Source organism: Saccharopolyspora hirsuta (assembly GCF_008630535.1).
Lineage (GTDB): Bacteria > Actinomycetota > Actinomycetes > Mycobacteriales > Pseudonocardiaceae > Saccharopolyspora > Saccharopolyspora hirsuta.
The window spans coordinates 1-180,403 of the sequence record NZ_VWPH01000017.1 but is presented as its reverse complement, the minus strand read 5'-3'; the positions used below and the strand labels follow the sequence as shown (position 1 = coordinate 180,403).

Annotated in this window: 172 protein-coding genes and 1 riboswitch; of the genes, 76 read left to right on the top strand and 96 right to left on the bottom strand. The window is 71.4% G+C overall.

Annotated elements, in window-relative coordinates; translation table 11 throughout:
• Positions 1–129: 129 nt before the first annotated feature.
• Both F1721_RS30700 and F1721_RS30695 read right to left on the bottom strand, forming a co-directional pair.
• Entirely contained in the window at positions 130–378 is a 249-nt protein-coding gene (locus F1721_RS30700) for a DUF3039 domain-containing protein (protein ID WP_150070320.1), read from the bottom strand.
• Positions 379–416: 38 nt separating this feature from the next.
• Positions 417–761, bottom strand: a complete 345-nt coding sequence (locus F1721_RS30695; RefSeq protein ID WP_150070319.1) for a DUF3099 domain-containing protein — start codon at positions 759–761, stop codon at positions 417–419.
• Positions 762–897: 136 nt separating this feature from the next.
• On the opposite strand from F1721_RS30695, the gene F1721_RS30690 reads away from it, so the two are divergent.
• Positions 898–1,569: a lysophospholipid acyltransferase family protein gene (locus tag F1721_RS30690; RefSeq protein ID WP_150070318.1), complete on the top strand. Its 672-nt coding sequence runs from the start codon at positions 898–900 to the stop codon at positions 1,567–1,569.
• 123 nt (positions 1,570–1,692) lie between these two features.
• Here the strand turns inward: F1721_RS30690 and F1721_RS30685 are convergent, their stop codons facing one another.
• On the bottom strand, positions 1,693–2,274 hold the full coding sequence (locus F1721_RS30685) for an HhH-GPD-type base excision DNA repair protein (protein WP_150070317.1): 582 nt from the start codon (positions 2,272–2,274) through the stop codon (positions 1,693–1,695).
• Between the two features lie 216 nt (positions 2,275–2,490).
• Here F1721_RS30685 and F1721_RS30680 point away from each other — a divergent pair, with 216 nt between their 5' ends.
• The 3 genes from F1721_RS30680 to F1721_RS30670 are packed head-to-tail and all read left to right on the top strand — an operon-like array spanning position 2,491 to position 4,420.
• A complete protein-coding gene (locus tag F1721_RS30680; protein WP_150070316.1) occupies positions 2,491–2,862 on the top strand; it encodes an ArsR/SmtB family transcription factor in 372 nt (123 codons plus the stop codon).
• The gene (locus F1721_RS30675) at positions 2,859–3,479 is read left to right on the top strand and encodes an SRPBCC family protein (RefSeq protein ID WP_150070315.1); all 621 of its coding nucleotides are present in this window, start codon (positions 2,859–2,861) and stop codon (positions 3,477–3,479) included. The genes F1721_RS30680 and F1721_RS30675 overlap by 4 nt, the downstream gene beginning before the upstream one ends.
• A gap of 50 nt (positions 3,480–3,529) precedes the next feature.
• Entirely contained in the window at positions 3,530–4,420 is an 891-nt protein-coding gene (locus F1721_RS30670) for an aminoglycoside phosphotransferase family protein (protein ID WP_150070335.1), read from the top strand.
• A 6-nt stretch (positions 4,421–4,426) separates the two neighbouring features.
• Here the strand turns inward: F1721_RS30670 and F1721_RS30665 are convergent, their stop codons facing one another.
• On the bottom strand, positions 4,427–4,987 hold the full coding sequence (locus F1721_RS30665; RefSeq protein WP_150070314.1) for a GNAT family N-acetyltransferase: 561 nt from the start codon (positions 4,985–4,987) through the stop codon (positions 4,427–4,429).
• A gap of 89 nt (positions 4,988–5,076) precedes the next feature.
• Entirely contained in the window at positions 5,077–5,328 is a 252-nt protein-coding gene (locus F1721_RS30660; protein ID WP_211840698.1) for a hypothetical protein, read from the bottom strand.
• 104 nt (positions 5,329–5,432) lie between these two features.
• On the opposite strand from F1721_RS30660, the gene F1721_RS30655 reads away from it, so the two are divergent.
• The 4 genes from F1721_RS30655 (at position 5,433) to F1721_RS30640 (ending at position 9,252) form a co-directional block, all read left to right on the top strand.
• A complete protein-coding gene (locus F1721_RS30655; protein WP_150070313.1) occupies positions 5,433–5,972 on the top strand; it encodes a GNAT family N-acetyltransferase in 540 nt (179 codons plus the stop codon).
• Between the two features lie 79 nt (positions 5,973–6,051).
• Positions 6,052–7,569: a DUF7782 domain-containing protein gene (locus F1721_RS30650; protein ID WP_150070312.1), complete on the top strand. Its 1,518-nt coding sequence runs from the start codon at positions 6,052–6,054 to the stop codon at positions 7,567–7,569.
• Entirely contained in the window at positions 7,566–7,991 is a 426-nt protein-coding gene (gene dtd, locus F1721_RS30645; RefSeq protein ID WP_150070311.1) for a D-aminoacyl-tRNA deacylase, read from the top strand. The genes F1721_RS30650 and dtd overlap by 4 nt, the downstream gene beginning before the upstream one ends.
• A 289-nt stretch (positions 7,992–8,280) precedes the next feature.
• Positions 8,281–9,252, top strand: coding sequence for a sigma-70 family RNA polymerase sigma factor (locus F1721_RS30640; RefSeq protein WP_150070310.1), 972 nt, complete (start codon positions 8,281–8,283; stop codon positions 9,250–9,252).
• 777 nt (positions 9,253–10,029) lie between these two features.
• On the opposite strand, the gene F1721_RS30635 is transcribed toward F1721_RS30640, so the two are convergent.
• From F1721_RS30635 to F1721_RS30625, 3 genes are all read right to left on the bottom strand, one after another.
• The gene (locus F1721_RS30635; RefSeq protein ID WP_150070309.1) at positions 10,030–10,215 is read right to left on the bottom strand and encodes a hypothetical protein; all 186 of its coding nucleotides are present in this window, start codon (positions 10,213–10,215) and stop codon (positions 10,030–10,032) included.
• 284 nt (positions 10,216–10,499) lie between these two features.
• A complete protein-coding gene (locus tag F1721_RS30630; RefSeq protein WP_246155402.1) occupies positions 10,500–10,610 on the bottom strand; it encodes a carboxylesterase family protein in 111 nt (36 codons plus the stop codon).
• 192 nt (positions 10,611–10,802) lie between these two features.
• Complete coding sequence (locus F1721_RS30625) at positions 10,803–11,531, bottom strand: tyrosine-protein phosphatase (protein ID WP_150070307.1); 729 nt, start codon at positions 11,529–11,531, stop codon at positions 10,803–10,805.
• Between the two features lie 199 nt (positions 11,532–11,730).
• Between F1721_RS30625 and F1721_RS30620 the strand changes: the two genes are divergently transcribed.
• A complete protein-coding gene (locus F1721_RS30620; protein WP_150070306.1) occupies positions 11,731–13,386 on the top strand; it encodes a fumarate hydratase in 1,656 nt (551 codons plus the stop codon).
• A gap of 456 nt (positions 13,387–13,842) precedes the next feature.
• On the opposite strand, the gene F1721_RS30615 is transcribed toward F1721_RS30620, so the two are convergent.
• Positions 13,843–14,277 (bottom strand): hypothetical protein, encoded by a 435-nt coding sequence (locus tag F1721_RS30615; RefSeq protein ID WP_150070305.1) that lies wholly within the window; start codon positions 14,275–14,277, stop codon positions 13,843–13,845.
• Between the two features lie 171 nt (positions 14,278–14,448).
• Between F1721_RS30615 and F1721_RS30610 the strand changes: the two genes are divergently transcribed.
• Positions 14,449–15,696 (top strand): YeeE/YedE family protein, encoded by a 1,248-nt coding sequence (locus tag F1721_RS30610; RefSeq protein WP_150070304.1) that lies wholly within the window; start codon positions 14,449–14,451, stop codon positions 15,694–15,696.
• A gap of 54 nt (positions 15,697–15,750) precedes the next feature.
• Here F1721_RS30610 and F1721_RS30605 read toward each other — a convergent pair whose 3' ends face one another.
• The 4 genes from F1721_RS30605 to F1721_RS30590 all read right to left on the bottom strand — a co-directional run bounded on the left by F1721_RS30605 (position 15,751) and on the right by F1721_RS30590 (position 21,486).
• Positions 15,751–16,662 (bottom strand): alpha/beta hydrolase family protein, encoded by a 912-nt coding sequence (locus tag F1721_RS30605; protein WP_211840697.1) that lies wholly within the window; start codon positions 16,660–16,662, stop codon positions 15,751–15,753.
• Positions 16,663–16,703: 41 nt separating this feature from the next.
• Positions 16,704–19,418: a bifunctional acetate--CoA ligase family protein/GNAT family N-acetyltransferase gene (locus F1721_RS30600; protein WP_150070303.1), complete on the bottom strand. Its 2,715-nt coding sequence runs from the start codon at positions 19,416–19,418 to the stop codon at positions 16,704–16,706.
• Entirely contained in the window at positions 19,387–20,562 is a 1,176-nt protein-coding gene (locus tag F1721_RS30595; RefSeq protein ID WP_150070302.1) for an acetoin utilization protein AcuC, read from the bottom strand. Before F1721_RS30595 ends, F1721_RS30600 begins: the two co-directional genes overlap by 32 nt.
• A gap of 72 nt (positions 20,563–20,634) precedes the next feature.
• A complete protein-coding gene (locus tag F1721_RS30590) occupies positions 20,635–21,486 on the bottom strand; it encodes a sulfurtransferase (RefSeq protein ID WP_150070301.1) in 852 nt (283 codons plus the stop codon).
• Between the two features lie 124 nt (positions 21,487–21,610).
• Here F1721_RS30590 and F1721_RS30585 point away from each other — a divergent pair, with 124 nt between their 5' ends.
• The 3 genes from F1721_RS30585 (at position 21,611) to galE (ending at position 24,516) form a co-directional block, all read left to right on the top strand.
• Entirely contained in the window at positions 21,611–22,306 is a 696-nt protein-coding gene (locus F1721_RS30585; RefSeq protein WP_150070300.1) for an iron-dependent transcriptional repressor DtxR, read from the top strand.
• The gene (gene galK, locus F1721_RS30580; RefSeq protein ID WP_150070299.1) at positions 22,303–23,481 is read left to right on the top strand and encodes a galactokinase; all 1,179 of its coding nucleotides are present in this window, start codon (positions 22,303–22,305) and stop codon (positions 23,479–23,481) included. Before F1721_RS30585 ends, galK begins: the two co-directional genes overlap by 4 nt.
• Positions 23,482–23,553: 72 nt before the next feature.
• Positions 23,554–24,516, top strand: a complete 963-nt coding sequence (gene galE / locus F1721_RS30575; protein WP_150070298.1) for a UDP-glucose 4-epimerase GalE — start codon at positions 23,554–23,556, stop codon at positions 24,514–24,516.
• Between the two features lie 41 nt (positions 24,517–24,557).
• On the opposite strand, the gene F1721_RS30570 is transcribed toward galE, so the two are convergent.
• Both F1721_RS30570 and F1721_RS30565 read right to left on the bottom strand, forming a co-directional pair.
• Complete coding sequence (locus F1721_RS30570; RefSeq protein ID WP_150070297.1) at positions 24,558–25,673, bottom strand: DUF4192 domain-containing protein; 1,116 nt, start codon at positions 25,671–25,673, stop codon at positions 24,558–24,560.
• Positions 25,674–25,919: 246 nt separating this feature from the next.
• A complete protein-coding gene (locus F1721_RS30565; protein WP_150070296.1) occupies positions 25,920–27,695 on the bottom strand; it encodes a Xaa-Pro dipeptidyl-peptidase in 1,776 nt (591 codons plus the stop codon).
• A 159-nt stretch (positions 27,696–27,854) separates the two neighbouring features.
• Here F1721_RS30565 and F1721_RS30560 point away from each other — a divergent pair, with 159 nt between their 5' ends.
• Positions 27,855–28,154: a hypothetical protein gene (locus F1721_RS30560; protein ID WP_150070295.1), complete on the top strand. Its 300-nt coding sequence runs from the start codon at positions 27,855–27,857 to the stop codon at positions 28,152–28,154.
• On the opposite strand, the gene F1721_RS30555 is transcribed toward F1721_RS30560, so the two are convergent.
• The 5 genes from F1721_RS30555 to F1721_RS30535 form a co-directional block, all read right to left on the bottom strand.
• Positions 28,102–28,506 carry a hypothetical protein gene (locus F1721_RS30555; protein WP_150070294.1) on the bottom strand — a complete coding sequence of 135 codons (405 nt, stop codon included), beginning with the start codon at positions 28,504–28,506 and terminating at the stop codon, positions 28,102–28,104. The two genes, F1721_RS30560 and F1721_RS30555, sit on opposite strands and share 53 nt — an antisense overlap.
• A 2-nt stretch (positions 28,507–28,508) precedes the next feature.
• The gene (locus F1721_RS30550; RefSeq protein WP_150070293.1) at positions 28,509–29,270 is read right to left on the bottom strand and encodes an SDR family oxidoreductase; all 762 of its coding nucleotides are present in this window, start codon (positions 29,268–29,270) and stop codon (positions 28,509–28,511) included.
• Positions 29,249–30,433, bottom strand: a complete 1,185-nt coding sequence (locus F1721_RS30545; RefSeq protein ID WP_387512072.1) for a methyltransferase — start codon at positions 30,431–30,433, stop codon at positions 29,249–29,251. Before F1721_RS30545 ends, F1721_RS30550 begins: the two co-directional genes overlap by 22 nt.
• Positions 30,434–30,679: 246 nt before the next feature.
• Entirely contained in the window at positions 30,680–31,852 is a 1,173-nt protein-coding gene (locus tag F1721_RS30540) for an MFS transporter (protein ID WP_150070291.1), read from the bottom strand.
• 72 nt (positions 31,853–31,924) lie between these two features.
• Positions 31,925–32,521 (bottom strand): TetR/AcrR family transcriptional regulator, encoded by a 597-nt coding sequence (locus tag F1721_RS30535; RefSeq protein ID WP_150070290.1) that lies wholly within the window; start codon positions 32,519–32,521, stop codon positions 31,925–31,927.
• Between the two features lie 108 nt (positions 32,522–32,629).
• On the opposite strand from F1721_RS30535, the gene F1721_RS30530 reads away from it, so the two are divergent.
• The 3 genes from F1721_RS30530 to F1721_RS30520 all read left to right on the top strand — a co-directional run bounded on the left by F1721_RS30530 (position 32,630) and on the right by F1721_RS30520 (position 34,519).
• Entirely contained in the window at positions 32,630–33,040 is a 411-nt protein-coding gene (locus F1721_RS30530; RefSeq protein WP_150070289.1) for a hypothetical protein, read from the top strand.
• On the top strand, positions 33,037–33,960 hold the full coding sequence (locus F1721_RS30525; protein ID WP_150070288.1) for an NAD-dependent epimerase/dehydratase family protein: 924 nt from the start codon (positions 33,037–33,039) through the stop codon (positions 33,958–33,960). The genes F1721_RS30530 and F1721_RS30525 overlap by 4 nt, the downstream gene beginning before the upstream one ends.
• A 130-nt stretch (positions 33,961–34,090) precedes the next feature.
• A complete protein-coding gene (locus F1721_RS30520) occupies positions 34,091–34,519 on the top strand; it encodes a hypothetical protein (protein ID WP_150070287.1) in 429 nt (142 codons plus the stop codon).
• A gap of 8 nt (positions 34,520–34,527) precedes the next feature.
• Here F1721_RS30520 and F1721_RS30515 read toward each other — a convergent pair whose 3' ends face one another.
• Positions 34,528–35,022: a hypothetical protein gene (locus F1721_RS30515; RefSeq protein ID WP_150070286.1), complete on the bottom strand. Its 495-nt coding sequence runs from the start codon at positions 35,020–35,022 to the stop codon at positions 34,528–34,530.
• A gap of 88 nt (positions 35,023–35,110) precedes the next feature.
• Between F1721_RS30515 and F1721_RS30510 the strand changes: the two genes are divergently transcribed.
• Together F1721_RS30510 and F1721_RS30505 are read left to right on the top strand one after the other, a co-directional pair.
• A complete protein-coding gene (locus F1721_RS30510; protein WP_150070285.1) occupies positions 35,111–35,701 on the top strand; it encodes a TetR/AcrR family transcriptional regulator in 591 nt (196 codons plus the stop codon).
• A gap of 176 nt (positions 35,702–35,877) precedes the next feature.
• Positions 35,878–37,158, top strand: a complete 1,281-nt coding sequence (locus F1721_RS30505; RefSeq protein WP_150070284.1) for an aspartate aminotransferase type Ic — start codon at positions 35,878–35,880, stop codon at positions 37,156–37,158.
• A gap of 46 nt (positions 37,159–37,204) precedes the next feature.
• Here F1721_RS30505 and F1721_RS30500 read toward each other — a convergent pair whose 3' ends face one another.
• The 6 genes from F1721_RS30500 to F1721_RS30475 all read right to left on the bottom strand — a co-directional run bounded on the left by F1721_RS30500 (position 37,205) and on the right by F1721_RS30475 (position 44,468).
• The gene (locus F1721_RS30500) at positions 37,205–37,933 is read right to left on the bottom strand and encodes a hypothetical protein (RefSeq protein ID WP_150070283.1); all 729 of its coding nucleotides are present in this window, start codon (positions 37,931–37,933) and stop codon (positions 37,205–37,207) included.
• Positions 37,934–38,154: 221 nt separating this feature from the next.
• Positions 38,155–39,009 carry a bifunctional 5,10-methylenetetrahydrofolate dehydrogenase/5,10-methenyltetrahydrofolate cyclohydrolase gene (locus F1721_RS30495; RefSeq protein WP_150070282.1) on the bottom strand — a complete coding sequence of 285 codons (855 nt, stop codon included), beginning with the start codon at positions 39,007–39,009 and terminating at the stop codon, positions 38,155–38,157.
• 25 nt (positions 39,010–39,034) lie between these two features.
• Positions 39,035–39,126: riboswitch (ZMP/ZTP riboswitch) on the bottom strand.
• Between the two features lie 235 nt (positions 39,127–39,361).
• The gene (locus F1721_RS30490) at positions 39,362–40,087 is read right to left on the bottom strand and encodes a hypothetical protein (RefSeq protein WP_150070281.1); all 726 of its coding nucleotides are present in this window, start codon (positions 40,085–40,087) and stop codon (positions 39,362–39,364) included.
• A gap of 187 nt (positions 40,088–40,274) precedes the next feature.
• Positions 40,275–43,097: a vitamin B12-dependent ribonucleotide reductase gene (locus F1721_RS30485; RefSeq protein WP_150070280.1), complete on the bottom strand. Its 2,823-nt coding sequence runs from the start codon at positions 43,095–43,097 to the stop codon at positions 40,275–40,277.
• A gap of 163 nt (positions 43,098–43,260) precedes the next feature.
• Positions 43,261–43,743 (bottom strand): transcriptional regulator NrdR, encoded by a 483-nt coding sequence (gene nrdR / locus F1721_RS30480; RefSeq protein WP_150070279.1) that lies wholly within the window; start codon positions 43,741–43,743, stop codon positions 43,261–43,263.
• Positions 43,744–44,018: 275 nt separating this feature from the next.
• Positions 44,019–44,468 (bottom strand): LysM peptidoglycan-binding domain-containing protein, encoded by a 450-nt coding sequence (locus tag F1721_RS30475; RefSeq protein ID WP_246155401.1) that lies wholly within the window; start codon positions 44,466–44,468, stop codon positions 44,019–44,021.
• 213 nt (positions 44,469–44,681) lie between these two features.
• Between F1721_RS30475 and lexA the strand changes: the two genes are divergently transcribed.
• The gene (gene lexA / locus F1721_RS30470; RefSeq protein ID WP_150070278.1) at positions 44,682–45,398 is read left to right on the top strand and encodes a transcriptional repressor LexA; all 717 of its coding nucleotides are present in this window, start codon (positions 44,682–44,684) and stop codon (positions 45,396–45,398) included.
• Positions 45,399–45,458: 60 nt separating this feature from the next.
• Here the strand turns inward: lexA and F1721_RS30465 are convergent, their stop codons facing one another.
• The 5 genes from F1721_RS30465 to F1721_RS30445 all read right to left on the bottom strand — a co-directional run bounded on the left by F1721_RS30465 (position 45,459) and on the right by F1721_RS30445 (position 50,626).
• On the bottom strand, positions 45,459–46,466 hold the full coding sequence (locus F1721_RS30465) for an NHL repeat-containing protein (protein ID WP_246155400.1): 1,008 nt from the start codon (positions 46,464–46,466) through the stop codon (positions 45,459–45,461).
• A gap of 157 nt (positions 46,467–46,623) precedes the next feature.
• Positions 46,624–48,090, bottom strand: coding sequence for a GTPase HflX (hflX, locus tag F1721_RS30460; protein WP_150070277.1), 1,467 nt, complete (start codon positions 48,088–48,090; stop codon positions 46,624–46,626).
• Positions 48,091–48,264: 174 nt separating this feature from the next.
• Positions 48,265–49,107 (bottom strand): diaminopimelate epimerase, encoded by an 843-nt coding sequence (gene dapF, locus F1721_RS30455; protein WP_150070276.1) that lies wholly within the window; start codon positions 49,105–49,107, stop codon positions 48,265–48,267.
• A 9-nt stretch (positions 49,108–49,116) separates the two neighbouring features.
• Positions 49,117–50,028: a tRNA (adenosine(37)-N6)-dimethylallyltransferase MiaA gene (gene miaA, locus F1721_RS30450; RefSeq protein ID WP_150070275.1), complete on the bottom strand. Its 912-nt coding sequence runs from the start codon at positions 50,026–50,028 to the stop codon at positions 49,117–49,119.
• Between the two features lie 34 nt (positions 50,029–50,062).
• Positions 50,063–50,626 (bottom strand): class III extradiol ring-cleavage dioxygenase family protein, encoded by a 564-nt coding sequence (locus F1721_RS30445; protein ID WP_246155399.1) that lies wholly within the window; start codon positions 50,624–50,626, stop codon positions 50,063–50,065.
• Between the two features lie 485 nt (positions 50,627–51,111).
• On the opposite strand from F1721_RS30445, the gene F1721_RS30440 reads away from it, so the two are divergent.
• A complete protein-coding gene (locus tag F1721_RS30440) occupies positions 51,112–52,437 on the top strand; it encodes a DUF349 domain-containing protein (RefSeq protein WP_150070273.1) in 1,326 nt (441 codons plus the stop codon).
• A 91-nt stretch (positions 52,438–52,528) separates the two neighbouring features.
• On the opposite strand, the gene F1721_RS30435 is transcribed toward F1721_RS30440, so the two are convergent.
• On the bottom strand, positions 52,529–52,987 hold the full coding sequence (locus F1721_RS30435; protein WP_246155406.1) for an Rv2732c family membrane protein: 459 nt from the start codon (positions 52,985–52,987) through the stop codon (positions 52,529–52,531).
• 5 nt (positions 52,988–52,992) lie between these two features.
• Positions 52,993–54,468 (bottom strand): tRNA (N6-isopentenyl adenosine(37)-C2)-methylthiotransferase MiaB, encoded by a 1,476-nt coding sequence (miaB, locus tag F1721_RS30430; protein WP_150070272.1) that lies wholly within the window; start codon positions 54,466–54,468, stop codon positions 52,993–52,995.
• Positions 54,469–54,710: 242 nt separating this feature from the next.
• Between miaB and F1721_RS30425 the strand changes: the two genes are divergently transcribed.
• From F1721_RS30425 to F1721_RS30410, 4 genes are all read left to right on the top strand, one after another.
• The gene (locus F1721_RS30425) at positions 54,711–55,439 is read left to right on the top strand and encodes an amino acid ABC transporter ATP-binding protein (protein ID WP_195141660.1); all 729 of its coding nucleotides are present in this window, start codon (positions 54,711–54,713) and stop codon (positions 55,437–55,439) included.
• Positions 55,440–55,467: 28 nt separating this feature from the next.
• On the top strand, positions 55,468–56,367 hold the full coding sequence (locus tag F1721_RS30420) for a glutamate ABC transporter substrate-binding protein (RefSeq protein ID WP_150070270.1): 900 nt from the start codon (positions 55,468–55,470) through the stop codon (positions 56,365–56,367).
• A gap of 63 nt (positions 56,368–56,430) precedes the next feature.
• Positions 56,431–57,081 (top strand): amino acid ABC transporter permease, encoded by a 651-nt coding sequence (locus tag F1721_RS30415; RefSeq protein ID WP_150070269.1) that lies wholly within the window; start codon positions 56,431–56,433, stop codon positions 57,079–57,081.
• A complete protein-coding gene (locus tag F1721_RS30410) occupies positions 57,078–57,941 on the top strand; it encodes an amino acid ABC transporter permease (protein ID WP_150070268.1) in 864 nt (287 codons plus the stop codon). The genes F1721_RS30415 and F1721_RS30410 overlap by 4 nt, the downstream gene beginning before the upstream one ends.
• Before the next feature lie 55 nt (positions 57,942–57,996).
• On the opposite strand, the gene F1721_RS30405 is transcribed toward F1721_RS30410, so the two are convergent.
• Positions 57,997–59,499 carry an FAD-dependent oxidoreductase gene (locus F1721_RS30405; RefSeq protein ID WP_150070267.1) on the bottom strand — a complete coding sequence of 501 codons (1,503 nt, stop codon included), beginning with the start codon at positions 59,497–59,499 and terminating at the stop codon, positions 57,997–57,999.
• Positions 59,500–59,508: 9 nt separating this feature from the next.
• Between F1721_RS30405 and F1721_RS30400 the strand changes: the two genes are divergently transcribed.
• Positions 59,509–60,228 (top strand): TetR/AcrR family transcriptional regulator C-terminal domain-containing protein, encoded by a 720-nt coding sequence (locus F1721_RS30400; RefSeq protein WP_150070266.1) that lies wholly within the window; start codon positions 59,509–59,511, stop codon positions 60,226–60,228.
• A 58-nt stretch (positions 60,229–60,286) separates the two neighbouring features.
• Here the strand turns inward: F1721_RS30400 and F1721_RS30395 are convergent, their stop codons facing one another.
• Together F1721_RS30395 and F1721_RS30390 are read right to left on the bottom strand one after the other, a co-directional pair.
• Positions 60,287–61,756, bottom strand: coding sequence for an MDR family MFS transporter (locus F1721_RS30395; RefSeq protein ID WP_150070265.1), 1,470 nt, complete (start codon positions 61,754–61,756; stop codon positions 60,287–60,289).
• 163 nt (positions 61,757–61,919) lie between these two features.
• The gene (locus F1721_RS30390) at positions 61,920–62,531 is read right to left on the bottom strand and encodes a substrate-binding periplasmic protein (protein ID WP_150070264.1); all 612 of its coding nucleotides are present in this window, start codon (positions 62,529–62,531) and stop codon (positions 61,920–61,922) included.
• A gap of 178 nt (positions 62,532–62,709) precedes the next feature.
• On the opposite strand from F1721_RS30390, the gene edd reads away from it, so the two are divergent.
• From edd to F1721_RS30375, 3 genes are all read left to right on the top strand, one after another.
• Entirely contained in the window at positions 62,710–64,542 is a 1,833-nt protein-coding gene (gene edd / locus F1721_RS30385; RefSeq protein WP_150070263.1) for a phosphogluconate dehydratase, read from the top strand.
• Between the two features lie 158 nt (positions 64,543–64,700).
• Positions 64,701–65,324: a bifunctional 4-hydroxy-2-oxoglutarate aldolase/2-dehydro-3-deoxy-phosphogluconate aldolase gene (eda, locus tag F1721_RS30380; RefSeq protein WP_150070262.1), complete on the top strand. Its 624-nt coding sequence runs from the start codon at positions 64,701–64,703 to the stop codon at positions 65,322–65,324.
• Positions 65,325–65,461: 137 nt separating this feature from the next.
• Positions 65,462–66,808 carry a polysaccharide deacetylase family protein gene (locus tag F1721_RS30375; RefSeq protein ID WP_150070261.1) on the top strand — a complete coding sequence of 449 codons (1,347 nt, stop codon included), beginning with the start codon at positions 65,462–65,464 and terminating at the stop codon, positions 66,806–66,808.
• Positions 66,809–67,192: 384 nt separating this feature from the next.
• Here the strand turns inward: F1721_RS30375 and F1721_RS30370 are convergent, their stop codons facing one another.
• Positions 67,193–67,900 carry a TetR/AcrR family transcriptional regulator gene (locus F1721_RS30370; RefSeq protein WP_211840696.1) on the bottom strand — a complete coding sequence of 236 codons (708 nt, stop codon included), beginning with the start codon at positions 67,898–67,900 and terminating at the stop codon, positions 67,193–67,195.
• Between the two features lie 72 nt (positions 67,901–67,972).
• Here F1721_RS30370 and F1721_RS30365 point away from each other — a divergent pair, with 72 nt between their 5' ends.
• Positions 67,973–69,496, top strand: coding sequence for an FAD-dependent monooxygenase (locus F1721_RS30365; protein WP_150070260.1), 1,524 nt, complete (start codon positions 67,973–67,975; stop codon positions 69,494–69,496).
• Between the two features lie 80 nt (positions 69,497–69,576).
• Here F1721_RS30365 and F1721_RS30360 read toward each other — a convergent pair whose 3' ends face one another.
• The 4 genes from F1721_RS30360 to recA form a co-directional block, all read right to left on the bottom strand.
• Positions 69,577–70,239 carry an HAD family hydrolase gene (locus F1721_RS30360; RefSeq protein WP_150070259.1) on the bottom strand — a complete coding sequence of 221 codons (663 nt, stop codon included), beginning with the start codon at positions 70,237–70,239 and terminating at the stop codon, positions 69,577–69,579.
• An 88-nt stretch (positions 70,240–70,327) separates the two neighbouring features.
• Positions 70,328–70,990, bottom strand: a complete 663-nt coding sequence (locus F1721_RS30355) for a cysteine hydrolase family protein (protein WP_150070258.1) — start codon at positions 70,988–70,990, stop codon at positions 70,328–70,330.
• A gap of 95 nt (positions 70,991–71,085) precedes the next feature.
• Positions 71,086–71,715, bottom strand: a complete 630-nt coding sequence (locus F1721_RS30350) for a regulatory protein RecX (protein ID WP_150070329.1) — start codon at positions 71,713–71,715, stop codon at positions 71,086–71,088.
• A 19-nt stretch (positions 71,716–71,734) separates the two neighbouring features.
• Positions 71,735–72,778 (bottom strand): recombinase RecA, encoded by a 1,044-nt coding sequence (gene recA / locus F1721_RS30345; RefSeq protein WP_150070257.1) that lies wholly within the window; start codon positions 72,776–72,778, stop codon positions 71,735–71,737.
• Between the two features lie 267 nt (positions 72,779–73,045).
• Between recA and F1721_RS30340 the strand changes: the two genes are divergently transcribed.
• Complete coding sequence (locus F1721_RS30340) at positions 73,046–73,792, top strand: DUF4383 domain-containing protein (protein ID WP_150070256.1); 747 nt, start codon at positions 73,046–73,048, stop codon at positions 73,790–73,792.
• Here F1721_RS30340 and F1721_RS30335 read toward each other — a convergent pair.
• The gene (locus tag F1721_RS30335; RefSeq protein ID WP_150070255.1) at positions 73,789–73,983 is read right to left on the bottom strand and encodes a DUF3046 domain-containing protein; all 195 of its coding nucleotides are present in this window, start codon (positions 73,981–73,983) and stop codon (positions 73,789–73,791) included. The genes F1721_RS30340 and F1721_RS30335 overlap by 4 nt on opposite strands.
• 37 nt (positions 73,984–74,020) lie before the next feature.
• On the opposite strand from F1721_RS30335, the gene F1721_RS35450 reads away from it, so the two are divergent.
• Positions 74,021–74,155, top strand: coding sequence for a hypothetical protein (locus tag F1721_RS35450; RefSeq protein WP_281288829.1), 135 nt, complete (start codon positions 74,021–74,023; stop codon positions 74,153–74,155).
• Positions 74,156–74,161: 6 nt separating this feature from the next.
• Here the strand turns inward: F1721_RS35450 and F1721_RS30330 are convergent, their stop codons facing one another.
• Positions 74,162–75,940 (bottom strand): Hsp70 family protein, encoded by a 1,779-nt coding sequence (locus F1721_RS30330; protein ID WP_150070254.1) that lies wholly within the window; start codon positions 75,938–75,940, stop codon positions 74,162–74,164.
• A 152-nt stretch (positions 75,941–76,092) separates the two neighbouring features.
• On the opposite strand from F1721_RS30330, the gene F1721_RS30325 reads away from it, so the two are divergent.
• Positions 76,093–80,664 carry an ATP-dependent helicase gene (locus F1721_RS30325; protein ID WP_150070253.1) on the top strand — a complete coding sequence of 1,524 codons (4,572 nt, stop codon included), beginning with the start codon at positions 76,093–76,095 and terminating at the stop codon, positions 80,662–80,664.
• Between the two features lie 732 nt (positions 80,665–81,396).
• Positions 81,397–81,603, top strand: a complete 207-nt coding sequence (locus F1721_RS30320; RefSeq protein WP_150070252.1) for a hypothetical protein — start codon at positions 81,397–81,399, stop codon at positions 81,601–81,603.
• Positions 81,604–81,619: 16 nt separating this feature from the next.
• Here the strand turns inward: F1721_RS30320 and F1721_RS30315 are convergent, their stop codons facing one another.
• From F1721_RS30315 to F1721_RS30305, 3 genes are read right to left on the bottom strand one after another with little or no spacing between them, the layout of a single operon-like run.
• Positions 81,620–82,138 (bottom strand): GNAT family N-acetyltransferase, encoded by a 519-nt coding sequence (locus F1721_RS30315; protein WP_150070251.1) that lies wholly within the window; start codon positions 82,136–82,138, stop codon positions 81,620–81,622.
• Between the two features lie 54 nt (positions 82,139–82,192).
• Positions 82,193–82,963, bottom strand: a complete 771-nt coding sequence (locus F1721_RS30310; protein WP_246155398.1) for a maleylpyruvate isomerase N-terminal domain-containing protein — start codon at positions 82,961–82,963, stop codon at positions 82,193–82,195.
• Positions 82,960–83,406, bottom strand: a complete 447-nt coding sequence (locus F1721_RS30305; RefSeq protein ID WP_150070250.1) for an SAV_6107 family HEPN domain-containing protein — start codon at positions 83,404–83,406, stop codon at positions 82,960–82,962. Before F1721_RS30305 ends, F1721_RS30310 begins: the two co-directional genes overlap by 4 nt.
• A gap of 357 nt (positions 83,407–83,763) precedes the next feature.
• On the opposite strand from F1721_RS30305, the gene F1721_RS30300 reads away from it, so the two are divergent.
• Together F1721_RS30300 and F1721_RS35445 are read left to right on the top strand one after the other, a co-directional pair.
• Positions 83,764–84,333 carry a GNAT family N-acetyltransferase gene (locus tag F1721_RS30300; RefSeq protein ID WP_150070249.1) on the top strand — a complete coding sequence of 190 codons (570 nt, stop codon included), beginning with the start codon at positions 83,764–83,766 and terminating at the stop codon, positions 84,331–84,333.
• Between the two features lie 104 nt (positions 84,334–84,437).
• Positions 84,438–85,442 (top strand): SGNH/GDSL hydrolase family protein, encoded by a 1,005-nt coding sequence (locus tag F1721_RS35445; protein WP_150070248.1) that lies wholly within the window; start codon positions 84,438–84,440, stop codon positions 85,440–85,442.
• A 41-nt stretch (positions 85,443–85,483) separates the two neighbouring features.
• Here the strand turns inward: F1721_RS35445 and F1721_RS30290 are convergent, their stop codons facing one another.
• Positions 85,484–87,163, bottom strand: a complete 1,680-nt coding sequence (locus tag F1721_RS30290) for a DUF885 domain-containing protein (RefSeq protein WP_150070247.1) — start codon at positions 87,161–87,163, stop codon at positions 85,484–85,486.
• Between the two features lie 97 nt (positions 87,164–87,260).
• On the opposite strand from F1721_RS30290, the gene F1721_RS30285 reads away from it, so the two are divergent.
• On the top strand, positions 87,261–87,929 hold the full coding sequence (locus tag F1721_RS30285) for a DUF3153 domain-containing protein (protein ID WP_150070246.1): 669 nt from the start codon (positions 87,261–87,263) through the stop codon (positions 87,927–87,929).
• Between the two features lie 8 nt (positions 87,930–87,937).
• Here F1721_RS30285 and metF read toward each other — a convergent pair whose 3' ends face one another.
• Entirely contained in the window at positions 87,938–88,804 is an 867-nt protein-coding gene (gene metF / locus F1721_RS30280) for a methylenetetrahydrofolate reductase [NAD(P)H] (protein WP_150070245.1), read from the bottom strand.
• Positions 88,805–89,173: 369 nt separating this feature from the next.
• Here metF and F1721_RS30275 point away from each other — a divergent pair, with 369 nt between their 5' ends.
• Positions 89,174–90,250 carry a polyprenyl synthetase family protein gene (locus F1721_RS30275; protein ID WP_150070244.1) on the top strand — a complete coding sequence of 359 codons (1,077 nt, stop codon included), beginning with the start codon at positions 89,174–89,176 and terminating at the stop codon, positions 90,248–90,250.
• Entirely contained in the window at positions 90,250–91,716 is a 1,467-nt protein-coding gene (gene crtI, locus F1721_RS30270) for a phytoene desaturase family protein (RefSeq protein ID WP_150070243.1), read from the top strand. Before F1721_RS30275 ends, crtI begins: the two co-directional genes overlap by 1 nt.
• A gap of 222 nt (positions 91,717–91,938) precedes the next feature.
• On the opposite strand, the gene F1721_RS30265 is transcribed toward crtI, so the two are convergent.
• Complete coding sequence (locus tag F1721_RS30265; RefSeq protein WP_211840694.1) at positions 91,939–92,304, bottom strand: Rv2175c family DNA-binding protein; 366 nt, start codon at positions 92,302–92,304, stop codon at positions 91,939–91,941.
• A 217-nt stretch (positions 92,305–92,521) separates the two neighbouring features.
• Here F1721_RS30265 and pknB point away from each other — a divergent pair, with 217 nt between their 5' ends.
• Both pknB and mptB read left to right on the top strand, forming a co-directional pair.
• Complete coding sequence (pknB, locus tag F1721_RS30260; protein WP_246155397.1) at positions 92,522–94,459, top strand: Stk1 family PASTA domain-containing Ser/Thr kinase; 1,938 nt, start codon at positions 92,522–92,524, stop codon at positions 94,457–94,459.
• A gap of 158 nt (positions 94,460–94,617) precedes the next feature.
• The gene (gene mptB / locus F1721_RS30255) at positions 94,618–96,177 is read left to right on the top strand and encodes a polyprenol phosphomannose-dependent alpha 1,6 mannosyltransferase MptB (protein WP_150070241.1); all 1,560 of its coding nucleotides are present in this window, start codon (positions 94,618–94,620) and stop codon (positions 96,175–96,177) included.
• Here the strand turns inward: mptB and F1721_RS30250 are convergent.
• A complete protein-coding gene (locus F1721_RS30250; protein WP_211840693.1) occupies positions 96,125–97,024 on the bottom strand; it encodes a LysR family transcriptional regulator in 900 nt (299 codons plus the stop codon). The genes mptB and F1721_RS30250 overlap by 53 nt on opposite strands.
• A gap of 109 nt (positions 97,025–97,133) precedes the next feature.
• Here F1721_RS30250 and F1721_RS30245 point away from each other — a divergent pair, with 109 nt between their 5' ends.
• A complete protein-coding gene (locus tag F1721_RS30245; protein WP_150070240.1) occupies positions 97,134–97,826 on the top strand; it encodes an aspartate/glutamate racemase family protein in 693 nt (230 codons plus the stop codon).
• Positions 97,827–97,896: 70 nt separating this feature from the next.
• On the opposite strand, the gene F1721_RS30240 is transcribed toward F1721_RS30245, so the two are convergent.
• From F1721_RS30240 to F1721_RS30215, 6 genes are all read right to left on the bottom strand, one after another.
• Positions 97,897–99,285 carry a class II 3-deoxy-7-phosphoheptulonate synthase gene (locus F1721_RS30240; protein WP_150070239.1) on the bottom strand — a complete coding sequence of 463 codons (1,389 nt, stop codon included), beginning with the start codon at positions 99,283–99,285 and terminating at the stop codon, positions 97,897–97,899.
• 81 nt (positions 99,286–99,366) lie between these two features.
• Positions 99,367–99,840, bottom strand: a complete 474-nt coding sequence (locus F1721_RS30235; protein WP_150070238.1) for a pyridoxamine 5'-phosphate oxidase family protein — start codon at positions 99,838–99,840, stop codon at positions 99,367–99,369.
• A 110-nt stretch (positions 99,841–99,950) separates the two neighbouring features.
• Positions 99,951–101,411 carry an MFS transporter gene (locus F1721_RS30230; protein ID WP_150070237.1) on the bottom strand — a complete coding sequence of 487 codons (1,461 nt, stop codon included), beginning with the start codon at positions 101,409–101,411 and terminating at the stop codon, positions 99,951–99,953.
• 256 nt (positions 101,412–101,667) lie between these two features.
• A complete protein-coding gene (locus F1721_RS30225) occupies positions 101,668–102,693 on the bottom strand; it encodes a 6-phosphofructokinase (protein WP_150070325.1) in 1,026 nt (341 codons plus the stop codon).
• Between the two features lie 304 nt (positions 102,694–102,997).
• Positions 102,998–103,498, bottom strand: coding sequence for a polyadenylate-specific 3'-exoribonuclease AS (locus F1721_RS30220; protein ID WP_150070236.1), 501 nt, complete (start codon positions 103,496–103,498; stop codon positions 102,998–103,000).
• A 46-nt stretch (positions 103,499–103,544) separates the two neighbouring features.
• A complete protein-coding gene (locus tag F1721_RS30215) occupies positions 103,545–104,294 on the bottom strand; it encodes a lysophospholipid acyltransferase family protein (RefSeq protein ID WP_150070235.1) in 750 nt (249 codons plus the stop codon).
• Positions 104,295–104,539: 245 nt separating this feature from the next.
• On the opposite strand from F1721_RS30215, the gene F1721_RS30210 reads away from it, so the two are divergent.
• Positions 104,540–105,307: an alpha/beta hydrolase gene (locus F1721_RS30210; RefSeq protein WP_150070234.1), complete on the top strand. Its 768-nt coding sequence runs from the start codon at positions 104,540–104,542 to the stop codon at positions 105,305–105,307.
• Positions 105,304–105,768 (top strand): DUF308 domain-containing protein, encoded by a 465-nt coding sequence (locus tag F1721_RS30205; protein WP_150070233.1) that lies wholly within the window; start codon positions 105,304–105,306, stop codon positions 105,766–105,768. The genes F1721_RS30210 and F1721_RS30205 overlap by 4 nt, the downstream gene beginning before the upstream one ends.
• A gap of 93 nt (positions 105,769–105,861) precedes the next feature.
• On the opposite strand, the gene F1721_RS30200 is transcribed toward F1721_RS30205, so the two are convergent.
• The 5 genes from F1721_RS30200 to F1721_RS30180 all read right to left on the bottom strand — a co-directional run bounded on the left by F1721_RS30200 (position 105,862) and on the right by F1721_RS30180 (position 109,683).
• Positions 105,862–106,815, bottom strand: coding sequence for an ROK family protein (locus tag F1721_RS30200; protein WP_150070232.1), 954 nt, complete (start codon positions 106,813–106,815; stop codon positions 105,862–105,864).
• On the bottom strand, positions 106,809–107,159 hold the full coding sequence (locus tag F1721_RS30195) for a hypothetical protein (RefSeq protein ID WP_150070231.1): 351 nt from the start codon (positions 107,157–107,159) through the stop codon (positions 106,809–106,811). The genes F1721_RS30200 and F1721_RS30195 overlap by 7 nt, the downstream gene beginning before the upstream one ends.
• Positions 107,160–107,164: 5 nt before the next feature.
• Positions 107,165–108,382 (bottom strand): ArsA family ATPase, encoded by a 1,218-nt coding sequence (locus tag F1721_RS30190; RefSeq protein WP_150070230.1) that lies wholly within the window; start codon positions 108,380–108,382, stop codon positions 107,165–107,167.
• Positions 108,383–108,386: 4 nt separating this feature from the next.
• Positions 108,387–108,830 (bottom strand): SRPBCC family protein, encoded by a 444-nt coding sequence (locus tag F1721_RS30185; RefSeq protein ID WP_150070229.1) that lies wholly within the window; start codon positions 108,828–108,830, stop codon positions 108,387–108,389.
• A gap of 64 nt (positions 108,831–108,894) precedes the next feature.
• Positions 108,895–109,683 (bottom strand): metallophosphoesterase family protein, encoded by a 789-nt coding sequence (locus F1721_RS30180; RefSeq protein WP_150070228.1) that lies wholly within the window; start codon positions 109,681–109,683, stop codon positions 108,895–108,897.
• 230 nt (positions 109,684–109,913) lie between these two features.
• On the opposite strand from F1721_RS30180, the gene F1721_RS30175 reads away from it, so the two are divergent.
• The gene (locus F1721_RS30175) at positions 109,914–111,722 is read left to right on the top strand and encodes an AMP-dependent synthetase/ligase (protein WP_150070227.1); all 1,809 of its coding nucleotides are present in this window, start codon (positions 109,914–109,916) and stop codon (positions 111,720–111,722) included.
• Between the two features lie 444 nt (positions 111,723–112,166).
• Here the strand turns inward: F1721_RS30175 and F1721_RS30170 are convergent, their stop codons facing one another.
• From F1721_RS30170 to F1721_RS30160, 3 genes are all read right to left on the bottom strand, one after another.
• On the bottom strand, positions 112,167–113,426 hold the full coding sequence (locus F1721_RS30170) for a M48 family metalloprotease (RefSeq protein WP_246155396.1): 1,260 nt from the start codon (positions 113,424–113,426) through the stop codon (positions 112,167–112,169).
• Between the two features lie 105 nt (positions 113,427–113,531).
• Positions 113,532–114,503: a C40 family peptidase gene (locus F1721_RS30165; protein ID WP_150070226.1), complete on the bottom strand. Its 972-nt coding sequence runs from the start codon at positions 114,501–114,503 to the stop codon at positions 113,532–113,534.
• A gap of 454 nt (positions 114,504–114,957) precedes the next feature.
• Entirely contained in the window at positions 114,958–116,316 is a 1,359-nt protein-coding gene (locus tag F1721_RS30160; RefSeq protein ID WP_150070225.1) for an NYN domain-containing protein, read from the bottom strand.
• A gap of 89 nt (positions 116,317–116,405) precedes the next feature.
• On the opposite strand from F1721_RS30160, the gene F1721_RS30155 reads away from it, so the two are divergent.
• Positions 116,406–118,124 carry a DEDD exonuclease domain-containing protein gene (locus F1721_RS30155; protein WP_150070224.1) on the top strand — a complete coding sequence of 573 codons (1,719 nt, stop codon included), beginning with the start codon at positions 116,406–116,408 and terminating at the stop codon, positions 118,122–118,124.
• Positions 118,125–118,139: 15 nt separating this feature from the next.
• On the opposite strand, the gene F1721_RS30150 is transcribed toward F1721_RS30155, so the two are convergent.
• The 5 genes from F1721_RS30150 to ctaE all read right to left on the bottom strand — a co-directional run bounded on the left by F1721_RS30150 (position 118,140) and on the right by ctaE (position 122,955).
• Complete coding sequence (locus F1721_RS30150) at positions 118,140–118,565, bottom strand: PPOX class F420-dependent oxidoreductase (protein WP_150070223.1); 426 nt, start codon at positions 118,563–118,565, stop codon at positions 118,140–118,142.
• Between the two features lie 98 nt (positions 118,566–118,663).
• A complete protein-coding gene (gene qcrB / locus F1721_RS30145; RefSeq protein WP_150070222.1) occupies positions 118,664–120,334 on the bottom strand; it encodes a cytochrome bc1 complex cytochrome b subunit in 1,671 nt (556 codons plus the stop codon).
• Positions 120,331–121,452: a cytochrome bc1 complex Rieske iron-sulfur subunit gene (gene qcrA / locus F1721_RS30140; RefSeq protein WP_150070221.1), complete on the bottom strand. Its 1,122-nt coding sequence runs from the start codon at positions 121,450–121,452 to the stop codon at positions 120,331–120,333. Before qcrA ends, qcrB begins: the two co-directional genes overlap by 4 nt.
• Positions 121,449–122,255 (bottom strand): cytochrome bc1 complex diheme cytochrome c subunit, encoded by an 807-nt coding sequence (gene qcrC, locus F1721_RS30135; RefSeq protein ID WP_150070220.1) that lies wholly within the window; start codon positions 122,253–122,255, stop codon positions 121,449–121,451. The genes qcrA and qcrC overlap by 4 nt, the downstream gene beginning before the upstream one ends.
• Before the next feature lie 88 nt (positions 122,256–122,343).
• A complete protein-coding gene (ctaE, locus tag F1721_RS30130) occupies positions 122,344–122,955 on the bottom strand; it encodes an aa3-type cytochrome oxidase subunit III (protein WP_150070219.1) in 612 nt (203 codons plus the stop codon).
• A gap of 95 nt (positions 122,956–123,050) precedes the next feature.
• On the opposite strand from ctaE, the gene F1721_RS30125 reads away from it, so the two are divergent.
• The 3 genes from F1721_RS30125 (at position 123,051) to trpD (ending at position 125,120) form a co-directional block, all read left to right on the top strand.
• Positions 123,051–123,488, top strand: coding sequence for a hypothetical protein (locus F1721_RS30125; protein ID WP_246155403.1), 438 nt, complete (start codon positions 123,051–123,053; stop codon positions 123,486–123,488).
• A 114-nt stretch (positions 123,489–123,602) separates the two neighbouring features.
• Positions 123,603–124,010: a hypothetical protein gene (locus F1721_RS30120; protein ID WP_150070218.1), complete on the top strand. Its 408-nt coding sequence runs from the start codon at positions 123,603–123,605 to the stop codon at positions 124,008–124,010.
• Positions 124,011–124,073: 63 nt separating this feature from the next.
• Positions 124,074–125,120: an anthranilate phosphoribosyltransferase gene (trpD, locus tag F1721_RS30115; RefSeq protein WP_195141629.1), complete on the top strand. Its 1,047-nt coding sequence runs from the start codon at positions 124,074–124,076 to the stop codon at positions 125,118–125,120.
• Positions 125,121–125,162: 42 nt separating this feature from the next.
• On the opposite strand, the gene F1721_RS30110 is transcribed toward trpD, so the two are convergent.
• The 3 genes from F1721_RS30110 to ctaC all read right to left on the bottom strand — a co-directional run bounded on the left by F1721_RS30110 (position 125,163) and on the right by ctaC (position 126,944).
• Positions 125,163–125,447 (bottom strand): Lrp/AsnC family transcriptional regulator, encoded by a 285-nt coding sequence (locus F1721_RS30110; protein WP_150070216.1) that lies wholly within the window; start codon positions 125,445–125,447, stop codon positions 125,163–125,165.
• Positions 125,448–125,546: 99 nt separating this feature from the next.
• On the bottom strand, positions 125,547–125,945 hold the full coding sequence (locus F1721_RS30105; RefSeq protein WP_150070215.1) for a cytochrome c oxidase subunit 4: 399 nt from the start codon (positions 125,943–125,945) through the stop codon (positions 125,547–125,549).
• Positions 125,946–125,987: 42 nt separating this feature from the next.
• The gene (gene ctaC, locus F1721_RS30100) at positions 125,988–126,944 is read right to left on the bottom strand and encodes an aa3-type cytochrome oxidase subunit II (protein ID WP_150070214.1); all 957 of its coding nucleotides are present in this window, start codon (positions 126,942–126,944) and stop codon (positions 125,988–125,990) included.
• Between the two features lie 350 nt (positions 126,945–127,294).
• Between ctaC and asnB the strand changes: the two genes are divergently transcribed.
• Positions 127,295–129,223: an asparagine synthase (glutamine-hydrolyzing) gene (gene asnB, locus F1721_RS30095; RefSeq protein ID WP_150070213.1), complete on the top strand. Its 1,929-nt coding sequence runs from the start codon at positions 127,295–127,297 to the stop codon at positions 129,221–129,223.
• A gap of 74 nt (positions 129,224–129,297) precedes the next feature.
• Here asnB and F1721_RS30090 read toward each other — a convergent pair whose 3' ends face one another.
• The 3 genes from F1721_RS30090 to F1721_RS30080 all read right to left on the bottom strand — a co-directional run bounded on the left by F1721_RS30090 (position 129,298) and on the right by F1721_RS30080 (position 132,891).
• Complete coding sequence (locus F1721_RS30090; RefSeq protein WP_150070212.1) at positions 129,298–130,143, bottom strand: M23 family metallopeptidase; 846 nt, start codon at positions 130,141–130,143, stop codon at positions 129,298–129,300.
• A gap of 61 nt (positions 130,144–130,204) precedes the next feature.
• Positions 130,205–131,782 (bottom strand): glycoside hydrolase family 13 protein, encoded by a 1,578-nt coding sequence (locus tag F1721_RS30085; RefSeq protein ID WP_150070211.1) that lies wholly within the window; start codon positions 131,780–131,782, stop codon positions 130,205–130,207.
• An 86-nt stretch (positions 131,783–131,868) separates the two neighbouring features.
• On the bottom strand, positions 131,869–132,891 hold the full coding sequence (locus F1721_RS30080; RefSeq protein WP_150070210.1) for a LacI family DNA-binding transcriptional regulator: 1,023 nt from the start codon (positions 132,889–132,891) through the stop codon (positions 131,869–131,871).
• A 195-nt stretch (positions 132,892–133,086) separates the two neighbouring features.
• Here F1721_RS30080 and F1721_RS30075 point away from each other — a divergent pair, with 195 nt between their 5' ends.
• The 5 genes from F1721_RS30075 (at position 133,087) to F1721_RS30055 (ending at position 138,850) form a co-directional block, all read left to right on the top strand.
• On the top strand, positions 133,087–134,316 hold the full coding sequence (locus F1721_RS30075; RefSeq protein WP_150070209.1) for an extracellular solute-binding protein: 1,230 nt from the start codon (positions 133,087–133,089) through the stop codon (positions 134,314–134,316).
• Positions 134,317–134,323: 7 nt separating this feature from the next.
• A complete protein-coding gene (locus tag F1721_RS30070) occupies positions 134,324–135,247 on the top strand; it encodes a carbohydrate ABC transporter permease (RefSeq protein WP_150070208.1) in 924 nt (307 codons plus the stop codon).
• Between the two features lies 1 nt (position 135,248).
• On the top strand, positions 135,249–136,145 hold the full coding sequence (locus tag F1721_RS30065) for a sugar ABC transporter permease (RefSeq protein ID WP_150070207.1): 897 nt from the start codon (positions 135,249–135,251) through the stop codon (positions 136,143–136,145).
• 493 nt (positions 136,146–136,638) lie between these two features.
• Positions 136,639–137,535: a homocysteine S-methyltransferase gene (gene mmuM / locus F1721_RS30060; protein WP_150070206.1), complete on the top strand. Its 897-nt coding sequence runs from the start codon at positions 136,639–136,641 to the stop codon at positions 137,533–137,535.
• 118 nt (positions 137,536–137,653) lie between these two features.
• Positions 137,654–138,850 carry a sialidase family protein gene (locus tag F1721_RS30055; protein WP_150070205.1) on the top strand — a complete coding sequence of 399 codons (1,197 nt, stop codon included), beginning with the start codon at positions 137,654–137,656 and terminating at the stop codon, positions 138,848–138,850.
• 160 nt (positions 138,851–139,010) lie between these two features.
• On the opposite strand, the gene F1721_RS30050 is transcribed toward F1721_RS30055, so the two are convergent.
• Together F1721_RS30050 and F1721_RS30045 are read right to left on the bottom strand one after the other, a co-directional pair.
• On the bottom strand, positions 139,011–140,450 hold the full coding sequence (locus tag F1721_RS30050) for an alpha-amylase (protein WP_150070204.1): 1,440 nt from the start codon (positions 140,448–140,450) through the stop codon (positions 139,011–139,013).
• Positions 140,451–140,566: 116 nt separating this feature from the next.
• Complete coding sequence (locus F1721_RS30045) at positions 140,567–141,496, bottom strand: carbohydrate kinase family protein (protein ID WP_150070322.1); 930 nt, start codon at positions 141,494–141,496, stop codon at positions 140,567–140,569.
• A 141-nt stretch (positions 141,497–141,637) separates the two neighbouring features.
• Between F1721_RS30045 and F1721_RS30040 the strand changes: the two genes are divergently transcribed.
• A complete protein-coding gene (locus F1721_RS30040) occupies positions 141,638–141,850 on the top strand; it encodes an RNA-binding S4 domain-containing protein (RefSeq protein WP_150070203.1) in 213 nt (70 codons plus the stop codon).
• Positions 141,851–141,904: 54 nt separating this feature from the next.
• Here F1721_RS30040 and F1721_RS30035 read toward each other — a convergent pair whose 3' ends face one another.
• Together F1721_RS30035 and F1721_RS30030 are read right to left on the bottom strand one after the other, a co-directional pair.
• Positions 141,905–143,506, bottom strand: coding sequence for an amidohydrolase (locus tag F1721_RS30035; protein ID WP_150070202.1), 1,602 nt, complete (start codon positions 143,504–143,506; stop codon positions 141,905–141,907).
• Positions 143,503–145,005, bottom strand: a complete 1,503-nt coding sequence (locus tag F1721_RS30030) for an APC family permease (RefSeq protein WP_150070201.1) — start codon at positions 145,003–145,005, stop codon at positions 143,503–143,505. The genes F1721_RS30035 and F1721_RS30030 overlap by 4 nt, the downstream gene beginning before the upstream one ends.
• Positions 145,006–145,162: 157 nt before the next feature.
• On the opposite strand from F1721_RS30030, the gene F1721_RS30025 reads away from it, so the two are divergent.
• Positions 145,163–145,765 (top strand): TetR/AcrR family transcriptional regulator, encoded by a 603-nt coding sequence (locus F1721_RS30025; RefSeq protein ID WP_170301657.1) that lies wholly within the window; start codon positions 145,163–145,165, stop codon positions 145,763–145,765.
• Positions 145,766–145,856: 91 nt separating this feature from the next.
• On the opposite strand, the gene F1721_RS30020 is transcribed toward F1721_RS30025, so the two are convergent.
• Positions 145,857–146,222: a HesB/IscA family protein gene (locus F1721_RS30020; protein WP_150070199.1), complete on the bottom strand. Its 366-nt coding sequence runs from the start codon at positions 146,220–146,222 to the stop codon at positions 145,857–145,859.
• A gap of 439 nt (positions 146,223–146,661) precedes the next feature.
• Here F1721_RS30020 and F1721_RS30015 point away from each other — a divergent pair, with 439 nt between their 5' ends.
• The 4 genes from F1721_RS30015 to cobS are packed head-to-tail and all read left to right on the top strand — an operon-like array spanning position 146,662 to position 149,688.
• Positions 146,662–147,300 (top strand): DUF3043 domain-containing protein, encoded by a 639-nt coding sequence (locus F1721_RS30015; protein ID WP_150070198.1) that lies wholly within the window; start codon positions 146,662–146,664, stop codon positions 147,298–147,300.
• A gap of 12 nt (positions 147,301–147,312) precedes the next feature.
• Positions 147,313–147,852: a bifunctional adenosylcobinamide kinase/adenosylcobinamide-phosphate guanylyltransferase gene (gene cobU, locus F1721_RS30010; RefSeq protein ID WP_150070197.1), complete on the top strand. Its 540-nt coding sequence runs from the start codon at positions 147,313–147,315 to the stop codon at positions 147,850–147,852.
• A gap of 19 nt (positions 147,853–147,871) precedes the next feature.
• On the top strand, positions 147,872–148,957 hold the full coding sequence (gene cobT / locus F1721_RS30005) for a nicotinate-nucleotide--dimethylbenzimidazole phosphoribosyltransferase (RefSeq protein ID WP_211840692.1): 1,086 nt from the start codon (positions 147,872–147,874) through the stop codon (positions 148,955–148,957).
• On the top strand, positions 148,954–149,688 hold the full coding sequence (cobS, locus tag F1721_RS30000) for an adenosylcobinamide-GDP ribazoletransferase (protein ID WP_150070195.1): 735 nt from the start codon (positions 148,954–148,956) through the stop codon (positions 149,686–149,688). The genes cobT and cobS overlap by 4 nt, the downstream gene beginning before the upstream one ends.
• 233 nt (positions 149,689–149,921) lie before the next feature.
• On the opposite strand, the gene F1721_RS29995 is transcribed toward cobS, so the two are convergent.
• A complete protein-coding gene (locus F1721_RS29995) occupies positions 149,922–151,025 on the bottom strand; it encodes a branched-chain amino acid aminotransferase (RefSeq protein ID WP_150070194.1) in 1,104 nt (367 codons plus the stop codon).
• Positions 151,026–151,183: 158 nt separating this feature from the next.
• On the opposite strand from F1721_RS29995, the gene F1721_RS29990 reads away from it, so the two are divergent.
• Positions 151,184–151,474, top strand: coding sequence for a hypothetical protein (locus F1721_RS29990; RefSeq protein WP_150070193.1), 291 nt, complete (start codon positions 151,184–151,186; stop codon positions 151,472–151,474).
• A gap of 15 nt (positions 151,475–151,489) precedes the next feature.
• On the opposite strand, the gene F1721_RS29985 is transcribed toward F1721_RS29990, so the two are convergent.
• Both F1721_RS29985 and F1721_RS35440 read right to left on the bottom strand, forming a co-directional pair.
• The gene (locus F1721_RS29985) at positions 151,490–152,161 is read right to left on the bottom strand and encodes a ribonuclease FAU-1 family protein (RefSeq protein WP_150070192.1); all 672 of its coding nucleotides are present in this window, start codon (positions 152,159–152,161) and stop codon (positions 151,490–151,492) included.
• Positions 152,162–152,169: 8 nt separating this feature from the next.
• Complete coding sequence (locus F1721_RS35440) at positions 152,170–153,411, bottom strand: APC family permease (protein WP_150070191.1); 1,242 nt, start codon at positions 153,409–153,411, stop codon at positions 152,170–152,172.
• A 186-nt stretch (positions 153,412–153,597) separates the two neighbouring features.
• Between F1721_RS35440 and F1721_RS29975 the strand changes: the two genes are divergently transcribed.
• Together F1721_RS29975 and F1721_RS29970 are read left to right on the top strand one after the other, a co-directional pair.
• Complete coding sequence (locus F1721_RS29975) at positions 153,598–155,088, top strand: leucyl aminopeptidase (RefSeq protein WP_150070190.1); 1,491 nt, start codon at positions 153,598–153,600, stop codon at positions 155,086–155,088.
• Positions 155,089–155,218: 130 nt separating this feature from the next.
• The gene (locus F1721_RS29970) at positions 155,219–155,719 is read left to right on the top strand and encodes an OsmC family protein (RefSeq protein ID WP_150070189.1); all 501 of its coding nucleotides are present in this window, start codon (positions 155,219–155,221) and stop codon (positions 155,717–155,719) included.
• 12 nt (positions 155,720–155,731) lie between these two features.
• Here the strand turns inward: F1721_RS29970 and F1721_RS29965 are convergent, their stop codons facing one another.
• Entirely contained in the window at positions 155,732–156,073 is a 342-nt protein-coding gene (locus F1721_RS29965; protein WP_150070188.1) for an oxidoreductase, read from the bottom strand.
• A 242-nt stretch (positions 156,074–156,315) separates the two neighbouring features.
• Here F1721_RS29965 and lpdA point away from each other — a divergent pair, with 242 nt between their 5' ends.
• The 6 genes from lpdA (at position 156,316) to F1721_RS29935 (ending at position 162,924) form a co-directional block, all read left to right on the top strand.
• Positions 156,316–157,686, top strand: a complete 1,371-nt coding sequence (gene lpdA / locus F1721_RS29960) for a dihydrolipoyl dehydrogenase (protein WP_150070187.1) — start codon at positions 156,316–156,318, stop codon at positions 157,684–157,686.
• Between the two features lie 56 nt (positions 157,687–157,742).
• The gene (gene sucB / locus F1721_RS29955) at positions 157,743–159,455 is read left to right on the top strand and encodes a 2-oxoglutarate dehydrogenase, E2 component, dihydrolipoamide succinyltransferase (RefSeq protein WP_150070186.1); all 1,713 of its coding nucleotides are present in this window, start codon (positions 157,743–157,745) and stop codon (positions 159,453–159,455) included.
• A gap of 103 nt (positions 159,456–159,558) precedes the next feature.
• On the top strand, positions 159,559–160,443 hold the full coding sequence (locus F1721_RS29950) for a TIGR01777 family oxidoreductase (protein WP_150070185.1): 885 nt from the start codon (positions 159,559–159,561) through the stop codon (positions 160,441–160,443).
• Between the two features lie 77 nt (positions 160,444–160,520).
• Complete coding sequence (gene lipB / locus F1721_RS29945) at positions 160,521–161,267, top strand: lipoyl(octanoyl) transferase LipB (protein ID WP_150070184.1); 747 nt, start codon at positions 160,521–160,523, stop codon at positions 161,265–161,267.
• A 65-nt stretch (positions 161,268–161,332) separates the two neighbouring features.
• Positions 161,333–162,439 carry a serine hydrolase gene (locus tag F1721_RS29940; protein ID WP_150070183.1) on the top strand — a complete coding sequence of 369 codons (1,107 nt, stop codon included), beginning with the start codon at positions 161,333–161,335 and terminating at the stop codon, positions 162,437–162,439.
• Between the two features lie 14 nt (positions 162,440–162,453).
• Positions 162,454–162,924 carry an ArsR/SmtB family transcription factor gene (locus F1721_RS29935; protein ID WP_150070182.1) on the top strand — a complete coding sequence of 157 codons (471 nt, stop codon included), beginning with the start codon at positions 162,454–162,456 and terminating at the stop codon, positions 162,922–162,924.
• A 156-nt stretch (positions 162,925–163,080) separates the two neighbouring features.
• Here F1721_RS29935 and F1721_RS29930 read toward each other — a convergent pair whose 3' ends face one another.
• The gene (locus tag F1721_RS29930) at positions 163,081–164,025 is read right to left on the bottom strand and encodes an LLM class F420-dependent oxidoreductase (protein ID WP_150070181.1); all 945 of its coding nucleotides are present in this window, start codon (positions 164,023–164,025) and stop codon (positions 163,081–163,083) included.
• A 47-nt stretch (positions 164,026–164,072) separates the two neighbouring features.
• On the bottom strand, positions 164,073–164,672 hold the full coding sequence (locus tag F1721_RS29925; protein WP_150070180.1) for a TetR/AcrR family transcriptional regulator: 600 nt from the start codon (positions 164,670–164,672) through the stop codon (positions 164,073–164,075).
• Positions 164,673–164,788: 116 nt separating this feature from the next.
• On the opposite strand from F1721_RS29925, the gene F1721_RS29920 reads away from it, so the two are divergent.
• A complete protein-coding gene (locus F1721_RS29920; protein WP_150070179.1) occupies positions 164,789–165,262 on the top strand; it encodes a hypothetical protein in 474 nt (157 codons plus the stop codon).
• 4 nt (positions 165,263–165,266) lie between these two features.
• Here F1721_RS29920 and F1721_RS29915 read toward each other — a convergent pair whose 3' ends face one another.
• On the bottom strand, positions 165,267–166,016 hold the full coding sequence (locus F1721_RS29915; protein ID WP_150070178.1) for a helix-turn-helix domain-containing protein: 750 nt from the start codon (positions 166,014–166,016) through the stop codon (positions 165,267–165,269).
• A gap of 106 nt (positions 166,017–166,122) precedes the next feature.
• Here F1721_RS29915 and F1721_RS29910 point away from each other — a divergent pair, with 106 nt between their 5' ends.
• Positions 166,123–166,536, top strand: coding sequence for a VOC family protein (locus F1721_RS29910; protein ID WP_150070177.1), 414 nt, complete (start codon positions 166,123–166,125; stop codon positions 166,534–166,536).
• A gap of 14 nt (positions 166,537–166,550) precedes the next feature.
• Here F1721_RS29910 and F1721_RS29905 read toward each other — a convergent pair whose 3' ends face one another.
• The gene (locus tag F1721_RS29905) at positions 166,551–167,465 is read right to left on the bottom strand and encodes an LLM class flavin-dependent oxidoreductase (RefSeq protein WP_150070176.1); all 915 of its coding nucleotides are present in this window, start codon (positions 167,463–167,465) and stop codon (positions 166,551–166,553) included.
• 80 nt (positions 167,466–167,545) lie between these two features.
• The gene (locus tag F1721_RS29900) at positions 167,546–168,385 is read right to left on the bottom strand and encodes a hypothetical protein (RefSeq protein WP_170301656.1); all 840 of its coding nucleotides are present in this window, start codon (positions 168,383–168,385) and stop codon (positions 167,546–167,548) included.
• Positions 168,386–168,458: 73 nt separating this feature from the next.
• On the opposite strand from F1721_RS29900, the gene F1721_RS29895 reads away from it, so the two are divergent.
• The 3 genes from F1721_RS29895 to F1721_RS29885 all read left to right on the top strand — a co-directional run bounded on the left by F1721_RS29895 (position 168,459) and on the right by F1721_RS29885 (position 171,380).
• Positions 168,459–169,385, top strand: coding sequence for an oxidoreductase (locus tag F1721_RS29895; RefSeq protein WP_150070174.1), 927 nt, complete (start codon positions 168,459–168,461; stop codon positions 169,383–169,385).
• An 84-nt stretch (positions 169,386–169,469) separates the two neighbouring features.
• Complete coding sequence (lipA, locus tag F1721_RS29890; RefSeq protein WP_150070173.1) at positions 169,470–170,471, top strand: lipoyl synthase; 1,002 nt, start codon at positions 169,470–169,472, stop codon at positions 170,469–170,471.
• 180 nt (positions 170,472–170,651) lie between these two features.
• The gene (locus F1721_RS29885) at positions 170,652–171,380 is read left to right on the top strand and encodes a DUF4191 domain-containing protein (protein WP_150070172.1); all 729 of its coding nucleotides are present in this window, start codon (positions 170,652–170,654) and stop codon (positions 171,378–171,380) included.
• A 77-nt stretch (positions 171,381–171,457) separates the two neighbouring features.
• On the opposite strand, the gene F1721_RS29880 is transcribed toward F1721_RS29885, so the two are convergent.
• Positions 171,458–171,925, bottom strand: a complete 468-nt coding sequence (locus F1721_RS29880) for an RDD family protein (RefSeq protein WP_150070171.1) — start codon at positions 171,923–171,925, stop codon at positions 171,458–171,460.
• Positions 171,926–172,133: 208 nt separating this feature from the next.
• On the opposite strand from F1721_RS29880, the gene glnA reads away from it, so the two are divergent.
• The gene (gene glnA, locus F1721_RS29875) at positions 172,134–173,558 is read left to right on the top strand and encodes a type I glutamate--ammonia ligase (protein WP_150070170.1); all 1,425 of its coding nucleotides are present in this window, start codon (positions 172,134–172,136) and stop codon (positions 173,556–173,558) included.
• A 354-nt stretch (positions 173,559–173,912) separates the two neighbouring features.
• On the opposite strand, the gene F1721_RS29870 is transcribed toward glnA, so the two are convergent.
• From F1721_RS29870 to F1721_RS29850, 5 genes are all read right to left on the bottom strand, one after another.
• On the bottom strand, positions 173,913–174,773 hold the full coding sequence (locus F1721_RS29870) for an SMP-30/gluconolactonase/LRE family protein (protein WP_150070169.1): 861 nt from the start codon (positions 174,771–174,773) through the stop codon (positions 173,913–173,915).
• Positions 174,774–175,001: 228 nt separating this feature from the next.
• A complete protein-coding gene (locus F1721_RS29865; RefSeq protein ID WP_150070321.1) occupies positions 175,002–175,514 on the bottom strand; it encodes a GNAT family N-acetyltransferase in 513 nt (170 codons plus the stop codon).
• 202 nt (positions 175,515–175,716) lie between these two features.
• On the bottom strand, positions 175,717–176,181 hold the full coding sequence (locus F1721_RS29860; protein ID WP_211840691.1) for a class I SAM-dependent methyltransferase: 465 nt from the start codon (positions 176,179–176,181) through the stop codon (positions 175,717–175,719).
• Between the two features lie 157 nt (positions 176,182–176,338).
• Positions 176,339–179,377 carry a bifunctional [glutamine synthetase] adenylyltransferase/[glutamine synthetase]-adenylyl-L-tyrosine phosphorylase gene (locus F1721_RS29855; RefSeq protein ID WP_150070168.1) on the bottom strand — a complete coding sequence of 1,013 codons (3,039 nt, stop codon included), beginning with the start codon at positions 179,375–179,377 and terminating at the stop codon, positions 176,339–176,341.
• A 52-nt stretch (positions 179,378–179,429) separates the two neighbouring features.
• Positions 179,430–180,182 (bottom strand): type 1 glutamine amidotransferase, encoded by a 753-nt coding sequence (locus F1721_RS29850; protein WP_150070167.1) that lies wholly within the window; start codon positions 180,180–180,182, stop codon positions 179,430–179,432.
• Between the last annotated feature and the right edge of the window lie 221 nt (positions 180,183–180,403).

Below are 180,403 nucleotides of genomic sequence, written 5' to 3'. Positions count from 1 at the left end.
CGGAACCGGTCGAGGACACCGGGACACCGGCTGAGCACGAGGTGCCGGAGGAGCGGGGCGGCGCGGAGGAGCTACCGCGCAACGGCGTGCCGCTGCCGGAACCGCCGCGCAAGCAGACCGAACCGCGAGTCAGTCCTTGCCGCCGGGCGGCAGCGACTCGAAGATCTCCTTGCACTCCGGGCAGACCGGCGAGCCCGGCTTCGGCGACTTGGTGACGGGGAACACCTCACCGCACAGCGCCACCACGTGCGTGCCCATGACCGCGCTCTCGGCGATCTTGTCCTTCTGCACGTAGTGGAACATCTCCGGCCGGTCGTCACTGGTCTGATCAGTGGTCTCGGTCCGGGTATCGGTCTCCGGCAGCGTCATCGTGCTCATGTCCCAATGATGCCGCACGCCGGGCGCGGGTGGTTCCGTCAGCCCTCGATGACCTGGTGCTGGCGGGATTCCAGGGCGTGGTGCGAGCGGCGGAACCGGTTCACCTTCTCGCTCTTCCTCGCCGGGCGGTCGTTGGCGATGAGCACCGCCATCCACGGCAGCGGGATCGAGATCGCCAGGATGATCAGCGACAACCACCACAGCTGCCACAGCTGGAACACCACGGCCGCCAGCACGAGGCACGGAACCCGGCTGGCCATCATGATCGCGTACCTGCGGCGACGCATCGCCTGCTGATCGTCTAAGGACGGCTGGGCCTCGGTGATCAGCACCGGGGAGTCGTCACGATGCGAGTTGTTCACGACGCTACCTCCACGTTTCATGCTCCCACCCGAGCGCCGCCGCCAACACCCCGGGGGACGCGCGGAGTTCGGTGTCCGACCCCAGGGTTGACCGGCGGGACGCACGCGCGAAACCTCGACCGGTTAGATTCGGACGGGATCAATTCGTGGAGGTCGAATGCTGTACGCGGTGAGCAAGCGGGTCGTCGGTGCGGTGGCGCGGACGATCTACCGGCCGACGGTGATCGACGCGGACAAGGTGCCGACCACCGGTCCGGTGATCCTGGCGCCGAACCACCTCGCCGTGCTCGACAGCTTCATCGTCCCGCTGGTGCTGCCCCGCCCGGTCTCGTTCCTGGCCAAGGCCGAGTACTTCAACGGCACCGGCGCCAAGGGCGCGCTGCTGAAGTGGCTGTTCAGCACGTGGGGTGCGATCCCGGTGGACCGGGGCAAGGGCCGCGCCGCGAAGGAGTCGCTGGAAGCCGCCGAGAAGGTGCTGCGCGCCGGTGGCGCGTTCGGCATCCACCCGGAGGGCACCCGCTCCCCCGACGGCCGCCTGTACCGGGGCCGCACCGGCGTCGCGCGGCTCGCGCTGAGCACCGGGGCACCGGTCGTGCCGGTGGCGCTGACCGGCACCGACAAGCTCCAGCCGCGCGGCAAGAAGATCCCGCGGCTGCACCCGGTCTCGGTGCGCTTCGGCGACCCGCTGGACTTCAGCCGCTACGCGGGTCTGGACAGCTCGCTGCCGGTGCTGCGGTCGATCACCGACGAGATCATGTACGCCATCGCCGAGCTCTCCGACCAGGAGTACGTCGACCGCTACCAGCGCCCCGGCGCGGCCGCGGCCTGAGACACGCCCGTGAGCACTTGATGGTGCTAGAGCGCCACAAAGTGCTCACGAGCCTCACCCAGCAGCAGTTCAGCGGAAGTCGATCGACGGGCGGGCCGCCAGGACCACCGGACGTCCGCTCGCTCAGCCCTTGGCAGCCTTGGCGGCGGCCTTCTGCTCCTTCTTCCAGGAGCGGACTTCCTGCAGGGTCTGCTCGTCGACGACGTCGGCGATCGAACGGCGCGAGCCCTCCTCGCCGTAGGCCCCGGCCGCTTCGCGCCACCCGGCGGGCTCGACGCCCCGCTGCTTGCCCAGCAGCGCGAGGAAGATCCGCGCCTTCTGGTCGCCGTAACCGGGCAGCGCCTTGAGCCGCTTCAGCACTTCCTTGCCGTCCGGGTCGCCCTCGGTCCAGATCGCCTCGGTCCGGCCGTCGTAGTGCTCGACGACGTACTGGGCCAGCGCGTGCACCCGCCGCCCCATCGACCCGCCGTACCGGTGGATGGCCGGTTTCCGCACGCACAGCTCGACGAACTCGTCCAGATCGGACTCGGCGATCTTGGAGACGCTGAACCCGCCCATCCGCTCGGCGATCTTCTTCGGCCCGGCGAACGCGACCTCCATGGCCACCTGCTGATCGAGCAGCATCCCCGTGAGCAGCGCGAACGGGTCCTCGCTGAGCAGCTCGTCAGCGTCGGCGTCCCCGGTGAGGTTGAGCTTCTTCGGCATGCCCCCATCCTGGCACGCGCGGCCGCCCACATCGCCCTGAAGGGCGTTGCCCGCCGACACTCCGCCGACACTTCCGATGCAGACCGCACTGGTAGACGACATGATCAGCCTTGAGGTCGACGAGTCTGTCCTCGGCGAACCAGTCGCCACCCGGGGCGCCTGAACGGCCGTAATACTAAGTTGCGACTTATATAAGCCGTATCTTAGTATTACGGCGTGCACGCATTCGACGTACTCGGCGATCCGGTCCGACGCCGGATCTTGGAGCTCCTCGCGAGCGGCGAGCAGACCTCCGGCGCGGTCACCTCCGCGATCCAGCAGGAGTTCGGCCTCTCCCAGCCCGCGGTGTCGCAACACCTGCGGGTGCTGCGCGAGAACGGCTTCGCATCGGTCCGCGCCGAGGGCACCCGGCGCTTCTACGCCGTGGACACCGGTCCGCTGCGCGACGTCGACCAGTGGCTGGAGCAGTTCCGGCACTTCTGGACCCAGCGCTTGGACGCCCTGGCCACCGAGCTGGCCCGGGGGAAGCGAATGCGCCGCACCGCCGACACCCGGCAGAACACCGGTACCGAGGAGGAGAGCGCATGAACGAGCCCACCGACCAGATCGACGCCGCACACCGCCAGCTCGGCACGCGCGATCTCGACTCCGGCGCGGCGAAGGTGCTCACGATCAGCCGGACCTACGCCGCCGAGATCGACGACGTGTGGGACGCGTGCACCGATCCGGAGCGCATCCGACGGTGGCTGCTGCCGATCTCCGGCGAGCTGCGCCTCGGCGGTCGCTACCAGCTCGAGGGCAACGCGGGCGGGGTGATCGAGCGGTGCGATCCGCCGAAGAGCTTCGCCGCCACCTGGGAGTACGGCGGGAACGTCAGCTGGATCGAGGTCCGGCTGGCGGCGGATCCCGCCGGGGGCACGCGGTTCGAGCTGCAGCACACGGCCCACGTCGACGACCACTGGGACCGCTACGGCCCGGGCGCGGTCGGCATCGGCTGGGACCTCAGCCTCCTGGGCCTGGCGATCCACCTCGCCGGGCAGGCGGTGCCGGAGGAGGCGGAGTGGGCCGCGACGGAGCCGGGCGTCGAGTTCATGAAGCTCAGCGGTCAGCGGTGGTGCGAGGCCGACATCGCCGGTGGGGCCGATCCGGACGCCGCCCGGGCCGCCGCGGACCGCACGATCGCCGCCTACACCGGGGACAGCTGAAAACCCTTTGCGGGCCGTGATCGGGTCGTGTGAGGGTGCCCGGCGTGGACATGCACGTCGGGCAGTTGGCCGTGTCGGCGGAGATGGTGCGCGCGCTGGTGGACGAGCAGTTCCCCGAGTGGCGGGGGTTGCCCGTCCGGCGGGTGGATTCGCGGGGCACGGTCAACGCCATCTTCCGGATCGGTGAGCAGCTCGCGGCTCGGTTCCCGCTGGAGCCGGGTGATGCTGAAGCGGTGCGACGGCGGCTCGAGGCCGAGGTGGGAACGGCCCGCGAGCTGCTGGGGCGGACGCGCTTCCGGACTCCTGAGCCGGTCGCGCTGGGTGCGCCCGGGGCGGGCTATCCGATGCCGTGGTCGGTTCAGACCTGGGTGCCCGGGACCGTGGCCACCGACGCGGACCTGGGCGGATCCGTCGCGTTCGCGCGCGATCTGGCCGAGTTCATCCGCGGTGTCCGCGCCATCGACACGCGCGGGCGGACGTTCTCCGGGTCGGGTCGCGGGGGTGACCTGCGGTCGCACGACGACTGGATGGAGACCTGCTTCGACAACAGCGAGCAGCTCCTGGACGTCCCGCGGCTCCGGCGGGTGTGGCAGGACATGCGGGATCTCCCCCGCGGCTCGACCGGTGACGTGATGACGCACGGCGACCTCATCCCGGACAACCTGCTCGTCTCCGGCGGGCGGCTGGCCGGGGTCATCGACGTCGGCGGTCTCGGCCCGGCCGACCCCGCGCTGGACCTGATCGTGGCCTGGCCCCTGCTCGACGCCGAACCGCGGCAGGTGCTCCGCGATGCCCTCGGGTGCGACTCCCTGGAGTGGGAGCGCGGCAAGGCGTGGGCTTTCGAGCAGGCCATGGGGCTCGTCTGGTACTACGTCGAGAGCAACCCGGGCATGAGCCGACTGGGGCGGCGGACGCTGGAGCGCATCCTCGCCGAAGCGTGAGCCCCGTCAGCTCGCCCGCCCGGCCGCCCGCCACTCCGGCGCGAGCACGGACCAGATCTCCACGTCCTGCCGCTGGCCCCGGTGCGGGTTGCTCTCCCGCAGCACGCCGTCCTTGACCATCCCCAGCCGCTTGGCCACCGCGATGCTGGGCTGGTTCGCCGCCGAGACGCGCCACTCCACCCGGTGGATGCCGCGCTCCTCGACGGCCCAGTCGATGATCACCCGCGCGGCCCTGGTGACCAGGCCCTTGCCCACCGCCGACGGCTCCAGCCAGCAGCCCACCTCGGCGTTGCCGCTCGGGACGTCCATGGTCCGGAAGAGGACGCCGCCGACCAGCTGGTCGTCCACCCAGATCCCGAAGATCCGCCCGGTGTCGGAGGCTGCCTTCTCCGCGTACTGGCGGAGGAACGAGCGGCTCGAGTCCAGGTCGGTGACCGCGTCGGCCAGCCCGATGTGCTGCCCGACGAACTCCCGCCCGCGATCCATGTGCGCCAGGAACTCCTCCGCCCGCCACGGTTCGAGCGGGCGCAGCTCCGCGTTGTCGTCCCCCAGGGAAACCGAGAACATCGCAACCTTCCACGATCGAATCCGGCACGGCCGAAGCGCAGACTCCCACACCGGAACCGCGGAGGCGAACTTGTTTTCGACGCACCCGCTCAGGTCCGCGCCGACGGCTCCAGCCAGCAGCCCGCCTCGGCGTTGCCGCGCGCGACGTCCACGCCGCCGACCAGCTCGTCGTCCCCAGATCCCGCAGAGCCGCCCGGTGTCGGCTGCGGCCCGGTCGGGACCGCGTCGGCCAGCCCGATAAACTCCCTCCCCCGATCCACGTGGGCCAGGAACTCCGCTGCGCGCCATGGCTCCAACGGGCGGAGCACCGCTCCGTCGTCCCCCGGCGAAATCGAGAACATCCGAGCCTTCCGCGACCCGATCCAGCAGACCGCGCGAAGGAACCCGCACCCGAGCGGCGGCGAGCGCTTTTCGGGCGAACGACACCGAGCGAGAGGGAACCCCGATGGACCGGGCCGAACCCGCGAGCACGCCGGACGTGCGCATCGTGCACCTGACCGGCCCCGTCTTCCGGGCACTCGCCGACGGTGACCTGGACGCGGCGAACGCCGCCAGCCCGGTCCCCCTCCCGCACTACTTCGCGGCCCCGGACTGGCGCGGGGTGTGGGTCATGCGCAAGTGGCAGGTCGAGAAGGACCCCGCCTGTGCCGAGTGGGTCACCGGCGTCATCTGGGACGAGCGGCTGGGGCTGGCCGTCGGCCGCGCCGGGTACCACGGACCACCGGACGAGTCCGGGACGGTGGAGATCGGATACGCCGTCAGCGCTGCGCACCGCCGTCGCGGCTACGCGCGCGCTGCGCTGGAAGCCCTGCTCCAGCGCGCTGCCCGGGAACCGGAGGTGCGCACGGTGCGGGTCGCCATCAGCCCGGACAACACCGCGTCCTACGGGCTGGCGTCCAAGTACGGCTTCACCGAGGTGGGACGCCGGTGGGACGGCGGCGAGGGCGTGGAGATCGTCTACGAGATGCCCGCGGGCCAGCACTAGCCCGCAGCCGCGCTCGGCGGGACCGGTCCACCACCTGCGGGCGGATGCCGGTTCCGGCGGGCGTGTGAGGATCGGGGGCGTGATTCCAGATCTGTCCCATGACCGCATCGACCGACTTCGCGACGCGTTCCGCGCCGCCGGGTACGACGCCGACGGCGTCGTGGAGCTGCTCGGCCCGGAGGCGCACGTCGCGCTCGGGCGCGGCGAGCCGGTGCCCGCGCTGCGCGCCACCACCGACGCCGGGCCGCTCGGCACGCTCGTCCGCCTGTTCCTGCTCGGGCAGGCCGAGCCGCAGGCCGCCGTCGAGGCCGCGCTCGCGCCGCTGCCGCTGACCGACGCGCAGGCCGCCGGGATCGTCGTCGCCGACGGCGACCGGCTGCGCGCCGGGCTGGACGTCCGCCCGCACGGCGTCGGCGACGACTCGTGGTGGGTCGTGTCGGACCTCGACTCCGACCTGCGCGGCGGCCGCCCGGTCGAGCCCGACCACGTGCTCGGCGTCGGGCACGCCTCGCTGAGCCTGGTGCGGGCCACCTCGCGGCGGCCGGTCGGCTCGGTGCTGGACCTGGGCACCGGCTGCGGCGTGCAGGCGCTGCACGCGAGCACGCACGCGCAGCGCATCACCGCGACCGACGTCTCCAAGCGGGCGCTGGCGCTGGCCGAGGCGACGTTCCGGCTCAACGAGATCGACGTGGAGCTAACGGAGGGCGAGTGGTTCGACCCGGTGCGCGGCCGCCGCTTCGACATGGTGGTGTGCAACCCGCCGTTCGTGGTGGGGCCGCCGCGCACCGACTTCACCTACCGCGACTCGGGCCTGGCCGGGGACGACGCGAGCGCGCTGGTGGTGCGCCAGCTGCCCGCGTTCCTCAACGAGGGCGGCACCGGGCAGCTGCTGGCCTCCTGGGTGCACCGCGAGGGCGAGGACTGGGAGGACCGGGTGTCCCGGTGGCTGCCCCCGGGCGCTGGGGTCGACGCCTGGTTCGTCCAGCGCGACGTCGCCGACCCGGCGCTGTACGTCGGGACCTGGCTGCGCGACGCGGGCTACGACCTGCGCTCCCCGCAGGGCGTGCAGAAGGCCGGTGAGTGGCTGGACTGGTTCGAGGACAACGGCGTGGTCGGCATCGGCTTCGGGTTCGTCACCCTGCGCCGCACCGACGCCGCGCGCGGCGAGGTCGTGTGCGAGGACCTGCGGCACGCCTTCGACGACCCGCTGGGCCCGGAGTCCGACCAGTGGTTGCGGCGCGTCGACTGGCTGCGCGCGAACGCCTCGGCCGAGGGCCTGCTGGCGGCCCGCCTGGTCACCGCGGACAGCACGGTGCTCGAGCAGGTGTCCGAGCCCGGTGACGAGGGCTGGAGCCCGCTGGTGCACCGCCTGCACCGCACGGACGGCCCGGGCTGGCAGCACGAGGTCGACGAGCTCGGCGTGCGGCTGCTGGCCGGGTGCCGCGGCGCGCTGCCGCTCGGCGAGCTCCTCGAGCTGCTCGCGATGGGGTTCGGCGAGGACGCCGAGGAGCTGACCCGCGCCGCCGTCCCCGTGGTCCGCGAGCTCGTCCGGCACGGAATGCTCGTGCCGGCGGAATGGGCGGGAGGGGCGCAATGAGAGCAATCGCCACTCGGGTCACTCGCGCCTCGGTAACGGTCGACGGCGTCGTCGTCGGCAAGATCGAAGAGCCCGGGCTGTTAGTGCTATTGGGTGTGACGCATTCCGACGGGCGTGAAGAAGCCGTCAAAATGGCTCGCAAACTCCACGAGATTCGCGCGCTGCGCGACGAGGAGTCCTGCGCCACGTCCGGGGCACCGCTGCTCGTCGTCAGCCAGTTCACGCTCTACGGGTCGACCCGCAAGGGACGGCGCCCGTCCTGGACCGAGGCGGCCCGCCCGGAGCACGCCGAACCGCTGGTCGAGGCGGTCGTGGCGGAGCTGCGCGAGCGGGGCGCGCGGGTGTCCACCGGGGTGTTCGGGGCGATGATGTCGGTGGAGAGCGTCAACGACGGGCCATTCACCCTTTTGGTTGAGGTGTAAATGTAACGAGGGTTCTCAGGAAATCCTCAGCCTTGGTGGCGCAACGGATGTGACCGCCATGACGTCTCCCAATCGAGAACTTCGGGAACGAATTCGGCACGCCGGTCGTTTTCCAGGTAACGAAGCTTCGACGGCCATGCCGAGAGGTGCCGGGGGCACCGATCGACAACGCCCGGAGGAGACGTCGACGCGCAAGCCCGTACCAACGAGCGTACGCGTCCAACGCACCGCGCAACGGCGCGCAGGTGTGAATTGCGCCCGCCAAGCCAGCCCGTCAGGGAGGGAGCTCATGACCGTCCCGCAGACCACCAAGCCAGACGTCGCAGTCACCGAGGACCTGGACACCCAGGGCCCATCGGCAGACCTGGTGCGCGTCTACCTCAACGGCATCGGGCGCACCGCGCTGCTCACCGCACAGGAAGAGGTCGACCTCGCCAAGCGCATCGAGGCCGGGGTGTTCGCCAAGCACCTGCTGGAGACCAGCAACAACCTCTCCCCCGAGCGGCGCTCCGACCTGAACGCCGTGGTCCGGGACGGTCGCCGAGCCAAGAACCACCTGATGGAGGCCAACCTCCGCCTGGTGGTCAGCCTGGCCAAGCGCTACACCGGCCGCGGCATGCCGCTGCTGGACCTGATCCAGGAGGGCAACCTGGGCCTGATCCGCGCGGTGGAGAAGTTCGACTACACCAAGGGCTTCAAGTTCTCCACGTACGCCACCTGGTGGATCCGGCAGGCCATCACCCGCGGCATGGCCGACCAGAGCCGCACCATCCGGCTGCCCGTCCACCTGGTCGAGCAGGTGAACAAGCTGGCCCGCATCAAGCGCGACCTGCACCAGAAGCTCGGCCGGGAGGCCACCGACGAGGAGCTGTCCGAGGAGGCCGGCATCCCGGTGGAGAAGATCCTCGACCTGATGGACCACTCCCGCGACCCGGTGAGCCTGGACATGCCGGTCGGCGCCGAGGAGGACGCACCGCTCGGCGACTTCATCGAGGACGCCGAATCCGCCGACGCGGAGAACGCGGTGATCTCCGGCTTCCTGCAGGACGACCTGCGCCGGGTGCTGGCCACCCTGGAGGAGCGGGAGCAGGCGGTCATCCGGATGCGCTACGGCCTCGACGACGGCCAGCCGCGCACCCTGGACCAGATCGGCAAGGCGTTCGGCCTGTCCCGCGAGCGGGTCCGGCAGATCGAGCGCGAGGTCATGTCCAAGCTCCGGCAGGGCGACCGCGCCGACCGCCTGCGCGCCTACGCGAGTTGAGGGGGCGGAGCGGGTAGGCGACGTGTGCCTGCGGAAAGCGCAGGCCATTCCCGCTCCTCGATGATTTTGCGGGGGCCGAGCCCCCGCAGACCCCCACGGTGCGGTGGTGACGTTCAGGACGGCTCCTCGCCCTCCCAGCGTTCCCGGCCTGCTCGCGGACCAGCCTCCGATGTTTTGGTCGGTGGTTTGGTTCGTGGGGTAGGTCGGGGACCTTGGAGCCTTGGGGATCGTTGGGGCCATTGGGCTCCTTGGGGTTTTTGGGTCGTTGGGGTTCGTCTGGGTTGTGCGTTCTGGGGCTTTGGGGTTTTTGGGTTTTACCCGGTTGGCTCGTTGATTTTTTGGGGTGGTGGGGTCAGCCTTCTTGTTCTCGGGGGTTTGGCTTTGCGGTGGTTTCACCGCTTTCTCCGGGAGGCCGGGGTCGTCGTTCGGACGGGTCCGACCTCCCGACCCTTACCTGGTGGGTGGCCCGTCCATCTCGCTCTGCGGGGTGGACGGGCCGTTCGCTTCGCTCTGCCCGCTGGGCCGTCGGGTGGGTGGCCGGGAGCAAGTCGCACTTTGTTGATCTTGCTGGGGACTGCGCGGTTGGCGAGTCAGAAGATTCCTCGCCAGATCTTTTCTTCTGGGTCCGTTTGTGGGCCAGGCGGGGATGTTCTTCGGAGCGTTGGACTGGCCTGGTCGTCAGGTCGTACGTGGGCCAACCCGGGTTTCCGGTTGTTGTGAAGGACGTCCAGGCGTCGTGCATCGCTTTGGCCAGCGGCTGGGGTGGGGTTGGGCCTGTCAGCTGGTGGAACCTCGGGAGTCGAGGAGGTCGAAGACGAACGGGACCTCGACGTAGTGGCAGGCGCCTAGGAGGCCGTTGTACTGCGGGGAGCGCCAGGTGAACCGTAGACGCAGGTGGGCGAGTTCGTCCTTGCTCGGGATTCGGCCAGGCGGTACGCGGGTGCTCGGTACCACCAGTCTCATTGCAGGAGGGCCAGGATGTCGCCTGCGCTCGCGGTCGGGTTGGAGACGCGGTAGACGGCGAGGGCCTTCTCCGCTGGTAGTTCGCACAGCCCGGCGGCTTCGGTCAGCATCACTTCGGCGATCCAGGTCGAACGGGCCGAAGAGCCCTGGGGATCAGGACGGCCGCGATCGCTTCGCGGGTCGGCGGGATGTCCGCCAGGAGGCGCCCCACGTGGTGCGCCGTGTCCGGGTCGACCACGGCGTTCCCGGCACCGCTCTGCATGATCCGCGCGGCAAACGGGTCCTCAGGCGCTAGGGGCGGTGAGCAGCATGCCGACGTGTATCGCGCCGGAGGACTGCCCGGAGATCGTGATGTCGTGCGGGTCTCCGCCGAAGGCCGCGATGTTCTCGCGCACTGCAGGGATCCACTGGCTTCGGCGGGCGGAAGCGGTTGTCGCGGAACGGGGGCTTCGCGTACGGGATGACCTTGAACGCGTGGATGCCCGCCGAGGTGCGGCTGGGCCTTACGCCGCGAGAAAAACAACTGAGCCACGAACGAGCGGCCTGCTCACCTCGTCCACCGGGGTGAGCAGGCCGCTGTGCTCCGATCAGGCCTTCGCGGTGAACTTCTGGCGCCAGCGGGTCAGCTCGTCCTCCGTCACGCCGTGGCTCCGGAGCCAGCCCGCCGCCCGGTCCTCGAACCGCCGGAAGGTATCGAGGACGCTCTCGATCGCCTCCGTCGGCGTCGACATCAGCTCGCGGACCATCTCCTCGTCCACCCCCGGCGGCAGGACCGGGGCGGCGTCGAGCCGCTGGAGCACCCGGAACATGTTCTGGTCCGTGCGCGCGTAGTCGGCCACGATCGCGTCGTCGCGCACCCCCACCGCGCTCAGCAGCAGCGCCGCCGAAACCCCCGTGCGGTCCTTGCCCGCCGCGCAGTGGATCAGCACCGGGCCATCCGCCTCCAGCACGATGCGGAACACCTCGACCAGCTTCTTCGGGGCTCCCTGCAGGATCGTCTGGTAGAGCTTGGTCAGGTCGTGCGCCGCATCGTCGATCTCGACCTCGACGTCCTGCAGGTCCTCCAGCAGCGGGACGTTGCGCACCTCGGCGACCTCCGCCAGCGGGTGCTCCTCGCGCTCCGTCTCCCACGAATCGCGCAGGTCCACCACCACCTCCGGCGGCCAGCTCGGCACGTCCTCCGGCGCGCGGTCCCCGGCGTGCGGAGCGTCACTGCGCAGCACCACGCCCGCCCGGGTCAGCACGCCGTCGCTGACGGGCTGGCCGCCCAGGTCCCGAAGGTTGACCAGCCGGTCGAGTGGATCTGTCGTCGACAAGATGACCTCCGTAGCTACAGGCACCGCTCCCGAAGTGCGGCGACGAGTCCGGTTGCCAGCGTCGCAGGTCGGGTGCCGCCCGCCCGCACCGGCCGGATTGGCGATCCGTCACACCTGGGCCACCCCCGTGGACGCGCTGATCCACCACGCGGTTACATGGGGCATCGCGTAACCCGAACGCGCGCAAAGGAGCCGCGACGTGACCACCACGAAGTTCGATTTCACCGAAGTACTGCCGCTCGGCCCCGACGACACCGAATACCGCCTGGTCACCACCGAGGGCGTTCGCGTGGTCGAGGCGGCGGGGCGGCGCTTCCTCGAAGTCGAGCCGAGCACGCTCACCGCCCTGGCCACCGAGGCGATCAAGGACATCCAGCACCTGCTCCGCCCGTCGCACCTGGCCCAGCTGCGTGCGATCATCGACGACCCGGAGGCCAGCCCGAACGACCGGTTCGTGGCCACCGACCTGCTGCGCAACGCGTGCGTCTCGGCGGGCGGCGTGCTGCCGATGTGCCAGGACACCGGCACCGCGATCGTGATCGGCAAGCGCACCGAGTCGGTGCTGACCGGCGGTCAGGACGAGGAAGCGCTGGCCCGCGGCATCTTCGACGCCTACCAGGACCTGAACCTGCGCTACTCCCAGATGGCGCCGCTGAACTTCTGGGACGAGCGCAACACCGGCAGCAACCTGCCCGCGCAGATCGAGCTCTACGCCAAGGGCGGCACCGACCCGCAGTACGACTTCCTGTTCATGGCCAAGGGCGGCGGCAGCGCGAACAAGACCTTCCTGTACCAGGAGACCAAGGCGCTGCTGAACCCGACGCGGCTCGGCCGGTTCCTGGAGGAGAAGCTGCGCTCGCTGGGCACCGCGGCCTGCCCGCCCTACCACCTGGCGATCGTGGTCGGCGGCATGTCGGCCGAGTTCAACCTCAAGGTCGCCAAGCTGGCCTCCGCCCGCTACCTCGACGAACTGCCGCGCGAGGGCTCCCCGTCCGGGCACGCGCTGCGCGACGTCGAGATGGAGCAGCAGGTGCTGGAGATGACCCGGCAGTTCGGCATCGGCGCGCAGTTCGGCGGCAAGTACTTCTGCCACGACGTGCGCGTGATCCGACTGCCGCGGCACGGCGCGTCGCTGCCGGTCGGCGTGGCGGTGTCCTGCTCCGCGGACCGCCAGGCCAAGGCCAAGATCACCCCGGAGGGCGTGTTCCTGGAGCAGCTGGAGCGCGACCCGGCCCGCTACCTGCCGGACGTGGTCGACGAGCAGCTGTCCGACGACGTCGTCAAGATCGACCTGAACCGGCCGATGGACGAGATCCGCGCCGAGCTGTCCAAGCTGCCGGTCAAGACCCGGGTGTCGCTGACCGGTCCGCTGGTGGTGGCGCGCGACATCGCGCACGCCAAGATCGCCGAACGGCTCGACGCCGGTGAACCGATGCCCCAGTACCTGCGCGACCACCCGGTGTACTACGCGGGCCCGGCCAAGACGCCGGACGGATACGCCTCCGGCTCCTTCGGCCCCACCACCGCCGGGCGCATGGACGCCTACGTGGAGCAGTTCCAGGCCGCGGGCGGCTCGCTGGTCATGCTGGCCAAGGGCAACCGGTCGGCGAAGGTGACCGAGTCCTGCCGCACCCACGGCGGCTTCTACCTCGGCTCCATCGGCGGGCCCGCGGCCCGGCTGGCGCAGGACTGCATCCGCAAGGTCGAGGTGCTGGAGTACCCCGAGCTCGGCATGGAAGCGGTCTGGCGCATCGAGGTCGAGGACTTCCCGGCGTTCATCGTGGTCGACGACAAGGGCGAGGACTTCTTCGCCGAAGCCACCAAGCCCACCCTGCAGATCTCCTTCGGCCGGTAGTCCTTCTCAGGCTGACGAGCTCGGCTTGCGCGGCGGCGCCCCGGTAGCGGGAAGGCCCGAGGATCGGGGCGCACAACGTGCGGGCCGAGTTCGCGTCAGGCAAGCGGCGCCAGCCGCTTCCGGCGATAAACGGATACTGCGAAGAGCGACCGGCACTGATCCGAGGGGGTCGCATGCGCCGCCAGGCGCACAACCCACCCTCGCAACTCGAACCGCCGCGGGTTCACGGGTGCCCACCCCTTCGGGGTTCTTTCCGGCGAGGACGGTCCGACTGCCGTATTGGCAGTTGGGCACCCGGAGTCCAGGCGGGCGCTGAGGTTCCGCCACGCAAAACGAGTGGTGGACATTCCAGAACCAGAACGCCACGTTTCCCGCAGGAGCCCCACCTCCTGCGGGAAACGCGGTGTTCTGGTTATCTGCTCAACTCGTTCTCACGGGCAGGATTTCTCTTCGTGCTCAGCGCGGCACCTTCACGTCGCGCTGTTCCAGGACGACCTTGCGGGCGTCGAGCGGCGCGTCCAGGCGGACCGCCACCGGCGGGTAGCGCAGGTCCATCGTGCAGATCCCCGGCGGTTCCGGGGTCTCCTCGACGAGGACGAGCTTGACCTGCTCAGCGGTCTGCTCGGCCACCTCGGCGTGCACCTTGCTGCAGCCGCCTTCCTGGCCGGTGGCCACGAGGGCGGTCCCGCCGTCCTGGGTCCAGACCTTCGCCGGGTATCCCTTCGGCAGCTTCGTGGCGTCGAGCGAGCTCTCGGCGACGGGGGTCCGTTCGTTCTCCGGCTTCGGCTGCACCGGGCCGGGCGGTGCCGGCGGCTGGCCGCCGAAACCCACTTCGTTGGTCGGCTGTTGGGCGCAGGCGGCCAGCGCAAGGAGCAGAGCCCCCGCACCCATTGCGGTGTGTAGGCGTCTCATGCCCTACAGACGGAGGGGGTGGCGCGTCGGGTTGCGTGGAAATCACGTTGGTTCGATCCACACCTTTCCCACAATTCGGAACTGCTGGTGATCGGTCCCCGAAACGTGGTTTCGTCGGTGCGATCCACTTCCAGCCTTGGAGTGCCGAGAATGTCGACCACAGCCACATCCGCCCCGCAGAGAACTGCGCCCCCGCAAGAGCCGCAGGGCAAACCGCAGTGGGTTCCGCTGACCGTCGGTGCGCTCGCCGCCGTGGCGCTGGTGGTCGCCGCGGCCGTCGTGGTCGGCGTGAAGTCCGCCGTGCTGGCCGCGCTCGGCCTCTCGCTCGGGCTGACCCTGTTCCACTCCCGCTTCGGGTTCACCTCCGCCTGGCGGCAGCTCGTCTCCGTCGGGCAGACCGAGGGGATCCGCGCGCACCTGCTCATGCTCGGCGCGGCGTCGATCCTCTTCGCCCCGATCCTGGCCGGTGGAGTGACCTTCTTCGGCGGGGAGGCGGAGGGCAACGTCTCGCCGGTCGGCCTCGGGCTGGTCGTCGGCGCGGTGCTGTTCGGCATCGGCATGCAGCTGGGCGGCGCGTGCGCTTCGGGCACCCTGTTCGCCGTCGGCGGCGGCAACACCCTGATGGTTATCACGCTGTTCTTCTTCATCTGCGGTTCCGTGCTGGGCGCCCTGCACTTTCCGCTGTGGACGTCCGACGCGATCACCCTGGGCTCGTTCTCGCTGGCCGAGGACACCGGGCTGGGCTACTTCGGCGCGCTGGTCGTTCAGCTGGCCGTGCTCGGTGCGATCGGCTTCGTCGCGATCCGGTGGGCTCGTCGGCACGACGCTCCCCCGGCCGGTCGGCCGCCGACGTCGCGCGGGCTGTGGCGGGTGCTGCGCGGCGCGTGGCCGCTGTGGGTCGGGGCGATCCTGCTGGCCGTGCTCAACGCGGTCGTGCTGCTGACCCGCGGCTCGCCGTGGGGCATCACCTCGGCGTTCGTCCTGTGGGGCTCGAAGGCGCTGCAGGCGGTCGGCGTCGACGTGGCGAGCTGGCCCTACTGGCAGGGCGAGCGGGCCGCATCGCTGGCCGGTCCGGTGCTGGCCGACTCGACCTCGGTGCTGGACTTCGGGATCATCGTCGGCGCCCTGGTCGCCTCCGCCGCATCGGGCGCGTTCGTGCTGGCCAAGCGCATGCCGGTGAAGGTGGTGCTGGCGGCGGTGATCGGCGGCCTGCTGATGGGGTACGGCGCTCGCCTCGCCTACGGCTGCAACATCGGCGCCTACTTCTCCGGGATCGCCTCGTTCTCGCTGCACGGCTGGGTCTGGGGACTGCTGGCACTGGTCGGCACCTGGATCGGGCTGAAGTTGCGCCCGTTGTTCGGGCTCGGCGTCCCCAAGCCCGGCGACTCGGTCTGCTGACGCGTCGGCGGGTGGGCGCCGAAACCCACCCGCCGCCCGGGGCGGGCTACTCGCTCAGGAGTGGACGGACGGTTCGTGCGCGGCTGCGATCCAGTCCTTGACCCACCGCGACAGCGCGCCGCCGTTGCGCACCCAGCTGAAGTGGCCGAGGTTCTCCGCCCCGGACGCCGACCTCGTGTAGTGCTTGGACGTGCGCATCGCCTGCCGCGCCTTCGCCGCCAGGTGGTCCACTGAGGACTTCGGCGCCAACCGGTCCCCGGCGACGCTGACGGTCAGCAGCGGCACGCGCACCTCGCGCAGCGCCGCTTCGTAATCGGTGGCCGAGCCGTTGAGCCGGTACTTGCTGGTGCGGGCTTGGCGCGCCCAGTCCTGCATCAGACCAGCCGCCTGCCGACCGCCGAAGCCGAACCGGTGACCGGGCCAGTAACCGAGCAGCGTCGATGCGCCCGCCACTACCTGCGTGCCGACCAGCGTGCGCAGCTTGTACACGCCGGGGAAGCTCCGGAACCACACCGAGCCCGAGGCCACCAGCGCCACGCCTTGCACCCGGCCCTGGTGGCGGGCGGTGTGCAGGAGGGCGATCTGGCCGCCGAGGCTGTGCCCGAGCAGGAAGCGCGGCGCCTGCGGCAGCACCGATTCGACCAGGTCGAGGACACCGTTGAGGTCATCGATCAGGCTCTGGTAGCCGAAGCGCACGCCGCGAGCGGCGATCGGCTTGCTCTCGCCCTGGCCACGCAGGTCGAAGGTCACCACGCTCAGGCCCTGGCGGTGCAGGTCGGCCACGAACGGCCGGTAGTACCGCGCGGGCACCCCCATCGCGGGGACCAGCACGACGACCGGGCTGGTCGGGTCGTCCTGCTGCGCTGCGCGGACCTTGATCCGGTGCTGCCCGGCCGAGACCAGTCCGAGCACGACCGAGGCGGGCGCGTCGGGTTCGGGGCTGTGGGCGGCGGTGTCGGTGTCCACGAGGCACAGATTAACGGAACGGCTCCGTCTCGGGCAGGGGCTCAGCGCAGCCGCCGCGGCCCGGTGTCCAACGCCACCGGGGACTCGCCGATGGCCACCTTGGCGCCGGTGACCACGGCCCCCACCGGCGAGGCGAGCACCGGTCGCAGCGCCAGGTCGCGCACCTCCGGCAGGTCCTCGGCCAGCGTCGCCACCCGCAGCACCAGGTCCTCCAGCGCCGCCAGGTCGGCCGGTTCGCTGCCCCGATAGCCCGCCAGCAGCGGTGCCGCTCGCGGCGCCCGGACCAGCGCGGACACATCCTCATCGGACAGCGGGAGCGCTCGGTAGGCCTTGTCGCCGAGCAGTTCGCTGGCCACCCCGGAGAGCCCGAAGGACACCAGCGTGCCGAACGACGGGTCGTCCATCAGGTCGATCACGCACGAGGTCCCGCGCACCGCCATCCGCTGCACGTAGACCTCGTCGAGCCCGGACACCCGGCGGATGTCGGCGTAGGCCGCCCGCACCGCTTCGGCGCTGCCCAGGTCGAGCCGGACGCCGACCAGGTCGTTGCGGTGCCGGAGCTGGTCGCTGACCGACTTCAGCGCGACCGGGAAGCCCAACGCCTCGGCGGCGGCCACCGCCTCCTCCACCCCGCCCACCCGGCGGAACGGCACCACGTCGATGCCGTAGCAGGCGAGGAGCCGCAACGCGCGCTCGTCGTCGAGCTTGCCGATACCGGCCGCCAGCCAGTCCTCGACCAGCGACCGCGCCTGCTCGGCGTCGACGTCCGAAGGCCGCACGAAGTGCCCCTGCGGAGCGGCCCGCCACTGCGCGTAGCGGGTCACCCGGGCCAGCGCCAACACCGAGCGCTCCGGGCTCGGGTACGACGGCACGGAGCCCTTGCCCGCGATGCCGTCCGGGCCCGGAACCGCCAGCTCGTCCGGCACGCCCTCGGCGGCCAGGAAGGTGGTCACCACCGGTTTCGAGCGCGCGACGTCGGCGTCCTGCAGGGCCTCCCGCATGGCGCGCGCGTACGCGGTCCCCGGAACGGCCACCGGGGGCGCGAACACCGTCACCAGGGCATCGACGTCCGGGCGCAGCGCGGCGTCGCGGACTGCGGCGGCGAACACCTCCGGGCCCGCCGACGCGCCCACGTCGACCGGCTCCCCGGCCAGCTCCAAGCCCTGGGCCTGGGCGACGTCCGCCGCGAGCATCCCCAGCGCCGAGGAGTTGCCCACGATCGCAACGCGATCGCCCTGCGGCAGCGGCTGGTGCGCCAGCAGCAGCGCGGTGTCGAACATCTGCGCCACCGACTCCACCCGGATGACGCCGGACTGCTCGAACAGCGCCTGCACGCTGGTCTCGTCGATCTGCACCGAGGTCGCCGCCAGCCCCGGGCGCACCGCGTTGCGCCCCGACTTGACCACCACGACCGGCTTGCTGCGGGCCAACCGGCGCGCCAGCCGACCGAACTTGCGCGGGTTGCCGAACGACTCCAGGTACAGCAGCACGACGTCGGTGGCCGGGTCGGTCTGCCAGTACTGCAGCAGGTCGTTTCCGGACACGTCGGCCCGGTTGCCCGCCGAGACGAACGTCGACAGCCCCAGCCCGCGCTCGGTGGCGGTGGCCAGGATCGCCACCCCGAGCGCGCCGGACTGGCAGAAGAACCCGGTGCGCCCGCGGCCCGGCAGCTGCGGGGCCAGGCTGGCGTTCAACCGGAAGTCCGGGTCGGTGTTGACCACGCCCAGCGCGTTCGGGCCGACCACCCGCATGCCGTGCACGCGGGCCTCGCGGACCATCTCGCGCTCGACCTCCCGTCCCGCAGGACCGCTCTCGCTGAACCCGGAGCTGACGATGACCAGCGTCTTGACGCCCTTGGCCAGGCAGTCGTCGAGCACCTCGGTCACCCCGGCCGCCGGGATCGCCACCACGGCGAGATCCACCTCGTCCGGGATGTCGAGCACCGAGGGGTAGGCGCGCACACCCCGCACCGAGCGGTGCTCCGGGTTGACCGGGTACACCGGCCCGGTGAAGTCCGCGGTGAGCAGGTTCGCCAGCACCGCGTGGCCGATCTTGCGGTGGTCGGTGGAGGCCCCGATCACCGCCACCGATCGCGGTCGCAGCAGGTTGTGCACGCTGCGCGCCTCGGCGGCCTGCTCCCGGGCGCGGGCCACCGCGACCGACTCCTCGGTGAGGTCGATGTCGAACTCCAGGTGCACCACGCCTTCCTCCATCGCGCGGCTCACCTGGTACCCGGCGTCGCGGAACACCCGCACCATCGTCGAGTTCTCCGCCAGCACCTCCGCCACGAAGCGCTGCAGCCCGCGCTCCCGCGCCGCGGCCGCGAGGTGCTCCAGCAGGATCGACCCCAGACCGCGCCCCTGGTGCGAGTCCTCCACCACGAACGCGACTTCAGCCGACTTCTGCTCGCCCAGCCGGTCGTAGCGGCCCACCGCCACGATGTCGTCGCCGAGCAGCGCGACCAGCGCGACCCGGTTGACGTAGTCGACGTGCGTGAACCGCTCCACGTCGCGCTGGGGCATGCGCGGGTACGGGCCGAAGTAGCGGTAGTAGCGGGTCCGGTCGCTGAGCCGCCCGTGGAAGGCGATCAGCTTGTCGGCGTCCGCCGCCGCGATCGGCCGGATGTGCACCGTGCCGCCGTCGGAGAGCACCACGTCGGCCTCCCACTGCCGCGGGTACTCCGCCTGCTCCTGCCCCTGAACCGTCACGTCCACTTCGGACTCCTCAGTCGCGGCTGTCGACCGGGTCGAGACCATGCAACGGAAACACCGCGTGCCGGGTATCGCGAATCGAGGTGTCCACCGAGGACGCCGTCACCCCGGTCCACCGCTCGTAGGACGGATCGGCCCCGTCGGTCATCGACGTCGGCAGCGGCACGTTCTGCGCGGCCCGCACCGCGTGCGCCATCCAGTCCTCCGGCACGGTCGTTTCCGGGTCGAGGTCCCGGTCCAGCAGCGTCGCCAGCAGGTGGGTCCAGGCGCGCGGCACCACGCGGAACAGCGAGTAGCCACCGCCGCCCAGGGCCAGCCACTTGCCACCCGCGCAGCTGTCGGCCAGCTCCCGCAGGTCCTGGTAGGTCGCGCGCTGCCCGTCCACGGTCTTCGACAGGTCCGCCAGCGGGTCCTCGCGGTGCGCGTCGGCCCCGCACTGGGTCACCAGCACCTGCGGCCGGAACGCCGCCAGCACCGAGGGCACCACCGCGTGGAAGGCGCGACGCCAGTCGGCGTCCCCGGTCCCCGGCGGCAGCGGGATGTTCACCGCGGTGCCGTCCGCCGCGCCGCTGCCGATCTCGGTGCTGAACCCGGTGCCGGGCCACAGCGTGAGCGGGTGCTGGTGCAGGGAGATGGTCATCACCCGCGGGTCGTCGTAGAACGCCGCCTGCACCCCGTCACCGTGGTGCACGTCGATGTCGAGGTAGGCGATGCGCTCCACCCCCTGCTCGAGCATCCACGCGATGGCCACCGAGCAATCGTTGTAGATGCAGAACCCCGCCGCGCGGTCGGCCATCGCGTGGTGCAGCCCGCCCGCGAGGTTGACCGCCCGGTCCGCCCTGCCGGACACGATCTGCTCCGCGGCCCGGATCGACGCACCCGAGATCAACGCCGCTGCCTCGTGCATCCGGTCGAAGATCGGGTTGTCCTCGGTGCCGAGGCCGTGGCCCACCTCCCACCCGGCCAGCGGTGCGGCGCGGACCGCTTCGAGGAACTCCGGGGTGTGCACCCGCAGCAGGTCCTCCTCCGTCGCCGGGCCCGGCTCGAGCACCTCGACGCCGTCGAGGACGCCGAGCGAGCGGGCCAACCGCATGGTCAGGTCCAACCGGATCGGATGCAGCGGGTGATGCCCGCCGAGGTCGTAGTCCAGCACCGACTCGTCCCACACCACCGCGCACTGAGAGCCCATGACGCGGACGCTACCCGCCATGTGTCGGCCAACACAGTGTTCCAGGACACTGCGCCGCACCTGATCGGCAGCTCAGCCCACCTCCTCCCCGGTCGCGGCCGGGCGGTCCGGGTCAGCCGACCAGTTCGACCACGAGCCCGCGTACAGCGCGGCCGGGTGCTCCGGGTCGGTCACCCCGGCGTGCTCCAGGGCGAGCAGCACCGAGCACGCCGTCACCCCCGAGCCGCAGTAGGCCCCGATCGGCCCGCCCGCGTCGACGCCGAGCGCGGCGAAGTGCTCCGCCAGCTCTTGCGCGGACCGCCACCGCCCGGAGTCGGTCACGTGCGCGGCGAACGGCGCGTTCAGCGCCCCCGGGATGTGCCCGGCCCGCGGGTCCATCGGCTCGACGTCCCCGCGGTAACGCTCCGGCGCGCGGGCGTCCAGCAGGGTCCCCTCGCGCGCCAGCCGCGCCGCGCCGTCGGCGTCGAGCACCGGCATCGAGCCAGCTCGGACCCGGAAGTCGCCTTCGACCGGCTGCGGCTGCTCGGTCGTGGTCGGCCGCTCCTCCGCCACCCACGCCGCGTAGCCGCCGTCGAGCACCGCCACCTCCTGGTGTCCGGCCCAGCGCAGCAGCCACCAGGCGCGGGCGGCAGCCGAGCCGTTGTCGGCGTCGTAGACGACCACCGGCCGGTCGGCGCGCGCACCTGCGCGCCGCAGGACGGCTTCGAGATCGGCCGGGTCCGGCAGCGGATGACGGCCCGCCGGTCCGGGCTCGGCGGCCAGTTCGGCGTCCAGATCGACGAACACCGCGCCCGGCAGGTGGCCCGCCTCATAGGCCTCCCGCCCGGGCGGGCCGAGCAAGGACCAGCGGACGTCGAGCAGGGTCGGGGGTGCCTGCCCGCGCAACGCGGTCGTGAGATCATCGGTACTGATCAAAGGATCCACAGGACGGCCTTTCGTAGCCCGGCGACGAGGTCGGTCGAAAATCCTGGCAGTCAACTCCCCGACCGCTGACCGCTGTCGCCCGGGGCGACTAGCATCGTGGTTGGGACTTGAATGGGGAGCCGACGTGAACGATCTCATCGATACCACTGAGATGTACCTCCGCACCATCTACGACCTCGAAGAAGAGGGCGTTGTTCCACTCCGTGCCCGAATCGCCGAGCGATTGGAGCAGAGCGGCCCCACGGTGAGCCAGACGGTTGCCCGCATGGAGCGCGACGGGCTGCTGACCGTCGCCGAGGACCGGCACCTCGAGCTCACCAAGACCGGCCGCGCACGCGCCATCAGCGTGATGCGCAAGCACCGCCTCGCCGAACGGCTCCTCGTCGACGTGATCGGTCTCGAGTGGGAACACGTGCACAACGAAGCATGCCGCTGGGAGCACGTGATGAGCGAGGCCGTCGAGCGCAAGCTCGTGAAGCTGCTCGGCACTCCCACCACGTCCCCCTACGGCAACCCGATCCCGGGCCTCGACGAGCTCGGCGTGGACCACGCGGAGACGGCGCCCGACGGCGACCTGCAGCGGGTCGACGAGATCGCCCGCAACGGCGGCGGCCGCGCGGTCATCCGCCGCATCGCCGAGCACGTCCAGCTCGACCCCGACCTGATGACCGAGTTGAAGGAGGTCGGCGTCCTGCCGGGCAACGAGGTCGAGATCATGTCGGTCGTCGGGCCGAACAAGCCGATCGAGGTGCGGGGCGAGAACGGCAGCACCGAGCTGGCCTCCGGCATCGCCCACGCGGTCATGGTGCACGCCAAGTGACCTCGGCCGAGCGCGCGGCGGCACTGTTCGCCGAGGAGCACGGCAGCGCTGCCAGCGCGGTCTGGTCCGCCCCCGGCCGGGTGAACCTGATCGGGGAGCACACCGACTACAACGACGGGTACGTGCTCCCCTTCGCCCTGCCGCACCGGACCGCGGTCGCGGTCCGGCCCCGCACCGACGGACTGCTGTCCACGGCGACCTTCGGCAGCGACCGGCGGCTGCACCGCAGCCCCGAGATCGCCATCTCCGAGCTGCACCCCGGCTCCCCCACCGGCTGGGCCGCCTACCCGGCCGGCGTCGCCTGGGCGCTGCGCGAAGGCGGTTTCCCGATCGGCGGGGCGGACCTGATGATCGTCGGCGAGGTGCCGACCGGTGCCGGTCTGTCCTCTTCGCACGCGCTGGAGTGCGCGACGGCGCTGGCGCTGCTCGACACCGCGGGCGCCGCACCGGGGCAGCCGGGCGCGCCGAGCCTCGGTGAGATCGCGCGCCTGGTGCAGCGGGCGGAGAACGACTTCGCCGGGGCGCCGACGGGCCTGCTCGACCAGACCGCCTCGCTGGCCTGCACCGAGGCGCACGCGCTGTTCTTCGACGTGCGCACCGGTCAGGGCGAGCAGATCCCGTTCGACTCGCTCGGCGCCGGTCTGGAAGTGCTCGTGGTCGACACCCGCGTGAAGCATTCGCACAGCGAATCCGGCTACGGAGAACGCCGCCGCGGCTGCGAGCGCGCGGCGGAGCTGCTCGGGCGCAAGGCGCTGCGCGACGTGACCGCGGCGGAACTGCCGACCGTGCTGCCGGAGCTTCCGGAGGAGCTCCGGCCACTGGTGCGGCACGTCGTCACCGAGAACGACCGGGTGCTGGCCACAGTGGACCAGCTCCGCGCCGGGCGGTACGCCGAGATCGGCCCGCTGCTGAACGCCTCGCACGCCAGCCTGCGCGACGACTACCGGATCTCCAGCCCCGAGCTGGACCTCGCGGTCGACACCGCGCTGGCCGCCGGGGCGCTGGGCTCCCGGATGATCGGCGGCGGGTTCGGCGGTTCGGCGATCGCCCTGGTGCCCGCCGACGACCGGCCCGCGGTCGAGCAGGCCGTCCTGGACGCCTTCGCCCGGGCGGACCTGACCGCACCCCGGCTGTTCACAGCGGTACCCTCCGCCGGTGCGGGGCGGGACCGGTGACCACCCGGCGACCGCTGCTGCTCGCCGGTCCACGGCGGCCGAACTAGAACACGAACGGAAGGCAGTACCCAGTTGAAGCTCCTCGTCACAGGCGGCGCCGGATACGTCGGAAGCGTGTGCGCCGCGCGCTTGGTGGAGGCCGGTCACGAGGTCGTCGTGGTCGATGACCTGTCCACCGGGCACGCCGACGCGGTCCCGGACGGCTGCAAGTTCGTCGAGGCCGACATCGCCGCGGCGGCGGGCGAGCTGCTCGCGGAGCCGTTCGACGGCGTGCTGCACTTCGCGGCCAAGTCGCTGGTCGGCGAATCCATGCAGGACCCGCAGAAGTACTGGCAGGGCAACGTCGTCACCTCGCTGCGGCTGCTGGACGCGATGCGCGAGCACGGCACGCCCCGGCTGGTGTTCTCCTCCACCGCGGCGACCTACGGCGAGCCGGACGTCACGCCGATCACCGAGGACGCCGCGACGCGGCCGACGAACACCTACGGCGCGACGAAGCTGGCCATCGATCACGCGATCACCAGCTACGCCACCGCGCACGGCATCGCCGCGGCGAGCCTGCGGTACTTCAACGTGGCGGGTGCGCACGGCGCCTTCGGCGAGCGGCACACCGTCGAGACGCACCTCATCCCGATCGTGCTGCAGGTCGCCCTCGGCCAGCGGGAGCAGGTGCAGATCTTCGGCGAGGACTGGCCCACCGCCGACGGCACCTGCATCCGCGACTACGTCCACGTCACGGACCTGGCCGACGCCCACCTGCTGGCCCTGGAGAACACCGTCGCCGGGCAGCACCGGATCTACAACCTCGGCAACGGCACCGGGTTCACGGTCAAGCAGGTGATCGACGCCTGCCGCCGGGTGACCGGTCACCCGATCCCCGCCGAGGTGGCGCCGCGCCGTGCTGGTGACCCGGCGACGCTGGTGGCGTCGAGCCAGCGCGCGCGGGACGAGCTGGGGTGGCAGCCGCAGCGGGCCGACCTCGAGGTCATCGTGCGCGACGCCTGGGAGTTCACCCAGCAGCGCCGGGGTTCCTGAACCGCCCCGTCCGGGCAGTCGGGTCCTGTCGTTGTCGTACATCACCAAGCTCCGTCCTCTTCGAGCAGGATCCGGGCGTCTTCAGCGGCGTCCCGGGCGATGACGGCCAGTTCTGCGGGCGGCAGGCCCGCTTCGATGGCCTGCCGCAGCAGGCTGCCCAGCTGGTGGTCCGGCTGGGTCTGCTCGATCCGCTCCAGCGCGACACCGGCGAGCGCGCCCTCGCCCCGCAGGTAGGCGGAGAACGCCAGCAGCGCGGCGACCTCGGGCAGTTCCGGGGTGGGGGCGTTGCGGACCAGGGCGAGCCAGAGCTCTTCGGCCGCCCTGGCCGTGTCGCCCAGCGCGGTGCCCAGGGCGATGTCGCGCACCCTGGTGTCGGACACCGCCAGCAGCACCCGCAACCGGTCGTCCTCGGTCAGCGCGGAGCCGCTGGCAGCGCGCTGGATGGCGGCGAGCACGAGCTGCACGTCGCGCCGCACCCTGGCCGGGTCGTCGTCTTCGAGGCGTTCCTCGGCCAGCGCGTCGAGCTTCGCCGACCAGCGCGCGACGGCCTGCGACGACTCGGGCGCGACCAGCGCCCGGAGCTCGTCCCGGCTGCCGAAGGTCACCACCCCCGCGGCCGCCATGGCCGCCGCGACGGGCGAGGACTTCGGGTCGGGGATCTCGCCGGAGCACTCCGGGTCGGAGTAGCAGCGCCAGCGCGCACCGGCCCGGATCTCCGGCGCCCACATGGCGTGCGCCGTCACGATCCCGGCCCGGTGGAACGAATCGCGCACCACGTCGATCAGGTCCGCGTGCGGCGGACCGGTGTCGTCCTCGGCCACGTCGGGTCCGTTGAGCAGTGGTCGTCGGCACCCGCCGGCGCAGTTGTCGTCGCAGGCGTCCGCGCTCGGCTCGGAACCGACGACGACGAACATGACGGCTTCCATGCGCTGCCGCCCGAGCGGACCGGACAGCAGGTGCTCGCCGAATCCGCAGATCTGCATCGAGCACGGCAGATCCGTGCGCAGGGTGACGCCGAACCTCGGCGTGAACGCGAGGTCGTGCAGCGTCAGCACCACGAGCGAGTCGGTCGGGTGGAATCCGAGCATGTGCGGCACCGCGGCCAGCACATCGGCGGGTTCGGTCAGCGAAACGGTGGTGTTCAGTCGCGTTGTCATGCCACCACGATCGACGCCGAATCGCCTTGGGGAAAGGGGGTTTTCGAAATCTGTGGACTAGTCGGTCCGCTGTGGACAATTCGAGCCGAAGCTCCGGAAAAGTCCACTGTGGCGTGACATCCGGAAAGGTGAACTGGCTCGCCCGACAGGCGAATGCGCTCCGCAACCCACCCGCCAACATGAAAACACATCAAAAACGGGCAGCCGGAGCGAGAACCCCGGCTGCCCGTCGAAGTGCTCGGACCGCTACCCGACGGACCCGATCACCGGCAGCGTGATCGCGGTGCGCGACAGGTCCAGAGACAGCCCCGCCCCCGGCTTCGGGCGCAGCGTGAAGTCGTGATCGCTGGAGAGCACGACGACGCCGAGCCGGTGCCCGGGCGCGAACACGTAGTCGTCCGGCTGCATCGCCACGTCGATCCGGTAGCTCTTCCCCGGTTCGATCGGCGAGGTCCGGTCGATCCCGTGCCGGTTCTGCGGGTCGGCCCAGCCCCGGGTCACCACCGAGACCGAGCCGTCGGGCGCCTGGTCCACCAGCAGCGCGGTCACGTTCGCGGCCGGGCGGTCGAAGGCCAGGGCGAGCTCCGCGCGCACCGTTCCGCTGACCCGGGCCTGCTCGGTCAGCGGTTCGCTGAAGTAGGCCAACCGGTTCGGCGAGCTCGGCGCCGCGGCGAGGTCTTCGGCAGTTCGGGTCGCGTCGTCCCGCAGCGATTCGACGGCGCGGCCGGAAACCCGCTCCGCAGTCAGCCCACCCCGCTCGGAACCACCGGGAGCGGGCCGCAGGACCGCCTCTTCGGCCTGCGGGGCAGGCCACTCCGGCTCCTCGACCCAGCTGCCGTCCTCGCGCTGCACGGTGGCCCGCGGCTCGTCCTCGACCCCGTTGGGCACCTGGTACAGGTAGCGGGTGAACCAGCGGTTCAGCTCCCGCAGCCACTCCTCCTCGCGGAGCTGGATCGGGTCGGTGTGCCCCGACTGGTGCCACCAGATCTTGTGCGGCACATCGCGCTCCCGCAGCGCCTCGTACCACTGGGCGGCCTGCCGGGTCTTGACGTTCCAGTCGTTGAGGCCGTGCACGGACAGCACCGCGGCGCGGACCTTGTCCACATCGTTGAGGTAGTTGCGCTGGTCCCAGAACGGGCTGTAGTCGCCGGTGATCCGGTCCTGCTCCGCGGTCAGCCGGTCGATCGGCTCGCGGCACGGCTCGCGGTCGGCCCGGGTGTGCACAAACTTGGCGAGCACGTCGGCGTCCTCGCCCTGGTAGCCGCCCGGCGCGACGACGGCGCCGTCGCTGCGGTAGTAGTCGTACCAGTTCGAGATCGCGCCGATCGGCACGATGGCCTCCAGCCCGTCGACCCCGGTGCTGGCCACCGCGTTGGGCAGCGTGCCGTTGTAGGACACGCCGATCATCCCGACCTTGCCGGTCGCCCAGTCGGCCACCGCGGGTGCGCCGCCCGCGTCGTGGCCGGGAGCGCGCGAGTTCAACCAGTCGACGACGGACTTCGCACCGATCGTCTCGTTCTCGGCCCCGGTGGTCGGACACCCGGTGGACTCGCCGGTGCCCAGGGATTCCGCGTACACCACGGCATATCCCCTGGACAGCAGGTACTCCTCGTAAGCCCACTGGATGTCGGCCGCCGTCCGCTGGTCGCCCGCCGCGGTGCGCAACGACCGGTGGCCCGGCTGGTCGGGCACGTGGAGCTCGGTGTCGACGTTGTGGTTGGGCACGTCGTTGCCGCCGGAGAAGTACGGGCTGGCCTGGTAGACGACCGGCACCCGCAGGCCCTGGTCGGTCTCCTTCGGCCGCACCACCTGGACGTGCACCCGGTCGTCCTGCCCGTCGTGATCGCTGTCCACCGGCGCGGTCACGAACAGGTCCTCGCGCACCGCCTGAGCCGGATCGAACACCGGCTGCGCCTCCCCGTCCTCGAAGACCGGGCCTCGCGGTGGTTGCGCCGCCGCGGGCAACCCGCTCAGCGGTAGGACGCACAACGCCGCCAGCAAACCCATCCGAACGCGCCGCATGCAGGCTCTCCCGGAACACCGAAGGGACATGGCACCAGGACATTTCTTAGCGCGAAATGCCCGGTGAGGCACCTTCCGGGCGGGTTTGCGCCACGGCCGCCCGGCCGCACCCCGGTAGAGTCGCGGGAGCAAGTCCGCAGCCAGCTGCAAGGAGTGCGCATGTCCATCCCGTCCAGCCTGCTGACCTCGGCCGGATTGATCGGCGGTTTCGCGGTCGCCCGCGCCACCAAGCACCGGCACTGGGGCGGGGTGGTCGCGGCGGGTGCCGGGCTCGCGGCGATGGAGACCTGCCGCCGCCGGACCGGGGTCGGACCGGCCCTCGCCCTGGGCGCCACCTACGCGGCAGCGCTGACCGGTTCGCACCCGCTGGCCAAGAAGATCGGCGCGTGGCCGTCGGTCTTCTCCGTCACCAGCGCGACCGCCGTTGCAGCGCACCTGCTGGCGAAGCCCCGCGGCTGAGCACGAGCAGCACCGACGGGATCACGACGACCGCGGCGAGGGCTGCCACCAGCGCCGAGCCCGTCGGGTGCGCGGCGTGGAAGACCAGGTGCGGCACCGCCCAGACGAGGTTCGCCGCCAGGGCGATCTGGACGAGCGTCCGCTCCAAGCGAACCGCGGCTGCGCCGAGCACCACCGCCATGGCCAGGTTCATCGCACCGAAGTCGCGGAACAGGTGCTCGTTGAACGGCGGGTAGTCGTTCACGGTCGGCACGTCGTCGTAGAAGGATCGCGGGAAGAACGACGTCCAGACACCCGTTGCGGCGTGCACGAAGGTCAGGGCAGCCAACCCCGCGCGGAGCCAGGTGCGCACCTTCACCGCCTCTGCTCGGCGAGGAATTCGCTGAAGGTCACGCGGCCGACCGCCTGCTCCGGGGCCAGGTGGCCGCCCCGGCGGTAGCCGGTGACGACCGCTCCCGGCAGCCGGACCGGCAGCACCAGCCGACGGCGTCCGGTCGCGGCCAGGTAGGCGCGGGCGAGGTCGTCGTGGCTGCGGATCTCCGGCCCACCCATGTCCGGGACGCGGCCCGCCGGGGCGCCGACCGCGAGTTCGGCCAGCCGCTCCGCGACGTCCCGGACGTCGATCGGCTGGAAGTCCACGCCCGCCAGCACCCCGATCACCGGCGACCGGCGCTGCGCCGAGATCGTGCGGGCGATCAGGTCGTGGAACTGGGTGGTCCGCAGGATCGTCCAGGGCAGTTTCGAGCTCGTCACGCGCTCCTCGGCTTCGAGCTTCGCCCGGTAGTAGAAGAGCGGTACCCGGTCGACGCCGACGATCGAGATGTAGATCAGGTGCGGATCACCGTGGCGGCGGGCCGAGTCGATCAGCCGCTGAGTGGCTGCCACATCCTTGCTGCTCAGCGTCGTGGCGCAGTGCACGATGGCGTCGACTCCCGACGTCGCCGCCTCGATGCCCTCGCCCGTGCGCAGGTCCCCGGTCGCCCACTCGTGCCCGGCAGCGGTCGAGCGGGGGCGTCGGCTGAGCACCCGCACGTCGCGTCCGGCATCGAGCAGCTGCTGCACCACGACGCGGCCCAGCGTGCCCGTCCCACCAGTCACCAAGATCGGCTTTTGCACGTGTCCCCCTTCCTGTTGGCACAGATAGGACGGGCCCGAGCCCTGGAACGTGACGTTCGCAGGTGCCCGCGTTTCAACCACTCGGACGGTGCTAGCCGCCACAAGGAGATGATCTCCGCTGCGCGCACTGCGTGGAGCGGATCTCCGGGAGCGCTGGCCTTCGGGTGGCGAGCCGCGGTGTCCGATCTGCCGATGACGCGGAGTCCGGCCCGGTGAACGGCATTGAGCAGGTCAGCCCGGGTGCGCAGACCGAGGCGTTCCGCCAGGTCGGAGAGGATCAGCCAGCCCTCCCCGCCGGGGTGCAGGTGGGCGGCCAGCCCGCCGAGGAAGCCCAGCAGCATCCGGTTCTCCGGGTCGTAGACCGCGTGGTCCAGCGACGAGTGCGGGCGAGCGGGGATCCACGGCGGGTTGCACACGACCAGCTGGGCTCGGCCCGGCGGGAAAATGTCGGTCTGCAGCGGATGGATCCGCTCGGCCAGTCCCAACCGTCGCGCGTTGTCGTCAACGCACCGGATCGCCCGAGCTGAGTTGTCCGCGGCCACCACCCGCGCCACGCCGCGGCGGGCGAGAACCGCCGCCAGCACGCCGGTTCCGGTTCCGATGTCGAAGGCAGTCCGGGTCGGCGGGAGCGGAGCATCCGCGACCAGGTCGACGTACTCGCTCCGCGTAGGGGCGAACACGCCGTAGTGCGGGTGGATGCGCGCACCGAGCGCCGGTACCGGAACGCCCTTTCGCCGCCACTCCTGCGCACCGATCACGCCCAGCAGCTCCCGCAACGGCACGGCGTACGGCGCATCGGCCGGTCCGTAGACGTCGCGGCAGGCGGAGCTGACATCCGGGGCGCGGCGTAGCGCGAGCACGTGGTCGGGCTCCACTCGCACCAGGACGAGCGACAGCGCCCGTGCTTTGCGCGCCTGTTCCTGCCTTTGGTGGAAGAACGCTTCGGCCATCGACGAGGTGTGCTGCGGCGGCCGTCGCAAGCGGCGGGCGAGCGCGTTGAGCAGCTGGCGGGCTTGGTGGAAATCTCCCCTCCACAACAAGCCCGTCCCCCTGGTCACCAGGCGGTGCGCCCGGTTCGCGGACATCCGGTCATCGGCGTCGACGACCCGGACCGGTGGTTCCGCGCCGTTCGCCGAGAGCCAGCGAAGGCCGCTTCCGGGCAAGGTCGCAGCATCGTTCTCCGATAGGTGCATGAACCGCTCCTGCTGATGCGGTCGAATGCAGCTCGGCGCGATCGAGCTGCACGAAGTGGAAAGGTGGACGCGTCAGCTCCCCGATCGGGCACGAGTGCATCGACCGGTGGAGCGAGGTCCGGAGCTAACCGACCACAGCAGCATGAGCAGGCGCTGTCACGTCGTGAAGGTTATCGCGACGTGCTGAGGCGGGAACCTCAGCACGTCGCAGAACTCCTACGCCGCCACGGGTTCGGCGTCCTGGCGTGCGGTGTCCGGCGCGCGGCGGAGATCGGGCACCAGTGTCAGGACTCCGAGCACTGCCAGCGCGGCTCCCAGCCACAGCGGGGCGCGCAGGCCGAAGTGCTCGATGGCCACTCCCCCGCCCCACGACCCGATCATCACACCGAAGGTGATGAACGAGGAGTGCACCGTGTTCACCAGCGGTCGCGCATTGGCGGTGCGATGGACCCGCGTAATCATCGCCGGGTTCATCGTCACGCCGACCAGGCCGACGCCCAGCATGAACACCACCGCGGGGACGCTGAGGTGCGCCAGCAGAGCGAACCCGGTCAGGAAACCGGCGTTGAGCACCAGGCCGACGAGCAGGACCGCGATCGGGTTGCGATCGGCCAGCCGACCGACCGCGGTGTTCCCGACGACCGTGGCGGCACCGTAAGCGACGAGCAGCAACGGCACAGTTCCGGTCTGGAAACCGCTCACCTCGGTGAGGATCGGGTTGAAGTAGCTGAACGCCGAGAACGTGGCACCGATGATGAGCGTGCTGGTGAGCAGCACCAGCCACAGCTTCGGCGCGCGGAAGGCACCCAGCTCCTGCCGGAAGTTCCCCTCCCCCTCGGCGCGATCGAGCTTGGGCACGCCGACGAGGGTGCACAGCGCCGCGACGACGGCCAGCGCCGAGATCGTCCAGAACGCGGCGCGCCAGCCGAAGCGCTCACCGACCAGTGTGGACAGCGGCATGCCGAGCAGGGTGCCCAGCATCAGCCCGTTCATCACCACTGCGATGGCCCGGCCGCGCACTTCTGGACGGGTCAGCTGCGCGCACAGCGACAGCGCGACCCCGAAGAACGCCTGCGAGGCCACACCGGTGATCACGCGGGCCACCAGCATCACCCCGTAGCCCGTCGCGGTGGCCGCCAGCAGGTTGCCGCCGAGGAAGATCGCGAACAGGCACAGCAGTGCCGCTCTCGGCCGGGTCTTCATCAGCACGACCGTCAGCAGCGGCCCGCCGAGGGCCATCGCGGCGGCGAACGCGGTGATCAGGTAGCCGATCTGCGGGATGGTGGCGCCGAGTCCGGCGGCCATCCGGGGCATCAGCCCGGCCACCACGAACTCGCTGGTCACCATGGCGAATATGCCCAGGGCGAGGATGTAGACCGCGCGCGGCATGACTCTCCTTGTTTTAGATAGATCAGTACAAAATTGGGGCAGCGTTCAGCGCGCTGCACCCCGAACCCCGGTTCAGCAGGTCAGGGCGTCGAGCGCTGTTTCCGCGATGGACTCCAGAACAGCCTGGTCAGCACCTGCCTGGCCAGCGATCCGCATCCCGCCGATCACCGCGTTGACGAACCCGGCGAGAGCCCCCGCATCGCGCGTGGAGGTGATGCTGCCGCTGCGCTGCCCGGCCTCGATCACCATCCTCAGCGCACCCAGGCGCCGCTCCCCGTCCCGGTCCAGGACCTGAGCGGCCTCGGGGTCCCGCCCGGCGAGCTCGACCACGGAGTTGACCGTCAGGCAGCCGAAACTGCGCCCGTCCCGGCGGTTCTCCAGCTCCGACTCGACGATCACCGCGAACAACGCCCGGATCCGCTCCAGCTCGGAGCGCTCGACGTCGTCCAGGATCGCCAGCTGCCTCGTCGTCGTGGCGTCGATGTAGCGGACGAGGGCGCGCATGAACAGGTCGTGCTTGCTGCTGAAGGTGTTGTAGATGCTGCTGCGGCCGAGGCCGGTCGCCTCGCACAGGTCTTGGGTCGACGTCGCTTCGTAACCGTTCGCCCAGAAGGTCCGCATCGCGGCTTCCAGCGCGCGGTCCTCGTCGAACAACCTCGGTCGCGCCATGCGACGACCGTAACAGGTTCTGAAATGAACTGTCCAATACCCCGCCTGTCACGTCCCGGCCGTCCCGCTCGTCCACCAGGTGACCGTGACCGAAAGGGGAAGGATCCGATGACCACACGCGCGCAAGCCCCGCCGAACGCCCTCATCTCGACAGTGACCGTCGCCGGTGCGGTCATGATGCTGCTGATCGGCGCCTGGTGCCGACTCGATCCGACCAGCTTCGCGGCGTGGGCCAACTGGCCGGTCCACGAGCACTTCCTGCACGACGCGGGGGTGTTCCAGATCGGCATCGGACTGATGATGCTCACCGCCCTGGTCCGGCGCGATGCGCTCACCGTCGTGCTCGCCGGTTTCGTGGTCGTCAACGCGCTGCACGGGGTGAACCACGCGGTCGACACCGGCGGCGGCCGCCCGTCCGATTCGTGGATCCTGTTCGGCACCGCCGCGCTGGGAGCCGTCGCACTCCTGGCCCGGGCGCGCACGATCCGCCACGCCGACGAGCTGGAGGTGCAGCGATGAGGATCGTGCTCGCCGGAGCCACCGGAACGATCAGCTCCGCCCTGGTGCCCAAGCTGCTCGCCGCCGGTCACGAGATCGTCGGGATCACCCGGACCGACACCGGTGCCCAGCGGCTCCGCGCCGCAGGCGTCACCCCCGTAGTCGCTGACGTGATGTCCGCCGAGGCGCTCCTGACCTCGCTCGAGGGACAGTCCGCGGACGCGGTGATCCACCAGGCCACCGCCATCACGCGAACGCCCGCGCGCCACCGCGACCTGCACCCCACCGACGCGTTGCGCGATGTCGGCACCCGGAACCTGGTGCGCGCCGCGAAGCAGCTCGGCGCGCGCAGGTTCATCACCCAGTCGTTCTTCCTCGGCTACGGGTGGCGCGACCACGGCACGCAGCCCCTGACCGAGGAGCACCCGTACGCGGAGCTGGGACACGGCGCCTTCGACCACCACATGCGATCGCTGCGGTCCAATGAGGACCAGGTGCTCGGGGCGACGGACTTCGAAGGCATCGCCCTGCGCTACGGCCTGTTCTACGGCCCCGAGCCGTTCACCCGGAAGATGCTGACATTGGCTCGGAAACGACTGCTCCCGGTGCCGCGCCCGGCCGCGACCCTGCACCCGATCCACATCGCCGACGCCGCCTCCGCCACGGTCGCCGCGCTCGATCGCGGACGTGCGGGCGAGGCGTACAACATCGTCGACGACCAGCCCGCCGACATGGGCGACTTCCTCGACGCGGTCGCCGCGACCGCAGGGGCACCGACGCCTCGCCGGGTCCCGGGCTGGCTGCTCCGCCCCACGCCCTACCTGCACGCCCTGCTGGTCGGCACCAGGATTCGACTCGATAACGGCAAGGCCAAGCGCGAGCTGGACTGGGCACCGCAGTACCCGACCTTCCGGGACGGTTTGCCAACCGCGCTGGCCTGAAGCAGAAGTCGGGCGGGGCTCGACTCCTCGCCCGACTTCCGGAGAACTGCGCGAAAAATGACGCGCGCCGAAAGCTGACATCGCGCTACCGTTTGCACACCGCCACCCCAAACCCGCTGCGGAGCGCGCCATGCTGGACGAAGACCTCGCCGAGATCCGGATCGGCATCTACGCAACCCCGGCCGATACCGCCAGGCTCGCCGAGGAGTGCAGTGCGGTTCTGCGCGGAAGTGCTGTCCCGCACGAGATTTCCGTTGCAAGTCAGGAGCAAGCACCAGAAGGTGAGGAGATGCCGATCGCCGAGTTCTACGACGAGCTGCCCCAGCAGTGGCGGATCGAGAACCCGGGTGCCGACCCGGAATCTCGGCGGATCCGCGAGATTCGCATCGGCCTGGTCACCAACCGCCCGAAGCTGAACGCCCTCCGCGAGGAACTGACCCGAATCGTGTGCCCAGATCCAGAGCACGCCAGCCCTTGCCCGGTCCCCTGGACATCCAGCTGCTCGGGCAACGACGAATCCGGTCTGGGTCACCGGTACGCAAGCCTGCTTCCCGGCTGAACCGCCGATCAGCGTGCGCGGGGTTCCACCGCGGCGGCGCGGGTCAGCAGGTAGCGCATCACGACGACGTGGATGGGCACGACGAGCGGCCAGATGAACCGGCTCGCCCGTCGGCGGTGCTCGACGAACGTGGCGAAGACCAGGGAGTGCGACCGCATCCGGAACATCAGGTTCGCGCGCAGGCCGATCCGCCAGAGCACCTCGAGGCGAATCCGGTCGGGCTGAGCCGCACCGATCCGCAAGCCGAACACGTGCTCCGCGGAGGACGCCGGGCCGAGCTTCGCACCGAGCATCGACCAGCCGAACCGGAGGAACGCGCGCAGCGGCGCGGGAGCCGACTCGAACACGGCCCGCGCCCATTGCTCCGCGCTGCCGGAAACGTGCTCGGCGATGCCCACGGCGAATGCGTCCTCGTAGTCGATGCGGCGCAGCGAACTGAACGACCGGACGTCGTCGGGCGCCGGGATCGCCGCCACGCCCGGACGGCTCCTGACGTTCGTCACCACAACCACCCCACTACTACTGGACAGCTGTCTACTAGTCCGGCAGCCTAGGACTGCTACTGGACACACGTCAACTAAGCTTGCGGGCATGGGAACACGGCGGCGGTTGATGCCGGACGAACGCCGCGGCGAGCTGCTCGACATCGGCGCGCGGTTGTTCGCCTCGCACCCCTACGACGAGGTGCGGATGGAGCAGGTCGCGGAGCTGGCCGGGGTGTCGCGGGCCAACCTGTACCGCTACTTCGCCAGCAAGCGCGACCTGTTCGCCGCCATCTACCGGCGCGCGGCCGACGAGCTGCTGGAAACGGCGACGGTCGACCCCGCCGAACCCCTGGTCGACCAGGTGTCGGCGGGCCTGGACGCGCACCTCGACCACTTCGTCGCGAACCGGCAGACCGTGCTGGCCGCGAACCGCACCCTCTCCGGCGACCCGATGATCCAGGCGATCATCGCCGACGAGATGGCGCAGCTCCGGCAGCGCATCCTCGATTCGTCCGAGTTGACCGGCCTGCACCGCGAGGCCGCATCGGCCGCGCTGCACGCCTGGTTGGTGTTCGTCCGGGCGATCTGCGTGGAATGGCTGGCCAACGAGACCTTCTCGCGCGACGAGCTCCGCAACATCTGCATCGGGGCGCTGCTGGGCGCCTTGGGAGCGACCGCCGAAGCGGAGCGGGACTGACCGCTGAGCCCGTGTGTCCAGGAACACCGCGCGACCGCTCCCGGTGGGATCAGTTGCCAGCGCGGGGATTCCCGCGTCCGCCCCGACCAGTGCCCCCGGTGCCGTCGAAGGCGCTGCGAGCAGGTCATTAGGCTGTACGGGTGGCCCGTTCCACGATTCACGGCGAAGGGACTCCGGTGAACGCTCCAGCATCGACCATCGAAGAGCTGACCGCCCAGCGCGATCGCGCCAGCCAGGACCACGCGGCCCTGGTCGCGCGCGGCCTGAAGCTGGACCTCACCCGGGGCAAGCCGTCGCCGCGCCAGCTCGACCTCTCCAACGGCTTGGTGGACGCGCCGGACTCGCTGACCTCCGCCGACGGCACCGACCTGCGCAACTACGGCGGGCTGCAGGGCCTGCCGGAACTGCGGGCGATCTTCAGCGAGGAACTGCAGGTCCCGGTGGAGCAGCTGCTGGCCGCCGGGAACTCCAGCCTCGAGCTGATGCACGACGCCCTGGTCTTCGCGCAGCTCGGCACCCTCCCGGGAAGCCAGCGCCGCTGGGTGGAGGAGCCCGAGATCGCGTTCCTGTGCCCGGTCCCCGGCTACGACCGGCACTTCGCGCTGTGCGAGCGGTTCGGCATCAAGATGATCCAGGTCCCGATGACGGCCGACGGCCCGGACATGGACGTCGTCGAGCGCCTGGTCGCCGAGGACCCGAAGATCAAGGGCATCTGGTGCGTGCCCAAGTACAGCAACCCGGACGGCACCGTCTACTCCGACGAGACGGTGCGCCGCCTGGCGGCCATGCGCACCGCCGCGCCGGACTTCCGGATCTTCTGGGACAACGCCTACGCGGTGCACCACCTCACCGACGAGGCCGCGGAGATCGCCGACCTCCTCGCGCTGTGCGCCGAGCACGGCAACCCGGACCGGGCGTTCGTCTTCGGCTCCACCTCGAAGATCACCTTCGCCGGTGGCGGCGTCGCCTTCTTCGGCTCCTCCCCCGCCAACGTCGAGTGGTGGCTGAGCTGCACCGCCAAGCGCAGCATCGGCCCGGACAAGATCAACCAGCTCCGGCACGTGCGCTTCCTCCGCGACGCCGACGGCCTGCGCGAGCACATGCGCCAGCACGCAGCGCTGATCCGCCCGAAGTTCGACGCGGTCGACAAGATCCTCACCGACGAGCTCGGCGGCACCGGTCTCGCCTCGTGGACCAAGCCGGCCGGTGGTTACTTCATCAGCCTGCAGGTCCCCGAGGGCTGCGCCCGCGCGGTGGTCGCGAAGGCCAAGGAGGCGGGCATCGCCCTCACCCCGGCCGGTGCCACCCACCCCTACGGCGACGACCCGACCGACAGCGTCATCCGCATCGCACCGACCTTCCCGGACCAGGCGGAGCTCGAAGAGGCCATCACCGGCCTGGCCACCTGCGTCCGCCTCGTCGGCACGGAGAAGCTCCTCGCCGACCGCCAGGGCTGACCGCGCGGGGTGGGGGCCGCGCCCGCGACCCCCACCCGGCGTACCGCTAGCCCAAGCGGTATCCGAGCTGCTCGGCCCACTCCCGGGTTCCGCCGCACACCTCACCCATCTCGCGGGGGTCCCCCGCCAGGAGCCGGTCGGCGATCTGCCGGGCTTGGAGGGCCGGATCGGCGTCGGAAGCGCGCAATTCGATCTGGAACTGCAACCACGGGCCATCGACCATGGAGCCCCGGCTCGGATGTCCCAGCAGGACGATGATCAGGTCCTTCATCCACGGGTGGGAACGCACCGAAAGGATCCGGCAATCCCACCGCTCGAGCCATTCGACCTGCCGACCGAGGTCCTGCTCCAGCAGCCGCGCCACGGTGCACGCAGGCCACTCCCAGCTGTGATCGGCCCGAGCCCGGTCGAGCTCAGCCCGGTACTGCTGGGCGTCGAACCGGAACTCCGCCAGCGGGGTGCTCCCCCACCCGGTGTTGCGCCAACCGGACCAGACGACGTGTTCGTCATCGCCCCGGACCATCACGTGCAGGGCACCGCAGCACCCTTCGGAGCATTCGGCCTCGGCCAACCGAACCTCGTGCGGCTCAGCCGTAGCCTCCAGCGGACCGCCCGGACGCAGGAGTTCCTGCGGTGACCGCGCTGGACCGCTGTCGAAGGCAGCTGCCACGACGTCCACGCCGTCGACCAGTGCCCGCAGCTCGACATTCCGGCCCGGCCGTTCCGGCTCTGGGACGACGACGTGCAGGGCGAGGCGGCTGAGCTCGTCGGTCATCGGGCCAGTGTGTCGTTCGCCCAGCCGGACAGCCACCGGTTTTCCGAATCCCGCACCACGCTGACACGCCGACCAACGCGGCCGCGGTCCAAAAGACCTCCAGGTCGTGCCAGTCCTGCCGGACATCCCGCCAAGACGTAGTCGATGCTCCCGTCTCGCAATCCCGGCAAGCGAAATGTCGAAGGAGACACCCGGTCCTATGTGGACCGGGTGCCTCAACCTCAAGCGGAGATCTGCTGCTGCCGGAAGGCGGCGGTGACGGTCTGCTCCAGCAGGACCGCGATGGTCGTGGGGCCGACCCCGCCCGGGACCGGGGTGAGCAGGCCAGCGCGGGTGCGCGCTTCGCCGAACGCGACATCGCCGACGTTGCCCTCGTTGTACCCGGCATCCACCACGACCGCACCGGGCTTGAGCCACTCGCCCCGGACGAACTCCGGCTTGCCGACCGCGGCGACGACGATGTCCGCGGTCCGCACGAGCGAAGGCAGGTCGGCGGTCTTCGAGTGGCACACCGTCACCGTGGCGTCGCGCGCCAGCAGCAGCATGCTCATCGGCTTGCCCAGGATGGCGCTGCGCCCGATCACCACGGCGTGCTTGCCGCGCGGGTCCACGTCGTAGGCGTCGAGGAGGCGCATGATCCCGGCCGGGGTGCACGACGCGAAACCGTCCCGCCCGAACGCCATCGCCGCGAAGGACTGCGAGGTGACACCGTCGACGTCCTTGGTCGCCGCGATCGCGTCGAACGCCGCGCGCTCGTCGATGTGGTGCGGGACGGGGTGCTGCAGCAGGATGCCGTGCACCGACGGATCGTTCGACAGCTCGGTGATCGCGCTGACCAGCTCTTCGGTCGTGATCGTCTCCGGCATCGGCACGTGCCGGGATTCGATGCCGTACTTCGCGCACCGGTTCCGCTTCATCCGCACGTAGGTGACCGAAGCCGGATCGTCGCCCACCAGCACGGTCGCCAAGCAGGGCTTCGCCCCGGTCCGCGCCTCGAACTGCGCTGCCCGCTCGGCGGCGCGCTCCATGATGTCGCGGGCGACCTCGATGCCGTTCATCGGACGAGCCTCGGACATGCGTTGCTCCTCGGGTGTCGTTGTCGCTGATCACCCAGGCGCGCGGCTCGGACCGGCAGAACCGGCCGGGCCGCTCCCCGGTGGTGCTCCACCCGAACGCCAGTCACGGCCCACCCACACGATAACCAGCCCAGCAGCCTTCGGCGCTGCTGACCACCCGCCGGTGCGAGCCGCGACACGTCATGCCTTCCGCAGCGCGCCGACGCGAGCGGCGGCAGTGGCTTGACTGCTCGGGCTTACCGGCCCCGTTTCAGGTGGAGACACCCGGTCCGATGTGGAACGGGATACGCACGTCAAGGACGCGAACCGCCTGTCGTCGGCGCAAACTTCGCAGCTGGTAGGAAGCAATGCACTACCGCGGCCAGCGATACCCGAGCTGTTCCGCCCATTCCTCCGTGCCACCGCACACCTCGGCGATTTCGCGCGGATCTCTCGCCAGCAGGCGTTCGAGAATCTCAGCCGCCTCGGTTTCCGGGTCTGCGGGCGAAACCCTCCGCACGATCCGGAACTGCAACCACGGATCGTCCCTGCCAGCCCGGCGCGGGTGGGAGAAGTAGAACGTGAACCAAGCCCTGCTCGAGGGGTAGGAATGCACACCGACGAGTCGGCAATCCCACCGCTCGAACCATTCGGTCTGACGCTCGAGCTCGCACTGCAGCAACCGCGCCACGGTGCAGGCACGCCACTCCCAGCTTCGATCCGCGCTGGCCCGGTCGACCTCAGCCTGGTACTGCTGCGCATCGAACCGGAATTCGGGCAAGGCAGTACCCGGAGAGTCGGGATCACGCCAGTCGGACCAGACGACGTGCTCGCCATCGCGTCGAATCGTCACGTACAACGCACCGCAGCACCCTTCGGTGCACACGGCCTCCGCCAAGCGGACCTCACGTGGCTCAGCGGTCGCCACGAGCGGAGCGTCCGCCCCCAGCAGCGTCCGCGGAGACTCAGCCGGCTCCTTCGGCAAACCGGCGGCGACGACGTCCACCCCGTCGACGATCGGCCGCACCTCGGCCGTCCCGTCCGACCCGAGTTCGGGGACGACGATCCGCAGGACGAGCTGGCTGAGCTGACTTGCCATCTCACCAGCATCCACGCCGCGACACCATCCTCGCCACCGAGTTTTCGACGGAGGTCCAGCTTGTCCCTCCGCCCAGCAGTCCGAGTCTGGAAATGCAGGAAGGGGAGCCGACCGGTGGCCGACTCCCCTTCCTGCTGCACCTTCGCTTCAGGTGCTCACTCTTTCGGAGTGCTCAGCTGGTTCCGGCTCAGCTGCAGCCGGAGGTGGAGCCGCAGCCCTCGCAGAGGTAGCACGAGCCCGACGGGCGCATCTTGGTGCCGCAGGTCATGCACAGCGGGGCGTCCGCCGCCTTGCCCAGGCGCAGTTCCAGGAGCTCGGTCGAGCTGCCCGCGCGCGGCGCTTCCTCGGACTTCTCCTCCTTCGAGTAGTCCACGGTGGAGCGCAGGGTGTCCAGGTGGACCTCGCTCGGCTGCTCGGCCGGGACCACCTCGGTGCCGTTGACCTGCGCCTCCCGCTCATCGGCGGTGAAGATGCCCAGCTGGGCGCGCTTCTCGTAGGGCAGGTAGTCCAGCGCCAGGCGGCGGAACAGGTAGTCGAGGACGCTGCTGGCCATCCGGACGTCCGGGTCGTCGGTCATCCCGGCCGGCTCGAAGCGCAGGTTCTGGAACTTCGAGACGTAGAACTCCAGCGGGATGCCGTACTGCAGACCCACCGAGATCGACATTGAGAAGGCGTCCATGACACCCGCCAGGGTCGAACCCTGCTTGCCCAGCTTGACGAAGATCTCGCCCAGGCCGTCGTCCGGGTACGAACCGGCGTGCAGGTAGCCCTCGGCACCGCCCACGGTGAACGAGACCGTCTGGCTCGGCCGCTTCTTCGGAAGCCGCTTGCGGACCGGGCGGTACTCGATCTGCTTCTCGACCTCCTTCTCCTTCTCGGCCTTGTCGCCCTTGCCCGCCGACAGCGGCTGACCCACCTTGCAGTTGTCGCGGTAGATCGCCAGCGCCTTCAGGCCCAGCTTCCAGCCCTCGAAGTAGAGCTGCTCGACCTCCTCGACGGTCGCCGACTCCGGCATGTTGACCGTCTTGGAGATCGCGCCCGAGATGAACGGCTGCACCGCGGCCATCATCCGCACGTGGCCCATCGGGGCGATCGAGCGCTCGCCCATCGCGCAGTCGAAGACCTCGTAGTGCTCCGGGCGCAGGCCCGGCGCGTCGACCACGTGGCCGTGCTCGGCGATGTACTCGACGACCGCCTCGATCTGCTCGTCCTGGTAGCCCAGGGCCTGCAGCGCCCGCGGCACCGTCTGGTTGACGATCTGCATGGAGCCGCCGCCGACCAGCTTCTTGAACTTGACCAGCGCCAGGTCGGGCTCGATGCCGGTGGTGTCGCAGTCCATCATCAGGCCGATGGTCCCGGTCGGGGCCAGCACCGACGCCTGCGCGTTGCGCCAGCCGTTGCGGGCACCGATCTCCAGGCCGTCCTGCCACACCTTCGTCGCCAGCTTGTGCACGGTGGCGTCGTTGTGGTGGTAGGTGCGGATCAGGTCGTTGGCCGCGGCGTGCTTGCGCATCACGCGCTGGTGCGCCTCGGCGTTGCGCGCGTAGCCCTCGTACGGGCCGACCACACCGGCCAGCTCGGCCGACCGCTTGTAGGCGGTACCGGTCATCAGCGAGGTGATCGCCGCCGCCAGCGCCCGGCCGCCGTCGGAGTCGTAGGCGTGACCGGTGGCCATCAGCAGCGCGCCCAGGTTGGCGTAGCCGATGCCCAGCTGGCGGAACTTGCGGGTGGTGACGCCGATCGACTCGGTCGGGAAGTCCGCGAAGGAGATCGAGATGTCCATCGCGGTGATGACGAACTCGACGGTCTTCTCGAACAGCTCCGCGTCGAAGGTCAGGTCGTCGCGCAGGAACTTCAGCAGGTTCAGCGAGGCCAGGTTGCAGCTGGAGTTGTCCAGGTGCATGTACTCCGAGCACGGGTTGGACGCGGTGATCCGACCGGTCTCCGGCGAGGTGTGCCAGTCGTTGATCGTGTCGTCGTACTGGATGCCCGGGTCGGCGCACTCCCAGGCGGCCTTCGCCATCTTGCGGAACAGGTCGCGGGCCTGGACCGAGTCCAGCACCTCACCGGTGGTGCGGGCGCGCAGGCCGAACTTGCCGTCGCTCTCCACCGCGCGCATGAACTCGTCGGAGACGCGCACCGAGTTGTTCGCGTTCTGGTACTGCACCGAGTTGGAGTCGGCGCCGCCGAGGTCCATGTCGAAACCGGCGTCGCGCAGCGCGCGGATCTTGTGCTCCTCGCGCGCCTTGGTCTCGATGAACTCCTCGATGTCCGGGTGGTCGACGTCCAGCACGACCATCTTCGCCGCGCGGCGGGTCGCACCGCCGGACTTGATGGTGCCCGCCGAGGCGTCCGCACCGCGCATGAACGAAACCGGACCGGACGCGGTGCCGCCCGAGGACAGCAGCTCGCGCGAGGAGCGGATGCGGGACAGGTTCAGCCCGGCGCCGGATCCGCCCTTGAAGATCAGGCCCTCTTCCTTGTACCAGTCGAGGATCGACTCCATGGTGTCGTCGACGGACAGAATGAAGCAGGCGGACACCTGCTGGCGCGAGCTGGTGCCGACGTTGAACCACACCGGCGAGTTGAAGCTGAACACCTGGTGCAGCAGCATCCAGGTCAGCTCGTGCTCGAAGATCTCCGCGTCCGCGTCGCTGGCGAAGTAGCCGTGCTCGACACCGGCGGCGACGTAGGTCTTGACCACCCGGTCGATGAGCTGCCGGAGGCTGCTCTCCCGGTCGTCGGTGCCCACCGCACCGCGGAAGTACTTGCTGGTGACGATGTTGACCGCGTTCAGCGACCAGAAGTCGGGGAACTCGACACCGCGCTGTTCGAAGTTGACCGACCCGTCCCGCCAGTTGGTCATCACCACGTCGCGGCGCTCCCACTTGACCTCGTCGTACGGGTGCACCCCCTCCGTGGTGTAGACGCGCTGCACCCGGATGCCCTCGCGGACACCTGCTTCCGGCTCCCCCGCTGCGCCGGCCGGGCTACCGACGGTCTCTGTCATGACCTGACCCTCTTCCTTGTCACTCGCTCGTCGTGCTTGGTCGGCCCCGTCCGGGCTCCCCGTCCGGTTCGGTCGTGGCTGTCCTTCCAGCCGCGCCCCTGGCTGGGACGTCGGCTGACGTCTTGCGTTTCCGGCTCCGCGGCGAACCGCGCGCCGGCGAGCCTTACTCACGGTCGCTCTCCGCACCGGCCTGCGCGGCCGCTCGAGCCGCGCGCAGGTCGGCGATCTCCTTCTCGAAGTCCTCCACCGAGGAGTACGCCCGGTACACGCTGGCGAAGCGCAGGTAGGCGACCTCGTCCAGCTCGCGCAGCGGACCGAGGATGGCCAGGCCGACCTCGTGGCTGGGCAGCTCGGCCACCCCGAGCGACCGGACGGTCTCCTCCACCTGGTGCGCGAGCTGCTGCAGCGCGTCCTCCTCGACCGGGCGGCCCTGGCACGCGCGGCGCACGCCGCGCACCACCTTCTCCCGGCTGAAGGGTTCGGTGACGCCGGAGCGCTTGACCACCGACAGCACCAGTTCCTCGATGGTCGTGAAGCGCCGACCGCACGTCGAGCACGATCGCCTGCGCCGGATCGCCTGGCCTTCCTCGACCTCGCGCGAATCGACGACCCGGGAGTCCTCCCCGCGACAGAATGGGCACCGCACCGGCACTCACCCCCCTTCCCCCGTACGCCGCCGCCCGCCTCGCGGCAGCCGACGACCACTCACACTCCGTGGGTGCGCGAACACCTTACAAGCCCAACCTGTGGACTAAATACACGGACGTAACTACTAGATGTTGTGGTCGACTCTAAACCGCGCCGTATCGCGACGCAAACTCGGGACGACCTTCGGAGCGTCGCCGCCCGCCCTCTCCCGCGCCGCGCCCGAAAACCCCAGGTCGCCGAGCACGAGCGATCCGCACCGCCCTCCCGGGAGGATCAACCGGACACCGGGACCACCAGCAGCCGACCGGTCTCGACGGTCGCCGCGTCGAGCCCGTTGAGCTCCGCGATCCGGGCCACCACCGCCCGCGGGTCGCTGTCCGGCGCCACCCGGTCGGCGATCCCCCACAGAGTGTCACCCGCTCGAACCTCGATCAGCGTGGTGCCGCCCGTCATCGGCGCGTCGCGGAACCCGAACAGCCCCACCAGCATGACAATGAGGAAGGTGAAGATCGCCACCGAGGTCAACCAAAGCCACTCGCCGCTCCGGCGCGCCCGGTCGCACGCGGCCGCCGTCGGCTGCGCCGCGCGCGGCACGACCCGGCCCGGCACCCTCCGCCCGCCGCCCCGCGGCCGGATCATCTCGACCGGCTCCGCCGCCCGCCGGGCGGCCGACCGCCGCTCGACCTGGCGCGTCCGCCCCGCCGCATCGATGAACGTGGTCATGCCGCCTCCCGCACCGCGAACCATGATCGAATAGGTGTTCGATCGAACCTGCGTGCGATTGTGTACCAGGAGTACCCCGCAGCGCGACACCCGGGGCGAAAATTAACTCGAACAGGTGTTTGATCTCTGCGTTTCGCGCGTCTACTGTGGAAACCGAGCGGGTCGAACGGCGCCCGCGATCAGCACCGCAGTACACACGGACAGGAGGCAGCGGTGGCGAGCAATGCGACCGGCTCGATCAAGGGCCGGGTACACGACGTCGAGGACTCCCAGGCCGACGTGCACTCCCTGCCCGAACAGGCCAGCGGAGCCGAGGAGCTGAGCGATCGGCAGCTCCGGGTGCTGGAGGCCATCCGCAAGTGGATGCGGGAGCACGGCTACCCGCCCAGCGTCCGCGAGATCGGTGACGCCGTCGGGCTCACCTCGACCTCGTCGGTGGCCTACCAGCTCCGCGTGCTGGAGCGGAAGGGCTACCTGCGCCGCGACCCGCACCGGCCGCGCACGGTCGGGGTGCTGGTCGGCGGTGAGCCGGAGCTGGAGGGGGCCAGGCAGACCAAGCCCGCCTACGTGCCGGTGGTGGGCCGCATCGCGGCCGGCGGTCCGATCCTGGCCGAGGAGTCGATCGAGGACGTCTTCCCGCTGCCGAAGGAGATCGTCGGCGACGGGACGCTGTTCCTGCTCAAGGTCGTCGGCGACTCCATGGTGGACCTCGCCATCACCGACGGGGACTGGGTCGCGGTGCGCCAGCAGCCGGACGCCGAGAACGGCGACGTGGTGGCCGCGATGATCGAGGGCGAAGCGACGGTGAAGACCTTCAAGCGCACCGACGAGCACGTCTGGCTGCTGCCGCACAACCCCGCGTACGAGCCGATCCTGGGCGACGACGCGGCGATCCTCGGCAAGGTGGTCGCGGTCCTGCGCCGACTCTGACGCGGTCCTGCCGCAGATCTTCCCGCGGCGCCGAGCAACGCTGGCACCGGCAGCTCCCGGTCAGCGGTTGCGGCGCAGTCGGCCCGCGAGGAAGACGATCAGCCCGGCCAGCACCGCGGCGAACAGCGGCGCCTGGCCGGTCGTCGTGCTGCTCCCGGAAGCGGGCTCGGTCTGACCGGCGGGCTGCGGGTTCGGCACATCGCCGTCCGGCGGGGCGGCACTGGTCTCGGTCAGGAGTTTCGCCGCGCCCGGGATGCGGCGGACCGGTTCGCTCCCCTCGGACGCGGACAGCAGGGAGCCGTCGGGCTCCCAGGCGATGGCTTCGCCCTGCCGCTCGTTCGGCAGCGCGATGCGCAGTGGTTCTCGCTGGAGCGCGGCCACCACATCACCATCCGGTGCGCTGTAGAGGTAGACGTCGGTGTAGGTGCGGATCGCGACGGCCGTGCCGTCGTGGTTGACCGCTCCCCCGGTCACCAGGGTCGTGCTGAACGCGCGGGAGAGCGGACCGCCCGGGGTCTCGGTGGCGCGCAGCGACACCGAACCGACGCGTTCCAGCGGCACGGTCCGCTCGGTGTCCAGCGGTTGGGCCGGGCGGTAGACACCGGCCGTCCCCAGCGGTTCCTTGGTGACGATGAAGGGCACGCCCGCCCGGTCGAGCAGCAGCGCCTCCGCATCGTGCGCGCCGTCCGGGTAGGACAACCGGTACAGCGCGACACCGCCGCCCGGCGGCATCACGTGCAGGGCGACGGTGTCCCGGCGGCGACGGTTGTCCCCGATGTCGGCCAGCCACAGCGAGCCGTCGTGGCCCAGCGCGAGATCTTCCACGTCGAACGGGTCGTTCGACGCCGTGCGGACGTCGCGGACCGAGCAGTCCGACGGGTCGAGGACGTGAACCCGCAGCGACCGGCCGCCATCGTTGACCGCGTACCAGGCGCGGCCGTCGGAGGCCAGGCCGGAGAGCTCGTCCAACCGCTCGTCCTGGACACGGCACTCCTCGGCCGGTTCGGGCAGCTGCGCGGCTGCTGGCGACGCCGCGGCGGTACCCGACGCCACCAGCAGCACGGCCACGACCGCACCGAGGCTCCGCCAACCGCGGCCTGCGGAGCGGGCCTGGCGGGGCCAGCTGCTCAGGTGGGTCCGGAAGCGCGACCGCTGCCGTGATCGCGGCACGTCAGGCGCCGCACCACGGCAGCCGACCAGGACGCGAGGGGCTCACCGGCCGCGCTCACCCCTTCCCGGTGAACGGCTCCAGCGCGCTGGCCAGGTCGGGCAGGACCTTGGCGCGGAGCCGCGTGCCGTCCGGGGTGTGCTCCTCGTCGACGACCTCGCCCTCCGCGTGCACGCGCGCGACGAGCTCGCCGCGGGTGTAGGGCACCAGCGCGTCGACGAACACGTCCGGTCGGGGCAGCCGGTCGGCGATGACCTCGCGCAGCTCCGGCACGCCGACACCGCTGTGCGCGGACACGAAGATCGCGTCTGGCAGCAACCGGCGCAGCTCGGCGATGCGCGTCTCGTCCACTGAGTCGATCTTGTTCACCACCAGCAGCTCCGGCGGCATCCCCGACTCGTGCTCGTCCGCGATCTCGCTGAGCACCTCGCGCACCGCAGCGACCTGCTCGTGCGGCGAGGCCTCGGAGCCGTCCACGACGTGAACCAGCAGGTCCGCGCCGCTGACCTCCTCCAGCGTGGAGCGGAAGGCCTCGACCAGCTGGTGCGGCAGGTGGCGCACGAAACCGACCGTGTCGGTCAGCGTGTAGGCACGCCCGTCCGGGGTGGTGGACCGCCGGGTGGTGGGGTCCAGGGTGGCGAACAGCGCGTCCTCCACCAGCACACCGGCACCGGTCAGCGCGTTGAGCAGGCTGGACTTGCCCGCGTTGGTGTAACCGGCGATGGCCACGCCCGGCACCTCGTTGGCCTCCCGGCGTCCCCGCTTGGTGCCGCGCACCGTGCGCATCGCGGCCAGCTCCTTGCGGAGCTTGCTGATCCGCTTGTGGATGCGCCGCCGGTCGGTCTCCAGCTTGGTCTCACCAGGACCGCGGGTACCGACACCGCCGTTGGCCCCGGCCCGGCCACCGGCCTGCCGGGACATCGTCTCGCCCCAACCGCGCAGGCGCGGCAGGAAGTACTGCAGCTGGGCCAGCTCGACCTGCGCCTTGCCCTCCTTGGAGCGGGCGTGCTGGGCGAAGATGTCCAGGATCAGGGCGGTCCGGTCGACCACCTTGACCTTCAGCTTCTCCTCCAGCTGGCGCAGCTGGCCGGGCGAGAGCTCACCGTCGCAGATCACGGTGTCGGCGCCGGTCGCGGCCACGATGTCGCGGAGCTCGCGCACCTTGCCGGAGCCGATGTAGGTGCCGGGATCCGGCCGGTCGCGGCGCTGGATGATGCCCTCCAGCACCTCCGAACCGGCCGTCTCGGCCAGTCGGCCCAGCTCGGCCAGGGAGGCGTCGGCGTGCTCGGCGTCGCCATCGGTCCAGACGCCGACCAGCACCACCCGCTCCAGGCGGAGCTGGCGGTATTCGACCTCGGTGATGTCCGCGAGCTCGGTGGACAGCCCGGCGATCCGCCGCAGCGACGCGCGCTCGGCGAGCTCCATCTCACCCGTGGACGGCTCGGCAGACGGAATGGGTTCGTATTCGTCGCCTTCGACCACGTCGTGGTCGAGCTCGGCGGACCAGGTCAAAGAATTCTTCATATCAAGGCCATTGTCCCACGGTCCGCGACTCATTTTCACGCCTCGAACCGGCGGTGACCCGTTTGCGCCCGTGTGACACCACCTACGGCCGCATCCGCTCGGGGCTGATCCGGACCACCCCGGGGACGGACCTCCGGCTCGGACCGGCCCTGCCCGGCAGAACCCGTCCGGGACCTACGCGGCCCGCCACCAGGTCGGATCGAGGTGACCGCGGGCGACCAGGACGGCCGGTCCGGTGAGCGTGGCGGTCGACGAGGTGATCTCCACCTCGACGGTGCCGCCCGGGATGTGCACCACGCGACGCCCGGTGTCCGCACCGGCCGCGCGCAGCGCTGCCGCCGCCGCGGCGACCGTCCCGGTCCCGCACGAGCGGGTCTCGCCCACCCCGCGCTCGTACACCCGCATCTGCACGTGGTCGTCGTCCAGCGGCCGGACGAACTCGACGTTCGCGCCGTTCGGGAACAGGTCCGGGTCGTGCGGCGGCCGGGTCGTCAGGTCGAGGTCGGCCAGCTCGGCGTCGCTCACGCAGGCCAGGTGCGGGTTGCCGACGTCGACGGCGACGCCGTGGAAGGTGCGGCCGGAGACGCTGGTGGTGGACTCGCCGAAGATCTTCGCCACCCCCATGTCGACGGTGACCTGCCCGTCATCGCGGATCCGGACCGGTCGCACGCCCGCGCGGGTGCCGACCGGCAGCTCACCGGCGGTGGCCAGCCCGGCGTCGACCAGGTAGCGGACGAACACCCGCACGCCGTTGCCGCACATCTCGGCGATCGAACCGTCGGCGTTGCGGTAGTCCATGAACCACACGTCCGCCGGGACGTCGGCCGGGGCGTCCGGCAGGGCACCGGCCCGGACCACGCGCAGCACGCCGTCGGCCCCCAGACCGCGCTGGCGGTCGCACAGCGCCCGCACCCGCTCGTCGGTCAGCTCCAGCTCACCGTCCGCGTCGGGCAGGATGACGAAGTCGTTCTGGGTGCCGTGGCCCTTGATGAACTCGGGCCCCTGGGAAGTGCGCACGGGGCAAGTCTACGGAGCGAGCGCGGCCCGGACGTCGGAGGCCAGGGCCGGGTCGGCGGCGTCGAACCAGCGGATCCGGTCGTCGCGGCGGAACCAGGAGCGCTGCCGCCGGACGAAGCGTCGGGTCAGCTTCGCGGTCTCGGCCGCGGCGGCCGCCATGTCCTCGTCCCCGTCGAGCTCGGCCAGGACCTGCTGGTAGCCGAGGGCGCGGCTGGCGGTGCGCCCCTCGCGCAACCCGACCTTCTCCAGGTGGCGGACCTCCTCGACCAGCCCGGCGTCGAACATGCGGGTGACGCGCAGGTCGACGCGCTCGTCGAGGGCCTCGACCGGGCGGTCCAGGCCCAGCAGCACCGCTCCGTAGCGCGGCGGCCCGGGCGTCGGCAGGTTCGCCGAGAACGGCTCGCCGGTGATCTCGATGACCTCCAGCGCCCGCACGATGCGCCGCCCGTTGCTGGTCAGGATCGCCGCGGCGGCCGCCGGGTCCAGCTCCGCCAGCCGCCGGTGCAGCGCGGCGGGGCCGACCTGCGCCAGCTCCGCCTCGTACTTGCGCCGGACCTCCGGGTCGGTGCCGGGGAAGGTGAGGTCGTCGATCACGGCCTGCACGTAGAGCCCGGAACCGCCGACCAGGATCGGGGTGCGGTTCCGGGCGAGGACGTCCTCGACGGCGGCGCGGGCGTGCCGCTGGTAGGCCGCGACCGACGCGGTCTCGGTGACGTCGAGGACGTCGAGCAGGTGGTGCGGGACGCCCCGGCGCTCGGCCTCGGTGAGCTTGGCGGTGCCGATGTCCATCCCCCGGTAGAGCTGCATGGCATCGGCGTTGATCACTTCGCCGCCGATGTCCTGCGCGAGCTCCACGGCCAGGTCCGACTTGCCGGTGGCGGTGGGACCGACGATCGCCACCAGGTGGGGAAGGCACTGCACCCCTCGACCCTAGTTCCTCCCCATCGGCCTGCGGTCAGGGCTGCCGGGTCCAGGTCGCGACGTGGTAGGTGACGCCGTGCGGGGTCGCCGAGTACAGGAGCTCGCCGCGCCAGGTTCCGCCGCTGGCCGCCACGACTCCCGGCAGCACCTGGAGCGCGGCGCGGCCCTCGACGCCGAGCTCGGCGCACAGCCGGGGGTCCAGGTCCCGCAGGCGGTTGGTGTCGACCTCGGCCAGCGCCGTGCGGATCTGCTCGTCGAGCTGTCCGGCGCGTTCGTCGGGCGGGTGGGGCGAGCGCTCGTCCGAGCAGTTGGTGCCGTCCGCCAGGACCAGCAGGCCGGTGGACTCCGCCGCCAGCGACTCGCCGAGCCGTCGGCTCTCCTCCGCCGGGGTGTCCGGGGCGAGCAGGCGCACCGAGGCGGACCTGGCACCGGCCTGCTCGCGCAGCAGACCGGTGATCAGGGCCGGGAGCGGGAGCGCCGGGTCCGTCGGCGCGGTGCCGCCCAACGTCACCCGGACGTCCGCGCCGAACCCCTCGAAGGTGCCCGCGGAGTCCGGGCCGAGCACGGTCGGTCCGGACCGATCTGCGCCAACGGCCACCCATTCGGCTGCACATTCAGTCAGACTGGACACGGCGCGCGAACAGGCGCCCCGCAACCGCGCGGTTTCCGCGTCGGCGCGCACGGTCAGCGCGGGGACCAGCAACGGCGGGTACGGCACCACAGCGACACAGGTGATCACATCTGTGCACGGTAGAGGCACTGGCGGATGGGACGGAGCGGGGAGCCGCGACCGGCGGCGACACGAGCTTGTCCACCCCTGCCCGCTGCACCCGAACAGGTGCTTGATGACAATGAAGCCGTGCAGGTCACAGGATCGCTGCGGAGGCCGCGCGCCGAGGTTCGCCGCTGCTCCGGCGCGTCGATTTCGCGACGGAGTACCGATTCGCGCCCTGACCTGTTTGAATGCGCCAGCGGAGGCCGGACCGCCGATGGGTTCGGGTCGCCGCTTGCTGGGCCCCGTCCACGCGGGGCGCCCGTGCCTGGCACGGGCATCGGAGCGGGCACGCAAGGAGGAAGCCGGCCATGACGCACCAGGACACGACCCCCGAGCCGGTCGCGAACAAGGCGACCGAGGACTCGACCACCGGCACCACCGGGTCAACCACGGCCGCGCCCGCGGTACCGACCGCGTCCAGCGATCCCACCAAGTGGGGCCGGGTGGACGCCGACGGCACGGTCTACGTCCGCACCGCCGACGGCGAGCGGGCGATCGGCTCCTGGCAGGCCGGTGACGCCGCCGAGGGCCTGGCCCTCTACGCCCGCAAGTTCGACGACCTGCTCACCGAGGTCGAGCTGCTGGAGACCCGGTTGAGCTCCCGCGCCGGCGACCCGAAGCACACCCTGACCAGCGCCAAGCACCTCCACGAGTCGCTGGCCGACGCTGCGGTGGTGGGCGACCTGGCGGCGCTGGCCGCCCGGATCGAGCACCTGCTGGCGCGGGCCGAGCGGGCGGTCGAAGGCGCGAAGCACGAGAAGGAGCAGGCCCGCGCGGACGCCATCGCGCGCAAGGAGGCGCTGGTCGCCGAGGCCGAGCAGATCGCCGCCGAGGCCACGCACTGGAAGAGCGCGGGCGACCGGCTGCGGGAGATCCTCGAGGAGTGGAAGAAGGTCCGCGGGGTCGACCGGAAGACCGACGAGCAGCTGTGGCGGCGGTTCTCCAAGGCGCGCGACGCGTTCAGCCGCCGCCGGGGCTCGCACTTCGCCGAGCTCGACCGGCAGCGCGCGGCGTCCAAGGCCCGCAAGCAGGAACTCGTCGAGGAGGCCGAGTCGCTGACCGAGTCGACCGACTGGGGCGAAACGGCGAACCGCTACAAGCAGCTGATGGCGGAGTGGAAGGCGGCCGGGCGCGCGCCCAAGGACAGCGACGAGGCGCTGTGGCAGCGGTTCCGCGCCGCGCAGGACCGGTTCTTCAGCCGCCGCTCGGAGGCGTTCTCCGAGCGCGACGCCGAGTTCGCCGCGAACGCGAAGCTGAAGGAGGAGCTGCTCGTCGAGGCCGAGCAGATCGACCCGTCCGCCGACCTCAAGGCCGCCCAAGCGCACCTGCACCGCATCCAGGAGCGGTGGGACGAGATCGGCAAGGTGCCGCGCGAGCGGATGCGCGAGCTGGAGGGTCGGCTGCGGGCGGTGGGCGACAAGGTCCGCGCCGCCGCGGACCAGCAGTGGCGGCGCACCGACCCGGAGGCGCAGGCCCGGGTCGACCAGTTCCGCGAGCGGGTCGAGCAGTTCGAGGCGCAGGCCGAGAAGGCGCGGGCCGCGGGCGACGAGCGCCGCGCGAAGAAGGCGCAGGAGCAGGCCGACCAGTGGCGGGAGTGGCTGGCGGCTGCGGAGCAGGCGATCGCCAGCCGGTAGCCGCGGGCTCGCGCCGTCACGCGGCGGCGCGCAGGCCCCGAAGCGAAGGGCCCCTCCGACGCGTCGGAGGGGCCCTTTCACGTTGCGAGGATCAGTCGCGGGTCCAGATGATCTTCATCCACTGGACGGCCAGGACGATCATGCAGACCGCCGCGAGGATCAGGCCGAGCGCCGGGCCGTGCTGGCCGCTGGTCTGGCGGGACCAGATCGCGATCACGCCCTCGAAGGACACCACCATCCCGGCCATCGCCGCGACGAAGGCGAACACCCAGCGGCGGGTGATCAGCGCCAGCGCGCCGACGCCCAGGCCGACGATCGTGGAGTTGAGCGCGAACAGCCACGGCAGCAGGCCGATCTTGAGCGCCGGGTCCGCCTGACCGGTCAGCACCTCCCAGCCCGCGGCGTCACCGGCCCAGGGCAGCAGCGAGGACAGGACCAGCACCAGCATCACCGAGGCGATCACCAGCGCTCGGGCGCCCGGGTCGATGCGGCGGAGCAGAGCCGACTGCGGCCGCTCGCTCTTGGCGTCGCTCATCATCACGTCCTGCACTCCGCTCAACACGCACATCCCTGTTCCGCGATCGGCTGCGGGGCCGGTGCCCCGAAGGACGGCAGGCCGAGCGTCACGCCCGAGGTCTTCGGCCGCACGCCCTCCTCCCAGTGGTCGCCCGCCCGGGTGCGCCGGTGCGAGCTGATGTCGGTGTCGGCGACCAGGTGGTGCGGGGCGGCGCGGGTGATGGTGGTGTGCACGACGTCGCCGGGCCGGACCTCGCGGTCGACGGCGCCGGTCGGGGTGAAGTGCACCAGCCGCCCGTCGCGGGCCCGGCCGGAGAGCCGGTGGGTCTCCGCGTCCTTGCGCCCCTCGCCCTCGGCGACCAGCAGCTCCACCGGGCGGCCGACGAGCTTCTTGTTCTCCTCCCAGGAGATCTCGTTCTGCAGCTCGACCAGCCGGTCGTAGCGCTGCTGGACGACCTCCTTGGGCAGCTGGTCGGGCAGGTCCGCGGCGGGGGTGCCGGGCCGCTTGGAGTACTGGAAGGTGAACGCGCTGGAGAACCGGGCCTGCCGGACGACCTCCATCGTCGCCTCGAAGTCCTCCTCGGTCTCGCCGGGGAAGCCGACGATGATGTCGGTGGTGATCGCCGCGTCGGGCATCGCCTCGCGCACGTTGCGCAGGATGTTCAGGTACCGCTCGGAGCGGTAGGAGCGGCGCATCGCCTTGAGGATCCGGTCGGAGCCGGACTGCAGCGGCATGTGCAGCTGCGGGCAGACGTTCGGCGTCTCCGCCATCGCCTCGATCACGTCGTCGGTGAAGTCGCGCGGGTGCGGCGAGGTGAAGCGGACCCGCTCCAGGCCCTCGATCTCGCCGCAGGAGCGCAGCAGCTTGCCGAACGCGAAGCGGTCGCCGAACTCGACGCCGTAGGCGTTGACGTTCTGCCCCAGCAGCGTCACCTCGAGCACGCCCTCGGACACCAGCGCCTGCACCTCGGCGAGGATCTCGCCGGGACGGCGGTCCTTCTCCTTGCCGCGCAGCGCAGGCACGATGCAGAAGGTGCAGGTGTTGTTGCAGCCGACCGACACCGACACCCAGCCGGAGTAGGCCGACTCGCGGCGGGCGGGCAGCGTGGAGGGGAAGACGTCGAGCGCTTCGAGGATCTCGACCTCGGCCTCGTCGTTGTGCCGGGCGCGCTCCAGCAGCGTCGGCAGCGAGCCGAGGTTGTGGGTGCCGAACACGACGTCCACCCACGGGGCGCGCTTGACGATCGTGTCCCGGTCCTTCTGCGCCAGGCAGCCGCCCACCGCGATCTGCATGTTCGGGTTGCGGTCCTTGGCCGGGCGCATGTGGCCGAGCGTGCCGTAGAGGCGGTTGTCCGCGTTCTCCCGCACCGCGCAGGTGTTGAACACGACCACGTCGGCGTCGCCCGAACCGGCGCGCACGTACCCGGCGTCCTCCAACATGCCCGCGAGCCGCTCCGAATCGTGCACGTTCATCTGGCAGCCGAAGGTGCGGATCTCGTACGTCCTCGTGCTCACCGTTCCACGGTAGCGCCTGGTCAGATCGCGGATTCACCCGCCCGGCGCGCACGCCCTGCCCGGTTCGACTACCGAGCGTCAGTGATCACCCACGAAAAGCGACTGCGGAGCGTAACCTAGTTGCAACATCGCTTGGTCCGTTCCGTCTGGACTATCCCCCGAATGAGGCTTAGGTTTCGGCCAACGAATCCACTTTGATGCGTTCAGGAGTTCGCATGACCGCAGCTTCCACGGACACTCCGATGATCCGGATGTCCGCGGTCGACAAGTACTTCGGTTCCTTGCACGTGCTGCGGGAGATCGACCTGGAAGTCCCCCGCGGGCAGGTCGTGGTGGTCCTCGGCCCCTCCGGTTCCGGCAAGTCGACGCTGTGCCGGGCGATCAACCGGCTGGAGCCGATCAACTCGGGTCGCATCGAGATCGACGGGGTCCCGCTGCCCGCCGAGGGCCGGGCGCTGGCCGAGCTGCGCGCCGACGTCGGCATGGTGTTCCAGCAGTTCAACCTCTTCGCGCACAAGACGATCCTGGAGAACGTCACGCTGGGGCCGGTCAAGGTCCGCAAGCAGAGCAAGGACGCGGCGCGGGACACCGCCCTGCAGCTGCTGGAGCGGGTCGGCATCGCCAACCAGGCCGAGAAGTACCCGGCGCAGCTCTCCGGCGGCCAGCAGCAGCGCGTCGCGATCGCGCGGGCGCTGGCGATGAAGCCGAAGGTGATGCTGTTCGACGAGCCGACCTCGGCGCTGGACCCGGAGATGGTCAACGAGGTGCTGGACGTCATGACCGACCTCGCCGCCGAGGGCATGACCATGCTGGTCGTCACGCACGAGATGGGCTTCGCGCGCCGGGCCGCGCACCGGGTGCTGTTCATGGCCGACGGCGAGGTGGTCGAGGACGCCGAGCCGGACGCGTTCTTCGACCACCCGAAGAGCGACCGCGCCAAGGACTTCCTCGGCAAGATCCTCACCCACTGATTGCCCACTGCGGAGAAAGGCAGAGGTAATGCGAGCCAAGAAGATGCGGTTGGTGACCGTGCTGGCCGCCTCCCTGGCGCTGGCCCTGACCGGCTGCGGCCGCGAGGGCGGGCCCGGCGGCGGTGACCAGCAGGTCCAGCAGGACGTCGCGCAGAACGTGCAGGTCGCGGGTTCGCCGACGTTCGACCGGATGAAGCAGAAGGGCAGGGTCACCATCGGCGTCAAGGAGGACCAGCCGGGGCTGGGCTTCCGCGACCCGGTGACCAACCAGTACTCCGGCTTCGACATCGAGATCGCCCGGATGATCGCCGCGCAGCTCGGGTTCGACCCGAACACCCAGATCGACTACAAGCCGATCCCGTCCACCGCGCGCGAGCAGGCGATCTCCACCGGCGAGGTGGACTACTACGTCGGCACCTACACGATCAACGACAAGCGCAAGGAGCAGGTCGGGTTCGCCGGGCCGTACTACCTGGCCGGGCAGGACCTGCTGGTCCGCGCGGACAACACCGACATCACCGGCAAGGAGTCGATCAAGGGCAAGAAGGTCTGCTCGGCGACCGGGTCGACGCCGATCCAGAAGGTCAAGAGCGAGCAGCTGACCGAGCCGCAGAACATCGTCGAGTTCCAGCGCTACTCCGAGTGCGTGCAGCAGCTGCTGGACGGCCAGATCGACGCGGTGACCACGGATGACGCCATCCTCAAGGGCTACGCGGCCCAGGACCCGGACAAGCTGAAAGTCGTCGGCAAGCCGTTCTCCGAGGAGCCCTACGGCGTCGGCCTGTCCCGCGACGACACCGCGCTGCGCGGCAAGATCAACGACATCCTGGAGCAGGCGGCCAGCAGCGGCGAGTGGAAGCGCGTCTACGACGCGACCCTCGGCAAGTCGGGCAGCACCGCCGAGCCCCCCAAGGTGGACCGCTACTGATCCGTCATCGGATGCCCGGGGCCGCACCGAGCCCCGGGCATCCGATTCCTCCTGGAGTACGCATTGTTCGACATCTTGGTGGAGTACGGCGACGTCCTCGCCAGGGGTTTCCTGCGCACCATCGAGCTCTTCCTGCTGTCCGCGGTGGGCTCGCTGGTGCTGGGCACGATCCTGGCCACGTTGCGGGTCAGCCCGATCCCGGCGCTGCGGGCGGTCGGCACCGGGTACGTGACGCTGCTGCGCAACACCCCGCTGACGCTGGTGTTCTTCTTCTTCGTCTTCGCCTACCCCAAGCTGGAGCTGATCCAGTTCCCGTTCTTCACCGCCGCGGTGATCGCGCTGACGATCTACACCTCGGCGTTCGTCTGCGAGGTGCTGCGCTCCGGGATCAACACCGTCCCGGTCGGGCAGGCCGAGGCGGCGCGCTCCATCGGGCTCGGCTTCGGCCAGTCGCTGACCAACGTGATCCTGCCGCAGGCGTTCCGCGCCACGGTTCCGCCGCTGGTCAGCGTGCTGATCGCGCTGCTGAAGAACACCACGGTCGCGGCCGGGTTCAGCGTGAACGAGGTCGGCTCGGTCATCCCGTTCCTCAACGAGCAGGGTGAGCCGACGACCAACGCCTTCATCTGGATCGCCGTCGGGTTCCTGATCCTGGTCATCCCGCTGACCCTGGTGCAGCGCAGCTTCGAGAAACGGTGGAGCGTGTCCCGATGAGCAGCGTCCTGTTCGACACCCCCGGTCCGCGCGCCCGCGCGCGCAACCGGCTGATCAGCATCATCAGCACGGTCGTGGTGCTGGGCCTGCTGGGTTACGTGGTGCTGCGCTTCTACCAGACCGGGCAGTTCGACGCGAGCAAGTGGGAGTGGCTGCTCTACGAGCAGATCCAGCTGGAGCTGCTCGGCGCGCTGTGGAACACCGTGCGGGCGTTCCTGATGGGTGCGGTGCTGGCCCTGGTGTTCGGCGCGGTGTTCGCGCTCGGGCGGCTCTCCGACCACTCCTGGATCCGGGTGCCGTGCGGGGCGGTCGTGGAGCTCTTCCGCGCGATCCCGCTGGTCATCCTGATCTTCTTCCTGTACTACGCGGCGCCGGCGCTGGGCGTGAACTTCGGCCAGTACTGGTCGGTCGTGCTCGGCCTGACGCTGTACAACGGCTCGGTGCTGGCCGAGGTGTTCCGGGCCGGGGTGGCCGCGCTGCCGAAGGGGCAGACCGAGGCCGCCTACTCGATCGGCATGCGCAAGAACCAGGTCATGCGGACCGTGGTGCTGCCGCAGGCGGTGCGCATGATGCTGCCCGCGATCGTCAGCCAGCTGGTGGTGCTGCTCAAGGACAGCGCGCTCGGCTTCCTGATCACCTACCAGGAGCTGCTGTACTACGCGCGCTACCTCGGCGGCATCCCGACGCTGGACCGGCCGATCATCCCGGTGAGCCTGGTGGTGGCGGCGATCTACATCTCGATGTGCCTGCTGCTGACGTGGTTCGCCACCTACCTGGACCGGCGCAACCGCCGGACGAAGAAGACCAGGCAGCTGGCCCCGGCCGCGAAGCCGCTGGCGGAGACCACCGCCGGCGACTGAGCCCCGCCACCGCGAAGAGCACCTCCGGCCGCACCGGTCGGAGGTGCTCTTGCGTTCACCCGGCCAGCAGCTTCTCGCGGACCTCGGCGGGGGCGGTGGGGTCGGTGCCGCGCCAGGCGATCACGTCGTCGGGGCGGATCAGCAGCGCCTCCCCCGGAGCCAGGAAGTCGGCGTCCAGGCGGTGGACCGGGAGGTCGTTCGCCGCCCAGCGCCGCGGGTCGTCGGACACCGCGAGCGCCCAGCCCGGGCCCGCGATGTCCAGGGTGGACAGGCCGGGATCGAGCCAGCGGTGCGGGATGCGGGTGGCGATCCGCCCGGCCGGGGCGAACTCGGTGACCGGTTCGACCTCGACCGGGCCGTCCGCGAACGCTCCGGCCGGGTACTGGTAGCCGCCCGCGGCCAGCACGAACGGGTCGGCCAGCGTCGGGTCGGGCTCGGCCGTCACGTCCAGCTGCCGTCGGCTCGACTGGTCGGCGGCGAACCACCCGGCCGGGCGCCGCTCGGCGTCGTAGCTGTCCAGCAGCGCGGGCGCGGCCTCGCCGGACAGCACCGCGGCGAGCTTCCAGCCGAGGTTGTGCGCGTCGGCGATGCCGGTGTTCGCGCCGAGCGCGGCGAACGGCGGCATCACGTGGGCGGCGTCCCCCGCCAGGTGCACCCGGCCGTCCGAATAGCGGTCGGCGACCAGCATCTCCGGTCGCCAGGGCAGGACGCTGCGGACTTCGAGGTCGGGCGCGGGCACGCCGAGCACGGTGCGCAGCAGCGCGGGCCAATCCCGCTCGACCTCGCCCCCGCTCGCCATGAACACCCACCGGAACCGGCCGTCCACCGAGGCCAGCGCACCCGGTGCGGCCGGGTGCTCCAGCTGGCAGAGGTTGAACTCCCGGCCGCGGACCACATCGGACAGGTCGGCGTGGAAGTAGACGTTGACGTTGGGCCCGCCGACGGCGCCGCGACCCGAGCGGTCGATGCCGAGCGCGGATCGCACCGGACTGCGCGCGCCGTCGGCGGCGACCGCGAAAGACGCCCGGAGCTGGCTGCTCCGCCCCGTCCGGTGGTCGTGCAGCTCGGCCCGGACTCCGTCGGCGTCCTGGGCGAACGAGGTCAGCTCGGTGCGGAACCGCACGCACGCCCCGGCGTCCTGGGCCGCCTGCCGCAGGACCGGTTCCAGCACGTCCTGGGCGACCAGGCAGGGCAGTTCCGGGCTGATCTCGATCGGTTCCCCGGCCGAGCCGGTGGGATGCCGCAGCGGCAGCTGCCGGGCTTCGACGAGCGTCCGCCCGACCGCCATGCGGTCGTGCTCGGCGAGGTCGCGCGCGGCCTCGCGGACCGTCTCGGCGAGCCCGAGCTCGCGGAAGATCTCCATGCTGCGCACGTGGAACCGGCGGGCCTTGGGTTGCGGCGAGGTCGTCGCGCGCTTCTCCACGAGAGTCACGTCGACGCCGTGGTGGCGCAGGACCAGCGCGGTCGTCAGACCGACCAGGCCGCCACCCACCACCAGGACCTGACACTCGCGTGTACTTTGTACATTCACGATGTACGTTGTACACCCGGCTACCATCCGTGGCAAATGAACGCTGCTAAACCACCGGGCGGCCTGGTCTGGTTCGACGAGCCGCCGCCCCCACCGGCCACCGAACAGCTCAGCCGCGAACGCGTCGTCGCCGCCGCGATCGCGCTGGCCGACGAGAGCTCGTCGGGCGAGATCACGATGCGGGCCATCGCGAACCGGCTCGGCTCGCGCAGCCCGATGGCGCTGTACCGCTACGTCGGCAGCAAGGACGGGCTGACCGACCTGATGGTCGACGAGATCTACGGCGAGATCACCGTGCCACCGCCCGGCGACTGGCGGGCCTGCCTTCGCGAGATGGGACTTTCCGCGTGGGCCGCGGTGCAACGGCACCCGTGGTTCGCGCGGCTGGCGTTCAGCCGCCCGCCGCTGGGCCCGAACGCGCTGCGCCTCTACGACTCCGCCTTCGCCGCGGTCGAGGAGCTCGGCCTCCCGGCTGCCGCCCGCGTCGGGTTCATCAACACGGTCCTCGGGCAGGTCTTCGGCTCCGGGCTCGCGCTGCTGGAGGAGCTCGCCATGCGCCAGCGCACCGGGCTCACCTCCGACGCCGAGCTGGCCGAGGCCGCGCAGCCCTACCTGGAGCGGATCGCGGCGGACGGCGAGTACCCGCACTACATCCGCTGGTTGAACGAGCCGGACCCGATGGCCGAGGTGGTGACCTTCGAGCAGCAGCTGGAGTGGCAGCTCGACGGCCTGCAGCGGCTCGCCGAAGCGCGCTGAGAGCGGAAACGGCCCGCTCACCTGGTCGTGGTGAGCGGGCCGTTCGCCGGAGTGCCGGTCAGTGCACCGGGGTCGGCTCCTTGCCGGGTTCCTCCGCCGCCTCGTCGGACGGCGCGGTGTTCGGCGTCCGGACGAACAGCGACGTCACGAACGCCAGCACGCCGATGCCACCGGCCACGATGAACGCCGTGCGCAGCCCCGCCGCGTCCGGGGCACCGGAGGTGCCGGTGCTGGCCAGGGCGGAGACGGTGACGAACACCGCCGTGCCGAACGCGCCCGCGACCTGCTGGAGGGTCGCCAGGATCGCGCTGCCGTGCGAGTAGAGGTGGTCGGGCAGCGCGCTCAGGGACGCGGTCATCAGCGGGGTCATCATCAGGCCGAGGCCGCCCATGAGCACGATGTGGATCGCGATGACCGCGGCCAGCGGCGAGTCCGGGCCCAGGGTGGCGAACAGGCACAGCGACACGGCCATGGCCGCCGCACCCGGAATCACCAGCGGGCGCGCGCCGAACCGGTCGAACAACCGGCCCACCGGGCGCCCCAGCAGACCCAGCACCAGACCGCCCGGCAGCACCGCCAGACCGCTGACGAACGTCGTCGCGTGCAGGACGGTCTGCAGGTACAGCGGCAGCAGGATCGCGCCCGCCCCCAGCAGGCACATGAACAGCAGGGCGCTCAGCAGCAGCGCGATGCCGAAGGAGCGGTTGGCCAGCGGGCGCAGGTCCAGCAGGGCCCGGTCCTGGCGCTGCAGGCGCATCTGCCGCGCCGCGAACCCGGCCAGCGAGACCACGCCGACCGCGATCGGGATCCACGGCGCCACCTGGTGCTCCCCGCCGGACTCACCGATCGAGGACAGGCCGTAGAGCAGACCGCCGAAGCCCAGCGCCGACAGCAGCACCGAGAACAGGTCCAGCGGCACCGCCCGCGTCTCGCTGTCCAGGCGCATCCAGACCGCGCCGATGGCCAGCGCGAGCAGCGCCAAAGGCAGCACGATCCAGAACATCCAGCGCCAGCCCAGCGAGCCCAGCACCGCACCGCCGATGGTCGGGCCGATCGCCGGGGCCACCGCGATCACGATGGTGATCGTGCCCATCGTCGCGCCGCGCTTGTCGGCCGGGACCAGGCGCATCACCGAGGTCATCAGCAGCGGCACCATCACCGCCGTCCCGCACGCCTGCACGACGCGGCCCACCAGCAGCACCTCGAAGCCCGGCGCGAGCGCGCTGAGCAGGGTGCCCGCGCTGAACAGCGACTGGGCGGCCAGGAAGATCTGGCGCGGGGTGAACCGCTCCAGCAGGAAGCCCGTGGTCGGGATGACCACGGCCATGGTCAGCAGGAAACCGCTGGTCAGCCACTGCACCGTCGTGGTGCTGACCTCGAGGTCGACGGTGAGGTCGCGCAGCGCGACGCTCAGGATCGTCTCGTTGAGGATCATCACAAAGGCCGAGACGACCAGCACACCTATCAGCACTGGCGCCCGCGGTGGTGTGGTGCCGCGGGCGACGTCCGCTGTCGCGGAATCGGTCATGGTCGGGTTGCACCTCGCAAGTAATCGATCGGTCCGACCGGCGCAGTCCGATCGGGACCGCACCGTCGTCGAACGCGACGTCGGGTTCGAGTCTGCTCATCCGCCGCGGAATCGGCACGTGCTTTTCGCCGAAGAGCAGGCAAGCTCACTTCGCGGCGCGGGATCAGGAACCGGGGCGGGCCTCGATCCCGGCCGCGCCGAGGGTCGCGTCGTAGGCGCGCTGCCATGACCCGTCGGCTACGGCGGCGTCGAGCATCCGCTGCAGCTCCTCGGCCAGCAGCTGGTCGTCGGCCTTGATCACCACGTTCCGCTCGGAGTCGGTGATCACGTACGGGCCGACCGCGGCCAGCTGCGGGACGTCGGCCGTGCCGCCGAGCAGCAGGTCGACGTCACCGGACAGCACCGCGTCGCGCAGCTGCGTCGGCGGCAGGCGCCGGAACTGCACGGCGCCGGGCTGCAGGCCGATGCGCTGGGCGAGATCGCGCGCGATCTCCGCGTCGAAGCCCTGGTAGCCGCCCGCCGGGTCGCGGCTGAGGAAGGCGGGCGGGGCGTCGATGCGGACCCCGACCAGCATCCGGCGGCGCTGCTGGATCTGCACCAGGGTCGGCGAGGTGGACAGCTCCACCGAAGTGCCCGCCTCCGGCGCCGGTGGCGCGGCGGACGTGGCGGGGGCGGGCGGCTGCGGAGGCACCGCGTTCTGCGTGATCTCCGCGCCCTGACCGCAGCCCGCCAGCACGGCGGTCAACGACACCAGCGCCAGTACGCGAATCCGCATCACCGCTCCTCCCTCTCGCCCGCTGCGGCCAATGATCGCGCACGGGTCCGACAGCGCGGGGGCGGAATCCCGGGAAGCTGGATCGATTGTGAAATCCAGGACACACCCGTTAGTGTGATTGCCGTCATGTGGCGCCAATGTTGTCGCCCGGTTTCGGAGTTCCATCGGGAGGCGATCCATGGCGCGGTCAGTGCAGCACGTCGTCCAGCAGGTCACCGAACGCATCGCGGAGCGCAGCGCACCGACGCGCGCCGCCTACCTGGAGCGCATCCGCGCTGCAGCCGCCGTCGGCCCGGCCCGCACCGAACTGCCGTGCAGCAACCTCGCGCACGGCTTCGCCGCGTGCAGCGGTCCCGACCGGCTCGCCGTGCGCGGCGCGGTGAAGCCCGGTGTCGCGATCGTGTCGGCCTACAACGACATGCTCTCCGCGCACCAGCCCTACGCCGAGTTCCCGGCGTGGATCAAGGACGCGGTGCGGGAAGCGGGCGGGGTCGCGCAGTTCGCCGGCGGGGTGCCCGCGATGTGCGACGGGATCACCCAGGGCCGCACCGGCATGGAGCTGTCGCTGTTCTCCCGCGACGTGATCGCGATGGCCACCGGTGTCGCGCTGTCCCACGAGATGTTCGACGGGGCGCTGCTGCTCGGCGTGTGCGACAAGATCGTGCCGGGGCTGCTCATCGGCGCGCTGACCTTCGGCCACCTGCCGACCGTGCTGGTGCCCGCCGGGCCGATGCCCTCCGGGCTGCCGAACCGGGAGAAGAGCCGCATCCGGCAGCTGTTCGCCGAGGGCAAGGCCAGCCGGGAGGACCTGCTGGAGGCCGAGTCGGCGTCCTACCACTCCCCCGGCACCTGCACCTTCTACGGCACCGCGAACTCCAACCAGCTCGTCGTGGAGGTCATGGGCCTGCACCTGCCGGGGTCGAGCTTCGTGCCGCCGGGCACCCCGCTGCGCAAGGCGCTCACCGAGGAGGCCGCGCGGCGCGTGGTCGGGCTGGACGCGCCGATCGGCGAGGTCGTGGACGAGCGGGCCATCGTCAACGGCGTGGTCGCGCTGCTGGCCACCGGCGGCTCCACCAACCACACGCTGCACCTGCCCGCCATCGCTGCGGCCGCGGGCATCGAGCTGACCTGGGACGACTTCTCCGAGCTGTCCGCCGTCGTGCCGTCGCTGGCGAAGGTGTACCCGAACGGCTCGGCCGACATCAACCACTTCGCGGCGGCGGGCGGCGTGCAGACGCTGGTCGGCCAGCTGCTGGACGCGGGCCTGCTGCACGCCGACGTCAAGACCGTCGCCGGGCCCGGCCTGGACCGCTACCGGCAGCAGCCGTTCCTCGAGGACGGCGAGCTGGTGTGGCGCGACGCGCCCCGCGAGAGCCTGGACCCGGACGTGCTGCGCGGGGTCGACGACCCGTTCGCGCCCGACGGCGGGCTGCGGGTGCTGGAGGGCAACCTCGGGCGGTCGGTGATCAAGGTGTCCGCGGTCGCCGCCGAGCACCGCGCGGTCACCGCCCCGGCGCGGGTCTTCGACGACCAGCACGAGCTCACCGCCGCGTTCCGGGCGGGCGAGCTGGACCACGACGTCGTGGTGGTGATCCGCAACCAGGGGCCGCAGGCCAACGGCATGCCCGAGCTGCACGGCCTCACCCCGGCGCTGGGCGTGCTGATGGACCGCGGCCACCAGGTCGCGCTGGTCACCGACGGCCGGATGTCCGGTGCCTCCGGCAAGATCCCGGCGGCGATCCAGCTGACCCCGGAGGCCAGCGCGGGCGGTCCGCTCGCTCGGGTGCGCGACGGCGACGTGGTCCGCCTCGACGCCGACCGCGGGACGCTGGAACTGCTGGTGCCCGACGACGAGCTGGCCGCGCGGGAACCCGCCCCGGGTGCCGACCGGGCGCCGTTCGGCACCGGCCGCGAGCTGTTCTCGGCCTTCCGCCAGGCGGTGGGCCGGGCCGACCGCGGCGCGAGCGTCTTCGCGCAGCTGCAGCCGCAGCCCTCAGACGTGCCAGCATGAGTCGTGAGTGCGTAACAGTGTTCGAACGCTGTTACGCGCTCACGACCCCCCGACGGCCCAGCGAGGGGTGCGATTTCAACGGAAGTCGGACGTCTGATTTCCATTGAAATCGCGCACCTCGGAATCCCGGCAAGCACTGAGAACGGACGTACCACCTGATGAACACTGCAGCTGACGTGCTCGACCTCTCGCCCGTGGTGCCGGTCGTGGCGCTGGACGACGTCGCGCACGCGGTTCCGCTGGCCGAAGCGCTGCTGCGCGGCGGCATCCGGACCATCGAGGTCACCCTGCGCACCCCGGCCGGGTTGCCCGCGATCGAGCGGATCGCCGCCGAGGTCCCGGAGATGGTCGCCGGGGCGGGCACCATCACCGAACCGGGCCAGGCGAAGCGGGCCGCCGACGCCGGGGCGCGCTACCTGGTCACCCCGGGCACCACCGAGCGGCTGCTCGACGACGTCGAGGCCTCCGGCGTGCCGTTCCTGGCCGGGGCGGGCACGGTGTCCGAGGCCATGCGGCTGGCCGAGCGCGGGGCGACCGCGATGAAGTTCTTCCCCGCCGAACCCAGCGGCGGTGTGCCGTTCCTCAAGGCGATCGCCGGGCCGCTGCCGCAGCTGCGGTTCTGCCCGACCGGCGGCATCAGCCCGCGGACCGCGCCGGACTACCTCGCGCTGCCGAACGTGGGCTGCGTCGGCGGTTCCTGGCTCGCCCCGAAGGACCTGCTCGCCGCGGGCGACTGGGCGAAGGTCGAGCAGCTGGCCCGGGAAGCCGCCGCCCTGCGCTGAACCAGCGCGCGGGTGCGCGCCACCACCTCCGCACAACGGGGTAGCGCGCGCACCTCACGCGCTGGATCCACCACCGCCGCCGACGGCCGTAGCGTGCCGGGAGTCGGGTAGATCGATCCCGGTTGGTGGTCTGGGTGATGGATGCGAGGAAGCTGCTGCGCCGAACCCTCACCTGCGCCGGAGTCGTGCTGCTGGTGCTGGGGTTCAGCCCGCCGTCCAACGCCGCCCCGGCGCCCCGGACGGTGGTGAGCTTCACCGTCGACGACGGGACCGCCTCGCAGACCGCCGGTGCCCGGATCCTCAGCGAGCACCGGATGCGCGGCACGTTCTACGTGGTCTCCGGGTCCATCGGTCGGCCCGGCTACCTCAGCCTGGAGGACCTGCGCGGCATGGCCGCGGCGGGCCACGAGATCGGCGGGCACACCGTCAACCACCCCGACCTCGGCGCCATCGGCCCGGAGGAGCTCCGGCGCGAGATCTGCCAGGACCGCATCAACCTCACCGGTTGGGGGTTCCGCCCGACCTCCTTCGCGTACCCCTTCGGCACCCCCGACCGCAGCGCCGAGCAGGCCGTGCGGGACTGCGGCTACTCCAGCGCCCGCGTCACCGGCAGCATCCGGAACGCGCGCGGCTGCGACGCCTGCCCGTCGGCGGAAACCGTGCCGCCGCGCAACCCGATGGCCGTGCGCGGCTCCGGCATGATCGATCCGAGCTGGACGCTGGAGGAGCTCAAGCAGCTCGTGCGCGACGCGGAGGCCGACGGCGGCGGCTGGGTTCCGCTGGTGCTGCACCAGGTCTGCGACTTCTGCGGATCGCTGTCGATCAGCCCGCGGGTGCTGGACCAGTTCGCGTCGTGGCTGTCCACCCGCGAGGCCAACGGGACGGTGGTGCGCACCGTCGACGAGGTGGTGGGCGGCGAGCCCGCCCCGCTGGCCCGCCCACCGTCCCCGGCACCGCACGGGCTGGTGAACGCGTCGCTGGAGGAGCCCGGGCCGCGGGGCTGGGTGACCAGCAGCTGGGGGCACAACAGTCCGAAGTGGACGCAAGTGCCGGACGCCCGCAGCGGCCGGTGGGCGCAGCGGCTCGACCTGGCCGACTACGTCGACGGCGACGCCAAGCTCCTGCCGCGGATGGACATGGGCGAGGTGGCGCCGACCGCGCACGAGGACAACACCTACACGCTCAGCGCCTGGTACAAGTCGACCGCGCCGACGCAGTTCGCCGTCTACTACCGCGACCGGTCCGGGGTCTGGCGCTACTGGACGACCAGCCCGTTCTTCTCCCCCGCGACCGGGTGGACCGCGGCCACCTGGACGACCCCGGCGGCACCGCCCGGCACGACCGGGTTGAGCTTCGGACTCGCGCTGTCCGCGCCGGGATCGCTGACCACCGACGACTACGGGCTGCAGGAGCACCCCCGGGTCAGCCACGAGCGGCTGTGCGGTCGCCTGCCCTGGACGCCGCTGCTGCGCTGGATGTGCTGACAGCTGCCTGGACTCCCGTCCGCGGAGATCACCGTGCGGCCCGCCGTCGAAGCCGCTCTGCCCGCGTTGCTCGTCCTGCTGCACGACGAGTTCCACCCCGGGGAGAAGCCGCTGGCGCGGGAACCGGCCGAGACGATCTGGGCGCAGCGGGGCGCACGGTGCTGGTCGCCGAGGCGGGCGGCGCCGTCGTCGGCATCGTGCTGCCGAACCTCACGCGCAACGGCCGTTCGTGGAGAACGTGGTGGCCGGGTCCCACCAGCGGCTCGGCGTCGGCCGACGGCTGCTGGCCGCCGACGACGGGCACGTCCACGCGTTCTGCAGCTCCGGGGCGCAGGCTTCCGGCGCTACCTCGAACCCGTCCGCCGCGCGGCAGCGCACCGCCGGTCAGCTGAGCGTCTGCGCGATCCCGGCGAGCAGGCAGGCGAGGCCGAACTCGAAGCGCGACTCCCAGTCGCGGTCGTCGGCCTCCAGGATCCGCCGGTTGAAGTGCGGGAACTCCCCGGTGTCGATCACCTGCCGGACGTACTCGCCCACCGCGCGCTGCCACTCGGCCTCGGTCATCCCGGTGCGGCGCTGCGCCTCCAGCTCGGACAGCTCGGAGGCCACCGAGCCGAGCACGAACGTGGTGACGGAATCCACGACCACGGCGGCCCGGGAGGCGTCGTCGGTCGCCCTGCCCACCACGCCGAGCATGTGGTCGGCCCGCCGGATGACGTCGGGGCCGAGCACTTGGCGCCGCATGCCGTGCTGGGCGAGCCAGGGGTGGCGCAGCAGCGCGGCCCGGAGGCCGCGGCCGAGGGCGGCCAGGTCGGCCAGCCAGTCGTCCGTCTCCGCCGGGGTCTCTATCTCTGCGTACACGGCGTTGGCCATCAGCTCGATCAGCTCGTCCTTGTTGGTGATGTGCCGGTACAGCGAAGTGGTGCCGGACCCCAGCTCGGACGCGATGCGCCGCATGGACAGCGCGTCGAGGCCCTCGGCGTCGGCGAGGGCGATCGCGGCGCGGACGATCTTCTCCTCGGTGAGCGCCGGGCGGGTGCCGCGCTGCCGGTCCCGCATCCACACCAGCGCCGAGGGCTGTGATCGAGCAGGCATGGGAACACTGTACCCGTGGGGTACGATGTTCCCACAACGGGAACAGTGTTCCCACACCGATCGGAGACAGCCATGAACGATCACCCCGTCGTCATCGCAGGTGGCGGCACCGTCGGCCTGGCCACGGCGGTGTTCCTCGGCCACCACGGCGTGCCGTCGTTGGTCCTCGAACGGCGGGACGAGCCGTCGAACCACCCGCGCGCGCTCGGCATCAGTCCGCGCTCGCTGGAGTTCTTCCGCGAAGTCGGCATCCGCGAGGAGGTGGACGCGGTCGCGGTGCGCTCGACCGAGCTGTGGCGGGCCAGCACCCGCACCGTCGCCGAGATCGATCGCCGCGGCGACCGCCGGGAGCCGCACTTCGACCGCACCATCTCGCCGGAGGTGCCCCAGGGGCACTACCCGCAGGACCGGCTGGATTCAGCGCTCCTCCCGGCCGCCCGGGAACGCGGTGCGACCGTCGAGTTCGGCGTCGAGGTCACCGGTGTCGAGCAGGACGACACCGGCGTTTCCGCCGCGCTCTCCGACGGTCGGGTGGTCCGGGCCGACTACCTGGTGGGCGCCGACGGGGCGCGCAGCGCGGTCCGGAACCTGCTGGGCATCAGCACCACCGGGCCGGGCGAGATCGGCGACACCACGGTGAACATCCTGTTCCACGCAGACCTGGTGGGTCACTTCGGCTCGATGCCGGTGATGACGCAGATCAACCACCCGGACGCCCCCGGGATCCTGCTCGGCGTCGGCGAGCGGCGCTGGGTGCTGCACGTGGTGTCGCCGGACGACGAGAACTTCTCCGACGAGCGCTGCGCCACCCTCGTCCGCACCGCCATCGGCGCGGACGTGCCGGTCGAGATCGTCAACGCCCTGCCCTGGCGGGCCAACGTGCGCATGGCCGACGAGTTCCGCTCGGGGCGGGCGTTCCTGGTCGGCGACGCCGCGCGCACGGTCTCCCCGCTGGGCGCGTTCGGCCTGAACACCGGACTGGCCGACGCGCACAACCTGGCGTGGAAGCTGGCCGCGGTGCTGCACGGCCAGGGCGGCGACCGGCTGCTGGACAGCTACCACGAAGAACGCCACGCCGTCGCCGAGTTCGTGACGCAGCAGGCGCTGCTGCGCTGGGAGACCCCGGAACTGCACTGGAACCCGGACGCGGCCGCCGAGCGCGCGGCGGTCGGCATGTGGAGCGCGCCGATGGTCACCATGGGCTACCGCTACGGCTCCAGCGCGCTGATCGACCCGGTGGTCGACGTTCCGTCCACTGAGGACGTCGTGGCGAGCCTGGACGGAGCACCCGGATCCCGGCTGCCGCACCGGTGGCTGGACCCCGACACCTCCACGCTCGACCTCCACGAGTCCCGGTTCGCGGTCCTGACCGGCCCGGACGGCGAGCCGTGGCGCGAAACCGCGCAGCGGGTCGCGGCATCCCGCGGGCTGGACGTCCGCACGGCTCGGCTCGACTCGGACTGGGCGAGCTCGGTGGGGCTCACCGACGGCGGAGCGCTGCTGGTGCGCCCGGACGGCTTCATCGCCTGGCGCACCGACCAGGACGCCGACGATGCGACGCTCGACGAGGTCCTGGCCACCGTGACCGGCCGCTGACCGGAGCCCCGTCGACGCCGGGAGCATGCCGATTCCGCGAGAACTCGACGGTCACGTTCTCGCGGAACTGGCGCTCGGGATCAGGAGGCGGCGAGGAGGGACAGGGCTTCGGGGATCGAGTCGACCACCGGGCGGCCGGTCTGCTCCAGGGCCGCGCGGCTGGTCACGCCGGTGGTCACCAGGACGCAGTTCGTTCCGGCCTGCTCCGCCGCGTGGGCGTCGTCGAGGACGTCACCGATGAGCACCACGTCCCGGGCGTCGAGTTCCTGCGCTTCCAGGTGGCGGCGCAGGTGCTCGGCCTTCGAACCGCCGCCGACCTCCGCGCGCAAGCCGTCGACGCGGGCGAACAACTCGTACAGGCCCCGAGCCGTCACCAGGTCGACGAGCTCGTCGTGGAACCACATGGACAGCAGGGACTGGCTGCGGCCGGTCTTCGCCCAGTCGCGCAAGGCGTTCGGCACGCCCGCCGCCAGCCCGCAGGTGTCCAGCAGCTCGCGGTACGCGTCGTGGTAGAGCACGTCGATGCGGGCCCAGTCCTGCTCGTCCAGCGACCGGCGCAGCAACCGCTCGTAGCACTGCAGCAGCGGTCGGCTGAACACCGCTCGCCACTCGTCGATGTCGATGTGCTCGCGATCGAACTCCGCGCAGACGGTGTTCACCGCCGATACCACGGCGTGGTTGTCGTCCAGGAGAGTTCCGTTCCAGTCCCACACGATGTGCCGAGTGCCAGCGAGAGTCGTCATGGCTCGCGACTCTATGAGCTGGCGGTGACATTCCGGCACCACCGTCCCATTCTGAGAGGCGGCCCACAGCTGGAGATCCCGGCTGGCGTCACCGGCCGCGGAGGAGTTCGAGCACTTCTCCGGTGGGGCGGACGTCGCCGAAGGTGCGGTAGATCGTGTGCAGCGTGGCGTTGTGGTCCTCGTCCCGGCGCGCGGCGTTGGCATCGGCGAGCATGACGACGCGGTAGCCCAAGGCGGCCGCATCTCGGGCGGACGATTCGCAGCACACGTTGGTGACCGTGCCAGCGATCAGCACGGTGTCGATGCCTCGGTGGTCGAGGAGTTCCGGGAGCGGGCACCGCCCGGGGAAGAACGCGCTGGCAGCGGTCTTCTCGACGAGGACGTCCCGGTCGTGGACCTGGAACTCCGGCCAGAGCCGTTCCCGCAACGGCCCGGTGCCGCCGCTTTCGCGGAGCGCGCGGGCGGCCTCGGGGCCGTAGAAGTCCGGGCGGGCAGGTGTTCCCGCTGGCAGGACCCACGCGACTGCGCCGCCGAGGACGCGCAGCGCCGTTGCCAGGCGCGTGATGTTGTCGACGATGCCCAGCGCGTACGGCATCCCGGCGACGAAGAACGGCACCATGTCGATCACGACCAGCGCGGTCCGCTCGGCGACGAGGTTTTCGTAGGCGTGCCGACGACCGCGTCGTTGCTGCTGCCGGGCGTACTCCCGGTCCTCGATCCGCCACGCGTGCGTTCTGGGCGACGAGTTCAACGAACGCTCCCCGAGGTGATCGGTGGGCGAACCGAGCCCGGCGGGCCGCTCCACGAACTTCGCTCAGCGGGCCAGCCGGACCAGAATCCGCTCCGTCACGGGGTTTCGAGGTCCGGGTCCGGCGCCTCGGCTCCGGAGCGCTCGATCTCCTCGCGCACCACGCGGAACGCCAGACCTTCGGAGTAGCCCTTGCGGGCGAGCATCCCGACCAGGCGGCGCATCTTCGCCGCGTGGTCCAGCGAGCTCATCGAGCGGAGCTTGCGCTGCACCAGCTCGCGGGCCCGCTCGGCCTCTGCATCGGAATCCACAGTGGACAACGCGGCTTCCACCAGGTGCTCGTCGATGCCCTTGCGGCGCAGTTCGAAACCCAGCGCCTTGCGGCCCAGGCCCTGCGCGCGCTGCCGCGAGTTCACCCACTCCTCGGCGAAGGAGGCGTCGTCGACCAGGCCCGCGTTGACGAACTTCTGCAGCACGCCGTCGGCGACGTCCTCGTCGATCCCCTTGCGCAGCAGGGCCTGGCGCAGTTCCGAGCGGCTGCGCGCACGCGCCGCCAGGAGCCGGTACACGATGTCGCGCGCCTGCTGCTCGGGGTTGTCGGCCTTGCGCCGCTTCGACTCCGCCGCCTCGCCCTGGGCTGCTTCGTCCGGAGCCCCCGCATCCGGGCGGGCATCGTCGGGGAAGCGGCTCCGCGCACCGCTCCCCCGACGCCTACCACCGTCGTTCATCCGCACCAACGCCGGAGGATCAGAACTCGACCGGGGCCGGTTCGGCGTCCTCGGCGTCCAGCGTCGCGCCGATGCCGAGCTTCTCCTTGATCCGCTTCTCGATCTCGTTGGCGACGTCCGGGTTCTCCCGCATGAACCGGCGGGCGTTCTCCTTGCCCTGGCCCAGCTGGTCGCCCTCGTAGGTGTACCAGGCGCCGGACTTGCGGATGATGCCCTGCTCGACACCCATGTCGATCAGCGAACCCTCGCGGCTGATGCCGACGCCGTAGATGATGTCGAACTCGGCCTGCTTGAACGGCGGCGCGACCTTGTTCTTGACCACCTTCACGCGGGTCCGGTTGCCGACCGCGTCCGAGCCGTCCTTGAGCGTCTCGATCCGCCGCACGTCCAGCCGCACCGAGGAGTAGAACTTCAGCGCCTTGCCACCGGTGGTGGTCTCCGGGGAGCCGAACATCACGCCGACCTTCTCGCGGAGCTGGTTGATGAAGATCGCGGTGGTCTTGGCGTTGTACAGCGCGGAGGTCAGCTTGCGCAGCGCCTGGCTCATCAGCCGGGCCTGCAGACCCACGTGGCTGTCGCCCATCTCGCCCTCGATCTCGGCGCGCGGCACCAGCGCGGCCACCGAGTCGATGACGATGATGTCCAGCGCGCCGGAGCGGATCAGCATGTCCGCGATCTCCAGCGCCTGCTCGCCGGTGTCCGGCTGGGACACCAGCAGCGAGTCGGTGTCCACGCCGATCGCCTTGGCGTACTCGGGGTCCAGCGCGTGCTCGGCGTCGACGAACGCCGCGGTGCCGCCCTGCTTCTGCGCGTTGGCCACCGCGTGCAGCGCGACCGAGGTCTTACCGCTGCTCTCCGGGCCGTAGACCTCCACGATCCGGCCGCGCGGCAGACCGCCGATGCCGAGCGCGACGTCGAGCGAGATGGACCCGGTCGGGATGACCTCGATCGGCGCGCGCGTCTCCTCGCCGAGTCGCATGACCGACCCTTTGCCGAACTGCTTGTCGATCTGGGCGAGCGCCAGCTCCAGCGCCTTGCCCTTGTCCGGTGTCGCTGCTGCCATCGGGGTCCACCTCGGTCGAGTCGTACTTCGTCGTCGTTGTTCGGATCAGACGCTACGGGCAGGGACCGACAATCCGGCCGCGGGGTTCGCCGACCTCGATCCCGTGCCCCACCATCTTAAGCGAACGGATGTTCGATCAACCTCCCGACACGCCAACCGCTTCACCCGGTCGTGTGACAGTGCGATCACCCTGGTCCGGGAGCACACTCGGAGGACCACCCGGCGCTCACCCGGTCGCGACCCGAGGAGGAGGTGCCGACCGTGCGCATGGACCGATACCTTCCGCCGGACCACCCGCTCAGCCGGTTCTACCGCATCGCGGCGGCCATCTTCGGGGCCTGCCTGCTGGCGTTCGGCGTGCTGGGCGTGGCCAACCGGGTACCGCTGTTCACCACCAGCGGCATCGACATCTTCGGGCTGTCCAGCAACGGCCTGCTCGCGGTGGTCTCGATCGCGGTCGGCGCGATCCTGGTCGGCGCCGCCGCCTGGGGCGGTCCGGTCGCCTCCACCACCACGGCCGTGATCGGCGTGCTGTTCTTCCTGTCCGGGCTGATCAACCTCGGCCTGCTCGACACGTCCTGGAACATCTTCGCCTTCAAGCTGCAGAACGTGGTGTTCAGCTTCGTGGTGGGCCTGGTGCTGATGTTCTTCGGGTTCTACGGCCGGGTCAGCGGCGGCCTGCCGCAGGACAACCCCTACGTCCGCTACCGGCACCACGAGCCGCCCGCCGAGGAGGTCCCGGAGCAGCGGCTGGCCGACGAGCGGCGGATCGCCGAGCTCACCCCGCTGGCCAAGGACGAGATCGCGGTGGCCGAGGGGCACCCGACCCCGGAGCAGGCGCGGCGGGTGCGCACCGAGGCCTGGCGGCACATGCAGGAGGAGCGCCGCCGCGCGTACCAGCACTACCTGGACTCCGGGCGCACCCCCGAGCAGCAGATCAGCGCGCAGAACCTGTGGGCCGACTTCGAGACCCCCGAGCAGCCCGGCCGGAAGCCCGAGCCCCGCGGCGACTAGCGGCGTTCGGCGGGCACCTCGAAGGCCTCGCAGACCGCCTGCCAGACCTCCTTGGTCGACAGCCCGGCCTCCAGGGCCTGGTCGACGGTGCGCCCGCCGAGCGACGAGAAGACGTGGTCCTGGGCCAGCATCTCGGCGCGGACCCGACCGAACTCGTCGGCCATGCGTTGGCGGAAAGCTGTGTGGCGCATCGCCCGCCAGCCTACGCGCCGCCAGTACGCTGGTGGTGTGCTGTTCCTGATGCAGGCCGACCCGACGGGGCTGTCCACCCCGCTGGGCAAGGTCGTGATCGCCCTCGGGCTGCTGGCCGCGATCGTGGTCGCGGTGCGGTTCCTGTGGGAGCAGCGCAACCGCCGCCGCTGACGAAGGTCAGGCCAGGCCCGGCTGGACGGTCTTCTCGAACTCGTCGGCCAGGTCGTCGGGCCGCAGGTCCCGGCCGGGGTTGGGCTGCAGCAGCATGCCGACCAGCGGGCGGTCGTCGACGGTGAACACCAGGGTGCCGAAGTCGACGCCGGTGACCGCGCGGTAGCTGCCGGACAGCCCGTTGCCGGTCCAGTCGGCCTCGACCTGGTCGCTGTGCACCCCGTTGAAGGACAGCAGCAGATCGGCCCGCGCCGCGGCCGCCTCCTGCGAGTCCAGCTGCGTGTAGACGATCTGGGTGCCCTCGTTGGGGTTGCCGATCGAGCAGGACACCACGGTGCCGCTGAGCTCCCGCACCCCCGGCATGACCCGCTGCCAGCCGGGCGCGCAGTTGGCCCGCTCCGGCACGGTGCCCGCGAGGTTGCGCAGGCACGCAGTGAAGCCCTTGTCGTCCCGGGGCCCGGGCTGGAAGCACTCGGACGCGCTGGGCGCGGGCGAGCTGCCGCCGACGCGCAGCACGATCGTCACCACGGCGACGAGCACCGCGACGGCGGCGAGGGCGCCCAAGCCGATCAGCAGGTTGCGCCGGGAACCGGATTCGACCGGCGGCTGCGGGACCGGCGGCGGGGCGACCGGGCGGGTGCGCACCGTGTCGGGCTCGCGGTAGCCGAGCTGCGCGGTGGGCGCCGGGCGGATGTCGTTGGTCCACATCGTCGCGCCGTCGCGGGCCACGTGGTGCGCGCCGAACGCGACCGCGGTCTCCGGCTGGTCGAGGGTGGTCGGCACGACCCGCAGCTGCTCCCCGATCAGGCTCGCGACCAGCGGCAACCGGCTGGAGCCGCCCACCAGGTAGATCCCGGCCAGCTGCTCGGGCGCCATGCCGTTGGAGCGCAGCACCGAGGACAGCAGCTCGACGCTGCGCAGCATGGTGGGGCGCACCAGGCCTTCCAGCTCCGCGCGGGTGACCAGCACGTCCTCGAAGGGCTCGGGCATCGGCACCTCGGTCTGCGGGTGCCGGGACAGCGTCTCCTTCGCCGCGCGGACGTCCTCGCGCAGCGCGCGCTGGGCGCGGCGGTCGGCGGTGGTGTCCGGCCGCAGCAGGCGCTGCCAGCGCTGCGGGTCCTTGTTGGAGACCTGCCGCCCGATGTGCTCCAGCAGCGCCTGGTCGACGTCCAGACCGCCGAGGTCGCCCAGGCCGTCCTCGGCCAGCACCGCGAAACCGCTCTGGTTGGCGCCCACGATCGCGCAGTCGAAGGTGCCCGCGCCCAGGTCGTAGACGGCCAGCACCTGGCCCGGGCCGAGCGCCCGGTCCGGGAACGACGCGAAGTGCGCGGCGGCGGCGACCGGTTCGGGCACCAGGACGAGGTTGCAGTTGAACCCGGCCAGCCGCGCCGCGGACAGCAGCACGTTGCGCCGGACCGAGCCCCACTGCGCGGGGTGGGTGAGGCGGACCTCGTCGGGCTGGGCACCGCCGAGCTGGCGGGTGGTCTCCTCGGCGACCCGGTGCAGGACCGCGGCCAGCGCGTCGGTGACCGTGATGACGTGGTCGCCGAGCAGCAGGGTGCTCTCGTCGACGCGGCGCTTCGGGTTCGGCTCGAACCGGGACGGGTCCAGCCGGGCGCGGCGCTCGGCGTCCCGGCCGACGATCAGCCCGCCGTCCTCGGTGGCGAAGACCGCCGAGGGCATCGTCGCCGACCCGTCCAGCTCGATGACGCGCGGTGGCCGGCCGTGCGCGGCCAGCACCGCCACGGTGTTCGAGGTACCGAGATCCACCGACAGGACGCGCACCCGTCCCCCTCCCAGAAAAAGGACCTTCCCGGACGGAATGCTGCCATGCGGGCCTCGGCCGGGAGCACCGATCCCGCGGATCCGGGCTACTTTGGACGGTTCGCGATCCCGCCCGGCGGCGCGCTGTCGGTGCGTTGGTCCAGCATGGAGGGGTGCGCGATGTGCTGGACACCTTCTCCCCCGCGACCCGCGACTGGTTCCGCGGTGCTTTCGCCGCGCCCACCGAGGCGCAGCGCGGGGCGTGGGAGGCCATCGCGGCGGGTGAGCACGCGCTGGTCGTCGCCCCGACCGGATCCGGCAAGACGCTCGCGGCGTTCCTGTCCGCCCTGGACAAGCTGGCCGCCGAAGGCGCACCCGCGGAGGCCAGGCACCGCTGCCGGGTGCTCTACGTCTCGCCGCTGAAGGCGCTGGCCGTCGACGTGGAGCGCAACCTGCGCGCCCCGCTGACCGGCATCCGGCAGGCCGCCCAGCGGCTGGGCAGCGCGCCGCCGGACATCACCGTCGGCATCCGCACCGGGGACACCCCCGCCGACCAGCGGCGATCGTTCAACCGCACGCCCCCGGACGTGCTGGTGACCACCCCGGAGTCGCTGTTCCTGCTGCTGACCTCGGCGGCGCGGGAGTCGCTGCGCGGGGTGGAGACGGTGATCGTCGACGAGGTGCACGCGGTGGCGGGCACCAAGCGCGGGGCGCACCTGGCGCTCTCCCTGGAGCGGCTGGACGAGCTCCTGCCCGCACCGGCGCAGCGCATCGGGTTGTCCGCGACGGTCCGGCCGGTCGAGGAGGTGCGCACCTTCCTCGCCGGGGGCCGACCGGTTCGCGTCGTCCAGCCCGCGCACCCGAAGGAGGTCGAGGTCCGGGTCGAGGTCCCGGTGCCGGACATGGCCGAGCTGGGGACGTCCACCGGCGAGGTCGAGGGCCCCGCGGCGGGCGCCGAGCAGCACACCTCGATCTGGCCGTCGGTGCAGGAGCGGATCCTGGAGCTGATCCGGCAGCACCGCTCGACCATCGTGTTCAGCAACTCCCGGCGGCTGGCCGAGCGGCTGACCGCCGGGATCAACGAGCTCGCCGCCGAGGAACCGGCACCGGCGGCGCGGTTCCCGGCCGAGGCGGTGGGCGGTTCCGGGGTGGCCGCCGGGGCACCGCCGATCATCGCCAAGGCGCACCACGGCTCGATGTCCAAGGAACAGCGCGCCGTGGTCGAGGAGGAGCTCAAGACCGGGAAGCTGGCCTGCGTGGTGGCCACCTCCTCGCTGGAGCTGGGCATCGACATGGGCGCGGTCGACCTGGTGGTCCAGGTGGAGACGCCGCCGAGCGTGGCCTCCGGGCTGCAGCGCATCGGGCGCGGCGGGCACCAGGTCGGCGCGGTGTCGCGCGGGGTGGTGTTCCCGAAGTTCCGGGGCGATCTCATCGGGTGCGCGGTCGTGTCGGAGCGGATGGCCGACGGGCTGATCGAGTCGATCGCCTTCCCCCGCAACCCGCTGGACGTGCTGGCGCAGCACGTGGTGTCGATGGTCGCGATGGACGCCTGGCCGGTGCCGCAGCTGGCCTCCGTGGTGCGGCGGGCCGCCCCGTTCGCCGGGTTGCCCGACTCGGCGCTGAACGCGGTGCTGGACATGCTGGCGGGCCGCTACCCGAGCGAGGAGTTCGGCGAGCTGCGGGCGCGCATCGTCTGGGACCGGGTCAACGACGAGCTGCGCGCGCGGCCCGGGGCGCAGCGGTTGGCGGTCACCTCCGGCGGCACGATCCCCGACCGCGGGCTGTTCGCGGTGACCACGCCGGGCGACGACGCCGCGGGCCGGGGCGGGGTGCGCGTCGGCGAGCTCGACGAGGAGATGGTCTACGAGTCGCGGGTCGGCGACACGTTCCTGCTGGGCACCTCGGCGTGGCGGGTGGAGGACATCACCCACGACCGGGTCGTGGTGACCCCGGCGCCGGGCCAGCCCGCCCGGATGCCGTTCTGGAAGGGCGATTCGCCGGGCCGCCCGCTGGAGCTGGGTCGCGCCCTCGGCGCGTTCGTCCGGGAGCTGACCAGCGCGGACGCGGAGGCTGCGCGGGCGCGGATCGCGGCCGCCGGGCTCGACGAGTGGGCGCAGGACAACCTGCTGTCCTACTTGGACGAGCAGAAGCGGGCCACCCGGCACGTGCCCGACGACCGCACGGTGGTGGTGGAGCGGTTCCGCGACGAGCTGGGCGACTGGCGGCTGGTCGTGCACTCCCCGTTCGGGGCGAAGGTCAACGGCCCGTGGGCGCTGGCGATCGGGGCGCGGATCCGGGAGCGGCGCGGCGTCGAACCGCAGGTGGCCTCCTCCGACGACGGGATCGTGCTGCGGTTGGCCGACGCGCTGGACGACTCCGGAGCGGAGGTGCTGCCGACCGCCGAGGACGTGCTGCTGCCCCCGGAGGAGGTCCAGCAGGTGGTGACCGACGAGGTCGGCGGGTCGGCGCTGTTCGCCGCGCGGTTCCGGGAGTGCGCGGCGCGGGCGCTGCTGCTGCCGCGCCGCGACCCGCGCCGCCGCACGCCGCTGTGGCAGCAGCGGCAGCGGTCGGCGCAGCTGCTGGCGGTGGCGTCGCAGTACGAGCAGTTCCCGATCGTGCTGGAAGCGATGCGGGAGTGCCTGCAGGACGTCTACGACCTGCCGGGGTTGACCGAGCTCATGTCGCAGGTGGCCGCGCGGAAGGTGCGGGTGGTCGAGGTCGAGACCCCGACACCGTCGCCGTTCGCGCGGAGCCTGCTGTTCGGCTACATCGGCATGTTCCTGTACGAGACCGACGCGCCGCTGGCCGAGCGGCGATCGGCGGCGTTGAGCCTGGACTCGACGCTGCTGGCCGAGCTGCTGGGTTCCGAAGCGCTGCGGGAGCTGCTGGATCCGGAGTCCCTAGCGGAGATCGAGCAGCAGCTGCAGCGCCTCACCCCGGATCGGCACGCCCGCGATGCCGAGTCGGCGGTGGACCTGCTGCGCTTCCTCGGCGATCTGTCCACTGAGGAGGCTGAGGCGCGGGGCGTGCAGCCCGGATGGCTCGCCGAGCTCGCCGAGCAGCGGCGCGTGCTCCGAGTGCGCATCGCCGGGCAGGAGCGCTGGATCGCGATCGAGGACGCGGGCCGGGTCCGGGATGCGCTCGGCGTCGCGCTGCCGGTCGGGGTGCCCGAGGTGTTCACCGAACCGGTCGCCGATCCGCTGGGCGATCTGCTGATCCGCTACGCGCGCTGCCGCGGGCCGTTCACCGCCGACGCCGCGGCGCAGCGCTTCGGGCTGGGTGTGGCCGTGGTGCACAGCGTGCTGGACCGGCTGACCGGTGGCGGTCGGCTGGTCCGCGGCGAGCTGCGACCGCTGGAGGCCGGGGGCGGCCGGGCGCTGGAGTACTGCGACGCCGAGGTGCTGCGGCGGTTGCGGCGGGCTTCGCTGGCCCGGTTGCGGGCGGAGGTGGAACCCGTCGAACCGGCCGCGCTGGGGCGGTTCCTGCCCGCCTGGCACGGGATCGGGGCACGGCTGCGCACGGCGCCGACGGTGGACGACGTGTACTCCGCCGTCGAGCAGCTGGCCGGGGTGCCGGTCCCGGCCAGCGGCCTGGAGTCGCTGATCCTGCCCGCGCGGCTGCCCGGCTACTCCCCCGCGCTGCTCGACGAGCTGACCGCGACCGGGGAGGTCACCTGGGTCGGGTCCGGCGCGCTGCCCGGCGGTGACGGCTGGATCGCGCTGGCCCCCACCGACGTCGCCGACCTGCTGCTGCCGGACCTGCCCGAGGAACCGGGCACCGACTCGCCGCTGCACCGGGCCGTGGTGTCCGCATTGGACGGTGGCGCGCTGTTCTTCCGGCAGCTGGCCGACCGGGCAAGTGCGCTGCTGCTGGAGCAGGGCGAGGCCGCGCCCGCGGACGACGCGATCACCGCGGCGCTGTGGGACCTGGTCTGGTCCGGCTCCGTCACCAACGACACGCTCGCGCCGTTGCGGTCCCTGGTGTCCGGGCGCGGCGCGGCGCACAAACCCCGCCGCAGCGCGCCCCGCGGCCGCTATGCGCGGTTGCGCGCGGGACGCCCGTCGATGCCGAGCCGGAGCGGCCCGCCGACCGTCGCCGGGCGGTGGTCGCTGGCGCCGCAGCCGTCGAGCGAACCGACTCGCCGCGCGCACGCCCGCGCCGAAGCGTTCCTGGAGCGGCACGGGGTGCTCACGCGCGGCGCGTTGGACATCGAGCGCGTCACCGGCGGGTTTTCCGCCGTGTACAAGGTGCTTCGGGCGATGGAGGAATCCGGGCGGTGCCGCCGCGGGTACGTCGTCGAAGGGCTCGGGGCGGCGCAGTTCGCGGTCCCCGGGGCGATCGACCGCCTGCGCGCGCTGTCCCGCGACGAGAGCGGCGGCGAGGCCGTGGTGCTGGCCGCCGCCGACCCGGCCCAGCCGTACGGCGGCGCGCTGGAATGGCCTGCTGTGATGGGCGAAACCCGCCACCGACCGGGCCGCAAGGCGGGTGCGCTGGTGGTGCTCGTGTCCGGCGAAGCGGTGTTCTACGTCGAGCGCGGTGGGAAGTCGCTGCTGTCGTTCACCGAGGACGAGTCGGCCTTGCGAGCGGCGGCGGCCGGTCTCGCGCGCGTCGTGCGCGACGGATGGCTGGACCAGCTCTCGGTCCAACGTGCGGACGGCGAAGGCGCATGGGGGTCGCGGCTCGCGGCGGTGCTCACCGAAGCAGGATTCCGCGCCACCCCGAAGGGCCTGCGCCTCCGCGCCTGATCCCCACGGGGCTCCGCCGCGCGAGGGGTGGTGACGCCTGCAGTTTCGATTGGAGTTGCCCACCGCGCAAAGCAACCCCCTATCACCACCGATCACGCAGCGGCGGCCTGCCCGCTTTCCCCGCCCCGCCGCGAGTCCCGGCGGGAACGAGTCCTCACATCTGCGGACGCCCTGAGAGCGGCACGACCAGAGGGGTGGCGGTGATACCCGGGCGGGGTTGACGACGGAAGTCGCGGTTGAGCTGGGGGTTGCTTCGGGTTCAAAGCGGTGGGTGGTTGGCTTGGGTGTGCTGCAATTTCAATCGAAATTGCGTCGTTCTCGACGGAACCTGCGGTGACGACGTGGGCAATTTCAATCGAAATTGCAGTCGTCACCGCCCCTCCGACGGCCGTGGTTTGTGGTGGTGACGTCAGCTCGACACCACGACCACGGATATCGAAACTGCCGTCGCCACCACCCCTCCGACAGCCGTGGTTTGCAGTGGTGACGTCAGCTCGACACCACGACCACGCGTATCGAAACTGCCGTCGCCACCGCCCCTCCGACAGCCGTGGCCTGTAGTGACGACATCAGCTCTACACCACGGCTGCGGGTATCGATTGCAATCGTCACCGCCCCTCGGACGGCCGTGGGTTGTGGTTGTCACGCCGGTCCGGCACCGGGGCGCGGGTGATGTCTGGGGTTGGTCGGCGGGATGCCGTTTCGGGTCGCGGCGCCTGGGATGATTCGGTCGTGAATCCGTTCGAGGTGGCGATGCTGGTCGTTGCGGTCGTGGCAGGGGTGCTGACGCTGTACCGCAAGGTTCGGCGGTACGGCTGGCGGGACGGTTGGCAGTTGTCCGGGCTCGTCGCTGGTTCCCTGCTCGTCGCCGTTCTCGTCTACTTCGCCGCCTACCTGATCACGATCCTGCTCCTCGCCGCGCTCCTCTCCATCGGCTGAGCACCGCGATCCGCCGCTACAGCTCCATGAACGGCTTCGGGTAGGCGAACTCGCCACGGATCGCCGGGTCGTAGGCGGCGAGGGGCCGGACCTGGAAGTGCGAGGCCCACTCCGGCACCTGCGGCGTGATCCCGTACTTCGCCGCCGGTTCGAAGCCGAACTTCGGGTAGTAGTCGAGGTGTCCGAGCAGCACGACCACCGGCTCCCCCAGCGCATCAGCCGCCCCGAGCACCGCGTGCATCAGCGCGGCACCGACGCCGCTGCGCTGGAGATCCGGCAGCACGCCGATCGGTCCCAACGCCAACGCCGGGGTGCCGGCGACGTGGCCGCGGGTGCACACGACGTGACCGACGACCTCCCCGTCCCGCTCCGCGACCATCGACAGCTCGGGCAGCCAGCCGTCGTCCGCGCGCAGCGCGTCGACGAGGCCGACCTCGGCCGGAACGGTGTCCGGCCGGTCCGCGTCGGCGAAGGCCGCTGCGTGCACGGCGCGGATGGCAGCGTGGTCGGCGGGGGTTTCACGTCGGATCAGCACCCGCCCACGCTGCACCGATCGTCCCTGCGGTGCAACCGGTTTTCCGCGCCGCGGTCAGCGGGTGGCGAGCTGCAGCAGCCCCCACAGCTGGGCCACCGCGTCCGGATCACCGCTGATCTCCACCGCGCGGTTCGGCAACCGACCCCACATCCACAGGTAGACCGCCGCCGCGTCCCCGCCCACCACCGCGTCCGGCGTGGTGGCCGCCACGTCGTCCGAGCCGACCACGGCCGTCCCGTGCTGGTCCGCGGTGACCAGCCAGTTGCGCCCGGCCACGTGCACGCCCACCGAGCAGGCGTGGCTCGCCGTGATGCCGAGGGCGTGCAGCCGGTAGCCGAACCACACCCGCAGCACCTCGTCGACGCCGTCGGCCGCCACGTCGGGCTCGATCGCGGTGCGCTCCACGCCCGCAGCGGTCTGCACGTCCACCCGGTGCACCGTGGTGGCGTGCAGCATCCGGCGCAGCCAGAACCGCACCTCGTGCTGCTCCGGCCACCAGGTCGGGCACGGGTCGTGCGGTGGTCGGGCCCCGAACTCCGCCAGCAGCCCGGCCAACCGGACCGCGAACCGGCTGGTCACCTCGCGCAGCTCGGGCCGTTCCGGCAGCTCCCACGGCCGTTCCACCTCCGCGGACCCCAGCCAGCACAACGCGTCCTCGCACAGGTCGCCCAGGTGCCGGATGGTCTGCCCCAGCGTCCGCCCGGAGGCGCTCCACACCGGCGCGTCCGGGTGCGCGTCGTGCGTCGCCGCGATCAGCAGCTGCGCCTCGATGCCGAGCAGGTCCAGCATCCGCCCGTAGTCCAGTCCCACCTCGGTGCCGTTCACCGCGCCACCCCCAACAAGCTTCGTCCGACGATGTCCAGGAATTCCCGGCTGCGCGCCAGCAGGCCGTCGGCGTCGAGCCAGGTGATGGTCGGCGCCCCGGCCTCGGCGGCCGCCCGCCGGTCCGATCGCGCCGCGAAGTAGGCCGCCCACTCCCGCAGCTCCGGGGCGGCCCCGGTTAACAGCGTCCACACGCTGGCCGGTCGCCCCTTCTCGCGCTGCCAGGAGCGGGCCACCACCACCGCCGTGGCCGCGCGCAATGCGGCCACGTGGGCGGCCGCATACCGCTCGCCGGGGCGGTCCGCCTGCTCCGCTTCGTGCAGGCAGGTCCGGGCGTTGAGCAGCAACGACAGCGAACCCGCCGGGGTTTCCGCTTCGGGGGTCGGGCCCTGGTCCTCCACGGAGCTCCGCGGAGCGGGAATCGAGAGATCGGTGGAAAAAGACATCGGCGCTCTCCTCTGCACGACGAAGCCGTCCACGCCCACCAGGGCACCGCGCGCTGCCTCGCGACGACACGTCCTCGGGCAGCAGGTCCGAGGCGGTAGGTCCGGCGGCGGAGTGCTTCCCCCACTCCACCGCCGGACCTCGTGCTCGAACTCAAGTTCGTCGAACTCGCGTTCGAACATCTTCAGATTAGCGCGCCCGGTCGATCGACTCAAGCAATGCGCCGTAGCTCACCTGTTCGAGTCATGACCAGCGAAGATGATCACCCGGAGGGACGAATCGAACACCGGGTGACCGGACCGCCACCCCGACGGCACGCCAGGAAGGACCGCACCCCGCGGACCGGTTAGTGTTCGGCCGTGACCGCCGCGCCCTCACCCCGCTGTGACCGGATCGCCGAGCTGACCACCGACCAGCTCCGGGCCCGCCTGCCCGAGGCCCTGCAGATCTACGTGACCGCGATGGGCTACCCGCCCACCACCGCCCAGCAGCGCGCCCCGATGTGGTCGGCGCACATGCTGCGCGCCGGGTGGCGCTGCATCGGCGCGTTCAGCGAGCAGGACGAGCTCATCGGCATCGGCTACGGCTACCTCGGCGCCCCCGGCCAGTGGTGGCACGAGCAGGTCCGCCGCGGCCTGCTGAGCAGCGGCGCCGAGATCGGCGACTGGCTGGACGACTACTTCGAGCTGACCGAGCTGCACGTGCACCCGGCCGGTCAGGGCGCCGGGGTCGGCGAGGAGATCCTGCGCCACCTGCTGACCGGCGCCCCGGGCAGCAAGGTCCTGCTGTCCACCCCGGAGGGCCCGACGCGCGCGTGGCGGCTGTACCGCCGGGTCGGCTTCACCGACGTGCTGCGCAACTACCGGTTCACCGGCGATCCGCGCCCGTTCGCCGTGCTCGGCCGCCCGCTGCCGCTCGAGCCGCGCTGACCGCTCGGGCATCCGGGGCAAAATCCGAGAATCCTTCACGAAATCCTTGCCCGCGCCACCTGTGATCGTCTTCACTGCGGTGCAGACGACGGGTGGAGGTGCCGATGGGCCGAGTGGGACTGCTCCGCAGGGCGAGCGGGGTCGCGTTGTCGGTGTTGGTCGGGTTCTCGCTGGGAGCCGCCCCGGCGGTGGCCGACGAACCCGAGTACCAGCACTACGTCGCCCTGGGCGACTCGTTCACCTCCGGTCCGCTGATCCCGTGGATGCGGCTGGACCCGCTGCTGTGCGGCCGGTCCACGAACAACTACCCGGCGCTGCTGGCGCGCGAGCTCGAACCCGCGAAGTTCACCGACGTCAGCTGCGGCGGCGCGGACACCACGGACATGAGGAGCGCCCAGGACTGGTACTCCGGCCCGCAGCTCGACGCGCTGACCGCGGAAACGGACCTGGTCACGCTGGGCATCGGCGGCAACGACTTCGGCGTCTTCGGCGACGCCATCGCCACCTGCTCGGCCCTGCGCGCCACCGACCCGGTCGGATCGCCGTGCCGCGAGCACTTCGCCGTCGACGGCGGCGACGACCTCAAGCGGCGCATCGAGCTCACCGGGCACCGCGTCGCGGAGGTCGTGCGGGACGTCCAGGAGCGCTCGCCGCAGGCCCGGGTCCTGGTCATCGGCTACCCGCGCATCGTGCCGGAGAGCGGGTACTGCCCGGACATCATCCCGATCGCCGACGGCGACTACCGCTACGCCGACGAGATCGAGCAGGAGCTCAACGCCGCGATCGCCGACGCCGCTCAGCGCACCGGCGTCACCTTCGTCGACACCTACGGCCCGTCGCTGGGCCACGACGCCTGCGCCACCGGCGGCGCGGCCTGGATCAACGGCCAGCACCTGAGCCCGGTCGCGGCGCCGTACCACCCGTTCGCCTCGGCGATGGCCGCGCAGGCCAGCATCATCGCGGACGTCCTGGACGGCGAGACCCCGGACGTCGCCGCGGCCGAGCGAGCAGCCGAACGCGCCGCCGAGGACGCCGCCCGCCAGGCCGAGCAGGCCGACCCGAGCCAAGCCGCGGCCCGCGCCCAACTCGCCGAGCACCCGACCTGGTGAACGGTGCGGGGCACCCGCGGTCATGAGTGCCCCGCACCGCCTCAGAGGCGGGCGAGCTGCTCGCGCAGGGTGTCCAGCCCCATGCCGCCCATGCGCAGCGCCGTCGTGTGGAACTCCTTGACGTCGAAGTTCGCGCCGTGGCGCTGCTTGGCCTCGTCGCGGGCCGCGCGCCAGAGGCGCTCGCCGAGCTTGTACGACGGGGCCTGGCCGGGCCAGCCCAGGTAGCGGTCGATCTCGTCGCGGACGTGGTGCGGGTCGGTGATCGTGCGGTTCAGCATGAACTCCAGGCCCAGCTCCGGCGTCCAGCGCTCGCCCTCGTGGAACCCGGTGCCCGCCGGGATCTCCAGCTCCAGGTGCATGCCGATGTCGACGACCACGCGCGCCGCGCGGAACAGCTGGTCGTTGAGCATGCCCAGCAGGTCGCCGTCGTCCTGGAGGTAGCCCAGCTCGCGCATCAGGCGCTCGGCGTAGAGCGCCCAGCCCTCGCCGTGCCCGGAGACGAAGCAGGCCAACCGCTGGAACTTGTTCAGCCGCTGCGCCTCGTGCACCGCGGTCGCCACCTGCAGGTGGTGCCCGGGGACGCCCTCGTGGTACACGGTGGACACCTCGCGCCAGGTCGGGAAGTCCTCCTTGTCCGCGGGCACCGACCACCACATCCGGCCGGGCCGGGAGAAGTCGTCGGTCGGTCCGGTGTAGTAGGCGCCGACCCCGCCGCCCGGCGGGGCGATCCGGCACTCCAGCCGCATCAGGGCGTCCGGGATGTCGAAGTGCTTGCCGCGCAGGTCCTGCAGCGCCTGGTCGGACAGCCGCTGCATCCACTCCTCGAAGGCCCGCTGGCCGCGCACCTGGTAGCGCGGGTCGGCGTCGAGCGCCGCCGCGGCCTCGGCCAGCGTCGCGCCCGGCTTGATCCGGTTCGCGATCTCCTTCATCTCGGCCTCGATGCCGGCGAACTCCGCCCAGCCCCACTCGTAGGCCTCGCGCAGGTCCAGCCGGGCGCCGGTGAAGTACCGCGACCACAGCCGGTACCGCTCCTCGCCGACAGCGTCCTTCTTCGGCGCCTTCGGCAGCAGCTCGCCGCGCAGGAAGTCGGCGAGCCCGGCGTAGGCCTCGGCCGCCGACTCCGCCACCGCGTCGAGGTCGCGGCGCAGCGACTCGTCCACGCCCTCGGCGCGCGCCACCATCGCCGCGAAGAACGACTGCCCGCCGCGACCGGACCAGGTGTCGCACTGCTCGGCGACCTTGGTGACCTGCCGCGCCGCCGACACGTTGCCGTCCGCGGCCGCCGCCAGCAGACCGGCGCGCAGCCCCAGCAGCGCCTCGGGCATCGCCGAGAGGCGGCGGGCGATGGTGCGCCAGTGCTCCGGGGTGTCGGTCGGCATCAGGTCGAAGACCTGCCGCAGCTCCTGCGCCGGGGAGGCGATCACGTTCAGCGCGGACATGTCCGCGCCGATCTCGTGCAGCTCCAGGTCCAGCCCCACCCGTTCGGCGAACACCGCCTGCGCGATGCGCTCCGAGTCGTCGCGCGGCTCGGCGGCCCGCACCGCCGCCAGGCTGCGACTGGCCAGCTCGGCGCGGGCGCGGTGCCCGTCCGGCGAGTAGTCGGTCAGTTCTTCTTCCCCACCTGGCACACCCAGGTACGTCGCGGCGATCGGGTCGAGCGCGGCCAGCTCGTCGACGAACCGGTCGCTGATCTCGTGCACGCCGTCGTGGTCAACTCCCATGCCCGCCACGCTATCGCGGGCGACCGGCCGGCACGCACTGCGACGAAGGGGGTTTCGTGGTCGGCGAAATCGGCCTCCGGATGCGAAGATCGCCCGCGTGGAGGCCACGAAACCGCGCCGCCGCGCGGCATCGCTGCTGGTGCTGATCACCGTGCTCGGCACGCTGCTCAGCGGGTGCCTGCGCGTCAACGCCTCGCTGAACGTCTCCGGCGACGACCTGGTGTCCGGCGAAGTGCTGGTGGCCACCGAGACCCCGGACGGCCAGGTGCCGTTCGAGCTGCGCGCGCCGGAGGCGCTGGCAGACCGGGTGGAGGTCGTGCCGTTCCGCGGCGAGGGTCGCGTCGGCTCCCGGGTGTCCTTCCACGACCTGAGCTTCGCCGAGGTCGAGGAGCTGGCCGCCGCGCTGAGCCAGTCCGACTCCCGGTACCAGCTGAAGCTGTCCAGGTCGGGTTCGCTGGTGATCTTCGACGGCTCGGTGGACCTGACCCCGCTGGCCGACACCGACTCCGCGGTGGACCTGAAGATCAGCGCGCCGGGCGAGATCACCAACACCAACGGCCAGGAGTCGGCGGGCACCGTCAGCTGGACGCTGCAGCCGGGTGCGGTCACCCAGCTGTCGGCGATCTACCAGTACTCCAACTCCGCGGGCGGGGACTGGGTCGGCTGGGCGCTGCTGGTCGGCGCGCTCACCTTCATCGCGGCGGCGCTGGTGGCGGCGCTCGCCCTGCGCACCCACCTCCGCAACCGCGCCGAGCAGGACGCCTGACCCGGGGGTCAGAGGCCGAGGGCGGCCACCACCTGGCGCGTCGCCTTGGAGCGGTTGAGGGTGTAGAAGTGCAGTGCGGGGACACCTTCGGCGATCAGGCGCTCGCAGAGGCGGGTCACCACGTCCACCCCGGCCTGCCGGAACCCGGCCGGGTCGTCGGCCAGCGGGAGCAGCTGGTCGGCGATCGCCGACGGCACCGGCACCCCGGCCAGCTCGCCGAACTTCGCCAGCACCCGCGGCGTCGTGATCGGCATGACCCCGGGCAGCAGCGGTACGTCGCAGCCGCGCGCGGCCAGCCGGTCGCGCAGCCGCAGGAAGTACTCGGGTTCCAGGAACAGCTGGGCGATGGCGAACCCGGCACCGGCGCGGATCTTGCGGGCCAGGTGGTCGGCGTCGACGTCCAGGTCGGCCGAGCGCGGGTGCCCGTGCGGGAAGGCCGCCACGCCGACGCAGAAGTCGCCGAGCTCGCGGATCAGCCGCACCAGCTCCTCGGCGTACTCCAGCCCCTCCGGGTGGCGGACCCACTCGCCGTTCGGATCACCGGGCGGGTCGCCGCGGACGGCCAGCACGTTCTGCACCCCGGACGCGGCGTACCAGCCGATCACGTTGCGCAGCTCGGCCACCGAGTGGTCCACCGCGGTCAGGTGCGCCATCGGGGTCAGGGTGGTCTCCTGCGCGATGCGCCCGGTGGTGCGGATGGTGCGGTCCCGGCTGGAACCGCCCGCGCCGTAGGTCACCGACACGAACGCCGGGTCCAGCGGCTCCAGCTCGCGCACCGCCCGCCACAGGACGCGCTCCTCGGCGTCGTCTCGGGGCGGGAAGAACTCGACCGAGAAGGTCGTCCGCTCGGTGCGCAACCGGTCCACCACTGCCATGCGGCCCAGCATAGAAGCCTGTCTGACGAACTCGTCTTGCGTGGCGGTGCCGGTGGCGGAACCTCAGCGCCCGCCTGGCTGTGGGTGCCCAGCCTTATGTATGCCAATACACGGCGGCTGGGCCGTCCTCGCCGGAAGGAACCCCAGAGGGGTGGGCACCGTGAACCCGCGGCGGTGCCGGTTGCGAAGGTGGGCTAAGCGGCTTCGCCGCTTCAAAGACAGTGAGGAATTGGCTACGCTCCGGAGTCTTCCCAATGACTGGGAGCTAACCGGTAGCCCGGGAGGTCCAAGCCGGATGGCATCGCGGAGGATGGAGGCGTGCCCCCATCACATTCGGTTACCGCGCAAGCAACCAGCCAGGACACCGTCGTGGAGTCGAACCTTCCCGATCAGGTCCAGCAGAAGCTGACCGAATTCCTGCAGTCCCGCCGCGTCGAGGCCGACGACCTCGATCCGGCATTCGGGGCTGCGGTGGCCGAGCTGGCCGGTTTCGTGCTCAACGGCGGCAAGCGCATCCGCCCCACGTTCGCCTGGTGGGGTTGGCGCGCCGGTGGCGGCGGCGACCGGGGCCCGGCCGCGGTGGCGATGCTGCGCGCGGCCAGCGCCCTGGAGCTGATCCAGGCCTGCGCGCTGGTGCACGACGACCTCATCGACGAGTCCGACACCCGGCGCGGCAACCCGACCGTGCACCGCAAGTTCGAGCAGATCCACCAGGAGTCCGGGTTCGCCGGGGCGGGCGCTCAGTTCGGCATGGCCAGCGCGGTGCTGCTCGGCGACCTGGCGCTGTCCTGGGCCGACGACATGCTGCACACCGCCGGGATCCCACCGACCGCGCTGAACCGCGCGCTGCGGCCGTGGCGCGCGATGCGCACCGAAGTGCTCGCCGGGCAGTACCTGGACGTGCTCGGCCAGGTCCGGGGCGACGAGACCCCGCAGGCGGCGCTGCGGATCTGCCAGCTCAAGTCCGCCTCCTACACGGTGCAGCGCCCGCTGGAGCTGGGTGCCGAGATCGCTGGCGCGAGCCCGGCGGCGCTGGACGCGCTGCGCCGGTTCGGCTCCGACATCGGCGTCGCCTTCCAGCTGCGCGACGACCTGCTCGGGGTCTTCGGCGACCCCGCCGTGACCGGCAAGCCCGCGGGTGACGACCTGCGCGAGGGCAAGCGGACCGTGCTGATCGCCGAGGCCACGGCCACCGCCCGCGAGCGGGGCGACCAGCAGGCCCTGGACCTGCTGCACGACGTCCTCGGCGACCCAGAGCTGGACGAGCAGCGCGTCGAGCGGGCGCGGCAGGTGCTCACCGAGCTCGGCGCGGTGGCGGCCGTGGAGCAGCGGATCACCGATCTGACCGGATCGGCGCTGCTCGCGCTGCACGGCGCGGACCTGGCCGAGCCCGCCGCGTCGCGGCTCGCCGAGCTGGCCGTCGCCGTCACCGACCGCACCCGCTGATGCGCACCACCACCGGCCGCAGCGACCACGTCCTGGTGCTCGGCGCCGGGCTCGCCGGGCTCGCCACCGCGCTGCACCTGGCGGGGGCCGGGCGGCGGGTGACGGTGGTGGAGCGCGCACCGCTGCCGGGCGGCCGCGCCGGGCTGCACCGGCTGGACGGCTACCGCATCGACACCGGCCCGACGATCCTGACCATGCCGGAGCTGGTCGACGAAGCGCTGCACGCGGTCGGCGACTCGCTGGCCGACCGCCTCGACCTGGTGCCGCTGCACCCGGCGTACCAGGCGCGCTTCGCCGACGGCTCGGTGCTGGACGTGCACACCGACGCCGAGGCCATGGAGCAGGAGGTCCGGCGCTTCGCCGGGCCCGCGGAGGCGGCCGGGTACCGGCGGCTGCGGCGCTGGCTGACCGAGGTGTACCGGGCGGAGATGCACCGGTTCATCGACGCCAACTTCGACTCGCCGCTGGACCTGGTGTCACCGGAGCTCGCCCGGCTGACCGCGCTCGGCGGCTTCGGCCGCCTGGGGCCGGCGATCGCCCGCTTCCTGAACGACGAACGGCTGCGCCGGGTGTTCTCGTTCCAGGCGCTCTACGCCGGTCTCGACCCGCGCCGCGCGCTCGCGCTGTACGCGGTCATCTCCTACATGGACACCGTCAACGGCGTCTGGTTCCCCCGCGGCGGGATGCACGCGGTGCCTCAGGCCCTCGCCGACGCGGCCGCGGACGCGGGCGTCGTGTTCCGCTACAGCACCGAGGTCACCGACCTGGAGCGGCGCGGAGACCGGATCGTCGCCGCGCGCACCTCGGCCGGGGAGCGCATCAGCGCCGACGCGTTCGTGCTCACCCCGGACCTGCCGGTGGTGCACCGGCTGCTCGGGCACCGGCCGCGACGGCGGCTGCGCTGGTCTCCCTCGGCCGTGGTGCTGCACGCGGGCACCACGCGCAGCTGGTCCGACGCGCACCACACGATCTCCTTCGGCGCGGCCTGGGACCGGACGTTCACCGAGATCATCCGCGACGGCGCGCTGATGACCGACCCGTCGCTGCTGGTCACGCGGCCGACCACGACCGATCCGGGGCTGGCCCCGGCGGGTCGCGAGCTGCACTACGTGCTCGCGCCGTGCCCGAACCTGGCCACCGGCCAGCTCGACTGGGACCGCATCGGCCCCGCCTACCTGGAGGAGCTGCTGCGCACCTTGGAGCGCCGCGGCTTCACCGGCTTCGGCAGCTCGATCGAGGTGCAGGAGCTGATCACGCCCGCGGACTGGGCGGCCCAGGGGCACGCCGCCGGGACGCCGTTCTCCGCCGCGCACACCTTCCCGCAGACCGGCCCGTTCCGGCCCCGGAACCTGGTCCGCGGCCTGGGCAACGTGGTGCTCGCCGGTTCCGGGACCACCCCGGGAGTCGGCGTACCACCGGTTTTGCTCTCGGGGAAGCTCGCAGCTCAGCGCATCACGGGGTCGTGAGCGGCGATGGCGGTGACCACCGCCGCTCACGACCGCTCTTGTGGCTCTTTTCTTGAGACGCCCTCGCAGCTCGCACCGCCGCAGGTTCTCAGCGTTCGCCTGGCGAGGACGGCCCAACTGCCGTGTATTTGGCATACATAAAGTTGGGCACCCGCAGTCCAGGCGGGCGCTGAGGTTCCGCTACCGGCACCGCCACGCAGAACGAGCCCGGGGACAGGCTTCTCAGAAGCCCATCGCCTGGGCGCGGCGCTTGACCTCCCGACCCCGGTCGCCGCGGAGGGCGTCGATCGGGGTTCCCGGCAGCGAGTCGTCCGGGGTGAACAGCCAGCGGAGGATCTCGTCCTCGTGGTAACCGGCATCCCGGAGCAGGGTGATCGTGCCGGGCAGGCCCTTCACGATCTCGTCGCCGGCGAGGAACGCGGCGGGCACGCCGAGCACGGCGTCGCGGCGCAGGGCCAGCAGATGTCCATCACGAATCAGTTGGTGCACCCGGGTCACGGAACGCCCGAGCCGTTCGGCCACGGCGTCCAGCGGAACGACCTCCACATCGGGAGCGAGCACATCCGGGGCAGCGGGGATCGCACTCACGCTGCACACCTTGCCACATCGCGGGGTCCGACGCCGAGCACCGCCCGGCCGGAGATCGTCGCGGCCCGGCCTACGATCAAGATCATGACCCATCCCGCCACCTGGCACCGGCGCGTCGTCCGCACCTGCCACAATCGGGTTGGAAAGGTTACCCGGCGGTTGGCGGACGATGACTTCTGAGACACGGCGAGGACGCGGCGCGAGCCTCGTCGGAGCCATGCTCGAACGCCGGTACCGGGTCGACGCGCTGATCGCCCGCGGTGGCATGTCCACCGTCTACCGGGGCCTGGACACCCGGCTGGACCGCCCGGTGGCGATCAAGGTCATGGACGCGCAGTACTCCGGCGACCGGTCCTTCGTGGAGCGCTTCGAGCGCGAGGCCCGGGCCGCGGCGAAGCTGCACCACCCCGACATCGTGGCCGTCTACGACCAGGGCGTGGACCACGGTGCCGACGAGGACCACGTCTTCCTGGTGATGCAGCTGGTCGAGGGCTGCACGCTGCGCGACCTGATCATGGACCGGGGCGGGCGGCTGCCGCTGGCGATGGCGCTGAGCGTCGTCGAGCCGGTGCTCTCCGCGCTGGAGGCCGCGCACCGGGCGGAGATGGTGCACCGCGACGTCAAGCCAGAGAACGTGCTGATCGGCACCGACGGCTCGGTCAAGGTCGCCGACTTCGGGCTGGTCCGCGCGGCCGCCGAGGCCGGGACGACCAGCGGCAGCGTCATCCTCGGCACCGTCGCCTACCTCTCCCCCGAGCAGGTCACCACCGGTGCCGCCGACGCGCGCACGGACGTCTACGCGGCCGGGATCGTGCTCTACGAGATGCTCACCGGTCGGCCGCCCTACGTCGGCGACACTGCGCTCTCGGTGGCCTACCGGCACGTCAACGACGACGTGCCGCCGCCGGTCGAGCTGGTCCCCGACCTCCCACCGGCCATCAACGACCTGGTGGTGCGCGCCACCCGCCGCGACCCGGCGCAGCGCCCGCAGAGCGCCGAGGCGTTCCTCGCCGAGGTGCAGCGGGCGCGCGCCGAGCTCGGCATCTCGCTGGTCCCGGTGCCGGTCCCGGAGTCCGCCGAGAGCACCACCCTGATGCCCGCCATCAGCGACGACCCGCCGACCGCGCAGATCCCGGCCGTCCAGGACGCGCCGCCGCCGCCCGCGCCGCCGCAGCGGACCCGGGCGATGCTGCGCCCGGCCACCGGCGACGACGACTACACGCAGGAGATGGCGCCGGTCCCGGCCGGACCGGTCCGCGAGCGCCAGCGGGGACGGCGGACCGTCGCGGTGTGGACCGCGATCGTCCTCGTGCTGGCCGCCCTGGTGGGCGGTGCGGCGTTCTGGCTGGGCATGGGCAGCTACGTGAAAGTGCCCAAGCTCGCCGGCGAGACGGAGGCGACCGCGCAGCAGGCGCTCACCACCGCCGACCTGACCGGCAACGTGACCCGGGAGCACGACAACGCGGTGCCGGAAGGCATCGTGATCAGCTCCAACCCCGGCGAGGGCGCGCAGGTGCGCACCGGCAGCACCGTCGACCTGGTGGTGTCGCTGGGCAAGCCGAAGGTGCCGAACATCGCCGAGGGCACCCCGCTGGCCGAGGCCGAGAGCATCATCCGCAACGCGAAGCTGCAGCCCAAGCACGACGAGTCCGCCGACCAGTTCCACACCAGCGTGCCGGAGGGGCGGGTCATCAGCGTCGACCCGGCGCCGGGCACCCCGGTGAACATCAGCGGCGAGGTGACGCTGATCGTCAGCAAGGGGCCGCCGCCGGTCCCGGTGCCCGACGTGCGCGGGATGAGCCGCGACGACGCCTTCGCCACCCTGAGCAACGCCGGGTTCGAGCCCTACGACCTGGGGCAGGAGTTCAACTCCGACGTCGATGCCGGGCACGTCATCCGCACCGATCCGGAGACCGGCACCGAGGTCCGGCTGGTCGGCAGGCCGCGGGTCGGGGTGCTGGTGTCGAACGCGGTGACGGTGCCCAGCTTCACCGGGGGCACCGTCGAGGACGCCCAGCGGCAGGCCCAGGAGCTGGGGCTGCAGCTCGAGGTCAGCGCCCTCTTCCACCGGGAGGGCATGACGATCCTGACCCAGTACCCGTTCGGCGGGGCGCGCGTGCAACCCGGCAGCACGATCCACGTCACGGCGTTCTGATGTGATCCTGATCTCCATCGGGTTGCGTAACGTTTTCCCGATGTGGGATCTACCTGCGGCTACTGGGCCGCCGGAGCTCACCCGATCGGTGGCTGCGCGGCGGATCTCTCCTGGTCACAGGTGGCGCGAGGGGCGGTTGTGGAAATATTGGGGGCACGATGCCCCCGAGTGTTTCCACCGAGTCGGCACCCGACTGGTCCGAGCGGACCAACAACACGACAGCCGACCAGGCCAGCGGCGGACGGCGCGAGAGCCGCCCGCTGCCCTTGCGCACCATCGCACTGGGCGCGATCGGCTCGGTGCTGCTGCTGATCGGTTCCTTCGGGGCCGGTGGAACCCTCGTGCACGACCCGGTCCTGGGCACCGGCCCGCTGTCGGTGCTGCGCTACGGGCACGGCCGCGACGTCGCGGTCACCGTCGTCTACCTCGGGTTCGCGCTGCTGGTGTGGGCGTGGGTGCGGCTCGGCCGCGGCGTGCTGGCACACCTGGTGACCTCCCGCGGCGTGCTGTGGGCGACGGTCGCCTGGCTGGCGCCGATGCTCGTCGCCCCGCCGCTGTTCACCCGCGACGTCTACAGCTACCTGGGACAGGGGCTGCTCGCGCTGCACGGCCTCGACCCCTACGGCGTCGGCCCGTCCGCGCTCACCGGCCCGATCCCGGAGAACGTGCACCCGACCTGGCAGACCACGCCCGCGCCGTACGGGCCGCTGTTCATGAGCGTGGCCAAGGGCGTGATCCTGCTGGCCGGGCACGACATCATCGCCAGCGTCGTCGTGATGCGCCTGGTGCTGCTGGGCGGTCTGGTGATGCTGATCTGCGCGCTGCCCGGCCTGGTGCGCCACCTCGGCGGTCGGCTGCCGGTCGCGCTGTGGCTGGTCGCGGCCAGCCCGATGACGGTGGTGCACCTGGTGGGCGGCCCGCACAACGACATGCTGATGATCGGGCTGCTGTCGGTCGGCACGCTGCTGGTGCTGGAGGGCCGCCACGTCAGCGGGATCGCGCTGGCCTCGGCGGCGATGGCGATCAAGGCCACCGCCGGGCTGGCGCTGCCGTTCCTGGTGTGGATCTGGGCGTCCCGGCTGACCGGCCCGCTGTGGCGGCGGTTCCTGCGCGCGGTGTTCCCCGCGGTCGGGATCTTCGCGGTGGTCTTCGGCGCGTGCACCCTGCTGGCCAAGGTCGGTTTCGGCTGGCTGTCGGCGCTGTCGGCACCGGGCATGATCGTCAACTACCTGTCCGCGCCGACCGCCGTGGGGCAGGCGGTGCACAGCCTGGTCTCGCTGTTCGGCGAGACCAACATCTGGCCGTTCGTGGGCACCACCCGCACCCTCGGCTCGTTCCTGCTGGTGGCGATCCTGGTCTGGAACTGGTGGCGGGCGCGCGAGGGCGGCCCCGAAGCGGTGCGCCGAGCAGCGATCGTCCTGTGCTTCGGTGCCTTCCTGTCCCCGGTCCTGCTGCCCTGGTACACGACCTGGGGCCTCGCGCTGGGCGCGGCGTTCGCCTGGACCCCGCGAGCCCTGTCGTACGTGGTCGGAGCGTCGATCGCCCTGGTCCTGGCGTACTACCCGGACGGCGAGCAGGCCATGTACAACTGGCCGTTCGTCGCGGTGGGCATCGGCGCCGCGGTCCTCGGCGCGCTCTCCCTGGTCCGCTACGACCCGCTGGGCCTCAGCGAGGCGTTCGGCCGACTGTCGCGGACACCGCTCGCAGCGCGCCGATAGCGGCCTCGACCGCAGTCACCCCGGACAGATCCCGGTGGTGCACCAGGAACAGGGATCGGTGCTGCTCCGGCGTCACGGAGGCAACCCGGACCCCGGGGTCTTGGAACGCGGTCAGCGCGAGCTGCGGCAGCAGCGCCACGCCCAGCCCGGCCGCCACCAACGCCTGTGCGACCACGTAGTCGTCCGTGTCGTGGTGGATCTCCGGGTCGAAACCGGCCGCCCGGCACGTGTCGACGAGGTGCGCGGTGCACGATTCGCACCCGCCGATCCACCGCTCGTCGCGCAGCGCCGTCAGCTCCACCGCAGCGGCTCGGTGCGGGCCGTCGACGGGCAGGACGACGCGGAGCTGTTCCGTCCCGAGCGGCAGCCAGACCAGGTCCGGATCGTGCTCCGGGGCGCTGTGGGTGAAGACCATCGCCAGTTCGGCGCCACCGGTGGACACCAGCCGGATCGCGGCCGGTGGCTCGGCTTCGTGCAGCCGCACGGTCAGGCCGGGGTGCTCCGCGCGCAACGCGGTGAGGGCTGCTGGGACCAGGGTCGGCGAGGCCGACGGGAACGCGGCCAGCCGCAGCGTGCCGGTCCGCAGCTCGACCAGCTCGGCCAGGTCCTCCTCCGCTGCGCGCAACCGGGCCGCGATCGCCTCGGCGTGCCGGGCGAGCACCTGCCCCGCTTCGGTGAGCCGCACCCCGCGCGGATGGCGCAGCACCAGCGCGGTGCCCACCTGCCGTTCCAGCCGACGCAGGTGCTGGCTGACCGCCGGTTGGGTCCAGCCGAGCGCGCGCGCCGCCGCGCCGAGCGAACCGGCCTGTGCGATCTCCCGGAACACCATCAAGCGCTGCGCGTCCACCCCCCAAGTCTCCCTTGGGCCGGTGCCAAGCAAGACCCGGCTACCGCCAGCTCCGACATCCGCCGAGGCTTGACGAGATCGTTCGACCGCTGCACGGCAAGGAGGGCGCATGCGGACCATCGGGATGCTCGGCGGGATGAGCTGGGAATCCTCGGCCGAGTACTACCGACTGCTCAACGAGGGGAGCCGCCACCGGCTCGGCGGGCACCGCACGGTGCCGAGCGTGCTGCTCAGCGTCGACTTCGCCGAAGTCGTCGCCATGCAGGAGGCCGGGGCGTGGTCGCGAGCGGGCTCGTTCCTGGCCGACGCCGCCCGGCGGGTGCAGCAGGCCGGAGCCGATCTGATCGTGCTCTGCACCAACACCATGCACCAGGTCGCGGAGGCCGTCGAAGAAGCCGTCGACGTGCCGTTCGTGCACATCGTGGACGCCGCCGCGCAGCGGATCGCGGCCTCCGGGTGCGAGAAGGTCGGGCTGCTGGGCACCCGCCACACGATGGAGCTCGACTTCTACCGGGCCAGGATGCGCGACCGGCACGGCATCGAGGTCGTGGTGCCGACCGAACCCGACCGCACCCTGGTGCACGACGTCATCTACCGCGAGTTGACCCGCGGCCGCGTCGAGGACAGCTCGCGCGAGCAGTACGTCCGGGTGATCCGGGAGCTCGCTGACCGTGGCGCCGAGGCGGTGGTCCTGGGCTGCACGGAGATCACGCTGCTGGTCGGCCAGCAGGACAGCCCGCTGCCGCTGTTCGACTCCACCCGCCTGCACGTCGAGCACGCCCTCGACCTCGCGCTCGGCTGAGGAACCGGTCCGCAGCAGAAGGGCCCCGGGAACCGCGTGGGTTTCCGGGGCCCGTTCGAGCAGCCGTCGTTCAGCCGCGGAGCATCTCCGCGACCAGGAACGCCAGTTCCAGCGACTGCTGGGTGTTCAGGCGCGGGTCGCAGGCCGTCTCGTAGCGGCCCGCGAGGTCGGCGTCGGAGATCTCCTGCGCGCCGCCCACGCACTCGGTGACGTCCTCGCCGGTCAGCTCCACGTGGATGCCGCCGGGGTGGGTGCCGAGCCGGTGGTGGACCTCGAAGAAGCCCTGGACCTCGTCCACGATCCGGTCGAAGTGGCGGGTCTTGTAACCGGTGCTGGCCTCGTGGGTGTTGCCGTGCATCGGGTCGCACTGCCAGATCACCTGGTGGCCGGAGGCGGTGACCTTCTCCACGATCGGCGGCAGCACGTCGCGCACCTTGCCGTTGCCCATCCGGCTGATCAGGGTGAGCCGACCCGGCTCGTTGTTCGGGTCCAGCCGCTCGACGTACTCCACGGCCTGCTCCGGCGTGGTGCCGGGGCCGATCTTGAGGCCGATCGGGTTGGAGATCAGCTCGGCGAAGGCGATGTGCGCGCCGTCGAGCTGGCGGGTCCGCTCGCCCACCCACAGGAAGTGGCCGGACAGGTCGAACAGGCGCGGCTGGTCACCGGTGGTGTCCAGGCGCAGCATGGCGCGCTCGTAGTCCATCACCAGCGCCTCGTGGCTGGCGTAGAACTGCACCGAGTGCAGGCTGGAGTCGTCGACGCCGCAGGCCGCCATGAAGCGCAGCCCGCGGTCGATCTCGGCGGCCACCGACTCGTAGCGCTCCCCCGCCGGGGAGTTGAGCACGAAGTCCTTGTTCCAGTCGTGCACCTTGGTCAGCGCGGCCATCCCGGCGCTGGTCAGGGCGCGGGACAGGTTCATCGCGGCGCTGGCGTTGGCGTAGGCGCGGATCAGCCGCGACGGGTCGTGGCGGCGCGCCTCCTCGGTGGCCACCAGCGAGTTGATCATGTCGCCGCGGTAGGACGGCAGGCCGAGCGCGTCGGTGTCGCTGGACCGCGGCTTGGCGTACTGCCCGGCGATCCGGCCGAGCTTGACCACCGGCATGCTCGCGCCGTAGGTCAGCACCACGGCCATCTGCAGCAGGGTGCGGATGTTGCCGCGGATGTGCGGCTCGGTGTTGTCCGCGAAGGTCTCCGCGCAGTCGCCGCCCTGCAGCAGGAAGGCCTCCCCCCTGGCGACCGCCGCCAGGTGCTGGCGCAGCTGGTCGACCTCGGAGGGGACGGTCACCGGAGGAACGCTCTCCAGCACCTTCCGGACGTTGTTCGCCTGTTCCTGGTCCGGCCACTTGGGCTGCTGGGCAGCGGGGCGGGCCAGTGCGTCGTCGAGCCGGGCGCGCATCTCGGGCGGCAGCGGCGGCAGTTCGGGCAGGTCATCCACGGGGACGTCGACGGTCCAGTTCACGTTCCCAGAATAGGCGGTCAGCGCCAGTCCCTTTACTCCGGGAAGCCCGTCCCACGATGCGGAAGCCCAGCCGGGCTCGATTCAGTAGCCGCCGCCGAGCTTGCGGTGGTCCCAGCTGATCGCGCGGGTCGGGGTGAACCGCAGGCCGACCCGCTTGGCGGCCTTCGCCCGCAGGGCGGCGCGGGCCTGCTCGTCGCGGAAGTTCAGCGGGGACGCCGTGCCGTAGCGCACGGCCAGCCCCAGCCCGATCCGCTCCACGTCCTCGGCCGACTCGAGCAGCTCCACGTCGCACTCCAGCGACACCCCGCGCAGCTCGGCGTACTCGGTCCCGGTCTCCAGCAGCAGCGTGGCGCGCGGGTCGCGGCGCAGGTTCAGCGTCTTCTGCGAGCGCGCGTAGGACCACACCTCGATCACCGGCCCGTCGTGGACGAACCACATCGGCACCAGGTGCGGTCGCCCGTCGGCCTTCACCGTGGCCAGCACCACGACCCGCCGCTGGTCGACGAACTCGACGATCTCCTCGTCGGACATGGTGATCTGGCCGCGCCGAGACATGAGCCGCTCCGTTCCTCCGCCGGTCCCGGCGATCTTGTTCCGACGCGACCCACCACGTCAACACCATCACGGACTGGACTCCGCCCCGGTGCGACGCGGGAGCGGCCGAGCTAGCTGGCCGCCTGCTTCTCGCGCTGCCACTCCGCCTCGACCGCGTCGGCGTCGTAGCCGACCGGCTCCCAGCGCTTGGCCAGCAGGGCCACCAGGCCCATCAGCGGGGCCAGCGCGATCACCCAGAACACGCCGCTGCCGAGGGCGGCGCTGAGCACCGGGAAGAAGAACAGCGCCAGGGTGGAGCCGACGCGCAGGGTGCCCTGGTTGAAGCCGATGCCGGTGCCGCGCATGTTCGTCGGGTAGCTCAGCGAGGCGAAGCTCATGAAGTGCGCACCCGGCCCGGAGGCCTGGGCGAACATGAACGCGCCCAGCGCGAAGATCGCGAACAGCACGTACGCGGTGGCCGAGGGCTTGCCGATCAGCGCCAGCACGACCAGCGAGGTCAGCTGCACCGCGAAGCCCAGGAAGGTCATCTTCCAGGCGCCGGTCCGGTTCGCCAGCCGGATGCCGAGCAGCCCGCCGGTGACCGCGAAGACCAGGTTGAGCACCAGCGATGCGGTGATGGTGTTCAGCGCGCCCTGGGCGAGGATGCTGGTGATGATGATCGGCAGGCCGTAGGCGACCGCGTTGTAGCCGAAGGTCTGGGCCAGGCCGATGGTCAGCGCCTGGATCGTGCGGCCGCGGTAGCGCGGCTCGAACAGCCTCGCGAAGTCGCGCAGCCCGCGGCGCTCGGCCTGCTTCTCGACCACCTCGGCGTCCGGGGCCACCACCGCGTTGACCCCGTAGGACTTGCGCAGGATCTGCGCGGCCCGCTCCAGGTCGCCCTGGTTCGCCGCCCAGGACGGCGACTCGTTCATGTACTTGTTGCGCACCAGCAGGATCACGATCGCCGGGACCGCGCCGAAGCCGACGGTGAACCGCCACAGCAGGTCGTGGTGCTGCTCGGGCAGCGCGAAGTACAGCCCCATGATCACCAGGTAGCAGGCGCTGGTGGCCACGTACCAGGCGGGCGACCAGGCGGCGGTGCGGGAACCCTTGCTGCCCTTGCCCTTCAGCCGGGAGAACTCGGCCAGGAAGGCCATGGCCACCGGGATGTCCATGCCGACGCCGAAGCCCATCAGGAACCGGAAGAGGATCAGGACCTCCATGTTCGGCGCGAGCGCGCAGCCGAGCGCGGAGACCACGAAGAACAGCATGTCGGCCATGAACACCCGGTAGCGGCCGAGCCGGTCCACCAGGATGCCGCCGAGCCAGGCGCCGAAGATCGCGCCGACGCTGATCGAGGCGGTGACCGCGCCCGCCCCGGCCGGGGACAGCCCGAACTGCTGCTTGATGTCGGTGATGCCGTAGGCCAGCGAGGTCAGGTCGTAGGCGTCGAGGAAGATGCCGCCGAGCGCCAGCAGCACGATCATCTTCGCGTGGCTGCCCCGCGCGGCACCCGAGTTGACCAGTTCGGTGACGTCCCGAGCCGAGCGGATGAGCACCTGCTCCCCACCGGCCACTGGTTGCGTGGACACTGCTTCCCCTTCGCGTCGAACGATCGTGCGCGGCGAAGGTGCGCGCAGGCGCGGCTCGGCCGCGTGCGCGGCCCCAACGCCCAGTCGCGAGGGATTAGCCTAACTGGTGGAACAGGTGCGTCCACATGCTGGAACAGGGTGCCGGTGGTCCGCGATTTCAATGGAAATCAGGCATGCGATTTCCATTGAAATCGCGGAAGGTCCGGACGCGCCCCGGCATGTCGCGGCCGACACGCCGGGGCCCGGCGGGACGGGGTCAGCCGAAGAGGACTTCGGCCTCGGCGTAGCGCTCCAGGGGAACCGTCTTGAGCTGCGCCGTCGCCTCGCGCAGCGGGACGCGGACGATGTCCGTGCCGCGGAGCGCGACCATCTTGCCGTAGTCGCCCTCGGTGATCGCGTCGATGGCGTGCAGGCCGAAGCGGGTCGCCAGGACCCTGTCGTACGCCGTCGGGGTGCCGCCGCGCTGCACGTGGCCGAGCACCACCGCGCGGGACTCCTTGCCGGTGCGCTTGGCGATCTCGTCGGCCAGCCAGGTCCCGACCCCGCCCAGCCGGACGTGCCCGAAGGCGTCGCGGTCGCCGGTGACCAGCAGCTCCTTGCCGCCCTCCGGCACCGCGCCCTCGGCGACCACGATGATCGGCGCGTACTGGCGCTCGAAGCGCTGCTCCACCCACTCGCAGACCTGGTCGACGCTGAACGGCTTCTCCGGCACCAGGATCACGTTGGCGCCACCGGCCAGGCCGGAGTGCAGGGCGATCCAGCCCGCGTGGCGGCCCATCACCTCCACCACCAGCGCGCGGTGGTGCGACTCCGCCGTGGTGCGCAGCCGGTCGATGGCCTCGGTGGCGATGTGCACCGCCGTGTCGAAGCCGAAGGTGTAGTCGGTGGCGTCCAGGTCGTTGTCGATCGTCTTGGGCACCCCGACCACCGGCACCCCGTCGTGGGTGAGCTGCTCGGCGACGCCGAGGGTGTCCTCGCCGCCGATCGCGATCAGCGCGTCCACCCGGTTCTCGGCGAGGGTGGCCTTGAGCCGGGCGATGCCGTCGTCGACCTTGTACGGGTTGGTCCGCGAGGATCCGAGGATGGTGCCGCCGCGGCTGAGGATGTCCTCGACGCGGTCCAGGGTGAGCGGCGTGGTCAGGCCCTCCACCGGGCCCAGCCACCCGCTGCGGAAGCCCAGGATCTCGTGCTGGTGCACGGAGATCCCCTTGCGGGTCACCGCCCGGAGCACCGCGTTGAGACCGGGGCAGTCGCCGCCCCCGGTGAGCACTCCGACACGCATTCCAGCGGGCATGGTTCTCGCCGCCTCCTCAGTGAGCCAGGTTGTGATCGAGGTCTCCCCCGGGCCCAGCCTGTCACGAACTGGATCGTTGCAGCAAGTAACCGCGTATTTACCACGCGCGGACCGGTGGTGGGAACGCCTGACGACCAGTGGCGAGGGCGAATGGGAATCCGCGCACGTCAGGCAAGCGGCGAAACCGCTGCCGGCGGTGAACAGCGACCGCGAAGTTGGGCACCCGGAGTCCAGGCGGGCGCTGAGGTTCCGCTACCCGCACCGCCACGCAGAACGAGCCTGGAACTGGTCCCTAGATCGCGAAGCCGCGCTTGCGGCGGACCTCTTCGATCACCTTCCAGCGCTCCAGGTTGTGCTTGGCGTCGGCGAGGGCGTCGTGGGCGTTCTCCGGGGCGGGCGGCAGCTTCGGCTTGCCGACGTCCTCCCAGCGCTGGCGGAGGTCCCGGGTGAACTTCGGGATCCGGGACGGCAGCATCGGCATCGCGCCCCACAGCTGGGCCAGCGCCACGTGGTCGTAGGCGGCGTACCAGGCCCACAGCTCGGGGTTCGAGCCGCGCGAGGTGAGGAAGCTGTAGAGGTCTTCGCGGATCCGGGCGCGGGAGCGCCAGCACGGGTCTGCGGGCGGCGGCAGCTGCGGCAGCACGTGCTGCCGGACCCAGGCACCGGCCCGCGAGGCGTCGAACTCGGTGGACACCGCGTAGAACTCGCGGCCGGACTCGTCGACCATCCCGATCGACACCAGCTCGATGGTCTGCCCGTCCTCGATGAACTCGCAGTCGTAGAAGAACCTCACCAGGTCAGCGTAGGTGCCGCCCCGGCGGGCTCCGGTCGCGGGCCGGTCAGCCCGCCTTCGACTCCGGCAGGCGGCCGCCCGGGCGGGTGGACTTCCAGCCCGCGATCTGCTTGCCCTGCGCGGTCATCTCGTCCTTGACCTTGGCCGCGTAGACGTCCACGTACTCCTGGCCGGACAGCTCCATCAGCGCGTACATGATCTCGTCGGTGATCGACCGCTCCACGAACCGGTCACCGGCCATCCCCTCGTAGCGGGAGAAGTCCAGCGGCGGGCCGACCTTGACCACGACCTTGTGCGGGTACCACATCTTCGAGCCGATCGGGTTGACCCGGTCGGTGCCGAACATCGCGATCGGGATCACCGGCGCACCCGACTCCAGCGCCATCCGCGCCACGCCGGTCTTGCCCTTGTACAGCCGACCGTCCGGCGAGCGGGTGCCCTCCGGGTAGACGCCGAGCAGCTTGCCCTCGCGGAGCAGGCGGACCCCGGTGTCCAGCGCGGCCTGCGCGGCGGCGCCGCTGGAGCGGTCGATGGGCACCTGGCCGACCCCGGAGAAGAAGTACTTCTTGAACTTGCCCTTCACACCCTTTCCGGTGAAGTACTCGCGCTTGGCCAGGAAGGTGACCCGGCGCGGCATCATCAGCGGCATGAAGAACGAGTCGGCGACCGCGAGGTGGTTGCTGACCAGGATCGCGCTGCCGGTGCTGGGCACGTGCTCGATGCCTTCGACCTTCGGACGGCAGAACAGCTTCATCAAGGGCCCGAGCAGAATGTGCTTCATCACCCAGTACAACACCGCGCCGCCGCCTCCCTGCCCAGCAAGATTCCGCTGCTCAGACTACGGAGCGCGCGCGACCCGCACAATGCGGTCGCGGCGATGGTGATCTAGTCGATCCCGCCCGCCCGGGATTCGGCCGTCCGCACCGCCGCCCGGAGACCCGACGAACCGCCGCGCTCCCGCATCCGCGAGGCCGTCCCGTTCGTCGGTCTCGCATGCGACCATGAAGCCGTACAGGCACGCCGACGCTTTGGGAGGCTGCAGTGCCCGTGCTCTCCGGCGCCGAACCGTTCGCGCACGACGGATCGGACGACATCGGCGTGCTGCTCTGCCACGGGTTCACCAGCACCCCGCAGAGCATGCGGACCTGGGGCGAGCACCTGGCCGCGGAGGGGTGCACCGTCCGCTGCCCGCTGCTGCCCGGCCACGGCACGCGCTGGCCGGACCTGAACCGGACCACCTGGCACGACTGGTACCGGGCGGTGGAGGACGAGCTCGCGGAGCTGCGCGGGCGGTGCTCGTCGGTGTTCGTCTTCGGCCAGTCCATGGGCGGCACGCTCACCCTCCGGCTGGCCCAGGAGCACCCGGACATCGCGGGCATCGTGCTGGTCAACCCGTCGGTGCTGACCGAGCGCAAGGCGGCGCGGCTGCTGCCGGTGCTCGGCCGGGTGTGGCCGTCGGTCGGCGGGATCCCCGGTGACATCGCCAAGCCCAGCGGGTTCGAGCTGGCCTACCAGCGGCTCCCGCTGCGGGCGATGGCGAGCCTGCAGCAGCTGTGGGGCGTCGTGCGCGCCGACCTGGGGCGGGTCCGGCAGCCGCTGCTGCTGTTCCGGTCCGCGGTCGACCACGTCGTCGAACCGGCGAACGCCGCGACCGTGCTGGACGGGGTGCGCAGCGAGGACCTCACCGAGGTCGTGCTGGCGGACAGCTTCCACGTCGCGACGTTGGACCACGACGCACCGCGGGTCTTCAGCGGTAGCGTCGAATTCCTGCAACGGATCCACCGCGATCGGGTCGAGGAAGTCGTATGAGCACGCGCCGCGACAGCGCCGACGGGCCGGAGGACATCGACGCGGCCTTCGCCGAGATCGTCGCCGACCTGGAGCGGGACGAGACCTTCGCGCGCTGGCCCGACGACCGGGAACCGGCCGACGAGGGCGAGCGGACCGAAGCGCCGCCCGCCGTCGGCCCGACCGCGGTCGCACCGGCCGAGAGCGGGCCGCGCGACTGGGCTCCGACGGCCGACGAGGAGGACGAGCACTACGTCCCGCCGGAGCCCCCGCCGCTGCCGACCCCGCGCCCGACGACCCTGATCGGCATCGCGGTGGTCGTGGTGGGCGTGCTGTTCGCGCTGGTCCCGGGCCTGGCGGGGCTGTCGAGCACGATCACCCTGCCGCTGGGCCTGGTCCTGATCAGCGGCGGCATCGGCTGGCTCCTGCTGCGCCTGCGCCAGCCCCCGCGCAGTTCCGACGACGACGGCGCCCAGGTCTGAGCTGGTCAGGTCTCGTGAGCACTTTCCGGTGCTATGGCCCCAGAAAGTGCTCACGGACCATCACCTGCGGAAGCACCTCCCACGAGGGAGGTATCAGCCGCCGGACGAGGCCTTGGGGACGTGCAGGACGTGCTCTCGGGCCAGGGTTGCGGCGCCGATCATGGCCGCCGGGTCCCCGTGGTGCGCGACCACGACGTCGGCCAGCGGCCGGTGCCCGGCGCCGGTGATCATCGCCGCGTAGTGCTCGCGCGCCGCGTCGAGGTACAGGTGCGCCGAGGCCGAGACGCCGCCCGCGATCACCACGACCTCCGGGTCGTAGACGTCGGCGACCAGCGCCAACCCCTCCCCCAGCCAGCGCGCCAGGTCGTCCACCGCGCGCCGCGCGAGCGGATCGCCCGCGCCCGCCGCGTTCGCCACGTCCACGCCGGTCGGTTCGGCGAGCTCGCGCAACGCGCTCGGTTCGCTGCTGCCGCGCAGGAGCTCCGCCGCGGTGGCGGCCAGCGCGGTTCCGCTGCAGTAGCGCTCCAGGCAGCCGCGCTTGCCGCACGAGCACTGCCGACCGTCCGGGACGACCCGCAGGTGGCCCAGTTCCGGCGCCACCCCGCGGGCACCGCGGAAGACCTGGCCGTCGATCACCAGGGCGGCCCCGATGCCGGTGCCGATGGCCACCAGCGCGGCCACCCGCGCCCCGGCCGCCGCGCCGAACCGGTGCTCGGCGATCGCCGCCGCGTTCGCGTCGTGCTCCAGCACGACCGGGAGCCCGAGCCGTTCGGCGAGCTCGTCGGCGACCGCGACGTGCCGCCACGCCAGGTGCGGGGCGAAGCGCACCACCCGGCGGTCCTCGCTGACGAAGCCCGCCACCGCGAGCCCGACCCCGACCACCGGGTACCGGTCGGACAGCGCGCGCACCGTTCCCGCGATCGCCGCGTTCAGCTCCGGACCGCCGGAAGGCGTGGGCACCCGGTTGGTCTCGAGGATCTCGCCGTGCTGGTCGACGACCCCGGCCCGCACGCTGGTCCCGCCGACGTCCACTCCGATGGTCAGCACCGCGCCTCGGTTTCGTCCAGCACCGTTCCCCCCACCCGCTGCACGCGGATCCGCTGCACCTTGGCCGGGGCCTCCGGCTCGGGTTCTTCTGCCTGCTGCGCCTCGGGTTCGGCCATCGCCTGCCGCAGCAGCTGCACGATCCCCAGCAGCTGGTCGTTGAGCTCCGGGCGGTGCCCGCGCACCAGCGCCACCGCCGCGCACAGCGGGCACCAGCCGCAGCCGCGCTCCTCCGCCTCGGTGCGCGGGGCGCAGCCGCGCAGGTACTCCTCCGCCTTGCCCGCCAGCGCGTCGAGCAGCAGCCGCAGCTCTTCGACCAGCTGATCGTGCTTGCGCGTTTCGTCCACCGCTCTCACCGCATCCACTGTTCCGGGTCGGGTCGGAACCGCACGGTCAGCCCGTCGTCACCGGCGATCGCCGATGTCACGATGCACCGCCGCAGCACCGCGGGCAGCGCGACCAACCGGCGACGACCGTCCACTGTGATCGCCAGCTCGTCGCCGATGCGGGCGAGGTCCAGCTCCGCCGCGGGGTGCAGCGGCAGCGCGATCTGCAGGGCGTACTCGGCGTCCAGCGACCGCCCACCGCCGGTGACCCGCATGGCCGGTGCGGTCGGCCGGGTCTCCAGCGGATCCGACTCGGCGTAGAGCTCGGCACCGAGCTCCTGGAGCGCTTCAGCGCCCACCGGTTCGGCGGCGCGGTGCTCCACGACGTGCAGCGGCAGGTCGGTGGCGGTGCGCAGGGTGTCGAGGACGTCCTCCTGCTCGCGGCGCCGGGTGCGCAGCCACTGCGCCGCCGCGCCCCGCGCCGATCCCGGGTTCGGCACCACGCGGTTGGCGATCAGGCCGTCCACCTGGATCTGCTGCAGCGCCAGGGCGGTCAGGGTCCGGCGGGTCTCCGCGGCGACCACCGATTCCGGGGTCAGCACCAGCCGCACGCTGGTGCCCGGGTCGACGAGCACGTCCTTGAGCGCGGCGAGCCGTTCCGCCAGCCGCCCCAGCCCGTCGGCGACCGAGTCCCAGCGCTGCACCTGGTCGCTGCCCGCGATACCGGCCAGCAGTCCGCGCACCGCGCGGCGGTGCGCCGGGAACAGCCGTTCCAAGTACCCGGCCAGCGATTCCGGCAGGGCCAGCAGCCGCAGGGTCTCCGCGGTCGGACCGCAGTCGACGAGCACGGTGTCCCAGAGCCCGCTGACGGCCAGCCGGTGCACCTCGGTGAGCGCGAGGAGGTCCTCCACGCCGGGCAGCACGGTCAGCTCCTCGGCGTCGACCTCGCCCACCCCGGCACCCTGCAGCATCGTCCGCAGGTGCTCGCGCAGCTCCCGCCAGGTGCCGTCGACGAGCGCGCGGGTCTGCACCTCGGCCGCGTGCAGCACCGCGCGGGAACCGCCCAGCCGCACCTCCGCGGGCTCCGCGCCGAGCTCGACGCCGAGGGCGTCGGCCAGCGAGTGCGCCGGGTCGGTGGAGACCACGAGGACCTTGCCGCCGGCCCCCGCGACGTGGGCGGCGGTGGCCGCGGCGAGGGTGGTCTTCCCCACCCCGCCCTTCCCGGTGAACAGCAGGATCCGCAACGGGCTACCCGGCGTGCTCCACGCGGCGCTTGAGCTCCTTCAGCGCCGTGTCCATGATCATCTTCTCCGCCTTGCGCTTGAACATCCCGATCATCGGGATGGCCAGGTCCACCGCCAGGCTGTAGGTGACCTCGGTGCGGTCGTCGGCCAGCGGGTTGAGCCGGTAGCTGCCGCGCTGCGCCTTCTGCACCTGGCCCTCGGTGAGCTCCCAGCTCACCGACAGGCCGTCGGCCGCCCAGTCGTAGACGTTGACGTAGGTGTCCTTGACCACCCCAGCGTCCAGGACGAAGCGCACCTTCGCGGCCTTGCCGTCCGAGGTCCGCGACTGCACCTCGGTCTCCTTCACCGCCGCCGCCCACTCGGGGTAGGCGGCGAAATCCCCGATGACGTCCATGATCCGCGCGGCGGGGGCCTCGATCACGATGGACTGGGTGGACTGATCGACCATGCGCCGCAGGTTACCGGGTGCCGCCGCGCCCAGCGGCGCGGAGGACCTGGGTTTTCCCTCACTGTCACCAGCGGATCGCGTAGGGCTGCCCGGTGCGCTTGAAATGCCCGACGTTCACGCACTCGGTGCGCCCTAGGCGCACGCGCCGCGCCAGCGGCTGGTGCACGTGCCCGAACAGCGACCAGCGCGGCTGGTCGGCGGCGATCCGCTCGACCAGCGCGGCCGAGCCCAGCTCCGGTCGGCGGGCCACCACGTCGTAGATCAGCTCCGGGACCGCGGGCGGCAGGTGGGTGCAGAGCACGTCCACCTCGGGCAGCGCCGCCACCGCCGCGGCGTAGTCCTCGGCCTCCCGCAGGTACGGCACCCAGGCGGCGTGCTTGCGCAGCGTCGCGCCGGGCGGGAGCACCGTGCCGCCGACGAAACCGAAGGTCAGGCCGCCGATCTCGACGCTGTCGCCGTCCAGCACGTGCACCCCGGCACCGGCGAACTCCGGCCACAGGTGCGGCGCGTCGACGTTGCCGGGCGTGGCGTAGGTGGGCGCGGTCAGCGCGCCGAACAGCTCCGCGTACTGCTCGCGCACCGCCTCCTCGACCACCTTCGCCGGGTCCGCCAGGCTCGCCCACAGGGACCGCACGTAGGCGCCGAACTCCGACAGCTGCGGGCCGCGGCGCAGCTCGGCGAACCGGGCCACCTTCTCCGCGCCGAACACTCGCCCCAGGATCCCCCGGCCGTGGTCGTGGTAGTCCACGAAGTCGATCAGGTCGCCGAGCACCACCAGCGCGTCGGCGCCGTCGCCCGCGCGCTTGAGCGCCTCGACGTTGCCGTGAACATCCGAAACGACGTGGACCCGCATCCGACTCCCATCCACCGGCGACTGCACCCCCGAACCTAATCCGTCGCCGGGCCGCCGCCCACCGCCTGTGGTGCGACCTGCGCGGGCGTCCCCGGACCGGAGTCGCCCGACCAGCCGCATCGGGATCTACGCTGTGCTGACTGGCGCGGTCGACCGGAGGGGACTACCGCTCAGTAACTATCAGCGTTAGGTTGTGCCCCACGGACTGGCGTGTTTTCGGAGGTTTCGACGTGCGAGAGTTCAGCGCACCAGCCACCACGGCGGTGGCCGATGACGAGAACCTCACCGACATGGTGTGGGCCAACGCGGAGCGCTTCGGGAGCACGGTGAGCTTCCGGCGCCGAGTGGACGGCACCTGGGTCGACGTCACCGCCGCGGACTTCGCCGCGCAGGTGCTGGCCGTGGCGAAGGGCCTGGTGGCCAGCGGCCTGCAGCCGGGCGACCGGGTCGGGCTGATGTCCCGGACCCGCTACGAGTGGAGCCTGCTGGACTTCGCGATCTGGACCGCGGGCTGCATCACGGTGCCGATCTACGAGACCTCCTCGGCCGACCAGGCCGAGTGGATCCTCACCGACTCGGGCGCCAAGGCGGTCTTCGTGGAGACCGAGGCGCACCGCGCCGAGGTGGACAGCGTGGTGGACCGGCTGCCCGAGGTGTCGCACGTCTGGCAGATCGAGGGCCCGAGCAGCGGCGGCGCCGCGGCCGCGGTGGACGAGCTGACCGCGCTCGGCGCGGAGGTCGAGGACCGCGACGTGCACCTGCGGCGCCGCGCGGTGGGCGCCGACGACGTGGCGACCCTGATCTACACCTCGGGCACCACCGGCCGCCCCAAGGGCTGCGTGCTGACCCACCGCAACGTGCTCGCCGAGGTGCGGGCCGACATCGAGGCGTTCCCGCAGCTGACCAAGCCGGGCAACTCGATGCTGATGTTCCTGCCGATGGCGCACGTCCTGGCCCGCGCGATCACCATCATGTGCGTCTACGGCCGCGTCACCCTCGGGCACACCAGCGACGTCAAGGAGCTCGTCGCCGACCTCGGCTCGTTCCGGCCGACGTTCGTGCTGGCGGTGCCGCGGGTGTTCGAGAAGGTCTACAACACCGCCAAGCAGAAGGCGCACGGCAGCGGCAAGGGCAAGATCTTCGACGCCGCCGAGGAGACCGCGGTCGCCTACAGCCGCGCCCTGGACTCCGGCAACGCCGGGCTGCCGCTGAAGCTCAAGCACCTCGTGTTCGACAAGCTGGTCTACGGCAAGCTGCGGGCCGCGCTCGGCGGTCGCTGCATCGCGGCGGTCTCCGGCGGCGCTCCGCTCGGCGAGCGGCTGGCGCACTTCTTCCGCGGCGTCGGCGTGCCGGTGCTGGAGGGCTACGGGCTCACCGAGACCACCGCGGCCGCCGCGGTGAACGTGGAGACCGCGTTCAAGGTGGGCACCGTCGGCAGGCCGATCGCCGGGACGACGATCCGCATCGCCGAGGACGGCGAGGTGCTGATCAAGGGCGACGTCGTGTTCCGCGAGTACTGGAACAACCCGCAGGCCACCAAGGAATCCCTCGAGGACGGCTGGTTCCACACCGGCGACCTGGGCTCCCTCGACGAGGACGGCTTCCTGCGGATCACCGGCCGCAAGAAGGAGATCATCGTCACCGCGGGCGGCAAGAACGTCGCCCCGGCGGTGCTGGAGGACGCGCTGCGGTCCCACCCGCTGATCAGCCAGTGCATGGTCGTCGGCGACAAGAAGCCGTTCATCGGCGCGCTGATCACCCTCGACCCGGAGTTCCTGCCGTCCTGGCTGGCCAACAACTCCCGCCCGGAGAACACCCCCGCGGCCGACCTGGTCGACGACCCGGACCTGCGCGCGGAGGTGCAGAAGGCGGTCGACGAGGCCAACAAGGCGGTGTCCCGGGCGGAGCAGATCAAGCAGTTCCGCATCCTCCCGGAGGACTTCACCGAGGCCAGCGGCGAGATGACCCCGAGCATGAAGCTCAAGCGCAACAAGGTGGCCCAGAACCACGCAGCCACCATCGAAGCGATTTACTCCTGATTCGTCTCTTCGCTCATCTTGCGTGGCGGTGCCGGTGGCGGAACCTCAGCGCCCGCCTGGCTGTGGGTGCCCTGACTTATGTATGACCAATACACGGCGTCAGGGCCGTCCTCGCCAAGCGAACGCTGAGAACCCGCGGCGGTGCCGGTTGCGAGGGTGGGCTATGCGCCTGCGGCGCATGCGACACCTCACGATCGGTGCCAGTCGTCTTCGCGGTCGCTGTTCACCGCCGGAAGCGGCTGGCGCCGCTTGCCTGACGATGGCCGATTTACCGACTCCCCTCACCGCTCTTGCTCGCCTTGCGGCTGCCGGTTCTGGCCGTGGTCTGCTTGGGCGCTCACCTTGCTGCCCCCGCTTTGGTTGTGGGGGTTGTTTTGGCTGGTTGTGGGCCGTGAGTACTTTCTGGGGTCATGGCACCAGAAAGCGCTCACGGGCTCTGGCCGGTCAGCCGAAGGTTTCGGGGAGGGCGGTGGCCCAGTCCTCGGTGAGCTGGGTTGTTGTCAGGCCGGTTTCCTCGCGGAGGGCCGCTTCCACCTCTGCTGGTGAGTCGGTGGCCGCTATTCGGCGGTAGAGGTGGACCACCCGCTGTTCGCCGAAGCGGTCGACGAGGTGGCGGACGAGGGACCAGGACTGCTGGTAGGCCAGGTCGAGGCGGCGGCCCGCCTGGTGGAAGTCGGCGCTGTTCGGCAGCTGGTCGGGCGGGCCGCTGGTGCGCAGCTGGCGGACCAGGGCCGGGGCGACGTCGCGCGGCGGCAGCCCGGTGTCGCGGTAGCCGACGTAGTCGGCGAAGCCCTCGCGGATCCACATCGGGGCACCATCCACTGTGTACGGGCGCGCCGCGATGTGGGTGATCTCGTGGCGCAGCACCACTTCCAGCGCCGCGTCGGACAGCTCCTCGGCCGCCCTCGGGTTGAGCACCACCCGCGGCCCCTCCACCCGGCGCGTCGCGGTGTCCACCCGGTCCGCCACCGCGACCGCCGCGATCCCGTCCACCGCGAACTCGGCGCCCACCATCGCGCGCAGCTCCTCCTGCGACGCCGGGATCAGCACCCCCACCCGCTGGTCCCAGTCCGGGCCCCACACCCCGGTCACGTCGCGGACCACGGCGTCCAGCTGCCGCGCCACCCGCTCGACCGGTTCCCGGTCGTGGCCGATCACCAGCCCGTTCCCGGTGCGCACGACGTGGCACGGGCCGAAGTCCCAGGGACCGCGCCACCGGTGCGCCCCCGCATCGTCGGCCACGTACCAGGAATCGCCCCGGCGCACGAAGGAGTGCTCGACGGACCGCTGCGTCGGGACTCCGTCCACACCGGCCAGCGCGTAGCGCAGCACGACGTCCGGGGCCCAGATCCCGCTGGCGACCGGCGGCTCGGTCGCGTCCAGCCGGTACGACCACTCGGCGAGCGGAACCGCCGCCAGGTTGCGGAACCACTCCAGCTGCCGCTGCCGGAACGCCTCCGGCGCCTGCGGGTCCACTGTGGCCGCGAACGCCGCCTCGTCCCCGGCCCGGATCGCCTCAGCTCGGCGCTCCAGCAGCTGCTGCACCGCGAATTCCGGCGCTGACGCCGAGACCACCGACTGCGCCTGCTCGACGACCCGAGGTGCCGCCGGTGTCCCGGGCAGGCCGACGACCGTCATCCCGGCCAGCACCGCACCGGACGCGGCCGCCGCCAGCCACCCGCGAACGCTCTCCGAGCCCAGCACACGGCGCATCGTAGAGCTGGGGACATTTCGGACATCGCCCGCCCCGGCGGAAAAGCAGTCGGGGCCGGCACGCGGTGCGTGCCGGCCCCGGTGCGATCAGTCGGTTCAGCCCGCGACTCGGCGGATCGAGTTGATCGGACCGATCTTCTTGTAGTCGGTGACCTTGACGACGTCACCCGTGGTCGGCGCGTGCACCGCCTTGCCGTTGCCGATGTAGATCGACACGTGGCTGACCGGGGAGTAGTAGAAGATCAGGTCGCCCGGCTTCAGGTCGCTCGCGGAGACCGCCCGGCCCTGGGTGACCTGGGTCTTGGTGGAGCCGCCGAGGGTGACCCCGGCCTGCTTGTAGGCCCAGTAGGTCAGCCCGGAGCAGTCGAACTGCGACGGCCCCTTGGCACCCCACACGTACGGCGAGCCCTGCTTGCTCAGCGCCGCGTTGACGGCCTTGACCGCCGCACCGGCACCCGCGATCAGGCCGACCCCGGTGTCGCCGTCGGAGATCAAGGAGTCCCGGTCGGCGCCGGTGAGCTCGTCGTAGCGCTCCTGGACCTTCTTGATCTGCGCGTCCATCTCCTTGGACTTGGTCTTGACGTCCTCGAGGAGGCGGGCGGCGTCGGCCTCGGCCTGGGTCGCCCGGTTGCGGGCGTCCTGCGCGGCGCGCTCGGCGTTCTCCGCCTGCTGGCGGGCCGACGCGAGCGCCTTGACCGCGTCGTTGTTGTCCTTGGCCAGCGCGTCCAGCGCGGAAGCGCGGTTGAGGAAGTCCTCGGGGGTTTCGCTCACCAGCAGCGCGGACAGCTTGTTCAGCCGGGCACCCTGGTAGGAGGCGTGGGTCAGCTGGTCGACCTGGCCGCGGAACTTCTCCTCCTCGGCCCTGGCCTGGTTGGCGACCTGCTCCGCCTGGCCCACCTCGGCGTTGGCCCGGTCGAGCTCGGCCTTCTTGGCCTCGTGGTCGTCCTCGGCCTTCTTCATGTCCTCGGTGAGCTGCTCAGCTTGGTGCTGCAGCTCGCGGACCTGCTTGGCCGCGTCCGAGGCGTTGTCGGGAAGTGGTGGATCTGCGAGCGCCGGCCCGGAGGTCATGCCAACGACGGCGACAACCGCAGTCGCGGTCAGGGCTCCTCGCAGAGATCGCTTAAGTCGGTGCGACGCCACGTCGCGCACTGCTCCTTCTGCATCTCCACCCGCTCACCTGCCGGATGCCCCCGTATCCGGCCTGGCCGACTCCCCGACAAGTCGTTTCAGCGGTGCCCCGCGGGCCACCCGTTCTGGGCAACTGATCGCCACGAGGTCCCGAGTAGGTTACGAAAGGTGAGGCGTGACGTCCAGAAGCGGGGGCGAAAATTTGTGCATCCTCGCACAAGACCTCTAACGGGGGAGAGTCACTCGCTCACGGTGACGAACATTGCGCTCGGATCACCTGGAATTGTGAAGATCAGCGTCACCCGATCCGGAGATCAAACTCACCCGAGTGATCGATTATGAGATCGGCCACGCCGCGACCGATCGCCGGGCGGTCGATCCCGTCGCCGAAGGGTCAGACCCGGTTCAGCCGCGCCAGCAGCATCGCCGAGGGAACCGCGTACGCCCCGCGCCGCTGCACCGAGGTGACCACCGCGCGGTCCGAGGTCGCCACCACCACCTGACGCCCCTTCGGCTCGGCCGAGACCAGATCGCGGATCACGTCGTCGGCCTGCACCCCCGGCTCGCTGAACAGCACCCGGACCCCGCGCGGCCCGGCCGTCGGCACCGCCAGCACGTCGGCGCCGTCGAAGACCACCGTGACCTCCGCACCGGTCCGCGCGGCCAGCGCCGCCAGCTGGTGCGCCAACCGGTCGCGCTGATCGGACAGCGGCAGCTCCGGGTACCCGGTCTTGGTCACGTTGTAGCCGTCCACGATGAGGTGCACGGCGGGCAGCCCCAGCAACCGGTCCAGCGCCGCCACGTCCGGAACATCGCCGGTGGCACCGGAATGCGCCCGAACCCGCTGCACGACGTCCGCGGGCCGCGGCCCGCTCCCGCTCGCGCCGAGCTCCCGCCGCAGGCCGCCCACGGCGCCCTCCAGCGTCTCCAGCAGCAGCGCCAAGCGCACCTCGTCGCCCTGCCGGGCTTCTCGGGCGCTCTGCCGCGCCACCTCGACCTCGGCGCTCGCGCGCTCCGCGCGCCGCCGCTCCTCCTGCGCGCGCGCCCGCTCCCGATCGCGCTCCGCGGCGATCTCCGCGACCTCCGCGTCGCGCTCCGCTCGCATGGCCGCCAGCTCGCTGTCCGCCCGCTCCGCGGCGTCCTTGGCCTCCTTGAGCCGCACGCCCTGCTCGCGGAGCCGCTTGCGGAGCCGGTCGGCTTCGGTGCTGTTCTCCTCCCCCACCCGGTCCGCGGCGCGGCGGGCTTCGGCGAGTTCGCCGCGCAGCCGGTCCAGCTCGGCGGCCAGGCGCTCCGCGCGGGCCACCGCCGAATCCCGCTCGCTGCGCAGCTGGCCCTGCTCGGTGCGGAAGCCGATCAGCTCCGCGTAGTGCGGCGCGACCGGCGAGCCCTGCAGAGCCGCCGCAGCGGCGACCACGATCGGGTCCGGGGCGTCGAGGGCGAGCGCCTCCGGGCGGTGGTTGCGGCACCAGTCGACCACCGCGGTGCGGAACACCGAGGAGTCGCGCAGCGCGGTGAGCAACGCCGGTTGGCCCAGCTTGGCGCGCTTGGCGGGGGCGAACTTGACGACCGGGCGCAGCTGCACCGGCACGTCCGTCGGGCGCATCTCGCCCAGGGCGCCCGCGGCCAGCTCGGCGAGCCGCGCGCGCAGCGGGCCGGGCAGGTCGTCCCACTCGACGGACGACGCACCGCCGGTCTGCTGTGCACTGTCCACAGCAGACTCGTCAGGTTCGGGGGTGTCCGCTGACCCCGGCATCGGTGGCGCCACCCCCACAGGCTAATCGCCGGGGCCCCAGAACCCCGCATCCACCGCGCTGTCGGTAGCGGGACGTAACGTGACCGCCGATGTCCGCGCACCCGCAGCTGTCCTTCGACGAGATCCTGACCAGCGAGGAAGTCCCGCTGCACGAGGTGACCTTCGTGGTCGTCGACCTGGAGACCACCGGTGGTGATCGCGGTCAGGACGCGGTCACCGAGATCGGCGCGGTCAAGATCCGCGGCGGCGAGGTGCTCGGCGAGTTCGCCACCCTGGTCAACCCGGAGCGGGGCATCCCGCCCGCAGTCGTGACGATCACCGGCATCACCGAGGCGATGGTCGTCGACGCGCCCCGGATGGACGCGGTGCTGCCCGCCTTCCTGGAGTTCTGCCGCGGCTGCGTGCTGGTCGCGCACAACGCCCCGTTCGACGTCGGGTTCCTGCGCGCCAACTGCGAGCGGCTCGGCCTGCGCTGGCCGAAACCGCAGGTCGTGGACACCGTTCGGCTGGCCCGCCGGGTGCTGACCAGGGACGAGACGCCGAACTACAAGCTCGGCACGCTCGCCCGGGTGCTGAACGCGCGGACCGAACCGGTGCACCGGGCGCTGGACGACGCCCGCGCCACCGTCGACGTGCTGCACTCGCTGCTGGAGCGGGTCGGCTCGCTGGGCATGCGGACGCTGGACGACCTGCTCAGCCACCTGCCGGACGTCACCCCGCAGCAGCGCGGCAAGCGCGGTCTGGCCGACGAGCTGCCGAACGCGCCCGGGGTGTACCTGTTCCGCGGGCCCAACGACGAGGTGCTCTACGTGGGCACCGCGACGGATCTGCGACGGCGGGTCCGGCAGTACTTCACGGCGGGCGAGCGGCGCAGCCGGATCAAGGAGATGGTGGCGATCGCCGAGCGCGTCGACCACGTCGAGTGCGCGCACCCGCTGGAGGCCGAAGTGCGCGAACTCCGGCTGCTCGCCGCGCACCAACCGCGCTACAACCGCCGCTCGAAGCACCCGCAGCGGGCCTGGTGGGTGGTGCTGACCGACGAGCCGTTCCCGCGCCTGTCGATCGTGCGCACCCCGAAGCCGGACGCGCTGGGGCCGTTCAGCTCCCGCCACACCGCCGCCGACGCCGTCGAAGCGCTGCAGTCGGTGACAGCGGTCCGCCGGTGCACCGAACGCATCTCGGCGCGAGCCCCGCAGGGGCGGCCGTGCGCCTTGTACGAGCTCGGGCGCTGCGGCGCGCCCTGTGCGGGCCGTCAGAGCGCCGCGGAGTACGAACCCGAGGTGATCTCCATCCGCGAGGTCATCGGCGGCCGCAGCGCCGTTCTGCTGGAGCGGCTGCGGGACGAGCTCGACCGCCTCTCGGCGGCCCAGCGGTTCGAGGACGCCGCCGCGCACCGCGACCAGCTCGCCGGGTTGGTCCGGTCGCTGGACCGCGGGCAGCGGCTGGCCGCGCTGGCGTCGGTCGCCGAGCTGGTCGCGGCCCGGCCGGACGGTCGCGGCGGCTGGCACCTGTCGGTGATCCGCCACGGCAAGCTCGCAGCGGCCGGAACCGCGCGCCGCGGCGTGCCCCCGATGCCGGTCGTGGACCTGCTGCAGGCGTCGGCGGAAACCGTCCTCCCCGGCCCCGGACCGCTGCGCGGCACCAGCGCGGACGAAGCCCGGGTCGTCTACCGCTGGCTGACCACCGGCGGCACCCGCATGGTCCGCTGCTCCACGCCCTGGAACGAGCCCGCGAGCGCCGCGGGCTCCTGGCAGACCTGGCTCGACAAAGCGATCAACGGCCGCACCGCCTACGCCGCCATCGACTGATCCCCCCCCCGCCGGTCAGGCCGTCATGTCCAGGGAGGCGATGACCTTGGTCGGGCGGATGCGGACCACCAGCTCCCCCGGCACCCCGTTGCGGCGGCCGAACTCCTCCGCCCGGTCCTGGCCCATGTAGCGGCCGCCGATGCGGGTCGCGGTGCGCAGCAGCTCGGCCGGGTCCTCCGAGGTCTCCGCGATGCCCTGGACCTGGACGAAGGCGAACGGCGGCTCGGGCAGGTCCGCGCACAGCACCACCCGCGGGTCGCGGGCGATCGCCCGCCCCTTCGCGGTGTCCTTGCCGGTGTTGAACACGATCTCCCCGCCCTCCAGCACGAACCACACCGGTGCCACCAGCGGTCGCCCGTCGGACGCGGTGAAGCCGAGCATGCCGGTGCGGGTGCCGGACTCGAGGAAGGCGCGGATCTCCGGGTCGTTGATCGAAGTCATCCCGCCAAGGTAGGCGGAGCCGCCGACATCCGCGCAGCGAAGAGGCCCGGCACCCTCATCGGGTACCGGGCCTCGTTCGGTGACAGCGGCTCAATGCCTCACTCGGTGGGCTGCTGCGGCTTGCCCGCCGTGAGCTCCCGCTCGGCGGCCGCCTCGGCCGCCGCGTCGCGCTCGGCGGCCTCGTGCCGCGCCCGCTCCAGAGCGGTGGTCTCCTCCACCGGGTCCGGGCGGAGCAGGCTGCCCTCGACCGGGCTGCCGGCCGCGCCGAGCTTGTTCATCTTCTTCGGCACCGGAGCACCCTGGTAGGGCAGCGGCTCCGGGTGACCGTGGTCGTCCACCGGGCCGAGCGGCTGGTGGACCTCGATGAACTCACCGTGCGGCAGGCGCTTGATGATGCCGGTCTCCACGCCGTGCTCCAGCACCTCGCGGTCGCTGTGCTGCAAGCCCAGGCAGATCCGGTAGGTGATGTAGTAGGCGATCGGCGGCAGCACCAGCAGACCGATGCGGCCGGCCCAGGTCATCAGGTTCAGCGAGATGTTGAACTGGAACGCCACGATGTCGTTGGCGCCCGAGATGAACAGCACCCCGAAGAACGTCAGCGCCATCACGCCCAGACCGGTGCGGACCGGGGTGTCCCGCGGCCGCTGCAGCAGGTTGTGGTGCGCGTTGTCCTTGGTGAGCTTGCGCTCGATCATCGGGTACGCGAACAGCGTGGTGAACAGGACGCCCATGCCGATGATGCCCGCGAAGAACACCGGCGGCACTGTGTACGGCCCGAGGTAGAGCTCCCAGGCAGGCCAGACGCGCAGGATGCCGTCCGCCCACATCAGGTACCAGTCGGGCTGCGAGGCCGCCGAGACCTGCGAGGCGTTGTACGGACCGATGTGCCAGATCGCGTTGATCTGGAAGACACCCGCCATGATCGCGCAGACGCCGGTGACCAGCGCGAAGAACGCACCGCCCTTGAGCGCGAAGACCGGCATGATGCGGACGCCGACGACGTTGCCCTCGGTGCGCCGCACGCCCGGGAACTGGGTGTGCTTCTGGTACCAGACCAGCGCCAGGTGCGCCGCGACCAGGCCGAGCATGATGCCCGGGATGATCAGCACGTGCAGCGTGTACAGCCGCGGGATGATCTCGTGGCCCGGGTACTCGCCGCCGAACAGGGCCCAGTGCAGCCAGGTGCCGATCACCGGGATCGACAGCACGATGCCCGACATGGTGGCGCGGATACCGGTACCGGACAGCACGTCGTCCGGCAGCGAGTAGCCGAAGAAGCCCTCGAACATGCCCAGCATCAGCAGCAGCGCGCCGATGGTCCAGTTGGCCTCGCGCGGGCGGCGGAACGCACCGGTGAAGAACACCCGGAACATGTGCAGCATCATCGCGGCGACGAAGATCAGCGCCGCCCAGTGGTGCAGCTGCCGGATGAACAGACCGCCGCGCACCTCGAACGAGATGTTCAGCGTGCTCTCGAACGCGCGGGACATCGGGATGCCCTGCATGTTCTGGTACACGCCGTCGTAGACGACCTCCTCCATGGAGGGGTCGAAGAACAAGGTCAGGTAGACGCCCGTGACGATCAGGATGATGAACGTGTAGAGGCAGATCTCCCCGAGCAGGAACGACCAGTGCGTGGGGAAGACCTTGTTCAGCTGCCGCCGCATGCCCTTGGCCAGGTGGTACCGCGAGTCGAGCTCGTCAGCAGCCGTGGCGATCTTGCGGTACGCGGCGCTCTCCGATTTCGTCGGTTGGGTGATCGAGCTCATGCGTTACGCTCCCAGTACGCCGGACCCACCGGTTCGATGAAGTCGCCCTTGGCCACGAAGTAGCCGTCCTCGTCCACCGTGATCGGCAGCTGCGGCAGCGCCCGCGTCGCCGGACCGAAGACCGGCTTGGCGTAGGTGTTGACCACGTCGAACTGCGACTGGTGGCACGGGCAGAGCAGGCGCCCGGTCTGCTGCTCGAACAGCGAGGTCGGGCAGCCGACGTGGGTGCAGATCTTCGAGTAGGCGTAGTAGTCGCCGTAGTTGAAGTCCTCCTGCCCCTTGCGCTTGACCGGCTTGCTGCCCGGCCGCAGCCGGATCAGCATGACCGGCGCGTCGCCCTTGCGCAGCGAGGTCTCCAGCTCCTCGGTGCCGCGCATGGACTCGCGGAACGGGTAGACCGTCTCGAAGCCGCCTGCGTCGATGTCCTCCGGGCGCAGCAGCGAGACCTCGTGCTTGTTGCCGGTGTCGCGGCGCAGGTAGGTCTTCTCGCCGGTCTCCGACAGCCAGCCGGTGTGCTGCAGCGACTCCGGACCGGTGGTCGCCCAGGGGTTGCGGACCAGACCGCCGATCGCCATCACGCCGGCGCCGAGGCCGAAGGCGCCGACGCCGAACCCGGCGGTGCGCTTGATCATCGACCGGCGGGCGATGCCGCTCTTCTCACCGGCGTCGGCCAGGATGGCCGTGGCCGTCTGGCGGTCGACCTCGTCCGAGCCGTGCCCGTCGTGGCGCTGCTGGACGGCGACCTCGTGCGGGATGAACTTCTTCTGGTACTGCACCACGCCGATGCCCACGGCCAGGATCGCCAGGCCGAAGAAGAAGCCGACCAGCGGGTTGTACAGCGAGTAGATGAAGTACCCGCGCTCGTCCGACGGCGGCACGTAGTCCCACGGCCAGAAGACGAAGACCGCGATGAACGCGAGCGCCGACAGGCCGGACAGCACGAACCAGCCCGCGACGTTCCGCTCCGCGCGGCGCTCCGCGCGGGTGCCCTTGACGGGCCACTGCTCCTGGTACTCGACGAGCTCGACGTCGTCGAGGGCCAGGCCGAGCCGCATCTTCTCGTCGCGGCTCATCTCAGCCAGTTCGGCCTCTGTGTATTCCTTGTTCTGCTCACTCATGCCCTGGCTCCGATCCACAGGGTGAGGCCGATCAGCGCGCCGATGCCCACCACCCAGGCGATGACGCCTTCCGGTCCCGGACCATAACCACCCAGGTCGTTGCCGCCGGGGTTGTTGTTCCCGTTCGACACGGACTTGACGTAGGCGATGATGTCCTTCTTCTCCTCCGGGGTGAGCTGCCGGTCCGAGAACTTCGGCATGTTCTGCGGCCCGGTGAGCATCGCCTCGTAGATGTCCTGCTCGGTCGAGTCGTGCAGGTTCGGCGCGAACTTGCCGGAGGACATCGCGATGCCGCGTCCGGTGAAGTTGTGGCAGGACGCGCAGTTGAGCCGGAACAGCTCAGCGCCGCGCGCCGGGTTCTCGCCCCGCAGCGCCTCACCGGCCTGCTTCGGCGACTCCGGTCCGCCGCCGTAGGTCTGCACGTACGCGCCCAGCGCGTCGATCTCCTCCGGGGTGAACTTCGGCGGCTTGCGCATCGCCTGCGCCTCCTGCCGCACCATCGGCATCCGGCCGGTGGAGACCTGGAAGTGCACGGCGGCCTCGCCGACGCCGACCAGGCTCGGTCCGCGGTCCTGGACGCCCTGCAGGTTGGTGCCGTGGCAGCTGATGCAGGCGTTGTTGTAGAGCTGCTCGCCCTGCCTCACCAGAGCCGGCTCCGCAGCGGCCTGCGCGGTCTGCGGCTCGGGAGTCACGACGGTGTACAGCCCACCGGCACCCACCAGCGCGATGCCCAGCGCAAGTACACCGGAGATCCGCCGCTTGAGCTTCGAGCCCGCGCGGTTCCGTTTCTTGTTGGTGGTCATGAGTGCGGCAACCCTTGCTGTCCGGTTCGGGGTGTTCGGTTTCGTCCTCGTTCGAAGAAGCCGATCGGGAAGACTCGGCTCCCGGCCATCACGGGACGAGGTAGATCACGGCGAACAGGCCGATCCACACGATGTCCACGAAGTGCCAGTAGTACGACACCACGATGGCTGCGATGGCCTGCGCTGGCGTGAACTTGCTCAGCTTCGTCCGGATGATCAGGAAGACGAAGGCGATCAGACCGCCGATGACGTGCAGCCCGTGGAAGCCGGTCGTCATGTAGAAGACGGTGCCGTAGGCCGACGACGCGATCGTGGTGGCGTGCTCGGTGACCAACGTGTAGTACTCACCGGCCTGACCGAGCACGAAGATCGTGCCCATGATCAGCGTGATCACGTACCACCGGCGGAGGCCGAACACGTCGCCCCGCTCAGCCGCGAACACACCCCACTGGCAGGTGAACGAGGACAACACCAGGATGACGGTGAACGGGAGGGCGTAAGCGAGGTTCAGCTCGCTGGGCGGTGGCGGCCACGGGCCCTCGTTCTGCGCCTTCACCGTGAAGAACATGGCGAAGAGCCCAGCGAAGAACATCAGCTCGCTGGCCAACCAAACGATGGTGCCTACGCTGACCATGTTCGGTCGGTTCAGCGAGTGCACGCGTTGACTGATTGAGGGCGCTGCCGTTGTCACGCGACGCATTATGTCTTGCAGCTTTTCCGCTCGCGCCTTCGGGTCCATCAGGTCGGCCGAGGGGTGATCGGATCGCAACCCGGAGGTGACGCACCGTGAAAGGCATCCGCGCCCGCTGGTCCGCCCGGTTGGCCGCCCGCCGGGCCCGCCGCAAGCCCGTGATCAGCGCCGATGATCCGGAGCTGCGGGTCGTGGTGATCGCCTACGACGAGACCGAGGCGGCCTCGGCGGCACTAGCCCGAGCAGATGAGTGGCAGCCCGATCGACCTGCGGTGCTGCGTCACCACCTCGCCCTGCCCGATCACTCGGTCGAGGCGGCTCGCGGCCTGCTGGCGGCCGACGGCTGGGAACTGCGCCCCGGCGGCCGCGGCGCCTCCGGCGGGGACGCCGAGCTGACCGCGGTGATCGCGCTGCGTGTCCAACAACTGGATGCGTTGCATTGCTCACAGGAGAGCTCGCGGATGGCCGGGCTGGCCCAGCGGCACGGCGGCCAGGTCTACGGCTGGGACGCGCTGCAGCCCGGCCCCGGCGCGCCGAGCTGATCGATTTCGCCGGGCGACTACTGTTCGTCCCGGTCCGGCCGATAGCATCCGGGGGAGTTCGCGACCTCGCCAGGCCCACCGCCGGGGCGTCCCGCAGACACTGAGGAGCCGTCGATGAGCGCACCGACCACCAACGTTCTCGTGTTCAGCCACCGCCCCGAGGTGCGGGAGGCGATCATCACAGCGATCGGTCGGCGCCCGGCCCCGGACCTGGGTCGGCTGCACTACGTCGAGGTCGGCACCGTCGCCGACGTGCTCAGCGAGGTCGACGCGGGCCAGGCGGACCTGGTGATCCTGGACGGCGAGGCGCAGCCCACCGGCGGCATGGGCGTGTCCCGGCAGCTGAAGAACGAGATCGAGAACTGCCCGCCGGTGGTGATCGCGGTGCGCCGCAAGGACGACCGGTGGCTGGCCACCTGGTCGCAGGCGGACGCGGTGCTGGTGCACCCCCTCGACCCGCTGGCCGCCGCCGAGACGGTCGCCGAGGTGCTGCGCACCAGCGGCAAGCCGGTCCCGGCCTGATACTCGACTCCCGGCGGCCGCGCGGCCCCGGAGGACGAAGCACGGAGAAGAAGCGTGGGAACCATGGCGGGAAGCTGGGCTGGGCTGCTGGGCACCCTGGTCGCGGGTGAGGACCTCTCCGCGGAGGACACCGCCTGGGCGATGGACCTGATCATGGCCGGGGAGGCGACCCCGGCGCGGGTCGCCGCGTTCGTCGTCGCGCTGCGCGCCAAGGGCGAGACCCCGACCGAGATCCGCGGCATGGCCGACGCCATGCTCGCGCACGCCCGCCGGCTGGACATCGCGCAGCGCGCGGTGGACATCGTCGGCACCGGCGGCGACCGCACCGGCAGCGTGAACATCTCCACCATGGCGTCGATCGTGCTCGCCGCCTCCGGCATCACCGTGGTCAAGCACGGCAACCGGGCGGCCTCCTCCAAGTGCGGCACGGCCGACGTGCTGGAGGAGCTGGGCGTGGCCATCGACCTGCCGCCGGAGGGGGTGCGGCGCTGCGTCGACGAGGTCGGCATCGGGTTCTGCTTCGCGCCGGTGTTCCACCCCGGGTTCAAGCACGCCGGTGGCCCGCGCCGCGAGATCGGCATCCCCACCGCGTTCAACCTGCTGGGCCCGCTGACCAACCCGGCGCGCCCGGTGGCCGGTCTGATCGGCTGCGCGGACCGCCGGATGGCGCCCGTGGTGGCCGAGGTGTTCGCGGCCCGCGGCAACTCCGCGCTGGTGGTGCGCGGCGACGACGGCATGGACGAGATCACCACCACGACGCCGAGCACGGTCTGGGTGGTCAACGACGGGATGGTCCGCGAGGAGCGGATCGACCCGCAGGACTTCGGCGTCGCCTACGCCCGCCCGGAAGACCTGCAGGGTGGCGACGCGGTGGTGAACGCGAAGGCGGTCCACGACCTCCTGGCGGGCACGAAGGGCCCGGTGCGCGACGCTGTGCTGCTCAACGCGGCGGGCGCGATGGTCGCCTTCGAGGGCCCGGGAGAGGACCTCAGCGGCCAGCTCAGCGCCGCGCTGACCCGGGTCGGCGACGCGATCGACTCCGGCGCCGCGGCCGAGCTCCTGAGCCGCTGGGCGGCGCGGTCCACCGCCATCAAGGCCGACCTGGCCTGACACGCTGCGGCGACGAGGCGCTGCCCCGTCGCCGCCGGGGGATCACTCCTCTTCCAGGCCGATGGAGAAGGCCGCTTCCTCGTCCCGGCGGGAGTAGGAGCGGAAGGCGATGTGGGTGTCGGTGTCCAGGACCCCGGCCACCTTGTTGATGCGCCCCGGGACGATGTCGGCCAGGTCCTCGTGCTTGCGGACCCGCAGCATCGCGATCAGGTCCACGTCACCGGCGCAGGAGTAGACCTCGTCGACCCCGTCCAGGTCGGCGATCTCCTGGGCCGCTTCGGCGAGGCGGTCGGCGGCGGTCTGGATCAGCACGATCGCGGTGATCACGGGGAAAACCTCCTGCAGCTGGGTGCGAGAACCGATGCTAGACCGAAGCAGGCCCCCGAGTCCGGCGGACTCGGGGGCCTGCTTCGCAGAACTTCTCCGTCAGTGGTGGCCCGGGCCGGTGTGGTACTCGAACACCAGCCCGGCGACCATGATCAGCATGAAGCCGACCGCCAGGACGATCATCCACACGTGGAAGAACGCCAGGGCGACACCGGCGAAGGCGGCGGCCGCCGCCACGCCGACCGGCCAGTAGCTGCCGGGGCTGAAGAAGCCCAGCTCACCGGCACCGTCGCTGATCTCCGCGTCCGGGTTGTCCTCCGGCCGCTCCTCGATCCGGCGGGCCACGAACGAGAAGTAGCTGCCGATGATCAGCGAGAGGCCGCCGACCAGGATCAGCGCCACGGTGCCCACCGGCTCCTTGGCCCAGACCCCGTACACGATCGCGGACAGGAAGAAGAAAACGGTGATGATGTTGAAGATCCGGGATTCGATCTTCATGGAGTCCTCGCTCTCACGCCGTACGCCCTGTCGAGGGCACCGCTACTTGGTCCCGACCTGCTGACCGGAGGGTGCTCCGCCGGTGCGTTCGGTGTTGAACGGAACGCCGGTCACCGCGTACGGCTCGCACAGCTCGCCGCAGTCCTGCCGCTCCTTGCCGAGCTGGGTCAGCGCCTCCGCCGCCGTGTACGGCTGGGTGGTCGCCGGGTTGACCTGCGTGCGCAGCTGCATGTACCGGTCGAACTTGTCCGGCGACAGCGCCCGGACCTCGAAGTTCATCATCGCGTGGTAGGTGCCGCACAGCTCGGCGCAGCGGCCGACGAACGAACCCTCCCGCTCGATGGTGTTCTGGAAGACGTTGTCCTGGTTGTTCTTGTCCGGGTGCGGGAAGGTGTCCCGCTTGAAGTGGAACTCCGGGACGAAGAACGAGTGGATGACGTCGGTGGCGCTCAGGCTGTACTCGATGCGCTCCCCGGTCGGCAGGACCAGCAGCGGGATCTCGCTGCTGCTGCCGACGGTGCGCACCGGCTGGCCGTCCGGCGTCTTGTACTCGGGGTAGTTGAACTCCCAGTTCCACTGGAACGCGACCACGTTGACCTTCTGGTCCGGGTTCGCGGGCTTGGCCAGCACGTAGTTCTGCGTGACCGCCGTGAAGTAGAACAGCACGACCACCAGCACGAACGGGATGGCGGTGTAGATCATCTCCAGCGGCAGGTTGTACTGGAACTGCCGGGGCAGCTCCTCGTCACCCTTCTTCTTGCGGTGGAAGGCGACCGACCAGAAGATCAGCCCCCACACGATCACACCCACCGCGAGTGCCGCGATGACCGACCAGGTCCACAGGGTCCGCATCGACTCGGCCTGCGGGGTGACACCCTCCGGCCAGCCGAACCGCAGGACCTCATCGGTCGTGCAACCCGTGGCCGCGACACCAACCAGGCCGATCAGCCCAGCGACTTTGACCAGCCGTGGCACTCGGGTCCCCTCCTTCAGGCCCACTGCGCGACGCCTCCTCGTGCAAAACTCACCGGTGCGGCCGGGTGATCCGCGTCCGACCCGGAAGCCGGACCTCCGGATCTGCCGCCGGAATCCTGCGCAGAGCCTAGCCCAGGTGTAGCCGCGATACTGCTTCGGGGGCGTCGATCGTCTTGCTCGTTCGCACGACCGGTCACCCAGCGAAACCGCGGAGCCCCTCCGGCAGCCCCGTGCGCACCGGAGATCGCGGCGCGAACCGGCCCGTCCTCACCCGCGCGTGCAGCGCGCGGGCGGGCGGACGGCATACTGGGGCCAGCCTTCGGGGGGGAGGCTCCAGTGACGACACCGCCGACTCGAAGAGGTGCACCAGACGCGTGTGCGGCCTGCTTGGACTGATCTGTCCCACGGAAGAGAACGCCGGATTCGCGGTGAACGCGGTGGCCAACGCGCTGCCGTGCCAGCGACACCGGGGACCGGACGAGAGCGACACCTGGCACGGCGGTGAGGTCGTCTTCGGCTTCAACCGGCTGTCGATCATCGACCTGGAGCACTCGCACCAGCCGTTGACCTGGGGCCCGCCGGAAACCCCGCGGCGCTACACCATCAACTTCAACGGTGAGATCTACAACTACCTGGAGCTGCGGGCCGAGCTGATCGAGCGGTTCGGCGCCCGGTTCAGCACCGACGGCGACACCGAGGTGATCGTCGCCGCCTACCACTACCTCGGCACCTCCATGGTCGGGCGGCTGCGCGGCATGTTCGCGTTCCTGATCTGGGACAACGAGCGCAAGGTGGTCTTCGGCGCCCGCGACCCGTTCGGCATCAAGCCGCTGTTCTACGCCTCCGGCCCGGGCGGCACCGCCTTCTCCAGCGAGAAGAAGAGCCTGCTGAGCCTGGCCAGCACGCTGCGCATCGCCGAGGAGCTGGACCACAAGGCGATGCAGCACTACCTGCAGCTGCAGTACGTGCCGGAGCCGGAAACGCTGCACCGGCAGATCCGCCGCATCGAGTCGGGCACCTCGTTCACCGTGTCGCCCGGCGGCCAGCTGGTCACCGAGCGGTATTTCCAGCCGAACTTCCACTCCCGGCCGGTCAACACCGACGCCGACGCGCGGCGGCTGCACAACGAGATCGTCGACGTGATGCGCGACTCGGTGGCCAAGCACATGCGCGCCGACGTCACGGTCGGGGCGTTCCTGTCCGGCGGCATCGACTCCACCGCGATCGCGGCGCTGGCCAAGGAGCACAACCCGAACCTGATCACCTTCACCACCGGTTTCGAGCGGCAGGGCTACTCGGAGGTGGACGTGGCCGCCGAGTCGGCCGCGGCGATCGGGGTCAAGCACGTGGTCCGCACCGTCTCCGCCGAGGAGATGATGGAGGCGCTGCCGCTGATCGTCTGGTACCTGGACGACCCGGTGGCCGACCCGGCGCTGGTGCCGCTGTGGTTCATCGCCCGCGAGGCGCGCCAGCACGTCAAGGTGGTGCTCTCCGGCGAGGGCGCCGACGAGCTGTTCGGCGGCTACACCATCTACCGCGAGCCGCTGTCGCTGGCGCCGTTCGAGAAGGTGCCGGGCGCGCTGCGCAAGGCGATGGGCAAGGTCTCCACCGCGATCCCGGAGGGCGTGCGCGGCAAGGACCTGCTGCGCCGCGGCGCGCTGAGCCTGGAGGACCGCTACTACGGCAACGCGCGGATCTTCCGGGACGACCAGCTGCGCAACGTGATGCGCAGCTTCGACCCCGGCGTGTCGCACCGGGACATCACCGCGGGCCCGTACCGGCAGTCGGCGGGCTGGGACCCGGTGACCCGGATGCAGCACGTGGACCTGTTCACCTGGCTGCGCGGCGACATCCTGGTCAAGGCCGACAAGATGACCATGGCCAACTCGCTGGAGCTGCGCGTGCCGTTCCTGGACCCGGAGGTCTTCCGGGTGGCCAGCACGGTCCCGCTGGAGCAGAAGATCACCAAGGAGACCACGAAGTACGCGCTGCGCCAGGCGATGTACCAGGTGGTCCCGGCGCACGTGCTCAACCGCCGCAAGCTGGGCTTCCCGGTGCCGATCAAGCACTGGCTGCGCGACGAGATGCACGACTGGGCGCGCAACATCATCCAGCAGTCGCAGACCGACCACCTGCTCAACCGCACGGCGGTCCTGCAGCTGCTGGAGGAGCACCGCTCCGGCGTGCTGGACCACAGCCGCCGCCTGTGGGCGCTGCTGGTGTTCATGCTCTGGCACGGCATCTTCATCGAGGGGCGCCTGTCCCCCGAGGTCCCGGAGCCGCACTACCCGGTGCGCCTCTGACGGCTCTCCCCGCGTGGTGGTCGTGAGTGCGAAAGCCGGTTGGAGGCGGTTTTCGCACTCACGACCTCTGGGGGTCAGCCGCAGTGCTCGAAGGGGCTCTCGTAGGAGTTCGCGCCGACCGAGCCGCCCCACTTCACGCAGGTGGAACCGGCCGCTTGGCGGACCGGGCCCGCGTAGTAGGTGAAGTCACCCGCGTCGGTCGTCCGCTGCTTGCCCTGGACCTCCAGGAAGGCCGACGTCGGGGACGCCTTGCCCAGCGAGGTCGACTTGAGCGTCACCACGCAGTTGTTCTGGTTCGAGGCGTTGTAGAGCAGGTAGACGGTGCCCGCGCCGGACAGCGCCTTCGAGTTGATCACGCTGTAGCCCGCGCCGCACACCTCGGTCGGCGTGTACGGGTTGCCGCCGCAGTTGTTCTTGCTGGTGAACGGCGTCTTGCCGTAGTACGGCACGGCAACGCCGTTGAGCGTGGCCCTGACCGCGGTGCCGTTCTGGATCTGCTCGTAGTGCAGGTGCGGGCCGGTCACGCCGCCGGTGGCGCCCGCGGTGCCGATCTTCGCGCCGAGGGACACCTTCTGCCCCACCGAGACGTTCTGCGTGGACAGGTGGGCGTAGCGGGTGCGCCAGCCGCTGCCGTGGTCCAGCTCGATCCAGCGGCCGTAGCTGGTGTCGCCCTCGTTGGCCACCCGGGTGACGGTGCCCGCCGCCGAGGCGAGCACCGGCATGCCGGTGATGCCGGACTTCTGGAAGTCCACCGAGTTCGCCGGGTTGTGGCCGCTGAACGTCGCGGCCGTCACGGTGACGCCGCACTCGAACGGGACCTGGAAGTTCGGCGCGGCGGACGCGGGTGCCTGCCCGAGTCCGACCACGCCGAGCGCGGCGAGCGCGAGTGCTGCCACGCCCGTGCCTAATCGTCGCAACATGAACCACCTCCAGTACAAGGGGATTCATGCGACCACGCCGGAACCGGGAAGAACAGACCTGTTAGGCGGATTCTTCGTGAATCTTCCCCAACCACACCGCGGTCGCCCCGGGCAGCACGCCGTCCCAGCTGGTCGCGGCGTCGCTGCGGCAGAGCAGGCGGCCGGGCAGGTCCAGGGCGACATCCTCGGTGCCGAAGTTGGTGGCGCACAGGAAGTCCGAGCCGCGGCGGAAGACCAGCACGTCTTCGGGCGCGTCGACCCACTCCAGCTCACCGTCGCCGAGCGCCGGGTGCTCCCGCCGCAGCGCCAAGGCATCGCGGTAGGTGCGCAGCACCGAGCTCGGGGTGCTCTCCTGCGCGGCGACGGTCGCGGTCGCCCACTCCTCCGGCGCGGGCAGCCAGCTCTCCCCCGCGCTGAAGCCGAACGGCGGTCGGTCGCCGGACCACGGCATCGGCACCCGGCAGCCGTCGCGGCCCGGGTCGGTGCCGCCGGAGCGCTTCCAGATCGGGTCCTGGCGCACTTCGTCGGGCAGGTCCAGCACCTCCGGCAGGCCGAGCTCCTCGCCCTGGTAGACGTAGACCGAACCGGGCAGCGCGAAGCTGAACAGCGCCGCCGCGCGGGCTCGCCGCTCGCCGAGCTCGCCGCCGCCGTAGCGGGTCACCGGGCGCTGGACGTCGTGGTTGCCGAGCACCCAGGTGGTGGTCGCGCCGACCTCGGCCGTGGTGGCCAGCGATTCCGCCACCACCTTCCGGAACTCCGCGGCCGACCAGGGCGCTTCCAGCAGCGCGAAGTTGAACGCCTGGTGCAGCTCGTCGGGGCGCACGTAGCGGGCCAGCCGCTCGCTGGTCGACGCCCACGCCTCGGCCACGCCGATACGCTCACCGCGGTAGGAGTCGAAGAGCTGCCGCCAGTCGCGGTAGATCTCGTGCACCTCGTCCTGGTCGAAGTAGGGCAGCTCGCCGCGCCCCAGCAGGGAGATCTGCTCGTCCAGACCGGTGTCGGGCAGGTCCGGGTGCTTGATCATGCCGTGCGCGACGTCGATGCGGAACCCGTCCACGCCGCGGTCCAGCCAGAACTTCAGCACCTTGCGGAAGTCCGCGCGCACCAGCGGGTTCCGCCAGTTCAGGTCGGGTTGCCGCGGGTCGAACAGGTGCAGGTACCACTGGCCGTCGGGGAGCCGGGTCCAGGCCGGGCCGCCGAAGATCGACTCCCAGTCGTTGGGCGGCAGTTCGCCGCGCTCGCCCCGGCCGTCGCGGAACAGGTACCGCTCGCGGGCGGGCTCGCCCGGTGCGGCCGCCAGCGCCTCGACGAACCACGGGTGCTCGTCGGAGGTGTGGTTGGGCACGATGTCGACGAGCACCCGCAGGCCCAGCTCGTGGGCCCGGGCGAGCAGCGCGTCGAAGTCGGCCAGCGAGCCGAAGGTCGGGTCCACGCCGCAGTAGTCGGCCACGTCGTAGCCGCCGTCGGCCATCGGCGACGGGTAGAACGGGGTCAGCCACACGGCGTCCGCGCCGAGGGAGACCAGGTGCGGCAGCCGGTCCCGGATCCCGGCCAGGTCGCCGATGCCATCGCCGTCGCCGTCGGCGAAGCTGCGCACGTAGACCTGGTAGACGACGGCGTCACGCCACCAATTCGACATCCTTGCTCCTTGCGGGTCGCGGCACGGTTGCGGGCCCGTGCGCGTTTTTCGGTGCTATAGCACCGAAAAGTGCGCACGAGGTCGGGTCACAGCTGTCGGGTGGATTCGCGGACGATCAGGTTCGGCCGGAACATCCGGCTGAAGTTCGTGGACGCCCGCACCGGCTCGTCGGGGTCGAGCTGTCGGGCCAGCTCGTCGACCGCCGCGGCGGCCATGTCGCGGATCGGCTGGGCGAGCGTGGTGAGCGCGGGCTGGCAGTAGGCGGCCAGCGGGATGTCGTCGAAGCCGACCACCGAGATGTCCTCCGGGGTGGCGAGCCCGCGCCGCTTGGCCTCCCGCATCGCGCCGAGCGCCATGACGTCCGACGAGCACAGCACCGCCGTGGGCTTCGGGCCGTCGAGCAGCTCGCCCATGGCCTGCGCACCGCCTTCCGCGCCGAACGGCGCGTGCGCGACCAGGTCCGGGCTCGGTTCCAGCCCGGCCTCCTCCAGCGCCGCCGCCCAGCCCGCCCGCTTCATCCGGGACGGCAGGGCGCGGGCCGGGCCGCTGACGAAGCCGATGCGGCGGTGGCCCAGCTCCAGCAGGTGCCGCGCGGCGGTGTGCCCGGCCAGGTGCTCGTCGACGGTGATGTCCGGGACGTCCAGGCTCGGCGCGCTGCCGTTGACGAACACCATCCGGACACCTTCGGCGCGCAGCTTCTCGTAGTAGCCCCGGCTGCGGCGCTCGTCGTTGTCCGGGTTGGCGATCTCCGGCGACACGAAGATCATGCCCTCGACCCCGCGCGCGACCAGCATCCGGACGTAGTCCTTCTCGGTCATCGCCGCCCGGGTGTTGCACAGCAGCGACGAGTAGCCCGCCAGCGAGGCGCGGCTCTCCAGCGCTTCGGCGAAGGCCGGGAACACCGGGTTGGACAGCTCCGGCACCAGCAGCCCGATGACCCCGGTGCGGCGCAGCGCGCCGGTGCCGCGCGCGGTGTGCGGCATCTGGTTGAGGACTTCGAGGACTCGTTGCCGGGTCTCCTCCTTGATGCCCGCCTTGCGGTTGAGCACCCGGCTCACCGTGGACACGCTCACCCCCGCCGCCTCGGCGATATCGGCCAGACCCGCCACTGCTCCGCTCCTGTCGCGCCGGAACCATCTGCTTGCCGCAATCCTGCACATGATCGAAATATTTTGCAAACATCTCGACCCGAAACATGTCGATCTGATGTCCAATTATCGCTGACGTCCTTGACTTGCATCACATCCTGGGTATGCAATTTAACGCCAAGTGTTCGCAAATTTTTGCAAGCAGGAGGTCCGGACATGAGACCCAAGGCCACGGTCGGCGCCGCCCTGGGCCTGGTCGGCGTGCTCGCCGCCGGGTGCGGTGGCAGCAGCGGCAACCCCGGCGAGGTCGTCTACTGGGACACCAGCGGCTCGGCGGAGAGCGGGGTGTTCCGCGAGATCGCGACCGACTGCGGGCGCACCGGCGGCTACCAGGTGCGCGTCGAAGCGGTCTCCTTCGACCAGGCCCTGAACAACTACAAGACCGCGGCGCAGGGCGGCCAGGGCCCGGACGTGCTGCGCGCCGACGTCGGCTGGGTCGCCCAGCTCGCGCAGGCCGGGCTGATCCAGGACCTGTCGGGCACCCCGCTGGCCGCCGACACCGCCGACTTCCTGCCCGCACCGCTGGAATCCACCAAGCACGAGGGCAAGACCTACGCCGTCCCGCAGGTCACCGACGCGCTCGCGCTGTTCTACGACAAGGCGCAGCTGGCGCAGGCCGGGGTCGAACCGCCGAAGACCTGGGACGAGCTCCGGACGATCGCGCCGAAGCTCGGCGGCGACCGGGCGCTGTTCATCAACAACGACGAGTACTACGCGCTGCCGTTCCTCTACTCGCACGGCGGCGACCTGCTGGACACCGAATCCCGGACCATCGCGGTCAACTCGCCCGAGTCGGTGCGCGGCGTGCAGGTGGCAAAGGACCTGCTCGACGCCGGGGCCGCCCGCACCGCGCTCGACCAGCCGAACTCCTACACCACGATGAAGGCCGCGTTCACCTCCGGCGACGTGGCGATGGTCGTGGACGGGCCGTGGGCGGTCGCGGAGTACCTGCAGTCCGAGCGGTTCGCCGACCCGGCGAACCTCGGCATCGCCCCGGTGCCCGGGGCGGGCACGTCGCCGGTCGGCGGCCACGACTACGTGATCCGGCAGGGCAGCGACGCCACCGACGCCTCGATCAAGTTCGTGCAGTGCATGAGCAGCGCCGAGAACCAGGCCAAGATCGCCGCGCGGCTCGGGCTGCTGCCGACCCGCAAGTCCGCCTACGACGACCCGGCCGTCGCGCAGAACCCCGTGGTCGCGGCGTTCCGGCCGCTGGCCGCCGACACCCACGCCCGGCCGTGGATCCCGGAGAACGCCGAGCTGCTGGAGCCGCTGCAGACCGCCTACGCCGAGATCCTGTCCGGGCGCAAGGAGACCGGGGCCGCGCTGGACGAGCTCGCGCGGACCTACCAGACCTCCGTCGTCCCCGGCTACGCGCTGCGCTGAGGCCGACATGCGATTGCGGAATCTGCTCGCGCGGCACTGGTTCGCCTACGCGATGGTCCTGCCGGTCGTGGCGGTGCTCGCGCTGCTCGTGGTGCTCCCCCTGCTGCAGGGGCTGTTCTTCGGGTTCACCGACATCAACGACACCAACATCGCCAACCCGGTGCTGGACCGCGAGGCGAGCTACGAGTTCGTCGGGCTGGCCAACTACCTCAACGTGCTGTCCGGCGACCCGGCGTACGGCTCGTTCTGGGCGACCCTGGTGCGCACCGTCATCTGGACCGGTGCGTGCGTGTTCTTCCACTACGCGATCGGCCTGGCGCTGGCGATGCTGCTCAACCGGCAGCTGCGGTTCCGCGGGCTGTACCGGGTGCTGCTGATCCTGCCGTGGGCGGTGCCGGTGTTCATCAGCGCCTTCGCCTGGCGGTACCTGTTCAACGCCGAGTACGGGCTGATCAACTGGGCGCTGGAGGCGGTGGGACTGCCCGCGCAGGTGTGGCTGGGCCAGTCCGACCTGGCGCTGGTGTCGGTGATCGTCGTCAACGTCTGGCTGGGCGTGCCGTTCATGATGGTGGCGCTGCTGGGCGGCCTGCAGTCTATCCCCGCCGACCTGCACGAGGCCGCCGAGATCGACGGGGCTTCGCCGTGGCAGCGGTTCGTGCACGTGACGCTGCCGGGGCTGCGGTCGGTGTCGAGCTCGGTGGTGCTGCTCGGGGTGATCTGGACCTTCAACATGTTCCCGGTGATCTACCTGATCACCGAGAACAACCCGCACACCCGGATCCTGGTCACCTACGCCTTCGAGCGGTTCTTCTCCGGCGCGACCCGGGACTACGCCATCGCCTCGACCTACGGCGTGCTGATCCTGTCGGTCCTTCTGGTCTTCGCCACGATCTACCGCCGGGTGATGCGCCGGCAGGGGGAGGTGCTCTGAGATGACCATCGACGCGGCCTCGCTGCGCGCCACCACCGCGGCGGCCCGGCCGAGGACGAGGCGTCAGCGGTCCACCGCGGCCAGCATCGGCCTGCACGCCGCCCTGGCGGTGGCGTCGCTGATCGCGGTGTTCCCGGTGTTCTGGGTGCTGGTGATCTCGTTCAAGCCGGACGCCAAGGCCATCGACCGCACCCCGGCGCTGTTCGCCGATTCCACTCTGGACAACTACTGGAACGTGCTCTCCGGGACCAAGGGCGCGTTCCTGAGCTGGTTCGGCAACTCGGTGCTGATCGCGGCGCTGACCACGGTGCTCGGGGTGCTGCTGGCGGCCACCACCGCCTACTCGCTCAGCCGGTTCCGCTTCCCCGGTCGGGGGTGGCTGCTGCTGTCCTTCCTGGTGGTGCAGATGTTCCCGTTCGCGGTGCTGATCGTGCCGCTGTACAACATCCTGCTGACGCTGGGCCTGCAGGGCAGCGCGCTCGGCCTGGTGCTGGTGTACTGCAGCACCGCGATCCCGTTCTGCACCTACATGCTGAAGGGCTACTTCGACGGGATCCCCGGCGAGATCGACGAGGCGGGCCGGGTGGACGGGCTCTCGCCGTTCGGCGTGTTCTGGCGCCTGGTGCTGCCGCTGGCCAGGCCGGGCCTGGCGGTGACGGCGTTCTACTCGTTCATCGTGGCCTGGAGCGAGGTGGCCTTCGCCTCGGCGTTCCTGTCCGCCGAGGACCGGTCGAAGACCCTGGCGGTCGGGCTGCAGGTGTTCGTCCAGCAGAACCGGGCGGAGTGGGGCCACCTGGCCGCCGCGTCGGTCCTGGTGGCGATCCCCGCGGTGATCGTGTTCTACCTGGTCCAGCGCTTCCTGGTCGGCGGCCTGACCGCGGGCAGCGTCAAGTCCTGACCCGGTGCTCCGCGATTTCAATGGAAATCGGAGGTCTGAATTCCATTGAAATCGCGGAGATCCCCGACACCCCTCCGGCGTGTCGTCCCCCGGCACACCGTCACCGCCGACCGTCCGCGCCCGGCGGAGGCGCAGTTTCAATTGAAACTGCGATCCGGCGTGGAGGGGAGGTGCGGTTTCAATTGAGCCTTTTTCATCCTGTCCGTGGACCGCAGCTGCGAAGGGCGACCGGCACCGTTCGGCAGGTGTCGCATGCGCCGCAGGCGCATAGCCCACCCTCGCAGCTTGCACCGCCGCGGGTTCACGGTGCCCACCCCTCCGGGGTTCCTTCCGGCGAGGACGGCCCTGACGCCGTGTATCGGGTCATACACCAGCCAGGGCACCCGAAGTCCAGGCGGGCGCTGAGGTTCCGCCACCGGCACCGCCACGCAGAACGAGGTTGGAAAAACCTCATTGAAACTGTGATCTCCCGGCAGGCGACTACGCTGGCGGTATGAACGCGTTCACGCTCGGCGGTGCGACCACGATCCTCGACGGTGGTCTGGCCACCGAGCTGGAGGCGCGCGGGCACGACCTCTCCGACTCGCTGTGGTCGGCCAGGCTGCTGGCCGATTCACCGGAGGAGATCGTGGCCGCCCACGCGGCGTTCTTCCGCGCCGGGGCCGAGATCGCCACGACGGCCAGCTACCAGGCGAGCTTCGAGGGCTTCGCGGCGCACGGCATCGAGCGCAACGACGCCGCCAAGCTGATGCGGCGCAGCGTGGAGCTGGCCCGGCTGGCCGGGGACGTCGAACCGGGTCGGCACCGGTGGGTGGCGGCGTCGATCGGCCCGTACGGCGCGGTGCTCGCCGACGGCTCGGAGTACCGCGGCCGCTACGGCCGCACCAAGCAGGAGCTGCGCGACTTCCACCGCCCGCGGCTGGAGGTGCTGGCCGAGTCCGGTCCGGACGTCTTCGCGCTGGAGACCGTCCCGGACGTCGACGAGGCCGAGGCGCTGGTGGAGGCGCTCGACGGGCTGGACGTCCCGGCCTGGCTGTCCTACACCGTCGACGGCGACCGCACCCGCGCCGGGCAGCCGCTGGCGGAGGCGTTCGCGGTGGCCGACAGCGCCGGGATCATCGCGGTCGGCGTCAACTGCTCGGCCCCCGAGGACGTGCTGCCCGCGATCGAGATCGCCCGCGCCACAACGGAGAAGCCGGTCGTCGTCTACCCGAACAGCGGCGAGGGCTGGGACGCGCAGCAGCGCACCTGGACCGGCCGGGCGCACCTGTCCCCCGACCTCGCGCGCAGTTGGCGGGCGGCCGGTGCCCGGGTGATCGGCGGCTGCTGCCGGGTGGGCCCGGAGGACATCTCGGCGGTGACCGAAGCGCTGATTGATCCGGCGGGCTGAACCCGGTTGGGCCGAACCGCCGATCCTGGGGCACTTTTACCGGGCAGTTCACCGGAAAGTTCTTTTCCGACCGATACCTTCGCGGTGGAATTCCTCATCCATCGGCGAAGGGACGGGCATGCGCCGGATCACCAAGCTCCTGGGGGCGGCGGCCGGGGCCGCGCTGCTGTGCCTGGGCGCGACGCAGATGTCCACCGGGGAACCGCTGGCGATCAGCGGGACGACCGTGTTCACCAAGGGCGAGGGCGGCTACAACTGCTTCCGCATCCCCGCGATCGTGCGCACCCAGGACCGCAGCGCGCTGCTGGCGTTCGCCGAGGCGCGCCGGAACAACTGCGACGACACCGGCGACCTCGACGTGGTGCTCAAGCGCTCCACCGATGACGGGAAGTCCTGGCAGGGGCTGGAACTCGTGGCCGACGGCGCCGGGGACACCCGCGGCAACCCGGTCCCGGTCGTGGACCGCGGGACCGGCCGGATCTCCCTGCTCACCACGCACAACCCGGGCGCGGACTGCGCCGGGAACGGCTGCCGCCGAACGCCCTTCCTGCAGCACAGCACGGACCCGCTCGGCAAGGGCTGGACCGAGCCGGAGGCGCAGCCGCAGCTGCTGAAGCCGGAGTGGACCAAGTGGTACGCCACCGGCCCGGGACACGGCCTGCAGATGACGCGCGGCGAGCACAACGGCCGGATGGTCGCGGGCATCAACTACGAGGGCGCCGACGGGCTCAAGGGCGCCGGGATCGTCTACAGCGACGACGGCGGCACGAACTGGCAGCTCGGCGCCCTGGACGACCGGACCGGCGAGAAGATCAAGCCGCAGGAGCTCAGCCTGCTGGAGACCGTCGACGCCGAGCTCTACGTGGCCGCCCGCAACCAGGACAACTCCGGGACCACGGTGGCCGACGGCAACCGGGCGCACGCGGTCAGCGCCGACGGCGGCGAGACCTTCCGCGAACCGTTCTCGGTCGTGCCGCAGCTGCGCGGGCCGGTGGTGCAGGGCTCGGTGGTCCGGCTTCGCGCGACGACCGCCGGCGACCCGAGCAACCTGATCCTGTTCTCCGGGCCGTACAACACCGATCCGGACATGGACCACCGCCGCCACACCATGCGCATCCGCACGTCCGCGGACGAGGGCGCGACCTGGCAGGAGGTCGGCACGGTGGTGGACGCGACGTGGGCGGCGTACTCCGATCTGATCAACCTGGGCGGCGGCTGGGCGGGCCTGCTGTACGAGGCCGGATCACCGGAATCGCAGGACGCGCACCAGACGATCCGCTACGCGAGGTTCAGCGAGAACGACCTGGCGCGCTGAAAACCGTTTGCGCGCCCGGGATCGGCTGCTCCGGCGCGGACCTGGTGATCGACCAGCACCACCTGGACCCGGTCGCCTTCCGCTCGCACGTCGAGCGCACCGTCGTCGGCGCGCGCGTGAGCACTTCGCGGCGCAGGGCCGCGAAGTGCTCAGCGGTGCGTCAGAGCTTGGCTCCGATGTGGAGTGCGAGGCCGGAGTTCGGCGCGACGGTCGCGTCGAACCGGCCGTCCGCGCCCACCTCGACGGTCGTGCCGGTGCACGCGCCGTCCTTCAGCTCACCGCTCATCACGTCGCAGTAGGTCCCGGCGGGCAGCGAGCTCTGGAAGGTCTGCGACAGCTCGCCGCCCTCCCGGTTGATCGCCACGAATCCCTTGTCACCGCGGCCGAAGGCGACCTGACCGCCGCCGTTGTCCCACCAGTTCGTCAGCTCGGTGCCCTGCACCGCGCCGTGGAACCCGGCCATCCCGGCGATGATCGGCCGCCGGTGCTCGCAGGACCAAGCCGAGTTGTCGCAGCTGGCCGCCTGCGTCGTCCCGTCCGCCTCGGCGGGCGGCCCGGCGTCGGGGTCGTCGAAGGCGAAACCGGAGATCAGCTGCGGCGTCCCGTACGGGTAGGCCAGCTCGAACGCGACCGCCAGGTCGTAGGTGACGCCGTCCTTGTAGGTCAGGATCGGCGAGCTGCGCTGCGTGTCGTGGTTGTCGATGAACACCACCGCCTGGTCGCTCGGCAGCGACATCCGCTCCGGCAGGTTCGCCAGCTGCGCCAGCGAACCGTCCCGGACGGCGTTGGCGACCACGCCGTAGTAGCCGAACTCGGTCACGTCCCCGTTCCCGGCGTACTCCCCCGCGGTCGTCGTGCCGTCCGCGATCACCTCCTGGAACACGTAGGGCCGGGCGCCGGTGCCCGGAACGTTCTGCACCGCACCGAAGATCGCACCGACGTCCTCCGGCGGCATGTGCTTGACGCCGTCCACCCGGAAGCCGGACACGCCCATCCCCACCAGGTCGTTCAGGTAGGCGGTCAGCGTGGTGCGGACGTGCTCGGACTCGGTGGCCAGGTCCGCCAGGCCGACCAGCTCGCAGTTGCGGACCTCCCACTTGTCCTGGTAGTTCGCGATGTCGCGGCGGCAACCGTGGAAGTCGGCGTCGGCGTAGATGCCCGGGTAGTCGTACTTCTCGTAGGTCGAGCCGCCGCTGCCCGGTCCGCTGCCGACCGAACCGGAGCCGCTCATGTGGTTCACCACCGCGTCGACGTAGATCTCCACACCGGCGTCGTTGCAGGTCCGCACCATCGCGGCGAACTGCTCCCGGTTACCGCGGCGGCTCTCCAGCTGGTAGCTGACCGGCTGGTAGTCCTGGTACCAGGGGTAGCCCTGGTCACCGAGCACCACGTGCTCCTGCGGCGGCGACACCTGCACCGCACCGAACCCCTTGGGGCCCAGGAAATCGGTGCACTCCCGCGCGACGGATTCCCACGGCCACTGGAACATCTGGACGATGGGCCCGCGCACCGGGGCGGCGGTGGGCACCTCCGCGGTGGCAGTGGGCACCAGCGCTGCGCCGCCGACCGACGCGGCGAGCGCGAGCAATGCCAATCGCATGACAACCTCCTCAGCATCGAGCGGTCGCCATCGATCACATTTTCTTGCGCGAGTTAAGTCAATACGCCATCAGAACCAGGGTTGAACTGCTCCGATGTCTGCAAAAATTTGCAAAACTAGGTCAGCAACCCGGCCACCTCGGTCGCCGCAGCGGCGCCGTAGGCGTCGGTGAAGCGCCGCAGCGCCCGGCCGTGGTCCAGCGTCCACTCCTGCGTCCCGGTCACCTCCAGGACGTGCACCGCGATCAACGACCCCAGCTGCGCGGCCCGCTCCCACGACAGTCCGCTTTGGACACCGGCGAGGAAGCCCGCCCGGAACCCGTCGCCCACGCCGGTCGGATCGACCCTGCCGCGATCGGGCACCGCGGGCACCCGCACCCGCGTTCCGTCGCCGCCGACCACCTCCGCGCCCTCCGCGCCGAGCGTGGTGATCCGGACGCCGACCCGCTCCTGCACGTCGGACTCGGTCCAGCCGGTCTTGTGCAGCAGCAGGCCCCACTCGTACTCGTTGCTGAACAGGTACTCCGCACCCTCGACCACCCGCCGCACCTGCTCGCCGTCGAGGCGGGCCAGCTGCTGCGACGGATCGCTGGCGAACGGGTAACCGCGCTGGCGGCACTCGTCGGCGTGCCGCAGCATCGCCAGCGGATCGTTCGGGCCGATCAGCACCAGGTCCGCGCCGGAGCGGGCCAGCACCGGCGCCAGCTCGACGTTGCGGGCCTCCGCCATCGCTCCGGTGTAGAAGGAGGCGATCTGGTTGAACTCCTCGTCGGTGGTGCACACGAACCGGGCGGTGTGCGCGACCTCCGAGACGTGCACGCCCGAGCAGTCAACTCCGTTGCGCTCCAACCAGGAGCGGTAGTCGGCGAAGTCGTCGCCGACCGCGCCGATCAGCACCGGCCGCTGCCGCAGCACGCCCAGCGCGAAGGCGATGTTGGCCGCGGCGCCGCCCCGCCGCACCACGAGGTCGTCGACCAGGAAGCTCAGCGAGACCTGCGCCAGGCTGTCGGCGACGAGCTGGTCGGTGAACCGGCCGGGGAAGTGCATCAGGTGATCGGTGGCGATGCTGCCGGTGACGGCGACGGGCACGGCGACCTCCCGGGTGTCGCAGCAGGTGAGCGCACGCGCACCGAGCGTACCGCCGACCGCCGCGCCCGGCCGCCGAGCGCGGCGGCGGACAATGGGCGCATGCGCGAAGTGGAGATCCGGGACGACGTGATCCGGCTCGGCCAGCTGCTGAAGCTGGCGGGGCTGGTCGAGCACGGCGCGGAGGCGAAGGAGGTCCTGGAGGAAGGCCTGGTCCAGGTCAACGGCGAGGTGGAGACCCGCCGCGGCAAGCAGATCACCGAAGGCGACGAGGTCGCCCTCGGCCCCGAGACCATCCGCGTCGTCACCCGCTGACGCCTCGTGAGCGGCGATGGCCGCCCTTACCACCACCGCCGCTCACGAACGGTTTCACAGTGCTTCGTGGACGATCCGGCCGTCGACGATCGTGCACGCCACCGGGAGTTCCGGCAGGTCCTGCGGGGCGCAGGTCAGCGGGTCCCCGTCGAACACCGCCAGGTCCGCCCGCATGCCGACCCGGATCCGCCCGGACACCCGCTCCTCCCCCGCGCCGTACGCGGCTTCGGTGGTGTAGCCCGCGAGCACCTGCTCCGCGGTGAGCGCCTGCTCCGGCAGCACCGGCGCCCGGTCCGGTTCCCCGACCGGGCGACGCAGCCGGGCCCCGGCCATGATCTCCCGCGGGTCGTAACCGGCGATCGGCCAGTCCGAGCCGAGCGCGACGTGCCCGCCCGCGGCGAGCACGTCCCGGTACCGCCAGGCCCGCCCGCAGCGCTCCGCGCCGATGCGCGTCGACCAGTTGTCGCTGTGGTCGGGCAGCGTCCAGTCCATGTGCGTGGGCTGCATGGACGCCACCACGTCCAGCTCGGCGAACCTGGCGACGTCGCGGTCCTGGAGCAGCTCGACGTGCTCGATGCGGTGCCGACCGCCGGGGGCGCGCCCCGACGCGGCGTAGGTGTCGAGCGCGAAGGACACCGCCTGGTCGCCGATCGCGTGGGTCCAGCACGGCAGCCCCAGGTCCACCGCGCGCTGCACGGCCTCCGCGTAGGCCCGCGGCTCGCGCCACACCGGGACGGTGCCCTCGCCGCGCGAGTCCGGGTGGCACAGCCACGCGCTGCCGCCGTCGATGGTGCCGTCCAGGAAGAACTTGACCGCACCGGTGCGCCACATCCGGCCGGGCCGGTTCCGCAGGTCCTGGACGATGTCCAGGGTGTCGTCGACGGTGCCCGGCAGGCACCACGGCGCCACCAGCGTCCGCACCGTCAGGTCGCCGCGGTCGTCGAGCACCTCGAACAGCTCGTCGGTGCCCGGCCAGATCGCCAGGTCCAGCATGTGCGCCCCGGTGATGCCGACCGCGTTCTGCGCCCGGTGCAGGTCGGCCACCCGCCGCGCGAGCTCGTCCAGCTCCAGCGGGGGAACGGCGGCGTCGCCGAGCCGCACCGCCGACGTCTCGTGCAGCTCGCCGGTGGGCGTGCCGTCCGGGTCGACGACCACCTCCGAGCGGTCGGCGAACTCCACCGGACCGGTGATGCCCGCTCGCTGCAGGCCCCTGGTGTTCATCAGCGCGGTGTGCGCGTCGATCAGCGTCAGCAGCGCCGGGTGGTCGCCGATGGCGTCGTCGATGTGCTTGCGGTGCAACCAGTCCGGCCGGAAGGCGTTGTACTCCAGGCCGTACCCGAGCAGCCACTCGTCGCGCCCCAGCCGGGCGCTCTCCGCGCGCAGCTTCGCCCGGAGCTCGCCGAGGTCCACCACGCCCCGCAGGTCGAGGCCGCGGATGTCGGCGACGCCGTGCACCGGGTGCTGGTGGGAGTCGACCAGCCCGGGCGTGACGGTGCGCCCCGAGCCGTCGATCACCTGGGTGCGCCGTCCGATGTGGTCGCCGACGTCGTCGCCGACCGCGCAGATGCGACCGTCCCGCACCGCCACCGCGCTCGTCGGCCGTCCGTCCATCGTGATCACCCTGGCACCGGTGATGACGAGGTCCGCAATGGTCACGAGGTACTCCGATCTGCGAAGGAACTGCTGATGACGACCCGGTCGCGCGGTTTGGCCACCGCGAAGTAGACGAGTCCGACGAGGACGATCAGCGCGGTGCCCAGCGGTGCCGCCCACACCTGGTACCACGGGGCGCCCACCGGGGCGAGCAGCGCGCGGGGCCAGGTGATGTTGACGAACTCGAACCCCAGCCACAGCACGGCGCCGAAGTTCAGCGCGGTGCCCGGCCGTCCCAGCCGGACGCGACCGGCGGGCACCCACGTCCCGCGCAGGCGCGCCACCAGCGCGGCGAGGGCGACCAGGAAGAAGGTCAGGTAGAAGGCCGAGGTGCCGAAGGTGATGAGGCTGCCCATGGCGGCGCTGTTCAGCGCCAGCAGCAACCCGACGCACGCCACCGCGGTGACCGCGACGGCGCCGCCGATCGGAGCCTGGCTCCGGCGGCTCACCGTGCGCAGGAATTTGGACAGCGGCAGCACGTCGTCGCGCGCGACCGAGTACAGCGCCCGCGCCGTCGACCCCTGCGCCGCCATCCCGCACGCCAGGAACGCGATGATCACCACGACGACGAAGGGCTTGGCCGACCAGTCACCGAAGGACGCCACCACCGCGGTGGTCACCGGGTCGGCATCGGCCCCGGCCACCACGCTCGCCGGGTCGGGGTGGGTGAGCACCACCGCGAAGGCGTTGAGGATCACCAGCAGGCCGACGCTGAGCAGCGCGATCCAGATCGCGCGCGGCACGTGCCGGGTGGCGTTGCGGGTCTCCTCCGAGGTCGACACGCAGGCGTCGAAGCCGATGAACGCCCAGCCGCCGACGGCCACCGCCGCGACGAACGCGGCGAACCCGGAGCCGTCGAACAGCGCCTCGGTGCCGAAGCCCTCGGTCAGGATCGACCACGGCTGCGAGCGGAACACCAGCAGCAGGGCGACCCCGACCAGCACCGAGGCGATGGCCTCGGCCACCACGCCCATCGCCAGCGCGCGGCGCAGCACGTCCACGCCGAGCATGTTGGTCAGCGAGCACACCACGACGAACACCGCCGCCGCCACGACCAGCTGGTTCGGCGTCGGGGTGACGCCGACGAGGGTGAAGGCCCACGGCGCGGCCAGGTAGGCGATCGTGGTGTTGGCCAGCAGGCTGGAGCACAGCGAGATCCAGCCGGTGAACCAGGCGTAGGACGGGCCGAGCAGCCGCCGGGTCCACTGGTAGGCCCCGCCCGAGATCGGGAACTCGGAGGACAGCTCGGCGTAGAGCGCCAGCAGCAGGCACTGCCCGACCAGGCAGACCGGCAGCGCCCACACCCACCGGGGCCCGGCGATCGTCGCGCCGACCAGCACCACCGCGTAGAGCCCGACGACCGGGGAGATCGTCGCGAAGCCCATCGTGATGTTGCCGAGCACCCCCAGCCCGCGCTTCAGCTGGGGCTCGTAGCCGAGCTCGCGCAGCCGCGCGGAATCCTCGTCGGTGTCCGAATTCTCCCTGGCGGCCGAGGTTTTCATGCCTGCGCCCTCCTTTGGACGGGGCCAACCTAACTAAGTTAGGCAGGGACTGTAGGGCTCCGCCGGGAGTTTGGGAAGACCTCGGCGGCCGACGGATCCCGCGGCCGGACCCGGCTCGGGAAGAATGGGAGGCGCCAGCGATCACGGAGGAGGACCGGTGACCCAGACCAGGCGCGGCTCGCTGACCAGGCACGACATCGGGCTGGCCGCGCTCGCGGTCGTCGACGGGGAAGGCGCCGAAGCGCTCACCGTCCGGCGCATCGCGGCCAAGCTGGGCGTGCAGGCCCCGTCCCTGTACTCGCACGTCGCGGGCAAGGACGACATCCTCGAGCTGATCACCGAGATCATCACCGCGGACATCCCGCCCCTGCAGCTGGACCCGGCGGACTGGCGCGCGGGCCTGCTGGACTGGGCCAGCACCTACCACGCGGCGTTCGCCAAGCACCCCAACGCGGTGGGGATCATCGCCCGCCGCGCGGTGACCATCGCCGAATCCCGCCAGGCCTACGAGGACGTGGTGGCCATGCTCGTCGGGGCGGGGTTCGCACCGGCGGCGGCGCTGCGCGTGGTGCTCGGCATCGACTACGTGGTCCTCGGCTCGATCCTCGCGCCGTTCTCCCCGGCCTTCGACCAGCCCCTCGGCGACGACTACCCGGCCCTGCGCACCGCGATCCGCGCCACCGAACCGGCCGAGGTCGACCGCACCGCCTTCCGCGAAGCGGTGCGGTCCTACGTCGCGGGCCTCCCCGAGCCGTCGTGAGTGCGCAACGGTGTTCGAACACCGACCCCCGAGCAGCAAGAAGGCCGGTACCCCGCGGGGTACCGGCCTCGTGCCAGATCGGCTCGCCCGGTCAGTGGAACGAGTCGCCGCAGGCGCACGACCCGCCCGCGTTCGGGTTGTCGATGGTGAAGCCCTGCTTCTCGATGGAGTCGACGAAGTCGATCACCGCACCCTCCAGGTACGGGGCGCTCATCCGGTCGACGACGACGCCCAGGCCCTCGAAGTCCCGCCGCGCGTCGCCGTCCAGGGTGCGCTCGTCGAAGAAGAGCTGGTAGCGCAGCCCCGCGCAGCCACCGGGCTGGACGGCGATGCGCAGGTGCATGTCGTCGCGACCCTCCTGGTCCAGCAGGGCCTTGGCCTTCTGGGCCGCCGCGTCGGTCAACGTGACACCGTGGGCGGGCGCCTCGCTCTCGGTCGTGGTGTTCGGGGCGGTCATGGACTCTCCCTAGAGGTCTCGCTCATCCGATTCCGGCCTGTGGTGCAACCACGGACCGGACCGGCCTATTCCCGCGGGCGGACCCGGGGACGTGTGCCGTGTCTCCGCGTTCCATGGTGGCACAGCCAGCCGCCGAGCTGGTGTGATGTGGCTTGACCCGCTCAAGTGGTGGTCTTCCGCCTTCGAAGCGGCGTAGCCGCTCAGCCCACCCTCGCAGCTCGCACCGCCGCGGGTTCACGGTGCCTGCCCACCCCTCCGGGATTCCTTCCGTCGAGGACGGCCCTGACGCCGTGTATCGGGTCATGCACAAGTCAGGGCACCCGCAGTCCAGGCGGGCGCTGAGGTTCCGCCACCGGCACCGCCACGCAGAACGAGCCCGGAAAGGGTCTTCCGCCCGGTCTGCTGCAAGAACCGGAGTGGCGTCGAATACCCTGTTGGAGTGAGGTTCCTTCGCCGCAGCAGCACTGAGCAGCCCGCCAGCCCGGAGTCCGAGAACGAGACTGCCCAGCCCGCGGCGGAGCACGCCCCCAACCACACGCCGAAGAAGGGCCGCCCCACCCCGAAGCGCCGGGACGCCGAGGGCAAGCGCCGCGGCCCGGTCCCGCCGCCGCCGAAGACGCAGCGCGAGGCGATCAAGCGGGCCCGCGGCAACAAGGAGGAGCGGCGCAACGCCGCCCGCGAGCGCCGCGAGCGCATGATGCAGGGCGACGACCGCTACCTGATGCCCCGCGACAAGGGCCCGGTGCGCGCCTACGTCCGCGACCTGGTCGACACCCGCCGCCACCTGATGGGCCTGTTCATGCCGCTGGTGCTGGTGGTGTTCGTGAGCACCCTGTCGCAGAACCTGCTGGTGCAGCAGTACGCGACGCTGTTCTGCATGGCCCTGCTGATCATGATGGTCATCGAGGGCACCCTGCTGGGCCGCTACGTCAACAAGCACGTCCGGGCCAAGTTCCCGGACGCCAAGGACAAGCCGTTCGCCCTGGGCTGGTACGCCTTCACCCGCGCGATGCAGATCCGCAAGCTCCGCGTCCCCCGCCCCCGCTACACCCCCAAGGACATCGCCAAGCTCGGCTGATCGGGGCCCGCAGTGCGCACGTTGGTGCTCGGTGGGGCGCGTTCCGGGAAGTCCGCGCACGCCGAGGGGTTGGTCGGGGCCGATGAGGCGGTCACCTACGTGGCCACCGCTCGGCGGGTTGCCGGTGATCGGGAGTGGGACGAGCGGATCGCCGCCCACGTCGCCCGGCGGCCGGACAGCTGGCGGACCGCGGAAGCTCCGGACACCACGACGTTGTGCCGGGTGCTGGGCGAGGTTCCGGCCGGTGCGTCCGTGCTGGTCGACGATCTCGCCACCTGGTTGACCGGGGTGCTCGACGACGCCGGGGCCTGGGAGCGGGACCCCGGTGCGCTGGATGTCGTGGCCGCGCGCTGCACCGAGCTCGTCGACGCCGTCACCGGCTGCGCCGGGCGGGTGGTCGTGGTCTCCGCCGAGGTCGGGTTGGGCGTCGTTCCGGCCACCCGGTCTGGAAGGCTGTTCCGGGACGAGCTCGGGGCGCTGAACGCCCGGTTGGCCGAGGTGTGCGACGAGGTCGTCCTGCTCGTCGCCGGTCTTCCGCTCCGGCTGCGCTGACATCGACACGGAGGTTCGCTTGTCCACCGACCAGAACGAGATCAGCTTCCCGACGGTGCCGACCCCCGACGAGCAGGCCCGCCGGCAGGCGGTCGCCCGGCACGAGCAGCTGACCAAACCGGCCGGCTCGCTGGGGCGGCTGGAGGAGCTCGGTGTCTGGGTCGCCGCCCGCCAGGGGCTCTGCCCGCCCCGGCCGTTCGCCCGGCCGCGGGTCGTCGTCTTCGCCGGTGACCACGGGGTCGCCGGGCACGGGGTGTCCGCCTACCCCAGCGAGGTGACCGGCCAGATGGTGGCGAACTTCCTGGCCGGGGGCGCGGCGGTGAACGTGCTCGCCACCAACACCGGGGCGACCGTGCGGGTGGTGGACATGGCCGTCAACGCCGACACCCCGCCGGTGGTCAGCGCGCACAAGGTGCGCCGCGCGTCCGGGTCCATCGACCGCGAGGACGCCCTGACCGACGCCGAGGTGCGGGCCGCGATCAACGCCGGGCGGACCATCGCCGACGAGGAGATCGACTCCGGCGCCGACCTGCTCATCGCCGGGGACATGGGGATCGGCAACACCACACCGGCCGCGGTGCTGATCTCGGCGCTCACCGGGACCGAACCGGTGGCTGTCGTCGGCCGCGGCACCGGCATCGACGACAACGCCTGGATGCGCAAGACCGCGGCGATCCGCGACGCGCTGCGCCGGGCCCGCAAGGTGCTGGACGACCCGGTGGCGCTGCTGCGCACCTCCTCCGGCGCCGACATCGCCGCGCTGACCGGCTTCCTCGCCCAGGCCGCGGTCCGCCGCACGCCCGTGCTGCTGGACGGCGTCGTGGTGGGTGCGGCGGCGCTGGTCGCCGAGGAGATCGCGCCCGGGGCGCGGCAGTGGTGGCTGGCCGGGCACCGCTCCGCCGAACCGGGCGGTCCGCTGGTGCTCGAACACCTCGACCTGACCCCGGTGCTCGACCTGCAGATGCGGCTCGGCGAGGGTTCCGGCGCGCTGACCGCGCTGCCGATCCTGACCGCCGCGACGCGGGTGCTCGGGGAGATGGCGACCTTCGCCGAAGCCGGTGTCGGCGGACCGACCGAAGCCGAGGCCACCGGCCCGAGGTCGTGACCTCGGACGGCCTCCGCCTGGCGGTCTCGTGGCTGAGCGTCCTGCCGCTGCCCGCGCGCCGCGTCGACGACGCCACCTGCCGCCAGGCGATCGCGTTCGCTCCCCTGGTCGGTGCGCTGGTGGGCGGCTTCGGCGCCCTCGCGCTCTGGGGGTTGACCGTTCTCGGCGCTCCCGCGCTCCTGGCCGGTCTGCTGACCGTGGCGGTGTTGGTGCTGGTCACCAGGGGCATGCACGTGGACGGGCTGGCCGACACCGTGGACGGCCTCGGCTGCTACGGACCGCCGGAGCGCGCGCTGAGTGTGATGCGCGACGGCGGCGCGGGACCGTTCGCGGTGGTCGCGCTGATCCTGGTCCTGGGCGCCCAAGCGGCCAGCCTCGCCGAACTCGCGGCCAACCCGCTGGTGGTCGTGCTGGCGTGCGCGGTCGGCCGAGCGGGCTTCGTCCTGTGCTGCCGCCGCGGGGTGCCCTCCGCCCGCCCGGAAGGTATGGGAGCCCTGGTGGCGGGCAGTCAACCGACCTGGCTGGTGACGGCCTGGTGGCTGGTGCTGCTCGCGGTGGCGGCGCTGGCATTCACCTGGCACGTGGCGATCGCGGTCGCCGCGGCAGCCGCCCTGCTCCTCGCCTTCACCCACCACGTCCAGCGCCGCTTCGGCGGAATCACCGGAGACGTCCTCGGCGCGGCCTCCGAACTCGCCACCACGACGGTCCTCATCGGCGCAACCCTCGCCTGACCCGGCGCCGCGCAGTTTCAACTGAAACTGCGCAAGACGTCCGACACGCCCGGGCGCGGGGGAACTCCCGCGATTTCAATGGAAATCGGACGTCCGATTTCCATTGAAATCGCGGATGTCCGGCACAACGGCGGATGCCCGCCGAGCCCCGCCTCCGGCATGTCGGACGCCCGACACACCGGGGGGCGCAGTTTCCGCGGAAACTGCGCCCCCCGGTTCGGGATGTCCGGAGCTCAGCCGAGCTTGGTCATCCAGCCGTGGGTGTCCGGCACGGTGCCGTGCTGGATGCCGGTGAGGCGCTCGCGGAGCTGCATCGTGACCTTGCCCGGCTGGCCGTCGGCGATGGTGAACTCGCCGTCGCGGTGCTTGACGTGGCCGACCGGGGTGATCACCGCCGCGGTCCCGCAGGCGAAGACCTCGGTGAGCTCACCGGTCGCGGCCTTCTTCTCCCACTCCTCGACGGTGAACTTGCGCTCCTCGACCTGCATGCCGAGCTCGCGGCCCAGCTCCAGCAGCGACGAGCGGGTCACGCCGGGCAGCAGGCTGCCGCTGAGCTCGGGGGTCACCAGGCGCGCGTCGGCACCGGAGCCGAGCACGAAGAACAGGTTCATGCCGCCCATCTCCTCGACCACGTGCCGCTCGCACGCGTCGAGCCAGACCACCTGGTCGCAGCCCTGCTTCACGGCCTCGGCCTGCGCGGCGAAGGAGGCGGCGTAGTTGCCCGCGAACTTGGCCGCGCCGGTGCCGCCGGGGGCCGCGCGCACGTACTCGTGGCTCAACCACACGGTGACCGGCTTGATGCCGCCCGCGAAGTACGAGCCGGACGGGGAGGCGATCACCGCGTACAGGTAGGCGTTGGCCGGGTTGTTCACGCCCAGGCCGACCTCGGTGGAGATCATGAACGGCCGCAGGTAGAGCGAGCTCTCCTCGGCGCTGGGCACCCACGCCCCGTCCACCGCGATCAGCTCGCGCAGCGACTCGACGAACAGCTCCTCCGGCAGCTGGGCCATCGCGATCCGCTTCGCGGAGTCCTGGAACCGCCGGGCGTTGGCCTCCGGGCGGAACGCCGCGATCGAGCCGTCGGGCTGGCGGTAGGCCTTGAGGCCTTCGAAGATCGCCTGCGCGTAGTGCAGGACGGAGGTCGCCGGGTCGAGCTCCAGCGAGTGGTAGGGCTCGACGCGGGCGTCGTGCCAGCCGCGGTCCTCGGTCCAGCGGATGGTCACCATGTGATCGGTGAAGTGCCGTCCGAACCCCGGATTGGCCAGTACCTCCGCGCGGCGCTCATCGCTGGCCGGTTGCGGGTTGGTGGTCCGGGTGAAAGACAGCGCTTCAGTCATGCGCGTACCGTATCGCGACCGTTCGAGCAGTGGAAACCGGATCGTCTTAAGTTGGTCGTCCAATTGTCCGGCGTCCGATCACAGGCCGCTCAACGGACGCCACCGAGCGTGACCCGGAAGCTTCCGGAAGCCGACGTTCCGGGCTCTATGATGTGCTCATGAACCAGCAGGCTCCCGCTCCGGTCCCCACCACCGCGTCGCAGGACGCGCTGGCCGCCACCCTGGCGGCGCTGATGCCACTGGGTGGCGGCCTGCTCGTGGCGCTCGGCTACTCCTGGCTCGACATCTTCGGCCTGATCTTGGGCGCGGCCGGCGCCGCCGGTTGGGCGTTCTGGTGGCGCAACAAGCACCAGGCGTTCTTCCCGAAGGACCTGCGCGGCGGCTCGGTCGGCGGGATCGGCGCCCTGGTCGCGCTCATCACCGTGCTGCTGTTCATCTCGGTGTCCTGACCCCCCGAACACCGGTCAGACCTGCAGCAGTCCATCCGGTAGGGACGGCAGCGCCCACTTCGGATCCGGCGCCGCGTCGCAGAAGGTGCCGTCGAACGGGAACAACCGCGCCTCGGCGAGCGCGATCATCCGCTCCCCCTCGGCCCGCAGCTGCTTGAGGTGCCAGCGGTCGAACCGCCCGGCCGCCATCGCGGCGGCCAGCTCGTGCTCGTCCTTCCAGGACCACGACCCGTCCGGGAACACCTCGACGTCCAGCACGCCGTCCACCCGCCGGACCCCGAGCTCGTCGCGCCCGAGCGGCACTTCGAGGTTGACGTACCAGTTCCGGAAGGTGCCGTCGGCTTCGAAGAACCACCACACCGACGACCAGCGGTGCTCGTCGACCAGGCGCAGCGTGGAGGTGCCGCGCCAGGTGGACCTGGCGGGCACCCGAGGCCCGTTGAAGCGCTCGAACAGCGGCATCTCGCGGTACGACCGGCCGTCCGGGGAGGTGGTGACCCGGATCGGGGTGCCGTCCAGGACCCAGCAGAGCAGCTGGTCTCCGTCGTCGGCGACCACCCGTGCCGGGTGGACGGTGCCGAGGGATCCGTCAAGACGCCAGAAGCTGTAAAGCGCTTCCTCCCCGGGCAGCCAGATCGGGGGTTGGATGGGTTCCAGGGAAAGGTTGCCTGCACTCGCGTTCAGCATGACCCGCCTCATCTCCAGCGACGGGACACACCTCCCGTCGCCAAAGGACCGATAAAAACGACAACAAGCGTCGCAAGCATCGCAGAAATCGGCATGCTCATCGCGATTACGACGGACAGGCCCATGCCCAGGCAGGCCGCGCGCATCGGCCACCCACCGGCGTCGGACAGCAGCAACCGCGCCCCGGCGTTGGCGAAGGCGTAGTGCACCAGCATGCTGCAAGCGGCGAAGGCCATCGCCGTCACGGGCTCGACCAGCAGAGCGACCGCGACCGCGGCGACACCCGTGCCGACGTCCAACAGGTACGGCGTACCGGCGCCGCTCCGCCGGTCCAGCACCCGGGGCAGATCGCCGTCCTGCACCAGGGCCAACGCCGTCGACCGGGCGGACTCCAGGGTGGCCAGCAGCACCGGCAGGAGGGCCACCGCCGCACCGACGCCGACCAGCGGCGCGAGCTCGGACGCGGCCGCCGCGGCCAGGACGTCGCGGATCGGCGTCGGGGACAGCGCCAGCCGCGACCAGCCGAGCTGGTGCACCAACGCCGCCGTCACCACCGCGAGCACCGCGGTCAGCACGGCGAACGAGACCACGACCCCGCGCTTCACCGCCGCCCACGGGACCCGGTCGCGCTCCTCGGCCGGGGCCGTCAGCCGCTCGAAGCCGAGGAAGGCGAAGAACAGCACCCCGGCAGCGCCGGTGATGCCGACCGCGCTGTCCGCGGGCCCCGCCCCGGCGGGCAGCGGCGGGATCGGGGCGATCGCGAAGCAGGTGACGACCACCAGGGCCAGCACCGCGGCCATCAGCGCGAGCCAGATCCAGGCCGCCGCGCCGCGGATGCGGAGCCCGGTCGTCGCCGAGAGGACGACGAGCAGGATCGCCGCGGCCGCCACCAGCGGCGCCGAGGCGGGCAGGAAGAAGTCGCCCAGCACCCGCGCGATCGCGGCCATCGCGGCGACGTGCCCGGCCAGGTACGCGCTGGCACCGACGCGCGCGGGCAGCACGCCCATGCGCCCGCGGACGCACGCGTAGGCCGCGCCCGGGCCGCGGTAGGCGGCGGACTGGTGAGCGGTCGCAGACGCCGAACAGGTCGCGGCCAGCAGCGCGATCAGCAGGCCGAGCGGCGACCACATCCCGGCTGCGGCCGCTGCGGGCGCCGGGCCCACGAGCACGCCGACGCCGAGCATCCCGCCGAGCGCCAGCGGAATCGCCCCCGCACCGGACGCGAGCCTCGATTCAACCTGTTGGGCCACTCGACCACCCTTGCAGACGAACCCGAATGGTGCAGCCGCCTGTCGGTTGACATCCCGACGGCGCCGTGCCCCAGCGTAAGGACGGCCCCAGCGCACCACCGTCCTGGTCGGATTCACCCGCGCGTTGCGTTCTAGAGTGCGGTTGGATTCGATTTCGGCACGGCAGCTTCAACGGAGGATGACCACGTGACGACCCCGAAACTCTCCCTCACCGACAGCGCGGTGACCAAGCTGGCCGTGGACGCGCTCATCGTCGGAACCGCGCAGGGCACCGACGGCCTGCAGCTCGCGCCCGGCTCCGAGCAGGTCGCCTCGGCCTTCGACGGCGACCTGCGGCAGGTGCTGACCTCGCTGGGCGCGACCGGGAAGGCCGACGAGGTCGTCAAGCTGCCCGCGGGCGGCAAGCTGCGCGCCAAGGTCCTGGTCGCCACCGGCCTGGGCAAGGCAGCGGCGGGCGGGCTGACCGGCGAGCAGGTGCGCCGCGCCTCCGGTGCCGCCGCCCGCGCGCTGACCGGTGTCGAGCGCGCCGCCACCACGCTGTCCGAAGTGGACCTCTCCGCCGCGGTGCAGGGCACCGTGCTCGGCGCGTACGCCTTCACCGGCTACAAGTCGAACTCCGGTGACGACCCGGTGTCCGAAGTGGAGTTCGTGGTCGCCGACGCGAAGGCGGACGGCAACGCGCACGCGCTCAAGGGCGCCACCGCGATCGGCGAGGCGGTCAACACCGCGCGCGACCTGATCAACACCCCGCCGAACGACCTGTTCCCGGCCTCCTTCGCCGAGCGCGCCACCGAACTCGGCCGCGCCGTCGGCCTGGAGGTCGAGGTGCTCGACGACAACGCGCTGCGCAAGCAGGGCTTCGGCGGCATCCTCGGCGTCGGCTCTGGCTCGTCCCGGCCGCCGCGGCTGGTGCGCCTGCGGCACAAGGGCCCGAAGGCCGCCAAGAAGGTCGCGCTGGTCGGCAAGGGCATCACCTTCGACACCGGCGGCATCTCGATCAAGCCCGCCGCCGGGATGGACGAGATGACCTCGGACATGTCCGGGGCGGCCGCGGTGGTCGCCACCATGGTGCTGGCGGCCCGGCTGAACTACCCGCTGGACATCACCGCGACCGTGCCGATGGCCGAGAACATGCCCTCCGGCACCGCCTACCGCCCCGGTGACGTGCTGACCATGTACGGCGGCAAGACCGTCGAGGTGCTCAACACCGACGCCGAGGGCCGGTTGATCCTGGTCGACGCGATCACCCGCGCCTGCGAGGACGAGCCCGACTACCTGATCGAGACCTCCACCCTGACCGGTGCGCAGGTGGTGGCGCTGGGCAAGCGGACGCCGGGCGTGATGGGCAGCGAGCAGTTCCGCGACCGGGTGGCGAGGCTGTCGCAGGCCGCCGGCGAGGGCGGCTGGCCGATGCCGCTGCCGGAGGAGCTGCGCGGCGACCTGGACTCCAAGCTGGCCGACCTGGCCAACATCACCGGGCACCGCTGGGGCGGGATGCTGGCGGCGGGCATCTTCATCGAGGAGTTCGTCGCCGACGGCGTGGAGTGGGCGCACATCGACATCGCCGGTCCGGCCTACAACACCTCCGGCCCGTGGGGCTACACGCCCAAGGGCGGCACCGGCGTCCCGGTCCGCACCCTGGCCGCCGTCCTGGCCGACATCGCCGACCAGGGCTGATCCCCCGGTCCCGGCTCGGGTGGTCCGCGGCGGCGGGCCACCCGGGCGGACCACCCCTCTGGTGGCGTATTTGTGACGTAGGCCGCAAAAGGATCACCACAGCACCCCGCGGCGGTGCAACGATGGGGCGATGACCGAATCGCAACCGGCCCCTCCGACGACGGCCCGGCACGGCTACCAGGTCGACGTGGTCTGGACCGGCAATACCGGCCAGGGCACCAGCTCCTACCGCAGCTACGAGCGCACGCACGAGGTGCGCGCGGACGGCAAGGACGCCATCGACGCCTCCGCGGACCCGGTCTTCCTGGGCGACGCGGACCGCTACAACCCCGAGGAGCTGCTGGTCGCCTCGCTGTCGCAGTGCCACATGCTGTGGTTCCTGCACCTGGCGGCGGACAGCGGCGTGGTGGTCACCGGCTACCACGACCAGGCCCGCGGCATCCTCGCCGAGAACCCGGACGGCACCGGCCAGTTCGAGGCCGTCGAGCTGTCCCCGGTGGTGACGGTCTCCGACCGCGCCAGCGTCGACGTGGCCGAAGCGCTCCACGCCCGCGCCCACGAGCTCTGCTACATCGCCAAGGCGGTGAACTTCCCGGTCAGGTGCACCCCGACCACCCGCATCGCGAACTGACCCGCGGCAAGGTCAGCTGTCGGCGGCTCGGCGGTTGCGGTCGCGGAGGATGCGCTGGCGGGCCTGGTAGTCGCGCATCCGCTGGGGGTAGCCGACCTTGGCGACCTCGTACAGCGGGATGCCGAGCTTGCGGGTCAGCCGGTGCGCCGCGGCCGGGCCGTCCACCCGGCGGCGGGTCCACTCCCCGTCGTGCGCGATGAGCATCAGCGTCGTCTCGGTCACCGTGGTGCGCGGTTCGAGGTAGCCCTCCACCCCGCGGTGCTGCTCCGCCCAGCTGATCAGGTGCTCCGCGTCGGCCGAGTTGGCACCGCGCACCCCACCGGTGCGCCTGCGGAACCGGTCGAAGAGGCCCACCGCAACTCTCCTCCGCTCGGGTGGGGGGACAACAGCCTGTCACCGATGGTGCCACCACCGACATGAGGGACGGGTGAAAATCACCCACCCTCCACTGTGATCCGCCGCGATGCAGCACAGATCACCCGGCCCACGTCGCGTGAGCCTGTCGTGTGGTGACAAGATGGCTTCCAGGTGCTCGTGACCATCCGGTCCGGTGAAGTGCTGTCAGCGAGTCAACGAAGCCTGTCGAGGAGTGCGAAGTGACCGACACGTCCGCCGATCTAGTCATTCTCGGTGGCGGTTCGGGCGGCTACGCCTGCGCCTTCCGCGCAGCCGAGCTAGGCCTGTCCGTCATCCTGGTCGAAAAGGACAAGCTCGGTGGGACCTGCCTGCACCGAGGCTGCATCCCGACCAAGGCGCTGCTGCACGCGGCGGAGGTCGCCGACTCCGCCCGCGATGCCGACCAGTTCGGGGTGAAGACCGCCCTCGAGGGCATCGACATCGACGGGGTCAACAAGTACAAGGACGGCATCATCGCCGGTCTGTACAAGGGTCTGCAGGGCTTGGCCAAGGCGCACAAGGTCACCCTGGTCGAGGGCGCGGGCACGCTGGTCGACGCCAACACCGTCGAGGTGAACGGCACCCGCTACACCGGCAAGAACGTCGTGCTGGCCACCGGTTCCTACTCCAAGACGCTGCCCGGCCTGGAGCTGGGCGGGCGGGTCATCGCCAGCGAGCAGGCGCTGAACCTGGACTTCATCCCGAACAAGGTCGTGGTGCTGGGCGGCGGCGTGATCGGCGTCGAGTTCGCCAGCGTCTGGCGCTCCTTCGGCGCCGACGTCACCATCGTCGAGGCCCTGCCGCACCTGGTGCCCAACGAGGACGAGTTCGCCTCCAAGCGCCTCGAGCGCGCGTTCCGCAAGCGCGGCATCAAGTTCAAGACCGGCGTCAAGTTCACCGGCGCCACCCAGACCGACTCCGGCGTCTCGGTCAGCCTGGAGAACGGCGAGACCTACGACGCCGACCTGCTGCTGGTCGCGGTCGGCCGCGGCCCGAACACCGCGGGCCACGGCTTCGAGGCGGCCGGGGTGCACATGGAGCGCGGCTTCGTCCGCACCGACGAGCGCCTGCGCACCAACCTGCCGGGCGTCTACGCGGTCGGCGACATCGTGCCCGGTTTGCAGCTGGCGCACCGCGGTTTCCAGCAGGGCATCTTCATCGCCGAGGACATCGCCGGGCTCAACCCGCAGCCCATCGACGAGGCCGGCATCCCGCGCGTGACCTACTGCCACCCGGAGGTCGCCTCGGTGGGCCTGACCGAGGCCGCCGCCAAGGAGCAGTACGGCTCGGTGGAGACCTTCACCTACGACCTGGCCGGCAACGGCAAGAGCCAGATCCTCAAGACCCAAGGCGCGGTCAAGCTGGTCCGCGCGACCGACGGCCCCGTCGTCGGCCTGCACCTGGTCGGCGACCGAGTCGGTGAGCTCATCGGCGAGGCGCAGCTGATCTACAACTGGGAGGCGCTGCCGGAGGACGTCGCTCCGCTGGTGCACGCCCACCCGACCCAGACCGAAGCCCTGGGTGAGGCGCACCTCGCCCTGGCCGGCAAGCCGCTGCACGTGCACGGCTGACGTCGGCTCCGCAGTCAGCCAAGCACCCCGCCACACCACGAGGAGTCAGCAGACAGATGGCCTTCTCCGTTCAGATGCCGGCACTCGGCGAGAGCGTCACCGAAGGAACGATCACCCGGTGGCTCAAGCAGGAGGGCGAGACCGTCGAGGTCGACGAGCCCCTGCTGGAGGTCTCCACCGACAAGGTCGACACCGAGATCCCGTCCCCGGCCGCCGGTGTGCTGCAGCGCATCGTCGCCCAGGAGGACGACACCGTTGAGATCGGCGCCGAGCTCGCCGTGATCGGCGACGCCGGCGAGGCCGCGGCCCCCGCCGCGCCGGCCGAGCCCGCCCCGGCCGAGCAGCCCGCCCCGGCCCAGCCCGCGGCCGCCGAGCCCGCTCCGGCCGCCGCTGCCCCGGCTCCGGCCGCCCCGGCCGGTGGTGCGCAGGGCACCGACGTGAACATGCCCGCGCTCGGCGAGAGCGTCACCGAGGGCACCGTGACCCGCTGGCTCAAGCAGGTCGGCGACAGCGTCGAGGTCGACGAGCCGCTGCTGGAGGTCTCGACCGACAAGGTCGACACCGAGATCCCGTCCCCGGTGGCGGGCACGCTGCTGGAGATCGCCGCGAACGAGGACGACACCGTCGAGGTCGGCGCCAAGCTCGCCGTGATCGGCGCCGCGGGCGCGGCTCCCGCCGCTGCCCCGCAGCCTCCGGCCCCCGAGCCCCAGGCCGCCGCTCCCGCGGCTCCGCCCGCTCCGGCCGCCCCGGCTCCCGCTGCGCCGCCCGCGCCTCCGGCCGCGCCTCCGGCTCCGGCTCCGGCCGCCGAGGCTGCGCCGTCCGGCACCACGCCGTACGTGACGCCGCTGGTGCGCAAGCTGGCCAACGAGCACGGCATCGACCTGTCCGCGATCAAGGGCAGCGGTGTCGGCGGCCGGATCCGCAAGCAGGACGTGCAGGCCGCCATCGACGCCAAGAAGTCCGCCCCGGCCCCGGCCGCCCAGGCGGCTGCCCCGGCCGCGGCGCCGAGCGCTTCGCTGGTGGAGCCCTCGGAGGAGGCCCAGGCGCTGCGCGGCACCACGCAGAAGATGTCGCGGCTGCGGCAGCTGCTGGCCCGCCGGATGGTGGAGTCGCTGCAGACCGCCGCCCAGCTGACCACGGTGATCGAGGTCGACGTGACCCGCATCGCCCGGCTGCGGGAGCGGGCCAAGGCCAACTTCGAGGCCGCCGAGGGCGTCAAGCTGTCGTTCCTGCCGTTCTTCGCGAAGGCGGCGGCCGAGGCGCTGAAGCTGCACCCGAAGCTGAACGCCTCGATCAACGACGACACCAAGGAAGTGACCTACCACGGTGCCGAGCACCTGTCGGTCGCGGTGGACACCGAGCGCGGCCTGGTCTCGCCGGTGATCCACGACGCCGGGGACCTCAACCTCGGCGGGCTGGCCCGCAAGATCGCCGACCTGGCGGCGCGGACCCGCAACAACAAGATCAAGCCCGACGAGCTGTCCGGTGGCACCTTCACCATCACCAACACCGGCAGCCGCGGTGCGCTGTTCGACACGCCGATCCTGAACCCGCCGCAGGTGGGCATGCTCGGCACGGGCGCGGTCGTCAAGCGCCCGGTCGTGGTCGCCGACGAGAACGGCGGCGACACCATCGCGATCCGCTCGATGGTGTACCTGGCGCTGTCCTACGACCACCGCCTGGTGGACGGTGCGGACGCCGCCCGGTTCCTGACCACGTTGAAGCAGCGGCTGGAGGAAGGCGCCTTCGAGGCCGACCTCGGTCTCTGACCCGCGACCAGCGACGAACGGCCGCCCGCCGCACCGGTGGGCGGCCGTTCGTCGTTCCCAGGAGGGTTCGCCCCGGGCGCGCGGGTGCGGGACGATGCCGGGTATGCGGGTGGTTGTGGCCGGCTCGTCCGGCTTGATCGGCACGTCCCTGGTCGCCGCGCTGCGGGCGGCCGACCACGAGGTGGTCCGGCTGGTACGGCGGCTGCCCGCCGCCCCGGACGAGCGGGGCTGGGACCCCGAGGCCGGGCGGCTGGACGCCGGTGCGCTGGACGGCGCGGACGCGGTGGTGAACCTGTGCGGCGCGGGCATCGGCGACAAGCGGTGGACGCCGGAGCGCAAGCAGCTGCTGATGCGCTCCCGGGTCCGCGCCACGACCGTGCTCGCCGACGCCGTGGTCGAAGCCGGGGTGCCGGTGCTGGCCAACGGCTCGGCGGTCGGCTACTACGGCGACACCGGACCGAAGCCGGTGACCGAATCGGCCCCGCCCGGCGACGACTTCCTCGCCGATCTCTGCCAGCGCTGGGAGGCGGCGACCGGGCCCGCGGCCGAGGCGGGCGTCCGGGTGGTGCGGCTGCGCACCGGGCTGGTCCTCGCCCCGTCCGGCGGGCTGCTCGGCCAGCTGCGGCCGCTGTTCTCGCTGCTGCTGGGCGGCCGGTTGGGCGACGGCACCCAGTACATGCCGTGGATCTCGCTGGACGACGAGGTCGCCGCGATCCGGTTCGTGCTGGAGCACCCCGAGATCTCCGGGCCGGTGAACCTCACCGGCCCCGCGCCGGTGACGAACGCGGAGTTCACCAGGGCGCTCGCCGAGGCCCTGGGCCGACCCGCGCCGTGGGTCGTGCCGGGCTTCGCGCTGCGGATCGCGCTGGGCGAGCTGGCCGACCAGGCGCTGGTCGGGCAGCGGGCGGTGCCGACGGTCCTGGAGTCGCACGGGTTCGCCTTCCAGCACCCGTCGATCGGCTCGGCGCTGGCGGCGGCCGTCGGGTAGCGCCCGTTTCGCACGAAACCGGCGCTCACCGGCACCGTCGGTCCGCGGCGGGCCGGTGCAGGCGTAGCCTGGCGCGCGTGAGTCGTGCGAATTCTTCGTGCCGCGCCTCCTCGGACCCCGTCGAAGTGCGCCACCTGGGAACCATCGATTACCTCTCCGCCTGGGACCTGCAGCGCGAGCTGGCGTCCGGCCGCGCCGAGGGGCGGAACCCGGACACCATGCTGCTGCTGGAGCACCCGTCGGTCTACACCGCGGGCAAGCGGACCTCGCCGGAGGAGCGCCCCACCGACGGCACCCCGGTGATCGACGTGGACCGCGGCGGCAAGATCACCTGGCACGGCCCAGGGCAGATCGTCGGCTACCCGATCCTGCAGCTGACCGACCCGATCGACGTGGTCGACTACGTGCGGCGGATCGAGCAGGGCCTGATCTGGGTGTGCGACCAGTTCGGCCTGGCCGCGGGCCGGGTCGAGGGCCGCAGCGGGGTGTGGCTGCCCGCCGGGGACGGCCGCCCGGAGCGCAAGATCGCCGCGATCGGCATCCGCGTGCAGCGCGGCATCACGATGCACGGCCTGGAGCTGAACTGCAACGCCGACCTGAGCGAGTTCGACCGGATCGTCCCGTGCGGGATCAGCGATGCGGGCACCACCTCGCTGTCCGCCGAGCTCGGCCGGGACGTGCCGACCTCCGAGGCGTTCCCGCTGGTCGAGCGGGGCGTGCTGGACGCGCTGGACGGTCGGCTGCCGGTCACCGACCGGGACATCCCGCGCGCGGAGGCCACCGCGGCCGGTGTGACGCTCTCGCTGGACCCCAGCCTGCGCTGAACACCTGACAACAGCACTCCACTTCTCTAGAATTCCGGAATTACGGACTACTGGAGGAGTGGAGCATGCTGCTGTCCCGCCGCACCCTGCTCGTCGCCGCTGCCGCGACGACCCCGCTGCTGTTCGCGCCCCGCGCGCTCGCCCGGCCAGCACCGCCGGACCTGGCGACCCCGGAGGGCTGGCTTACCTGGATCAGCGCGCACCGCGACGGGCTGGGCCTCGTCCTGGACGACGGCCGCGGGAATTGCCTGCTGCACCGCCCGCACGCCGCGCAGCCGCTGGCCTCGGCGATCAAGGTCGTCCACCTCGCCGCCTACTCCTCGGCGGTCGCCGGGGGGCGGCTGGATCCGGCGGAGCAGGTCCGCGTCGGCGACTGGGAGCGCTACTACGTGCCGACCGACGGGTTCGCGCACGTCAACGCCTTAGAACACCTGGGCATCAGCACCGACTCGACCGGCCTGCGCGCCGCCGACCCCGACCACCGGGTGCGGCTGGACGACATGGTCTCGGCGATGATCATGTTCAGCGACAGCGCGGTCCCGGACTTCCTCCGCGACCGGCTCGGCGAGTCCGCGCTGCACGCGGCGGCGGCCGCGGGCGGCTGGCACCGCCCCGACATCCGCTCGATGTGCGCGGAGTACCTGTTCCTGCTTCCCGAGTTCGCCCCGCCCGCCCCGTTGCCGACACCAGCACGCCGCGCCTGGGGATACCGGCTGGAGCGCCGCTTCAGCACCGACGCCGACCTGCGCAACCACGTGCTGAACAGGCTCCTGCGAGGCGGCCTGCCCGCCTACGAGCAGCAGATCGCCTGGGCCGACCGGACGATGTCGGCGACCGCAGCCCAGCTCGCCGCCCTGCACCGCGCCATCGCCACCGACGGGTTCCCGCCCGAGGCGGCGGCCGTGGCACGTCCGCACCTGGAGCGGCGGCTCAGCGGCAACCTGCCGCCGGGCGTCGTCGGGATCGGCATGAAGGGCGGGAGCTTGCCCGGCGTCCTGACCTGCGGGCTCACCGTCCGCCGCGCCGACGGCAGCACCGCGTCCGGCGCGCTGCTCGCGCACGGCGACATCTCGCCGGAGCAGCTCGGCAACGGCGACCCCGGTCTCCCGCTGCTGCTGGCGATGGAGCAGCCGGTGTGGCGGGACCGGCTTGCGCGAGCCTTGGAGGGCTGAGGGAAGCTCGTCCGGTGGATTCGGAGGACTTGCAGCAGCGGCTCGAAGCACTGGAACAACGCGTCGCGGCGCTGGAAGGCGCGCAGCGCGCCGAACCGGCCGAGCCCAGCGGTTCGGTCGTGCAGTACCAGGGCAACCTCGTCGAACCGGTCGAGCTGGAGTGGCGCATCCAGGTCGACCCGGCGCGGGTCCTCGACATGCCCGACGGGCCGCGCACCGACGTGCTCGCCGCGCTGGGCCACCCGGCGCGGGCCGCGATCGTGCGGCTGCTCGCCCAGTCCGGTCCCCAGCACACCGCAGCACTGCAGGAGGCGGCGGGCCTGAGCTCCACCGGTCAGCTCTACCACCACCTCAAGAGCCTGACCGGCTGCGGGCTCGTCGAGCAGGACAAGCGCGGCACCTACCGGCTCCGCGCGCAGGCGACCATCCCCGCGCTGATCCTGCTCACCGCGGCCTCCGACATCGCCGGTCAGCTCCGCCCCTGACGCGAACGGCCCGCCGGGGAACCGACGGGCCGTTCACCATCCGGGCCTTGCCCTTGAAACGCCGGAGGTGTTCAGCCCACCCCCGCAACCTGCACCGCAGGGAAGCTCTGAGGTTCACCCGCACCGCCACGCAAGACGAGTTCGCCGGGCGAACTCTCAGAGCTGGGGCGCGACCTCGCTGGCGACCAGGTCCAGGTGGTCCAGGTCGGAGAGGTCCAGCACCTGCAGGTACAGCCGGGTGATGCCGGTGCGCTCGCGCCAGGTGCCGATCTTGTCGACCGCCTCCGCCGGGGTCCCGGCCAGCCCGTTGAGCCGCAGCTCCTCGACGTCGCGGCCGATGGCCTCGGCCCGGCGGGCGATGTCCTGCTCGTCCTTGCCCACGCACAGCACCAGCGCCGCCGAGCGGACGATCTCACCGGCGTCGCGGCCGATCGCCCGGCAGGCCTCCCCGACCCGCTCGAACTGCGCGGCGGCCGTGTCGACGTCGATGAACGGCAGGTTGAACTCGTCGGCGTAGCGCGCGGCCAGCTCGGGCGTGCGCTTCTTGCCCAGGCCGCCGATCAGCACCGGCGGCCGCGGCCGCTGCACCGGCTTGGGCAGCGCGGGCGAGTCGGCCAGCTGGTAGTGCTCGCCGTCGAAGCGGAAGTGCTCGCCGGGCGGGGTCGCCCACAGCCCGGTGATGATCTCCAGCTGCTCGGCGTAGCGGTCGAAGCGCTCCTTCAGCGAGGGGAACGGGATGCCGTAGGCGGTGTGCTCCTCCTCGTACCAACCGCTGCCGAGGCCGAGCTCGATGCGCCCGCCGGACATCTGGTCCACCTGCGCCACGGCGATCGCCAGCGGGCCGGGCAGCCGGAAGGTACCGGCCGTCATCAGCGTGCCCAGCCGCAACCGGCTGGTCTCCCGGGCCAGCCCGGCCAGCGTCACCCAGGCGTCGGTTGGGCCGGGTTCGCCGGTCACCGACCCCATCTTCAGGTAGTGGTCGGAGCGGAAGAACGCGTCGTAGCCGGTCGCTTCCGCGTGCTTGGCGACCCGCAGCAGGTCGTCGTAGGTCGCGCCCTGCTGGGGCTCGGTGAAGATCCGCAACTTGAAGTTCTCGGTCACGGCCCCGAGGCTAGTGGCGCGATCGAGCGGCTGCCGCCCGCCACCGCTCAGCGGGTGCGCAGTCCTTCCAGGACCCGCTCCACGCAGGCCTCCACGTCCGCCTTGGCCTGCTTCGGCTCGGCGGACCCGGCGATGGCCGTCGCGCCCGCCGACAGCGAGCCGAACACCACGCGGGCCAGCGCGTCGATCGGCAGCGGGTCGATCTCCCCGGACTCGACCAGCCCGGCGACCACGGTGCGGACCACCCCGAAGGTGTAGGACTCCTCCGCGGCCCGCCAGCGCTCCCAGCCCATCACCGCAGGCCCGTCCTGCACGACGATGCGCTGGTAGGACGGTTCCAGGCAGACCTGGAGGAAGGCGCTCAGCCCGGAGCGGGTGGCCTCCCACCGGTCCCCCGCGTCGGCCAGCACCCCGGCCAGCCGCGCGACGACGCCGGTCTCCACCGCGTCGAAGGCCGCCTCGAACAGCGCCTGCTTGCCGCCGAAGTGGTGGTAGAGCGCGCCCTTGGTGACCCGGGCGCGCTTGGCTATCTCCTCCAGCGAGGTGCCCGCGTAGCCGTGCTCGGTGAACAGCTCAACGGCGGAGTCCACCAGGGCTTGCCGAGTGGTCTCCGAGTACTCCAAACGTCGAGGTCGAGCTGTCGCCATGCTCACAACCCTAAGTCATACCGACGGTACGGAACCGTGCTACCCTCGGTACACCAACATACTCTCGGTATGCCGCACACCAGGGGTATCCCCCGGTCCGATCCCGGAGAGCGAACATGAGTTGGAACGACTTCCACCAGCGGCAGCACGCGATCGCGACGGTTCTCGACACCGCCCGGCAGAACCCGAGCCAAGCACTCGACCAGGTGCCCGCGCCCTTCTCCGACGCCACCGAACTGCTGCGCGCCCTGCAGTACAAGTGGACCCAGCAGCTGACCGGCCGGATCGACGTCGCGCTCGCCGAGACCGGCGACGCCGCGGACGGCGACCGGATCCAGGCGGTCACCGAGGCCTGGCGCCGCACCGCGGCGGCGAACCCGGCGCTCCGCGACCTGCTCGACCAGCACCAGGCGAACCCGGTGCTGCGCGCCGACTCGGCTCGCGAGCACCGGATGCTCGCGCTGGCCAGCGGCCTGGCCGAGCCCGGTGAACCGGACGCTGAGGTCGTCCGCGTCGGCCAGGCCTTCCTGCAGCTGGTCCGGGCCACGCCGACCGAACAGCGCAAGTCCTGCCTGCTGTCGCTGCGCTGAGCGATCAGCAGCGCTGGCGCAACCACTCCCGCGTCGCGGCGTCGACCGGTGCTTGGACCAGCAGCGTCGCGGTGTCGTCGGGCCGCAGCAGCGAGCACTCGAAGCTCAGCCGGACGTCGTCGGCCAGGACCGCGACCGGCCAGCTGCCGAACTCCCGCACCGCCCGGCAGCTCCACCGGTGCGCCAGGTCCGGTCGCAGCTCCCGCAGCCGCGCCACCACGTCGTCGGCGGGGAACCGGTCGGCCCGCGCGCGGAAGCGCAGGAAGAGCTCGTAGCGGAACTCCTCCTCCACCCCGGCGCTTCCGGCCAGGCCCAGCAGCAGGTTCGGCCCCGGATCCGGCCACACCGCGGTGTAAGCGGCGTTGCTCGCCAGCACGTCGAACCGCTGGTCCAGCAGCAGCGCGGGCGTCAGCGGCCAGCTGTCCAGCAGCGGCCGCAGCCTGGCCACCAGCCCGTCGTCGGCGACGCCGTCCGCCGCGAAGCCGCCGAGCGCGAGCAGGTGCCTGCGCTCCTCGTGCGTCATCCGCATCGTGCGCGCGAGCGACTCCAGGACCTCCCGCGAGGTCTGCACGCGCCCCTGCTCCAGCCAGGCGTACCAGGCCAGCCCCACGCCGGACTCGGCCGCGACCTCCTCCCGCCGCAGCCCCGGGGTCCGCCGCCTGCCGCGCACCGCGATGCCGAAGTCCGCCGGGTCGAGCCGCTCCCGGCAGGCCCGCAGGAACGCACCGAGCTCCCGGCGCCGATCACCGCTCATCGCGCCAGCCTATGACCTGGGGTAACCGCACAAGCCGACGCCTGGTCGGGATTCCGATCGCCGCGCAGGCTGGGGACGTCCCGCTGCTGAACAGGAAAGGACTCCCGTGCTCTGGCGCCGCAACCCCGACTCCTCGCACCTGACCGCACCCCGCACCTTCGTCCGCGTGTTCGTCGCCGAGTCGGAGCTCGAACCGACCACCGCCTGGTACGAGCAGCTCCTCGGCGTCGAACGCGACATGGTCATGCCGTACCCGGAGAAGGACCTCGCGCTCACCGCGGTCGGCGGTTTCCTGATCATCGCGGGCTCCGAGGCCTCGCTGGCCCCGTTCCGGCAGACCGTCGGCACCCTCCTGGTCGCCGACATCGGCCCGTACGAGCGGCTCTTCCAGCAGCAGGGCCTGGAGTTCGTGCAACCGCGCTTCCGGGCGCCCGTCGGCGAGGGCTGCACCGTCCGCCACCCGGACGGCACGGTGGTCGAGTACGTCCACCACCGACCGGCGGAGCACGAGCGCGGCTGATCCCCGGCAGGCGGTCAGAGCAGCGACTTCGCCTCGGCGATCAGCTCGACCTGGCGGTGGTAGTCGCTCCCGTCCACCCCGAAGGCGAGCTCGTCCACGCCCGCCTCGGCGTAGGCGGCGATGCGCTCGGCCGCCTGCTGCGGGCTGCCGGTGATGACGACTTCGGAGACCTTCTCCGGCGTCATCCCGAAGAACTCGCCCAGCTCGCGGAGCAGGGCGTCCCGCTCGGACCGGACCCCGGCGCCCAGGATGCTGTGCAGACCGAGCGAGATCCGCGGAACCGGCCGCCCCGCTTCGGCCGCGAACTCGCGCAGCCTGGCAGCTGCCGAGGCGACCTCCTCCGGGGTCAGCGCGGAGGGCAGCCAGTGGTCGCCGTAGGCGGCGGCGCGGCGCAGCACCGGATCGGCTGTGCCACCGCCGATGAGCAGCGGCGGGACCGGCACCCCCGGCGCGAGCGCGACCTGCGGCTCTCCCTCCGCGTCCGGCAGCGCGGTGGGCTCGCCCGAGATCAGGCCGGGCAGCACTCGGAGCGCGGAATCGAGCAGTCGCCCGCGCCGCGCGGTCGGGGCACCGACCGCCTGCCAGAAGGGCGTTCCCGGGAAGCCGCCGATGCCGAGCCCGAGCCGCACCCGGTTGCCCGACAGGTACTGCAGCGTCTGGACCTGCGCGGCGAGCATGACTTCGGGGCGCGTCGGGACGGACAGCACCCCGAAGTCCAGCTGGATCCGCTCGGTGACCGCAGCAGCGGTGGCCAGCACCGTCACCGCCTCCAGCGCGGGTGTGCCGTCGCCGACCAGCACGTCGGCGGTGCTCACCGAGTCGAGCCCGACCGCTTCCGCCCGGCGCGCGGCGGCGCCGATCCCCGTCGGCCCGAGCTCCTGGACCTCCGCCGTGGTCGGCAGGCTGACGCCGATCGCGATGCTGCTCATCCCGTACCTCCTGATCGTTCGGCTGCAACGATCATCGAAGTTCGAGTTAAGTAGAGGTCAACCCCGCCGGAGCAGCGAGATCACGCCACCGGAACCGCCGCCTGCGGAGCGGCCGCGAGGTCCGGCACCCGCAGCCGGAGGGCGTGCGCGGCGGTCAGCTCGCGCCGCGCGCGCACCGACGCGAGCACGCCGCGGATCATCGTCCGCGGTTCGACCGCGTTCGGCCGGACCAGCTCCACCGGCCACGGCAGCACGCGGCACAGCCGGAGCAGGAGCACGAACGGCAGCAGCACGATCTGCGCCGCGAGCTCCAGCGCCGCGCCGGAGAACAGGACCGCGAACCAGAGCAGGAACGGGATCGCGATGATGGCGGAGATCGGGTCGTCGCCGAGCCCGCTGGGCAGGCTGTCCACCGCGTCCTGGAACGACAGCTTCCGCCGCCACAGGAACCAGCGCCGCCGCCCGTAGGGGCTCAGTCGCTTCTCGACCAGCCGCCAGCGACGCGGGCTGATCGCCAACGGCGTGAACTCCGCCTGCTCCCCCGCCAGCAACGCCTCCGCACCGCCGAGCCCGCTGTTGCGCCCCAAGTGCTCGCGCAGCGCGCGGCGCATCCGCCGAGCGGCGGCGAGGGTGCCCACGCGCACGACCCCGGCGCGGCATCCGCAGGTGCCGATCTCCACCCGCCACCCCGTCCACATGCCCCGCCCGACCAGGGCAAATGGCATCAGCACGAGCACGAGGAGCAGTTCCAGCCAGCAGCCGAGCAGCACCAGGGCGAGCAGCAGGAGCCAGGCGAACCGCAGCGCCACCGAGATCGGCCCCTCGCTCAGCCGCGGCCAACGATCACCCGCCAGGCGCAGGCGCACCACGCGGTACCAGGGCGCCCACCGGATGCGCACCGTCCAGGATGTTGCAGACACAACCGAGCAGTATTCCCGGACCCGATCACCGGGACCGCTGGCACGACGAACCTACTGCGAGTAGGTTTCGGGCATGACGAGGTGGACCGCAGCCGACATCCCCGACCAGACCGGACGGACCGTGCTGATCACCGGCGCGAACTCCGGGCTGGGACACCGCAGCGCACTCGCCCTCGCCGAACGCGGGGCGCGCGTCCTCATCGCCTGCCGCAACGCCGAGAAGGGCCGCACCGCGCTCACCGAGATCGCCCGGACCGCGACCACGGCGCCCGAGCTCGTCGAGCTGGACCTCGCCGACCTCTCCTCCATCCGCAAGGCCGCCGAGGAGGTCCGCGAACGCACCGACGGCCTGGACGTCCTCATGAACAACGCCGGGGTGATGGCCACCCCGCGCCGCAGCACCCGGGACGGCTTCGAGCTGCAGATCGGCACCAACCACTTCGGGCACGCGGCGCTGACCTGGCTGCTCCTCCCCGCCCTGCGCCCCGGCGCGCGCGTGGTGACGGTGTCGAGCCTCGCCCACCACGGCGGCGGTCTGGACGTCGACGACCTCAACTTCACCCGCCGCCGCTACCACCCGGTGCGGGCCTACAGCCAGTCCAAGCTCGCCAACCTGCTGTTCGCGCTGGAGCTCGACCGCGCCGCGGAAGCAGCCGGACGCGACCTGATCAGCGTCGCCGCGCACCCGGGCATGGCGATGACCGAGCTGACCCGCAACTCCTCCCAGCTGCGCTCGCTGCCCACCCCGGTGACCAACGTCGTCAGCCTCGGCACCCGGCTGGTCACCCAACCGGCCGAGCAGGGCGCGCTGCCGCAGCTCTTCGCCGCCACCGCGCGCGGCGTCCGCGGCGGCGACTACTTCGGCCCAGGCGGCGTGGGCGAGGTCCGCGGCCACCCCGCCCGCGCCCGCCTGAGCAAGGCCGCCCGGGACCGCCGCACCGCCGAGCGGCTCTGGCAGGCCACCGCCGAGCACACCGGCATCGCCCCGAGCTGGTCGTGACCCAGCTCACCAGCACTTTCTTTCGCCTGGTGGAACGCGAAGCGAGATGACCACAGCGCATCCCGGGGGCGTAGCCTGGGGCGCGTGACTGTGGCGCCGGAGGGTCGCAAGCTGCTGCGGTTGGAGGCCCGCAACAGCCAGACCCCGATCGAGAAGAAGCCGTCGTGGATCAAGACCCGCGCGCGGATGGGACCTGAGTACCAGGAGCTCAAGGGCTTGGTCCGCCGCGAGGGGCTGCACACCGTCTGCGAGGAGGCGGGCTGTCCCAACATCTTCGAGTGCTGGGAGGACCGCGAGGCCACCTTCCTCATCGGCGGGGACCAGTGCACCCGCCGCTGCGACTTCTGCCAGATCGACACCGGCAAGCCGGCCGCGCTGGACGTCGAGGAGCCGCGCAAGGTCGCCGAGTCGGTGCAGGCCATGGGCCTGCGCTACTCGACGGTCACCGGCGTCGCCCGCGACGACCTGCCCGACGGCGGCGCGTGGCTGTACGCCGAGACGGTCCGCCAGATCCACGCGCTCAACCCGGGCACCGGCGTCGAGCTGCTGATCCCGGACTTCAACGCCAAGCCCGACCAGCTGGCCGAGGTCTTCGGCTCCCGGCCGGAGGTGCTGGCGCACAACCTGGAGACCGTGCCCAGCGTGTTCCGCCGGATCCGCCCCGGCTTCCGCTACGAGCGGTCGCTGCAGGTGATCTCCGAGGCGCGCGCGGCGGGCCTGGTGACCAAGTCGAACCTGATCCTCGGCATGGGCGAGACCCCGGACGAGGTGCGCCCGGCGCTGCAGGACCTGCACGACGCGGGCTGCGACATCATCACCATCACCCAGTACCTGCGCCCCAGCCCGCGCCACCACCCGGTGGACCGCTGGGTCAAGCCGGAGGAGTTCGTCGAGCACACCAAGGCGGCCGAGGAGATCGGCTTCCCCGGCGTGATGGCCGGACCGCTGGTGCGCTCCAGCTACCGCGCGGGCCGCCTGTACGCCAAGGCGACGGTGCACCGCGGCATGCCCCTCCCGGACAACCTGGCCCACCTGGCCAAGGAGGGCACCGCGGCCCAGGAGGCCACCAGCCTCCTCTCCCGCTGAGGCCCGTTTCCGCTGGTCATGACACGTGAGCACTTCGCGGGGCTAGAGCCCCTCGAAGTGCTCACGTGCATCTAGCAGGCAAAACGATCCAGGTGCGCCGCCGGGCCGGAGCTCACGGGTCGGTCACGCATCCGGGACCGCGTCTGCACCCGGCGCAGGTCGCGCCGTATCCTGAAATGCATGGCCAAGGAGGACAAGGCCGCCAAGAAAGCGGCGGCCAAAGAACGGCGCAAGGCAGCTCGGGGACGCTTCAAGCAGATCCTCGAGGTGTTCAAGATGCAGCGCCGGGAGGACAAGCTCCTCCTCCCGCTGATGCTCGGGGTGTTCCTCGGCGTGACCGCAGTGGTCTTCCTGCTGGGCATGATCTGGGGCCTGCACTGGGTGTTCCTCCCGGTGGGGCTGGCCTTCGGCCTGCTGGGCGCGGTGATCCTCTTCGGTCGCCGGGTGCAGTCCAGCGTGTACCGCAAGGCCGACGGGCAACCCGGTGCCGCCGGGTGGGCGCTGGACAACCTGCGCGGCCGGTGGGTGCTGACCCAGGCCGTGTCGGGCACCGCCCAGCTCGACGCCGTGCACCGGTTGATCGGCCGCCCCGGCGTCGTGCTGGTGGGCGAGGGTGCCCCGCACCGGGTCAAGTCGCTGATGGCGCAGGAGAAGAAGCGCGTCGCCCGGCTCGTCGGTGACACCCCGATCTACGAGATCGTGGTGGGCAACGAGGAGAACCAGGTTCCGCTGGCGAAGCTGCAGCAGCGGATCACCAAGCTGCCCCGCAACATCGGCCCGGCGCAGATCGACGCGATCGAGAACCGGCTCGCGGCGCTGGCCAACCGCGGCAACGCGATGCCGAAGGGCCCGATGCCGCAGGGCGCCAAGATGCGCAACGTGCAGCGCGCGGTGCGCCGCGCGCGGTAATCCACCAGGAACGAGGAGCGGGCTCGGGGTTCGTCCTCGAGCCCGCTCTTTCACGTCCGCGCCCCGGCGGGCCGAGCTCACCGGCGCAGCACGATGGTGCCGCTGAGCCGGTCGTGCCAGGAGCGGCCGTCGAAGTTCCACATCACGGCCGGGATGATCAGGAAGGTCAGCACGCAGCGCAGCGCGGCCCGCAGCGGTCCCACCATGACCGCGCCGTCGACCCGCGCCACCCAGATCCGCAGCGCGGCCATGCCCGGCGTGGCGCCGAAGAAGCTCACCGGGACCACGGTGATGACCGCCCAGGCCACCAGGCTCCAGTTCCCCGGGTAGTCCGGCATCGTGAACAGCGCTGCGACCAGCGCCGCCAGCACGATGTCGATGAGGAACGCCCCCAGGCGCCTGCCCACCGGCGCCGCCGAACCGGGACCGCGCTCGGGCAGCCCCAGCTTCTCACCGCGCCACTTGGGCCGGGATTCGTTCGCCTGCTCGCGCGCGTTGTTGAACGCGTTCTTCGGGGCGTCCAGCCACGATCCGACTCTTCGCACGTCATCCAGGGTACGTGCCGACCAGCGGAGCATCACGTTCGACCGGTTCGCGCAACCCCCACCACCCGAACAGGTCGCAGTTAACGCCAGCGAAACATTCGGGTGACGACGGAGCAACACCCACGACATACGGTGAGTACCGAGCCGGCGGCGGATCGTTCGACGTGGCGTCGGTGAGCTGTATCGAGTGCTGAAGGAGCCACCGAGCTTGTTCAAGAATCCAGACGAGGTCCTGCGCTTCATCGCCGACGAGGACGTGAAGTTCGTCGATGTCCGGTTCTGCGACCTGCCGGGCGTCATGCAGCACTTCACCGTGCCCGCCGCCGCGTTCGACCAGGACGCCTTCACCGAGGGGCTGGCCTTCGACGGCTCGTCCGTGCGTGGCTTCCAGTCCATCCACGAGTCGGACATGCTGCTGCTGCCCGACCCCTACACCGCGCGCCTCGACCCGTTCCGGGCCGAGAAGACGCTGATCCTGAACTTCTTCGTGCACGACCCGTTCACGCTGGAGCCCTACAGCCGCGACCCGCGCAACATCGCGCGCAAGGCCGAGCAGTACCTGAACGAGTCCGGCATCGCCGACACCGCGTTCTTCGGCGCCGAGGCCGAGTTCTACATCTTCGACTCGGTCAAGTTCGGCGAGGCCCCGAACAAGACCTTCGCCGAGGTCGACTCGATCGAGGGCTGGTGGAACACCGGCCGCGACGAGGAGGGCGGCAACCGCGGCTACAAGACCCGGATGAAGGGCGGCTACTTCCCGGTCTCGCCGTACGACCACTTCGCCGACCTGCGCGACCAGATGGTCACCCAGCTGATCAACTCCGGCTTCACCATCGAGCGGGCGCACCACGAGGTGGGCACCGGTGGCCAGGCCGAGATCAACTACAAGTTCAACACCCTGCTGCACGCGGCGGACGACCTGCAGCTGTTCAAGTACATCATCAAGAACACCGCGTGGCAGAACGGCAAGACCGTCACCTTCATGCCCAAGCCGCTGTTCGGCGACAACGGTTCCGGCATGCACAGCCACATGTCGCTGTGGAAGGACGGCAGCCCGCTGTTCTACGACGAGTCCGGTTACGCCGGGCTGTCGGACATGGCCCGCCACTACATCGGCGGCATCCTGCACCACGCGCCGAGCCTGCTGGCCTTCACCAACCCGACGGTGAACTCGTACCACCGCCTGGTGCCGGGCTACGAGGCCCCGGTGAACCTGGTGTACTCGCAGCGCAACCGCTCCGCCTGCATGCGCATCCCGATCACCGGCGCGAACCCGAAGGCCAAGCGCGTCGAGTTCCGCTGCCCGGACCCGTCCGGCAACCCGTACCTGGCGTTCGCCGCGATGATGATGGCCGGTCTGGACGGCGTGAAGAACAAGATCGAACCGGCCGAGCCGATCGACAAGGACCTCTACGAGCTGCCGCCGGAAGAGGCCAAGAACGTCCCGACCGTCCCGGACAACCTGGCCACGGTCATCGACAACCTGGAAGCCGACCACGACTTCCTGCTCGAGGGCGGCGTGTTCACGCCGGACCTGATCGAGACCTGGATCACCCTGAAGCGCGAGAACGAGATCGACCCGATCCGCCTCCGCCCGCACCCGCACGAGTTCTCCCTGTACTTCGACGTGTGATGTGCTGAACGCTCGGTGGCCCGTCAGCTCCGGCTGGCGGGCCACCTCGCGTTTCGGACGTGGATGTCCAGCCCGCTCGTCCCGGGCGCTGCCGGTACGCCAGCCGCACCACCGCGAACCGCTCCGCCGACACGTCGACCGAGCACGGTGTGAGGTGGTGATGTGCGCGTGGGGCGGGGAGAAGCTGTGCCACCCGGAGGCCAGGCTGCTGCTGGACTACGAGACCTCGCACGTGCCAGTGAGAGGGGCCTGGTGGTGCACGTGTTCGGCGCGGCGGACGGCCACCAGGAGGTGCTGGCCAGGCTCGCCGCGACCGTGGAATGACGAATGCCGAGATCGGCTATTAACAGCGGCTCAAATGCCCTGCCAGGGCTGCAGCGCGGCCCCGAGCACGCCGGGTTTGAAGCGCAGCAGCGCACCGGCGTACGGGTCGTCGAGGAGCGCGGGCTCGTCGTAGCCGTAGCACGCCGAGGTCACGTACATCTCCTCCAGCCGCGAACCGCCGAAGGCCAGGCTGGTGATCCGCCGGGTCGGCGCCCACAGCACGGTCTCGAGGTCTCCGCCGGGGGCGTAGCGGTGGATCCGGCCGGTCCAGTGCATCGCGACCCACACGCAGCCCTCGGCGTCCACCGCGATCCCCTCCGGGTTGCCCTCCGTCTCGGCGCACACCACCCACTGCCGCCCGGAGACCGCCAGCGCGCGCTCCGGGTCGTAGTCGTAGACCCAGATGGTGCGCGCGTCGACCAGGTACATCCTGCTGCCGTCCGGGCTCCAGGCCACCCCGCCAGCCGCGGTCACCCCGTCGACCAGCAACCGCGCCCGGTCCCCGTCGAGCACGTACAGCCCGCTGGCCTGGAGTTCGCGGGAGTGCGTCTGGGTCCCCGCCACGAACCGGCCCGCCGGGTCGCAGGCGCCCACCCCCATGCGATCGCCGTTGCGCACCTGGACGACCGGCTCCAGCGCCGACCGCGCGAGGTGCACCCGGGCGAACCCGCGTCCCGCAGCGGCGATCAGCTGGCCGTGCCGCGTCGCGCCGAGCGCCGTCACCGGCCCCGGCAGCACCCGGACCTCGTCCGCACCGGAATCCCGGTGGTACGTGTGCAATTCCCGGCGCAGCAGATCCACCCAGTGCACGCAATTGAGCGCGGGCATCCACAGCGGGCTCGCCCCGCACATCGCCTGCCGGTCGACGAGCACCTCGAAGTCCTCGGACATCGGCAGTCCCCTGTTCGCCGCCCTGCCTTCCTGCGCGCAGAGTACTGGCGAATTCGGCAATTCGGGACCGCCGACCGGGTTCGCCGAAAAACCCGTCCGCTGCGTCCTTTTCCGCGCCGCAAGCGGTCACCGCAAAACGGACCCGGAAAAAGCGCGCGCCGAACCGCGCTGCATCATCCGGACCACACAACCGCCTGCGCGCAGCCGAATTCCCGGCCGCGCGGCGGATCAGCGGAATGCGGCCGGATCGATGTCCCGCACGAAGCAAACCCGGTCGTGGCCGAGCCCGTCGTAATCGCGGTGCACCGGAATTCCGTCGATTTCGGCGTCCCCGGGGCTCAGCTGGAAACCCATGCTCCGGTGGAAGGCGATCGAACCGGTGTTGGCGGGCGAGGTGATGCAGTGCACGCGAGTGCGCCCGGACCGGGCAGCGGCGGCGAAGAATTCGCCGTACAACCGGCGCGCCAACCCGGACCGGCGCAACTCCGGATCGACCCCGACGAAGTGGATGTAGGCCTCCGCCGGGCGGTCGGCGGAACCGAAACCGATCAGGAATCCCGCCATCCGACCGCCCTGCTCCGCGATGAAGCTGGTGCTGGAGAAGTGCTGCAGGAACAGCCGGGGCACGAGCAGCGACAGCTCGCGGGCGGCTTCCGGGCTGCGCGAATCGGACCACCACCGCTGGATGGCCGACACGATCTCCGGGTGGTCCGCTTCCCTCGCAGTTCGCAGCTCGATCATGATCGCCACCCTAGTGCCGCGACCGGAAACGATCACGCGCCAGCTGCTCCCGCTCCGCGAGGGTCGGGGACGCGCGACCACCAGCAGGTCGACGACGTCGGGCTCCTCCGCCACCTCGGCGGGGAATGCCGCGCGCAGCCGTCCGCGCTCCTCGACGAGAAAGGCGCAGTTCGCGCGTCCTTCCGGCGCCAGCGCGCGACGCTCAGGCCCGCGAGACGGATGGCTTCGTCGTCGAGACGCGTCGCGGAACGCGGGGCCACTCCGCAGTGGTGCGCGACGCGCGGATCCACGGCACGTCAAAAGCGGTGGTGCTCCACCAGATCGCCAGCGCACCACCAAGGCGCAGGATGCGCAGCGCGTCCGGGAGCGAGCGGTCGGGTTCGGTCCACTGCCAGGACTGGGCGTACGTGATGAGGTCGCGGGAGGAATCGGCGAGCGGCAGGGCATCGCTGTCGCCTCGAACGACCGGCAGCACCTGGTGGAGCTGGGCGACCATCGCGCCACCGGGCTCAACGGCGATCACGTCAGCGCCCCGATCACACATGACGGCAGTCCCGATTCCGGTGCCCGCGCTGACGTCGGCCACCCGGGCACCGGCCAGCGGACGGCTCGCCGCGTAATGAGCAGCTGCCTGGTCGAACGAATGAGCACGCGAGCTGGCCGTCATCCGCTCATCACGCCCTCCTCCGCCGCAAGCTCCGGCCGAACGGGGTGCGCGGAACGCCCGGTCAGTCATAGGCAGAACTGGCACCCGAGACGGCTTCGCCGCGGTCCGTTCCCGAACATTGCCGCCCCAGCCCGGCGGCCGGTTCCAGCCCAGGCGCTCAGGAGCCGTAGAACACCCGCTCCACGACCGCCCGGGCGTGCCGGGTGACGCGCAGGTAGTCGTCGACGACCTCCCCGGTGTCCACCTCCGCCGGGTAGCCGAGCGCTGCGGCCACCGCGTTCAGCTCCCGCGTCTGCTTGGGCAGCTGGTCCCCCGGCTTGCCGCGCACCAGCATCACCGCGTTGCGCACGCGCATCGCCAGCGTCCACGCCTGCGCCAGCTCGTCGGCATCACCCGCGTCCAGCACACCTGCCTCGGTGGCGGCCCGCAGCCCGTCCAGCGTCGAGGTCGTGCGCAGCCCGGGGTGCTCGTGCGCGTGCTGCAGCTGCAGCAGCTGCAACGTCCACTCCACGTCGGCCAGACCGCCGCGGCCCAGCTTGGTGTGCGTGGCGGGGTCCGCACCGCGGGGCAGCCGCTCGGAATCGACCCGCGCCTTGATCCGGCGGATCTCCCGGGCCTTGGTCTCGTCCAGCCCGCCCTCCGGGTACCGGATCGGGTCGACGGCCCGGCAGAACCGCTCCCCCAGATCCTGGTCACCGGCGACGTGCCGCGCCCGCAGCAGCGCCTGCGCCTCCCACACCTCGCCCCACCTCCGGTAGTACGAGAGGTAGGAGTCCAGAGTGCGCACGAGCGCGCCTTGGCGCCCCTCAGGTCGCAGGTCGATGTCGACCTCCAGCGGCGGGTCCTGGCTCGGCGCGCCCAGCAACCGCCGGACCTGCTCGACCACCGTGGTCGCGAACCGCACCGCCGTCGTCTCGTCCGCGCCGTCGACCGGCTCGCACACGAACATCACGTCGGCGTCGGAGCCGTAACCGAGCTCCGCACCGCCCAAGCGCCCCATGCCGATCACCGCGATCCGCGCCGGGACATCGCCGGACGACTTCGCGGTGTCCCGGATCGACACGTCCAGCGCCGACTCCAGCACGGCCACCCAGATGTTCGACAGCGCCTGGAACACCGCGGTCGGCTCGACCAGGCCGAGCAGATCACCGCAGGCGATGCGCAACAGCTCGTGACGGCGCAACGACCGCGCCGCGGCGGCGGCGCGCGCCGGCTCCGAGTAGCGCGCCACCGTGCTGCGCAGCGAAATCGACGCCTCCATCGGGTCGCGTTCGGCCAGCGCGGGTGTGTCCGACAGCAGCCGCAGCACTTCCGGTGCGCGCACCAGCAGCTCCGGGACGAGCTTCGAGGTGCCGAGCAGCTGCGCCAGCCGCTCGGCCACCACACCCTCGTCCCGCAACAACCGCAGGTACCAAGGGGTTTCGGCCAACGCCTCGGACACCTTGCGGTACGCGAGCAACCCGCCGTCCGGATCCGGTGTGTTCGCCAGCAGGTCCAACAGCATCGGCAACAGCGTGCCCTGGATGCTCGCCCGCCTGGAGACCCCTGAGGTCAAAGCGCCGATATGGCGCAAAGCGCCCTCCGGCGAGGTGTAACCGAGTGCGGCCAGCCGCTCCACCGCCGCCGACGTCGTCAGGCGCAACGCCGCGGTCGGCACCTTCGCGACCGCTTCCAGCAGCGGGCGGTAGAACAACTTCTCGTGCAGCCGCCGAACCCGGCTGCTGTGCCGCCGGAACTCCGCGACCAACGCCTGCGCCGCCGTGTTCCGGCCGGTGGAGCGCAACCCGACCGCCCGGGCCAGCACGCCCAGCGCATCGCCGTCGTCGAAGGCCGGGAACAGGTGCGTCCGGCGCAGCTGCCGCAGCTGCAACCGGTGCTCGACGGTGCGCAGGAACCGGTAAGAATCCACCAGATCCGCCGCGTCGGTGCGGGCGACGTAACCGCCCTCCCCCAGCGCGCGCAGAGCGTCCATCGTGGACGTCAGGCGGAGCGAGTCGTCGCTGCGGCCGTGCACCATCTGCAGCAGCTGCACGGCGAACTCCACGTCGCGCAACCCGCCCCGGCCGAGCTTCAGCTCCCGCTCGGACAGCTCGGAGGGCACGTGGTCCTCGACCCGGCGCCGCATCGACCGCACGTCCGCCACGAAACCCTCGCGCTCGGCGGCGGTCCACACCAGCGGCTGGACCGCGGCGAGGTAGTCCGCGCCCAGCTCGGCGTCCCCGGCCACCGGCCGGGCCTTGAGCAGCGCCTGGAACTCCCACGTGCGCGCCCAGCGGCGGTAGTAGCTCAGGTGCCCGTCGAGGGTCCGCACCAGCGCCCCGGCCTTGCCCTCAGGGCGCAGCGCCGCGTCGACTTCGAAGAACGCCGGACCGGCCACCCGCATCATCAGGCTGGCCAGCCGGGTCGCGGCCGGGATGTCCGCCTCCTGGGCCGCCACGAACACGACGTCGACGTCGCTGACGTAGTTCAGCTCCCGGCCACCGCACTTGCCCATCGCGATCACCGCGAGTCGCGGCACCTCGTCCACCCCGGAGCGCTTCAGCTCGGCCACCGCGACCGAGAGGGCCGCGCGCAGCGCGGCGACGGCGACATCGGACAACGTCGCGGCCACGTCCTCGTACGACATGGCGGGCAGGGACGGATCGACGACCCCGGCCATGTCCTGCCCGGCGACGTCCATCAACAGCCCTCGGTAAGCCCGCCGGAGCGCACTGACCGCATCCGGCCCGTCCACCGCGGCGACCGGGCCACCGGGTGTCCCCGGAGCACCGCTCCCCTCAGCCCCCACTGCCGCCAGGAGCACCGAGGTCCGCTCCTCCAGCGTGCTCACCGGCGAAGCGTCCGAGCGCAGCCGCTGCCAGTCGTCCGGGTGCGCCACGAGGTGATCGGCGAAGGCGGTGGAGGCGCCGAGGACGCCGAACAACCGAGCGCGCAAGCCCGAATCATCCGCCAGTGCACGCGAAAGCTCGGCCCACCCCGCGTCCGCGGCATCCCGGAGGCGATCCAGGGAGTGCAGCGCCAGATCCGGGTCCGGGGTCCGCGACAACGCGGTCACGATCGGCTCGGCCTCCTCCGGGCCGCGGTCCGACCACCATCCGGCACGCCGCAGCTGGGCCTCAGCACGTGACGCATCGGTGAACCCGTAACGAGCGGGAGACGGCACCGAACCCGAGCGCGACGAGTTGCTGTTGGCCATTACCCGACCGTAGTCCGCCCGGCATCCCGGTGCGGACCCGACCTGGTGAGGATCACGCCAGCGGCAGGAATCTGCTGGCCTTGCGGTCCTCCGGCGGGGTCGCCACGAACCGCACGAACCGCTCGGCCACCGGCTGCCAGGTCTCGGCCAGGTCCGCGTGAAACTCGTCGAGGTGCTCCCGCTCCAGCTGTCCCGGCCGCGCCGCGGCCGCCGCGTCCGGGGACAGCTCGGCCCACTCCAGCACGAGGTCCGTCGTCGTCTCGATGTGGAACTGCAGCCCGTAGGCGCAGTCCCCGACGCGGAAAAGCTGGTTCTCGCACTTGGGCGAGGAGGCCAGCAGCTGCGCCGTCGGCGGCAGCATCGACACCTCGTCGTAGTGAAACTGCAGCACGTCCGGGGTCAGCGGAACCGGGCCGAACAGCGGGTCCTCCGCCGCGACGTCCCGCTTCGCGATGAGCAGCGTGCCGACCTCGGGTCCCTTGCGCGCCGCCCGCACCTGTCCCCCGGTTGCAGCGGCCAAGAGCTGCGCCCCGAGGCACAACGCCAGGACCGGTACTCGCTCGCCGACGGCCTTGCTGAGCAACGCCCGAACCCCGGCCAACCAAGGGTGCTGCGCGTCGTCGTACGCACCCATCTCACCGCCGAGCACGACCACCCCCTGGTGCTCGCTGAAGTCGGCGGGCAACTCCTGCTCGCTCGGCAGGACCACGTCGATCTCGGCCCCGGCCGCCACCAGCCACTCGCCGAGCGGCCCCGGAGGATCGGTCTTCGACGGCTGCACAACGAGAATCCGCACACCACCCATGCGGTCAGCGTACGACCTCGGAGCCCGAAGCCCCACAACTCTCCGCCGACTCACCGCACCACGTTCGACAGCGTGCACTTTCGTTGGAAATAAAGAGGGCCCCTCTTTTCCGGTCTATTGACTGGAAAAGAGGGGCCCTCTTTCATGTTGTGTGTCGGCGGTGTCTTACTCTCCCACACCCTGTCGAGTGCAGTACCATCAGCGCTGGGGAGCTTAGCTAC

What these genes read in the sequence shown, in the direction of transcription:
- F1721_RS30700 (WP_150070320.1), bottom strand. Translation starts at nt 378, where the DNA reads ATGAGCACGATGACGCTGCCGGAGACCGATACCCGGACCGAGACCACT.
- F1721_RS30695 (WP_150070319.1), bottom strand. Translation starts at nt 761, where the DNA reads ATGAAACGTGGAGGTAGCGTCGTGAACAACTCGCATCGTGACGACTCC.
- F1721_RS30690 (WP_150070318.1), top strand. Translation starts at nt 898, where the DNA reads ATGCTGTACGCGGTGAGCAAGCGGGTCGTCGGTGCGGTGGCGCGGACG.
- F1721_RS30685 (WP_150070317.1), bottom strand. Translation starts at nt 2,274, where the DNA reads ATGCCGAAGAAGCTCAACCTCACCGGGGACGCCGACGCTGACGAGCTG.
- F1721_RS30675 (WP_150070315.1), top strand. Translation starts at nt 2,859, where the DNA reads ATGAACGAGCCCACCGACCAGATCGACGCCGCACACCGCCAGCTCGGC.
- F1721_RS30670 (WP_150070335.1), top strand. Translation starts at nt 3,530, where the DNA reads ATGCACGTCGGGCAGTTGGCCGTGTCGGCGGAGATGGTGCGCGCGCTG.
- F1721_RS30665 (WP_150070314.1), bottom strand. Translation starts at nt 4,987, where the DNA reads ATGTTCTCGGTTTCCCTGGGGGACGACAACGCGGAGCTGCGCCCGCTC.
- F1721_RS30660 (WP_211840698.1), bottom strand. Translation starts at nt 5,328, where the DNA reads ATGTTCTCGATTTCGCCGGGGGACGACGGAGCGGTGCTCCGCCCGTTG.
- F1721_RS30655 (WP_150070313.1), top strand. Translation starts at nt 5,433, where the DNA reads ATGGACCGGGCCGAACCCGCGAGCACGCCGGACGTGCGCATCGTGCAC.
- dtd (WP_150070311.1), top strand. Translation starts at nt 7,566, where the DNA reads ATGAGAGCAATCGCCACTCGGGTCACTCGCGCCTCGGTAACGGTCGAC.
- F1721_RS30640 (WP_150070310.1), top strand. Translation starts at nt 8,281, where the DNA reads ATGACCGTCCCGCAGACCACCAAGCCAGACGTCGCAGTCACCGAGGAC.
- F1721_RS30635 (WP_150070309.1), bottom strand. Translation starts at nt 10,215, where the DNA reads ATGAGACTGGTGGTACCGAGCACCCGCGTACCGCCTGGCCGAATCCCG.
- F1721_RS30615 (WP_150070305.1), bottom strand. Translation starts at nt 14,277, where the DNA reads ATGGGTGCGGGGGCTCTGCTCCTTGCGCTGGCCGCCTGCGCCCAACAG.
- F1721_RS30610 (WP_150070304.1), top strand. Translation starts at nt 14,449, where the DNA reads ATGTCGACCACAGCCACATCCGCCCCGCAGAGAACTGCGCCCCCGCAA.
- F1721_RS30600 (WP_150070303.1), bottom strand. Translation starts at nt 19,418, where the DNA reads ATGGTCTCGACCCGGTCGACAGCCGCGACTGAGGAGTCCGAAGTGGAC.
- F1721_RS30595 (WP_150070302.1), bottom strand. Translation starts at nt 20,562, where the DNA reads ATGGGCTCTCAGTGCGCGGTGGTGTGGGACGAGTCGGTGCTGGACTAC.
- F1721_RS30570 (WP_150070297.1), bottom strand. Translation starts at nt 25,673, where the DNA reads ATGACAACGCGACTGAACACCACCGTTTCGCTGACCGAACCCGCCGAT.
- F1721_RS30565 (WP_150070296.1), bottom strand. Translation starts at nt 27,695, where the DNA reads ATGCGGCGCGTTCGGATGGGTTTGCTGGCGGCGTTGTGCGTCCTACCG.
- F1721_RS30560 (WP_150070295.1), top strand. Translation starts at nt 27,855, where the DNA reads ATGTCCATCCCGTCCAGCCTGCTGACCTCGGCCGGATTGATCGGCGGT.
- F1721_RS30540 (WP_150070291.1), bottom strand. Translation starts at nt 31,852, where the DNA reads ATGCCGCGCGCGGTCTACATCCTCGCCCTGGGCATATTCGCCATGGTG.
- F1721_RS30535 (WP_150070290.1), bottom strand. Translation starts at nt 32,521, where the DNA reads ATGGCGCGACCGAGGTTGTTCGACGAGGACCGCGCGCTGGAAGCCGCG.
- F1721_RS30530 (WP_150070289.1), top strand. Translation starts at nt 32,630, where the DNA reads ATGACCACACGCGCGCAAGCCCCGCCGAACGCCCTCATCTCGACAGTG.
- F1721_RS30525 (WP_150070288.1), top strand. Translation starts at nt 33,037, where the DNA reads ATGAGGATCGTGCTCGCCGGAGCCACCGGAACGATCAGCTCCGCCCTG.
- F1721_RS30520 (WP_150070287.1), top strand. Translation starts at nt 34,091, where the DNA reads ATGCTGGACGAAGACCTCGCCGAGATCCGGATCGGCATCTACGCAACC.
- F1721_RS30510 (WP_150070285.1), top strand. Translation starts at nt 35,111, where the DNA reads ATGGGAACACGGCGGCGGTTGATGCCGGACGAACGCCGCGGCGAGCTG.
- F1721_RS30500 (WP_150070283.1), bottom strand. Translation starts at nt 37,933, where the DNA reads ATGACCGACGAGCTCAGCCGCCTCGCCCTGCACGTCGTCGTCCCAGAG.
- F1721_RS30495 (WP_150070282.1), bottom strand. Translation starts at nt 39,009, where the DNA reads ATGTCCGAGGCTCGTCCGATGAACGGCATCGAGGTCGCCCGCGACATC.
- F1721_RS30490 (WP_150070281.1), bottom strand. Translation starts at nt 40,087, where the DNA reads ATGGCAAGTCAGCTCAGCCAGCTCGTCCTGCGGATCGTCGTCCCCGAA.
- F1721_RS30485 (WP_150070280.1), bottom strand. Translation starts at nt 43,097, where the DNA reads ATGACAGAGACCGTCGGTAGCCCGGCCGGCGCAGCGGGGGAGCCGGAA.
- F1721_RS30475 (WP_246155401.1), bottom strand. Translation starts at nt 44,468, where the DNA reads ATGACCACGTTCATCGATGCGGCGGGGCGGACGCGCCAGGTCGAGCGG.
- hflX (WP_150070277.1), bottom strand. Translation starts at nt 48,090, where the DNA reads ATGAAGAATTCTTTGACCTGGTCCGCCGAGCTCGACCACGACGTGGTC.
- F1721_RS30440 (WP_150070273.1), top strand. Translation starts at nt 51,112, where the DNA reads ATGACGCACCAGGACACGACCCCCGAGCCGGTCGCGAACAAGGCGACC.
- F1721_RS30425 (WP_195141660.1), top strand. Translation starts at nt 54,711, where the DNA reads ATGATCCGGATGTCCGCGGTCGACAAGTACTTCGGTTCCTTGCACGTG.
- F1721_RS30420 (WP_150070270.1), top strand. Translation starts at nt 55,468, where the DNA reads ATGCGAGCCAAGAAGATGCGGTTGGTGACCGTGCTGGCCGCCTCCCTG.
- F1721_RS30410 (WP_150070268.1), top strand. Translation starts at nt 57,078, where the DNA reads ATGAGCAGCGTCCTGTTCGACACCCCCGGTCCGCGCGCCCGCGCGCGC.
- F1721_RS30405 (WP_150070267.1), bottom strand. Translation starts at nt 59,499, where the DNA reads ATGGTAGCCGGGTGTACAACGTACATCGTGAATGTACAAAGTACACGC.
- F1721_RS30400 (WP_150070266.1), top strand. Translation starts at nt 59,509, where the DNA reads ATGAACGCTGCTAAACCACCGGGCGGCCTGGTCTGGTTCGACGAGCCG.
- F1721_RS30395 (WP_150070265.1), bottom strand. Translation starts at nt 61,756, where the DNA reads ATGACCGATTCCGCGACAGCGGACGTCGCCCGCGGCACCACACCACCG.
- F1721_RS30390 (WP_150070264.1), bottom strand. Translation starts at nt 62,531, where the DNA reads ATGCGGATTCGCGTACTGGCGCTGGTGTCGTTGACCGCCGTGCTGGCG.
- edd (WP_150070263.1), top strand. Translation starts at nt 62,710, where the DNA reads ATGGCGCGGTCAGTGCAGCACGTCGTCCAGCAGGTCACCGAACGCATC.
- eda (WP_150070262.1), top strand. Translation starts at nt 64,701, where the DNA reads ATGAACACTGCAGCTGACGTGCTCGACCTCTCGCCCGTGGTGCCGGTC.
- F1721_RS30375 (WP_150070261.1), top strand. Translation starts at nt 65,462, where the DNA reads ATGGATGCGAGGAAGCTGCTGCGCCGAACCCTCACCTGCGCCGGAGTC.
- F1721_RS30370 (WP_211840696.1), bottom strand. Translation starts at nt 67,900, where the DNA reads ATGCCTGCTCGATCACAGCCCTCGGCGCTGGTGTGGATGCGGGACCGG.
- F1721_RS30365 (WP_150070260.1), top strand. Translation starts at nt 67,973, where the DNA reads ATGAACGATCACCCCGTCGTCATCGCAGGTGGCGGCACCGTCGGCCTG.
- F1721_RS30360 (WP_150070259.1), bottom strand. Translation starts at nt 70,239, where the DNA reads ATGACGACTCTCGCTGGCACTCGGCACATCGTGTGGGACTGGAACGGA.
- F1721_RS30350 (WP_150070329.1), bottom strand. Translation starts at nt 71,715, where the DNA reads ATGAACGACGGTGGTAGGCGTCGGGGGAGCGGTGCGCGGAGCCGCTTC.
- recA (WP_150070257.1), bottom strand. Translation starts at nt 72,778, where the DNA reads ATGGCAGCAGCGACACCGGACAAGGGCAAGGCGCTGGAGCTGGCGCTC.
- F1721_RS30340 (WP_150070256.1), top strand. Translation starts at nt 73,046, where the DNA reads ATGGACCGATACCTTCCGCCGGACCACCCGCTCAGCCGGTTCTACCGC.
- F1721_RS30335 (WP_150070255.1), bottom strand. Translation starts at nt 73,983, where the DNA reads ATGCGCCACACAGCTTTCCGCCAACGCATGGCCGACGAGTTCGGTCGG.
- F1721_RS30305 (WP_150070250.1), bottom strand. Translation starts at nt 83,406, where the DNA reads ATGTCTTTTTCCACCGATCTCTCGATTCCCGCTCCGCGGAGCTCCGTG.
- F1721_RS35445 (WP_150070248.1), top strand. Translation starts at nt 84,438, where the DNA reads ATGGGCCGAGTGGGACTGCTCCGCAGGGCGAGCGGGGTCGCGTTGTCG.
- F1721_RS30290 (WP_150070247.1), bottom strand. Translation starts at nt 87,163, where the DNA reads ATGGGAGTTGACCACGACGGCGTGCACGAGATCAGCGACCGGTTCGTC.
- metF (WP_150070245.1), bottom strand. Translation starts at nt 88,804, where the DNA reads ATGGCAGTGGTGGACCGGTTGCGCACCGAGCGGACGACCTTCTCGGTC.
- crtI (WP_150070243.1), top strand. Translation starts at nt 90,250, where the DNA reads ATGCGCACCACCACCGGCCGCAGCGACCACGTCCTGGTGCTCGGCGCC.
- pknB (WP_246155397.1), top strand. Translation starts at nt 92,522, where the DNA reads ATGCTCGAACGCCGGTACCGGGTCGACGCGCTGATCGCCCGCGGTGGC.
- mptB (WP_150070241.1), top strand. Translation starts at nt 94,618, where the DNA reads ATGCCCCCGAGTGTTTCCACCGAGTCGGCACCCGACTGGTCCGAGCGG.
- F1721_RS30245 (WP_150070240.1), top strand. Translation starts at nt 97,134, where the DNA reads ATGCGGACCATCGGGATGCTCGGCGGGATGAGCTGGGAATCCTCGGCC.
- F1721_RS30235 (WP_150070238.1), bottom strand. Translation starts at nt 99,840, where the DNA reads ATGTCTCGGCGCGGCCAGATCACCATGTCCGACGAGGAGATCGTCGAG.
- F1721_RS30225 (WP_150070325.1), bottom strand. Translation starts at nt 102,693, where the DNA reads ATGCGTGTCGGAGTGCTCACCGGGGGCGGCGACTGCCCCGGTCTCAAC.
- F1721_RS30205 (WP_150070233.1), top strand. Translation starts at nt 105,304, where the DNA reads ATGAGCACGCGCCGCGACAGCGCCGACGGGCCGGAGGACATCGACGCG.
- F1721_RS30185 (WP_150070229.1), bottom strand. Translation starts at nt 108,830, where the DNA reads ATGGTCGATCAGTCCACCCAGTCCATCGTGATCGAGGCCCCCGCCGCG.
- F1721_RS30180 (WP_150070228.1), bottom strand. Translation starts at nt 109,683, where the DNA reads ATGCGGGTCCACGTCGTTTCGGATGTTCACGGCAACGTCGAGGCGCTC.
- F1721_RS30165 (WP_150070226.1), bottom strand. Translation starts at nt 114,503, where the DNA reads ATGACCTCCGGGCCGGCGCTCGCAGATCCACCACTTCCCGACAACGCC.
- F1721_RS30160 (WP_150070225.1), bottom strand. Translation starts at nt 116,316, where the DNA reads ATGCCGGGGTCAGCGGACACCCCCGAACCTGACGAGTCTGCTGTGGAC.
- F1721_RS30155 (WP_150070224.1), top strand. Translation starts at nt 116,406, where the DNA reads ATGTCCGCGCACCCGCAGCTGTCCTTCGACGAGATCCTGACCAGCGAG.
- F1721_RS30150 (WP_150070223.1), bottom strand. Translation starts at nt 118,565, where the DNA reads ATGACTTCGATCAACGACCCGGAGATCCGCGCCTTCCTCGAGTCCGGC.
- qcrB (WP_150070222.1), bottom strand. Translation starts at nt 120,334, where the DNA reads ATGAGCTCGATCACCCAACCGACGAAATCGGAGAGCGCCGCGTACCGC.
- qcrA (WP_150070221.1), bottom strand. Translation starts at nt 121,452, where the DNA reads ATGAGTGAGCAGAACAAGGAATACACAGAGGCCGAACTGGCTGAGATG.
- qcrC (WP_150070220.1), bottom strand. Translation starts at nt 122,255, where the DNA reads ATGACCACCAACAAGAAACGGAACCGCGCGGGCTCGAAGCTCAAGCGG.
- ctaE (WP_150070219.1), bottom strand. Translation starts at nt 122,955, where the DNA reads ATGCGTCGCGTGACAACGGCAGCGCCCTCAATCAGTCAACGCGTGCAC.
- F1721_RS30120 (WP_150070218.1), top strand. Translation starts at nt 123,603, where the DNA reads ATGAGCGCACCGACCACCAACGTTCTCGTGTTCAGCCACCGCCCCGAG.
- trpD (WP_195141629.1), top strand. Translation starts at nt 124,074, where the DNA reads ATGGCGGGAAGCTGGGCTGGGCTGCTGGGCACCCTGGTCGCGGGTGAG.
- F1721_RS30105 (WP_150070215.1), bottom strand. Translation starts at nt 125,945, where the DNA reads ATGAAGATCGAATCCCGGATCTTCAACATCATCACCGTTTTCTTCTTC.
- F1721_RS30090 (WP_150070212.1), bottom strand. Translation starts at nt 130,143, where the DNA reads ATGTTGCGACGATTAGGCACGGGCGTGGCAGCACTCGCGCTCGCCGCG.
- F1721_RS30085 (WP_150070211.1), bottom strand. Translation starts at nt 131,782, where the DNA reads ATGTCGAATTGGTGGCGTGACGCCGTCGTCTACCAGGTCTACGTGCGC.
- F1721_RS30075 (WP_150070209.1), top strand. Translation starts at nt 133,087, where the DNA reads ATGAGACCCAAGGCCACGGTCGGCGCCGCCCTGGGCCTGGTCGGCGTG.
- F1721_RS30070 (WP_150070208.1), top strand. Translation starts at nt 134,324, where the DNA reads ATGCGATTGCGGAATCTGCTCGCGCGGCACTGGTTCGCCTACGCGATG.
- F1721_RS30065 (WP_150070207.1), top strand. Translation starts at nt 135,249, where the DNA reads ATGACCATCGACGCGGCCTCGCTGCGCGCCACCACCGCGGCGGCCCGG.
- mmuM (WP_150070206.1), top strand. Translation starts at nt 136,639, where the DNA reads ATGAACGCGTTCACGCTCGGCGGTGCGACCACGATCCTCGACGGTGGT.
- F1721_RS30055 (WP_150070205.1), top strand. Translation starts at nt 137,654, where the DNA reads ATGCGCCGGATCACCAAGCTCCTGGGGGCGGCGGCCGGGGCCGCGCTG.
- F1721_RS30050 (WP_150070204.1), bottom strand. Translation starts at nt 140,450, where the DNA reads ATGCGATTGGCATTGCTCGCGCTCGCCGCGTCGGTCGGCGGCGCAGCG.
- F1721_RS30045 (WP_150070322.1), bottom strand. Translation starts at nt 141,496, where the DNA reads ATGCACTTCCCCGGCCGGTTCACCGACCAGCTCGTCGCCGACAGCCTG.
- F1721_RS30040 (WP_150070203.1), top strand. Translation starts at nt 141,638, where the DNA reads ATGCGCGAAGTGGAGATCCGGGACGACGTGATCCGGCTCGGCCAGCTG.
- F1721_RS30030 (WP_150070201.1), bottom strand. Translation starts at nt 145,005, where the DNA reads ATGAAAACCTCGGCCGCCAGGGAGAATTCGGACACCGACGAGGATTCC.
- F1721_RS30020 (WP_150070199.1), bottom strand. Translation starts at nt 146,222, where the DNA reads ATGACCGCCCCGAACACCACGACCGAGAGCGAGGCGCCCGCCCACGGT.
- F1721_RS29995 (WP_150070194.1), bottom strand. Translation starts at nt 151,025, where the DNA reads ATGACTGAAGCGCTGTCTTTCACCCGGACCACCAACCCGCAACCGGCC.
- F1721_RS29990 (WP_150070193.1), top strand. Translation starts at nt 151,184, where the DNA reads ATGAACCAGCAGGCTCCCGCTCCGGTCCCCACCACCGCGTCGCAGGAC.
- F1721_RS29985 (WP_150070192.1), bottom strand. Translation starts at nt 152,161, where the DNA reads ATGCTGAACGCGAGTGCAGGCAACCTTTCCCTGGAACCCATCCAACCC.
- F1721_RS29970 (WP_150070189.1), top strand. Translation starts at nt 155,219, where the DNA reads ATGACCGAATCGCAACCGGCCCCTCCGACGACGGCCCGGCACGGCTAC.
- sucB (WP_150070186.1), top strand. Translation starts at nt 157,743, where the DNA reads ATGGCCTTCTCCGTTCAGATGCCGGCACTCGGCGAGAGCGTCACCGAA.
- F1721_RS29950 (WP_150070185.1), top strand. Translation starts at nt 159,559, where the DNA reads ATGCGGGTGGTTGTGGCCGGCTCGTCCGGCTTGATCGGCACGTCCCTG.
- F1721_RS29940 (WP_150070183.1), top strand. Translation starts at nt 161,333, where the DNA reads ATGCTGCTGTCCCGCCGCACCCTGCTCGTCGCCGCTGCCGCGACGACC.
- F1721_RS29925 (WP_150070180.1), bottom strand. Translation starts at nt 164,672, where the DNA reads ATGGCGACAGCTCGACCTCGACGTTTGGAGTACTCGGAGACCACTCGG.
- F1721_RS29920 (WP_150070179.1), top strand. Translation starts at nt 164,789, where the DNA reads ATGAGTTGGAACGACTTCCACCAGCGGCAGCACGCGATCGCGACGGTT.
- F1721_RS29915 (WP_150070178.1), bottom strand. Translation starts at nt 166,016, where the DNA reads ATGAGCGGTGATCGGCGCCGGGAGCTCGGTGCGTTCCTGCGGGCCTGC.
- F1721_RS29905 (WP_150070176.1), bottom strand. Translation starts at nt 167,465, where the DNA reads ATGAGCAGCATCGCGATCGGCGTCAGCCTGCCGACCACGGCGGAGGTC.
- F1721_RS29895 (WP_150070174.1), top strand. Translation starts at nt 168,459, where the DNA reads ATGACGAGGTGGACCGCAGCCGACATCCCCGACCAGACCGGACGGACC.
- F1721_RS29885 (WP_150070172.1), top strand. Translation starts at nt 170,652, where the DNA reads ATGGCCAAGGAGGACAAGGCCGCCAAGAAAGCGGCGGCCAAAGAACGG.
- F1721_RS29870 (WP_150070169.1), bottom strand. Translation starts at nt 174,773, where the DNA reads ATGTCCGAGGACTTCGAGGTGCTCGTCGACCGGCAGGCGATGTGCGGG.
- F1721_RS29865 (WP_150070321.1), bottom strand. Translation starts at nt 175,514, where the DNA reads ATGATCGAGCTGCGAACTGCGAGGGAAGCGGACCACCCGGAGATCGTG.
- F1721_RS29860 (WP_211840691.1), bottom strand. Translation starts at nt 176,181, where the DNA reads ATGACGGCCAGCTCGCGTGCTCATTCGTTCGACCAGGCAGCTGCTCAT.
- F1721_RS29855 (WP_150070168.1), bottom strand. Translation starts at nt 179,377, where the DNA reads ATGGCCAACAGCAACTCGTCGCGCTCGGGTTCGGTGCCGTCTCCCGCT.
- F1721_RS29850 (WP_150070167.1), bottom strand. Translation starts at nt 180,182, where the DNA reads ATGGGTGGTGTGCGGATTCTCGTTGTGCAGCCGTCGAAGACCGATCCT.